The following is a 173,227-nucleotide window of genomic DNA, read 5'->3' on the forward strand; positions in this document are numbered from 1 at the left end:
GAGTAGGATTGATCAATCTTACCTACCTTCCTGAAATGAATATTTTCGGACACCCTGTGAAAATCAATATTGTGATGACTCTATTCGGATTATTTCTTGTGTATGCAGGAATCAAATCTTGGGGAGATGGAGACGATGATGATGAAGAAGACTACAGCAATACAGCCGGAGCAAGGTTAATTAAGCGATTTTGGAAAGTTTCTGACAATTATGTGGGCGATAAATTTTTCACGATTCAGAATGGTGTGAAAATGGCAACTCCGCTTTTAGTGGTAGTAGCTGTCATCGAATTTACCGATGTGCTTTTTGCCGTAGATTCCATTCCAGCGATATTTGCTATTTCCAACGATCCGTTTATCCTTTATACCTCTAATATTTTCGCGATTTTAGGATTAAGGTCACTGTATTTCCTGTTGGCAAATTTTATCCATATGTTCAGCAAACTGCCTTACGGACTGGCTATTATTCTGTCATTTATCGGAGTTAAGATGTTAATCGCACCGTGGATTCATATCCCGTCGCCGGTTTCTTTAGGAATTGTAGGAGGCGTTTTAGTAATCTCGGTTATTTTATCCGTGATTTTCCCGGATAAAAAAGAAGAAAAAGGAGAAATCGAAGAATAGTCCTTATATCATTAAACATAGGAAGGCTTTACATTATGTAGAGCCTTTTTTATTTACATTTATTTCATTGGGAGCTTTTTCGTGCTTTCGCTACTCGCTTTTTACAGATTTCGGCGGCGGCTTTGCCGCCGCCGAAATCTGTAAAAGAGCTCAGACAGGCCGCTCAATCACGGCTAGGGTAGAAGTTATTTTTCAACGTCAAGTTATAATATTGCCATTCAGGGCCCACGCTTCACGGCAAAGCAAATTCACTGTTCACCGATTATATTTCAGCAGTTTATTAATCTTAACCCTTGTTGTCATCGAAACTTTATACGCCTCTTCCCTCAGCTTTTGAATTTTACCTACAGGCTGAAAAAATACTTTGCTTTCATAAGGATTAAACGATAGAAGCTCATTCTCGCAGGAATTTGGGTCAAGAAGGCCGTTTTTTTCAATTCTTACTTCTCCTATTTTAATATAAGGCGAATTTTTCCATTCTACATTCAGCTTATTGATAGGCTGATTTTCCAGATCATAGCAAAGCTGTATATAGACATCGGCAGTGAAAGCTTTTAATTTAAAAAAATCCCCGATCGCTTCTTTAGACTTTTTGTTTTTACTGAATTTTTTGTCTACAGACTGAGGGCTCAGCCTGATCTTCATCATTTGATCCCCCAGGCGATAGGCACCAACGGAATGAAAATCGAAGGAAAGAATGAAATCATTCCGCTTATTCCAGAGTTTGATAATATTTTTGATAAAAGAAGCTGTAAGCGTAGAAGGAATTACTTTTGCAATTTGAGCGATTAAAGAAAAGCTGCTCCATTTTTTTACATAAAACTGATTCACAGAAGTAAACAGTTTCAGAAAAGTACTTACAGAATTGATAGGAAATAACGGGAAATTCACTAATGGATAATTAGCCAGAAGATCTCCCTTTTCATCTTTTATTTTTACGGCAAAACCATAAGCGGGAATCTCTTTTTTGCCCCTGCTGATTTTAAGATGAGCATTAGAAAAACGAATGGTAAGATCATACTCCTCTTTATCAAAGAACTGCTGAAGTTCTTCAGGAATATTCTTACTGATGAAAAATTTACCGCTTGCCACAGCATACGTCTTGGCGTGGGCATTTCTGGTGGCATAATTAACATCGCTTAAAGACGCAGACTGTTCTACAAAATCGGAAATACTTTTCTTATTGATTTCAAAAAGCGCGCTTTCCTCGTCAGTCAGCTTGTCAAAGTTCTTATTATATTTCAATGGATCTGGCATCAGTTTTTAAATCCAATTATAGCGCCAACTTTCGGAAATGCTGTTAACAGAGTATTAAAAATATCTGAACTTTTTAAACCTAAACTTCTAGCAACATGCTTCAGCTTCCAGCCGTAAAACCCTATCTTTGTAAAAAATATCAATTATGGGAGTAGCAGATATGTTATTTAAAAGAAAAAAAGAGCAGGCAGAAAAAAACCTCAATGACGGTAAAGAATATATGGAAGAATACGGAAAGAGAGAAACCGTTGTTCAGTTGCCGAGCGGTTTGCAGTACGAAATCATAAAAGAAGGTGACGGTGAAAAGCCGGGTCCAAGATCTACCGTAAAGTGCCATTATCATGGAACTACTATCACCGGAAAAGTTTTTGACAGTTCTGTAAAAAGAGGAACGCCTGCTTCATTTCCATTGAATAAAGTAATTAAAGGATGGACGGAAGCGCTTCAACTTATGCCTGTAGGAAGCAAATGGAGATTGATTATTCCTCCACATTTGGCTTACGGAGATCAGCAGATCAGTAAGGAAATCGGGCCAAACAGTACACTTATTTTTGAAGTCGAACTTCTGGATATTAAATAATTTTCTTTAAAATAAGCTTAAAATTTACCTGTCTTTCGGGTAAATTTTTTTATTTCCGTATATTAGTATTAGATTATTGATGTATTTTTTTTATCCATAATGATATAATAATGAAAAAGGTAATTTATTTTCTGGCTTTTTTCTCCGTTTTAACTTCATGTGTTTCAAAGAAAAATCAGGCAATCAGGCAAAATATTCTTACACTGAAAGACAGTTATTGCAAGGCACCGTTTAAATACAATTATACCAACAAACTCCCTTCTTACAATTCGGATTCCATTATTGCCGCCAATAATGACCTTAAGAATAATTTTTCAGACCAGAGCATTTTAATTCTGAATGCTTTGGATAACCTCGACGAGGTTCATGAAATTATGCAGCTTAAAAAAGACAATTCACTAGAATCCCAGGTGAAAGTACTGCAGCTTAAAACTAAGATCAACAGTAAGATAACCATCGCATTAACAGAACTGGATGCCGTGGCTGCAGAGTTTGATTGCGAAGGAGAAAGAGTGGCACAAATAGGAAATTACGTCGATAACTTAAACGATTCCAGGAATAATAAACTTATTCTGCTTTCGATCGTAACGGGAGCAGCAGCTTCGGTTGCAGGGGGAATTGTGAAAGATAATGGCTGGAGCAATGCGATAGACATCGGTGGTGGTGTCCTGGGAGCAGGTTTCGGTTTAGCTACATTGAATCCGAAAGGAAAAAAAGTAGAGTTCATCCACCAAAGAAATTTGTTGAGAGATATCTGGAACGAAAAGCTCGAATCTCCCAATTTTCCGCCTTTTGTATGGTATATGTATACAGAAAGAAAATTCTCCAGTAAAGACGGTGTGCCTATTGCGCAAAGCATAAAGAAAAGATGGCTGCATTTTCAGTTTGATAATAATTTGAAAGCAGCGAATGAATCGGTTATTTTTAGCGATGGCGGTTATTACAGATCGAATGATCTTCACAATCGGGCAGCAATGCTTAACCAAATGCAGTCCGCAACAAGAACCATCAATCAGAATATTAATTATTTATTGTTAGACTTAGATAAATTGATTTTATAATTTCTAAACTGTACATTTGTTTTATTTACTATATTTCATGTCGGCTTTAAAAAGAATAAGGGAAACAAAGAATCTTACTCAGGAAGAATTAGCTCAGAAATCAGGTCTTTCTGTGAGAACCATTCAACGGATCGAAGCAGGAATGCTGCCTAAGGGATATACCTTGAAAGCACTTGTAAGAACTCTGGATATTCCCGAAGAAGATTTGTTAAATATCAAAATTGTACAGCAGGAAATTGAGACGGTAGAATTACCGGTAACCATTACAGAAAATGAATCTGCTAATCTTGCTTTAGCAAAAATTATCAATCTTTCCTCAATTCCGGTTGCATGGTTACCGTTTGCCAATTTTATGGTTCCCTTGTTAATTATGTTTTTCACAAAAGAGAAATCCCGTATTATAAAGCAGATCATATCTCTTCAGATACTTTTATCCATTGTTTGTCCTGTTATTTTTATGATTGTTGCCCTTTTGAAATTAGGATCCAGAGCTGTAATGATCACAATGGTTATGCTGGTTCTGTCAAATATTTACATCATATTAAGAAATGCTTACGAAATGGATAAGAAGAGCAGCCTTCGCTATAAACTGAATTTCAGTTTTTTATAAACCTGTCATAGCATTGTCACGTTTTTGTCGGGTCTTTTTTTAGGTCAGAATTTAATTATTCCAAACCTTTGTCAAAAAAGTAAACCATGACAAAAAAATTCTTCCCGTGTTTTCTGGCCCTTCTGTTTTTCTGTCAGAATATAAATGCTCAGATCGATAAAAATTCAGAATTGTTTTTAGAATTAAAAAAGCAGGACAGTGTTTTTTTCGAGAGGGGTTTCAATCGTTGTGACATGGAATACCTCGAAAAGTTTGTGGATAATAATTTAAAGTTTTATCACGATAAAGGAGGCTTCCAGGATAAAAAACTGTTTTTACAGAGAACAAAAGAAAATATATGTTCAGATCCCCTCAAAAAGCCGATTCGAAAAGTTATTCCGGAAAGTCTTGAAGTTTTTCCCCTGTACAATAATGGTAATTTGTATGGTGCCATACAATCCGGAGAACATGAGTTTTATATTCGTGAACCTAACAAAAAAGATGTTTTGGGAGGAAGGGCAAAATTTACTTCCGTGTGGACAAAAAAGGATGGGAATTGGTTAATGAGCGAAGTTCTAAGCTATGATCATGGTGAACCGGGTCACCAGGAAATATCAGATCCTGTAGAACAGTTATTGAAAGACAATAATATTCCGACATTGGGATTAGGAATTATCGAAAACGGGAAACTTACGCAGATAAAAGTATATGGAACTCTTGATGGGAAAACCTCAGCTCCTTACAACAGTCTTTTCAATGTGGCTTCTTTAACCAAACCGGTAACCGCAATAACGGCTTTACGTTTGGTAAGCTTAAGGAAATTAAACCTTGATGAACCTTTGGATAAATATTGGATCGATCCTGATATTGCAAAAGATCCTAGACACAAAAATTTAACGGCCAGAATAATTTTAAGTCATCAGACGGGTTTTCCAAACTGGCGATGGCAGAAAGATGATCATCGGTTAAGCTTTGAGTTTGATCCGGGATCAAAATATCAGTATTCAGGTGAAGGCTACGAATATCTACGGAAAGCCCTTGAGAATAAATTCCACAAAAGCCTGGAAGTATTGGCAAAAGAAATGGTTTTTCAGCCTTTAGACATGAATGATACCAGCTATATATGGAATGAAAAGAAAGACTCCGGAAAAATTGTTATCGGCTATGACCCAAATGGAAAACCTTACGAAATCGTGAAAAACACTCAACCCAACGCTGCTGATGATCTTACCACTACGGTAGAGGATTACGGAAAGTTTTTGGTTGCAGTAATGAATAACGATTTACTTTCGAAAACGATGTCTGAAGAGCTGAAAGCCAGTCAGGTTGATACTAAAAAAAATAAATATTTCGGGTTGGGTTTTGAAATATATGACCTTGGAGATGGAAAAATTGCCCTTTCCCACGGCGGATCAGATAAAGGGATAAATACGCTTTTCGTAATATTACCGGAAACAAAACAAGGCCTTGTAATTTTTACCAATGTTGATGATGGCTATAAAATCTACGAATCGCTGCTTAAATATTATCTTGGTGAGGCAGGAAGAAAAATTGTTAAAATTGAAACCGAATAATTTAATTGTAATAAAATTTGTTACATTTAAAAATTTCTCTATCTTTGTATTATAATTACGATGAACAATACAAGATTTGCTACGGCAATACATATCATGACCCTATTGGCGGAAAGCCCGCAGGACTGGCTTACTTCAGAATGGCTTGCCGGGAGTATTAATATTAATCCTGTAATTGTCCGTAAAGAATTGAGTGTTTTGAGAGAAGCCGGATTAATCAGCAGCAAACAGGGGAAAGAAGGGGGCAGTCGGCTTGCAAAAAATGCAGATGCCATAAAAATTTCTGAAATTTATCTGGCTGTAAAGAATACTGAAGTTTTGGGGAAAAAGAACAATAATCCCAATCCTGCCTGTCCGGTAGGAAAAGAAATTAATCAGCATCTGGATGCATTATTTTCTGAAACAGATCAATTGGTTCTTAATTTTTTAGGTGATAAAAGCTTGAAGGAATTTAGTGATCGTTTTAAATAAAAAAATTTACATATTAATGTAACAAAATATATTACAGTTTAATTTAAAATAAAATAGTATGAAAAAAGTAGCAGTAATCGGCGCGACAGGATTTGTAGGTACTCAGGTTGTAAAAGAACTATCAAACCGAGGATACCAAGTGGAAGCGATCGTGAGAGACGCATCAAAAGTTCAGCAGAATGATAATGTAAAAGCTAAAAGTGTTGATGTAAATAATATCGACGAACTGGCAGAAGCCCTGAAGGGGAATGATGCAGTAATCAGTGCGTTTAACGCAGGCTGGACAAATCCTAATCTTTATGATGATTTTCTGAAAGGATCCATCAATATCGAAACAGCAGTTGAAAAGTCTGGAGTAAACAGATTTATTACCGTAGGCGGAGCCGGAAGCTTATATATTGATGGCAAACAGCTGGTAGACAGTCCGGATTTTCCTGCAGAAATCAAACCGGGAGCTACTGCAGCAAGAGACTATCTCAATAAAATTAAAGAAAACAATACCCTCGACTGGACTTTCTTCAGCCCTGCCATTGAAATGCACCAGGGAACTGCTGGCATAAGAACGGGAAAATACAGAACTGCACTGGAAAATCCTGTATTTGATAAAAACGGAAGAAGTGTTCTTTCCGTTGAAGATGTGGCGGTAGTTCTTGCAGATGAACTCGAACAGGGAAATCATATCAGACAGCGTTTTACAGCAGCATACTAACACAATAATAAAATAAACAAAAAATTTCGGCGGCACCTTTGGTGCCGCCGAAATCCTATCAATATAATTAATCATAAATTATAGATTCATGAACAGCTTCGGGTTTACCGGGCTGTTGTTTTTGTGTACCTCATAATGGAGATGAGGTCCTGTAGAACGGCCGGAATTCCCGGACTTGGCAATAACCTGTCCTACTTTTACTTTATCATTTACTTTAGCAACAAGCTGGGATAAATGCCCATAAAGCGTTGCCAAACCATTTCCATGGGAAACAATAACACAATTTCCGTAACCGCCTTTCTGACCTGAGAAAATAACGGTTCCTGCAGCAGTAGCCACCACATCAGAACCAAAAGGAACGGCAATATCAAGTCCTTTATGAAACTGCATCTGGTCTGCTTCAGCAGGAGGATTATTTTTCTCCGCAGGTTTTGTATTTGTTGCTACGATAGCAGTTGATGAAGTTGTGGAAGAGGCTACAGGAGTAGCTTTTGGAGTGACCATTACCTTTACCTGTCTTTTTTCACCGTAGCTGTCGGTTACTTCAATAATTTTTTCTACAGGTTCTGCTTTCACTTCAGGTGATGCAACAGCGGAAGCTGGTTTTGCCGCATTGGTTTTCACGGAAGCAAAAACGGTTTTAAAAGGAATAGGATTTTTTCTGATTCCGAAATTTGACGAAATATATCCTTCTGTAGGCATTCCCAAAGGAACCTGCATTAGTTTTTTCTGAATATCCATCAGGTACTGGCTGTATCGGTTGGCCTGTTTCGCAAGATAAACGGAGTTGGAAATGCTGTCCTTACGAAGAATTTCCAGCTTTACATTCGGCACATCTTTTGATTTCAGGAAAGAGTTGAGCTGTGCTACAGTCTGATCTACCAATGTAAGATCCGTCTTCATTTTTAAGTAATCTACACTGTCTTTTTCAGTGTTTATTTTTACAAGGTTTACCTCATAGTTCTTGTCGTCCTTTTCGGAGTACAACTTGGCAATGAAGATCCCCTGCGCAAAAACGACAAATAAAAGGCCTCCTAAAAGTACATTTACGTTCTTTTTGCTGCTTAGAAATTTTTTCATTTTTCTTCTCTTAGTATAATTACAAAACGATTTTAAGCCTGCAAATTTAATTAAAAATAAATTTTGGAACTTATTTTTAACAAAAAATTAAACATTTCTGTAAATAACGGAGAATTAACCGTTTCATTGTCCTGATATATTAAATTTAAAATAAAATGGCTTTTATCATACCCTGAAAATGCCTCATCATTCTTTGTTTTAATATATTTGCAGTTCACATTTCTATTATGGCTAAAAAGAAAACGAATACAGAATCGAATCCGAAAAAAAGCAAAAATGATGTTGCCGTAGGGGTTGTAGGAAGCGGAAGTTTTGCAACGGCTATCGTAAAAATGCTGGTTGAAAACTGTAAAACGGTACATTGGTGTGTAAGAAACGAATATGTAAAAGGTGCCATCGAGCAGAGAGGGCATAACCCGACCTATCTTACTGCAGTTAATTTTAACCTGAAAAATCTGAAGCTTACAACTGATATCAATGAGCTTGTCACTGCCTGTGAAACCATTGTTCTGGCGACACCTTCGATTTACCTATCCGATACACTGGATAAAATGACTTGTGATTACAAAAACAAAATTTTTGTTTCCGCCATTAAAGGAATCATTCCTAAAGTAAATGATGTTGTAGCCCATTATTTAAGAGAAGAATTTAAAATAGGATTCCGCAACCAGGCCGTCATTGCAGGTCCATGTCACGCTGAAGAAGTAGCGATGGAAAGATTATCTTACCTTACCGTAGCAACGGTGGAAGATGAAGTTTCCGAAAAGCTGGTGAATATTTTCAATTCAGATTTTATTAAAGTTCATTCCAGTAAAGACATTTTAGGAAATGAATACAGCGCCATCCTCAAAAATATTTTTGCAATTGGAGCCGGTATTGCCAGCGGATTAGGATATGGTGACAACTTCACCGCTGTTTTCGTATCCAACGCTATCCGCGAAATGGAAACATTCCTGGAATCTATTTATGAAGCACCGAGAGATGTTAATGAAAGTGCTTATCTTGGAGATTTACTCGTAACCGCATATTCATTATTCTCAAGAAACAGAAACCTGGGAAATCTAATCGGAAAAGGATACACCGTAAAATCGGCGATTCAGTCGATGAACATGATTGCAGAAGGGTATTATGCTGCAGATTCTATTTATAAAACATCAAAAGATAAAGGTTTAAAACTTCCTATTATTGATACCATTTACGGTATTCTTTACGAAGGTAAAAATGCTGAGAAACAGTTTAAAAAACTGACGGCAAAACTTAATTAGTACTTTACTTACATAATTTAGCGTGATATTGTTCCGGGTAATATTAATTTATCTGAATAATATCACGTTTCTTTTTTAGCATCACCTCAAACAGGATCATTTATCTCAACCTTAAAAATCATGTTAAAATCTATAAACGGTCCATGATTTTAATAACTTTTCCCGAACTTTGATATAATAAAATTTAAATTATGTCACAATCGCTTACAGGCAGAACGCCGAAACCAAAATACGACGTTGTTCTCATAGGTGGCGGAATTATGAGTGCCACTTTAGCTACCTTATTACACGAATTTGATCCGAGTCTTGAAATTGCTATTTTCGAAAGGCTCGGCAGATTTGCCAAAGAAAGCACCGCTGCCTGGAATAATGCAGGAACAGGTCACTCCGCGTTTTGTGAGCTCAATTATACCCCCGAAAAACCAGATGGAACCATCGATATCTCCAAAGCAGAAAGTATAGCCGAACAGTTTGAAATTTCAAAGCAGTTCTGGTCTTATCTCCTGACCAAAGGGTACATAGAGCGGCCGAAAGATTTTATTAACTCATGTCCTCATATGAGCCTGGTATTTGGAGAAAAAGATGCCGAATATCTGAAAAAAAGGCATCAGAAAATGTCAGAATCTGTTCTTTTTAAAGGAATGGAATTCACCACGGATCACGAAAAACTGAAAGAATGGATTCCTCTTGTCATGAGCAAAAGAAATGGTTCCGAAGTGATGGCTGCCACCAAAATGGATCTGGGAACCGATGTTAATTTCGGTACCCTTACCAGAAAAATGGGAAGACATTTGCTGGAAGATTCAAACGTTGAGGTATTTTTGTATCATGAAGTTAAAGATATCGATCCTAAAGAAGACGGAACCTGGGAAATGAAAGTGAAAGATAGAATTCATAATCATAAGCAGGAAGTAGAGGCAGATTTTGTATTCATTGGAGCGGGTGGGTATGCTTTACCTTTATTGGATAGTTCAGATATTAAAGAAAGTGAAGGCTACGGCGGCTTTCCGGTTTCCGGAGAATGGCTAGTAACCCATAATCAGGAATTGGTAGAAAAACACCACGCAAAAGTGTATACACAGGCAACGGTAGATGCTCCGCCAATGTCGGTTCCTCACCTTGATCTTAGAATTATAGACGGCGAAAAAGCTTTGCTTTTCGGACCTTTTGCCGGATTTTCAACCAAATTTCTTAAAGAAGGAAGCTATCTTGATCTTCCGGAGAGTGTCAATACAAAAAATTTGCGATCTCTTTTCGGAGCCTGGTGGCACAATATCCCTTTAACGAAATATCTTATTCAGCAGGTTGCTATGACCAAAGCTCAGAGAATGCAGCATCTGAGAGAATTCATTAAAGACGCCAAAGAAGAAGACTGGGAGCTTAAAGTTGCCGGACAAAGGGTACAGATCATTAAAAAAGACGAAAAAGTAGGCGGAAAATTGGAATTCGGGACAGAAGTAGTAGTCAACAAAAAAGGAACTATCGCTTCATTGTTGGGTGCTTCGCCAGGTGCATCAACAGCTGTGTATGCCATGCTGAATGTATTGGAAAGATGTTTCCCTGAAAAGCTGCACGGAGAGTGGAAAGAGAAGCTGACGGAAATGATTCCTTCTTATGGACAAAAATTAGGTGCAAATCCTGAGCTTACCGAAAAAGTGAGAAATTATACAAAAGAAAAATTAGAACTTAAATATTAATTATAAGCATGAGCAATTGGTAATGAGTAATGATAAGTCTTACAAAATTACTCATTACTTATTGCTCATTACTCATCATTATGTCAGAAACCATTGCAAAGCCTGTTATCGTCAAAGAATTACTCGAGTCTCTTCAGACGGAAATTCAGGAAGAGCAGCAGGTCATTGTACACTGCTGTTTTCCTGCTTCGCCCTTTCTTGGAAACCTGATCAGAATATGGCATTCAACCTATCTTTTCGATAACCAGTCGGATCATAAAAGCAGGCTTATTCATGCAGAAAATATTACTATTTATCCGAATTGGACTGCAGTTCCTTTTATGAAAGACTTTTGGTTTACCTTGATTTTTTCAGGACTTCCAAAAGATTGTAAAAGCTTTGACCTGAAAGAGGTCATTCCCGAAGAAGGCGGCTTTTTTGTAGAATCGATCAAAAGAAATTCTTCTGATATTTACCGGGTGAAAATTTCAGAGTCATATTAAGAAAACTCATTCAGATTAATTAGATTTTCAATACAATATTCTGTAAGGGCAACGATGGTTACAAAAGGATTCACACCAATTGTTCCGGGTATTAAAGAACCATCCAGCACAAAAAGATGATCATGGTTTTTAAGTTTTCCAAATTCATTGGTCGCTTCACCCAAAACACAGCCTCCTAAAGGATGGTAGCAGATATTAGCGCCAAAACCGTTCTTAAAAAGAAGATGCGCTCTTGTGCCACCATTAGCTTTATTCATTTTTTTAATAAAATAATCTGCATTTTCTTTCATTTTCTGTGTATGACTTTCATTCCAGTCTAAGATTAATTTTCCATTTTTATAGTATACAGAACCTTTTTTATCAACTTTATTAATCTGCAGATACAAAGCCGTGGCAACATCCATTCCCATTGGTAAAGGCGCGATTTCTGCAAAGAAAGGATGTTTGGGGTCATCCCAATTATCAACACCACCAACCGGAATTGTAGATTGCTGAGCTCCCGTTCCTCCGGAAAGTGGTTTTACCCAGTTTCTCCCTGTCATAAAATTTCCATTATTGCCCCAGTTTTTGCCCACATTTTCATGTAGAGGAAAATTATTTTCAGCATTTGACTTTAAGAGCAATTGTAATGTTCCCATGGTTCCGGCAGCCAAAATAAGTTGCTTACAGTGAAAAATCTTTTCGGCAACTGTTTTTCCTGAAGTATCAATCTGATTGACATTTAATGTATATGATTTATCATTGTTCATCTTAATATCATCAACACAATGAAGATCGAAAATCTCTAAATTTCCGGTATCTAAAGCTTTTTGCAGGTATGTTTTATCCAGACTGTTCTTCCCATGATTATTTCCATAAATGACTTCTGTTTTAAAAGCAGAACGTGGAACTTCATTTTTATACTCTTTTTCCATGTAGGTAAAGTCATAAACATTAGGAACACGCATCGTTTTGAAGCCTGCCTTATGAGCTTCCGCTTCGCCCACTCTTGTAAACTTGTAGTAAGGACAGTCATTTAAAAAATCTTCACGGATGACGTTTACCTTTAATTCTTGTTTAGCTCTTGGAAAATAAATATTGTAGAATTTTTCGGCGTCAAGATTAGGGAAAATTTCTTCAAAATACTTTTGTTTTGGCGTTACGGCCATTCCTCCGTTTACTAATGATCCGCCGCCAACTCCACGCCCCAACCAGATATTTATGTGTTCAAAATCAAGCCGGTCCAGAACGCCGGTGAATGGTTTGAGACCAAATATATTGAAAAACGGGGCAATGGTTTTGGTTTTAAGCCATGCTGCGCTTTTATCAGGTTTTAACATATTGGAATACGAAATTCCGGATTTTCCCCAGTTCATACCCATTTCAAGCATAATAACTTTTTTCCCGGCCTCGCAAAGACGAAGTGCAGAAACGGCACCTCCATATCCTGAACCAATGATGATTATGGGAGCTTCGATTTCTTTTTTAATCAATGATTTTGGCTGTGCAGCTTTAAAGAAATTGGATTGTAAAAAATAAAAACCACCAATGGCGAAAATGCCGGATTTTAAGAATTCTTTTCTTTTCATATTTATGTTTTTGCAATTTATTCAAAAAGTATGCTAAATTATTTATCCAACAACAATATACAGGACAAGTTTCCATAACGTAGCGTTTTTCGCATCTTTATTTTTGAATTCAGCAGATTGAACCAGGCAAGGGCGTATGGCTCAAAACTTTAAGAATTTTTTAAGTGAATTTTTTATGTTTGGCGTGATCCTTTCAGCTAAATTTGAGTAACATCAAATAATAAAACATGGAAATTTCTCTCAAAAACCAGGTTGCTATTGTCACCGGGGCCTCCAGTGGAATAGGCTCAGGAATTGCAAAATCTCTTGCTGCAGCCGGAGCAGCCGTTATCGTAAATCATTCGTCAGAACATTCTACCGATGAAGCCAATGAAGTTTTAAAAGAAATAACAGATGCCGGAGGAAACGGGATTACTTATCAATGTGATGTTTCCAGTGAAGAGCAGGTAGTCAGAATGTTTCAGGACGTTATTTCACAATTTGGGACGGTTGATATTCTCATCAACAATGCGGGTGTTCAGAAAGATGCGAAATTCACGGAAATGACACTTGACCAATGGAATACCGTAATCAACATCAACCTTACCGGCCAATTTTTATGCGCAAGGGAAGCTATTAAAGAATTTCTTCGTCGCGGAATTGATCCATCGCGGTCTGTTGCCTGTGGTAAAATTATTCATATCAGTTCGGTTCATGAAGTCATTCCGTGGGCAGGGCATGCCAATTATGCAGCCAGCAAAGGAGCAATCCGGATGCTGATGCAGACCCTTGCCCAGGAATACGGAGCCGATAAAATCCGTGTCAATTCCATTTGTCCCGGAGCAATTCAAACTCCGATAAATAAAGATGCGTGGAGCACCCCCGAAGCCCTGAATTCCTTAATGAAGCTTGTTCCGTACAACAGGATCGGTAAACCGGAAGATATCGGAAACCTCGCCGTGTTTCTGGCCAGTGATTTCGCAGACTATATTTCGGGAGCAAGCATCTTTGTAGACGGAGCCATGACTACTTTTGAAAGTTTTTCAACAGGTGGATAAAATTAGGGCGCACATTTCCGGCTTTCACTACTCGCTTTTTTCTGTTTTTTCCGGCGGCGGCAAAGCCGCCGCCGGAAAAAACAGAAAAAGAGCTCAGACAGGCCGTTCAATCCGGGGCGCATGTTCAGCAAAGGATAAAAGGAAGCCATTTCAATGTGAATAAACAATCTCTTTTACGGTCAATTTAAAATAAAGCTTAACAACAATGTTCCCTGTATTTCGAATAAGTGAAACGGCCTTGTTTATCTTAATATATAGAAGGATGATAAAATAATTTGTGTAGCCTTGCGGTCCATAAAGAATATAATGCACTTCAATGCTTTCAGAACGAAAACATCATTAATCAATCATAAACAGCAGTATGAAAGAAAAAGAAAGACTCTCTGACATCACATGGAAAAAATGGGGTCCTTACGTCAGCAACCGTGAATGGGGATTGGTACGTGAAGATTACAGTGTAGACGGCGATGCCTGGAATTATACGACACACGATGATGCAGAAGCAAAAACCTACCGTTGGGGCGAAGAAGGTATCTGCGGAATCTGTGATGATTTTCAGAAGCTGGTATTTTCTTTCGGTTTTTGGAACAAGAAAGATAAAATGGTGAAAGAAAGGTTCTTTGGTCTTACCAACGGACAGGGAAATCACGGAGAAGACGTTAAAGAATATTATTACTATCTGGATTCCACGCCCACGCATTCTTATATGAAAATGCTGTACAAATATCCTCAAAATGAATTCCCATACGAAGACCTCATTAAAACAAATGCCGAAAGAGGCAAGCAGGACCCTGAATATGAATTAATTGACACAGGAATCTTCGATAAAAATGAATATTTCGATATCTTCATCGAGTATGCAAAAGCCGGCTCTCAGGATATTCTGATTAAATTAACGATTATCAATAAATCAGAAAACAATGCTCCTTTGGTCATCCTTCCGACTTTATGGTTCCGAAATACATGGCGGTGGGGCTATGATGATTATATTCCTCACATGAATGCTGAAGAAGCAGACTCCGTTAAAATTTTTCATAAAGATTTAGAAATCAAAAATTTATATGCGGATCGCTCGGAAAAAGTTTTATTTTGTGATAATGAAACCAACAACGAAAAACTTTATCAGTACCCGAAAGATATGCATTACACCAAGGAGGGGATTAATGATTTTATAATTAACGGAAATTCACAGTCAGTGAATCCAAAGCACTTTGGTACCAAAGCAGCATTCCTGATTGATGAAACTTTTAATCCTAAAGAAGAAAAAGTTCTTAAATTCAGGCTGTCGGATAAAGATTTAAAAAATCCTTTTGTAGATTTTGATGAAATTTTCAGTCTGAGAAAACAGGAAGCAGATAAATTTTATGAAGAAATCCAGAAAGGAATTACTACAGAAGATGAAAAATTAATACAGCGACAGGCATTCGCAGGTATGCTCTGGAGTAAAATGTTTTATCATTACAATGTTGAAAAGTGGCTGAAAGGTGATCCTGCGCAGCCGCAACCGCCAAAATCACGGGATAAAGTGCGCAATTTTCAATGGAAACACCTCAACAATGAGCATATTATTTCCATGCCCGATAAATGGGAATATCCATGGTATGCAACCTGGGATCTTGCGTTTCATACCATAAGCTTTTCATTGATCGATCCGGATTTTGCCAAACAACAGCTGAAACTATTTCTTTTCGAATGGTATATGCATCCCAACGGACAGCTTCCGGCCTATGAATGGAATTTTAATGACGTTAATCCCCCGGTTCATGCATGGGCTGTGTTCAGGGTTTTTAAAATTGATGAATATCTGACAGGAAAACCCGACCTGCCATTTCTGGAAAGTGCCTTTCAAAAGCTGCTTATGAATTTTACCTGGTGGGTAAACAAAAAAGATAACAATGGCAACAATATCTTTGAGGGCGGATTTCTAGGATTGGATAATATCGGAATCTTCGACCGTAATACAGAACTTCCCGATGGTGAGCATCTCGAGCAGTCTGATGGTACCAGCTGGATGGCCATGTTTGCCCTCAATATGATGAGAATTGCTCTTGAGTTGGCTGTATACAATAATATCTATGAGGAAATGGCCATGAAATTCTTTGAACATTTCCTCGCCATTGCAAATTCTCTTGACAATATGGGAGACGAATGCTTCAGCCTTTGGGATGAAGAGGATGAATTCTTTTATGATGCTCTTTCGCTGGGAGAAAATAATCATATGTATTTAAAAATGAGAACCATCGTGGGGCTTATTCCGATGTTTGCAGTAGAGGTTATTGATGATGAAATGATTGAAAATCTCCCGAATTTTAAAAAAAGAATGCAGTGGGTTTTGGATCATAAGCCGGAACTGGCTGCCTTGGTTTCTCATTGGGAAGTGAAAGGGGAAGATTCAAAGCATTTGCTTTCTCTTCTTCGCGGGCATCGCTTAAAAAGGCTTCTTCACAGAATGCTGAATCCTGATGAGTTTCTTAGTGAATTTGGCGTTCGTGCTCTTTCTAAAGAATATGAAAAGGATCCTTTTAGCCTGCATCTGAATGGCAAAGACTATACGGTAAGATATACACCCGCAGAAAGCGATAGTACGCTTTTCGGGGGAAACAGCAATTGGCGCGGCCCGGTATGGTTTCCTATTAATTTTTTAATTATTGAAAGCCTGCAGCGTTTTTTCTTTTATTACAGTCCGGATTTTCTGGTAGAATATCCTACAGGAAGCGGAAATTTCTTAAATCTTGACCAGATCGCAGACGAGCTAAGCAAAAGGCTGGCAAAGATATTTTTAAAAGACGAAAACGGAAACCGTCCGTTTAACGGACAATATCCAAGATTTCAGACTGACCCCGATTTTAAAGATTACATTCTTTTTTATGAATATTTCCACGGAGACAATGGTCGTGGAGTAGGTGCTTCACACCAGACAGGTTGGACCGGCCTGATTGCAAAAATTCTTATGCCCCGTTTTTCAAAAAAAGAAATTGCAGAATCTGAAACCGAAATGCCGGAAGAAAAATAGCTGAAATTCTAAACTATTATTAATACTTGTGCGGATTTAGCTTTAATGCTCATTCAAAAATCTGCTGAATGATCTCCAGTGAGGCAGGAATTCTGAAGTCTGTGATGTGATAATGATAATACACTAAAATACTATCAAGAAAATCTTTTCTATAAGGCGAAGGTATTTTTATCCTGTAAGGATGTTCCGAAGCAAGAATTGCCTGCCATATGGCGGAAATATCTTCATTAAAGATCTGATGCATGCTTTCGGATGAAAATGTTCCTGTTTCCGGATCAAGAAATATCCTGTCGTTCAAAAGAGGAGCTACCCCCTGAATTTTCAGGATTTTAATCATGAAAATCAAATGTGACTGATAGTTCCCGTTTTCCAGTTCATCAATGAACTCTTCAAGGCAAAAGAAAATCTGATGGTTTTTGTTTTCATGCCTGAGATTCTGATTAAGAAAATCCGAAATAAAAAACACAACCGAGTTACAACGGATATCCGTATAAATATCGTTGCTTTTTATCATTTCAAACCGGGAGATGGTCTGTATTCCGTTTCCTCTTACGGGAAGAAGAGAAAAGTTGAGTTTACTCAAGGGCAGAAGCAGAGCTTTTTTCTTATTCTTCCGGGTATAGATACCTTTCAGAAAATAAGACTGAAATCCCTCGTCTTCTGTAAAACAATGCAGTACTGCATCGTTCTCACCGTATTTTATATATGATAATAAAAATCCTTTTTGTGAATTCATTAATTAACTACCGCAATCTTTGCCGTTGCTTTATCGGAACCGTCCTCATTCGTCATCAGGACAAAATATATTCCTGAAGCTACTCTTGCTCCTCTCTGGTTATTAAGATCCCATTCATAATATCCGCCTCTTGCGACAGCAGAATGTACTACATTACCGGCTGCATCTGCAATTCTGATATTGGTAACTTCGGCAAGACCTTTTATGGTAACTTTTCCTTTAAAGTTAGAATATACTACAGGATTCGGATATACCAGCACATTACCAAAGCCCGAGGTAACATCAGCAACATCACCCTGATACGTTACAATTCCGTCATAAGAAACAAAATATACTTTTCCTGTCTTTTTATCAACCTTAATATCGGTAATACTGTTGGTAGGAAGTGGTGAATTTTCTTTGGTAAAATGCTTTATGGTTCTCTGTCCGTCTGCGGATAAGTAATATACGCCTCCGCCATCAACGGAAACCCATTTTTGATCTCCGGCATCTACTTCAATCTGTAAGATCTGTGAATCTCTGAAAAGCTCTTCTCCCAAACCGTTCTGTTCGATAATAATAGGTTCTACAGTAGCACTTGCGGGAGTTTTAACCGCCGAAACGGCATTAGGCAATACTCTTAATCCCAAATCTCCTCCTATCCATGCATCTCCCGATTTATCCAAAGCTACAGAAATATTTCCCCCTGAATTTGAATCAAAACCATTCGCCTGATTTAAAATATAGGCTGTATCATCAGAAGTGTTCACCGTTTTTTTTGCGTCATAAGCAATAAGTGCACTCAACCTGGGAATAGGAATCCATAATAACCCTTCATAAAATAAAGGTTTCTGTGCCGCACCCAATGAAGTTGTATTTTTTATAAGAAAATCATCAGTTGCTCTATCGTATGCTCCTATTGCCGTAAGCTGACCTACATCCGGCCCGTCGCTGGAAAAAGCAATGCTTACAAAAAGATTATTAGCATCATCAAAGGCCATCCCTACAGCACGTCTTGCAAAAAGATTATCAGTTCCTAAGTTGTAATTTTTTGTAAAAGTAAAATCCTTACTGGCTGCATTATATTTCATCTTGTAAACACCGCGTCCCGCTGCAGTCGTATAATTGGTAAAGAATATGTCATCCGGACTAGCAGGATCTGATACAACATCAAGAACATTAAATCTTATTGTATTTCCAATGAAATAGGAAGGATAGATCCACTCCAAACCATTGAAGTAATAAAAACCGGGATTTTTCGGATTGTTAGTCGCGGTATTAAATCTGTTTTCCCTTCCTCCGGTAGATACCAGAAGCTGATTTTCGCCATACAGACTTAGTTTATAAGCATAATTGAAGTATGGTCCGTCAGGTTTAAAGGAATTATTACTTTCATTTTTTATTCCTGATAATACGGTTCCTCCATAAACACTTCCTCCGACAGTCGTTGCCGTATTACATTCTTCCCCAAAGCTTACGGTATTGTTGAAATTTCCGTTGCTATTAAAGGTATAAACCCTATTTAAATCTGTTACAATAATGTTATTGCTGTTTACCACAACATCCCGTACATTGCCAAAGGTTTGTGAAAGGGGAGTGGATGTTCCACCGTTGTAAAGGTATGCTGTTGTAGCTGATGAAAAGCTTAAAGTGCCTTCAGAATCAATGTGTCTGAATGATCCTGACATTTCAGTCGACCAGGTTGTGAAAACAGGAAATGTTGTATTCATTTCGTGGCTTTTCAGCCCTGTGTTGGTTACCGAAAAAACTTTATTTCCGAAAATAGTTGCTTCATTACTGGCCTCGTATACTCCTCCGGATAAGAAGAAAGCAGAATCTTTAAATTCTTTTTTCTTAAGATCAAAAATAGAAACGCCATAGCCCACTGAAATAACGGCAAGATCTCCCGTTATTGAAATATGGTTGATTTTTTTGCTTCCGTTGTATCCCGTAGCAATAGGAATATCTACAACATAGGTTATTCCGTCCGGAGTAATGACATCCAGAGAGCCGTTCTGATACCCTACAAGAGCAATTTTATTCTGCGGGTTGTAATCGAATGCTGAAATTTTAACCTCATGCAAGCCGTTTGCTTTAGACAGCTTGGTAATTTCGCCTGATGAAATTGTATAATAAAAGATCCCGTTTTCTGCTGCTGCAACTATTTTTCCGTTATCTTCCTTCATTGCAATAACATTGTTATAAGAAAACAGGTCTGCCCATTTTTTTGAAGAAATAGTCTGTGCATTTGCAACGTGCAGGGATGCCAAAATACCAAGAGAAATTAAAGAGAGTTTTTTCATGCTTATGCTATTATACTGCTGTCTATTGTCTGATTATTCCAGGCAATATGTTTTATGTTTTTATTTGTATCAAAAAAGAAATCTATTCTTCCCAACAGGAGTCCTGCCCAGCCTACCTGGTTGACAAGGACATTCTTACCCTGTCTGTTGACAAAAGCCTGGGGTTCCGGCAGGAAAGTATGTGTGTGCCCTCCTAAAATAAGGTCTATATTTTCGGTTTTGGCAGCCAGGATCTTATCGCTTATTTTATCCGGCTCGTCTTTGTAGTCGTATCCGATGTGCGAAAGACAGATCACAAGATCACACTTCTGTTCGTTTTTAAGGAAATTGGAATAGTGTTGCGCTACATCTACAGGATCAGAATACACCGTCTCTCCGTACTGCTTCTTGCCTACAAGACCATCCAGTTGAATTCCAACTCCGAAAATCCCTACTTTAATTCCGTTTTTATTGAATATTTTGTAGGCAGAAGTCTTTCCGTCCAGAACGGTATTTTTAAAATCGTAATTCGAACAGATGAAAGGAAACTTCGCATTCGGTAAAACTTTTAAAAATCCGTCGACGCCGTTGTCAAAATCATGATTTCCCATAGTGGAAGCATCATATTTCATCATGGACATCAGCCTGAATTCCAGCTCACCACCGAAAAAATTGAAATAAGGTGTTCCCTGAAAAATATCTCCCGAATCAAGAAGCAGTACATTGGATTCCTGACTCCTGATTTGCTGAATTAAACTTGCCCTTCTTGCAAAACCTCCCTGATTAGGATTTTTGGTGTAGCTTGCATCAAAAGGCTCTATTCTGCTGTGCTGATCGTTGGTATGGAGAATGGTCAGTTTTGTTGCCGATTTCAGATCAGCAATCTTCAGTTCTTCTGCCATCATCATGTTTGGGGCTAAAGCCATTGCCAAAGTCCCGCCGCCTATTGTTTTTAAAAAACTCTTTCTGTCCATTATTTCTTACCGATAAAATTTAAACGAATATCTGTAGCAGGATTTACTTCAGGATTTTTTTTGAAATAATCAATAAAAAGATCTCTGAGTTTTATTCCGGTAGGGATCATTTGCCCCTTTGAAAAAAATTTCATGTTATCACCTCCCAAAGCCAGATAATCAGAGGTGGCAATATAATATTCCTGATCAGCATTTACCGTTTTCCCGTTTATGAGAGACTTTGTAAGCTGTCCGTTGTTGGTTTCAATGTATAAATGTGAAACGGGATTATTTACCTGTGTTTTTGCATAATAATCAAAAAGTCCCTGAACATCTGAACCTTTCATTTTTACGATGATCACTTCATTTTCAAAAGGCATTACTTCAAACACACTTTTGAGCAGGATATCTCCTTTTCCGATGCTTGTACGGATGCCTCCGATGTTTATAAGGGCAGCATCAATATTTTTATTGAGATTTTTTTGGGCCCACTCCTGAGCGCCGTCAAAGGTATAGTCTGCTAAAAGATTACCCAGATTGCTATTGTCCCCCTGTTTATTAAGATCAACTCCGGTATGGGAGATCTTCTGGTTCATCTCTTTATCCAGTTTTTGTTTGTAGGGCTCAATAACTTTTACAAACTCCTCATCATTTTTTAGCTCATTATTAATAGAAATGTTCTTTTGGGTCTGTACATCCGTTACCTGCAACGGAGAAGCCGTCTTACAGGCGGAAAGCGCAGCCAGAGCCATTCCTAATAACAAGAATTTATTTTTCATATGCAGCAATTATTTTTATAAAGGTCTTATGTCGCCGATATTGTATTTTTTGAAACAATTTAATAAATAGCGGTTTCATAATATCTTTTAGTATATGCAAATATAATTATATGTATAATAAAACATTATTATTTATGACAAATTCTTGGGGTAAATCATTAAATTTGAAAAAAATTATTCTAACAGATGAGCATTTTAAAAGGAGTAGGTGTTGCGTTGTTAACGCCCTTTAATGAAGATTTATCCGTTGATTTTGAAAGTCTTACCAAATTAGTGGATTTCAACATCGAAAACGGAACCAATTATTTAGTTGTTTTGGGAACTACAGCTGAGGCTGCAACGCTTTCTGCTGAAGAGAAGAAACAGGTGGTTGAACATATCATTAAAGTTACTGATAAACGCGTTCCGCTTGTTCTTGGAATTGGCGGTAATAATACTCTTGAAGTCAAGAAACAGATTGAAGAAACAGATCTTTCAGCATTTGAAGCCGTACTTTCCGTTTCTCCTTATTACAATAAACCAAATCAGGAAGGACTTTATCAGCACTATAAAATGCTGGCCTCCACCGGAAAAAATATTATTATTTATAATGTTCCTTCGAGAACCGGACAAAATGTTGAAGCGGAAACCACTTTGCGTCTGGCAAAAGAATTCCAGAATCTGTTTATGATTAAAGAAGCGGCACCTAATATTCTTCAGTATTTTGATATTTTAAGAAAAAAGCCTGAAGGGTTTAATCTTGTTTCCGGAGATGACGAATTTACCCTTCCCGTGACCCTTGCAGGAGGAAACGGAGTAATTTCTGTAATCGGACAGGCCTACCCGAAAGAATTTTCCACAATGGTACAACTGGCATTTGACAGAAAAGTGGATGAAGCCTACGAAATTCATAATAAACTGGTAGAGATTACCAGGCTGATCTTTGCTGAAGGAAATCCTTGCGGAATAAAAGCGGTTCTTGCAGAGAAAGGGATCGTGAAAAATTATGTAAGGCTTCCTCTGGTTACTGCATCAGAAGGCTTATACGCCAAAATCAAAGCTGAAATGGCGAATATTTAAAAAAAAGCAGAACGTTAAAAAAGCAATACTCAATAGTAAAATTTAAGGTTAACGTTCAATTCACTTTAATATAAAACTTACAGTTAAAATAAATGGTGAAAGGTTTATAGCTTTTCACCATTTTTCATTAATGAATTATCTTAGTCACTTAGATAAAATTTAAAAAAATTACGATACATGAGATTTATTAAAGCTATGGAAGGAGATATTCCATTGATTCAGGATCTGGCGAAAAGATCTTGGGAAACGGCTTATGCAGAGATACTTTCACCGGAACAGATAGGATATATGCTTGAGAACATGTATTCTCACAACGAAATTCTGGCACAGATGCAAAATCCTGATTATCATTATTATCTGATATTTGATGAAATAAGTAATTCATTTGACGGCTTTATAGGTTATGAACATGGTTATCAGGAATATACTACAAAGCTGCATAGGATTTATCTTGTTCCGGAAAGTAAAGGGAAAGGAGTAGGAAAGGCAGCAGTTAATTTTTTAAAAGAAAAAGTAGCCGAAGGAAATGACAGGAGAATTGTCCTGAATGTTAATAAAAGCAATACTGCAAAAAATTTCTATGAATCTCAGGGATTTACAGTGTATAAGGAAGTGGTTTTGGATATAGGTAATGGTTTTGTTATGGATGATTATGAAATGGAATTTTATTTCACGAATATTTGACTTAAAATTATATAACATTTAAATGTAATTCTATAAAATGTGATGTATTGTTTTTTTCCATCTTTGTAAAAGAACCAAGCCACTTATAACAAATACATATAACCTGGTTTTAAGCTTATTTTTTAGCTTTGATCAGTATATTTTTTTTCATCCTTAGTGTTTAAATTCCTGTGTTTATTAATACAGGAGTTTTTTTTGTTCATAAATCAACTCTGTATTTTATTATATCACTTTTAATTGATATAAAAGTATTATATTTACAATTAACATTAAAATACATATTAAGGATGAAAATGTATGTAAAATTTGATTTCAATACACTCTGTATGAAGGTGCTGGAAGACAAACTAAAAGATCAGGGTTTGAAATACAGGCTTCTTAATTTCGGAGAGGTAGAATTATATGAATCGCTTACGGAGGAGCAATGTAAGATTTTCAGAAAGAATCTTGAAGATTACGGGATTGAAGTTATAGAAAGCCAGAAAACTGCTTTGGTACAAAAAATAAAAGATGTTATTACAGAATTTATAGGCTCGGATGAAGCTGCTCCTGTAAAGGCTTCCATTTATATTGCTGGGAAGCTGAATCATAGCTACGGATATCTTTCTAATGTCTTTTCGGATGTGGCCAATACCTCGATTGAGAACTACATTATGATTCAGAAAATAGAATATGCAAAGGAACTGATCGTCAGTAAAAAGCATAATCTTACGGAAATTGCTCAAATCCTGAATTATTCCAGCGTTGCCCATCTAAGTACTCAGTTTAAAAATATGACGGGAATTACCCCATCTTATTTCCAGAAGATAATTGGAATGAGAAGAGAAGTCAGCCGATATGATAAACAGTATTCCGGAGCAGTATGAATAAAGAATATCTTAATGTGATTCTGGCAGATCATGATGAAGGCAATCTTGTCCTTTTTAGAAATATATTACAGGAATTCAAAATTCAGGTTAAAGTAAAAACATTTTTTAATGGCAGAGAACTGATGGATTATCTCAATCAAGATATTCTGGTTCCCGAGGTGGTGTTTATGAGTTATCATTTGCCGTTGAAAAATGCTTTGCAATGCCTGAGTGAAATTAAAGCTGATCGAAAATTCGATCCCATGACCACTACTGTTTATTCAGAAAATTTATCTGCTGAAGAAGAAGAAGATGTTTTTGTAACGGGTGCTAATGTTCTTATGAAAAAGCCTGATAATTATAAAGATATGAAAAAAAATGTCACCGATATAATCTCTGTTAGCTGGCAATATCATACTTCGGGATTGAATAAAAATAATTTTATCATGAAAGTGTGAAAAAAAATCAAGAATTATTTTGGAATTGAAATTAATGTTTTATATTTGTACCTCAAGATTCACATAAAGGTGAAAACAATTAGATCGAAAATCCGATTTTTTATATCTGGTTATCAGTGGCATATGAGCCGGACTGACGAATGTGTCTAATAGCAAGTAATTTGAGAATAAACTAAATTATATATAATCACAATGTAGTTAAACAAAATGAATTATATTAATTTCCAATTAGAAAGCGTAGAAGATCTTTAAACAAAACGGTACAATCATGAAAACTTTAAAGATAAAGAATAATTGTTTCATCAGTTCTTTATCAAGCCAAGTTAGTTTTTATAAATAAGCAGATTGGGAAGGTAATTCATTTTGTTTTTTACTTTATTATCAATTGAACATCATCACACACCTATATTTAACACCACATCACAAAATAATAAGATGATAAAGTAATTTCTTCAAATAACAGTTTTATAAGGGGAAACCGCGTAAGGATTTATTTCTTTTCGCGGTTTTTTTATGAAATTTTACTCCATTTGTTTTTGCCTTTGTACTGTCGCAGATAGTAGTTTTTCAGGATCTGGTTATCAGGATTTGATAGCAGGGGATCTGTTTTCAGGATTTTTTCCACCGTATTTTTAGTAACCTTAATGATAGCCGAATCATTCACCAGGTCAAGCCTTTTAAAATCTACCACACCGCTTTGCTGGGTACCAAGGATATCACCGGGACCCCGAAGCTGCATATCAACCTCGGAAATTTTAAATCCGTCATTGGTTTCTACCATTGTTTTAATTCGTGTTCTGCTGTCACTGGACAGTTTGTCTGAGGTCATCAGGATACAATAGCTTTGTTCCGCACCACGTCCTACGCGTCCACGAAGCTGATGGAGCTGCGAAAGGCCGAATCGCTCAGCGCTTTCAATAACCATTACCGAGGCATTGGGAACATTTACGCCTACTTCAATAACCGTTGTTGCAACCATAATTTCAGCCTTTCCGGAAGCAAAATAGCTCATGGCTGCATCTTTTTCGTCAGGCCTCATCTTGCCGTGCAGCATAGTTACATTATATTTTGAGAAGTTATCCATTACATTTTCAAGTCCGGTCATCAGGTTTTTGTAATCTAAAGTCTCGGATTCTTCAATCAGCGGATATACAAAATATACCTGTCTTCCTTTCTGGATCTCTTCACGGCAGAAATTATACACATATGCTCTGTCCTTTTCACGTCTATGGGCAGTTACAATAGGTTTTCTTCCCACTGGCATTTCATCAATTACCGAAACATCCAGATCAGAATAAAAACTCATCGCCAGCGTTCTGGGAATAGGTGTGGCTGTCATTACCAGAATATGCGGCGGAATTTTATTTTTTGCCCATAATTTTGCCCTTTGTGCAACTCCGAATCTGTGCTGCTCATCAATAATAGCCAGTCCCAGATTTTTAAATTTCACTTTATCTTCCAGTACGGCATGAGTGCCGACGAGAATAGAGAGTTCACCATTTTCAAGCTCTTCATGAATAATTTTGCGGTCAGATTTTTTGGTAGATCCCGTTAAAAGTTTAACATTAACTTCTGTATTTTCCAGAAGTTCTTGGATACCATTGTAATGCTGCTGGGCAAGAATCTCCGTTGGAGCCATGATGCAACTCTGAAAGCCATTATCTTTTGCAATAAGCATGGTGAGTAAAGCAACCATTGTTTTTCCGGAGCCTACATCTCCCTGCAGGAGCCTGTTCATCTGTATCGGACGTTTCATATCCTGCCGGATCTCTTTCAGCACTCTTTTTTGAGCACCCGTTAAATCAAACGGAAGATGATGTTGGTAAAAATCATTAAAATAATCACCTACAATCGGAAAAGGATTTCCTGCGGTATGACTCTTATGGTGAATTTTTTTTAACCCGTAACCCAACTGAAAAAAGAATGATTCTTCAAATCTCAGCCGATAATCTGCTTTCCTGAAATGTTCTGCATCTTTTGGGAAATGAATGTTAAGATAAGTATGTTGCCGGGAAAGAAATTTAAAAGCTTTCATCAGGTAATCCGGAAAATTTTCCTGAATAAGATTAGGGATTTCACGGCAGATATTTTTAAGCACATTCTGGAAAAATTTTTGATTCAGCCCCCTCTTGGTTAATTTTTCCGAACTCGGATAAATAGGCTTCAAACGATTGTCGCCTTCTTTTTTTTCATCAATCTCAATTTCCGGATGCGGCATGGAAAACTGATGGTTAAAAACATTGATCTTCCCGAAAATATAGATTTCCTTATTAATGGGAAGCTGCTCTTTCATCCATTTGGAATATTGAAACCATACGAGATCCATCATTCCCGTATCATCATTAAATTTTGCAGTAAGCCTTTTGATTTTACCGGTCTGCACTTCCTGTACACTTGTAATTTTCCCTTTCAGCTGAACGTCTGTCGATATTTCGTGAAGCTGCGCAATTTTATGGATTTTGCTTTTATCCAGATAACGGAGCGGGAAAAAATTCAGAAAGTCTTCCACAGTGGAAATTCCCAGCACATTCCTGATGAGCTTGGCTTTTTCCGGACCGACCCCTTTCACATATTCTATGGAAGTTTCTAATGTCATTAACAGCCCACGAATTTCGGGAAAAAATAGAAATTAAAAAAGACTTTCAATTCTGAAAGTCTGTATTTGTTATTCTTTTATTTTAGATTTAAATTTTGTCTGATAATCTTCCCACTGTTCCCTTGAACGTATTTTTTTAAACAGATCCTTTGAAATAAATTCCAGGTAAGGCTCCAGCTCTTTTGCAGATAATTCTCCCTGAAGAATAGTAATAGGACCTCCTTTTTCATCCAGGAATACCGTACTGGGTACGGCTCCTACATTCATATACTGGGTAAACTCGTGAAGAGAGTTTCTTCCTTTTTTGTGCTCTGTATTAGGATTGGAAAACTTTCTGCCAAAAATCTGAATCGTACTTTTCTCTTCGGCATTAAATTTTACGGCGTAGTAATTTTCATTCAGAATATCAGCAATAATAGGGTTTCCGTATGTTTTTTTATCCATGATTTTACAAGGACCACACCAGTCTGCATAAAAATCGACCATGATTTTTTTCGGATGTTCTTTCTGAGCCTTCAGGGCTTCATCTATGGTCATCCACTTTACCTGGGCAAAATTTAAGGTGATAACGAAAAGACAAATTATGCTTATAATCTTCTTCATGATTTGATATTTATGTAAAAATAAGCATAATAGTTATGCCTTACCGCACCTCCTGCATTAATTTTTTAACGAAAGGCGAGATCAAAATTAATACAACTCCGGCAATTACGGCATATAAACCTAATTGTTTATATCCATCAGTATAAGTGATCAAAGCATCATAATTGGTAGACCCCGTTTTTGCGGTAGCCAGGCCTGCTCCGATGATTCCGGCAACATACTGTCCGTACGCTGAGGCAAGGAACCACATGCCCATCATCATTCCCTGAAGATTTTTGGTTGAAAGCTTCGTCATGATGGATAGCCCGATAGGAGAGAGGCATAATTCTCCCAAGGTAATAACCAGCAATGCAATGGTAAAGAAATTAAGTGAAGTAATTCCCTGCATATTGGCGAATAATCTTGTGGCAAATAAAATATAATATCCTAATCCTAAGAATATAAACCCTAACCCGAATTTAATAATGGTATTGGGTTCAATTTTTCTTTTGTTCATCCAGATCCATAGTAACCCTATTAATGGAGCAAGAAAAATAATAAAAAATGCGCCTCCGGAATTATTAACGCCATTCGGATCAAGTCCCAATAAATCGTTATTCAGGTTTTTAGCCGCAAAAATACTTAAAGAACCTCCGCTCTGTTCGTAGATTCCCCAAAATAAGATTGAAAATAAAATAAACACCAAAGCCGCTAAAAGTTTATTGCGTTCGGCAGGAGTTACTTTTGTCATTTCATAAAAAAGATAGATCAGGGTTAGCGGCCCGATGGTCCACATAAAGTAATCGGTGTATTCGGTTTTAGCAACCATGACCATAATAATCGGGACGAAAATCAGGGATAAAACATATACACCATATTCCTGCCATTTCGGGATGGGTGCAGATGGTATTTCATTGTCAGGATGTCCCGGCTGCAGGCCAATTGATCCCAAACTTCTTTGAGTGAAAACAAAATTAATAAGACTGATTACCATCACAACAGCTGCCAAGCCAAAAGCGATATTCCATCTTAATCCTTCAGAAATTATATTGGCAAACATTTCTCCTTTTCCAATTGCAATACAAAAATAGCCTCCCAGTAAAGCTCCAAGATTAATTCCTGCGTAAAATAAAGAAAATCCTGCATCTGCCCGGGAATCATTCGGTTTGTAAAGCTGTCCCACCATGGAAGAGATATTCGGTTTGAAAAAACCTGTTCCCACAACGGTAAATGCAATGCCCAGGAAGAAAAATTTGTGAGGATCTGCTGCCAGAATCAAGCTTCCTACAATCATTAAAAGCCCACCCCAGAATAAGGATTTTCTGAAACCCAAAATTTTATCTGCAAATAATCCTCCGATAAAGGTAAAGGCGTACACAAAAGCCTGAGTAGCACCATATTGAAGATTCGCTTCTTTTTCGTGAAAATTAAGCTGCGAGATCATGAAGAAAACCAGCATTCCCCGCATTCCATAGAAACAGAATCGCTCCCACATTTCGGAGAAGAAAAGACTCCAGATTTGTCTCGGATATTTTCCTTTAAAATTTTGTATTTCGTCTAAAGTTAAACTCATAATATATGACTAAGTTTTAATTAAGGGATTTATTATATTAAAAATGATGACTGATTTTAAAGTGCTATTGAAAATGCATAAGCGAATGATTAGCTCCCTTGGATAAAGTGTATAATTCAGTGAGAACGAAGCTTGATGTTTTCATAGTTGCTAACTTACAAATTTCTTATGAATGTAAATATAAGATGCAGTAAAAATTATAAACGGGATATTCATAATTCCTTTCAGATTCCAAATTTTTAAAATGTTGATAAAAATATAGATGCTGAAAACGTGATGATTATCTTTTTTAGCTGTTAAAAAAGAAATTATTTTCACAAATAGCTGTAAGGATTTTATAAAAATTCTGTCTAAGCCTTTAATTAACAATTAAATTAAAAAAATGATAAAAAGAATTTCAATTTTAAGTATCAGCGTTTTGCTTTTAAGTTTATTTTTAGTTTCATGTTCGGATGATAACGATACTATTGCTCCCACGCCGGAAAAAGATATGGGATACGTTTTCACAATGACCAATTCCAACACGTCCAATGATCTTTTGGTGTATTCCAGAGATGAGAATGGTAATCTTTCATTAAAATCCAGTATTGCCACAATGGGTATAGGATCAGGTGGCGGATTAGGAAGCCAGGGCGCTTTAACATTAAGTACTGACAGAAAATTTCTTTTTGTAGTGAATGCGGGAGACAATTCAATTTCTTCTTTTACCGTTGCGCCAAACAATGTGACGTTGGTTGGTAAATATAATCTTGTTGGACAGAGACCTGTAAGTGTCGCTCAAAGAGGAAATCTTGTTTACGTACTGAACAGTGCAGGCACAACGGGTGCTGCATCCATTGAAGGCTTTACCTTAAATGGTTCAACAGGTGCATTAAGCCCAATTGCCAATTCTTCTACACAATTATCTCTGAACACAAATGCGGCCCAGATCTCCTTCGTATATGATAATGTTGTTGTAATTGCTGAAAGAGCAACAAATCTTCTAACTTCTTATGTGTTAAATACATCTTCTGTACCGACTAATAAACAGTCGTTCCCGTCACAGGCTCCGCAGCCTTTCGGATTTGCAGTGAGTTCCGGTGGGAAGATTTATGTTACTGAAGCAAGTGCAAGCAGTTCCGTTTCAAGCTACTCTGTTTCAAATACAGGAGGTATTACCAATATCAGTACTTTGACCAATAATCAGGGAGGAGCATGCTGGGCAGTTTTAAACAAAACAGAATCAATAGTGTATTCTACAAATGCAGGGGGCAATACGATATCTTCATTTAATATTACTTCTTCGGGAATGCTTTCCGCAACTCAGATTGCATTTAATATGGGAGCAGGAAACGGGCCTAATGATGCAGGACTAAGCAGCAATGGAAATTATCTGTATGTATTAGCCGGAGGAAGTGATAAGATTTATGGGTATAAGGTAGATGCTAATTCTTTAACCTCAGTTCCGGGGGCTACCATGTTTGTTCCGGGTGCTGCATTTGGATTGGCTGCTTACTAAGTATTAAAGTTCCGATTAATTAAGATTTGAAAACCTTGAATACTTACTTCATACTTATTAAATTAAATTTAGCAGGTTCTTATATCTTACTTTAATTTCTATTTTTTATTTATTTTCTAAGGTGGATTAATCAGAAAAATTGATTAATTAATCAACAAAAAACCTCTGACGTATGTCAGAGGTTTCGTTATATTTATTTGATACGGATTAGTTCACACCGTGCATCATTTTCTTTAAGATTGGTGAAATTAAAGCAAGGATAACAGCTGCGATACCACACAATACCACGAATACCATGAAGAATTCGAATAAATTGTGAATTTCAAATCCTGCAAAAGTAGGATTCTGCAAAGGCAACTGAGCTTTTTCAAACGCTACAGCCTGCTCAGCTGTTAAGGTTACTTTCTTATCCAAAACATCCTGAAGGTTTACTCCGATTTCCTGAGCTTTGGTAAATTTATCACCTGTAGCAGGAATTAGTGCTCCTAATGAACCGGCCAAAGCATACCCTGCAGCATTGGAGATAAAGAAAACACCATACAATAATGAAGCAAATCTTTTCGGAGCCAGCTTACCTACCAAAGATAAACCGATTGGAGAAAGGCAAAGCTCACCACAAGTCTGGATGAAATATAAAAGCATCAGCCATTTTATCGCCAATAATCCTGAATTTCCAAGATCTTTTACGTTATGGGCAATGATAAAATAACTTAAAGCAATTAATGCAAGACCCATTGCCTGTTTCATCGGAGAAACCGGCTCTTTGCCTCTTGCTCTTAATTTATCCCAGATTAAACTGAAAGGAACTGCAAGCAGTACAACGAAAATCCCGTTAAAAATCTGTACCATTGAAGGCGGCATATTCCATCCGAAGATATTTCTGTCGGTCTGGTTGTCTGCAATGAATGTTAATGAAGAACCTGCCTGCTCGAAAGCTGCCCAGAAGAAAATAATAAAGAAGGACACGATATAGATTACCCAGATTCTTTGTCTTTCTACTTTGTTTTCTGCAGAAGACATGATTAAGAATGCCAAGGAAATTCCTGCTGCATAAATGAAAGGATAAATAATTCCTTTGATTAATTGTCCCATTTCAACTGCTTTAAAGCCAAATTCACCGACAAGAAGATATCGGAAAACAAAGAATAAAACAATAAATAATGCTCCTGTAATTCCTAATGCTGCTCCTGAGAATTTTGCAGTCTGCGTTTCGCCTTCTTCAAAATCTGCGCTGGTATTATGTTTTGGTAATCCGCCGATTGGTCTTCCTTCCGGAGTTACCACATATTTATTTTTAAGGATAAAGAATGTTATAGTTCCGACGATCATTGCAATCGAAGCCGCCAGGAATCCCCATTTGAATGCGAAGATATCTCTTACGCCTGTTGTCGCATCTTTTACGTCTCCTAAATAAGGACAGATAAACTGACCTAAAAATGCTCCGATATTGATTCCCATGTAGAAGATCGTGAAAGCAGAGTCTAGTTTTGATTTTTCCTGTTTCGGGTAAAGACTTCCCACCATGGAGGAAATATTCGGTTTGAAGAAACCGTTTCCGAAAATGATGATGAAAAGGGCAAGCCACATAAACATTTTTGCGCTGTCAATGCTTCCTGAGAAAGTAGAGGCACTAATGAACAGTAAAAACTGACCGATGGCCATTAATGATCCACCGATTAAGATGGCATTTCTGTTACCGATATACTTATCTGCAATGAATCCTCCCAAAAGAGGAGTAAGGTAACATAAAGCTAAAAATCCACCATAGATGATTGCTGCATCAGCTTCTTTTATTAATAAGGAATTTACCATGAAGAGCGTCAAAAGTGCTCTCATTCCATAAAAGTTGAAACGCTCCCACATTTCTGTTCCGAATAAAACCCACAATCCCTTCGGATGTCTGGATCCTTTATTCTCTACAAATTCATCCTGTTTCGGACTTAATGCTTCAGTATTATCCATTTTTTATTGTTAATTTTTGTTAAGACTGACAAATATAGTTTTTTTTGTGTTTTCGGCAAGGTTTTAATTTTATATTTAAATAAAAAAGCTGCAGAGTGACTCTACAGCTTTGTTTTCATTATTGTTGAATAAAATCAATGTCCCTTTTCCTTCATGATTTTGTTTAACCTTTTTAACATGGATAGTCCTAAAAGGGTGGCAAATATCAGTAAAGCAAAATTGACCAGGAAGTAATTCATTTTATTATCATAGCTGTACCAGGTACTTGCTAAAATTCCTGAAAGTTTGTTTCCAACTGAGTTTGCCAGGAAAAAACCTCCCATCATTAAAGCCGTAATCCTTGCAGGAGATAATTTGGAAACAAAAGACAATCCCATCGGCGAAAGGCAAAGCTCACCAACGGTGATAACACCATATCCTGCAACCAGCCACCACGGCGAAACTTTAACGGCGCCGTTATCACCCGCCCATACTGCCAGAACCATAACCAGACAGGATAGTGCTGAAATAAATAATCCCAAAACAATTTTCGTAGGCGTTAGCGGTTCTTTCCCGCGTTTTCTTAAAAATGCCCAGAAGGCAACGATAACGGGCGTTAAGGCAATTACCCAAAATGGATTGATGGATTGAAATAATTCTGTATTATATAAATAGGTTTTTGTTTCAGGATTTTTTTCTAATTGTGTACGCTGTTCGGGAGAAATATTTTTAAAGTAAACATCTTTTCCCTGTACTTTAATGGCTTTTCCGTCTTTATCTTTTTGGGACTGGAACTGATTATCATAAACAGGAACTTCCTTGTCTTCATAACTTTTACCCTCAACCATATAAATTCCTTCTAATGGCTTTTCCATAGCGGCAGGAACGCTTCGGTCAGTGTAATAATTGGCCCATCTCGTTAAAGCGGTTCCATTTTGTTTGAAAACTGCCCAGAAAAACATACTGATTAAGAAAACCGATAATAAGGCTCCGATGGACGATTTTTCATTAGGTTTAGCTTTAAAATAGAGCGAAGCATAAAAATAAATAACAGGAACACAGGCGAAAATAAAGGCATCTGTACTGTCGCTTCCGAAAATATTTCCGGGAATGATCCAACCTATGGCTCCCGCAATAATTGCAGGTAAGAACACTTTAATCAAAATTTCCGAAAGCTTGGTGTCGCCTTCCTGTACCGGTTTCATCTGGGCTGCATGAATATAATGTTTCCTGCCAATGGTAAAAATTACCATACCAATCAACATTCCGATTCCGGCAGTAATGAAAGCTTCACCCCAACCGAATTTATTCCGCATAAATGCCGCAATGATATTGCAGATAAACGCGCCGATGTTGATTCCCATATAAAAAATATTGTATCCGGAATCTTTGTTGGCTTTATAAGGTTCTTCAGAATATAAATTTCCAAGCAATGTTGAAATTGTTGGCTTAAAGAAACCGTTTCCGATGATAATTAATGCTAATGAAGAATAAAAAAGAGTAAGATCTTTAAAAACACCCATCCCAATGTATCCGGCCGCCATTAAAATTCCCCCGAGATAAATCGATTTGATGTAGCCTAATACCCGGTCCGCAAGAAAGCCGCCGATGAAAGGGGTTAAATAGGTAAGTGCAATGTAGGTTCCGAAAATATCGTCTGCGGTTTTGTCGGGAAGTCCGAGGCCACCTTTTGCGCCGGTTGGTTCAATCACATACAGTACAAAAATTCCGAGGATAAGATAATACCCGAAACGCTCCCACATTTCCGTAAAGAAGAGGAAAGGCAATCCCTTAGGATGTTTAGTCTTCATAGCTGATAAATTTCAAATTTCACAAATATAGAATTTTAAAAATAATAATGAGATTTTATTAACTTTGGATAAAATAAGATGGAAAATGGAAATTACATTGAAAGATTTAGAAAACAATATCAGAACACTCCCTGAAAATTTTTACGAGGAATTAAATGATTTTATTGATTTTTTGAAGAATAAACATTTTAAAGAAAAACAATATGAAGTTCCAGAATCGCAAAAAGAGGAGGTAAGAAGAAGAATTAAATATTCTCAAAGTAATTCTCAAAGTTTTGTTTCCGAATCTGAAATGGATGATTACTTAAGAAGTTTAGAAGATGGCGATTAAATTAATCTACAGCCGTTTTGTTAAAAACGATCTTAAGGAAATCAATGAGTGGTATAAGAAAATTAATAAAGAATTGTGGAACAATTTTACGAATGAATTCCGACTGAAAATCAATCTTATTAAGGAAAATCCTTTATCTTTTGAATTGAAATATAACAATATTAGACTCGTTTTTCTAAATAAATTCCCCTACGGAATTCATTATTCATATGATGCAGAAGAAAACATAATTGAAATATATTCCGTATTCCATACTTCAAGAGATCCCGAAAAATGGAAAGAAAGAAAATAAAACTCCGAATCTTTAATGCGAGATTCGGAGTTTTTTTTATCATTAAATTTCAGATAAATTTTTACAAATTCTCCAAAATAAAGTCAGTCATTTTCTGGTAAAGCTGAGGTCTTGTCTGCCCGCCATAAATTCCGTGGTTTTTGTCGGGATAAGCCATGAAATCAAACTGTTTTTTATTCTGAATCAAAGCTTCCGAGAATTGCATGGAATTCTGGAAATGAACATTATCATCGGCAGTTCCGTGAATTAATAAGAACTTTCCTTTCAGTAAATTCGCATATTCGGTAGGCGAGTTTTTATCATAACCGTCAGGGTTTTCCTGTGGTGTTCTCAGGAACCTTTCTGTGTAAACGGAATCATAAAATCTCCAGTTGGTAACCGGGGCAACCGCTATTCCCATTTTGAAAACATCCGCACCTTTGGTCATGGCTAAGCTGGTCATGTAACCCCCGAAACTCCATCCGAATATTCCGATTCTGGATTTATCAATATAAGACTGATTTCCAAACCATTTAGCTGCCGCAATCTGATCTTCAATCTCATATTTGCCAAGATTCATGTAAGTTACTTTTTTGAATTTCGCTCCTTTATAACCTGTTCCGCGCCCGTCTACGCACGCAACAATATAACCTTTTTGAGCTAACATTTCAAACCAGAGTGCATTCCCGTTATCCCAGGAATTGGCAACCTGCTGAGATCCCGGCCCTGAATATTGAAACATGAATAACGGATACTTTTTATTCTTATCAAAATTTTTAGGCTTAATAATCCATGCATTCATCTGGTCTCCGGCTTCATTGGGAATCGTCATGAATTCTTTTTCAACAAAGTTATCTGCTTTAAGCTTTTGAAGCTGCGCATCATTATTCTGAAGTTCCTTTACTACTTTTCCGTTTCCGTCCTTTAAGACAAAAGTGTAAGGTCTTGAAGCCGTAGAAGATGTTTCAATAAAATAATTGTAGTTTTTGCTGAAACTTGCAGAATTATTACCTTCTGCATTGGAGACAAGCTGTGATTTTCCGTTTTCGATGTTTATTTTGGAAACCACTTTATTGATGCTTCCTTTCTCTGTAGTCTGAATGTAAATTTCTTTTGATTTTGGATTATATCCGTAATAATCGGTTACCTCCCAATTCCCTTTCGTTACCTGCTTTTTCAGCTTTCCGTCTTTGTCGTACCAGTACAGATGGCGGTTGCCGTCTCTTTCGGAGCCCCAAAGGAAAGAATCATCCTCTAAAAATTCCAATGTCGGACTGTCGGTGTCAATCCACTTTTCATCCGTCTCGGTAAATAATTTTTGTACAGCTCCGGTTTTAGTATTTATTTTCAGAACATCAGAAGCATTTTGAATTCTTTCAGAAGTAATCAAAACGATTTCGTCCGGTTTTACCGTCTGAATAACGTTGGGAATATAATAATTTTTAAACGAGCTTAAATTTAATGAAGTGGTTTTACCATTATCAAGGCGATACAGCTGCGCTGAAACTTTGGAATTTTTTTCTCCGGCTTTCGGATATTTATAACGCATTTCAGATGGGTAAAGTGTTTTACCGTAAATCGGGATAAAAATTTCCGGCACATCACTTTCATCTGATTTTACAAAAACAATAGCGTCAGAATTTTTCGTCCATTCATATTGTCTTGCATGTCCGAATTCCTCCTCGTACACCCAGTCTGCAAGTCCGTTGATAATTGAATTTTTCTTACCATCTGTGGTAATCTGCGTAATTTTTCCCGAATTTAAATCCTGATAGAATAAATTGTTATCAGCGATAAATGCAACTTTGGTGGCATCAGGAGAAAACCTCGGCTCCTGAACAAAATTGCCTTCATTTAAGGCAACTGTTTTTCCCGATTTCAAATCTTTTACCTCAAATTTTCCAAGAAAGGAATGTCTGTAAATCGGCTCACTTTCTTTGAGTAAAAGAATTTTAGACTCATCATCAGAAAATTCATAGCTTTCAAACTGTCCGTCAACAATATTTCCTTCTTTTTGGGACGTTTTATAAGAGTATTTTGCAATTCCTCCCTGTTCGATTACCAGGTAGTTTTCCCCGTTTTTCATGGAAGTGATCCCGGCGATGCCTTTTCCACGGTAATATCCTGAATAAATCTTATCTAAGGTGATTTCCTGTGCGGCTAAACTCTGAAAGGCAGCAGCTATGGTAAGTGTTAATATGAATCTTTTCATTTTTTATTTTAAAGATTTCAAATATAACAATTTTATGAATGGTAAAAAAAGCATTTAAATGCAGCCTTTGGCAAAAAAATTGAATACTAAATCATAATCAATACATCACAGAATAATTATGGAAACGAATGCTTTTGACCAAAAACTAAACCGCTACGAATTCGACGACACCATTATATATACAGGATTTTCAAGCTATCAGGATGCTGAAGACTATGCTCAGAAAAAAAATGGTAAACTGGTGGAAGTAGGTTTCAAAGACGGTAATGATAACCCCGAAATAGGCAATGAAGCGAATCTGATTGAAAAAAAACTTCACTATGTTGTAGATGCCGGTGACGAATATAAGTTCATTCATTCATCCGACCCCGCATTTAAAGAATATGCAGACGAATTGCAGAAGATAAAAGCAAAATTGCTTGAATCTCCGCCGGATGAAAGATATCTGGCCAATTTTGAAATAGAAAATACGGAAGACCCGATTGTTGTAATAAAAAATGATCATTTTGAATCGGTGACTTCAAGAGAAAGGTCAAAATACCTGAAACACGCTAATGTGTATGAAATAGGAGTCTCTGTACCAATATCTTAAAATATAAAACGATGAGCAAGACAAAATATTCAGAAAAAGCTCAGGACAAAGTAGAGAAAGTAATGCACGAGTTCAAGGAAGGAAAACTGAAATCTTCGTCCGGAGATAAAGTGAAAAGCAGAAAGCAGGCAGTTGCCATAGGAATTTCTGAAGCAAGAGAAGAAGGCCTGAAAGTGCCTAAAGAAAAAAAGAAAAAAGATTAATACTAAAATCGGTTTGAAAAATTCTTCAAACCGATTTTTTTATATTATAAATGTAATTGATCGTCAGTGGAGTGTTTTTGTAATGAATGAAGAAAATGTATCGAGTACATTAAATAAACATTGTCACTCATCAGAAATTATCCGTTGTAATTGTAAAGGATCTGATAATATTCGTCTGCCATTCGGTCACTGTTGAACTGATCTTTCACATCATTCATGGAGTTATACTGAATTTTTCTCCATTTATTCGGATTATCGTAATAAGCAGGAAGGATTTCATTTTCCAGAAGTTCATACAGCTTGTTCATATCGTAATTATCCTGTTCATAAATGCTCATATTGTCGTAATCTCCTTTTGGTACAACGAAAGAGTTTTCTCCATGTTTTGCAAATTCAGGGATCCATCCGTCGTCGGTAGAAAGATTTACGGAACCATTCATGGCGGCAGTCATTCCTGATGTTCCTGAGGCTTCTCTCGGAACCCTTGGGTTGTTCAGCCAAAGATCGGAACCCTGCTTCAGCGATTTACTCAGTGAAAGCTCATATCCCGTAAGAACGGCCATGTTTTTATTGTTTTTGCTTTCTTCCACCAGAGAATTAAAAACAGAAATTGCGGAAAAATCCATCGGGTAGGGTTTTCCGGCCCAAATGATCTGTACCGGATATTTCGGATGATTCAAAAGCTTATAAAATCTTTCTTTATCCTGTAAAAGAAGATCTGCCCTTTTATAGCCTGCAAATCTTCTTGCCCAGACAATCGTAAAAATATTGGGGTTAAAAAGATTGCCGGTCTGGTCCGCAACGATTTTAAAAAGTCTTTTCTTAAGATGCTTTTTCCGGTAATCAAACACCGTTTCATCGTTTTCATCTTTGGCATTGTACAAAGGTTTGTCGGACCAGTATTTGAATTCCTGGGCATTGGTGATTGATTTAATTTCGCATATCCCTTCATATTTGCTCCACATGGCTCTTGAAACAACTCCATGAAGTTCCGACACACCATTAGCGACGCGGGCCATTTTCAGGGCACAAAGCGAATGGTTGAAACGGTCGTCTCCCGTACCTTCGATTCTTTTTACGTCTTCCATGCTGAATCCGGAAAAATAAGACATATCATAGCAAAGTCTCAGATTGTGCTTTTCATTACCGGCCTCTTCGGGAGTGTGAGTGGTGAATACAAGCTTTTCTTTTACCCTGTTGAGGTCTCCGTTGTATTTTTTTAGCAGATGAAATGCTGCGGGAAGTCCGTGAGCTTCATTCAAATGATAAATATCCCTTTCCAGATTCATTTCATCTAGCAGCTTAGCTCCACCTTTTCCTAAAAGGATATACTGGGCAAGCTTGGTAGACTCATTGGCGTCGTACAACTTGTGGCAGATGGTTTTTGAAATATGGTCATTTTCAGGAACATCGGTAGAAAGAAAAAACATCGGTGCCGTATGGAAAATCTCCGGATCAAGATACCATACCTTTACCCAAACCGGTGCGCTGTGGATTTCGATCTGAAATTTCAGACCGGTATCTTCAAGGAAGCTGTACATTTTTTTTGTCCAAACCGGCTGTAGGGTCTGGTCATGATTTCTTGCCTGGTCATAATATCCGAATTTCCACAAAATCCCAATGCCTACAAGATCCTGTTTCAGATTGTAAGCACTTCTCATATGAGATCCGGCTAAAAATCCGAGACCTCCTGAATATATTTTAAGAACCTGCTCTATGGCAAACTCCATTGAAAAATAAGCTACTTTTTTAGAGTATTTGGGATTAGCACCAAAAGGCATTTTAAAGTTTCTAAAATCCATCACAGTTTTATATTTGAAAGCCAAAGGTATTAAATAAGAAAATAAACTATATGTTAATTATTGAATAAATTGTTTTAAAAGAATTTTTAGCATTGATATTTTACTTACCTTTAAGATGTAAATTTTTGATAATCAAAACTTCATGACATGAAACCGGAAGTTTTATGTGTTCCATAACAATAAAAAATAAGCACATGAAAAAGGCATTTTCTGATGAAGATTTAATTAAAAATCTAAGCTTATATTACCTCAACCGGCATTTGAAGAAAAAGCCGATAGAAAAATACCACCGTACGATCGATCAGTCTCCGTTGCATGACCGTGAAAAATACAAGAAAAAGACAGAAATCTTGCTTCTTAATTCTTTTATGCACCATTTTCCTGAAGTTCAGTTTGAAGATTTAACCTGCGAAAGTCCGGATTTCATTGCAAAATTTAACGATAAGAAAATCGGGATAGAGCTCACCGAAGTGATCAATCATCTCGAAATGAAAAAAATAGAAAGCAGCTTAAACAAAATTTTCCGTCAGGCAGAAATATTATTGGAACAAGAAGACACTACGAAATATCGTGGTGTTTATTTTTTGGAATTCCACTCAAATATCCGACCCGATACGCTCGAAAATCAGCAGGAAATTATCCTCAATATTTACAAAAGTATAAAGCGGGGAAAAGCATACGGTTGTGTAAAAAGCTTAAGAAAATCTTTTCATCGGAGAAATGTTTTTATTACTCACGAATACAATATGAATCTTTTTGATGAACTGTGCTCGGAAAAAATTCTCGAACTTATTGAAAAGAAAAATGAGAAATTTCCTTATTACGATACTTCCGTAGACGAATGCTGGCTTGTGATTGTTTCCGACATGAATTCTATCGCTTCCCGCTATACTTTTATTCAGGACAAAGAACATCTGCATCAGGTCAAAAGTCCTTTTCATAAAATTTTTCATATCGAAAACCTTTGCGGAAATATTACGAGTATAAAGTGATTCATTGAATTTGTTGTATTATTTTTCAGTTTATAATGAATTATGTTAAATAAAAATGGCATAATTGCTGTGGAATGTTTATATTTGAGATAACAAATCAAATCACTGAAACATAACCAAATTGAAAAAGCATGAAGAAATATTTACTCCTGTTTTTACTCTTATTATCCCGAACACTTTTTTCCCAGGCTGACTGTTCTACAGCTCTCTCAGTTTGTGGAAATTCGGATATTACCTATTCTCCATCGGGTATTGGCGCACTCAACGAAAACCTTGGAGGATGTCTCACCACCGGCGAACATAACTCCATCTGGTACAAAATTACCATAGCAACCGGCGGAACACTCACTTTTGATCTTGCACCGAGTGATCCGAATGCCGATTATGACTGGGCAATATACGGACCCAACGTTACCTGCGGCAACCTGGGAGCACCCATACGCTGTAACGCCGCAACGGTAATAGGGGTAGGTGCCTCTACCGGACTGAATATGACCAGTACCATACTATCTGCAGCAGGTGGGTCTCTTACCCCATACTGCAGATATCTGGATGTATTGCCGGGACAGACTTATTATCTGTATATTGATAACTGGGTAGATGTGTTTAATCCTACGATGGCTCCTTTTTCACTCACATGGGGCGGAACGGCAACACTTGCTTCACCATTTACCAATCCTAATATTCAGACGCAGCCTTTTACTCCGCCCGGAGCTCCTGCTGCGAATCCTGCAGATCCCAGAGAAATCATTATCTGCCAGAACCCGCCTGTTTTTGATTTCAGTACATTAACAGCAGGTATCCTGAACGGGAATTCCAATTTCCAGATTACGTACCATACTTCCCAGAATAATGCACTTTCGGGAGCTAATCCGATCCTGACGCCGCAAACGGTGAATATGACATCAACATATTATTACAGCATTCATTACCAGGATCCGGCAGATCCCAATAATCCGATAAACTCATGCAGACAGGTAGGAGCGTTCAAATTTAAGCAGGGAACTATTACGGGAAACAATGTTACCTTGTACAGTTGCAACAACAATAATGCGGGTACGGCCACTTTTAATCTGACTTTAGCCGCTGTATTTGCAGATCCCACCGCAACAAAAAAATATTATAATACCCTGAGTGATCTCAATGCAGGAATCAATGAAATTACCAATCCTGCAGCATTTGTTTCCGCTGAAGGCGTTGTATACGTGAAAATTACTTCTCAATACGGCTGTATAGGTATTGCGCAGATTACTTTAAAATTTTATCCTGTTGTTATTGTAACCGAAGCAACATTAAGATCATGTTTTATCGAATCCAATCCCTCTACGGCTTCATTTAATTTAACAACAGCTCCGGTTACCACTCAAACGGGAACAAAAACATATTTCCCTTCTCTTACCGATGCACAAAATAATACCAATGCAATCGCAAATCCCACAAATTATATTGCATCCAATGGCGCTGTCTTTATAAAAGTAACAAATGGAAACGGCTGCTATGCGGTTGCCAAAGTTAATCTGATTGTTCTTCCGCCGGTGTATTCCAGTGTTTTGCCGGATAAAATTATTTGTATGGAAGATAAAACGACCTTGGATGCCGGTCCGGGTTTTACTGCTTATGAATGGAGTACCGGGGCAACTACCCAAACTGTTTCGGGTATAGGAGTAGGAACGTATTGGGTTAAACTGAAAACAGGAGATTGTACTGCGTTGCAGACTGTGAAGGTTTACGCTTCCGAACAACCGGTTATTTCATCCGTTGATATTGCGAACACTACGGTAACGGTAAATATTACAGGTGGAACGGGTCCGTACAGCTATTCTACAGATGGTGTCAACTGGCAGGATTCCAATATATTTAACAATATTCCGCGGGGTGATCATCAGATTTACGTGAAAGATGCATATGACTGTGAACCTATCAGTATTACGATTGTTGTTCCAAATTTAGTGAATGTCATTACACCGAACGGAGATGGCGTAAACGATATGATCGATTATTCTGCATTAGGGAATAAACAAAATCTTGTGTTTAATATTTTCGACCGCTACGGAAATAAAATTTTCCAGGCAGATAAACTTCACGGTTATCAATGGAACGGAACAACGGGCGGCAAAAAAGTCCCAACCGGTACTTACTGGTATTCCGTAACCTGGAATGAAAATGATAAGAAAAATACATTAATCAAATATTCAGGCTGGGTAATGGTAAAAAACAGAGACTGATCAATATAATTTTTTTAAACCGCTTTGAAAGAGGCGGTTTTTTTATTTTAGAATGTTGTTTCAGAAAATTTTAACCATATTATTCTTACATTTAGGTATAAATTTTTGAAATATGAAAGATTTATTCACAAAACGGTTTGCCTATTACAAAATGCTGGGAGACAAGTCGTTTGATCAGCTCTCCGAAGAGCAGGTTTTCTGGCAGTTTAACGAAGAAAGTAATTCAATTGCAGTTATTGTGAAACATATTGCAGGAAATATGCTTTCAAGATGGACAGATTTTTTAACGGAAGACGGAGAAAAATCCTGGCGTAACCGGGATGAAGAATTTGTTAATACTTTTCTCACCAAAGATGAGGTGCTGAACTATTGGGAAGCAGGCTGGAAGTGTCTTTTCGGGGCACTGGAGCAAATCAGTGATGAAAATTTACAGTCAACCATTTATATCAGAAACGAGCCGCATATGGTAATTGATGCGATTTTACGGCAGCTTGCTCATTATCCCTATCACATCGGGCAGATGGTCTATATCGCCAAAATGATGAAAAACGAAGACTGGAAAACGCTTTCCATTGCAAGAAACCGTTCGGAAGAATTTAATTCGGATATGAAAACAAAATTTACCGAAAATAATCCGCACCAAAATGCTTCACCAGTATGCTATCAAAACAGCCCGGAAGTAAGGGACGAATTCAAACAATAGACCGAATCGATTTATAGTTTGTATTAAATTGATTATCTTTGCACCCACAAAATTCAGGATCAATAAATGTCTCAATTTCACAAAACTGCCGCATTTCATACCTTAGGCTGCAAATTAAATTTTGCGGAAACATCTACCATTGCCCGTCAACTGACAGATGCAGGATACGAAAAGGTGAGCTTTGATGAAAAAGCGAATATTTATGTGATCAATACCTGTTCGGTTACGGAAAATGCCGATCGGGAATGTAAGCTTCATGTGAAAAGAGCGATGAAAGCTAATCCGGAAGGACTTGTGGTCATTGTTGGATGTTATGCACAGCTGAAGCCTGAAGAAATTTCACAGATTGAAGGAGTAGATCTTGTACTGGGAGCCAAAGAAAAGTTCAATATCCTGAGCTATCTTGATGATCTCGAAAAATCTGAAAAAGAAGGAATTGTTCATTCCTGCGAAATTGAAGAAACCGATTTTTTTATCGGAAGCTATTCTATCGGAGACAGAACCAGGGCTTTCCTCAAGGTTCAGGACGGCTGCGATTATAAATGCACCTACTGTACAATTCCTTTGGCAAGAGGGATTTCCCGCTCCGACACCATTGAAAATGTATTGAAAAATGCCAGGGAAATTTCCCAAAGAGATATCAAAGAAATTGTTTTAACCGGAGTGAATATCGGTGATTACGGAAAAGGAGAATTTGGGAACAAAAGACATGAGCATACGTTTTTAGATTTAATCTCAGAATTGGATCGGGTGGAAGGAATTGAAAGAATCCGCATCTCTTCCATTGAGCCTAATCTTTTGAAAGATGAAAGCATTGAGCTGGTTTCCAGAAGCCGAAGCTTTGTTCCGCATTTCCATATTCCGCTGCAGTCCGGAAGCGATGAGCTTCTGAAAAAAATGAAGCGCCGTTATCTTACCAAACTGTATAAAGACAGGGTTTCTAAAATCCGTGAAGTAATGCCTGACGCTGCAATCGGTGTCGATGTGATCGTAGGATTTCCTGGAGAAACGGAAGAATTGTTCATGGAAACGTATAATTTCCTGAATGAGCTTCCGATTACCTATCTCCATGTTTTCACCTATTCAGAACGAGAAAACACGGAGGCTGCCGCGATGGACGGCATCGTCCCGATTCCCGAAAGAAAAAGACGTAACAAAATGCTGAGAATTCTTTCCGAAAAGAAAAAGATGGCATTCTACCAAACCCAGCTCGGAAAAACGCTTCCTGTACTTTGGGAACACGAAAACAAAGACGGAAAAATGTTTGGCTTCACAGAAAATTATGTGAGGGTACAAAAAGATTTTGATGAAACATCTGTTAACCAGATTGAACTCTTAAACTTAGAAAAAATCCTGTCAGATGGCACGGTTTCTGTGCAATCTTCTTACGAAAGTTTTTTAGCTAAAGCATAGGCTTTCTGCTAAATTTCAACTACATTTAATATCTAACTTCAAATCTTACATTCATGAGAGATAAGTTTTTATCTTGGGGATTGGTATTGGTAATCGTTACCTGGGTTGTGGCATTACTCATCAGGGCACATTACTGGATACCTATTCTTTTGACGGCCATTTATGCATTAGGCGTCTATAATACCTATCAGACCAAACATGCGATTCTGAGAAACTTTCCGGTATTGGGGTATTTCAGGTATTTCTTTGAAAGCATTTCACCGGAAATGCAGCAGTATTTTATTGAAAGGGAAACAGACGGCAAGCCTTTTCCTAGAAATCAGCGTTCTGCAGTTTACCGAAGAGCCAAAAATTTAGGCGATACCGTTGCTTTCGGAACCCAGCTGGAAGTTAATCATCGAAAATATGAAGGCATCAAGCATTCCATTTATGCAAAGTCGCCTTCGGAAGAACTTCCGAGAGTTTGGGTAGGAGGTGAGCAGTGTACGCAGCCTTATCATGCTTCTTTGCTGAATATTTCAGCAATGAGTTTCGGATCTTTGAGTGACCGTGCCCAGCTTTCACTGAACAGAGGTGCCAAAAAAGGAAATTTTTACCATAATACGGGCGAAGGAGGGATTTCGCCTTATCATCTTGAAGGAGGTGATCTCTGCTGGCAAATCGGGACCGGATACTTCGGTTGCAGGAACGATGAAGGGAAATTTAATCCTGAACTGTTCGCAAAATATTCCAATCTTCCGAATGTGAAAATGATTGAAATTAAACTTTCTCAGGGAGCAAAGCCTGGACACGGCGGTGTTTTACCCGGGGTGAAAAATACTCCGGAGATTGCCAAAATTCGTCACGTCACACCGGGAATGACGATTATCTCTCCTCCATCCCATTCTTCATTTTCTGACGCAGCAGGATTATTAAAATTCGTACAGCAGCTTCGTGAACTTTCAGGAGGAAAGCCTGTTGGATTTAAACTGTGTATAGGTGATACAAAAGAGTTTGAGGACATCTGTGTTCAGATGAATGTATTAAAGATCTATCCTGATTTTATTACCGTGGATGGCGCAGAAGGAGGAACCGGAGCAGCACCACCGGAATTTTCAGACGGAGTAGGAATGCCACTGGAACCGGCCCTGATTTTCGTAAACAGAACACTGAAAACGTATAATCTGCGAAATAAGCTGCGCGTTATTGCCAGCGGAAAAGTTTTAACAAGCCTGGATATTCTGCGGGCGGTAGCTATGGGAGCGGATATGTGCAACAATGCAAGAGGTTTTATGTTCTCGCTGGGCTGTATTCAGGCATTAAGATGTAATTCTAACAACTGTCCTACGGGTGTTGCCACTCAGGATAAAATGCTGATTAAAGGACTGGATGTTACCGATAAAGCCGAAAGGGTGTATCATTTTCATAAAAATACGCTTCATACGTGTAATGAGCTTATTGCTGCAGCGGGACGAAGTTCTTATGAAGAAGTAGATGCAACAATGTTCATGCGCGGTGATGAGTTTGATCATCTTTCGGATCATTACTTCCCGGATATTTTAGGGAATGTAAAAACTCAGTCAAGAGTATAAATGGGTAATAAAAAAGCGCTTCTCAATGGGAAGCGCTTGATTTTTATTGTTCTAAAACCGGTCTCACGTTGGCTTTATAGATTTCAAAATTGAAAACAAAGCAATTGTTTTTGAGCGAAAATCCAGTGTAATTGTAATGCGCATCCCTTGCAAATGCAGCTCTTGAAGGTACAATAATTACACCCTGCAGATTGTAAGGATCACCATCATCTTTATTGGCATATCCTTTAAAATATTTTAAACCTTCCTGAAGACCTTCGATTTCATAATAGTTTCTCTGTTTTGCAGCATCGGTAGTAGCGTTGTCAAGAACGTTCTTTTTTACATAATAGTAAGGCGGATCCGTAGCTGGTGACCCAGAACCGTTAATGGTATTTAAAAGAGTTCCTGCGGCACCAAACGAAACATTTCCGTCACTTTCTGATGCAAGATAGTAGTTGGCTCTCATCATCAGCCTGATCTGTGTTGCGTTAGTTGCTGTGGGGTTAGTTTCAAGGGTTACTCCCGGAGATGGCTGTGCTCCGTTTCTTACAATGTAAATTACTCCTGAAGAAAGTTTTACAGGATTAAGCTCAGAAAGTTTCTTCTCATTGTCATCAGAGGCATCTGTTGAGCTGAACGCTTTTATATTTCCTTGCGCATCAAGATAATTATTTTCCATGAATTTCTGTATGGCCTGGTCGTCATAAGAATTTCTTACTGTTACGTCTTCAGGCTCCACAAAAGTTTCAACCTCATCATCCTTTTTACATGCAGAGAAACAGAGAGATCCTGCAAGGATATATAAAAATATTTTTTTCATTTCAAAAACTTTAATTACTTTACAAATAATATAACGGCAAAAGTATAAAAAATTATGAGAATAGATAAATTTTTATGGAGCATTCGTTTTTATAAGACCAGAACCATCGCTACGGAGGAAATTAAAAAGAACAGGGTTTCTATTGGTGAATCGGTGGTGAAGTCTTCTAAAGAGGTAAAAGAAGGAGATGTAATAAAGATCCGTAAAAATCAGATTGATTATAAAATAAAGGTAATCCAAATTCCTAAAAGCAGGATAGGAGCCAAACTGGTTCCGCTTCACATCAAGGATGTGACAGATAAAGAGCAGTACGAACTTCTGAAAATGCGCAAGATGTCCCAGGATTATTACCGAATCAAAGGGGAGGGAAGACCCACGAAAAAAGACAGAAGAGATATGGATGATTATGTGGAAAATGATATTTCTTCCGACTTTACCGATTGGGACGATTTTTTCGGGGAAAAGAATGACGACGGTTCCGAAGACAAAGAATGAATATAAAGCTCTAGAAATAGAGCTTTTCTATTATTTCTGTTACAATTTCTTCTGGCTCTCTGGAGTCTGTATTTACCTGGAACTGTGCCTTACCGTAAAAAGCATTTCTCTCAAATAAATGTTTGGCAATGAATTCCGGGAGGTCTTCATCTGAAATGTTTGCAATAAGCGGGCGTTTTTCTTTCTGTTTAGACAATCTTTCTATTAAGGTTCCGACCGAAGCTCTTAGAAAAATACTTTTTGAATTAGTGTTAATAATTTCCATATTATTGTAGTATGCAGGGGTGCCTCCGCCCAGGCTCAGAACGAGATTCTCCTCAGTGGCCAGAATTTCTTCCAGTGCCTCCCTTTCAAGCTTTCTAAAGTAGATTTCTCCCTTTTTTGCGAATATTTCCGGGATGGTTAATTTATTTCGCTTAGAAATCTCTTTATCGAGGTCAATAAGTCTAAAATTTAGTTTTTCGCTTAATATTTTGGAAATGTGAGATTTGCCACTTCCCATGTATCCGACCAGTGAAATTATCATGAATTTTTTTTAAACAAATTTGCAAAAAAGTTTTGAGAAATAAAAAAAAGCTATATCTTTGCACCACTTAAAACAAGGGACATTATTCAAATGAAAACTTGATAATAAAGTGGCCGACTCGGTAGCTCAGCTGGTAGAGCAATACACTTTTAATGTATGGGTCCTGGGTTCGAATCCCAGCCGGGTCACGAGCAAAAAATTACTGGATTTTTGTAATTTTATTTGCCTGTGTGGTGAAATTGGTAGACACGCCATCTTGAGGGGGTGGTTTCCTAAGGATGTGCTGGTTCGAGTCCAGTCGCAGGCACAATGCAGAAAATTGAAATAATTAATACTGAGAATAAAAATTTTATTTATATTTATCATTATTAATTGTGACCGACTCGGTAGCTCAGCTGGTAGAGCAATACACTTTTAATGTATGGGTCCTGGGTTCGAATCCCAGCCGGGTCACAAGTTTACTGAAAAGTAAATTTTTTTCATATTAATATTTTGTGATTTGGTGTTTCAAAGGCTTCCATCAGGAGGCCTTTGATTTTTTCTATTGAGTTTCTATTAATATTATTTAAATTAAAAAGCGTTACTTAAAAAGCAACGCTCATATTTGATATTAAAATTTAGCTTAAACCGTCATCTTAGCTCCATCAATCCAGGTGCATATTATCAATCAGTCGAATTCCGTCTACCACCACCACGATGAACGCCCTGAAATTTCTGTCTTTATAGAAAAAATCTGTTTCTTTTAACGTTTCTTCATCGGCAATCAGGAAATATTCAAGCTGCATTCCTCTCTGATGATCAAAAACATCCTGTACGCGCTGTTTGATTTCGTCAACCGTTAATACACGGAACCATTCATTTACTTTTTTAAGAGTTTCATAAATGATTTTGGAGGCTTCTCTACGGTCTTTTTCAAGCCTTTGATTCCTGGAACTTAAAGCAAGTCCGTTTTCTGCCCTGAAAATAGGAACGCCTTTGATTTTTATCGGAAGTTTTTTCTTTTCAGTCATTTTTCTGATAATGGCAAGCTGCTGAAAATCCTTTTCACCAAAATACGCATTGTCAGGCTTTACCTGTCTGAACAGTTCTTCTACCACTGTTCCAACTCCATCAAAATGTCCCGGTCGTGATTTTCCTTCCATTTCAGCTTCCAGTCCATCGAAATCATAATGCAGGCTTTCTGTCTTTTCAGGATAAATGTCAGTGACTTCCGGGATATAAACAGCGTCTACAAGTCCTGATTTTTCAAGAATTGAAATATCCCGGTTGATATCTCTCGGATATTTTTCCAGATCTTTCGGATTGTTGAATTGTGTTGGGTTAACAAAAATTGATGAAACCACTAGGTCATTCTCATTTCTTGCCATTTTATAGAGCGAAAGGTGCCCGTCGTGAAGGGCTCCCATGGTGGGTGCAAAACCTATTTTCTTCCCCATTTCTTTCTGTCTTTCAATGAAATCCTGAAGAATCTTCTTGCTTTTTAAAACTTCCATAGTTTATTTTAATAGTAATTCAAAAATACTAAAAATATCATATAGTTATTATACACTTACAGATGGTTTTCATAATTTCAGACAGCGAATTATCGTAAAAAAATGTTAATTAAACTAATGTTGAATGTTTTTTCGTAATTTTGCGCATTAAAGCATTTTTACAAAAATTAGATAGAAGTTTATGCCGAATCAAAAAATACTGTACATTACTACAGAGATGTATCCATATCAGGAAGATACAAATATGGCTGCAGTGGTAAACAAAATGGCACTTAAGATGCACAATGAAGGCAATGATGTAAGAGTTTTTATGCCAAGATTTGGACAAATAAGTGAAAGGAAATTCCAGCTTCATGAGGTAATTCGCCTGTCGGGAATGAATATCATTATTAATGATCTTGACCAGCCTCTTATTATTAAAGTAGCGTCTCTTCCGGGTGAAAGACTTCAGGTGTATTTTATCGACAATGAAGAGTATTTCAAAAGAAAACAATATTATTTTGATGATGAAGGAAATTCTTTCGACGATAATGATGAAAGAGCTATTTTCTTCGCCAGAGGCGTAATTGAGACAATTAAAAAACTGAATTGGGTTCCGGATGTTATTCATCTCAACGGATGGATGTCTTCTTTCGTTCCTATCTACCTTAAAACATACTACGAATCCGATACTTACTTCAAGGATGCTAAGATTGTTCTTTCATTATATAATGAAAAGGATGCGCCTTTAGCTTCAAATATCGACGAAAAGTTGAAATTTGATAATATTTCAGGTCTTAAAGCGTTAGATAATCCAAGTGTAAAAACTTTTGTTGCCGAAAGTATGGGCTATGTGGATATGGTCGTAAAAGGCGATGAATTTTTGGATGAAGACCTTGATAAGGCATTCAATGAAACATCAACCCCGAAATCGGAATATTTGGACGTGGATTCTATTAATCAACTTTATTAAAAAAAACACATTTTTAATGATTCATACTATTAAAAAGACAATCACCGCAATTTCTCTGGTGGTTTTTGGAAGTGCATTCCTTTACAACTGTGAGCCGGATGCAGATACTTTGGGAGAGCAGCTGTTTCTGGATGGTGCTGCGCAAGGTAAAGAGGAAGCTTTTCCTGTCATTGCATATAATATCAACAATCACGATACTATTCGTACAGATGCTTCAAAGCTTACATATGGTGTTTTGGGTGCTTTTAATGAAGGCCAATTCGGAATGCAGAAAGCATCTTACCTTACACAGGTTAAATTATCAACCTATGATCCTGACTTCGGTACCAATGCTGCGGTGGATTCTGTAGTTCTTGTAATCAAACCAAGATATGCTTCTGATTCTGTTACAACCAATACGGTAGATGACAACTACACTTACACTACAGCAGCAGATGGTGCTGTAAATGCTAAGAAAGTCGTAAATACATATCCCGCTCTAAAGTTCGGAAGAGCAAAAAAATCACTTACATTAAAAGTTCATCAGGTAGAAACATTCCTGAAATCTGCTTCTGATACTGTAAAGTCTAATCAGCCATATGATATTAGCAATGAATTGGGTTCAAAAGTATTTAATGGAAATGTAAGCTCTGTAGCCATTACAAAAGATGACGGTGGAGCTGCCTTATTTACTTCTTCAACACCGGGTATCAGAATTCCATTGGATAAGGATTTCTTTCAGACTAAGATTATCGCTAAAAAAGATCAGCCTGAGCTTCAGGATGTTTCTAACTTTATCAGATATTTTAAAGGTTTAAGGGTTTCTGTCGTGGAATCGGATGGATATCTTTTCCAGTTTTCTCCTAACGACATGGAGATGATCATGTATTATAAATATGATAAAACTGAAAACGGCACCACAACCAGACCGCAGACTTCTTACTCATTTGTATTAGGATCTGGTAATGCGCACATCGGTCAATATCAGTATGCTAGAGGTGGTTCTGCATCTGCATCTGCCGGCTATAATAATGTGAATGGTGATCCAAAACTTTTTGTTCAGGCGATGGGAGGAAATTCTATCGGAATTAAAATCCCTGAAACTACAATTACTAAACTTAAAGATAAAGTATCACAAGAAAAGGTAGGAATCATCAGTGCCAAAGTAAGAATTTATCTAGATCCTACGTGGAAAGACACAAAATATACAAAACCTACAGAATTTACTTTGTTGCGCAGATATGTTGATCCAAGTAAATCTGAACCAACTAAAATAAGAACGAATTTCACCAATGATTTGTTGAAATTATCAGCAGCTCCTGGGTATAGCATTGTTAAGGCATACGATATGGATAAAGAAAAACCATATTATGACTTTATTGTTACGCAATCTATAAAAGAAATGATAGAGCCTGAAGCGAAACCATCAACAGATAAAACCGAAACAAAATACTTTAAAATAGATTTAGGAAGGTTTGAAACTAATTCTGACGGAACAAGTCTTGCCGGATACAAATTTACATCTACTTCCTATAATACAGGCAGAGCAGTATTTATTGGAACAGAGGCAACAAATCCTAACCGAGTACAGCTTATGGTCACTTACGGTAAAAAATAAATTAAAACACACACTTAAGAACACTTAAACACTTGATATAATTATGTGCGGAATCGTTGGATACACAGGTTTTCAGGACGCTTACGATATAGTAATTAACGGTCTTAGAAGATTAGAATACAGAGGGTACGACAGTGCCGGGATCGTTTTGGAAGACGGAAACAATAAACTCGAAGTTGAAAAAACGAAAGGTAAAGTAGAGGATCTTGTAAATATTTCCAGTCAGCTGAAAGGAAAGGCTAAAATCGGGATGGGACATACCCGTTGGGCAACTCACGGAGTTCCTAGTGACAGAAATTCTCACCCTCATTTGTCTAATAACGGCAAGCTTGCTATTATTCATAACGGTATTATTGAAAATTATGATACCATTAAAACCATGCTTACCGGAAAAGGATTTACTTTCAAATCTGAAACAGATACCGAAGTTTTGGTAAATCTTATTCAGTATTTCATGGATCTTAATGCCGAAACTGATTTCCCTACTGCTGTAAGATACGCTTTAAATGAAGTATACGGAGCTTATGCAATTACTGTAATGCATGAAGATTATCCTGGAGTACTGGTTGTTGGAAGACTGGGGTCTCCATTAGCAATCGGTATTGGTGATAAAGAATATTTTATTGCTTCAGATGCTTCTCCTTTTGTAGAATTCACAAAAGAGGCTATCTATCTGGAAGAAGGGCATATGGCAACAATTTCACTGGAAAACGGAGTAGATATCAGAACCATTACCGAAAACTCTAAAATCGTACCGGAAATTCAGAAGCTTAAGCTAAGCCTTGAGCAGATTGAAAAAAGCGGATATGAGCATTTTATGCTGAAAGAAATCTTCGAACAGCCAAAATCTGTGCACGATACAATGAGAGGAAGACTTTTGGTAGACGAAGGTGTTATCAAAATGGCCGGAATCTGGGATCATATCGAAAAATTCAAAAATGCCAACAGAATCATCATTATTGCCTGTGGCACGTCTTGGCATGCAGGATTAATCGGGGAATATCTTATAGAAGAATATGCAAGAATTCCTGTTGAAGTAGAATATGCATCCGAATTCAGATACAGAAACCCAATTATCACCGATAAAGATGTTGTTATTGCAATTTCCCAATCCGGAGAAACTGCCGACACTATGGCTGCCCTCAAACTGGCAAAAGAAAGAGGTGCATTTATTTATGGTATCTGTAATGTTGTAGACTCATCTATTGCAAGAATTACCGATGCAGGATCATACACGCATGCAGGTCCGGAAATCGGCGTAGCTTCTACAAAGGCTTTCACAGCACAGCTTACGATTCTTTCTTTAATTGCCCTTAAATTAGGTAAACACAACGGAAATTTAGGAAATGCAGATTTCATGAGCTTAATCGCTGAGCTGGATGCTATTCCTAAAAAAATTGAAGATGTACTAAGCTCTACCCACGAATTGGTACAAAATATTGCTAAAGATTTCGTTCAGGCAACAAATTTCTTGTATCTGGGAAGAGGCTACAATTATCCGGCAGCATTGGAGGGAGCTTTAAAGCTTAAGGAAATTTCTTACATTCACGCAGAAGGATATCCTGCTGCTGAAATGAAGCATGGTCCTATCGCTTTGATCGACGAAAATATGCCTATTGTTATTATCGCTCCTAAAAAAGGACATTATGATAAAATCGTAAGCAACGTTCAGGAAATTAAGGCGAGAAAAGGAAAAGTAATCGCTGTTGTAAACCGTGGAGATACACAGGTAAGCGAAATGTCGGATTATGTTATTGAGATCCCTGAAACTTCAGAATGTTTCTCACCTATTATTGCATCTGTGCCTTTACAGCTGTTGGCATATTATATTGCAGTATACAGAGGAGCCAATGTTGACCAGCCGAGAAACCTTGCAAAATCTGTAACTGTGGAATAAAAAATACTTGTAAATAAAATAAATTTAGATTTCTTTCGTTATTTCAAAAAAAATCTTAAAAGTTTCTTAAAAAAATTATATATTTACGGCTTAATTATAAAAATTAACATGAAAAGGATATTTCTTTTATTATTGTCTGCGTCAGTAGCGTCGGTATCTTGTTCAGGTGGTGGTACTTCTTCTGTGGGGAAACCAGGAACAAAAGGAGAGTTGATACCAAGAGAAAAAACAAAATCATTTGTTGCAGAAAGACCATACGGCATGGTTGCAATTCCTGCAGGATCATTTGTTGCGGGGCTAACTGATCAGGACTTTACAAACAGTCCTGAAAAAGCTCAGGCAAAAACAGTTACTGTTTCTTCTTTCTTCATGGATGAAGCAGAAACTACAAATGCTGAGTATAGAGTGTTTATTAACTATGTAAGAGATTCTATCGCAAGAACCCTTCTTGCTGAAGCTGCCGGAGAAGGTGGTGAAGGTAAAGGAAGAGGTACAAGCATAGGAGATTATGCTTACCTTGCTCAAAAAGAAGAAAACTTAACACCATATCAGGAATATTTAGAAGCACAGGGAGGCGGAGACGAAAGTACTTTTGATCCTACCAAAAAAATCGACTGGAAAGTTCCATTGCATTGGAATACGTCTAAATATCCAGACGTAGAATATGCAGAAGTTCTTGAGTCGATGTATTTACCTGCTTCTTCAAGAGTTGGTAATGAAAGAATCCTTGATGTTAGTAAGCTTAAGTATACTTACAGATGGGGAGATATGGATGTTGCCATGGCCGAAAAAGAAAGAGGTGTAAACTACCTGAGAAGCGAAAGCATCGCCATCTATCCTGATACAACGGTTTGGGTAAAAGATTTCCATTTTGCTTATAACGAACCATTGTTCGAACAATATTTCTGGCACAAAGCTTACAAAGACTATCCTGTTGTTGGGGTTACCTGGGATCAGGCAAGAGCTTACTGTAACTTCAGATCTAAATTGAAATCTGATTATAACGAAAGTTTAAAAAGAAGAAAACAAAGACCATTGCAGTTCAGACTTCCAACGGAAATCGAATGGGAATATGCTGCAAGAGGCGGAATGCAAAATGCTACTTATCCTTGGGGAGGTCCTTACTTAATGGACGATAGAGGTTGCTACCTGGCCAACTTCAAACCTAAGAGAGGAGATTACATGGAAGACAACAAAAAAGGTACTTATACATATACTGCTCCGGTGAAGAAATTTAAAAAGAATGGTTATGGATTATATGATATGGCTGGAAACGTTTCTGAGTGGACATTATCTGCGTATAACAACTCTTCATACGGTTTCTCATCTACTTTAAACCCTTCTACAAAGAACCTGACTGATACTAAAAAATCAGTAAGAGGAGGTTCTTGGAAAGATGTAGGATACATGTTGATGAATGGTACAAGAGACTGGGAAAGAAAAGATTCTGCAAGAAGCTACATCGGTTTCAGAACCGTACAGGATATTCCGGAAGCTGCTGTTAAGCCAAGAAAAATTAACAGATAATTCTCAAACCATTTTATTTTTCAATAACAATTTTATTTAACACTAAAAAAAACTAACTTATATGTTTAAGACTAAAGATGCTTGGATGAATTTCTTCTATTCATTCGGTGCTGCAATTGTAATTCTTGGAGCTTGGCTTAAAATTACTCACATCAACATTGGACCTATTACAGGTAACGTTGCTCTTACCGTGGGACTTATTACAGAAGCGATTATCTTCATTATCTTCGCCTTCGACCCGCCAAAAACCGAAGAGTCTTATGCTTGGGAAAACGTATATCCGGAATTATTAGATAAACACGCAAATCCAAACCCTTTGCATTCTAATGTATCTTCTAAAAATACAATAGATCATTTTGCTGAACTTGAAAACTCTCTTTCAGGAAAATTAGATAAAATGCTTCAGGACGCTAAATTGGATGTTCAGTTATTCGAAAGATTAAGAACAGGAATCGATAAATTCTCAAGTTCTGTAGACCAGATCAACCAAACTGTAGACGTTTCTGCTTCTACTCATAAATATAATGATCAATTAAATAAGGCTGCTCAGCATATGGAAAGCATGAATGCTCTTTATGCAATGCAGCTGGAAAACGGACAAAGACAGTCTGATTTCGCTAAAAAATATGTGGAAGATATGCAGAAATCTGTTGAACACTCACAAAAATTCAATCAAGAATTACAAGGTTTAACATCTAATTTAAATAACTTAAACAGAGTTTATGGTGGTATGTTGACTGCTATGAAGTCTTAATTCCTTAAACCATTTCTAAAATTTAACTACTTAACTAAAACAAAAAGAAAAGAATGGCACAAGGAAAACAGACACCTCGTCAGAAGATGATCAACCTGATGTATTTGGTGTTCATCGCGATGATGGCTCTAAATATTGATGCGGAAATCATTAGATCATATTATGACTCTACAGTTGCTTTAAAAGATACCCGTTTATTAACAGAAAGAAAAAACGAAGATATCTTTGAAAAAACATTAGAGGCTAAAGCTCAGCAGGTACCGGATACCTATGCTCAACCTTGGCAGCAATATCTGCAATTGAAGCAGAAGATCAATGCATTGGTACAACATGCAGATCAGATCAAAGATAAACTTAAAAAAGAATCTGAGTTCGTAGAGAGAGATCCTAAAACAAAAAAATTAGTTGATGTAAGTGAAAACTTTTCAGCACTTAACAACAACGAAGCAACTACAACCTACTTCTTTAAAGATGGAGATGAAAACTCTGCATCAAAAGGAGCTAAGGAACTGAAGGCAAAGATTGATGATGTTAGAAACTATATCAATGCAACTTTCGGAGGAAACTCTCAGCTAAAAGACTTAATTGACAGAGCTAATAAATCATTGATCGCTGAATATCCTAAAGGACAGTCGCCAAACAATAAAACATGGCTTCAGAATAAATTCTATCATCAGCCTCTAATTGCAGCACTGTCTAATCTTGAGATTATTCAGAATGATGCAAGAAACGTACAGTCTGATGCATTAGCATTATTATTACAGGAAAAAGTGGATGCTAGTATCAAATTCTCAAGCTACGAAGCGATTGTTTCTGCGCCTGTAGACGTTGTTGCTGGTAAACCTGCTGAAGCAGTTGTAATGCTAGGAAATTACTCTACAAGTAACAAGATTGTTATGTCTGGAGTTGGCAGACAAGAAAACGGAAAAGGATACGCTACTTTAAATACGAGCGGAATCGGGGAACATACCTTAAGCGGTAACATTACCTTAACAGATGCGACCGGTAAAGCACAAAGCTTCCCGTTCACTCATACTTATAATGTAATTGCCGGTCCTCAGGAAGTAAAACTTCAGAAAGGATTACTGCTTTCAGCGGATAAGATGAATGTAATGTATAGAGGTCTTGATAACCCAGTTTCTGGATCAATTTTAGGTGCTGACAATGCTAAACTTTCTCTATCGGCTCCTGGAGCTGCTGTTAAGAGTACAGGACCAGGTAAGTGGAATGTAAAGCCAGGTGCTGGAAATGTATTAAAAATTACATTGTCTGGAACAGACCCTTACGGAAAATCAATTTCGCAGGTTTTTGAATATAGAATCAAAAATGTACCTCCACCACAAGGACAAATCAGAGGTAAAAATATTTTACCGATGCCAGCGGGATCAGTTGAGAACCAATCTCTTTCTGCTGTGATTCCTGACTTTGACTTCCCGGTATCTTTCAACGTGACTTCGTTCATGGTAAGAGTTCCTGGTAGAGCGGCTTTACAAATTCAGGGTAACTCATTACAGGCTGCTTCTGGATTATTTAGAAATCTAAGACCTGGGGATGGTGTTTATATCTTTGATATTAAAGCAACAGCTGTTGGTTTAGGAGATCAGAGAATTGGAAATATCTCACCAGTATTAATTAATATCCAATAAAATTAATAGAGTATTATGAAAAAATATATTAGCAGTTTTTTAGTAGTAGTTTCGGGATTTGCATTCTCCCAAACTATCCTGAACGCTTCTTCTCCTGAAGAATTCAGAAAATTGAGAGCTGAGAACAAAATGAAAGTTGGAGATACTGTTATCGACAAAAAAGTAAAACCTTTGGAATACGGGTTTGTTGATGATAAAGATATCCTTAAAAGCATGTTTGTTTGGGAGGTTATTGATATGAATGACAAAATCAATCAGCCTTTCTATTATAACAATCCGGACGGATTACTTTCCTCAGAGACAAAATCTTTGTATAAGCTTTTACTTGATGGTGCCATGAACGGTGACATTACTGAAGTTTATGACGATGAAAACTTTGTTACAAGACTTACTCCTCAACAAATTAAAGACAGATTGGTGAGTGTTCGTGTTGATGATGAAGCTGTAAACATTCTGAATAGTGGTCGTCAGTTGACCGAGCAGGAGAAAAAAGAACTTACTGACGTATATGAAACTACAACTGATAAAGTTAGGGTTTTGAAAGTATTCGGAATGTGGTTTATTGATAAGAGAGACGGGCAATTAAAGTACAGACCTTTAGGAATTGCTGCAATGGGACCAGATCCGCAGATGATTGGTAGAGTAGGCCCTGACGGACAACCTATTGAAGGTGCTAACGATCTTATTGACCTGTTCTGGGTATACTATCCAAATGCAAGAGAGATTTTAGCTAACAACTATGTTTATAACAGAAAAAATACCTCTGCAGATCTTTCTTTTGATGATTTGATCAATGCAAGAAGATTTTCTTCTGTAATTTTCAAATCTTCAACAGGTCTTGGTGATGGTGTTATCAAAGACTATATTCCAAGAGATGCTGATGAGCAGCTGGAAGAAAGCGACAGAATTAAATCGCAGATCCTTCAAATGGAAAATGATATGTGGAATTACTAAGATTTCACTTGATAATTATAGAAAACCTGAGTATTTTTACTCAGGTTTTTTTGTTATGGAAAATGTAGACTATATTATCGTGGGAGACGGCTATGCTGCGCTTTTCTTTGCCCATCAGGTTATTAAAAATAATAAATCATTCGTCCTGTATTCTGAGGGTAAACAAAGTGCTTCCCGTGTTTCTGCAGGTATTATCAATCCGGTAGTGTTGAAAAAATTCACCACATTCTGGAAAGCTCAGGAACAAATTGATTTCTTAAAAGAAACTTTAAGTGAAATTGAAAAATATACAGGGCAAAACTATTTAATTGACGCGCCTATTCACAGAATTTTCCATGATGAAAGCGAACAGCAGCTGTGGCTTAAAAAATCATCAAATAATGACCTGATAAATTTTTTAGACCAAAATTTCGCTCATTTAGAAGTGGTAAAAAACGATTTTAATTCAGGAAAGGTGAATCAGTCAGCCAGACTAGATGTTAATGGATTTTTTATCGGTTTATTCAGTTTTTTAGAAAATCATAAATATTTTATCAAAGAAAAATTTATTTATTCAGATCTTAATACTGCCGATCAGACCTATAAACATTTTAAGTTTAAAAATATTTTATTTTGTGAAGGAATCGGAGTGAAAGAAAATCCTTTCTTTTCGGATATTCCTGTTAATCCAAATAAAGGGCATCATATTAAGGTTAATCTTTCTCAGCCGTTACCGGAAAATATAACCATTAAGAAAAAGCATTTTCTTTTTCCGATTCATGAGAATACTTATTTCTACGGCGGCACTTATGACCGGGAGCAGTCTCATTATGAAGTAGATTCTTCAGCAGTAGATCAGCTCACGAAAGGATTAAAGGAATTTTATCCTTACGATTTCAACATTGAAGAAGTTAATTTCGGATTTAGGCCTACGGTAAGAGACAGACGTCCGATTATCGGGAAGCATAACGAACATCAATACATGTATGTTTTTAACGGGCTTGGTGCAAGAGGAATCCTTAATGGTTGTTATTTTTCAAAAAGTTTATACGATTATATCGAAAAAGGCATACCTCTTCATGAGGAGATTTCTCTTGAAAGATTTATTTCCAAATAATTTTAGTGCATAACGGTATAGAATTTTCTTATCTTGAATAAAAGATAAGCTATGGATGAAAATATTCTGGGAATTGTTGCAGGAATTCTGACATCAGTGTCTATGATTCCACAATTAATAAAAGTTTTGAAAGAGAAAAACGCAGAAGATCTTTCCTGGACCATGATTCTGGTTCTCATTTCCGGTCTTTCCCTTTGGGTATGGTACGGATTTATAAAAGATGAACTTCCGATAATTCTTTCTAATGCTTTTGCGGTTATGGTTAATATCGTTTTGCTTATCTGCTGTATAATCTACAAAAAGAAATAAAAGAAACACTTTTGCCATCGCAAAAGTGTTTCTTTTTATGTTTATCTAATTTCTGAATTAGTAAGACGCCATCTTCGTACTTGAGGTTGGTTTATCTTTTTTATGATGAAATAGGACGATATTGTATCCTTTTCTCATAAAAGTTACTTCTCCGCGTATATCAGAATATTGATAGTCTGCGTTTACTGCAGTGTAATCAGGCTGTTCGTCACTTTTTCTCATTTCATAGGTCTTCCCGTCAAGACGAATAATTACCGTATTTTGTGTTTCGTTAAGTGCAACTTCAAGTTTATCACCATAAGCATCCGTAAAGGTATTTTTTGTGATTTTGTCCTGATCTACAGTTTCCGTATCATTGAGATTCTGCATGTTAACTTCTTCCTCTTTACCCTGATGCTTACATGCAGTAAAAGTAAGAATGATAAAAAAAGCGCTAAGAAATATATTTTTCATACTATTTTGTTTTTATAAATTGTGGTGTTAAATATTTATAAATTTACGGATTTATTAAAGATAATATGTTAATTTTTTATAAAATATTACTGATAATACTTTGATAATAAATAACTCAAATTTTTTGTATTTTATTTTCTATCAATGAATAGAAAGGGATTTGTACAAACTGCTTTCAATAAAGAGGTTGCAATGCTACCCGATAAAATACTTTTGAATAATTCACTATAGCTGATTAACCTTTTTCATAATAGTTACTTGTAAAATGGCCAATATTAGCAAATTTGGCTTTATGAAAAATTAACATTTTAACCAAATTTTTAATGTTTCAACTTTAAGCAAATAGAATGCCATAACAATTAATAGTGCAAGTTTTATTTTTCAATTGTTTGAAAATTAGAATTTTAAATGCTTGTAAATATGAAAAAATACTAGATCTAAAGCCAATTCAGCTAATTTAAAGAAGTGTTAAATCTTGTTAACAGATCAGATAAATATCATATTTCTCTTGAAAGTTAATCAACCTAAAACTTACATTTGTGCATTGGAAATTATGAGAAATTATATCGTATATTTTTTGACAACACTTTTTCTGCTGTTTGTAGTAGAAAGCAAAATTAATGTCAGAACATTACGTAATGATTATACTCGTACCTCAGAGAATTTACCCAAAAAAGCCAACCGTTTAAACCAGACTTATGAAAAGCTGTCTATGCAGCAGACTTCCGATGATGTGAGCAATGCTTACTCATTAGAACTTGCAGAAGATAACTTTCAGCTGTCCGATACTTTTCAGACAATGGTGGTATTTGCCAGTGTTTTTACATTGGTTTATATTTTCGGTTTAAAGAGCTTCAAAAAATTAAAGCCTACCATTCACGGCTATTTATCAGAATTTTCTACTATTAAAAAATTCATTCTGATTCGTTCTATCAGAATTTAAAATCACATTCCCGAATACGTTTTTCTGCTGATTTATTATTGGCAGGAAATAATCTGCGTTGTGTTGCCGGTAATCATCACATCGCCGGGCTCCTTATTACCAATTTCCTATTTAAAACATTAACGATTTATATAAACTCTAGAATTATGATCAAAAGAGTTGTCGCAGGCATTGCGCTAAGCAGCATTTTATTGTTCACAGGCTGTAACAAGAAAAAAGAAGAAAAAGAAGAAGCCGCAGTTTATCCTGTAACCACACCCATAGTGATGGATACGGTGATTGACAAAGAATATGTGGCTCAGGTGAGATCTGTAAAGAACATTGAAGTTCGTGCACAGGAAAAAGGTTTTCTTGAGAAAATCTTTGTAGATGAAGGTCAGTTTGTTCATCAGGGACAAACTTTATTCAGAATTATGCCGAAATTATATCAGGCAGAATTACTGAAAGCCCAGGCTGAAGTGGCCCAGGCTACAATTGAATTGAAAAATGCAAGTACATTGGCAAGCAATAATATTGTTTCCAAAAACGAAAGGGCAATGGCTAAGGCTAAATTGGATGCAGCCAATGCAGAAGCAAAATTAGCACAGATTCACCTGTCATTTACCGACATTAAAGCGCCGTTTTCAGGAATTATAGACAGAATTCCTTTGAAGTTGGGAAGTCTGGTGGATGAAGGGGATCTTTTGACTTCACTTTCCGATAACAATGATATCTATACGTACTTCAACGTTTCCGAACCGGAATATCTTAACTACCAGCGAAATGTAGCTTCCAGAGGGAGCAATTCGGTAGATCTTGTAATGGCAAACGGAGATGTTTTTCCTCAGAAAGGACAGGTTCAGACCATTGAAGGAGAATTCGACAGTGAAACGGGAAATATTGCCTTCAGAGCAAAATTCCCCAATCCGGATAAACTTCTTAGAAACGGAGAAACTGGAAAAGTAAGAATGACTTTACCATTAAAAAATGCTTTGATTATTCCTCAGAAAGCAACCTACGAAATTCAGGATCAGAAATATGTTTTCGTGGTGGATAAAAACGGGGTGGCAAAGTCTAAAAATATTAAGATCGCTTATGAGCTGCCCGATGTTTATGTAGTGGCTTCAGGACTTTCAACCGGGGATAAAATCTTATTGGAAGGCGTTCAGAAAGTAAAAGACGATCAGAAGGTTCAGACAAAAATTCAGGATCCGAAAAAAGTTCTTCAATCATTAAAATTAAAAGCAGAGTAGGACTCTCAATGAAGTAAGTAATTATGTTTAAGAAATTTATTCGCAGACCTGTTCTGTCTATCGTAATCTCTTTGATTATCGTGTTTATGGGAGTTTTGTCCCTTGTGAAGTTACCGGTTACCCAGTTTCCTTCGATTTCTCCGCCAAAAGTAAATATTACAGCGGATTATCCGGGAGCTAACAACGAATTGCTCATCAAATCTGTTGTAATTCCTTTGGAGAGAGGATTAAATGGTGTACCGGGTATGAAATATATGACTTCCGACGCCGGAAACGACGGGGAAGCATCCATTCAGGTGGTTTTTGATTTAGGTACCGACCCGAATGTAGCTGCGGTAAACGTACAGAACCGTGTTTCTTCAGTAGTAAACAAGCTTCCGCCTCTTGTAGTGCGTGAAGGGGTAAAAATTACAAGGGAAGAACCGAATATGTTGATGTACATTAACCTGTATAGTGATGACCCTAAAGCTGATCAGAAATTTCTTTTCAACTATGCAGACATCAATGTAATGTCTGAATTAAGAAGGGTAAGCGGTGTAGGTTTCGCAGATATTCTCGGTACCAGAGAATATGCAATGCGTATCTGGCTGAAACCGGACAGGTTAACAGCGTACAGCATCTCTGCAGACGAAGTGATGGAGTCGCTCAATCAGCAGAGTTTGGAAGCCTCTCCGGGGAAAACCGGGGAAAGTTCCGGGAAAAGATCGCAGTCATTTGAATATATTCTAAAATATCCGGGTCGTTTTAATAATGAAAAGGATTACGGGAATATCATTCTTAAAGCAAAACCGGACGGAGAATTTATCAGACTAAAAGATGTTGCCGATATTGAATTCGGTTCTTCGATGTATGATATTTACTCTACATTAAATGGTAAACCATCTGCGGCGATTACGGTAAAACAATCCTACGGTTCCAATGCAAGTGATGTTATCAAGAATGTAAAATCTTTGATGGAAGAATTGCAGAAAACCACTTTCCCGAAAGGAATGCATTATGACATCAGTTATGACGTATCAAAATTCCTTGATGCATCTATTGAAAAAGTAGTTCACACGCTTTTTGAAGCCTTTATTTTAGTAGCAATTGTAGTATTCTTATTTTTAGGAGACTGGCGCTCTACGTTGATTCCTGCTTTGGCAGTTCCGGTTTCGTTGGTGGGTACTTTCGCAATCATGTCTGCTTTCGGAATTACATTGAATATGATCTCCTTATTTGCTCTTGTAATGGCGATCGGGGTTGTGGTAGATGACGCGATTGTGGTTATTGAAGCGGTTCACGCCAAGATGGAGGAGAAGCATTTATCTCCGCTAAAAGCAACAGAAGAAGCCATGCACGAAATCAGCGGGGCAATTATCGCGATTACTCTGGTAATGGCATCTGTATTCATTCCGATTGCGTTCATGTCTGGTCCGGTAGGGGTATTTTACCGTCAGTTTTCCATCACGATGGCTTCTGCAATCATTCTTTCAGGAGTTGTAGCTTTAACATTAACTCCGGCTTTGTGTGCGTTAATCTTAAAGAATAACCACGGAAAAGCAAAAAGAAGAACGCCGATCACTATTTTCCTTGATAAATTCAACGGATTATTTAATAAAGGAGCAGGGAAATATGAAAAAATGCTGAACAAAACGGTGAAGAAAAAAACAATCACTTTACCATTATTATTAGCATTTTGTGCTTGTACATTCTTTTTAAGCAATTCATTGCCTTCCGGATTTATTCCGGCAGAAGATCAGGGGATGATCTATGCAATTATCCAGACGCCTCCGGGTTCCACGTTGGAAAGAACCAATCAGATTGCCAAAGAATTATTGAGAGAGTCTGAAGATATTGATGGCGTACAGTCTGTTTCTTCACTGGCGGGTTACGAAATCCTTACAGAAGGTACAGGCTCAAATTCAGGGACATGTCTGATCAACCTTAAAAGTTGGGAAGACCGGAAAGAATCTGCTGCCGAAATTATAGAAAAGCTTGAAGAAAAAGCGAAAAATATTCCGGGGGCAAATATAGAATTCTTCCAGCCGCCATCCATTCCGGGCTATGGTGCAGCAGGTGGTTTCGAACTCCGTCTGCTTGATAAAGCGGGAAGCGGGGATTATCAGAAAATGGAGCAGGTAAGTAACGACTTTGTAAGAGAACTCAAAAAACGTCCTGAACTGGGGTCAGCATTTACGTTCTATTCTGCAAGTTTCCCCCAGTATATGTTGAGAGTGGATAATGACCTTGCCGAGCAAAAGGGAGTAACAATTGAAAATGCAATGGATAATTTATCAACATTGATTGGTTCCAATTATGAGACAAGTTTCATCCGTTTCGACAGGCCTTATAAAGTAATCGTTCAGGCAGGTCCTCAATATCGTGCGTTGCCAAGTGATTTACTAAAGCTTTATGTTAAAAATGATAAAGAACAGATGGTTCCGTATTCAGATTTTATGCATCTGGAAAAAGTGTACGGTCTTTCGGAGATCACCAGACATAATATGTATAATTCTGCCGAGGTGAGTGGTACTCCGGCTCCGGGTTACAGTTCAGGGCAGGCTATTGCGGCGATCAAAGAGGTGGCGGATAAGACCCTTCCAAGAGGTTTCGGAATCGACTGGGCAGGTATTTCCAAAGACGAAGTAAGCCGTGGTAATGAAGCTGTTTTCATCTTTCTGGTGTGTTTAGGATTTGTTTATTTAATACTTTCTGCACAGTATGAAAGTTTCATTCTTCCGTTACCGGTAATTTTATCATTGCCGACGGGGATTTTCGGAGCTTTCCTATGTCTTAAATTATTAGGGTTGGAAAACAATATTTACGCTCAGGTTGCCATGGTCATGCTGATTGGTCTTCTCGGTAAAAATGCCGTGTTGATCGTAGAATTTGCCGTCCAGAAAAAGGCGGAAGAAGGAATTCCGGTTGCCCAGGCTGCGATTGAAGGAGCTGCGATCCGTTTCCGTCCGATTTTGATGACATCATTTGCATTCATTGCAGGTTTAATTCCATTGGTAATGGCGACCGGACCGGGCGCAATTGGTAACCGGACCATCGGTACAGCAGCAGCAGGAGGTATGTTAATCGGAACTATTTTCGGATTAATGATTATCCCGGGATTGTATTACATCTTCGGAACAATCGCTGAAAAGTCTAAGCTGGCGAAATATGAAGAAGAGAATCCTTTAACTGAACAAACAGAACCTTATCAACACGATAATAAACATGAAGATTTATAATAATTATAATAAATATATAGCAGCCATTGCCTTATCGCTTGTTTTAGCAAGCTGTAAGGCGCCGGTGGCGACCGTTATAAAGGATGAGGTGAAAGAAAATGTACCTCAGAGCTTTAATCAGGAAGATCAGGGTGATGCCAATAATAATAGCGGAACTACACCTTGGAGACAATTTTTTACCGATCCTAATTTAGTGGCTTTAATCGAAACCGCTTTAAAAAATAATCAGGAGCTGATGATCACTTTGCAGGAGATTGAAATCGCAAAAAGTGGAGTTTTAGCTAAAAAAGGAAGGTTAACACCAACTGTTTCTGCAGGTGGCGGAGCGGGAGTAAGTAAAGTCGGACGTTACACTAGCGAAGGAGCCGGTGATGCCTCCACAGACATTGAACCTGGAAGAGAAGTTCCGGACATACTTGGAAATTTTGAAGGCGGCTTAATGGCAAATTGGGAGGTCGATATCTGGAAAAAACTTAGGACAGAGAAAGAAGCGGCAGTTGCACATTATTTGTCAACCGTGGAAGGAAAAAATTTCGTGCTGTCAAATTTAATTGAAGAAGTTGCAGACAACTATTATGAATTACTGGCTTTGGATAATCAGCTTGATATTATTCAGCAGTACACGAAGTTACAGCAAAAGGCGCTGGAAATTTCAAAAATTCAGAAAGAAGCCGCTGCAGCCACTGAACTCGCGGTGAAAAAATTTGAATCTGAACTGGCGAAATCTAAAGCAACAGAATATACTATCCGGCAGCAGATTACTGAAAAAGAAAATGAGATCAATGCGCTTTGTGGTCGGTACCCGCAAACTATCGTACGCTCAAAAGGCGATTTTATGTCTATGATTCCGCAAACGGTTTATACAGGGATTCCTTCTCAGCTCCTGGCAAACCGCCCCGACATTAAGCAGGCAGAGCTGGAACTGAAAGCAGCAAAGCTTGACGTTGAAGCGGCAAGAAAAGAATTTTATCCTACTTTGGAAATTTCAGCAACGCTGGGATTGGAGGCGTTTAAGCCATCTTATCTGGTGAAATTGCCGGAATCTGTGGCGGCAAGTCTTGCTGGTGAACTGGCAGGTCCGCTTATTAATAAAAGCGCGATCAAAGCTAATTTTCAGACCGCTGATGCACGACAGATCCAGTCACTGTATGAATATGATAAAGCCATTCTGAATGCGTATCTGGATGTTGCCAATCTGATGTCGAAAGTGAAAAATATAGATCAGTATTATAAACTGAAGTCTGATGAAACCAAGGCTTTGGAACAATCAATAGATATAGCGAATCAGCTGTTCAGGAACTCAAGGGCAGATTATCTGGAAGTTCTTCTCAATCAGAGAGACGCCCTGGATGCAAAAATGGAGCTGGTGGAAGCTAAACAAAAACAGCTGAGTACAGTTGTGGATATTTATAAGAGCTTAGGCGGAGGCTGGAAGTAATTATAAATCCTTAATGTTTTAAAAAGAAAAGAGACTGCCCGAAAGGGACCAGTCTCTTTTCGATTAAAACTGAAAACTTCAATAAAAAGATTCTAAGAACCTTTTTTGCTAATTTATCTGCACTATGAAGCAGCTAAATTATCCGGTTAGTTTTTTATAAAAAAGGTATTAGTTTTTTAAAATTAAATTAAAAACCAGCCTCCCAAACAAAGTAATTTCCCTGAAGGGAGGTGGTAAGATTATTGAATCATCATGTTTTCCGGTTATTGATTTTCACCCTTGAGTGTAGGCATGGTTTTTAGTTTGTGAGTTTTTATGGTTAGGATATTTCTTTTATTTCTTCTGTTGTTCTTGGTTCAAAAGTATCAGGTTGAATCCGGATATAAAAATAGTTGTTGTCTTTATTCGTAAATTATGACGTATTTATTCAATCGTTTAATGTATTTAATATATTGATTTTCAGTTTTTATATTTGTAAAGTAGAAATAATTCTATAAAATATATTAATTCAAACTTGTTTGAGAAAAACCGCTCATTTTTTGTAATTTTGACCGCTATCTGTAATGAACAATACTAAGGTGACCGGAAAACTACTTCTTTTATTTTGTGCCGTCTGTTTTCAATTCTGCTTCTCGCAGGTGAACAGTCAGTATGATGAACTGAGAAAGAAGTATGAAAACTTTGAAGAAAATGATAGTAAAGCTTTCCCTTACATTCGTCCATACATCATAAAGGCAAAAAAGGAAAAAAACTATGAAAAATTAGTTCAGGGATATAAGGACGGGATATTCTTCTCTTTTCTTGATGAAGAAAAGCTGAAATATGCAGACAGCATGGTTTGGGCGGCAAACCTTTCCCATGATAAAGACCTTCTGATTATTGCTCATATTGACAAAGGAGTTATTTACTACTACAATTACAAAAAATTCCAGCTTGCTCTTAATGAATATCTGGAAGCTTACGAATATTCGAAAAGCACAAAAAATGCATTCCTGAAATACCAGAACCTTTATCATATCGGTGTAGTTAAGAGTTATTTGGGATATTATGATGAAGCAGCTGATCTTTTCAGGGCATGTCTTGCATTTTACAGGGGGAAATTAAAAACCGACCTTCATCCGAATGAAATTTACAATTACAAAAAAGGATATCTCAACAGCCTTCACCAGCTGATTATCTGCTACCGACATCTGGGAAAATACAATGAGATGGATGCGGCTATAGAAAAAGGACTTTCCGAAGCTGGCGACAATCGCGATTTCGCTCAGGAAAAAGGATATTTCCTTCTTTCAAAAGGTATTTCTGAGTATAACGAAAGGCAATATGAAAAAGCGTTGTCAGATCTTAACCGATCTCTTCCTGCTATCCGTAACAGCAGAGATTTTGCAAGACTTTCCGTCAATTATTTTTTTATAGGTAAAACTTATCTCGGGATGAATGATGCTAAAAAATCCGTTGTTTATTTCAAAAAGATTGATTCAATTTTTAATAAACATCAGTTTATTCTCCCCGAACTCAGAGAAAATTATGAGCTTCTTATCAACTACAGCAAGAAAAACAAAGACCAGACACAGCAGCTCTATTATACGGGCCAATTGCTGAAAGCAGACAGCATCATGTCCAGAGACTTCAGCTATTTATCTCCGAAGATTCATAAAGATTATGACACCAAAACATTACTGGAAGAGAAAAACAAGCTGCAGAAAATGAATTATCTGGTAACCGTTATTATTATCCTGCTGATTATATGGGCAATAGGTCTTATTATGCTCTTCACAAAAAAACAGAAGAAAGCAAAAGAAATTAAGCAGAAGTATATTCTGCTCGAAGAAAAGTTTGTAAAAGAGCAGACTGAAGTTCAGGTTCCGCATAATTCTATAGAAGAAAAAAGACCAAACCTTCATGAAAGTAAGGTGGGAGAACTGCTACGTAAACTGCAGACCTTTGAAAACAAGAAAGGCTTTACCCAGAAAGGACTTACCATCAGCAAACTGGCTTCACAACTGGGAACCAATTCCAGCTATCTCTCTCAGGTCATCAATGAGCATAAGGGTGGAAATTTTAATAAATATCTCAGCCAGCTCCGGATCAATTACATTACCACTATCTTATTCGAAGACAAAAAGTATTTAAAATACAATATTGAAACTCTCGCCAGAGAGTGCGGAATTGCTTCCCGGCAAAACTTCTCTGATCTTTTTTATGAAATCAACGGAATACGCCCTACGGATTTTATTAAAAAGAGGATGCAGGAGATTGAGAGTAATGGCAACTAATAAAGCATCCTAAAAAAGCTTAATAATAAGCAAGTCTGTACATATTAGAATCAATTATTTATGTGTAATTATATATTCCAGAATATTATTTTCTTAATCATTATTCTCCTATATATATACTTTATATTGGATTTTAGATTTAAGAAAGAAAATTTTAATTTTAAAAATTATTTAAAGAAAAGAAGAAAGCAATCCACCTTATCAATGTTTATGGATATAAATGGTTGGCAAGCGGCGATCGCTTCTTTAATATTTACTATAATATATTTTTTTATCAAACGTGGAGTCTTAACTGATATTTTAAGCATTTTTAAAATTACTGTATGTTAATCAGTTTATATGTTAAAAAACAAAACCACTGCATTTTTTGCAGTGGTTTTTCATTACATTAAAGCCAATCGGACAAAAACAAAAATAATCTATATTTGTAATTCCCGTAAAACTTCACAAAAATTAAAACCCACCAAATCCACCATGAAAAAACTCATCTTCATCCTCATAAGCCTTCTCATTCTCCTGATCATTATTGTTGTAATTAAGACGTTCACTTATCCTTTTAAAAAAGTGAATACCAATACTGCTTCAGGGTGGAAAATGATAAAAGACGATTCCGCTATTCAAAGGCTGTCGGGCGGCTTGAAAATCCCGACAGTTTCCTCGGGTGAACTGGGAGAATTTAATTATTCAACATTTGATACGATTAAAGAATATCTCAAAACTTCTTATCCGCTTGTTTATCAGAATACAGAATTTGTCGAGGTCAATACCTACGGCTTGGTATTCCGGTTAAAAGGCAGTAATCCTTCCCTTGATCCCATCTTATTTCTTTCCCACACCGATGTGGTTCCTTCCGGAGATGCTGAGGTGAAAGATAAAAGTGAAAACGTTTTCAGTCCGGATGACAGGCCTTTGCCTGCCGTATCAGAAGTTTCGGAAGAATGGGATTTCGGACCGTTTTCCGGGGCTGTAGCGAATGGCAGAATTTACGGAAGAGGCTCCATCGATATGAAAGGAATGCTGTTCTCCCTGTTGGAATCCATGAATAACCTAATAAAAACAAAACATATTCCTCAACGCGACATCTACTTGGCCTTTGGATTTGATGAAGAAGTGGGCGGACAACAAGGCGCCGTAAAAATTGCAGAATATTTTAAGACTAAAAATATACAGTTTGATGCCGTCTACGATGAAGGCGGTTTAATTCTTGAAAAGGGAAGTGTTGCGGGAATCGATTCAGATGTTGCAGTGATTGGATGTGCCGAAAAAGGGTTTCTTTCCGTTAAAATAAAAGTAAAAGGTCTTGGCGGACATTCCTCTATGCCTCCTTCAGAAAGTGCTATCGGAAAAGCAGCGGTCATCATGCAGCGCCTGGAGAACGATCAGGTGAAACCTGTTATGACACCGCTTATCAATCAGTTTTTTACCAATGTTGGCGGATCAATGCCTTTTGTGAATAGAATGGCTATCGCTAATCAGTGGCTCTTAAAACCTGTACTGCTTTCACAGCTCACAAAAAATAATTCTACCAACGCGCTAGTTCGTACAACGACTGCTTTAACCATGATGAAAGGAAGCGACGCTCCCAATGTCCTTTCACCCGAAGTAGAATTTGTGGTGAATTTCAGACTTCTTCCCGGCAACTCTGTAAATGATGTGAAAAAGCACATTGCAGATGCCACCAAAGGATTTGATGTGGAAATCGAAGAAATCGACACGGTAAAAGAGGCTTCCGCCGTTTCTCCTTCAAACACGAAAGCTTTCAAATTAATTGAAGCGGCCATTAAAGAAATTCATCCGACGGCAATAGCAACCCCTTATCTCACGGTGGGCGCAACGGATGCTTACAAATACCAGATCGTAAGCAAAAACATATACCGCTTCATGCCGATAAAAATAAACAATGCCGAAAAGCAGTCCATCCACAGTACCAACGAATATCTCAGCGTAGAAAACTATATGAAAATGATCCACTATTTTGAATACATCATGAGAAATTATGATAAATAAATAATAAGCAATGAGTAATAAACAATAAGTATTAGCGATTGTCATCCTGAACGCGAAGCAGTCGAAGGATCTCAATATAAACTTGATGCTTTCAGAATCACAAAGAACGTATAAATTACTTATGAACTGTATCTTTCTGAATCAAATGCCTTAGTGGATAAATTTGCGCAGCTTTCTAATGAAAAACGGGCGCTCTTAGCGTTAAAAATTAAATCAGTCCGAAAAAATTAAAACAAAAAAATAACACGTCAAGTTTTGTCGCTTTACCCTATTAGCTTTGTCATATCAAAATAACAACGCTATGGAACTGCCATTATATTTAAGCTTTAACGAATTTGAAAACCGGTATTACGACAATCTTGAAAAATGGTTTGAAGAATCTTGCAATACCTCCGAAACCTATTATCTGAAAGCTCTTGCAGAACTGTACAGCCCTTATTTATATTACAATTTTGCCAATGACAGGCTGCAGGCTGATGCTTCCATTCAGATTAAGGAATGCTCTTTTCCATATTATGATAAAATAGGACTTTCTTTCTGTACCGGCTGCGAAAATGCAACGCCTAAAAGTACAAAGAGCATGAATTATATTTTCGAGTGGAAAACGATCAGCATGATGGAATATGCACAACATATTTTAGATAAAATCAACAGGCACATTCTGGCCAATAAAGATAAAGCAGATAAAAATATACTGAACCATATCAACGATCATGACATCATTACTTCCGGAAATGGAGCCGGATATTATGTAAACTACAGTCAGCATCAGTCTACACTGCCATTTTTGAGAGCTTACCTTCCTGTTTATGGTCAGACAGTGAACATAGCAATTTACAGAGATTTTGTTTTCTCAATAGTTCAGATTGCAGAATTTATCGATAAAAAATTAAAAGAAGTGTATGCTTTTGAAAATACAATTTACGCAAAACTGAAATCTGATGCTAAATTCAGGGTACAGATGAGCCATCATTTTCTTACCATTTGTAATTAAACTAATACCAAACATTCATATAGCTAGATTATAGTTTGAGAAGAGGTTGAGACTTTTCAAACACACCGCCTGATCTATTTTGGATCAGGCGGTTTTTATAGTTTTTTTTAATTCCCAATAACAATCCAGTCTTTGCCATCGCTTTGGATCTGGTAACGCTGACCTGAAGATATAGTATTAATCGTAACATTTGAAACATCATCGTAGATCACGGCTCCTCCGCTTACCGTTATTGTTTTCGCAGCAATTCCGTTGCTTCCGATCAATATATATATTCTGCCTTTGCAGGTATTCGGATTTGGCAGATTTATAGACGAAACCTGGTTAAAGATTCTTACTGTATAATTATTATCAGTTATGTTGTAAACGCCTGTGGCAGTTCCGGTAGCATCATATTTCATAGACAGAGAACCCTCGGCCTGGATATTTGAATGCGGGGCATTGGTTCCCACTCCAATTCTTCCAGTACCCGTAACAACAACATCTTTCGTATTGGTATCATCTCCATCATAAAAAAAAGCATACCGGTTGGATGCTGTTCCTATATTAGGCTGGTAAAATCCGTAATAATTCGTATATCCTGAAAGACTGCTGTGAATACCGGAATAAAACCCATAATAATTAGTAATCGTTCCGTTGATTTGTCCTGTGAATTCATTGGAAAATCCCATCATCTCAGTGGTGTTGGAGCCTGCCCTGAAATCATAGGTATTGGTAAATCCCTTAAAACTGCTTATTGCTGTTACTTCTCCGCGATATTCATTCAAGGTTCCTACAACATTGGGATAATTGGCTGTCTGAACATTCCATAATCTGTTTCGTAGAGCCCTGAAAGTACTTGAGACCGTAGAGCCGTTTCTAAGATAAAGCAGATTTTCAATTCCGAAAACATTGGCGGCTGAAGTTCCGCTTTGAACATCAAGCGTATTATTTGCAGAAACAATAGAACCGGTATATGATGTAGAAGGATTCAGACTGATACTGACGTTGGTAAACGAGTTTCCCGCAACTTCACTTCCAATCCTCATTCTTGTAATATTGTTTGTTCGTATGGCTAGACTTTTATTATCAATATTTCCTAAAAAATCATTAGCCTCAGAAGTCCCTGTATTACCTGTAGTATTCCAGACCGTATTGCTTTCAAGCCTTTTCCATATGCTCCCGTTAAAATAATAAAATCCCTCCGAATATACAGATGTATCTGTATTCCAAACTAAAAGAGATTTTTGCGGGTTAGCTACAGGATTGGTGGATAGATTGATCCTTGGTATCAGCAGACCTTTACTGGATGCCTGAATATCCAAAACGGAAGAAGGATCGGGATTTGTAGTTCCTATACCTACCTGAGAATAAAACATGAAACTTTTTAGACTTAATAAAAGAATAATTTTTTTCATATGCATTTTTTATCAAAGAAAAGAAATCATCTTTAATTGTGCAATTTAATTTTTGAAATTTAGTTATCAGATAGTTAGCGTATAAAAAAATACTGTAAAGTGGATACGTCCCACGAGCTCGATATTTTAAGAATGAAATTTAGGTAACTGCTGTATCCCTAAAATAAAAAAAAACGCTGATTAAAAATCAACGTTTTTTGCAGAGAGGAAGGGATTCGAACCCTCGATACAGTTACCCGTATACTACCTTTCCAGGGTAGCTCCTTCAACCACTCGGACACCTCTCTATTTGAGATTGCAAAAATAAGGGAATTTATTGAATATCCAAATTATTATTGCAATTAGTGCGAAATTTCTCCACAAAGGCTTTTTGAAAAGTTATCTTTAAAGCTGCCTGCGTAATTGGGATTGTCTATAAGGTGCATTGCTTTAGTAATGGCACTTTCAGCAGTCATATCTCTTCCGCTGATGGCGCCGATTTTTGAAAAGATATTGCTGTTTTCATATTTCCCGAATGAGATTCCTCCTGAAATACATTGGCTTACCACCACGATTTCCGTTCCGTTGTCGCGGATCTGCTGTAAAGTTTCTACCGTTTTATCACTGCTGAAAATGGTTCCTGAGCCAAAAACCTGAAGGATCAGTACTTTCATTTTCGGGATTTCTTTAAAATGGTTGAGGTTCATACCCGGAAAAATTCTCCAGAAAATAATATCTTCCGAAATATGATCGTCTACATGGAATTCAATTCCGGGATCGCATCGGTGAAGATTTTCTTTAATGATATTAAGATGTACCCCCGATTGACCTAAAATAGGGTAGTTCGGGCTCGAGTATGCATCAAAGTACTCCGCAGAATATTTTAGCGTTCGGTTTCCGCGAAGCAATTTGTATTCAAAATAAATGGCCACTTCCTGGATGACTGCCTCATCATTTTCATATAAACTTGCATAGTAAAGACTGGTTAAAAGATTTTCCTTTGCGTCTGTCCGCAGATCACCGATCGGGAGTTGGGAGCCTGTGAGAATGACTGGTTTCTTCAATCCTTTCAGCATAAAGCTCAGTGCTGAAGCCGTGTAGGACATCGTATCCGTTCCGTGAAGAACCAAAAATCCGTCATATTTACCGTAATTTTTATGAATATAATGGGCGATGATTTTCCATTCCTCCGGACCCATATCAGACGAATCCAATGGTTTTGAGAAGGGGTGAACGAAAACCTCACATTCCATCAGCGTCATTTCCGGCATTTTTTCGAAAATATTTCCAAAATCAAATGCACGGAGGCTTCCGGTTTCATAATCTTTCTCCATACCGATGGTTCCGCCGGTATAGATCAAAAGGACTTTTCGTTTCATAAATGATTTTTATTAGATTTTTATTTCCCCTTCAGGAGGATTCCTCAAAATTACGTTAATTTGCAAAGATTTGAAAATGAATGGAAGATTTAGCACAAACTTTTGAATATTTAAAGCAGTTTTTGACGGAAGAAAGACTTTCCAAAATTGAACATTTTTCATTAGAAAGTTCGGATTTTGTATTGCCTGTTGTAGAAGACATTTACCAGTTCCGTAATGCAGCGGCAATTGTAAGATCGGTAGAGGCCTGCGGTTTTCATAAAGTAGTGGCCCTGCAGGAAGAATACAGTTTTGAACCGAATCTCCGCGTTACAAAAGGTGCAGATACCTGGGTTGAGGTTGAAAAACTTCCCCGGAATATGGAATCTTTCCAGAAAATCAAAGAAAGAGGATATAAAATACTCGCTGTTTCTTTAGAGAATAATGCAACCATGCTTCCCGATTATCAAATCACTGAACCTGTAGCTCTTGTTTTCGGAACCGAAATGGAAGGGGTTTCACAGGAGATTCTTGATTTTGCCGATGAAACACTCGCCATCCCGATGTACGGATTTACAAGAAGTTTTAATGTTTCTGTAGCTGCTTCAATCTGCATGTATGAACTGAAACAAAAATTAATTAAATCAGATATTAATTACAAGCTGAATGAAGAAAAACTCTTAAAAATGAAAATCCGCTGGGCAGTGAATTCTATCCGAAGCGGACAGCAGATTTTTGAGAAATATCTAACGGACAATCAGCTTTCTGAAGTTTTTAAATAAATTTTTCTTATTCTCTAAAAACTCTTTGATGCTCTCTTTCGCCTTTTTAAGATGATTCAAAGAGATATACTGAAATTTCTCACTTGAATTACTGATGAAACTATGGCCGGCTTTGATTTCTTGGCAGGTTAGATGTTTTTTTTGAATTTTTTCGGGTTTTCTTCGGATCACCTTCGGGTCGGCTTCTGAAAAATAGTACTTTTTCCGAAGAGTTCCCGAACAACATCCGAAGGATTGTCGAAAATATCTGATTATCTCTTAAGAATTTCATAATTTTTTCATTATTCTGTTTTATTAAATAGCTTTATGGAAGATTATTTTTTTTAAATTGAGTCAAATAAAATATTTGCTGATACTAAACTCATTTTCTTTGCCCCGTTACACATCTTCTAATTTCACACCGGATTTTGGGGAATATTTCTAGTCTGGGAATAAAATTTGTCATCATTGAATTACACGACACCTTTTGTCGCATGTCCACAATATCTTTGCTCAATAATTCAAAAATTATAATGATAAATTAATTACTATGATAATATTCACATAAAATTTACACTGTATATCTTTTTAAGGAGAAATAAAAATAATATTTTTGCAGCGATTTAAAATTAATAATCAACAACTCGAAATAAACATTAAGAATGAATAAAATCTACTCAGGAGCCTTATTCCTGTGCTCCGTTCTGGGCGTATCTGCCCAGGAAGTAGTCTGGCAGAAAGACATCAAATCTTCCACACAGGATTTTCTTTCCCAGGTTACCACAACCATTGACCAGCAATATTTGATAACAGGAAGCTCCATCCACCCTTCGACAGGCTCAGGGTCCGCTCTTTCAAGAGGTTCAGGGACTGTCCCTCGACAGGCTCAGGGTACACAAAACAACGGCTACGATTTCCATCTGATCAAACTCAACCAACAGGGAGAAGAGGTTTGGGAAAAATATTTCTCCGGACAAAACCACGATTTCTTATCGGCTACCGTGAATACCCAGGACGGCGGATTCCTTATTTCAGGAACTTCGTTTAGCAGTAAGGGGTTAGATAAAAAAGATGATTCCAAAGGAGGCTCGGACATCTGGCTGATCCGGATCAATGAATTCGGGGATGAGCTGTGGCAGAAAACCATTGGCAGTAATTCCGATGAAGAAGCCAGAGCGGTGATCCAGACGACCGATATGGGATTCTTTGTGGCGGGAAATGTGATGAGCGGTTCTCTTCCCTTGAATGATCCCGGAACAGCAGATCAGCGTTCCCTGAGGCTCTCAAAGGGAACGGGGGCAATTGGTTATGGATCCAAAGATGTTCTGATTGTACAATTGGATAAAAACGGGAAGGAATTATCACAACTGGTGTTGGGCGGAAAAGGTTTAGATGAAGTAGAAAAGATGATTCCTACGAAAGACGGCGGAGCTTTGCTCGGAGTGTATTCCAGAAGCAATATCGGAGGTTCAAAGAAGACCGAGAACTATGGAGAGGGAGATTTTTGGATAATTAAAATTTCGAAGGATAATAAAGTAGAATGGGAAAAGAATTTCGGAGGGAAAGGTGATGACCATTTAAGAACATTGGCTTTGACCTCGACAGGATACCTGGTTGGCGGTGAATCAAGATCGGAACGATCCGGAAATAAAACCGTGGGCATTGAAGAAGGAACTGACCTGTGGCTGATTTCTTTAAACGAAAGAGGGGAAGAGATGTGGCAGAAATCCTACAATTTCAGGAACCGGGATGTTCTGATGGGAATGAGCGTACTGCATGCTTCAGATGATAAATCGTCAAAAGGAATTCTTTTAGGAGGTTATACCCAGGCAGAAGGAAGGATAGAAGCTGATGATGAAACGTTCTGGATGCTGTATCTGAATGAAAAAGGCGAAGAACAATGGAGAAAACATGTGAAGGGTGAATCCAGGAAAAGAGAGGAGCGACTTTCTGATATTAAGCTCAACAGGGACGGATCCATAATTCTAGCCGGCACCAGCGCAGAGGAATTGGGGAAAGAGAACTGGAAGATCGTGAAGCTGGGAGACAAGCAGATTGACCAACTGATTGAAAAGCAGGATATTAAGATCTACCCGAATCCGGTAACAGATTATGCGTATATAGAAATTGGATTCGACTTCAGGGAAGCGGATATTGTACTGTACGACATGGGCGGAAGACAATTGCAGAGTCTAAAAACAAAAAATAAGGTAACCAAGATCAATACGCAGAACCTGATTCAGGGAGCGTATCTGGTTACCGTGAAAACGAATGATAACAAAACAGCGAGTGCTAAACTGATTAAGAAATAAATATAATGAAAAATTTAAAATATATAATACTATTCGCAATGAATTTCTGCGGAAGTTTATTATTTTCCCAGGGAACGGATGGAAGTTTTTTTTCAGCACCCTCTGCTGCATCTATACCGAGTTTCATCAATGCACCAGTATCATTATCTACAGGAATACCGGATATTAATATCCCTTTCTTTTCTTTGTCCACTCACAACTCGTCATTGGGAATAAATACCGGTATTTCTTATCATCCCAATAATGCCCAGAAAAGCAGCAAGGCTTCAGATGTAGGCTTGGGATGGTCCCTATATGGTGTTAGCTGTCTTATATACAGGGAAGTAAATGCTGCAAACGGAATCCCTACCGATGGATATTATTACGCGTTTATGGGACATAACGGTAAATTTTTATTAAAAACAGATTCTTCCGGGGAGAAATATATTGTAATGCGCACTGAAACCCAAATCACCATTACCTATAACCCAACAGCCAACAGCTTTACGATTATAGATGAATCCGGTAACTCCTATTCATTTGACAGGCAGGATATAGCATATTCTAAGTATCTTAATAATACAACGCCGTATACTTCTACATACTATCTGTCTTCAATAAAAGATGTAAACCAAGTTACCTTAATGCAGTTTGAGTATTTGGAAGATATTTATAATGCGCCCGATTTTCCGTCGCCCCAGATTAAAAGCTTAAAATTAAAAAAAGTGATTTCACCCGACTTCGGAAGCATGGAATTCACATACATCCTTAATACCAGCCTGAGACAGAAATTATCAGACCCTTTTCAGCTGAAGACGGCAGAACTGAAAAATAAGGCTGGAAAAACAATTCAGAAGTATAGTTTACAATACAGTGAAAATAACTTTACTTTTAGCGATTCCAATACTTCATCCTGCGCTCCTGAAGATGTTCCATCGGGATATTACGATAAAAGAGTGTTGAATTCCATTCAAAGATATGGAACCTCTTCTGCATTTGAAAAAACGGAATTTGAATATAATAATGATTTTCTCGCCGGGAACTACTGGACCAGCTCAAGCTGCCACTGTCTGCCCTCGGAGTCAGATAATCCGAAATATCTGGCTTTGGGTCTTTTAAAAACTATAAAATACCCTACCGGCGGACAGGTACGGTATGAATTTGAACCCAATCAATATATTGAAAAGAAAACCAATACCTTTGACCCCTTTACTCTTGATTTTACCCCTAAGTATATTTTTCCGTACGATATTGTAGACCGTGATGCGCAAGTATTGGAAGAAGTAGGTACTTATAATTTTGATACTCATCACGCAACTACGGTTAATTTCAACTTAACGGCTAATCCTGATGATTCTGATGGAGCAAGCTATCTGATGTATTGTGTGAATAATCCTGTCTACTATACAGACAGCCCGACATGGGATCCCGGTTTGACTCCCTTTATCGATATAGAGCTGACCTCGGGAGTTGCAGGAAACGATGGAATTACCAAGTATATGCCCGGAACCAATACATTCAAAGTGCTAGGAACCGGAGGAGCAGGTACGGTTACCATTAAAAGAATACGATATAAATCTTTGCCAATTCCTAACTATACGACCGGAAGAGGGATACGGATAAAGAAAATTGAATTTATGGAAAACAATGTTCCTGTAAGTTCAGAAACACGCAATTATTCTTATCAGCAGTTTGCCAATACTTCCATAACCAGCGGCTTTTTTCTTAATTCTAATGACTCAGAACCTGTTGTGTATAAAAATGTAAAAGAAACAGTAGGAGAAAATAAAGGATACGTCCGTTATTATTTTAAAACCCTAGAAGATACTCCGGAGAATATAAATGCCGATGGCAATGTTTCTTCGCCATATACCCATTACAATGTTCTGAGAAATGGTCTTCTGACTAAAAAAGAAATTTTTGATGCAACTGGAAATACGGTAGCTAAAGAAGAATATGCATTTGAATTGTATCCTGTAGGAACTTTCTATCCATTGAGTGAAAGTGTAGGAAGTATCCAGGTGAAAAACTCCATAATCAAAAAACAAACCTCTACCTCCACTGCTTTTTTCGGCCAGGATGCCATTTCTACGGTAACGGAATCGGTAAGGGATGCACAGGATCTGAATGTGGCTAATAAAAAAACGATAACCCGTGAGGGAGAGGTGCTGGAAGAAAATTATACCTATACTAAAGCCGGTAATACCAGATTGTGGGGAGCCAAAATCAAGGACCGCCTGATTGTGGCCGAATCTAAAAAGAACGGAACTACTTTAGCTAAGACAGAAACTAAATATGACGACACCACTCATTTCTATCCGACCTCACAAATCACTTATCTACCGGATAATCTCAGCCAGTTTTTAACAACCACGGTATACGATATTTATGATGACAAAGGCAATCTGGTGCAATACAGATCCTTTCCCGACTCAGGATCGCAGGGATATCCTGTAACCATAATCTGGGGATACAATAAAACAGTACCCATTGCAAAGATAGAGGGAGCCCGGCTTTCGGATATTCCGGCATCGCTTATCACCACAATTGTAAATGCATCCAATGAAGATGCAGATGCCACAGCCGCTACAGAAGCTGCCAAAGAGGCCGCTTTACTGAACGCGTTCAATACTTTTATCAAAGATCCCGCTCTTTCCAATTTCATCGTGACGGCCTATACATATGATCCTCTAATAGGGATGACCACTACAGTAGTCTCCGGCGGAATAAAGGAAAATTATAAATACGATTCATTCGGAAGGCTGCAAAAAGTGGTAGATGCCAACGGAATTACGGTGAAGGAATACCAATACAACAATAAAAACTAGACGATGAAAAAGAACATCAGTATATATAACTTGCAATCGATAAAAAAGTATATTTCACTTCTTGCGCTGGCTTTGGCTTCAGTGTATCATGCGCAGGCGCTTCCTACTTCTACAGAAAACTACATTTACACAAAAGTTTACCTTTCTGAAGACGGAAGCAAAAAATCGGAGACCGTACAGTATTTTGACGGATTGGGCAGACCTAAACAGATGATACAGGTGAAAGCTACCCCACAGGGCCAGGACCTGGTAACTCCGATTGTTTATGATAATTTCGGAAGACAAAGCCAATCGGTACTTCCTGTTCCTGTGGCTACGGCAAACCTGGGTATTCAGAATATATCCGTTGCTTCTGCCAACAGCTATTACGGCGTAGCCAATGCTTATGCCGAGCAGAAGTTTGAAGCTTCGCCAATAGGAAGAGTGCTTGAAGCAGCAGCTCCGGGAACCGACTGGGCCATGGGCACGGGACACACGCAGAAAATGCAGTACGGCGTCAATAAAACCACGGACAAAGTAAAAAAATATACGATTACCAGCACCTGGCAAAATACCGTAACGGTATCTTCCCTGCCTGCAGTATCCTTTTACAGTGAGAAGGTACTCACCAAAACCTCGGGAACCGATGAAGACGGGCAGACCACCATTGAATTTAAAAATGAGCGGGGACAGACGGTGCTTGTGCGGAAAGTGCTGAATTCACAGACTAATGCAGACGCTTATTATATTTATAATGATTACGGGCATCTCATCTATGTCATTTCACCAAAAGCTGATGAGCAGATTTCATTAAATAACAACACCGTCACCCAGAAAATCCTGGATGATCTCTGCTACCAGTATGTTTATGATAACAGACACCGCATGGTGGAAAAGAAACTTCCGGGCAAGGGCAAAGATTATATGGTATATAATACTGCCGATAAACTCATTATGAGCCAGGATGCCAATATGAGGACTTCTTCGAGCTGGGCATTTACCAAATATGACAAATTTGGACGGGTGGCATATACCGGTATTTCAGTAACGTCACAGAGCAGGCAGTCCTTACAAGCCAATGTTAATGCCAACGCCAATCTTTACGAAATAAGAAAGGCAACAACATTTACGGTAAGTGGAATGCCGGTATACTATTCTAATGTAGCAGCTCCTGTAAATGTGGGAAAGATTTTATCCGTTAATTATTACGATACCACTCCTTCATACAGTTTCAACCCTTCTTTTCCATCAAGCATTTTAGGAGAGCCTACCCTTACCGAAACTCTTACTGCAGAAGGTTTAAGCACTAAAAACCTTCCGTTAGTGAGCCTGGTGAAAAATATTGAAGACGATAACTGGACGAAGAGCTATATCTACTACGATAAAAAAAGAAGAGCGATCGGAAGCTATTCCATCAATCATTTAGGCGGCCGTACCCAGACAGAATCTAAGCTGGACTTTGCGGGCGTCGTCCAGCAGAATATTACCCGCCACAGAAGGCTGAACACGGATACGGATAAGGTCATTACCGAAAACTTCACCTATGATTCCCAGAACAGGCTTTTGACCCATACCCACCAGGTAGACAATAATCCGGTAGAATATCTGTCACGGAACACCTATAACGAACTTTCGCAGCTCACCACCAAGAAAGTGGGCGGTACCGTTTTAGGAGGCGGTCTTCAGACTGTCGATTACACCTATAACATCCGCGGATGGGTAACCTCTATGAATAATCCTGCTAATTTAGGGACTGATCTTTTCGGGTATAAGATCAATTATAACCAGGTGGAAGGATTGGAAACCCCTGATGCGCTGGATTCATCCCTTAAAGTAAAGCCGAGGTACAACGGGAATATTGCCGAAGTATCCTGGAAGACCTTAACGGAAGAAAATGAGCCGCTGAAAAGATACGGCTATTCTTACGACCCCCTTAACAGGCTTACAGCCGGATTCTACCAGAAAGCAGGAAATGAAGCGGCTAAAGAATATTTTGAAAAACTGGAGTATGATATCAACGGAAATATCACAAGGCTGAAAAGATCCGAAGGGCTTGCTGCGGGCAGTACTACCGCCATGATGATCGATAACCTGAAATACGATTATACCGGAAACAGGCTTACAAAAGTAACCGAAGAACAGATCGGAAACAATAACGGATATCCTTATGTGGCAACCCCTAATACCATCCAATATGATAATGGTCTTGCTGCGGGCAGCGGGAATATGACCTCCCATTTGGATAAAGGAATTTCTTCCATTCAATATAATTATTTAAATTTACCTCAGAAAATTACCCAGAATGCCAAAGTAACGGATTATCTGTACAGAGCGGACGGGGTAAAGCTAAGGAAGCTCTTTGGAGATATAGAAACCAATTACCTGGACGGGTTCCAGTATAAAAGCACCAAGCCTTCGGAAACATCAGCGGGAGGAGGGCTTGTTGTTGAAGACCCTGATGAGATTGCTGAGATAAAGTTAAGGATGATGCCCACTTCCGAAGGATATTATGATTTCCTTTCGAACGAGTATATTTACAACTATACGGATCATTTAGGCAACGTAAGATTAAGCTACTCGGATTCAAACAAGGACGGGTCGATCCAGCCAAGGAGGTATTTTTACCAGCAGTGCAGCGGGCCCTGGGATCCTTTTAATCCGCCGATCTGTATCGATTCCTATAAGCCGGGTGAAATTGTAGAGGTTAATAATTACTATCCTTTCGGGTTATTGCATAATTATACGGGGACCACACAGAATGTGTACCAGTATAAGTATAACGGAAAAGAATTGCAGGAAACAGGAATGTATGATTACGGCGCAAGATTTTATATGCCTGAAATTGGAAGATGGGGTGTTGTAGATCCTTTGGCGGAAGTATCCAGAAGTTGGAATCCATATAACTACGGTTATAATAATCCGATTGTGTTTACTGATCCGGACGGAAGACTATCGCAATCTTTTCTGAACTCAATGCTGGCAGCACCATCAGGAACTACCTGGTACAATACCGGAGAAGGCTTTATAAGTGAGGGCAGAAATGCTATTGATTATGATGGTAATAGTATAGACTGGGGTACAGAGTATACCGATATGCTTATGCAAAGAGTTGGATTAGGACCATCGGGAGAAGGAGGCGGAATTGCCGGAACAATTACATTGCCAGAGCTTGTTCTTAATGGATATGGAAGAGCCAATTATTGGGGTGGTGCTATAAGCACTTATAATATTAACCATGGTATTCTTTTAAACGGAATTGCAGGAATGCAGTCTGCTTGGAATCGAGCAATGTTTGATTCCGATAGACAGCTTGGAATAGCTGAAATTGACAGAGGAGGTGTACGAATGATGGGTGGAGATATGTTTGGTTTTTCGGATCTTGCAGGTATTGGAATTGAAAGAATTTCTGAGGATCACCCATATGTTGGAATGGCTTTGGGGGTGATTGGAATTGTTGCGTTAAAGAAACCGGGGTTGGCTATTACTGAAACAAAGGTAGAAGTTAATATATTAAGACACTACACAACAGAGGCTGGCTATAAAGCTATAATGGAGTCTGGTGAATTATTCCCATCTATAGGGATAAAGAATGCAAGATATGGATCTGGGCAATATTTAACTGATTTAATGTCACATGAATTCACAAAAGGACAAGCATCTAGAAGATTATTTGGTGTACCTTGGAATGGCAAAAAAATGAGCCATTTTATTGAATTAGATGTTAGTGGCTTAAACGTAACAAAGAATGGACCACATAATTTTTTAATTCCGGGGACAGGAAATTTATCTTTGGAAGGGATTATTTTGAACCATGGTCAGTCAATCTTTAAACCGTAAATATATTTAATATAGAAATATGCAAGAAGTATTTATTAAAAAGTATTGGGAAGAAGAGGATATATGGTTTTATATTCATTTTCTAAATCAAAGAGCTATTCGACAGATTGAACTAAGTAATGGAAAAAGAATCTTTTTAACATTAGATTTGCCCAAAAAGGGAGAGTCAATGTTATATGATCAATCTATAGAAGATCTTGATCTAAACGATTCTGATTATATCTCAAAAGAAGAATTTGAAAAAGAATGGCAAGGATAATTAAAAAGCCCCCAATGGGGGCTTTTTATTAACTTTTATAATTTTCTACTATAAATAAATGTATTTGTGGATAATTTTTTGATACCTTTTCAATTGTTCTTTTTACGTCATTCCAATTTAACCCCCCAAGACCTGCTCCAATTTTTGGTAATGATATTCTATTAATATTATTTAAATGTGAATATGAGAGCATTTTTTCTAAGGCAATTTCAATAGCAGAAATGTCAGCTTTGGTTCTCCACGTAGTTTGAGTTGCTAAATTAAAAATAACTCCATTTTCATATTTGTAAATAAAAATATTTCCTAATGAAAATGAATTTTCTTTACATAATTTTTTATATTCAATATACATTTGAGGAAACTTAATTTTAAATTGTAATGCTATCCCTTTTCCCATAGCACCGGCACAATTACAACCATGAGCAAAATTAAATATACCATTCAAAGCAAAAATATTTCCTTCCTTTACGTATGTTATCATTTTTTAATTATATTTAAGATCAAAGATATATTTTTTATCAAAATTATCTAAAATATTTAATATTGAGTATATGAATTTAATAGATTTAGTTAGTAAAATTAATGATGTTGATGAGGATTTAATTATCTTTTTAAAGAATATGGATGATTACAAATCAGAAATAATTTTATCTTATCCAGAAGATGACGATAATGGAGTCAAGGAAGAAAATGGAAATAAATATCATTATCTTTTAGAAGTTTTTTTAGCAAAAGAGTTTATTGAAGATTGGGTTGCTAGTTTAGAGAGTGCACCATCATATGAAGATATTGCTAAAAGGCTTTACGAATATGGTATAAATGACGCATAATAAACCTCAAAGCCACCTATTTGGTGGCTTTGTTATTTTGCATTTCAATTCTTTCTTTTACCGATAAGTCAGAAATAGCAGGTTTACCCCTCGCTGGTGCGTGCGTCACGCTCGTGTCTGCTTATATGATGAGTGGTGATCTAATAGGAATTTCTGATCTTGTTGGAATTGGCCTAAACAGAGTTTCAGAAGAGCATCCATATGTAGCAATGGCTTTAGGGGTGGTGTCTATTGTAGCTACAAAAGGAAGAGCTGATGATGATGTTCTCAAAATGGAATTAGCTGTTGAAAAAAATCTTGCATTAGGATTAAAAGAAGATTTATTTATTTTTGCAGAAAATAAAAATTTCGATACTTATAAAACATTTTCAAACGGTTTGCAAACAGATAAGATATTGGAAGCTATGAATTCTTATGATAAGCTTCATTTTAATGTGACCGGATTTAGTAAATATCAATTCTCAAAATTTAAACCTGGTGATTTTATAGGAAATAGAAATGTAACGAATTGGGAAATGCATGAAATATTTAGTAATCCTGCACTATTAAATAAAACACAATTTTATAGAAAAGTTGGAAATAGTTATGAAATATTATCTAATTTTTCCCCCTATGGTTATTAATTACATTTTTTATTATGATAATAATTTATAATTCGAATAGAAAATTTAGAATATGGGCTTATACAGTAAGTCATTCTTCTCTAATTTTGCGTAGTGAAATGAAGTATCCTGACCAAGATAATTATTCTGAAAATATTTCTTCTAATATAGACATTGAATTTTGGGCAGTGAGTTACATAAATATCCCATCTGATCTTTTAGGAATAAATATTAGAGAGGTTAACGAAGAAATGTTGCCTAAAGAAATCAGTAGAGAACTTTTAAGATTTGATATGAAGATATTTGAACTGAAATCCGAAGAATCCAATTATTATATTATTGCAGGAGGAATATTAATAGGTAAAAATAAATGGATTAATCAGGATCGAATCTTCAGTTATAGCTCCAATCTTAAACATGATGTAATATTATTTCAAAGTAATTGATGGATTTTACGACAAAAAGTTTATAACTGCTACAGTAAAGGCAATTTTGCCATATAACGGTCATAACAACTGGTAATGGAAATTTTTGGTTTTATTTTTCAACTCATTTTTACCCATCTTATAGGAAATAATATTTATTATCTTATAAAAAAAATATTTGGGGATAAACGTAGTTATAGGGAAATTGTTAGTAATGAAAAAGAAAGTGGATTTAGATATTTTACGGGAGTTTTAATGATTTTAATATTTATTGTTTTTATTGTTAAATGTACTTCATAAATATATCACTGATTTCGAGCATTGATAATCATTAGCCAATAAAAAGGGACTGTTGAAAAGACAGTCTCTTTTATTACTAAAGTAGTCATCTTATAAGACAATTAATTACATAGGTAATGTAATATTCATATCATTACAGAAACGTAAAATTTATACTACATTTAGGAAGATGGGGTGTTGTAGATCCGCTGGCGGAAACATACCGAAGATTTACCCCTTATCATTACGGGAATAATAATCCGGTAAGGTTTATTGATCCGGACGGAAGAATTACGGTAGATAACCTCAGCGGGCAGTACACCATGGGAAGTGTTGTCGCAGATTTTATCAAAAAGAATGGATTTGATGATAGTAATTTACCTCTTTTGTACAAAGATGATTCTGGGATAATGATTGTAAATGAAGCTCTTGGAGATGATGGAGAAGGTGGTGGTGGAATGCCAAGCATAGAAGAATTATTAGCAATGCTTGAGCCGCAATCAGAATATTTTCAGGGGATTGATTTTTCGCAGTTTGGAGACGATGATATAATAAAAATTCGTCAGAATATTGTTAAGAATGCGGTGAAACATTTTGACAGTAAAGAGTGGGCATACGAAATGAAAAAAGGTAGATTTGCAGCAAATCCAAATAAATGTAATTTATTTGTTGATGATGTATTAAAAGAAACTGGTATCAATATGCCTGGTCCTAATGAATTACTTTCAATCATAAATTTTGGGACCCCTATAACCGCTGGTCAATGGGCAGATCCTAATTATATCATCTCTGGCTGGCAAGTTGTAAATTCACCTCAACCAGGAGATATTGTAGCTGCTTCGGCTAATTAGGATGATGCCAGTGGCCATGTTGGGATTATTGTCTCTAGTACAGAATCTATTTATGCTTCTCATTATAGAGTAAAAATGTCAAATTATGGTTACAGTAATAAACACTTAGAAAATATGCCAGGCACTAATGGATATGTCTACCGAAGATATGTTGGAACTCCCAACATTAACAGTACAATAAAGCATAGTAACTTAAAACTTTTTGGTCAATAATATTATGAAAAGAACTATTTTAATAATTTCATTTATTTTTCTATTAGTAATTCTCTATTGTGTTCAATATTTTACAATTCTTAAACCGGAGGATACATTTTCATTAACTGATAGTAATGGAAAGAGTATCCCGGCTAAGATATACTCAAGAATTGTAGAGTCAAAGATTGACAATAAAAAAGAAAGTGTTTATCAAATACTTATATTTTTTGATGAAAAAGAAAATAACAAATTTAATCCCATTTTATTCATTCCAAAGTACAAGATGATAGGTATAGTTGAAGGAGGAAAGGATGAGTTTATCTTTTTTGGTAATAAAGTTTTACAAAAGTCAAGAACTTCTAATAAGTTTAATCTCCTAACAAACTCAACTTTTTTTGATAATGCCCCAACTATATTTTCAATAGTTTTTGAAAAGAAGAAGATTACTTTTAATAGTTTTGAAGAATTAGAAAAGTATGGTCAAAGTATAACTCTTAATTATGAATAAATATCAATGGTAGATTTCAATATATTAGTTTCTCTTATTAAGGGGAACTAACGAGTAATAATCTCAATAATTTAATTTAAAAAACGGATAATCTCATGGCTATCCGTTTTTAGACAACGGATGGAACGACTATGACACAAGATTCTATATGCCGGATTTGGGAAGATGGGGCGTTGTGGATCCTTTGGCAGAAGCTTCAAGAAGATTTACACCCTACCATTACGGAAATGATAATCCTATAAGATTTACCGATCCGGATGGAAGGCATTCAATGGATAATCTTACGACTTACAATCCTGGAAGTGAGTTGCAGATTTTATTACCAGAAATGGGTTGGGTGGAAAAAAATATGCCTTTTTTCTATACTGATGATTCCGGGATAATGATTAGAAGTAATGCACTTGGGAATAATGGCAAAGGTGGCGGAAGTGGTTATACTTTTACTGGAAATGGTGCCGCGACAATGTTCGAATATTTTGCCAACGGAGGGAAAATGGACGGTATTACATTTCATAAAGGATATGCGCAATGGTGGACAGATGGCAATATACCAACTTATGGTGCTATTATAAATGGTGAAATGGATATAACTGCTCAAGGAATGATACTTCATAAGATGAAATTATATCAAAGAGATCAGTTTTGGGATGGTGTGACTAAAAAGCTTGGTCCTTTAGGTTTTGCCAATGACGTGAAAATACAATTATTTGAAGCTGGCATCAGAAGAAATGCAGGATTAACAATTAACGAATTCAATGGTTTAAATAAAACCGCACAAGAATTAAGAACTCTAGGTGCATTAGGTTATACTGGAACTAAATACCTTAGTGCCTTTAAGAATCTAGGTGTAGCCGCTTCAATTGTTACTACAGCATATTCTGCAAGTAAAGTCTATAATCAATACGAACAAGGTGGAACTAGTGAAGTTTTTAGCCATAGAGATGTTGTTGATACTACTGTTGGTTTAGTTGGATTAGGAACCACTGCTTTAGTTGCTGTTGCCCTGGTGTCAAATCCTGTTGGATGGGCTATTGGTATTGGTGTTTTAGTCTATGGTACAGGAACTATGATTTACGATATGACACAATAACCTTAATTATTAAAATATGCATGAATATAATATAAAAATTTTTAATCAATCAAGAGTTTTAATAAGTCTTTTTTTATTGCCAATATTTTTTTTGTTATCAATTTTTTTAGGTGCTGAAATACATTCATTACTTATTCCAATCTTATCTCTATTGATCTTGATTTTCGTATGCTATTATTTTTGTATGGGAAATCTTAAAGTAATTGTTAAAAACAATAATGAGTTATCTTTTAAGTGGGAGAAGAAGCTTATTTTTAATTATAAACCCATTAGCCCTTTAAAAATAAGTGACATAAAAACTATTATTGTAGATAATGGTCAATCTTTGAAAAAAATTAAAACAGATCGAGACACAATTTATATTAATAATTCTAATATAAATTCAAAAGATGTGGTTAAACTAATAGAAATAATTAAAGGACACAATATAAAAGTTATAGATAGCTGGGATGAATTTAAAGAAAAAGGATATGCTAAAACAGCTTATTTTATTAATTCAGTAGTTTTAATTTTATCAATAATTCTATTTATTACCTTTACCATCTTAAAAGGTTTTAATCCTACGTTATTATCTCTTTTTTTGTTATGGATACCGCAAATAATTTTATATAGAAAACAGATTAAAAGTAAACATAAGGCACATAGATAGATTTTTACACTAAGTTCAAATAAAAGAAAGAACTACCAGTGAACTCTCCCATGCTGGCGCGAGCGTCTCGCTCGTGTCCTGTTACAAATAAACCCATCGCATTGCGGTGGGTTTTTGCTTTATAGTGCCTCTCATTTTATTAAAAATCCTGTTATCAAAACAGTATTATAGCTCACATCGATGTCGCAGATTGTACTCCGTAGATAAAAGAACAGGGCGTTTGAAAGACAATTTCTTGTATATTATTTATCAATTTTAAGCGGTATTAATTTTTAAAATGGATATATTTACTATGTTAAATGGAAAGTAACAATGTCTATGATAATCCAATTTAATTAATATACCATGAAATTTAATATTTGCTTTTTTTTGTTTTTTATTCATGTTTTGATCCTAAAGCAGAGAAGAAGAAATATGATTATATGTTATCACAGGAAGAATGTAACTTAGTGATCGAGTCCCCGCCAAAAAATAATTCGGTATGGTTTGAAGTTAAGGGCTATGATCCGATATCACATGAGAAAAAAGTTTGTAAAACTCATAATAGATGGTGGAATTTATTTGCCGATGAGATGGATTATGGTGATACAATCGTGAAAAAAAGAGGTGAGTTAATTTTTGCTATTCATAAAAAAGATACCATAATCTATCATGACTGGAATACAGTAACAACAAAACTATAGATTAGATCTCCCTCGCTCGTGTCCTGGTAACAAACAACCCACCGCAAAGCGGTGGGTTGTTTTATTTATAGTATGGAACATTTTTGTTAAAAACTCACTCAAAATCCTGCAAACCATTATAATTCCACGCCGCAACAAAAATTCCAGCCGTTTCCGTTCTTAATCTCTGATTGCCCAAGGAAACAGCCTTTACCTGATGTTCTGCCAACAGTTTGATCTCCCTCTCAGAAAAGTCACCTTCCGGACCGATGAGAAAAGTCAGCTGGTCAAGTTTCGGAATCTCGTTTAAGGCAATACGGTGAAGGTTTTCGTGACAATGAGCCACAAAGGTATGTTCGGGATGAATCGTTTTTAAAAAATCCTGAAGTTTAATGCTGTCATGAATAACAGGAAAATGAAATCTCAGGCTTTGCTTGGATGCAGCGATCGCCTGTTTTCTCAGTTTGTCGATATTCAGGTTTTTGCGTTCCGTTTTTTCAGTTTGCAGAAGAGTAATTTCAGAAATTCCCATTTCTACAGCCTTCTCTACGAAAAACTCGATACGGTCAATATTTTTCGTGGGAGCAATCGCAATATGTAATTTCGGATGAAAATCAGGCAGGCCGGTTTTAATTTCATCAACCGAAATCATTGCTTTTTTACCTTCAACCATTAACTTTCCGGAGGCCAGATTTCCTTTTCCGTCGGTTATATGGATCTCTTCACCTTCCTTCATCCGCAACACCTTTACAATGTGCTGCTGTTCTTCATCGTTGATCGTTACGTTATTTCCTTCAATTTCTCCGTAGAATAGTTTCATAGATCTTGCGTTAAAAAGGCAACTCCTGTTTTTATAGTCGTGTAAATATCCGTATCACAGTCGCGGTAAGAACAGATGAATATTTCTTCTATCCACTTGTTATTAAGGAAAATCAGATTTAAATATTCCTGTTTTCTTAAGTTATTTTTAATAGACAAATAATCTCCTTCTTTAGGTTCGTAGGGAAAACTGAAAATATTTTCAGCATTGAGTTTTTCTATAATTTCATCTTTTATATCCTGAATATACCCCTTTTCGGAGCTGGATGGAAAATAATCAGTATTAAGCTCAGATGCTTCATTTTTTCCGGTGACAGTTTCTAAGATCCAGTAATATTTTGAATTTTTCTTAGACTGGGTCCCCAATATTTTTTCTTCTAAAAGAATTTTCATAAATCGTATTTCGCGGTTGCACTGGTTCTTAAATCCGTAAATTCTCCTCTTTCAAATTTCAGCTTGGCCACCATCGCAATCATGGCTGCGTTGTCGGTAGTATATTCAAATTTCGGGATATAAATATTCCAGCCCAATTTCTCATGATTGTCCTGCATTGCTTTTCTCAATGCCGAATTGGCAGAAACACCGCCTGCAATAGCCACTTCATTAATATTTAAATCTTTCGCAGCCTTCTCAAGCTTATTCATCAGGATTTCAATGATGCTTTTCTGCACAGAAGCACAAAGATCATTAATGTTGTTTTTAATAAAATCAGGATCTTTTTTTACTTCTTTCTGAATAAAATACAATACCGAAGTTTTTATCCCGCTGAAAGAATAATCGTAATTTTCGAGTTTAGGTTTATTAAATGTAAATGCATCAGGATTACCCTCTTTGGCAAGCTTATCGATGATGGGTCCTGCAGGATAATCGAGGTCAAAAATTTTTCCGATTTTATCGAAAGCTTCACCGGCGGCATCATCCGTTGTTTTCCCTATAATTTCCATATCAAAATAATCTTTTACCAGTACGATCATTGTATGTCCACCGCTTACGGTAAGGCATAAAAACGGGAATTTGGGCGGCATAGGATTTGCATCCTCAATGAAATGCGCTAAAATATGTGCCTGAAGGTGGTTTACTTCGATCAGCGGAACGTCTAAGCTCATTGCCAAAGACTTAGCGAAGGAAGTTCCCACCAGAAGAGATCCCAAAAGGCCGGGACCTCGGGTAAATCCTATCGCGGAAATTGCATTTTGTTGTATATTTGCTTTAGTTAGAGATTTTTCAACAACCGGGATTATATTTTGCTGGTGAGCACGCGAGGCAAGCTCAGGAACAACGCCGCCATATTCTTTATGGACCGCCTGATTTGCAGCAATGTTCGACAGAATAGAATTTCCCTTGATGATAGCTGCTGATGTGTCGTCGCAAGACGATTCAATACCTAAAATTATAGAGTCGCTCATAATAATGGCAAAGTTAGAGAATAATAACGAGAATGAGAACAAAAAATCAGTAGCTGAAAACTTAGGTAATCAGGTACAAAAAGCCGTTGAAAACGCCGGAGATAAAGTAAAGGAGACCGTAAAAGAGGCTTCTGAGCTGGCTTCCGATGCGATCAAGCATCCGGTGGAAACTGCTGAAGAGTTCGGGAAACAGGCAGTGAAAGACGTTACCAGTTACTCCTGGTGGGCACGGCTGCTTTTGATTCTTTTCTGGCTCGGACTCGGACTTGTAGTCTCTATTTTTATTGCAATTAATCTTCCCGTAACCAAACAATGGGCGGCAGACCAGGCGCTGCAGGTCGTAAACAGGGATTTCAAAGCGCAGATGTCAACAGAAAGTGTTGAAGTAAATTTTTTTGGGAATGTTAAAATTAAAGGGTTAAAAATCAAAGACTATAAAGGCTACGATTTTATTCAGTCTAAAGAGTTCATTGCCAATTCAAACTGGCTTTCTTTGTTTAAAAACATTACCAAAAACAATTCGCTAAGCTTTAATTCTTTAACCTTAAAAAATGCTGATGTAAAAGTAATTACTTATAAAGGCGACAGTATTTCAAATTTTATCCGCTTCACTCAATTGTTTGACAGCGGTAAAAAAAGAGATCCCAACAAACCTCCTTTTCAGCTGGATTCAAGACTGCAGATTCTGGATTCCAAAGTTTCCATTGTGAATTTAAATTCTCCGGGAGAAAAAGGAAAATGGCTGACTGCAACCAACTTTAATCTGAAAGCACCGAATGTAAAGGTTAACGGAAGAAATATTTCCGCCCTTATCAACAATATGTCGTTCACAACGACGAGATGGGGCAAATCACATTTTGTGGATACTTTTTCTACGGAGCTTTCAATGACTCCGGATTACCTTTCGTTAAAAGATCTTACGCTGAATACAGATCATTCGCTTTTACAGGGAGATATTAAATTTAATCTTCATGACGATGGTTCCTGGGCAGATTTTGCCGATAAAGTGAAGTGGGAGATGAATCTTATCCAGGGAAGTCAGCTAAGCGGTTACGATATCAGTTATTTTGTAACCAATTGGGACAATTTCAAGCCCTTTAATATTTCCGGAAAAATGGCTGGTCCGCTGAATAATTTCAGACTGGATAATTTCCTGATCAGAAATCCTGATGTAAATATTGCTACAAAGAGCATGAAGGTGAACAGGCTGCTAAAAGGCAATTTTTTAATCGAAACCAATGATCTTTCTGCGGATTTTACCTATAAAGACCTGAAAGCCATGATGCCTCTGTTCATTTCTAAAAAAATGAAAAACTTTGCAGATGACTTCGGCAGATTAAAATACAACGGAACCGCAAGTGTTAATCCGAATAAAGTATATGTAGCAAACGGGAACCTGATGACTGGAATCGGGCAGGCGAAAATTACACAGTTTTCTTTGACTGAATACAGCTCTTCTATGCCTAAATATGTAGGGATTGCTGAAGTTAAAGACCTGAATACTTCCGTGATTACAAAAAATAAGTCGGTAGGTTTAATTTCCGGAAGATTTGACATCAATGGCCAAAGCTTCGACGTCAATACGATGAGACTGACCACGAAATCTAGGATCACCAGTGTTGAAATCATGAATAAAGAGATTAACAACTTGTACCTTGAAGGCCTTCTTGATCATAAAAAATACAACGGGCTCATCACCGTCAATGATGAACAGGCAAAAGCCAATATTAAAGGATTAATTGATTTCAGTACCTCTAGAATTTCAATGAATGTAAATGCTGATGTTAATTATTTAAATATGAATTATTTTACCAACACTCCCGGAACTCAGATCGTGAGCGGAAAAGTGAATGGTAAAATGGCCATGTCATCCATTAACGACCTTACTTTGGATGTTGAGGCAAACGCAATTAATTTCGCCACAGCCAGTCAGAAATATTACATTCCGGCAGCAAAGCTGAAAACGTTCATTGAAAACGGCGGCCGTGTGATTGATGTTGATGCACCGGGTGCTGTAAACGGGAAAATATCGGGAAGGTATAACCTTGGGGATCTCGCAGGCATGGTAGAAAACGGCTTAAATAAAATTCTTGTAGGGCCAGCTCCGAGAAAAATGTACAGAGGACAAAGCTTTGCAATGAATTTTGATGTTCAGCAGGGTTTGGTAAGTTATTTTCTTCCGGACCTGAAATTACCGGAGGGTGCAAAAGTGGAAGGGCAATACGATGGAAATTCTAACAATCTAATCTTAAATCTTGATGCTGCTTCTCTAAAATATATCATGACCAAAACCCGGGAGATTACGGAAGCAGACAGAGCGCTTGCCGCAGCAAATCCTGCATATACCATCAATGAAAGAGACAATATTACCCGGGACAGTGCGATGGTGGATAGTGTAATGGTCAGAATTAATACGGCCAATCTGGACGAACAGATTTTTGCAAAAATAAACCGAATTCAATACAACAAAAATATTCTTAAAGACATAACGTTAAGTGGCAGGAATGAGAACAACACGCTTCTTCATCTGGCTACGAAATTTAAACATGGAAGTCCTGAAGATGAAGTTGATGATAATCTTAGGGAATATGCGATCAATGTTAACCAGTCTACCAACGCAGGAGGAGATTTTATTTTCAGGTTTGAACCTACAGAAGTAAAGTTTAATGATGTGACATGGGCTATTGATACGAGTCCGGAGCTTAACCATTCCATAACATATCGTAAAAAAGAAAAAGATTTTGACATCCGGAATTTGAGAATTTATTCCGATAATAGTGCATTGTTTGTAAAGGAAGCCCAGTTCAAGTCTGCCAAAGATTTTTACCTGGATGCTGAAGTTAATGATTTCGCCATTGAGAAGCTTATGGAAATGCAGCCGGGAGGAAATGCCATGAACATCAAAGGTCTTGCTAATGGAAGTGTGAAAATCAAGATGGATAAGAGTACTCTTCAGCCTTTGGTAGATATGACCATCGATGATATTATGATGAACGGAAATGACATGGGAGATATTACGATTTCTGCAACCAACGGATTTTCTTTGAATGTATATGATGTTGACATAAGAGTAAATTCTGCCGGAGTAATCGGCAATAACAGCCTTCATGTTACGGGAACTGTCAATAACAATACCTCTTCGCCTACCATTGACCTTACTGCGGAAATGAGGGATTTTGATATCGCTTTTGCACAACAGTTTGTAACAACCGTATTTGGAAATTTAAGAGGAAAGGCTACCGGAGATCTTAAGATCAGCGGAAAATTCAGTAATCTGGATTACAGCGGGGATATTGCTTTAAAAGGATTTGGCCTTAAACTTTTATTTACCGGGGTGGATTATTCGTTTGACGATACCGTAATCCCGCTTACCAAAGGGCTTGCCATCCTCAACAATATCGGGGTTCGGGACGGAAGAACAAACTCTAGTGGAAATATTTCGGGAGCAATACAGTTTGAGACGATTTCCTCAATGGGGGTCAACCTCGTAATGAGGGCAGATAATTTACTGGTTTTAAATACAACTCAGAAAGATTATGATCTTTTCTGGGGAAGAGTCTACGGACAGGGCGATTTGTATGTTGATGGTCCTGTATCCGGCCTCAGTCTCTCAACACCAAACATGAAAGCACTGAGCGGAAGTACCTTTACATTCAATTCGGGATCAACCTCTAATGTTGAAGAATTTAAGATGCTGAGGTTTCTTAAAGAAGGAAAAAATGGACTTGTGACATTGGAAGATAAGAAAAAGTCCGGAGCGAATATGAATATAGATTTTGCGCTGGATGTAGATAAAGGAACTACCGTGAATGTGCTGATAGGGGATGAGGTAGGAAATATTACAGTGAAAGGTGCTGCCGAAAAGCTTCGCTTCCAGATGAGCCGACAGGGAAATATTGCGATGAACGGAACCTATAAAGTAGATAACGGAACTTTTGTTTCCAAAGCGATCCTGAATAAAACCTTCCAGATTGAAAAAGGCAGCAGCATCCGATGGGATGGTGATGCAATGAAGCCGGCGCTGGACATTACTGCCAACTACGTAAGAATGGTTTCCAACGCAGGGGAATATCTGAATATGGGAAGTCTTCAGCCGATCAGTATTTTGCTGCAGGCGAATATCACGCAGTCTCTTGTTGATCCTAAAGTTGATCTTAACGTTACCGCGCTGGATGTTTCCAGCCAGGTAAAGGAAACACTGGCTGCCAAAATGAGCCAGGAAGGGGAGAAGGTACTGCAATTCGGGTCTGTATTGCTGCTGAACAGTTTTAATGTTTCAAAAACCGGAGGGGTAGATGTGGATGTGGCAGGTGTTGCAGAATCTTCAGGATATAATCTTCTTTTAAAGCAGCTTGGGTCCGTACTTAATACCATGAGTAATGAATTCCAGATTGACCTTAATTACGTAAAGGGGGATCAGTATTCCAATATAGGAGACCGGGCGAATGCCGGCGTGAGTTTCGCACTTTCACCAAGAATAAAAGTAAAAACAGGGTTGGGAATTCCTCTTACCAAAACAGAAAATACAGAAACCAATTATCTTTCGGGAGAAGGAACCATTGAATACGATATTTCTAAAAAGAATGACGGAAGCCTGATCTTGAGAGGTTATTCGAAACCTTCTAATATCGGTGTTATTAACGGTGCGGGATCAAATGGTACTGCCAATCAGGCGTATGGTGGAGGGATCGTGTGGAGCAAGAGCTTTAATTCTTTATTCAAAAAGAAGAAAAAAGATAAAAAACTACCTGAAGATAAAACTGAAATAAAAACAGATTCTACAAAATCAACTACAAAATAATTCTAAATATATAATGATTTTTCTCATATGTGTTAATTATTGTTAATATTTAATATAATTTTTTTAGTTAAATTATTTTTTATAAATTTGCAAAAAATACATTGTTTTTTTAAGAAAATTGTAATTTAACTAATATGAACTATCAACTGGACGAAATAGACAAGAAAATTCTTGATTTCTTAGTAGAAAACACAAGAATGCCTTTTACAGAAATTGCTAAACAGATGGATGTTTCCGCTGGTACAATTCACGTAAGAGTGAAAAAGATGGAGGATGCAGGTATTATTTTGGGATCATCTCTTAACATTGATTACGGAAAACTGGACTATCATTTTACGGCTTTCATCGGAATCCTTCTGACAAAATCAAACAGAACTCAGGAAGTTTTGAAAGAATTGTCAACAATTCCAAATGTAATCGAAGCAAGCGTTATTTCAGGAAAGTATAATATTTTCTGTAAAGTAAGAGCTAAAAATACAGATGACGCAAAAAGAATCATCTATCAAATTGATGATATTCAGGATGTAATGAGAACGGAAAGTATGATTTCTATGGAAGAATACTTAAGCGACAAAAACAGACTGATCAACGCGATCTCTGTATAATCGGTTTTTAAAGAAATTATATATAAGAACTTATGAAATCTCTCATAAGTTCTTTATTTTTGTACCTATGGAAGAATACAGCTATTTTGACGAAGATCCTAAAAAAGGATGGGGCTTCATCCTTGCTTTTGCAGCATTGCTTTTGTTTACCGTAATGGGATTCGGGATCGATCTTGATGAGTATTTACAGCACGAAACCCTGAATATTCCTGCCTGGTATGCTTATACTGTTTTCGCAATTGATGCATTGATGGTCGTAAGTCTTGTGCTCATGTTTTTTTACAGGAAAATAGGGATTTTTGCTTTTCCGGTACTGCTGGTCTTGCACTTCTTTATGCATAATTATTACCTTTCTACATTCCTGTATACGGATGTAACCAATCTTTTTCTGTTTACAGGTTTCGGAATGCTGGCCATTATTCCGAAATGGAAGTTTTTCAGATGATTTTGTAAGAAGATAAAGAGATTAATAAATATTATAGGAGCGGTTAGTATCCTGAGCTTGTCGAAGGAAGCCCGCTTTCTTATTTAGTATGAGAGCTCGGCTTTAGCCGAAACTTATTACAATATCGGTCCATAAAACAAAAAGTCCTCAGTAATGAGGACTTTTTCAATATGATCTTTATATTTTTAAGCTAAAATTCTTTTCACTGCTTCTTTCACCGCAGTTGAATCAATCTTATATTTCTTCATCAATTCCGCTGGGGTCGCAGACTCTCCAAAGGTATCATTCACCGCTACGAATTCCTGTCTGGTTGGTCTTCTTCTGGCAAGCATTCCTGCAATAGATTCTCCCATTCCTCCAAGGTAATTGTGTTCCTCAGCTGTTACAATTTTTCCTGTTTTTTCAACCGATTTCAGGATGATTTCTTCGTCTAAAGGTTTAATCGTGTGAATATTGATTACCTCACAAGAAATTCCTTCTTTTTCAAGCTCATCTGCAGCAACCAGAGATTCCCAAACAAGGTGACCTGTTGCAACGATGGTTACATCGGTCCCTTCCTGAAGCATAATTCCTTTTCCAATCTCGAAAGGCATATCTTCAGGCATGAAAACAGGAACGGTAGGTCTCCCGAATCTCAGGTAAACCGGACCTTCGTGTTCTGCAATTGCAAGGGTAGCAGCTTTTGTCTGGTTGTAGTCACAAGGATTGATTACCGTCATTCCTGGAAGCATTTTCATCATTCCGATGTCTTCCAGAACCTGGTGTGTCGCACCGTCTTCTCCTAAAGTAAGGCCAGCATGGGAAGCACAGATTTTTACATTTTTATTGGAATACGCGATAGACTGACGAATCTGGTCATACACTCTCGAAGTCGAAAAGTTCGCGAAAGTTCCCGTAAAAGGAATTTTTCCCGTGATGCTTAATCCTGCTGCCATACCCATCATATTGGCTTCTGCAATACCTACCTGGAAGAATCTCTCAGGAGCTTTTTCAATGAACTTCTCCATTTTCAAAGATCCGATAAGGTCTGCGCAAAGTGCTACAACATTTGGGTTTTTATCTGCCAATTCAGCCAATCCGGCTCCGAATCCTGAACGTGTATCTTTTTTTTCTGTATATGTAAATTTCATTTTCTAATTATTAATTAAGATTACTTATTACCAATTACTCATTACTTATAATTAATAATCAGCCGGAGCTTCTAAATACAATTGTTTGAATGCGGTATCCAGTTGTTCGTCATTAGGAGCTTTACCATGCCACGCGTGAGATCCCATCATGAAATCTACGCCATTCCCCATTTGAGTATGAAGGATGATAGCAACAGGTTTTTCTTTTCCCGTTTCGGTTTTTGCTTTCTCAAGAATAGCGATTACCGCTTCAAGATCATTGCCGTTTTTCTCTTCAAGCACGGTCCATCCGAAAGCCTCCAGCTTAGCATGAAGGTTTCCCAATGATAATACATTGTCTGTACTGCCGTCAATTTGCTGTCCGTTATAATCAATTGTGGAAATGATATTGTCAACTTTTTTGGAAGCAGCATACATGAAAGCCTCCCAGTTTTGCCCTTCCTGCAATTCTCCGTCTCCCTGTAAAGTATACACTAAAGAGCTGTCGCCATCTAATTTCTTACCCTGAGCCGCACCTAAAGCAACAGAAAGTCCCTGTCCTAAAGAACCTGACGCTACTCTGATCCCCGGAAGCCCTTCGTGAGTGGTAGGGTGTCCCTGCAATCTTGAATCCAGTTTTCTGAAAGTTCTCAGTTCATCTACCGGGAAAAATCCGAATCTCGCTAAAGTAGAATAGAATACCGGAGAAATATGCCCGTTCGAAAGATAGAAATGATCTTCATTTTTACCTTCCATGGTGAAAGGAAGTTTATAGTTCATTACCTTTCCGTAAAGTGCTGTGAAAAATTCGGTACAACCTAAGCTTCCACCCGGGTGGCCGGAATTCACAGCATGAACCATTCTTAAAATGTCTCTTCTGATTTGCGTAGTAAGAGATTTTAGCTCTTCGATGCTTTTACTCATTATATAAGATTTATTTACAAAGCGAATTTACAATTTTTTAATGGCTTACGGAAATGCAAAAACCCGGATTTGTGTCCGGGTTTTAATCTTTTAACGTATTTTTAATGATAAGTATTTTTTAGTAAGAGTAAAGTATTTTATATTAAATAAACTAATGAAGAGGAAATTAACGAAATATCGGAATTTTACAATTATTTTATTTTTTATTTGAAAATGATAAGTAAATGTTGATAAATATGAATAAAATGAAATTATTTCTTCCTGATCAGCCAAAGCCCGATAAAAGTAAGCAGACCATTAATAATTAAAAGTTCCAGCCCTATTTTGAATTCCCCGAAAAGTGTCTCCTGATACTTATCGATAAAGAACGAAATTACCGGTGCGGCAATACATACAAAAGGCACCAGTTTGTCTTTTACTTTAAACTTCGTGAAAATCCCGAAAGCAAATAAACCTAAAAGAGGTCCGTATGTAAATCCGGCAAGTTTAAGAATCAATCCGATCATCGAATTATCATTGATAACCTTAAAAATGATGACCATTATTAAAAATGATACCGCAACCAAAAGGTGGATGTTCTTTCTGAACTTCTCCTTCTTGCCATCGTCCCAGTGTGTTCTTTCTCTCATCCCGAAAATGTCGATACAAAGTGATGAAGTGAGTGCCGTCATCGCACCGTCCGCACTTGGAAACAATGCCGAAATAAGGGCAATGATAAAGATGATGGAGATAAACGGAGGCATATGATTCAGAGCGATATCCGGAAACAGCTGGTCGCCTGCGCTGGAAACACTTTCCTGGGCACCGTAAAGATGGAGAAGGCCACCCATATAAAGGAATAATGAAATAACACCCAGCAGAATAAAACCTAAAGTCACCATATTCTTCTGAGAATCTTTCAGTCTGGTTACGGAAAGACTTTTCTGCATCATTTCCTGATCTATTCCTGTCATGGTAATGGTAATAAAAGCTCCCGCGAGAATCTGTTTGATAAAGAAACTTTTCTGGTTCGAATCGAAATCAAAAATTTTGGTATAACCTTTTTCATTCATTGCCGTAAAACTGTCGCCAATGCTTAGTCCGAGATGATTCAGCATGTAAACCGTACAGATAATCAGTCCCAGAAGCATGCAGGAAGTCTGTAGGGTATCTGTCCAGACGATGGTTTTCACGCCTCCTTCATAGGTATAAAGAATGATCATGCCCAGGATGATAAGTGTAGTTACAATAAAAGGAACACCCAAACTGTCAAGGATGGAGACCTGCAGAATATTTACAACAAGATATAATCTCGCCGTTGCACCTACCAACCTTGAAACAATAAAGATCCATGCTCCGGATTTATAAGAAAGCTGTCCCATTCTCTGCTGAAGATAGCCATAAATAGACGTCAGTTTTAACCTGTAATACAAAGGAAGAAGAACATATGCAACAACGATGTATCCGATCAGGTATCCTAATGTAATCTGCAAATATGAAAATTTGTCATTTCCTACTGCTCCCGGAACACTCACAAAGGTAACTCCCGATAAAGAGGTTCCGATCATTCCGAAGGCAACAAGCATCCAGTTACTTTTACGGTTTCCTATGAAGAAACTTTCATTATCACTTCCTTTTCCGGTTTTGTATGCTACCCAGAGCAGTAATGCAAAGTATATGATGATAATGGATAATAAAATAATCGGAGACATGTTCTGTTTAAATTAAAATTTTAGCAAATATAGTTTTTTTATATTCTGCTCAAAAAAATAAAAACCTTCCGGATTTGTTCCGAAAGGTAGCATCTTTTTTAAATTAAGGTCGGGGTTAAATCGCTGAGATTACTTTAGTCCTAACCTCAACCTTACTCTTATCCTAAGCCTGTGTTTTGTTTACCAGTACATCCTGAAGCTCTTCATGTTTCTGGAAAGTAGCTTTTGCAAAAGGACACAGCGGAATGATGGTTTTTCCGTTTTTTCTTGCAAAATCTACCGAAGCCAGGAGCATTTCTTTACCAACACCTTTACCGTTGTATGCTTCTTCCACTTCGGTATGATCAATGATGAATCTTTCTTCTCCCGCCCAGGTATACGTCATCAAACCAGCGTGGTTTCCGTCTATGAACGCTTCAAAATTTCCGTTTTTCTCGTTGTTGCTTTGTCTTACTTCAATCATATTATGAAAATTTGGTTAATATTTCGATATCGTTAGTCAGTATTTTATGAATAGGGCATGCATCTGCAATAGTACGCAGCCTTTTCATCTGCTCCTCATCAGGGATCATACCTTCAAAAGTGATATCTCGTTTAAAAATGGCTCTCTTGGTTAAAGGAAAATTCTCAAGTTCCACTTCTACATGGATGGTATCAATATTCCATTCTTTTCTGTCGATGTACATTCTCAGGGTAGCTGCAGTACAGCTTGCCAGCGACGTTGCCAGAATTTCAAACGGATTGAAACCTTTGTTTCCGCCGCCTTTATCCACCGGTTCATCCGTAATGAGGGTATTTTCGCCGGCGATAACTTCGGTATAGTATTTTTCCTTGCCTAAGCTTGCTTTTACGGTTATAGACATTATATTGCTGTATTAAATTTATAACTTAATGCTCCTGAAGGGCAAAGGTCAATTTGGTTTTTAAGTTCCTCTGCTGTTGCATTTTCAGGTTTTAGCCAGGGCCTTTCTTTAGGATTGTACACTTTAGGAAGTGTTTTTACGCAAACTGCTGCATGAATACATTTTTTAGGCTGCCAAATGACTGTTATTTCTCCTGCTGCATATTCGTGTGTTTCCATATCAATTTTCGTTTAAAGTTTTTTCTATTCTTTTGTCCGGAATCAGCCACAGCACTGCTACTGTATAATAAAATACAACAGCAATGTAAGGATAAATAAATGAAATAATAATTCCGGAAACATACAGAACTATTGATACATTTTCCTTGAAGCGTGATGCAATTGCCTGTTTCAGCTTAGAATTTTCATCTTCATATTTCGCGATTGTATTTTCCAGAATGTTATAAGCAATCGCGCACAGCACAAGCCCGAATCCGTACGTTGCTACCGGATTTTTTGCAAAATGTGTTTCTCCGATCCAATCTGTGGCAAAAGGCATTAAAGAAAGCCAGAATAGCAGATGGAGATTTGCCCAAAGAATTTTTCCGTTTATTTTTTTCACGGCCTGAAACAAATGATGATGATTATTCCAGTAAATTCCTATGTATAGAAAGCTGAAAAGATAAGCCAGGAACTTTGGGATAAGAGGTTTAAGGCTTTGCCAGCTGTTTCCCTCCGGAACTTTCAGTTCCAGTACCATTATGGTGATGATGATTGCCAGAACACCATCACTGAAAGCTTCTAACCTTCCTTTGGACATTAGTTTCTGATCTGATTTTTAAAATTTGTTATTTTATCTTTAAGATCTTTAAGCATTTCGGGATCAATCACTCCTACTTCCAGATCGAAATTCTCGTAGAACTTTGGAAGTGAAAACGTTTCCTTAACCTCGCCCCCGAACTGCGGGAAAAAAGTTTTTGCCGTGTTCATTACATTTCCGCCGCCGTAACCTCCGGGAGAGGTCGACATTAGAAGCATCGGCCTGTTTTGAAAGACTTTTACATTGATTCTCGAAGCCCAGTCGAACACGTTTTTAAAAGCCGCACTGTACGATCTGTTGTGCTCGGCCAGAGAACAGATAATGGCATCGCATTCTTCAATCACTTGTAAAAAATGATGGGCTTCGTCCGGAAAACCTTTCTTTTCGCGGTCTACAGAAAAAACAGGCATGTCGAAATCATTTAAATCAATTAAATTAATCTCGTCATCCTGAAAATCTTTCAACACAAACTTTACCAGTTCTTTGTTGATGGAGGTGGAAGAAGTGCTTCCCGCAAATGCTAATATTTTCATAATTTATTTTTTCTTCCTACGGTTTTTTGTTTAATATTGCTTTTGGAAGCGGAACATAATCTTCTTCATCCCCCGGAACCAGAGGAAAAGCTTCATGATTCTGGTCGTTCCAGTTTACTTTTGCCTGCTCTATCAATTCTTTGTCGGAATTTACAAAATTCCAGAATATAAAACGTTCTTCATCGAAAGGTTCACCTCCAAAAAGATAAACCGTTCCGTTTTCGCTCATATCAAATTCGCATAATTTTGTGTCCTTGGCAATCATCAGCTGCTTGGAACCGTATGAATTTCCGTCTGTAGAAACCGTTCCGTCCAGCACATACATGGCTGCTTCTCCGTAAAGATCTTTTCCGATACTAATCTTTTTAGCGTCTTTTGTTTTAATTTCAATAAAAAATAATTTGCTGTGAACGGGAACCGGAGATTTTCTGCCGAAAGCTTCACCTGCAATCAGTTTATATTTTATGCCGTCTTCTTCCCAATCCGGAATTTCATCCGCTTCAATATGATGGAACGTAGGTTCGGATTGTTCGAGATGTCTCGGGAGACCTACCCAGATCTGAAAACCGTGAAGTCTCTTGTCAGAATGTCTCAGGTATTCAGGTGTCCTCTCAGAATGCACAACTCCTTTTCCTGCCGTCATCCAGTTTACGGCTCCCGGCTGGATTTCAATAGCGCTTCCTACACTGTCCCTGTGAAAGATTGAACCTTCCAGAAGGTATGTTAATGTTGAAAGTCCGATATGTGGATGCGGCGGGACGTCAAGATTCTGATAGTCTTTCAGTTCAGCGGGACCCATGTGATCGATAAAAACAAAGGGTCCGACGGCTCTCTTTTCGCGGAAAGGTAAAAGTCTTCCCACCAGGAAGTTTCCGATATCTGCAGATTTCTCTTCTATAATAAGGCCGATATTTGACATGATAATTATTTTTTTAAGCTAATGTATTTAAAATTAAAATATTGAAAGTATTAGGAAATCAAATCTGGTCGTATCCGTGGAATCTTTCATCCACGACACGTTTCCATTCAGGATTTTTTCTGATGAATGACTGTATGTAAGGGCAGAATGGAAGTGCCTTTTTATGATGGTCTTCAATAAAATGCAGCGTTTTTTCCACAACTGCTTCCGCTGCGCCTGTTCCGGCAATAAGAAGATCAGCCTCGGTATGATTCAGGGCGATCTGGCTTCCCATTTGTCGGTAATCGATGAATGCATGATTACCGTTAAATTCTATTTCGAATCGTTCTCCGGTATCCTGTAAAGGAATATGTTCGAATTCTGGTTTCATAGTGGGTTGTTAAAATTGTAATGAATAAGGTCATTTTTGGAAACTTAATTCTGAAAATCAGTGTCTATTTTTACAATAGATAAATGACAGAATCCTATACACATTTTCCATAAAAATAAGGAAAAATAATAAACTGATTTAAGTTTTAAATTAAATTAATCTTCGAGGTAGCCAAATCTTCCGAGGTTGTAATCTTCAAAAGCCTGCGTGATTTCCTCTCTTGAATTCATCACAAAAGGACCGTGTGCATAGATCTGCTCATTTAGAGGCATACCACTTATAATAAGGATGATGCTGTCTTCCTTAGCTTCAATCGTAAATGTTTCACCCTCATTTTTAAACAATACAAAATGATTGACCGGAATTTTCCCTTCATTGTTTATGGTAATACTTCCTTCGATTACCAAGGCTGCCGTATTAAAATCTGCCGGAAAACTAAAATCAGCTTTTCCGTCTTTTTTAAGTTTTGCATTCATCATATGCACAGGGCTGAATGTAGAAGCCGGACCCTTCTGGTCTCCATACGTTCCGGCAATAATTTCAACAAAGCCGTTTTCTCCGAGATCGGCTATTGTCATGTCTGCGTTACGGATTGCCTGGTATTTCGGGCAGCTCATTTTATATACCGAGGGAAGGTTTACCCAAAGCTGAACCATTTGGAAAATTCCGCCTGTCTTTGCCCATTCCTTTTCATGATATTCTTTATGAAGAACTCCTTTTGCTGCTGTCATCCACTGTACATCACCTTCACCGATGATTCCGCCTCCTCCGGCACTGTCGTGATGCTGAACTTGTCCTTTATAAGCGATGGTAACAGTTTCAAAACCTCTGTGCGGATGCACGCCAACACCGCGTGGCTGGTCTGTTCCGTTGAAATGAAACTTTGAATTGTAATCCAGCATAATGAAAGGATCCATTCTTTTCATATCTATTCCTTGTGTGCCCGGAATAAAATTATGTACCCGGAAACCATCACCCACAAAATGAGCGGGCTTTGGCGATATAATTTTTTCTACTTGTTTGGTTGCCATAATTGTTGGTGTTTACAGCAAAGGTAAAATAAGTGGAAAGGAGGTGCATTGACCTGTGGTAATATCGGATTTAGTGAGTTTAACGGAAAATATTTTAACCGCAAAAGCTGCAAAAGATTTTTAAGACATAAGATAATTGTTAGCTTATCAACTTTGAGAAAACAAGAACACATGAGTTTTGAAAATCAAGATTTCATTTTATATAAACATCTATTGTAAATTCGGGTAAATGTGTGGTATTTATTTACAATATCTTATTAATCTGCAAAATCTGTGTGATTTGCGCGAGATGATCTTAATTCATATCAATTTATTCTTCCTTGGATTTCATGTTTTTTCCATCCGAAATATGCAGTCTTCTGAAAACAAAACCGGAAATAATAGTAAGAATACCAATGGTAAGAAATGTGTAGCGAAAAGCGTTGTGAGGTTCGCCATGAATAAGATCAGTATTTTCAAAAATCTTCAGGACAATCAAACCGAACGCAATCCCAAAACCGATTGCCAGCTGCTGGTTGACGGATAAGAGCGAATTTCCGCTACTGGTCTGAAAATTCCGGAGGTCTGCAATGGAAATCGTATTCATTGAGGTAAACTGGATTGAGTTAAAAAATCCCAATACTGCAATAATCGGTACAAACCAATATAGCGAAGTATTAATATCAGGAATAGCGAGCAGGCATATGAGCGTCCCGATAATGAAAGTATTGATCATGAGTGTCTGGCGGTAACCGAACTTATTTAATATCTTAATGACATATGACTTTCCAAAGATTGCTGTAAGAGCCATAGGAGCAATAATCCATCCGGAAGTAACAGCTGATTGTCCGTAGGCAATCTGGATCATTAACGGTAATAAGAGTGGAACTGAACTGATGCCCAACCTGGTGGCCAGATTTCCTACAATTCCCACTCTGAAAGTTCTTACCTTGAATAAATTTAACGGAAAAATGGGACTTTCATCTTTTTTTGCATGACGATAATAGTAATACATAAAAAGGAATCCCAGAATAAAGACGACAAGAACAGGAGTGGTATTCTGAAGATCTCCGAAAAGTTCAAGTGAAACGGATAGCAGGAGAGAAGCCGCTGCAAAAATTAAGAACCCCTTCAGGTCAAAATCTACATCTGCAGATTTGTAATTGGGCATAAATTTAAGCCCTAACGTCACACCAAGAATTCCGATCGGTATGTTGATGAGAAAAATCCAGTGCCACGAAAGGTAATCTACCATATATCCTCCAACGAGCGGACCAAGAACCGGACCGATAAGTGCCGGAATAATTGCGAAATTCATGGCTTTAAGCAATTCGTTTTTATCAAATGTTTTGATGAGCGCCAGTTTTCCGACCGGTGTCATGAGACTCCCGCCGATTCCCTGTACTACCCGCGAGATAACAAGATGGGTCAGGTTTTGTGAAAGGGCACAGAAAAGAGAACCCAGACTGAATAATACAATAGAAAAAATGAAGATTTTTTTTGTTCCGAACCTATCTGCCAGAAATCCACTGGCCGGCATAAATACCGCAAGAGTTAAAACATAGCTGATAATCGCATTCTGCATGTTCAATGGTGATTCTTTAAGGTCTCTTGCAATAGCAGGAAGTGAGGTATTGAGAACGGTAGAATCCAGCATCTGCATAAAGATCGCAGTTGCTAAAATGAGCGGTAATATTTTTTTAATCGAATTAGGTTGCGAAACTGCTTCTGACATTTTTCTGCTTACTGGTTGTTTCCAGATTTGTTTGGTTCAAAGAATAGAATGGTATTGTTACAGCAATATTTATTCCTTTGGTCCTATTTTATTTTAAAAAGCTTTTGAATGATGAGCGAGAATGTTGTTTTTCAGACAATCAAAAAGTCCCGCAGATTCTGCAGGACTTCTCATTTATTTTCTTGGTTTTTCAACCCCTTTCCACTCGTCGCCGGCTTTTCTGTACTGGCTCAGTTCGAAGGTTTTGAAATCTTTCGTTTTGTATTCGATATTATCCGTATTCTGCTCAAACGGCATGATGTAATAAAAATCTGCATCCGTTCTGTCTGTTTTGGTTCCTTTTTTTACGGAAGGAACATATTTTGTGAACTTATAGCTTGGAAGATACTGCTTTAATCTTGCATAGAAAGCTTTATTCTCTTTCTCATCAGGAATGATATTCACGATGTTGAAGTCGTCTTTCTTTTTGTCGATCCACAGGTAATACGTTGTATCTTCTCCGGTATTTCTGTTATTAGAGTTGAAAGCAAAAAGCTCTTTCGGTACCAGTTCCTTGATTTTTTCAGCATCAACCTTCGTGTAATATTGTCCTTTTGAAGGGTCTACATACGTTTCAAGGTTGTACATCAGAACAGAATTGTTCTCAAGGTTTTTATTTTTGAAATACTGATTCAAAGATAATTCTGCAGTTTCTCTTAGCTCTTTTCCTCTGTCATCAAGCTTTTTGGTAAGATTCTGAGGATTTACTTTCTTTACAAATTCGTATAAAACCTTCGGCTTTATTTCTTTCAGGTGGGGGTATGTTTTCAGCTGCTCAGCTTTTACCAGCCAATAGTATTGTTGATAAAAGTCTTCTTTATCAGCATCCTTCACACTTTTATACACCATTGCAAGTTTTTTGGAGCTAAGATATTTGCCGTATTTTCCCTGTCCGAAAGCCAAAGTCATGGATAATAAAGCAAATAAGATAGTAATGTTTCTTCTCATTTTATTATAATTGATATTTTCGTTTTCCAAATATAATTATTTATTAGATAATATTTTTGATTAACGGTTAAATTCTGACATTATTATTAAGGTTAATTCAAAAGAAAATCCTGTATTGCTACAGGATTGATAAATTTTTATTTGAGTTGCAGGTTTTTAGAGTAAAGAATTTAGTTTTAAAATTGATAATAACCGAGATATTCAAGTTATTTTCAAAACTCAAAAACGCTCATATTCTAACCCTCAAACTTATTCTCCGTAAGATGTTTCGTGTACTTTTACGGCTCTTCCGCTCGGATCGTTCATGTTTTTAAAAGCTTCATCCCATTCCAGTGCAATTGGAGTTGAACAGGCTACGGAAGGAACGGAAGGAACGGTAGCAGCGGCCGTTTCACTTGGAAAATGTTCCTCAAAAATAGACCGGTAACGGTACTCTTCTTTATTCTGAGGCGTGTTCAAAGGAAATCTGAATCGTGCATTTGCCATCATTTCATCGGTTACTTCTTTTTCGGCAACCGCTTTCAGGCTGTCAATCCAGGAATAACCGACCCCATCTGAAAACTGTTCTTTCTGTCTCCATACAATAGATTCAGGAAGAATGTCCTCGAAGGCTTTTCTTAATACCCATTTTTCTATTTTTCCTTCAGCCGCATTTACCATCTTGTCTTTAGGGTTGATGGCCATTGCAATATCCATAAATTCTTTATCTAAAAAAGGTACACGGCCCTCAATACCCCAGCTCATAAGGGCTTTGTTGGCGCGCAGACAATCGTAAAGGTGAAGTTTACCAAGCTTTCTCACGGTTTCATCATGGAATTCCTTTGCATTAGGGGCCTTATGGAAATATAAATATCCGCCGAACAGTTCATCAGAACCTTCCCCGGAAAGCACCATTTTGATTCCCATTGATTTAATAACTCTTGCCAGAAGATACATGGGGGTAGAAGCTCTTACGGTGGTAACGTCATATGTTTCAAGATGATAAATTACATCACGGATGGCATCGAGCCCTTCCTGCACGGTAAAGTGAACTTCATGATGAACCGACCCGATATGTTCCGCGGCTTTTTGAGCTGCTGCCAGATCGGGAGAACCTACAAGACCTACGGCAAAGCTGTGCAGTCTTGGATACCACGCTTCCTGAGTGTCACCACTTTCTACTCTCTGTCTTGCAAATTTTGCTGTTACCGCAGAAATCACTGAAGAATCAAGGCCACCGGAAAGCAGCACGCCATAAGGAACATCGCTCATCAGCTGACGGTGTACAGCATCTTCCAATCCTTTTCTTAATGCAGCAATATCTGTTTCTTTATCTTTAACAGCATCATAGCTTTCCCAGTCTCTTTTGTACCATTGCTGGAGTTCGCTGCCATCTTTGCTGTATATCAAATGTCCTGGTAAAAATGTTTCAATTTTTTTACAGATGCCTTCCAATGCTTTTAGTTCGGAGGCTACATAATAATTTCCGTTTCTGTCCCATCCCTGGTACAGCGGGCATATCCCCATATGATCCCGGGCGATGAGGTAAATATCATTTTCGGTATCGTATAAGGAAAAAGCAAAAATACCGTTCAGTTTTTCTAAAAAATCCTTACCGTATTTTCTGTACAGGGCTAAAATTACTTCGCAGTCAGATTGTGTCTGAAATTCGTAATCAGGAAATTCTTCCTTTAATTCGCTATGGTTATAGATTTCCCCGTTTACGGCGAGAACAACTTTCCCGTCTTTGGTAAAAAGCGGCTGTTTTCCCGATGTAGGATCTACGATGGCGAGCCTTTCATGAGAGAAGACTACTTTTTCATCCTGGAAAACCCCGCTCCAGTCAGGACCACGGTGACGAATTTTCTTAGACATTTCGAGAACCTGGGGTCTTAATATTTCGGTTTTTTGTTTGGCGTCAAAGAGACATACAATTCCACACATTGTTTTATCATTTAATTTTAAAACAAAAGTATCGGTGTGGTTGATAATAAACAATAAAAAAAATCATTAAGTGTATATTTTTAACTTAATAATTTATTATTAGGAAAAATTTTAATTATAATTAAAATTTGATATGATTTTAGTTAATTTTTTTCGTCACAGATATATTGTTAAACATATACAAAATAAAAATTTAATATTTATTAATCTATGATAATTAATTCCAAAAAATTTTACCATTACTTTGTGGCTCGAAATAATTTTTTTTCATCATTTGTGTTTTTACCTTCTTGCAGAGTCAATTTGCGAGAAGGTTTTTTTTATTCATTACCCAACAACACTCCTGAAACATTCCATGAACTGAAACTGTTTCCTTCCGTAGGACCCTGAGGAATTTTTACCTGAATGGTATGTTTTCCGGCCTTCAGATCTCCGAGAGGAATTAAATTCGGGTTGGTAACGGTTCCGGGACACCAGTTGGAACGGCTTAAGTCGGATGAAGAAAGTCCATCGCCGAAATTTCCGGATGCCGGGTTATAAAGACGGTAAGAACCGCAATCTGATCTCCAGGGAATAAAAGAAAATACCATTTTTCCATCCAATAATATAGAATTGGTTTTCGGTACAAATTCATCACCGTTTTCCCAGCCTCCATGTCCGGTGGTAATATATCTCAATTGTGCGTTCTTAAGGTGTTTTGGTAAGGTGAATTCCACCAGCAAACCTTTATCCTCATTGAACATGGTAGAATAGTCCTGTCCGGCCATTTCCATAATGTTCAGAGTGTTGAATAAAGGAATTACGGTATTGTTTTTATAAATGGTCTGATCGCTTTTGTGAATGGTGATTTCCAGGCTTACTTTGTGGCCGCCTTTATCATAGTTTCCGATAAAAGTTCCGATCCATAATTCTTTTTCACTTAAAGCAGGTTTTAGTTCCGTGATATCCTGACGATACGGACTGATTGTCTGCCAAGTTTTGTCTTTAAGCTGAATATGGTTAAATTTATTAATTCCGAAAGCCGTAAAGAAACGCATCATTTCAACGGCGGGGTTATAATTTTGTGTTGTTTTAACACCGAAGTATTCCTTTCCGTTTCCGTTATTGTATACCGGAAGGGTTTTTACACCGTTTTCCAGTCCGTCCAGAAAAGATTCTTTTTTATCCTGCGGAATAAAGAATACCGTGCCGGTTCTGTCGTAGGCATCACCATTGGACTGCTGTTTAAGCTCAACAAAAATATTATCGCCATCTTTTATTGTCGGAAATTTGATTTTTTTCAGAATAATCGTTCCGTTGGCAAATCTTTTAATTTCGTTCTCTGATTTCGAATCACCGGAAAAATTAATGGTTTCGTCTTCAAAAACTTTCAAAGTGGTGAATCTGCTTTTCCAGACCCGGTCTTTATAACCAAGCTGATCGATGGAAGTAACATGACTGCTGAGAATTTTATCAATATCAGTTTTTTTGACTTTTTTAATTGAACTCGCCGTAACCAGAGAATTTTTATTTCTTTCGATTTCCAATACAAAGCCTAAACTCTGTCCCAAAACGGATGGTCCTCCGTTGATCTTCAAATCAGTAGTGTACCAGATTTCGATGGTGTTGGAATTGATTTTGGTTACTGCTTTTTTGCAATTGTAGCCTAAAATTTTCTTTGTTTCACTGGTAAATTCAAAAGTTTGTTTGCCTATAGATTCTGCATCGGAAGTCGATATGATTTCATCAGGTTTCAGAAAAGCATAAGAAATTACGGTATTGGAAGGTTTCTCAATTTTGGTAATCTCAAATGGAAATTCCGCTTTCTGTTCCCTGATTTTCGTATTCAAAATAAAATTTTCTTTTTCATTGGCCCAGACTAAAGTTGGAGACTGGTCGGGAGTTATTTTTCCATTATATGAACTTATATACTGAACCTCATAGGTTTGCGAAAAGGAAAATAGTGATAATAGAATAAAAAAACTGAGTAAGATCTTTTGATGCATGTGGATTGATAGTTTTCACAAAGATAAATTTTAAATCTTTTGCAGGTGTACTAAATAAAAACTACTCCAAAATAGAGTAGTTTTAATAATATATATTTAAAATTCGTTTATGAAACTCTTTCGATCAAAGCCATGTAAAACCCGTCGTATCCTTCGCTTGGCATTACCTTTTCATCCTTGATCATTTTGAAATTCGGATTGTTTTTCAGAAATTCTTTTACCTGTTCATTATTTTCGGAAGGCAAAATAGAACAGGTCGCATATACCATTTTTCCTCCTGTTTTCAGCATTTTAGAATAATCCTGAAGAATCTGCTGCTGTTCTTTTTTAATTCGGTCTATAAAATCCTGATCGATTTTCCATTTGCTGTCCGGATTTCTTTTTAAAACACCCAGTCCTGAACACGGCGCATCAATTAGTAAACGATCTGCTTTATCGTGGAGTCTTTTGATGACTTTATTGTCCGAAATCAATCGGGTTTCGATATTATGAGCACCGGCTCTTTTGGCGCGTCGTTTTAGTTCTGCCAGTTTCCATTCGTAGATATCAAGTGCAATGATCTGTCCTTTATTTCCCATTAAAGCGGCAAGATGCAGGGTTTTTCCGCCGGCTCCGGCACACGCATCAACTACGCGCTGGCCTTCTTTTACATCCAGAAAATATCCTATTTTTTGTGAAGAAGCATCCTGAACTTCAAAAAGCCCTTCTTTAAAAGCTGTAGTAAGAAAAACATTCTTTTTCTCTTCGAGCTGTACCGCATCAGGATAATTTCTTACAGGGTAGGAGGTAACATTTTCATCAGCAAGATCAGAAATAAGTTCTTTGGTAGTCGTTCTTAATGAGTTGGCTCTCAGTACAGTCGGCGCCTGCTCGTTTAATGCATGCATTTCTTTCTCCCATTTCTCTCCCAATTCCTTTTCAAGGGTTTCTGCGAGCCAGTCGGGGATAGAATGTTCAATAGCCTTTGTAGGAACGGTGTTTTTTTTGAGTTTGGTAAGGATGTCAGCGATTTTTATCCCGTCAAATTCCTCAAACTTTTTATAATTGGTTTTGCTCCATAAAAGATAGGCAATCATCAGTTTGTAAATGTTGTTGGGCTTCACTCCTTCGCCCATATAGTATTCAAGGCGCTTTTTCCAACGGATGATGTTGTAGAAAATTTCAGAAACAACGGCTCTGTCCTGGCTTCCCCATTTTTTGTTTGCTTTTAAAAGTCTTTCGATCACTTTATCGGCATATTTGTTTTTCTCAAAAAATGTTTCCTGTAAAGCATCGTGAATACCGATGGCTAAGTTTCTGTGAATAAGTTCCATAAAATTGGGTTCTGCTATTTTGAATCTGCAAAAATACGAATTTAAGTTGAGACTTTTAAATTCAAAATTCTGAGTTCGGTATTTAAGGTTTCGTTATGTATTTGATATGTTGCCTTTGTGTACTGAAAGGTGAACAAATCACGTATGTCTTAATTCTTTCTTGAGTACAGTCTAACTCGTTTTGGGTATATCTCATGTTTTTAGATTTTAATTAAAAATATTAAAGAATTACCTTTGCAAAAAATTAATACAATGAGTGATTCTGTACTTTGTCCAAAATGTGGCTCCGAATTTACCTATCCGAGCGATGATTTAATGGTGTGTTCCCAATGTTTTTATGAATGGAATCCTGAGGAAGCAGCTGCAAGTGCGTCAGATTCGGGAAAGATTTTAGATTCAAATGGGAATGAACTGCAGGATGGAGATTCGGTAGTGGTTATTAAAGATCTCCCTGTAAAAGGAGCACCCAAGCCGGTGAAAGCCGGAACAAAGGTGAAAAACATACGCCTCAGACCGGACAGTGATCATAATATTGACTGTAAAATCGATGGTTTCGGCTCAATGGCCCTGAAATCTGAATTTGTGAAAAAGGCATAAAAAAAGGAAAGAATTGGACAGTGTAATCTTTCAAAAAACTAGATTGCAGAACTGCTAATTTTCGTTTTAGGAGGCAGAAAGAGAATTAACCAAAAATTTCCTTATGCTGTGGAGGTACAAATGTAAGAAAAAGTTTTATACGTGTTCTTGCATTTGTACTTTTTTTATACACAAATCCACAATAAGTATTGGGAAATGTGTTTATTATAAAAACATTTTGAGAATAAGCAGATTGGATATTCAATTTTTTTTCAGGAGCTTTTCCCGCTCTCGCTACTCGCTTTTTCCCGCAGAGGGTTTCGGCGGCGAAGCCGCCGAAACCCTCTGCGGGAAAAGAGCTCAGACAGGCCGCTTGATCGGGGCTAAAAAGGAAGTTTTTCTTTTGAAATCTACATCACTGAAAGGAAATATAGACTGTATTTGCGATTTTCTGATCGGTGTAGATGATCAGTTCTTTATTTTTTGCTTTTACTTTATTCCAGTAATGATTTCCGGCAAACCGGCTTTCCAGAACTTCAGCTTTAAAACCCGATTCGGAAATTTGTATTTCTTTAGGATAATAGGAAAATTTAGGAAGCTGAAAATCGGCAATTTCATACTCGTTAAAAATATTGACCTCGCCAAAAAGTTTGGCAACATAAGCATTATAGGGATTTTTGAAGGTCTGTTCCGGATTTCCTTGCTGGATGATTGCTCCGTTCTGCAATACGACGATCTCATCAAGCCACGGAATAATGTCCTGTAACTCATGCGTTGAAATAATCAGAGAAATACGCTGCTGCTTTACATAACGGAATAGTTTTTCCCGCAGTTCAATTTTCCTCGGAAAATCAAGGTTGCTAAAAGGTTCGTCAAGAATAAGCAGCTTTGGAAGCACGGAAAGTGCCCGCGCTATGGCAACCCTCTGTTGCTGTCCGCCACTCAGGTATTTTGGAAGAACATGGGCAAATTCTTCAAGTCCTACAACTTCAAGAAGTTCGGCTACCGTTTCTCTTTTTTTTGCGAGATTAATATTGGAAATAAATTTGCCTACATTTTCCGCCACAGTGGCGTAAGGCATCAGATCAAAATTCTGGGCAACAAATTTCATTTTCGACTCGCCGGGAACAAGATTTCCTTTCGGGCCGAGCAGTTTTTCATTATCAAAAACAATATCTCCGCCCTGCCAGTCGATAAGTCCGTAAATCAAACTTAACAAAGTAGATTTTCCGCACCCGCTCTCACCGGCAAGTGCGATAATTTTACCTTCGTCAAAATGCAGGTTAAGGTTCTGAAACAAAGGTTTTTCTACAGAATATGAAAAATAAAGATTGTTTATTTCTAATAGCATATTACAAATGTAATGAATTGAAATCTTTCTAGGAAAGAACAATTTTTTTTATTATTTTAGCGGGAGTATTAAAATTTCAAAGATTATGAAAAGAAAGCTATTTTCGGTAGTTTTTTCTGCTTTTTTAGCCGCATTTATCACCGTTTCCTGTAAAAAGGAAAAGCCACTTACAGGTGAGAGCAACGATGTGGCTACTGCTAAAGACGGTGCCCAGTTTACGGTAGATACTTTAAACAGTAAAGTAGAGTGGAAGGGATATAAAATTTTTAAATCTGAAAATACAGGCCATTTCGGTACCATTAAGTTTGAGAGTGGTGATGTAACGGTGAAGGATGCTAAGCTGCAAAGCGGAAAATTTGTGGCGGATATGACCTCCCTTACCTCTGAAGATCTGAAGAATGATCAGGGACAGCTGGAAAAACTCAACGGCCATCTGAAAAGCGGCGATTTTTTCGAAGTTGAAAAATTTCCTACGGCATCTTTTGAAATCACAAAGATTACTCCATCATCAGAAGGAGATTATAATACGGTTCTGGATGGAAATTTAACAATTAAAGGAATTACAAAACCCATTCAGTTCAAAGCAAATGTTTCCGTGAAGGAAGGGGTGGTAAGCATCGCAACTGAGCCTAAAGATATCAGCAGAGAAGAATTTGGTGTTCAGTTCCAGAGCCCTGTGGAGAACGGTGTAATCAAGGATGAGATCACCATTCAGATCAATGTGAAAGCTCTAGAAAAGAAATAAGAAAGACTGATTTTTTAAAGATAAAAGTACTTTTTTTATTTACGTGAAAAAGTGATTAAGGTCTGCCTCTTAACGGGGCAGATTTTTTAACAATTTAAGGAAAAATATTTCGCCGAAAAACCGTATTTTTGCAAAACATTCTGAAAGGGTAAAACAATGATAGAAAAGATAGAAGAGTTACTGGTTGAGGTAAACAGCTTCAATGCCACATCAAAAGAGGAGATTGAGAACTTCCGTATTAAGTATAATGGAAAGAAAGGAATCCTGAATGATTTTTTTGAAAAATTCAAAGAGGTTCCTAATGACCAGAAGAAAGATTTCGGGCAGAAGATCAACACTCTGAAACAAGCCGTTAATGTAAAACTGGAGGATTTAAAAAATGCTTCAGCATCTTCTGTTGTGATAGAAAAAGAAGATCTTACGAGACCTGCTTTTCCTTTGGAGCTGGGTTCAAGACATCCTATCAATCTGGTAAAAAACAGAATTATTGAGATTTTTAAATCTATCGGTTTTGCTGTGGCAGACGGACCCGAGATTGAAGACGACTGGCACAACTTTACCGCATTAAATCTTCCGGAGTACCATCCGGCAAGAGATATGCAGGATACTTTTTTTATCGAACAAAACCCAGATATTCTTTTAAGAACGCATACTTCATCTGTACAGATCCGTTATATGGAAGAAAATCAGCCGCCAATCAGAATTCTTTCTCCGGGAAGGGTTTTCAGGAATGAGGCAGTTTCTTCACGTTCACACTGTATTTTCCATCAAATCGAAGGTTTGTATATTGATGAGAATGTAAGCTTTGCAGACCTTAAACAGACTATTCAGTTTTTTACAACGGAACTTTTTGGAAAATCAAAAATCAGATTAAGACCTTCCTATTTCCCTTTTACGGAGCCTAGTGCTGAAATCGATGTGTACTGGGGATTAAATTCTGAAACCGATTACAGAATCACGAAAGGAACGGGCTGGCTCGAAATTATGGGATGCGGGATGGTAGACCCTGCCGTTTTGAAAAATGTAAATATTGATCCTGAAAAATATTCGGGGTATGCTTTCGGAATGGGAATTGAAAGAATCGTAATGCTTCTTTACCAGATGAGCGATATCAGAATGTTTTTTGAAAACGATATCAGAACGCTGGAACAGTTTAAGACTCTTTAATAGAAATTAATGAAATATATTAAAATCCTGTAAATTATTTTATAGGATTTTTTTATTATTTTTACACTCAAATTGCACCGATGTTTGAGAAATTAAGTTTTAGATCAAGAAGAATCGTTCACTATTCGTTGATTTTATGTATTTTACTTATACAGTTTTTAATTGCCGGATTTTTCTACAATGAGTTTATTACGAAGAAAAATTTAAAGTTTATTGAAAATCAACTAAAAGAAATTCATTCATTGGAAAACCTTACCGGTAACTCTAAAAAAGAATTGCTAAATGCACAGGTTGACTTTCAGAAATATCTTATAAATAATGATAAAAAATATCTGGAATCATACTTCCAATCTTTACGTAAACTTGATAAAAACCTTGATAGTATAGGCAACTATAAAAATAAATATCCGAGATTAAAAAGTGTGCTCATTTTAGAAAATGATAATTCTGCGAAAGTTCAAAGATTTAAAATTCTTATTGATTCCACCCAAGAATATTCTGCTAGCTCAAACTTTAAGGTACAAAATGTTTTCCCTGAAATCAGAAAGTATGATCTGGATTATGATTTTGGGAAGTTTAATATAGAAACCAAAACCTATTCTGATACCGTAAAGAGAAAGAAATTTTTCGGGCGTATAAAAGATGCAATATCAGGAAAAGAAAATGTGCGCAAAGACAGCACGGTTGTAACCATGAAGCAGGGAATTAATCCCAATTCTGCTCTCATAAAAGCTGATTTTGATAGTATTTTGAATATTGTTAATAAGCATTACACCGTACAGATAAAGCAGATACGGAACAATATAAGCCGGAAAGATAATAGCAACAGTGCTTTTTACAAGATATTCAGCAATCTACTGATGTATGGCAATAGTGTAATGAATATTTACGATTATGCAATTAAGAATTCGAGAAATGATCTGGAAAAAGAGTATTATAAGCAAAATTCAGCCAATAACAGAATCAGGATGAATCTTATTTTCGGAGCGATGATTCTTATGCTTGTGATATCCGTCCTTATCATGATGCTTACAAGCATCGCTTTTTCTTATGAGAAAAAATTAAAAGAAGCAAATCTTCAAATCAGTGCAAATCTCGAATTTAAGAACAGGGTCTTAGGGATGTTAAGCCATGAGCTGAGGTCTCCTTTAAAAATTATTGGTATTCTTATCAGCAGAATACAAGAAAAAACGGATGATGATGAAATTAAGGAATATCTCAAATCCATTGGTTTTACAAGTAATGCTTTGCTTCTGCAGTCTAATCAGATTTTAGAATATACCAAAAATCAAAACGTGAAAAATAAACTGATTCCCGTTGTTTTTAATCTCAATGATCAGATCACATCCATATTAAATTCTATTGAAGCCTATATAAAAACAAGGAATAATAAATTTATTGTTAATAAAGATATTGATTCAAATCTTATCCTATACTCTGATAACACAAAGATCTGCCAGATTTTCATGAATATTCTTGGCAATGCCAATAAATTTACAGAGAACGGACAAATAACGGTTAATATATATATTGAACAAAAAGACGAATCTGTTGTTACGATGTTCGCTGAAATTATTGATACCGGAGTCGGGATTGCTGAATCTGATCTTAAAAAAATATTTGAACCCTATTATCAGGGTGTTTTGTCCGAAGATATTGAAAATATCGGCGCAGGTTTAGGTCTCAGTTTATGTAAGGAATTGGTAGAGCTATATGAAGGTCAAATTTCAGTTAAAAGCGAACGTGGTAAAGGAACAGCTGTTTATTTTTCCGTTAATTTAAAAATCTATCATGATAACTAAAGACTGTAATCCAATTTTTATAATGTTGGCAGATGATCACACCCTCATACGCCAGGGAATGATATTTATATTGGATGCTGCGGGGCTTAATTATAAAGCATTCCATGCTTCAAACTTTGAGCAGATCAGAGATTGTATCAATAGCCATCACATTCATATTGCAATAATTGACGCTCATTTCCCCGAAGGAAACAGTCTTCAGATTGTATCAGAAATCAAAGAAAAAAATCCGCACATTAAAATTCTTATTTTTTCCGGAATAGATGAAAATATACATGCTCTCAAATATCTTAATGCAGGCGCGAACGGTTTTTTAAGCAAGCTCAGTGAAGAAGAAGAGATACAGCAGGCAATATTAGATATTATCAATAAAGGAGAATATATTTCCCCTGCAACACAGACACTGTTAATGAACTCCCTCAATAACCGGAATCTGGTTAACCCTCTATTATATTTAACGGAACGAGAGCTGGAGGTTGCCCGGATGTACTCGGCAGGTCTTGGAAATCTTGAAATTGCCAATATGCTGGATGTAAAGCAGAATACCATCAGTACAATTAAGAAAAGAATATTCAAAAAACTGAATATCGAAAATATCGTAGCACTGATTGAATTAATTAAAAATCATTCTTAATACAGTTGTAGAAAAATATCTACAATTATATCGATATATATCTAAAATATCTGTAGTGATTATATACTTATAGCGCTATATCTTTGTACCATAATAATCAGCTATTATTAATACCCTATTAAAACGATCTTTGATTCTAAGAACACAAATGATGAATTAAAAAAAGGGTCAAAGATCAAAAAAACGCAAATGATGAATTTTAAGTATATCTTCGGGGAAGTAGATATTCTTATTACGATCAGATGCAAAAAAAGAACCTCCGAAATTTTTCGGAGGTTTTTATTTTATTTTGTAAACTTTAAAGGATACTTCACATTACTATATCCGTCAATACTTGCCTTCAGGGATCCTACTGCAAGTTCAGCCTTCAGCATCATCGGAAGATGATTGGCATCATTGGTAACCCACATTGTAACGCCTTCTTTTTCTTTGAATACCCTTCCGCTTTTCACTGATGGAATGATTTTCAGACAATTGATGGTGCCGAATTTAGTCTTAAGATTTTCTGTTCCCGTTACCTTCAGCTGAAAAGGAAACATTTCATCATCAATCCAGACATTCATATTAATTACCGTACCTACTTTTAGTTCTGCAGGGCTTTTACTTCTTAAATAATAAAAACAGGAAAGCATGTCCTGTACGCCTTTTACAGATTTTATAACCTTTGATCCGTTTGCGGGTGTTTTTTTGTCCGTGAGAACCAATGTATTATTATCGTGGTTAAATGTCGTTTCAAGATGCTGGCGGTAGCTTCCTTCTTTTACATTTCTAACATAAAAACTCGGAAGTTCGGTATTCATATTAATATAACTTTCATAGAGATCATCAACTTTAAAAAACGCTCTTACGGCTCCCGTAGTTTGCCCGGTTCCTTTCACATAAAGATGAGGAACACCTCTGTACGCGGTTTTTCTGGCTGTTAAATTAGCGGTTCCTGCATTAAGGAAACCATAATGAATTCGCAGAGTGATAGATTCGCCATCTGCAATATTGGTAATCTGACTGAAACTTAATCCAAACAGAAAAACCATAAATACACTTAAAAATTTTTTCATAATCAAAATTTTACAAAAACACTGCCAAATACAATAACGTCAGATTCTTAAAGCTATTTGACAAATCTCAGTTTTTTATTTAGACTGAATTAAATATGCTTCGCATTAAAATTAGTAAATTTGCAGCCACAAGTATAATTAAATTATCTTACTATTATGATAACGACCGATATATTGATCATAGGAGCCGGGCCTACCGGGCTTTTTGCTGTATTTGAAGCAGGTTTATTAAAAATGAAGTGCCATATCATTGATGCACTTCCACAACCGGGAGGACAGCTGGCCGAACTTTATCCCAAAAAGCCTATTTTCGATATTCCGGGTTATCCATCTGTGAATGCAGGGGAGCTTATTGATAACCTGATGGAGCAGATCAAGCAGTTTCAGCCGGGTTTCACATTGGGAGAGACCGCTGTTTCTTACACCAAAGTTGATGATGAATGGTTTGAGGTAATCACCAATAAAGGAACCGTGCACAGGGCAAAAGCCATTGCCATAGCAGGAGGTTTGGGAACTTTCGAACCCCGAAAACCAACCATGGAGAATATTGCAGATTATGAGGAAAAAGGGCTTGAATACTTTGTAAAAGAACCTGAACATTTCAGAAATAAAAAAGTCGTGATCGCCGGAGGTGGAGATTCTGCACTGGACTGGAGTATTTTCCTTTCCAATGTAGCGAGCGAAGTAACATTGATTCACAGAAGAAATGAATTCCGTGGTGCTTTGGATTCCGTAGAAAAAGTTCAGGATCTTAAAAATCAGGGTAAAATAAAATTAATAACGCCTGCCGAGGTTACTGCCATTAAAGGTGATGGAAAAGTGGAAGCAATTACCGTAGCCGTTGACGGACAGGATCCTTATGATATTGAAACAGACTTCTTTATTCCGCTATTCGGACTGACGCCAAAATTGGGCGAGATCGGAAACTGGGGATTGAATATTGAGAAAAATGCAATCGTAGTAAACAATGCTTTAGATTACCAGACGAATATCGACGGAATTTACGCCATCGGAGATATCAATACCTATCCGGGTAAATTAAAATTAATCCTTTGTGGATTTCATGAAGCGACCTTAATGTGCCAGAGTGTATATAACAGACTGAATCCTGGTAAAAAATTCGTTTTAAAATATACTACCGTAAGTGGAGTAGACGGATTTGACGGAAGCCGAAAAGAAGCGGAGAAAGCAGTTGTGAAAAAAATTGACTAATTTTGTGTCGGTTGCAGGCCTTTTATTCAAAAGAACTGGCTGCTTGTCAACCATTACCAAAGAACTATCAACTAAAATGAGTGATATAAATATAAAAATCACCGACAGGGAAGGAGTTGCCCACGATATTGTAGCTCCAACCGATATGTCGATGAATTTAATGGAGATTATCCGTTCCTATGAACTTGCCGAAGAGGGAACCATCGGCGTATGCGGGGGAATGGCCATGTGTGCATCATGTCAGGTTTATGTGATCAACGATCCGGGGCTGGAAGAAATGGGCGCAGAAGAGGACGCTATGTTGGGTGAAGCTTTTCACGTGCAGGAAAACAGCAGATTGGGTTGTCAATTGCATATCGTTCCGGAAATGGAAGGTTTGGAAGTAGAAATTGCTCCTTATCCTTAGAAAATTTTATTTAAATTATACAAGCAACACCCGAAGAAAGTCTTCGGGTGTTGCTTGTATAATAGATTTATGTTTTATCCTTCGAGATCCATTTTCCCACCGTCGGAGCCTTATAATTTCTCATCATTTCCAGCAATTCATCAATAGTATCATTTATCAGAAGCATATCCCGGTTAATTTGTTTTAAAAATCCTTTATCAACCATATGTTGAACCAGTTTTATCAGGTCATCATAAAATCCGTCAATATTCAGAATACCGATCGGTTTTTGATGAAGTCCGAGCTGCGCCCACGTAATCATTTCGAAGAATTCTTCCAACGTACCGTAACCTCCGGGAAGTACGATGACGCCATCGCACAATTCATTCATTTTGGTTTTTCTTTCGTGCATGGTTTCCACCAAGATCAACTCAGTCAGCTGTTTGTGGGCAATTTCTTTGGATTGCAGAAAATAGGGGAGAACACCTACCACTTTTCCTCCGGCCTGTAAAGCGCTATCGGCAACGGCTCCCATAAGGCCCACATTTGCGCCGCCATAAACCAATTGTATATTATTTTTCGCCAGTGTTTGTCCAAGAAGTGCTGCCTGATCTTTATAAATCTCTTCCGAACCAAAACTTGATCCGCAGAAGACGGTGATGCTTTTCATTGTTAAATTAAAAAAAGTTAGAATTTTCTTTTATAGGGAGATTGTCTGTTTGAAAAGAATGATAAAATTTCCACAGTGCTATCATTTACACGATAATACATAGTGTTAAATTGTAGAATAATTGCCTTGTGAATGCCTTTGCTTTCGGATACAGAAAATATAAAAGGATTTTGAGATATAATTTCTATCGAACTTTCTATTTTATGGGCAAGCCTTCTAATCTCTTTATCTGTAAAGTTATTATGAAGATACTCTATAGTCTTCTCTAGCTCCTCTAAAGCATGTGGAGTCCAAAAGACTTTATAACCACTTTCCATATAACTTTCTGGCTTCGGAATGAGGTTTTAACTGCTTAGCATCGGCTTCTGAAATTCCTTTTTCAATTGATTTTTTCTCTTCTTCAGAGATTGAATTCCACCAGTCTTTAGTTTCCTCTTTTCTGAATTGGATCAGTTTTTTGATAATAGAAGTATCCTCCAATGTAGACAACCATTGAATTAATTCAAGTTTTTCATTGAGAGTCTGTGTGTTCATAATTGGTGTTATTTATTCAAATTTAAAAATTTTAAATAAAATCTGTAAAGATTTAGGAACAAAAATATCCAAAATCAAAATAATTTTGGATATTCAATATAGCAATTTTACAATTCTATTGTAAAGGAATATTGGCTAAAATATCTTTCGTGAAACTCCAGAATTTCTGTGCAGAAGGGATATTGGCTTTTTCATCAGGCGAATGTGCCCCTCTGATTGTAGGCCCAAAACTCACCATTTCCATTTCCGGATAATTGGCTCCGATAATTCCGCATTCAAGGCCGGCGTGGCAGGCTACAACATGAGGTTTTTCACCGAATTTCTCAGCATAAATATTTTCCATCAGCTTTACAATTTCTGAACCCGGTTTTGGCTTCCATCCGGGATATGAACCGCTGAACACCGTTTTCATCCCGGCAAGCTCAGCAACGGATTTTAGCTGCTCAGCTACAGAATCTTTTGAAGACTCTACTGATGATCTTGAAAGATTTAAAATTTTTAAATCACCTTCTTTCAATTCTACTCTTGCCACGTTGTTGGAAGATTCCACAAGATCTTTTACATCCGGGCTCATTCTGTAAACACCGTTGTGAAGTGACTTCAGCGTAAGGATGATTTTTCTTGAATCTTCTTCGGAAAGGGCCTTTTCTGATGTGGTTGAGCTTTCAATATTGATATGAAGATTAGGCTCTACGGTTGCAAACTCTTCAATAATTTCTTTTTTCAGTCCGTTGGTTACCTCTTCGATGAACTCCTGTGCATTTCTTACAGAAACAACAGCAACCGCCTCTCTTGGAATGGCATTTCTCAATCCGCCTCCGTCTATGGAAATCAGCTGAATATTTTCTTTGTCAAGAGCTTTATAAAGAATCCTTCCTAAAATTACATTAGCATTTCCAAAACCTTTATGGATATCCATTCCGGAATGACCACCCTGAAGGCCTTTTACTTCAATTCTGATGATTTGTCCTTTTGCTACTTCCGTATTATAATCCTGTGAAATAGTAACGTCAATTCCACCGGCACAGCCGATATCAATTTCGTCGTCTTCTTCCGTATCAAGGTTTAGGAGAATCTGCCCGGTCAGCTGTCCGGGTTTTAAACCTAAAGCTCCCGTCATTCCGGTTTCTTCATCTATGGTGAAAAGGGCTTCAAGATCAGGATGCGGAATATCTGTACTTTCTAGGATTGACATAATTGTAGCGACTCCCAGTCCGTTATCAGCTCCCAGGGTGGTTCCTTTTGCCTTTACCCAGTCTCCATCTACTTCCATTTTGATGCCTTCCGTTTCAAAATCAAAATTAACATCATTGTTTTTCTGGCATACCATATCCAGGTGTGATTGAAGAACTACAGATTTGCGGTTTTCCATTCCCGGTGTTGCCGGTTTTTTGATAATTACATTACCCGTTTCGTCAACCGTAGTTTCCAATCCTAAATTTTCACCGAATTCTTTGATGAACGCAATGACTTTTTCTTCCTTTTTTGATGGTCTCGGAACAGCATTCAATCGGGAAAAATTCTTCCAGATAATCTGCGGTTCTATATTAGATAGCTCCATTGAAATTTATTTTTCTCAAAATTACAAAATAAAAAATGCTTCCGGATTATCGGAAGCAGTATTTTTACCGTAAAGTGGCTGCTTTAGCATCCGCATTCACCGTAGATTGGTATTTTAACAACAGTTCCGTCAGGTTTTTCAATCGTGAGTGTTCCTTCAAAAAGCAAGGCTTCTTCACCCTTTATTTTTTTACCTTTTACGGAAATTTTATAATCATCATTTTCTATTTCTTTGGTCAGTTCATCATCGGCTTCCATATCGCTGGATGAAATAAGGTTGAGAACAATTCTTTTACCGTCAAGTTTCATGTATGCGGTTTTGCCGGCATCATCAGCGTAAATGTACTTTTCAGCAAGAAAATCTGCTTTGCTTTTGGCAAAATAACATGAACATTCTTTAATTTCCGAAGGAAAAGGAAACGTATCGACTGCAATTTTTCCAGATGAAGCAGCAACTGTCGCAGAATCCTGAACGGTCTGTACAGAATCTGAAGAAACCGAAGGCTGAGTATTTTGCTTTTGTTCCTTTTTACAGGCAACCAGCATAAAAGCAGAAAAGAAAATGATAAAATATTTCATTGTTTGTGGTTGTTAAAGGTTTATCCTCTTGCTCTCTCAAGAAGCGTCATCATTAATAAAGAGAGAATCACAAGACTTTCTTCTTCATCATCGATATCAATAAGGCGGTCAAGCTGAAATCTTCTTCCGAAGAATGACGGCATTTTTTTTAGTTTAAAGTATTCTTTTCCGTCGATGCCGGTAACGGTGTAGGAAGGGTTTAGGAAATATCCTGTGAACGCTCCAATAAGTGGAATCTCACCAACTACTCCGTCAAAGAATCTTACCCAGGCACTGTCTTCCTGAATTTTGAATTTCGGCTGATCGTTGGCATCCAGAACATCATAGCTGGCTTTCCACAGAGAACGCATTCCTTTTCTAGCCATTCTTCCGAAGTTTCTGCCGGTAGCAATTTCCGATAAAGAATAGGAAGCATTAAAATCAATCCACTGATTGGCTTTGATTCTGAAGAGCTCTTTGGTTTTGCTTTCATCATTAAAAACAATGACATCTTCCTTCAGCTTAAACATTTTCTGACGTACATATGCCACGTAGTTACCGTTTCTGTCCGTGATGTTAAAATCACTGGCCAATGTTGTAATCTTAAATTTAAAATCCAGGGGATAATTTAAATTGTTAAGTACCATTTCGTTTATTTTTCAAGTTAATATTTAGTGGATCAAAGATAATATTAATTGCTTTAAAACATGGGGTATCTTAACTTCATTTAATTTAAAAAGTAATTATTTTATGAACATTTAAGATTAATTTAGGCTAAAACCTCGAAAGCTTCTTTCGCCGCCGCACCAGGTTTTCCGGTAACCTTGAAAGTCTCCTGCACCCCTGCGACAAACTTTCCGGAGACCGGGAAAGTTCCCTGCACCCTGGTAACGGCTTTTCCGGTAACCGGGAAAGTCTCTTTCACCCCTGCAGCAACCTTTCCGGAAAGGGAATTGCTTTGGAGAATTCTGAATCTTTTTACTTATTTTTGTGTTATGGATTACCCTAGTAAAGTTTTGGCAAAAGCAGTGGATGAAATTTCCGGCCTCCCGGGAATAGGAAGAAAGACGGCCTTGCGTTTGGCGCTGCACTTATTAAAGCAGCCAGCCTCCAGATCGGTAAGTCTGGGAAATTCTCTCATCAGTCTTGTAAATGATATCAAATACTGCAAAGAGTGTCACAATTTTTCAGATTTTGAAATTTGCGAGATCTGTAGTAATCCGAAAAGGCATGACGAACTGATCTGTATCGTAGAAGACGTCCGCGATGTTATTGCCATTGAAAATACCGGAAAGTACACCGGAAAGTACCTGATTCTGGGCGGTAAAATTTCTCCCATGGAAGGCATCGGTCCTAGCCAGCTGAACATTCCGAGTATTGAAAAAAAACTGAATGAAGGAACAGTAAAAGAATTTATTTTTGCTCTGAGTGCAACCATGGAAGGCGATACCACAGCCTATTATATTTATAAAAAATTTAAAAATTTTAATATTAATTTTTCCAGCATTGCAAGAGGTATTTCTGTGGGTGATGAGCTGGAATACGCGGATGAAATATCATTAGGACGATCCATCATCAACAGGCTTCCGTATAATGAAGAAAAATCATAATCTTATATAAAAATTAGAATATGATTTCTGTAATAATTCCCATGTTTAATGCTGAAAAAATGATAATCAAAGCCCTTGATTCTATCAGAAGACAGGATTACGATCTGACTCAGTTTGAGATTATCATCATCGATGACGGTTCTACAGACAGCAGTAAAATATTGTCGGAAAATTACAGAGATACCCATTCTCAGTTAAAGATTAAAATCATCAGCCAGGAAAACGGCGGCGTTTCCAAAGCTAGGAATGCAGGTTTGAAAGCAGCAACAGGCCGCTATATTGCTTTTTTAGATTCGGATGATGAATGGCTTCCCGCAAAAACCAAAACGCAGATGAAATTTCTTGAAGATAAAAAACTGAATATCGATTTCATTACCTGCCTTAGAAACGGCGAAAAAATATGGTTCCCCTACCAAAAAAATAAATTCAACCTTGCCCGGATTACCCTGAGGAAATTATTGGTAAGAGTAGACGGCCAGACTTCCACTGCTTTGTTTAAAAGAAAAGTTTTGGAAAACACAGGGTTTTTTGATGAAAATCAGCGCTATTCGGAAGATGCCAATTACTGGATGAAAGTTTCCAAAAACAATTCAATGTACATTCTCGGTGAAGAACTTGTATTTACCGGAGGCGGAAAACGCTCTTTCGGGGCATCGGGACTTTCTGCTAACCTCCTGGAAATGGAAAAAGGGATACAGAAAAATCTTCGTGAGATGTATCAATTGAAAAGAATTAACTATCTTGAATATATTTTATTTTTTATATTCTCAAAATTAAAATATATTGTACGGATTTTTAAAAACAGTGTATGATCTATAAAATCTTTTGGGCGTTAAGGGCTGTTATCTATGCTCCTTTTTTCGGAAAATTTGGGTTCCCTTCATATTTGGGAAAACCGCTATTTCTGATGGGTACCCGAAAAGTTTTTATAGGCAAAAAAGTGCGTATCTTTCCCCATCTCAGAATGGAAGTACACCGTAACGGAAGCATTCATATACAGGATGATGTGGTGATTTCCCAGAATGTACATATTACCTCTGCGGGAAATCTTACCATCGGAAAAAGCTCATTGATACTGGCGAATGTTTTTATTACAAATATTGACCATGATTACCAAGAACTCAATAAACATATCGTAAAGCAGGAATATCTTGTAAGTGAAACCATAATCGGAGAAAATTGCTATATTGGTATGGGAGCGGCTATCATGGCGGGAACCAGGCTTGGAAAGCAATGTGTTGTGGGGGCCAATTCTGTGGTAAAAGGAGAATTTCCGGATTATTGTGTTATCGTAGGAGCTCCGGCAAAAATGGTTAAAAAATATAATTTCGAAACCCAAAAATGGGAAAAAGTAATATAAAAATATGGAGAAGATTCTGATCACGGGAGGAGCCGGATTTATAGGAAGCAAGCTTTCTCTGGAACTTAAGAAAAAAGGTTATGAAGTTACGGTTCTGGACAATCTTTCTTCCCAGATTCACGGAAAAAATCCGGAAGAAGATTCTCCGTTGTACAGAAGTATTTCAGGTAAGGTAAACTTTATCAAAGGCGATGTGGTGAATTTGGAAGACTGGGAAAAAGCCATCGACGGCCAGGAAGTAATCGTACACCTCGCTGCGGAAACAGGAACCGGGCAATCAATGTACCAGATCGAAAAATATACGGAAGTCAATGTTTCCGGAACGGCAAAGATGCTGGATCTTCTGGTGAATAAACCGCACCGTGTAAAAAAAGTAGTGATTGCATCTTCCAGAGCGGTATATGGTGAAGGAAAATACCTTCATCCGGAATTAGGTTTAATTTACCCGAAACCAAGAAATACAGAAGAAATGCGCAATGGTATTTTTGAAATCATTTATCCGGACGGACAGATGCTCAGGGCTTTGCCTACGGATGAAGAATCGAAAATACATCCCACCTCCATCTACGGAATTACAAAATATACCCAGGAACAAATGGTCATGACCGCCTGCTCGTCAATGGGAGTAGCACCAGTAGCGGTAAGATTTCAGAATGTGTACGGGGAGGGGCAGTCTTTACTGAATCCCTACACCGGTATTTTATCGATATTTTCATCGCAGATTCTTAACGGAAATGATATCAACGTTTTTGAGGACGGAAATGAATCCAGAGATTTCATCCATGTCGATGATGCTGTGAGGGCTACCATAAAATGTATTGAAAATGATGCGGCAAACGGAGAAATCTTCAATGTAGGTACGGGTGTTTCAACTTCAGTGACTACGGTAGCGGAAAATCTCAGGAAGTTCTATAATATCGATTTTAAAATTAATGTTTCCGGACAATTTCGTTTAGGGGATATCAGGCATAATTTTGCAGATATCAGCAAAATAAAATCAAAACTGAATTTCCGGCCGGAAATCTCTTTTGAAGAAGGTATGTCAAAATTTACCAACTGGGTGCTTCAGCAGAATATCCAGGATGTAAAATTCAAGGAATCTTTAGATGAAATGAAAGTAAAAGGACTTTTAAAATGATCAATTTACATGGCAAAAAAATACTTTTTTTATCAGTCAGTTTTTTTAATTATGAGAAAGCCATAGCAAAAAGACTTTCTGAACTGGGAGCGGAAGTGGATCTTTATGACGAGAGACCCTCCAATTCAAACTTTTCCAAAGGAATTATAAGGCTGAATAAAAGATTTTATCATTTAAAAATAAATGAATATTATAACCGGATTTTAAATGAAATTCAGGGCAAAAAATATGATTTCTTCTTTTTAATAAAGGGTGAAGCCATACCTACTTTTTTTCTCGAAAAAATTAAGCAGGACAATCCTGAAATGGAGATGATTTATTATAATTTTGATCCGTTGAAAGAATATCCTAATCTTATTGCTCATCTTAAATATTTTGATAAAAAATTTACTTTTGAATATAATGATGCGGTACAGTTTAATCTGAAATTCAGACCATTATTCTATCTGGATGAATATGAAAATCTGAATCAGAATCCTGAACCGTCAGAATATGATCTCGTATTTATCGGAAGTGCCCATACAGACCGATATATTGTGGGAGAGCAGGTAAGAGCTATTGCAGACAGGTTTCATCTGAGATCTTATTTTTACTATTACGCCATGGGAAGAATTGCTTTTCGGCTGAAAAAGATGATTGATAAAAATCTTAAACAATTTGATATTACTAAAGTAAGTTTTAATAAACTGAATCATCAGCAGATCATTGACTTTTACAAGAAAACAAAATCTGTTCTTGATATCAACAAACCTTTTCAGAATGGTTTAACGATCAGGACATTTGAGGTTCTGGCTTCAGGAAAAAAACTGATTACCACCAATTCTGATATCAAAAATTACCCCTTCTATAATCCGGATAATATTTTGGTTATCGACAGGGAGAACATTCAGATAGATCCAGAGTTTTTTAAAACAGATTTCAAGGAAATGGACACGGACATTCTGTATAAAATGTCCCTTAATTCTTTTATTGAGTGTATTTTTGGTGATTCTCAGGATGTCTACTGGAATGGTTTCAGGAGTAAAGGCTAAATTTCAAAGTGCAGTATGAAAATCATAAAAAACAAAAGCAACTCCTGAGAGTTGCTTTCTTTATGTAAAAATATTATTTGCTTATTTCGTTGGCGCAGGAGTCTGAGCCGGAGCTGTTGTGGTAGTAGCGGAAGCCGGAGCAGAAGATTGCTTAGCCGGAGCTCCTTTCGAAGCCGGAACCTGTGCAGGAGCGGCAGCTGAAGGTTTACCCGTAATTACAACGCTTAAAAGAATAAGAACGATGATTGTTCCTCCTAATGTCCAGGTTGCTTTTTCCATAAAGTCGTTGGTTCTTTGTACTCCAAACTGTGCAGAAGATGCTCCCCCGAAAGTGCTGGAAAGACCTCCTCCTTTTGGATTTTGAGCCATAACGATGATTACCAGAAGAATGCTGGCGATCATAATAAGAACCATCAATAGTATAAATATAGAATCCATTAATTTGATATCTTTTTGAATGGGCAAATTTAATCTTTTTTTACCGAACGGCAAAGAAAGATACAGTCAAATTTGATAAAAATAAAAAACGGCAACATTCGTTGCCGTTTTTCTATAAAAATAAGAAGCCTTATTTAAAATCAGAATCTTTTGCCTGATTTATTTCATAAGATTTCACTTTCATGGTCATATCCATTCCCATTTGATTTACAGAAATTGTGTAAGGCATTTTTACGCCTGCTACATCTTTATAATCAGAGAATGTGGTAGGAACGCTTACTTCCTGGCCTTGTGCCTTTACCGTTCTTGTTTCTCCGGTTTTCAACCCGGTTTTCACACTGTAATAATAGGTGGTTTCAGGTCCTTTGATTGCATAAGAATCTTCTCCTCCTACTTTTTCAATCCCGGCTAATTTATATTCAGGAGATTTTGCAAAAGCCATTTCTTCAAAAAGCTCGGTATTCTTTTGCTTTTCTGCAATCTGTTCAGGCTTCATAGGAACTTTCTGACCCATCTGCTCAGAGTACCCTGTTTTTCCGTCAAACACCTGCTTTTGAACAACCTGTCCCATAGCCTTAACCTGAGTCATTTCTTTTCCACCCTGTGCTTTCATCATTTTCATATCGATGTTCTGCCCTTGAATAGACATAGCGGCGTTTACAGTATATGAAGAAATTTTAGAAAGGTTTGCTTTTCCTCCGATCGCATCAAGATATTTGTCTGCAACGGAAGCAACCGTTACGCTGGCGTCCACTTTCTGTGCCGTTGGTTTTGCTACCGGATTTGCGTCTTTATCATAATATTTTACAGGATAGCCCAATTTTTCCAATCCTTCAGAAATATCAGATGCTTTTCCGGCAATGAAGATTCTGCTCTTAGTCGGATAAATGGTAGAATTTACCGCGCTGGAAACGTCAGCAGCATTTACTTTATCAATAGATTTAAGATAATTCGTATAGAAATCGCTCGGAAGATCATAAACTTTCTGGTTTAATGCAAATCTTGCAATAGTTGCAGGCTGCTCCAGAGACATGATGAATGATCCTTTCAGTTTTGCTTTGGCATTTTCAAGCTCTTCAGGTTTTACGGTAGAGATTCCGTTAAGTTCATTCATAAATTCCTTAACCGCTTTATCCGTAACTTCGTTTCTTACACTTGCGCTTGCAGAGAATTCCGGGGAATATTTACTTGCACTCATGTTCGAATATGCTCCGTAAGTAAATCCGTTTTTCTCACGAAGGTTCATGAAAAGTCTTGCTTCACCGCCGCCGCCAAGAATGTAGTTGGCAATTGTCGCTGCAAAGTAGTTAGGATCCTTCATTTTTAAATTGTTGATATTGTTTACGGAAACAACAGACTGTACCGCTGAAGGAACGTCAACAACATTGATTTCTGTAGTGGAAACGTTGGATGCAGGCTCTACCGGAGTTATCGGAGTGTTTGCTTTTTTCCATCCGCTGAATGCTTTTTCGATCATCGGTTTTACCTTGTCGAACTTTACATCTCCTACAATTACAAGATAAGCATTATCCGGAGCGTAATATTTTTTATAAATATTCTGTACATCCGCAAGCTGGATTTTGCTGATGGATTCAACTGTTTCAAATTCCCCTCTTGAAGTGTTTTTACCATACATTAATGCGTTGGATACTTTCGAAGCAATCGCAGACGCATTCTTTTCTTCAGATTTTAATCCTTCAATTGCTCTTTCTTTAGAATCTTCAATCTCTTTTGAAGAAAATTTAGGATTGATGATCGCATCAGCCATTAAACTCAATACCTGAGGGAAATATTTTGAAAGTGAATTTGCAGAAGCTCCGTTTGAAGAGAAATTAAGATTTGCTCCAAGATAATCTACTTTTTTGTTGAAATCATCTTTGCTCATGGTGGTTGTCCCGTTTTCGAACTGTTCTGCCATGATGTCGCTTACTCCGGCTACGCTTCCTTCATAGTAAGGAGGTCTGTCCATCGTAAGACTTGCGTTTACTCTTGGAAGTTTGTTGTTTTCCACAACCATTACCGTAAGGCCGTTGCTCAATTGGAAAGTTTTCGGCTTTGCAATATTGATAACGGGAGTAGGTCCCGGTTTCGGCATTGCATTAAGATCTATTTTTTGTGCTGAAATCGTTCCTGCGAATAAAAACGCTACAGCTATATATGTTAATTGCTTTTTCATTTGTAAAAATTTAATTTTAATAATCAATATTAACCCGGATTAGCGATTACTTTTTTTCAGGTACGTAATTGATGATTATTCTTTGGTTTGAATTAAGATACTTTTTAGCTGCATTCTGAAGATCCTGTCTTGTGATAGACCTGTAAATGTCGATTTCTTTGTTGATAAGATTTGTATCACCCATCAAAACATGGTTTGTTGCTAATGAAGCAGCAATTCCCTGGATGCTTGAATTTGAATTTACAAACTGGTTTTCGTATTGGTTCTGAAGTTTTTGGTAATCTTCTTCGGAAATAAGAGTCGTCTGAATCTTTTTAATTTCAGCGTCGATATCAGCCTGTAATGTTGCCTTTGTTGTCTGTCCCATCGGGATTGCGAAGAAAGCGAAAATTCCATAATCTTCAAGTCCTTGGTTGAAGGCAGCTACCTGTAGCGCTTTTTTATCCTGGTCTACTAATTTTTTGTACAAAACGGAAGATTTACCGCTGCTCAGGTAAGAAGAAAGCATGTCTAAAATATAAGCGTCTTTTTCTTTATTGCCTGGTGTTCTGTAAGCAAAAATATAAGCAGGAAGCTGGATGTTAGGATCTGTTGCCGTTACTTCTTTTTCCTGAGTGATGGGCGTATCTTTAGGGAAGTTTTTAGGATAAACCGTTCCTTTTGGAATTCCTCCGTAATATTCCTGAATCCATTTTTTTGTCTGCTCAGGCTTAATATCTCCTGCAACTACCAATGTAGCATTGTTCGGAACATAATATTTTTTGTAAAATGCCTGGAACTCTTCAAGTTTCGCAGAGTTCAGGTCTTCCATAGAACCGATTGTAGGCCAGTTGTAAGGGTGATTGGTAAACAGGTTCTTCTGGATGGTTGAAAAAAGATTTCCGTAAGGCTGGTTATCCATTCTTAATCTTTTCTCTTCTTTTACAACTTCTCTCTGCGTATCCACACCAACCTGGTTGATTAATGCATGACGCATTCTTTCAGCTTCCATCCAAAGACCCAGCTGTTCGTTGTTTGAAGGGAAGGTTTCATAGTAATACGTTCTGTCGTTCGTAGTATTAGCGTTGTTTTGTCCTCCGTTTGAAGAAACTATCTTGAACCAGTCACCTCTTTTAATATTGGGTGTCCCTTCAAATAAAAGGTGCTCGAAGAAGTGAGCGAAACCGGTTCTTCCTTTTACTTCATCCTTTGCACCCACATGGTACATTACACCTGTAGTTACGACCGGAGCCGAATTGTCCTGATGAAGGATTACGTGAAGACCGTTTGGTAAGTCATACTCTTCAAATTTAATTTGTTGTGCATTTAGAGCCATCCCGAAGAAAGCTGCTGCAGCAACCGAAAGAAGTCGCTTTTTCATAAAGTAGAAATTGTTTTGTCAATTAGTGCCAAATTTACTTTAATTGTTACAATTTTTCAAGAATATTTTTAGAAGTGTAGAATCTGTCTAAATTAACGGGTAATAAGCACCTTAAAAAGCCACAGTCGGTACCTTTCCATATTTAAAAAAACAAAGTTACAGGCCGCAAAAAAAGGTAAATAATAACATTCCTTTAGAAGTTATCTTTTTGATGAATAAATTGTTTAATTTTATAAGTTCCGAATCTTATTGAAATATTATGAAAAATTTAAAATAAGGGTCCGAAAATTGTATATCTGTCCAGGAATATTCGGTATGTGGTATTGTTTTATTTTATTCTGTGCGGAATATGAATTATTTTTACAATAAATACTCAATCAATAATGAAAAGCTTTTTAGAGCAGAATGTTTCCCAGGATTCACTCATTACCCTCTTTAGCCAGGCACCGGTAGCCATGTGTCTGTTAACCGGTGACAATTTCAGCATCAACAATGCCAATCCGCAGATGCTGGAGCTTTGGGGAAGGGATGCTTCTGTTATAGGTAAATCTTTATTTGAAATACTTCCGGAAATCATCGATCAGGGCTTTCAGGAGATTTTGGAAAATGTGTACCGTACAGGAGAAACTTTCAACGGAAACAAATGGTCTGTATTTTTAGAGAAATACGGCAAATATGAAGAGCATTTCTTTACTTTTATTTTTGCTCCCGTTTACAGTGGTGATAAAAAGGTTATCGGAATAAGCATTGTGGCTACCGAAGTTACCGATCAGGTTCTTTCCGAAAGAATGCTGAAAGACAGCGAATACCGCTTTGAAAACCTCATCAAAAAATCAGATTACCCGATAGCGATTTACCGTACCGAAGAATTGTTTATAGAATTTGCAAATGACCAAATGCTCAAAACCTGGGGTAAAGGTCCATCCGTTATAGGAATGAAGCTTGAAGACGCTCTTCCTGAGCTCGAAGGCCAGCCCTTTATAGGTCTTCTTAAGGATATTTTCAAAACCGGAGAATCGTATGCTTCGAAAGAAGCCAGTGCAGACCTTATTGTAGACGGAAAGCTTCAGACATTTTATTATAATTTTTCTTATAAACCTCTGAAAAGCCCTACAGGCGAGGTATATGCCATCCTTAATATGGCTGTGGACATTACCGATCTCGTAAAGGCAAAAAAAGAAATTCAGGAAAGAGAAAAAAAATACCGGGATCTTGCAGATTCTATGCCCCAGTTTGTGTGGACCTGCGATAATAACGGAGAAATTACCTACATGAACGACAGCTGGTACAAATATACGGGCTCTACAGCAAATGAAAACCAGACAAGTCTTGTAAAAAAAATGATGCGGCCGGAAACCTCCAGCAGAGTAGATGAAATCTGGGAAGAATCTGTGAAGACAAACTCTCCTTTTGTGATGGAATATGAGCTTGAAGATCCTGGGCGGAAGGGAAACTATCGGTGGTTCCTGGGAAGGGCAGTTCCTAATTTCTCTGAAAACGGAGAAGTAAAACAGTGGACGGGCACTTTTACCGATATTGATGAATTCAAACAGCTCGAAACCCAGAAAGATAATTTTCTCGGGATTGCCAGCCATGAGCTGAAAACACCACTTACCAGCCTGAAATTATATACACAGTTTATCAAGGCCAATCTTGAAAAAGCAGGTGATCCCAAAAATGCCCAGGTAGCCAAAAGAATGGATTACCAGATTGATCTTCTTACAGGTCTCATTAATGAATTGCTTGATGTAACCAAGATACAGAAAGGGCAGCTCCTGCTGAATGAATCCTATTTCGATTTTGACAAGCTTGTGGACGAAGTGGTGGAAGAGCAGCAAATGACCTCAAGGCATAAGCTCTTTGTAAGCAGGTCCGGTGCAATAGGGGAGGTTTTTGCCGACCGCCAGAGGATATCTCAGGTCATTGCTAATCTTATCAGTAATGCTATTAAATATTCTCCCGATGCGGATGAAGTACATATTTCTACAAGCATGAACGGCAACCAGGCTCAATTCAATGTAAGGGATTTCGGAATCGGAATCCCGGAAGATAAACAATCGAAAGTTTTTGAACAGTATTACCGAATCAGCGGGTCAAAAGATCATACATTTTCAGGGCTTGGACTAGGTCTTTTCATCTCGGCAGAAATTATAAAAAGAACCGGTGGCGAAATTTTTGTTTCCTCTTCAGAAGGAGAAGGGTCTGATTTTTGCTTCAGAATCCCAAAGAATAAAAATTAATTAAAGTTTTTACCATGTCTAATGCTGCAAAAATTATGGTGGTGGATGACAGTCCCGCGATTGTTGATTCTATTGAAATGATGCTTGATTTTGAGGGGTTTGAAGTTGCCAAATTTTATAAAGGTTCAGAAATGTTCAGTGCTCTGGATCCCGATATGAAACCTGATGTTATTTTAATGGATATGTGGCTGTCCGGCGAAGACGGCCGTGATTTCTGCAAACTTATTAAAGCTCACGAGAACTTTCAGGATATTCCCGTACTTATCATGTCTGCTAGTCGCGGGCTGGAACAATCTGCTCTCGACGCAGGTGCTGATGAATTCATCGCCAAACCTTTCGATCTTGGGAATATGGTAGATAGGATCAGGCATTACTTAAAGTAGTTTGTCAATCACTAATCTAAGTAAGGAATTAATTTAACACTATTTACACGATCATCCAATTTGAATTCTCCATATAATACACTAATTTTGTGTTCCCAAAATTTTTTTGCAGCATGGAGGATTATCTGAAAGGACTGAATGAATCACAATTTGAAGCCGTTACCACATTACAGGGACCACTTATGGTTCTTGCTGGAGCAGGTTCCGGGAAAACGCGTGTTCTTACAATGCGTATTGCACACCTCATTACAAATGGCGTAGATCCTTTTAATATTTTAGCCTTAACATTTACCAATAAGGCGGCAAAAGAAATGAAAGAACGTATTGCGAAAGTGGTGGGACAAAGCAATGCAAGAAGTCTTTGGATGGGAACTTTTCACTCCGTTTTTGCAAGAATCCTGAGAAACGAAGCACATTATCTGGGATATCCTTCCAATTTTACCATTTATGATCAGCAGGATGCCCTGAATGTGATCAAGAAGGTATTAAAAGACATGAACATCGATGCTGATCTTTATAAACCTAAAAAAGTTCAGGCAAGAATTTCTACCTATAAAAATAATCTCATTACCGTAAAAGCATACTACGCTAATCCGGAACTTATTGAAGCAGATGAAAAAGCAAATATGAAATTCATCGGGCAGATTTATCAGCGGTATGTTGAACAGTGCTTTAAAAACGGATCTATGGATTTTGACGATTTGCTGCTCAAAACCAATGAACTTCTTACCCGCTTTCCGGAAGTGCTTGCAAAATATCAGGACAGGTTCAGGTATATTCTCGTAGATGAGTATCAGGATACCAACCATTCGCAGTATCTTATTGTGAAAGCGTTGGCTTCAAAATTTGAAAATATATGCGTGGTGGGAGATGATGCACAGTCTATTTACTCTTTCCGTGGCGCGAATATCTATAATATCTTAAACTTTAAAAAAGATTATCCGGACGCAATAACGGTTTCCCTGGAGCAGAATTACCGTTCTACTCAGAACATTGTAAATGCGGCCAATGTGGTCATCGCTAAAAACCTTCAGCAGTTCAAGAAAAATGTTTTCAGTGAAAATGAAGAAGGAGATAAAATTAAAATATACCGTTCCCTTTCTGATGCTGATGAAGCCAATTTCGTAGCCGGAAACATCTGGGAAACCAGAAACCGCGAACAGAGAAAATACAGCGATTTCGCAATTTTATACCGTACAAACTCTCAGACTCGTGCATTTGAAGATGCTTTAAGACGTAAAAATATTCCGTATAAAGTGTATGGAGGTTTATCTTTCTACCAAAGGAAAGAGGTAAAAGACCTGATTGCCTACCTTCGTCTCCTTGTGAATGAAAACGATTCGGAAGCATTGATGCGTATCATCAACTATCCGGCAAGAGGAATCGGTGAAACCACACAGAATAAATTGGTTGTATTTGCCGATGCTCAGAATGTTTCGGTATCAAAAGTATTAGACAATCTTACGATGTATTCACCACATTTAGGCTTTAATAATGGTGTGCTGAATAAACTCAGTGACTTCTGGTCAATGATTAAAGCATTTCAGGTATTGCTTAAAACAGAAACGGCATACAGTGTGGCCATGGAAGTTGCTAAAAGAAGCGGATTGATTAAATTCCTAAAAGACGACCAGACACCGGAAGGAATTTCCCGTGTAGAAAACGTTCAGGAATTAATGAACTCCATGCAGGGATTTATCGAAGAGCAGATGCAGCTGGAAGACGGAGATCCGAGCTTACCGAATTTTCTTGAGAATATTGCCCTTTCCGCAGATACACAGGATAAGAACAATGAGGAAGATATGGTTTCATTAATGACCATTCACCTTTCTAAAGGACTGGAGTTTCCGGTAGTTCACCTGGTGGGTCTGGAAGAAAATCTCTTCCCGAGCTTTATGAGTTCATCAACCAGGGAAGATCTGGAAGAAGAAAGACGTTTGTTTTATGTTGCGCTTACAAGAGCCGAAAAACAGGCATTTTTCTCGTATGCCATCTCCCGTTTCCAGTGGGGGAAAATTACTGATGCGGAACCGTCAAGATTCCTTAGTGAAATTGATGATATTTATCTGGAATTTGTAAATCCGGCTATTGAAAAACGTTTTATCAATAATTCAGGAGTGAGATCCAATATTTTCGATGAGCATCCGTCTGAAATGAGAAGCTTCAAAAAAGTTGAAAAGAAAACCATTGAAAGAAGCGGAGATTCCAAACCTATTGCAGAACCGAGAAAGTTAAAACCGGTGAGTACTGCAAAAATCATTAATCCGAGCGGAGCTTCTTCTCAGGATATTGAAGTGGGAGATAAGGTAAGACACGATCGTTTCGGAATCGGTGAAGTCACCTTCCTCGATGGTACCGATCCTCAGAATATTAAGGCAAAGGTTATTTTCCAACATGAAGGGGAAAAGAATCTTATTCTTAAATACGCTAAATTAACCAAGATTTAAAAAAGCAATTACAACATAATATATTTTCTATAGTTAATTAGTCTATAAATTTTGTGGACTAATAAATATGATTTACATTTGCTGCTTCAAATAGTAAAAAGAGCGATGTATGAAAAATAAAAAAGCTATTCTTTCGGCTTCAGTATTATTTTTCCTGGGAACATTTACCTATGCACAGGAAAAAGATTCGGTAAAAACAAATAATTTAGAGGAAGTTGTTATCCTCGGCTCCAGAAGCGGAGCAAGATCAAAAGCAGACAGTCCCGTTCCGGTGGATGTTTTCAATATTAAAGAATCTTCAGTTATTCTGCCGCAGACCAATATTGGTCAGATTCTCAATGCAATTGCGCCGTCATTCACTTCTACCATACAGACCAATGCAGACGGAACCGATCATTTGGATCCTGCACAGCTGAGAGGTCTTGGCCCGGATCAGGTTTTGGTTCTGGTCAATGGAAAGAGAAGACACACTTCTGCATTGGTAAATGTAAACGGATCACCGGGAAGAGGAACCGTGGGAACAGACCTCAATGCTATTCCATCTTTTGCAATTAATAAAATTGAAGTGCTGAGAGACGGTGCTTCTGCACAGTACGGTTCTGATGCGATTGCCGGGGTTATTAACTTAGGCTTAAAAAGAGATACTGGAAAACTCACGGGGCAGTTAAGCTATGGCGGAAATCTTACGCCTGCTGCAAACGATCATACGGGAGATTTTGACGGACAGAATATTCAGATTGACCTCAATTACGGAAACAAAATCGGGAAAAGAGGAGGTTTCTACAATATTACCTGGACTTCACAGTTCCGGAATCCGACCTTCAGAGCAGGAACAGAAAGCGGAACTATTTTCAATGCCTACAATGCGATTGAACAGCGTGCTTTAAATAACGGTGTCAATCTTTCTTCACTGTTCAGTAACATCAACAATACGCCAAACTCACAGCAGATTATTAATTATATTCACCAATATGCGCAGGATGTAAATTATTTTTCACAGGCTTATCAGAATCAGATCCAGTCGGCAACTACAATTTCTGCATTACAGGGACTTTTGGGCGCTAATGTAACCGATCAGGAGCTGGCTTACCGTGGATTGAACAGAAAAGATTTCAATATGCAGGTGGGACAGTCCAAACTGAATAATCATCAGCTTTTCGCCAATATTGAAGTGCCGTTGAATGATAACTGGAAAGTTTATACTTTTGGCGGTTACAGCTTCAGGCACGGTACATCCGGAGGTTTCTACAGAAGGCCTAACCAAAGCAGAACCTTTACAGGATTATACCCGAACGGATATCTGCCACAAATCGGGACCGATATTCAGGATTTATCGCTTTCTGCAGGAATTAAAGGAAACTTGAAAGGCTGGAATATTGATTTCAGCAATACGTTTGGGCAGAATTCTTTTAGCTATAATATAAAAAATACGGGAAATACGTCTTTAAGATTTAACTCTCCGAATGAGTTTGATGCAGGTGGACTTAGATTTTCCCAAAATACCATCAACCTGGATTTTTCTAAAAAATATGATGTCTGGAGCGGAATCAATATTGCTTTCGGTGCCGAACATCGTTACGAAAACTTTAAAATAACAGCGGGAGAAGAAGCTTCTTACGCCACTTATGATGTTTCCGGGAATGTGTGGAGCGGGAATTCTCCTCGTCCTACAGATTTTTTCGGAGCGGCACTTCCGGGAGGATCTCAGGTATTCAGTGGATTTAAGCCGGAAAATGCAGTGAATAAAAACCGTCAGGCCATTGCCGGATATGCTGATGTTGAATTTAATTTTACTGATTGGTTCCTGGCAGATGCAGCCGTGAGATATGAAAACTATTCAGATTTCGGCTCTACGTTCAATTATAAATTAGCTTCCAGAATTAAACTCAGCAAAGACCTTAATTTCAGGTTTGCCGGTTCTACAGGATTCAGGGCGCCTTCCATTCACCAGATTTATTATAATGTAACTTCAACACTTTTTACCAGCGGACAGCTTCTGGAAGTGGGAACTTTCAGTAACGATTCCCAAGTTGCCAATTCATTGGGGATCCCAAGCCTGAAACAGGAAACCTCAAAATCTGCAAGTGTAGGATTTACATACAAAATTCCTTCTGCTAAACTTACCTTTACTGCAGACGGTTATTTCATAAGAATTGATAACAGGATTCTTCTAACCGGACAGTTTGCAAGATCAGCAGTTTCTCCTGCGACTCAGGTTATCTATGATGCGGAAAGGGTAAATGCCGTGCAGCTGTTTACCAATGCAATAGACACTGAAACCAGAGGACTTGATGTTGTAATTGCACATAACGCAAAATTCTCTGATATAAAACTGGATAACAGTTTCGCGATCAATCTTAACCAGACCCGAAAAGTGGGAGAGATTCATTCATCAGGCTCATTGCAGTCTCCGAATCTGGAAAGTGTTTATTTTTCAGAAGCTTCAAGAGTTTATCTGGAAGAAGCCGTACCGAGAGTAAAAGCAAGTTTATCTAATCAGCTCAGTTGGGGGAAAGCCATTTTCTATGTTAGAAATACCTATTTCGGTAAAGTAACAAGTCCTGATATTATTGATGCCAACGGGGACGGAGTAATTTCTCCTAATGAGCACCAGGAAATTACAGATAAAATCATTACCGATGTATCTTTAGCCTATCAGTTTACTAAGAATATCGGACTTACGGCAGGGGTGAACAATCTGTTCGATATTTATCCTACAAAAAACCTTCCTGCATCCAGTAATAACGATCAGTTTATCTATTCACGTTCCACCTCGCAGTTCGGGCAGAACGGAAGATTTGTGTTTACAAGACTTAATTTCAATTTTTAAGTATATATTTTTTGCTCAAATTACCATGAATCCGGTTTTTCCGGGTTCATTTTTTATTTAGCTGAACTTCAATTTGTATCTTTAAACCATTAAATAAAGCTTACAATGAAAAGGATTCTGATATTTTTAATGCTCACCCTGTTTTCAGCGCCGTTTTTTTCACAGGAATACCGTACCGAAAATAACATTCATTATTATGATGAAAAAACAAATGCATCTGATGCTTATATCAATGAAAGATGCGTTCTGGATGTATATATTCCGAAAAACATAAAAAACTTTTCTACCATAATCTGGTTTCATGGCGGAGGAATCACAGGTGGAGAAAAAGAAATTCCCGAACCACTGAAGAACAAAGGTGTTGCGGTAATCGGGGTTAACTACAGGCTTTCTCCAAAAGTAAATGCTCCCAAGTATATTGAAGATGCAGCGGCGGCAACAGCCTGGGTTTTCAACAATATCAAAAAATACGGAGGCGACGAAAATAAAATTTTTATTTCCGGACATTCAGCCGGAGGCTATCTTGCGATTATGGTCGGATTAAATAAAATGTATCTTAATACATATGGAATTGATGCCAATAAGCTTGCAGCAATCGTTCCTTTCAGCGGACAGATGATATCCCATTTTACTACAAGAAAAGAAAGAGGAATTGATGAGCTGGATGCCAGAATCGATGAATATGCACCACTTCATTTCATCAGGGCAGACGCGCCGCCGTTGCTTCTCATAACCGGTGACCGGGAAAAGGAACTGCTCGGAAGATATGAAGAAAATGCCTACATGGCCCGTATGATGAAGCTGAAGGGTCACAAAGAAACCACTTTATACGAACTTCAGGGATTCGATCACGGAGGAATGGCGTTGCCGGCTTTTCCTTTATTGCTTAATGAAATCAAAAGAGTTGAGAAACTGAAAAAGTAAAATTTTCATTAAATACTTGAATATCAGCTTTGCAGAATTTATTTTGCAAAGTTTTTTTATCTTAAATAGAAATTTAAAAATTGATCTCGATATGGGAATTTTCTACAACAATGCGCTTTGTGATATTTATATAGGAAAAAATGCGGGTGCTAAAATGATGCAGGATATCAGGAATGCTCAGAAAAATGTGAAAATCGTCTCACCTTACCTGTCGCCTTTCTTAATTAAAGAGCTTATTTACCTTCATTCCAAAGGAATTAAAATAAGGTTGATTACCAGTGATGAAATCGAAGATTTTTATGGCTATGACAAAAATATTCACAAGCTTATTATCCAGCATAGACATGTTGATGAAAAATCACAACAAAAAAGGAATGATCTTATAAGCCTTTCAGGAACGCTGCTTTTTGCGATGATCGGATTAGGACTTATTTTGCTTGCATTAATGTATTTTTTAAATAATGTAACCTTTGCCTACGGTTTTATTATGATTGTTCTGATGTTTTTGATAAGAGATTCTGTTGTTAAAAAGATAAAAAGGACGAAGATCTATCATTACACCTATAAACAGCTTTTCCCCTTTAAGGTTTATGTTTCTCCCACTCATGGAAATTCTACTAATAAAACTTTTATTCACAGTAAAATTTACATCATTGATGACGAAATAGCCTATTTAGGTTCTCTCAATTTTACAGGAAGTGGAGTAAAAGACAACCACGAAACCAGAATCAGAACTACTGATCCGAACGCTGTTGCAAAAATAATAGAAGAAATTAAAGAAATCTTTTATCATTCTAATCTGCCGGAAAGAGACATCCAATTTTGGGGAAGCCAGCTGTATGACGAACCGGATTATTAAGGTCAATTGTGAATTTGCTGAGCAGGGAATTGTAAATTAATAAATGATAAATATATTTTTAATATTTTGAATTCACTGCAAAACAACTTGACGATTCACTATTCGCTTTTAATTAATCACCGCATTGATTTTCTGCCATAAGACATCATCAAAATCGGACAGGGCAAGATTTACATTGTCGGCAGCGTCACCCATTCTGATGATGACCAGTTTTTTACCCGGAACAACGTATATTTTCTGGTCATTTTTGCCTAAAGCACAAAACATATCATCCGGTGCGCTGGGAATCAATTTTCCATTAAACTGAAACTGGGTCTGCGGAAGATGATAACTCGATTTACCGTTGAGCCACCAAAGGTATCCGTATGCTAAATTGATATTCTGCGAAGTATTTGTTGCGCTTTGAAAATAGGCGGAGTTGATGATCTGGTTGCTGTTCCAGTTACCATTATTTAAAGCCAATAAGCCGAAACGGGCCATGCTTCTGGTCGTACTCCAGTAAACACTGTTGTCACCGCTTTGAACCCAGTTTCCGGTCATTCCTATTTTATCCCTCAGTTTGGTGTTGAAATATTGGGTCCAGGTTTGTCCTGTGGCGGCTGCCACTACATCCTGCAGCTTTACATAAACATTATGATAGGCCCATCGTGTTCCTGCATCAGCCTTATATTTTAAATTGGCAGGACTTACATCATCGCCAAGGCTGTCGTCCAGCCCTGAAGTCATGGTCAGCAGATTTTTGCAGGTAATTAAATTCTCTTTGGCTAAAGGAGCGCTCGTCCAGCCTGTTCCGATATAAGCTGAAACTTTATTGTTGATATTTAAAAAACCTTCCTGTTCGGCAATGCCGGTTACGGTTGAGGTTAAGGTCTTTCCGGCACTGGCCCAATACCATGGCGTTGTTGCCGTGTGTCCCGAAAAATAATTCTCCATCACAATTCTGCCATTTTGAAGAATCATAAAACTTTTTGAATTTTTTTGCTGAAGATAATTCAGCAGATCCTGGATTTTCTCCTGGTGCCATCCCAATGAAGATACAGATTTTGTTTCCCAGACGTCACTGTTGGACGGTGGAAAGTACATAGATTCTGGAGATGAGGGACTTTCAGTCTGTGGGTTTTCTCCGGAATCATCCTGACCGCAGGCAATCATTGAAAAACAGGCAAGAACAAAGAGTAAAGATTTTAATTTCATATAAAGCTGATTTACATTCAGACTTTAGATGAGATCATATCACAGAGGTTAAATTTAAATAATAAAAACAGTGAATGTTTGAATATTTAATAATGATATATTATTTCTGATGGGATATAATAAAGTTTATCATCTCGTCGGTAAGGCGATCCAGATAGCTTTTATCGGTAGTTCCAAAACCATGAATTCCGTCTTCTACAACAATTAACTGGTTCTCAATATTATTTTTTTCCAACTTTTTCACCAGTCTCTTAGAATGTTTTAAAGGAGCAACTTTGTCTTTATTTCCATGAAGGATAAATGTGGGAACACCATGCTCAGTATCATTTATTGGAGAAACGGTTTCAAGATAATCGATAGCCTTTCTTTTTTCCGTATTGATATCATAACCCGAAATTCCATAAACCAGCTTTTCCCTGATTTCCACAATCGGTTTAAAAAAGAGTCCGACAATGGATACCGGAACTTTTCCTAATCTGGTGTGCAGCAGCTTATTCAAATCAGTCGGACCGAAATTATCAACCACATAATTTACTTTTGCAGAATAGGCTGAAAGCTCCGGGCTGCCGGTATATTCGCTGTCACTGGTATAAGCGGCAAGCAGCGATAAATGCGCCCCGGAAGAAACTCCGAAATAACCTATATTATTTTCATCAAAATTATATTTTTCAGCATTTTTCCTTACCCAGCGTACTGCATCTTTTGTATCTTCAACAGGAAGTGGAAAATGCACTTTGTCACTTACCAGCGTATATTCTATACTGATAACTGCAAAATTCTTCTCAATCAGTTTTGCAATAAAATTTTCGATGTAATTATTTGCCCTTACGATCTTGTCGCCTTTTGCCCATGCTCCGCCGTGGACGTAAATTACTACTGGCAATTTTCCGGAGGCTGGAGTTTTAGGCCTGTATATATCTAATGAAACCGGAGTTCCCACGCTGTTTGTTTTGTAAACTATATTTTCAGAGAAAAGTGCTTTTTCAGGAAGAATTGTGCTGGGAGGATTTTTGGTCTCCGGCAGTTCCTGTGCATGGCTGAAGGTAAAAAGGTTTAAAGAGAAAACAAAAAACAGGTTTATCATAAACCTGCTGAATAATTTATGGTTCGTGGGAAAATTCATAGAATAGATTATTGCTGAGTTATTCATTCTCAAACCCCTCAAAAACTTTACCAAAAAAATACTGCTTTAACTGAACTTAAAGAATAAGCTCGTCAAAGAGCTTTTCAAACGTCTTCTCAAGATCTTTTGATTTTCCCGGATGAGGTCTTGAAGTCTGCACTACTGAGCTTCTTACCGCTGTCAGCCATCGGAAACGGTCAGGGATGTCAAGTTGTGCAATAGGTCCGCCGTCTTTGTCTCCATCAGCAATTTTCTGGAAACTTTTAAGATTCTGGAGAATATCATCATAGTCCAGCTTGCTGCGCATTAATCTGAATTTATCAGGACACAGGTAATAGGCTACCCGAATATATTTTTCCTTCTTCGAGAACATAATCAGCCCGATGTTGAAAAATTCTTCTCTTTCAACTTTAGGCACCAAACGTATCACGGCATATTCGTAAATTTTATCCTCTTGCATTTTTGGCTTCGTTTAAAAAGATTTCAGAATGTTCCAGTCTTGTTTTCAGGAAATTAAAATAAATTTCCCGGATTTCTTCCGGGCTTTCGTCCGCATCTTCCCAATGCAGCCAGTCTTCCGGGATGAGGTTTACGATTTCCCGGAAAATATTTTCGTTCAAAGCTTCTTTTGCCAATCGGTTTGCTTCGTCGAGTTTTGTGGCCTGTGGCAGAAGAACGTGATCTTTAACGTATTTAAAAGGTGTTTTTGCAGCAGTATCAAAATTCTGCCAGGAATGATGGAAATAAAAGGATGCACCATTATCAATCACCCATAATTCTTTATGCCACATCAAAAGATTGGTATTCTTGAAAGTACGGTCGATATTAGTAATGAAAGCATCCAGCCAAACGATTTTTGATGCCAGCAGCGGATCGATTTTTACACTTGGATCGTAAGCAATAGATTCGGAAAGGTAATGAAGGCCAAGATTAAGACCTTCTGAGAATTTTAATAAATCCTGAATTTCTTCATCTGCTTCAGTCCTTCCGAAATCGACGTCGAGGTTTACAAAAACAAGCTCGGGAATCTGTAATCCTAAAGCTTCGGTGATTTTTCCGCCTAAAAGTTCGGAAATCAGCATTTTAACACCGTGACCCGCACCACGGAATTTTAAAACATATTTAAAATCATCATCAGCTTCTGCCAGAGCGGGGAGAGAACCTCCTTCCCGAAGAGGCAGGATGTAACGCATGACCGTGACTGTTCTTAAATTCAACATACGGCAAAAATAAGATTTTTACTTTGTGTTTATTCTAATTATGCTATTTTTAGGTAAAAATAATCTCACTATTAAAATTTATCTTATATATATTTTTAAAAAAAAGTCGGGAAATTTTTCGAGTTTGAGATATTTAAAGTTTAAAAAACAATAAAAAATGAAGGTCACAAAAAAGCAGAATATTATTATTTCAAACCCTGAAACCAAAGATTTTCTTGCGGATGCATTTTATCCCGAAGAAGAAAAACAATTACCGCTTGTTATTTTTGTACACGGCTATAAAGGCTATAAAGACTGGGGAGCGTGGGATTTGATGGCGGAGAAATTTGCAGAAGCAGGATTTTTCTTTGTTAAATTTAATTTTTCGCATAACGGAACTACCATTGAAGATTCCCATAATTTTGCTGATCTTGAGTCATTTGGGAACAATAATTATTCAAAAGAACTTTCGGATCTTGGAGTCGTAATCGATTATTTCAGCAAAAATGAAAAGGTTGATGCGCATAAAATCATCTTAATCGGACACAGCAGGGGAGGCGGGATTTCTATTATTAAAACGTATGAAGATGAAAGGATCAATGGTTTAATTACGCTGGCAAGCGTCGATTCTCTGGATCGTTTTCCTAAAAATGAAGCTTTTGAGGAGTGGAAAAAGTCGGGTGTTTATTTTGCTACGAATGGTCGTACAAAACAGGAAATGCCCCATTATTATCAGTTTTATGAAGATTACGAGAAAGACATACACCGTTTTGATGTAGAAAGAGCAACCGAAATGGCTAAAGCTCATTTTCTGATTATTCACGGAACTAAAGATGAAAGTGTGAGTGTGAAAAGTGCGGAGCATCTTCATATTCTGCATCCGAATTCCGAGATATTTTTAATAGAAAATGCAGATCATACTTTTGGGGCAAAAGAACCTTGGGAAAAGCCTGTTTTACCAGATGATCTCAATGCTGCTGTTGAGAAAAGTATTGAATTTATCAGAGAGAAAATAGTCAGAGAATAACATAAAAAGGAGTGAAAATTTTCACTCCTTTTTTTATTTAATTAAAAGCTTCCATGCTTCATCGATCTTACTTTCCAGCAGCAGTTGCTGTGCATTTTTGTGTATTGTTTCGTCACTATGGTAATCTCCTTCCGGAAGAACTTCTACATTAGCAAGCATCCCAAGGTCATTTCCCGTAAATACATTGCTGAATTTTATTTGATCGGGAAGAAGATCAAACCCAATCCCTTTTGTTACCAATGGTTTCGGAACTTCAAAAAGATTGTTTTCATTATTCCTAGAATACCAGTTGCTTCCCAGTCGCGCGACCATATCAAGCTTTGCCTGGTCGAGATTTCCCTCCTCATTCAGGTATTCTTCTCTGATGTGGATTTTCTGAACTTCACAGATTACAAGATTTCCGGCACCGCCCTGATCTCCCAATGGTTTTACTTCCAGAACTTTACATTCGAAATTCACGGGGCATTCTTCAATTAATTTAGGCTGAACAAGATCTGCATCTTTCATAGTCAGTCCCGCTTTAATAAATTCATTTACACCTTCCTCATATTCTGTGGAAGCTAATGAAATCTGCTGAACAATCGGAAAATTTACGGTTCCGATTACTACTTCAGGAACTTCCAGCACATTTTCCAGTGTATGTTTTGTTGTATTGTCACGTACTCTTCTCGAAGGGGAAAAGATCAGAATCGGAGGCACTGTGCTGAACATATTAAAAAAGCTGAACGGCGATAAATTGCTGTTCCCGTTTTTATCCACCGTCGACGCAAGGGCAATCGGACGCGGTGAAACAGCAGTCTGCATTACCGTCTGCAGCTGTACAGGTGTTATTTCGGATGGAATGAGTGTTTTCATTTTTCTCTTAATTGTATCACATTAGTCACATTAGATTTTAAATTAAAGCTTGAAAATATTCTAGAACACATTAGATAGAAAATCAAGATTTCATTAACTGAGTTTTTCAAAATCTTTACTAACAAACGTTTCGGTCCCCTCACTGTATAAATTATAAACATTAAAATTAATTAATATTGATTTCGGAACTTTGAGTAAGTTCATGTAATTCATAGTTTGTGCTTTATGAATTTTATGAAGTTCTTCAACCGATTTAATTTCTACTATAATCGCATGTTCGACCAAGAAATCACATTTTACTTTACAATTAATATTTAGATCTTTATAAATAAGCGGTATTTCGAGCTCACTTTTGTATTGAATACCAAGCAAGTCAAACTCCCTTTCCAGACATTTGTGATAACATCTTCATATAGACCAGGGCCAACAACTTTATGAACTTCAATACATGCTCCAATTATTTTGTATGTAAGTTCATTAACATATTTTTTTGTTAGTTTTTTCATCTGTTTGTGCTGTGGAAATGAAAATCGAAGATTTTCAATCTAATGTGTTCTTCTCTAACGTTTTTACGATAAAATCTCTTTGTGACTTATGTGTTTAATGTTTGATATTACAATTATTTGGATGGAATAATTTTACCTGAAACTTCACCGAAGCCCACTCTTATCCCGTCTTTTTCAGCCCAGGCCTTCATCGTTACAGTATCATTATCATTGATGAATTTTCTTTCTTCGCCGTTGCTTAAAGTAATCGGATTCTGTCCTCTCCACGTCAGTTCAAGCATAGAACCGAAAGATTTCGGATCACTTCCTGAGATGGTTCCGCTGGCATACATATCACCCACCTCAACATTACATCCGTTTACGGTATGATGCGCCAATTGCTGGGTCATATTCCAGTACATATGCTTGTAGTTGCTTTCGCAGATCAGATTTTGTTCGCCGTTTTCAGGTTGAATATAGACTTCAAGACTGATGTCGTAATTTTTATCGCCTTCAAATTGTAAATATTCCAATACTTCAGGATCCTGTTTTGGGGAAACGGTTCTGAAAGGCTCCAGTGCTTCAAGGGTCACTACCCACGGAGAAACCGAAGATCCGAAGTTTTTAGCCAAAAATGGTCCTAACGGAACATATTCCCAAGATTGGATATCTCTGGCCGACCAGTCGTTGAAAATTACCATTCCGAAAATGGCATCTTCTGCTTCTTTGGTAGAAATGCTTTCGCCCATCTCCGTGTTTTTGTTAATAATGAATGCCATTTCCAGCTCAAAATCCAGCTGTTTAGAAGGTCCGAAAACAGGTTTTTCAACATCGGCGGGCTTAGTCTGCCCTTTGGGACGGTTGATCTCAGTTCCGGATACAACAATTGATGAAGCTCTTCCATGATATCCTACAGGAAGATGTTTCCAGTTGGGCAATAAAGCATTCGCAGGATCCCTAAACATTTTACCGACGTTTGTTGCATGTTCAATGCTGCTGTAGAAATCCGTGTAATTCGGGATGTGTACGGGCATCATCATTTTAACCTTATCCAGATCGTAGAATGCTTCTTCAATGGTTTTTTCATCTTTAGACAAGATAGAATCTTCCTGCAGCAATTCCTGAATTTTCTGACGAACGGCATTGGTTATCGGTTTTCCAAGTTCAATAAACTCGTTTAAAGTGTAGGCTTCAAATACATTGTCAATCAAACCCTCTATTTCTTCGAAATATCCGTAATCATAAAGGGTTGCAAGATCAATGATCTGGTCTCCGATTCTTGTACAGCACCCGATGTATTCTTTGTTGAAAACGGCTACTCCGAACGGAATATTATGAATGGAAAAATCTGAATCTGATGAATATTCTACAAATGATTTCATAATTTACAGTTTAGATGGATTTATTAAATCCGTTACAATTTTTAATTACATTATTTGAATCTTGTCCTCTGAGTATTGCAGCTTAACACTACTCAAAACAAAGTTCAGATAATTATTTTTTAGATTTATTTTTAGATTGGTTACCGGATAATGCCGCCTCATCGATCCATCTCGCTTTTGTATTCACATCGATGAGATAGAGAATGTTGTCCTGTTTGGTAAGGAGTAATGTTTTGGTTAGCGGGATCGGAACTTTCTTGTTTTCCAACATGTCGGCTCTCAGAGAAATGATGTTTTTCTTTCTGATGATATCTCCCGAGAAAACATTAGAGGTGCTTTCGCCGGTTTTTTTGTCGTCGAATACTTCTACGTAAGTCGCTTTATTACCCTTGATAATAATAAAATCTCTTTCCGTATGGTCTGCTTCATCTTTGATGAAAACAAATTTCTTATTGTCAATATTCACGGATTCCAGATTCTGATTGACACCCGATCTTTCTTCAAGCCGGGTAAGGATCTGGTCCATTGTTCCGTACTGTGCTTTTGCAGTGAATATTGCACCGGCAAATAGAATTGCCAATAATGTTTTCCTCATAATGATGTGTTTATAAAAAAGTTTTGTCAAGACTTTTGATCCTGACAAAACTTGATATTGTTATTAAAATTAAAGATTTCCTCTTCTCTCCTGTTCTCTTTCCAGTGCTTCGAACAATGCTTTGAAGTTTCCTGCTCCGAAGCTTTGCGCACCGTGTCTTTCAATGATTTCAAAGAAAAGGGTAGGGCGGTCTTCTACTGGTTTTGTAAAGATCTGCAATAAATACCCTTCTTCATCATGATCAATAAGGATGCCTAACTCCTGAAGTTTCTTAAGATCTTCATCAATATGTCCCACTCTTTCAGGAACCATATCATAATATGCTTCCGGTGGAGCAGATAGGAATTCTACCCCTCTTTTTTTCAACTCGCTCACCGTGTGGATGATATCTCTTGTTGCTACGGCAATATGTTGTACCCCTTCGCCTTCGTAGAAATCAAGATATTCTTCTACCTGAGATTTCTTTTTACCTTCTGCCGGTTCGTTGATCGGGAATTTCGCAAATCCGTTTCCGTTTGACATTACTTTAGACATCAGTGCAGAATATTCTGTGTTGATCTGTTTGTCATCAAAAGAAAGAATATTTACAAACCCCATTACTTTTTCGTACCATTCTACGGTTGGGATCATTCTGTTCCAGTCTACATTTCCAACACAGTGGTCTACATATAATAAGCCTGCTTCTTCAGGTTTGTAGTCACTTTCCCATTTTTCGTAACCCGGCATGAAAGGACCTGTATAGTTTTTTCTTTCAATGAACATATGCACCGTCTCTCCATAAGTATAGATTCCGGACATTCTTACTTCGCCGTTTTCGTCGGTTAATGTTACCGGCTCCAGATAAGGTTTGCCTCCTCTGGTTGTGGTTTCTTCAAATGCTTTATAAGCGTCATCCACCCAAAGTGCCAAAATTTTAACCCCGTCACCATGCTTTTTTACGTGTTCGTTAATCGGGGAATCAGATTTTAATCCTGTGGTAAGTACCAACCTGATTTTTCCCTGCTGAAGAACGTATGAAGCACGATCTCTCACTCCGGTTTCAGGACCGGCATATGCTACAGACTGAAAACCAAAAGCGGTTTTATAATAATGGGCAGCCTGTTTTGCATTTCCTACATAGAACTCAATGTAATCTGTACCGTTGATCGGTAAAAAATTCTCTGCTTGAGCAATTTTTTCGGCAAATGTAAGTGTTGACATATTCTATTTTTACTTTTATATTTATTGGACGCAAATTACGAATTTCTGACTAATACGAAAAATATTAACAAACAAACGTTAGGCAAATATCGCAAATGCTTAATGAAAATTTATAATGCTTACATTTCTGTATTTAAAGATATTTCTAATATAAACAATTAATGTCTGAATCTTTCATAAGCTGCTCTTTCCAGCATTTCACGGTCATCGGGATGCGCGATGCTGATGAGTTCCTGTGCTCTTTGCTTTAAATTTTTACCATACAAATATGCCGTTCCATATTCTGTAACGACCCAGTGGATGTGGCCTCTTGTCGTAACAACTCCGGCGCCAGGTTTCAGATAAGGTACGATTCTGGAAACGCCTTTTTTTGTTCTTGAAGTGATGGCGATAATCGGTTTTCCGTCTTCGCTTAATGCGGCTCCTCTCATAAAATCCATCTGGCCTCCGATCCCGCTGTACTGCATGGTTCCGATGGAATCTGCACAAACCTGTCCGGTTAAATCTATCTCAATGGCCGAGTTGATCGCTACCATTTTTTTATTTCTCATGATATTGATCGGAAAATTTACCGTACCGACATCATCAAAGGAAAACACCGTGTTGTCATCCACATAATCATACAGCCTTCTGGTTCCGAAACAAAAACTGGTAATGGTTTTATTATCGTTATAACCTTTATATTTATTGTTGATGACATCATTCTGGATCAGATCGATAACACCGTCGCTCAGCATTTCGGTATGTACACCAAGGTCTTTGTGATTTCCCAAGCATTTTAAAACCGCATCAGGAATCGTTCCGATACCCATCTGAAGGGTTGACCGGTCTTCAATAAGTTCGGCAACATGTTTTCCGACCTCCATTTCTTCGGGGCCTACTTTTGAGCCATAATCAATGGTAGGAAGCTCTTCTTCATGCCATACCAGTTTATGGATTTTGCTGATGTGAATCATTCCGTCGCCATGGGTTCTTGGCATTAAAGGATTAACAATTGCTACAATAATTTTCGCGGTGTCTACTGCTGCTCTGGCAACATCAACAGAAGTTCCGAGGGTACAGAAGCCATGTTTATCCGGTGGTGAAACGGTAATTAAAGCGACATCCAGCGGAAGAATATTCTTTCTGAATAAAATAGGGATCTCACTCAGAAAGACAGGAACAAAATCTCCCCTGTCCGAATTTACAGCGTCTCTTACCGGTGAAGAAACAAATAATGAATTAACAAAAAAATTATCTTTATACTGGGGTTTGGCAATTTCTACATTTCCCTGTTGGGTAATAGAAACCATTTCTACTTTTTCCAGACGGTGAGACTGTCTTGCAAGTTCTTCGATGAGATAGTTTGGAGTACATGCACTTCCGTGGAAAAATACGCGGTTTCCGCTTTTAATGGTATAAATGGCTTCCTCTGCACTGATATAATTGTACATATTGATTTTTTTATAAATTTTTCTCTGACTTAAAGATAGGTTTAATTGTTTTTATTAAGACCAAATATCCAAAAGATTTTTGTCATGTTTGAGCCAGATTAAGACAATAAAAAGACCGATGACGATGCATCGGTCCAGTATAGTAAATTATGTACTTTCATTTAGGAATTACTCCTGAGAACGGTCTTCCATCGTTTTGTCCTGCTCATCAAGCCAGGAAGTCTTATAGGAAGGATCTTCTACTTTTAAAGCTTCTTCCGTAATTTTAAGTGGTTTGAAAGGATCTACCATCACAGCATATTCTTCAGTGAATTTCTTTCCGATGCTTCTTTCCATTGCTCCGGGATGCGGTCCGTGAACGATTCCGCCGGGATGTAGGGTGAAATCCATCAGATCAATATGGTTTCGGCTCATGAAATCTCCTTCTGTATAGAATAAAACTTCATCAGAGTCGATATTTGAATGGTTGTACGGTGCAGGAATAGCCATGGGATGATAATCATACATTCTCGCACAGAATGAACACACCACAAAGTTATGACCTTCAAAGTTCTGGTGTACCGGAGGCGGCTGGTGAATTCTTCCCGTAATCGGCTCAAAGTTTTTGATATTGAATTTATAAGGATAAAAATAACCGTCCCAACCTACAACATCGAAAGGATGCGTGGCATAAATAAAATCGGTAATCTGATTTTCTTTTTTTACTTTGATTAAAAATTCTCCTTTTTCATCTTTTGGTTCCACAAAAGTTGGTGCAACGATATCTCTTTCACAAAACGGAGAATGTTCCAGCAGCTGGCCAAATTCATTTCTGTATCTTTTCGGAGTGTAAATTGGCGAGTGGCTTTCTAAAACGAAGAAAACCGTGTCATCGGAATGCAGTTCCACCTGGTAAATGGTTCCTCTCGGGATAATTAAATAATCACCTACAGAAAATTCAAGGTTGCCGACAAATGTTTTGAGGATGCCACTTCCATTATGCACAAATAGAAGTTCGTCACATTCTGCATTTTTGTAAAAATAATCAGTGGATTTCCTCGGTTTGGAAAGCCCCATTTTAAGGTCATTATTGACCATAAGAAACTTTCTGCTGTCTAGGAAATCATCTTCAGGCGTTACATTCATCCCTTTGAACATCCTTGGTGTTACATTTTTGGCAACAGCAATTTTGGGCGTTACATCTTTGGCTTCACCAATGGATTTGATCTGTGTAGGACGGTGAATATGGTACAATAAAGAAGAAATTCCATGAAAACCTTCGGTTCCGAAAAGCTGTTCATAGTAAAATTTATCTTCAGGAGATTTGAAAATCGTATGTCTTTTTTTGGGAATATTTCCCGACTGATGATATCTCATTTTACTTTTATATGTCGTTTCTCAAATGTAATAATTTTTCATGAATTGAATTTAAACAATATTCATGTAGAGTTTTGTAATTAAAAAATAATTGTTAGCTTTGTCTAACAATTTTAATTTCATGAAACAAATTCTTTTTAATTTCTTATTATTGCCGTCACTGTACTTTTCTCAACAAGCTGACAGTCTGGGTATAAAAGCTGTTGATGAACAAATTCCGGCAAAAATTTTACCACAAGAAATTAAAACAAAGAATATTGATGATGTAGTTATCACCGGTACCTTAAAGCCGGTAAGCAGATCAAAAAGTCCGGTTGCCGTAGAGATCTACAGCCAGAAATTTTTCCAGAAAAATCCTACCCCGAATATTTTTGAAGCTATTTCTATGGTGAATGGCGTTAAACCTCAACTGAACTGTTCAGTTTGCAATACAGGAGATATTCATATTAATGGTTTGGAGGGCCCTTATACAATGATCCTGATTGACGGTATGCCGATTGTAAGTTCACTTTCCACTGTGTACGGGCTGAGCGGAATTCCTAACAGTCTGGTAGACAGAATTGAAGTGGTGAAAGGCCCGGCTTCTTCTGTATATGGTTCCGAAGCGATGGGAGGCGTGATCAATATCATTACCAAAAATGCGCTGACCGCTCCGAAATTAAGCATTGATCTTATGACCACAACATGGAGTGAGAATAATATTGATGTTTCCACTAAATTTAATGTTGGCAATAATATCGCTTCTTTATTAAGCCTTAATTATTTTAATTTCGAGAAGAGATTTGATGAAAATAAAGATAATTTTACGGACGGAGCATTACAGAACAGAATTTCAATTTTTAATAAATGGAATTTTGCACGTAAGGAAAACCGTCAGGCCAGCTTTGCTTTGCGGTATTTATATGAAGACCGCTTCGGGGGAGAAATGCAGTGGAACCGCAGCTACCGTGGAAGTGATGAAATCTACGGTGAAAGTATTTATACCAATCGGGTAGAAGCTTTTGGGGTGTATCAATGGCCTTTAAAAGAAAATATCATTACGCAGTTTTCATATAACTTCCACGATCAGAATTCATTTTACGGAAGTAATCCTTTTACGGCAACACAAAAAGTCCTGTTTGCACAGACTTTCTGGGATAAAAAGCTCGGAAATCATGATCTTACTGCGGGATTTACTTTAAAAAGAACCTCTTATGACGACAATACGCCTGGAACTTTATCTCCGGACGGATTTATAAATGAACCTATGAAATCTCCTATTGTGGGAATATTTATCCAGGATCAGTTTGAGCTTAATGAAAAAAATACTTTTTTGCTGGGCTACAGATTGGATTACGATAAAATTCACCATGCGGTACATTCTCCCCGTTTTGCGTGGAAATTCTCTCCGAATCCTTATCATGCGCTGCGGTTTAATTTCGGGACCGGATTTCGGGTGGTGAATCTTTTTACTGAAGATCATGCCGCACTTACAGGTTCGCGGGAAGTGATTATTCAATCTGATTTAAAACCTGAAAGATCGATTAACGGGAATCTTAATTATATATGGAAAATTCCGGCAGGGAAAAACCTGATCAATCTTGACGCTTCAGTATTTTATACCTATTTCAGCAATAAGATTGTAGGAGATTTTGATACCGATCCTGAAAAAATCATTTATGATAACCTGAAAGGGTATGGTATTTCAAGAGGAGCTTCCGTCAATGCAGATTACGCTTTTGATTTTCCGCTGAATGTGAACCTCGGAATAACCTATCTTGACGTTTACCAGAAGTTTGACGGTGAGAATGAAAAATCGCAGCAACTACATGCCCCAAAGTGGAGCGGAACGTATGCTTTCACTTACAGGTTTGCAAATAATCTTACTGTAGATTTTACCGGACAATTCTACGGACCGATGCGGCTCCCGGTTTTACCGAATGACTACCGACCTGAATATTCACCGTTGTATACATTGGCTAATATTCAGGTTTCTAAAAGTTTCCGGTCGGGATTTGAAGTATATTGCGGCATCAAAAATCTGTTTAATTTCACTCCGAAAGATCCTTTGATGAGACCTTTTGATCCTTTTGATAAAAGTGTCAATGATCCTGTAACCAATCCTAATCATTATACTTTTGATACGACATACGGATATGCTCCGATGCAGAGAATAAGAGGTTTCTTGGGAATTAAATATATTTTGAAATAACAATTATAATTGAATATTAAAAGTTTTGACGCAAAGATTATATTAAAAATGATCATTTTTAGAAGGCAAAGGCAAATAAATTTGCTACGCGAAGCTTGAACCGGTCAATTAGTTAAATTAATTTTTTTGGTCATTTAATGAGAAAGGAAATTGGATGTTTCACGTTTAAAATAAGATTAGCCGCAAAAGAAGCAAACGAATTATTTTAAAAATCTAAAAAAAGGTTCAAATCTTTTGTTTCTTTTGAGGAAAAAAAATAATATGAAATGAAAAGCTTAACGATATTTTTATTTTTAATGTTGGTGCCGTGTTTTTGTCTTGCACAGATGAAAACAGGCACTTTTGCGGATTTGGAAATTCAACATAGAGAGAATCCAAAGCCTGTTATTATTCACCTCTACATAAGCTGGTGTTCGGTCTGTAAAATTGAGGCTTTTCAGTTGGAAAAAGATAAGGATTTGATTCAATTGATTAATGAAAATTTTTATTTCATAAGCTTTGATGCCGAAAAAATGAGAGATAAAATTAATTTTCAGGGAAAGGAATTTGATTATTTACCGAATGGAAATTCCGGAATTCATGAGCTGGCTCTGGCTTTGTCGAAAAATAAAAGTCAGCCTGTTTACCCGTTGTGGGTTATTTTGGATGTCAATGGAAATTTGGCTGAATATCATCAGGGATTGTTTACCCCTGAAAAGATGAAAAAAAGACTTGGTGAGATTTTGGATTTCTAAATTCCCGCAGATTTCGTGGATCACTCAGATTTTGGTTTAATTCTTATCTCATAGCTGTCATCCTGAAAGGATCTAAACAATACTTTTAAGAGTACAAAAGATATTTGAAGAGAATGATGTTAATATAATTCCCGCAGATTTCCCGGATTTCGCAGATTTTTTTACTTAAATTATTATTTCATGGTTGTCATCCTGAAAAGGATCTAAACAATACTTTTAAGAGTACAAAGATGTCTAAAGACAATAATATCAATATAAATTTCGTTGATTTTTATTTCTCTTTGTTTGAGCAATTGTACATTTTCAAAGTAGTTGTTACGGTGCAGACTGTCTTAGCCCCGATTGAAGCTTTGTCTGAGCTCATTTTTTTTGTTTCGGCGCGGCGGCGGAGCCGCCGCGCCGAAACAAAAAAATAGCGAGTGCGGAAAGCGGGAAACAGCTCCTAAAAATATTAATCTACAATAAAAGTTTATTTCAAAAGCACTGCAATAATCGCCAGAATTGCCGGCAACGCCTGAACAAAAAATATTTTTTTTGTCGCTGAAATGGCTCCGTAAATTCCGGCAACAGTAACACATCCCAAGAAAAATAAAGCAATATTGGTCTGCCATCTCGGATCTTCAATCAGGAAAGTCCAAAGCAATCCAGCTGCCAGAAAACCATTATACAATCCCTGGTTGGCTGCAAGCCCTTTTGTTGGCTTAAACATTTCAGGAGGTAAAGCGGATTTGAAAACTTCTTTCCCTTTGGTTTCCCAGGCAAACATTTCCATCCAGAGAATATAAAGGTGCTCCAGAGCTACCGCTGCAATTAAGATTTTGGCTACAATTTCCATGATAAAAGTGTTTTGTCATTGTAAAACTAAAAAAATAAAGTTAAGTTTGATTATATATTTTCAAGAATGGAGACTTTTAAGCAGCACTTGGATAAATTTATCGATATTAATGATGAAGAATTTGCTTCTGTTATTTCTTTTTTTCAGGTTTTGGAAGTAAAGAAAAAGCAGGACCTGATGGGTAATGGTGAAATCTGCAACTCCATGTTCTTTGTTGTAAAAGGCTGCCTGAGAAAATTTTTTATTAATGAAAAAGGAATTGAGCAGACAACAGAATTTGCCATTGAAAACTGGTGGATCACCGATACTTTTGCGTATGAAAGACAGGCTAAATCGGATTTTTGTATCCAGGCGGTTGAAAAATCGGTCATTCTGAAAATCGATTTCCATTCCCAGGAAGCACTGCTGAAAAAACATCCGGTGATGGAAAGATACTTCAGAATGATCTATCAACGGGCTTATGCTGCGGCAGAAAGGAGAATCCGGTATCTTTATGAGTTTTCAAGAGAAGAGCTTTATGTGCATTTCAGTACACAATATCCATGGTTTATCCAACGGATTCCGCAATATCTCATTGCTTCTTTTCTGGGTTTCACGCCGGAATATTTAAGTGAAATTCGTGCGAAATTACGTTCTTAAACCAGTTTAAGATTTTTAGAATTCTAAAGCCGGAACTTTGTCTCAGAAATTTTAAAACAAATAATATGAGCGCAAGATTTGACTGGACAACAGTTCACCCGGCTGCTTACAAAGCAGGAATAGGAATGGAGGAATCCCTTAAAAACAGTTTTTTAACACCTATTCAGAAAGAATTAATCAAAATCAGGGCTTCACAAATTAACGGCTGTGCTTTCTGTATCAATATGCATACAAAAGATGCCATAAAATATGATGAAACACCGCAAAGAATTTTTCTGCTGAATGCATGGCGAGAAGCTAAAGAATTATTCACAGAAGAAGAGCAGGTGATTCTGGAGATTACAGAAGAGATTACACTGATCAGCCAGAAAGGACTATCTGAGGAAACCTATCAAAATGCCAAAACGCTTTTTAATGAAAGTCAGCTTGCCGATATTATCATGGCAGCTGTAGTAATCAATATGTGGAACAGAATCGCTATTTCTACGCACATGCCAATCGGGAAATAATTTCTTATTAAATTAAAAAAGAGCTTTTCAGATAAATGAAAGCTCTTTTTTGTGATTATTTTTTTAATTCTTTTAAAATCTCTTCCCCTACACTTTTTGCAGACTGGGGATTTTGTCCGGTAATCACCCTCTGATCGCTTACTGCAAAGTTCTGCCATGGTTGTGACTTTTCAAATTTTGCTCCTCTTTCTTTTAGTTTATCTTCTAATAAGAAAGGAACGACGTTGGTTAATTTTACTTCAGCTTCTTCTTCATTGGTAAATGCATTAATCCTTTTTCCGTCTACCAGATATTTTCCGTTGTGAAGCCTGATGTTCACCAAACCGGCCGGGCCATGACAAACTCCTGCAACGATGCCTCCGTTTTCATAGATTTCTGTAGCAATGGATGCCAGTTCTGTGTTATCTGCAAAATCCCACATTGCACCGTGGCCTCCTGCATAAAATATGGCAGAATATTTTCCAGGATTTACTTCTGACGGCTTCATGGAATGATCGATTTTGTTTTTATATTCTTTATTTTCCCAAAATTCCTTGTTTACCTGATCCTTAAGGTCGAAACCATCAACCGGAGGAGTTCCGCCTTCCGGGCTTACAAAGTCTATCTCGTAGCCTGCTTTGTGAAGAACTTCCCAGGGATGAGCAACTTCACCAAGATAATAGCCCGTGCTTTCTCCTGTACTGCCTTTTTTGTCATGACTTGTTACGACAAATAAAATTTTCTTTTTAGCTTGAGATTTCATCATTCCTATTGCAAAGACTGAAAGCACCCAATACATTAATTTTTTCATACTATATAATTTCGGTTTTATAAATCTGCGGTTTTTCCTGAAGCTTTTTATCGATCAAATTTACGAAAGCCTTAATATATGGTTGCTCATTATGCTTTACCAAACCTTCCGCACTTTTCCATATTTCGTAGAAAATGAAATGGTTTTTATCTTCAATTCCCTGATGAAGGCTGTACAGTTCATTGGCTTCTTCGTTTACGGTTTCTTTTACCATATGCTGAAGAACTTCCAAAACTTCCGTTTTGTATTCTTCTTTTGCTTTAATAATGGCGGTTAAATAAATTTTCATGATGCTAATTCCGGTTTTAATTCTTTTTCGAAAACTTTAAAAAGATGCTCTTTGTATCGTTTCATATCGCGCTCCACATCTGCGTTTTTCTCTACATCATGAAAATGGAAGCTCTTCAGCTTTTCAAGGGAAACAAAAGTGTTCATTCTATGGAATCCGAATAAAGGTCCGTTGTCTACGCTCGTTTCGTTAAAAAATTCTCCGGGAAGGGTAAAAGCTGTTTCCGGGGCATTCCAGCTTGTGGTGACCATATACTTTCTTCCGCCAAGCATTCCTCCGGTTCCGTAATTGATTTCCGGGTTTTCCGAAGTTCTTCCGTCGCTCATATATATTCCTTTTGCATGTCCTGCCGTAAAAACTTCATCAATATATTTTTTTAAACCGTTCGGGAGCTGGAACCACCAAATCGGGGTGTGGTAGATGATGTAATCTGCCCATACAAACTTTGCAACCTCTTCATTTTTATCATAACCTTCATCCACATTAGTGATTTTTATAGCCACGTTATCAAAGTTTCTGAGTACTTCCTGTGTGTTTTCTGCAATGGTCTGGTTATATTTTCCTCCAGAATGTCCGAAGTTTTGTCCGCCGTTAATAATTAATACTTTTTTCATTGTTTTGATTGTTAAAATTTAACGGAACAAAGGTATAAGCTAATTTGCTATAAGAAAAATAATAAAAATTATAGGTAAGTATTATTTAAATAATATTTAATTAAACTATTAATAATCAATTAATTAAATTAAACATAGGTACCGGCTATGATATTCATTGACGTTGAAAATATTATAATGATGATTATTTAGATAACTTTGCATCATAAAAGTAATACCTATGGTTAATTTGGAATGGTACAGAACTTTTAAGGCCATCTATAAAACAGGGACACTTACTGAAGCTGCAGATACGTTATTTATTTCCCAACCGGGAGTAAGTCTGCACCTTAGTTCATTGGAGGCGTATGTTGGATATAAGTTGTTCGACAGAACCGGTAGAAGAATGATTCCTACGGAAAGAGGAAAAGTGCTGTTTAACGCGATTTCAGAACCGTTGTCAAAACTGGAAGAAGTAGAAAAAAACTTTCAGAAGTCTACAGAGAAGCTTACACCTACGATTAGTGTCGGCATGTGTTTTGAAACGTTCCAGACAACCCTGGAGCAGTATGTTTCAAGCTTGCCTTTCAACCTTATTATCAGCTTCGGAGAATATCGTGAAATGCTGGATCAGTTGGATAAAGGAATTTTAGATTTAATTATTACCCCAAAGAAAGGGGTTTCACCGAATATCGAACATGAAGCATTTTCTTTTGAACAGATCATTCTGGTTGGCGGAAAAGACGTTAATAAGGAAGATTTTGAAAATATTTTAAATACTGAAGGCATTGAGCATGCAGAAGAATGGCTGAAAAATGAAAAATGGTACGGTACAGCCGGAGATATGGAACATCTTTTTCAGTTCTGGATCCTTAATTTTGGCCATAAGCCGAATTTCCGTCCGAATTATATTGTTCCGAACCTTAATTCGATCGTGCGCTGCCTGAAAGGAGGAAACGGATTGGCGGTAGTTCCGGATTTTCTCTGTCAAAAAGAAATCGAAAACGGAGAAATTCAACTGATCTGGGAAGGCAAAAAACCACTGAAAAATACATTGTATTTCGGTTGCCGCAAGAAAACAAATTATCAGAAGGAGATTGATCATATTAAAGGTCTATTCAGGAAGATGATGGGAAAAGAAATGAATTAATATCTAACAATATAAAATATACAAGTAACAATTATGGAAAAGAAAACATACACAGGACAACCTGTGATTACCTTAAATAACGGGATTGATATTCCGGCGTTAGGATTTGGGGTTTGGCAGATGGAAGATATGAAAGAATGCGAAAATGCAGTTATCAAAGCCATACAGACAGGATACAGAATGATTGATACTGCTTCCATTTATCAGAACGAAACTGCCGTTGGTGCTGCTATTAAAAACAGCGGAGTAGACCGTGAACAGCTTTTTGTAACTTCAAAGCTATGGGTTCAGGATACATCGTATGAGAAAGCAAAAAGTGCTTTCCAGAGAACACTGGACAGATTGCAGCTGGATTATCTGGATATGTATCTGATTCACTGGCCATACGCAAATTTCCTGGGAGCATGGAAGGCGATGGAAGAGCTGTATGAGGAAGGAAAGATTAAAGCCATTGGAGTATGTAATTTTACAGTTGAAAAATTAGAAGAATTAAAAGCTAATGCCAAAGTTCTTCCGGTAATCAACCAGATTGAGCTGCATCCTATCTTCCAGCAGAAGGAACTTCAGGGGTACAACAGGGAAAATAATATTGTTACGCAGCCTTGGAGCCCGCTCGGAAACGGAAATGCTGGTCTTTTAGACAATGCCGAGTTAAAAGCTATAAGCGAAAAGTATGGAAAAACCGTAGCGCAGGTTATTTTAAGATGGCATCTTCAGGAAGGTTTCTGTGTGATTCCGAAATCGGTTACGCCTTCAAGAATCGAAGAAAACTTTACTGTTTTTGATTTTGAACTGACCGAAGATGAAATGAATACGGTTCGCTCTTTAGACACCGGTAAAAGGTTATTTTTCGATCCGAAAGATCCTGCCTGGGAAGAAAAAATGCTGAATGCAGTAGCGGATATCTAAGACCTATATCAATTAATATAAAAGAAGTAATAAACATTTATTGCTTCTTTTTTTTATTAAAAATATCATTTAACTTTACGATTGAACTTAAAAACTAAAATTATGAATACGAAAGTAAATGAGCAGATTACGGATGCCGTAACGCAAAGTAATGTAAAAGTAGTGGGAGAAGCTCCTGCGATGGCAATGGGAAGCATTTATCAGGCTGCCGCTCATTCCACAGGAATATTGTTTCAAAATGCCGTCAGTGCTCAGAATCAGCAGAATATTCTGGCACAGGCAGCAACTAATCAAGGTATTATGCAGATTTACAACTTAGATACTGCTTCGGATGCAATTGCTGTTTCAAAAATCTTAAATGGCAATGCTGCTAAGGATTGAAATATTTAAATAAAGAATACTGAGAAATCTCGTTCGAACCTGATGTAAAGCAGCATAAATTCGTTCTATTTTTGCTGGCTTAAAGTTTATATAATCATGAAAAGAATAATTTTATCCTTTGTCCTATTTTCAATTATTTCCTGCAATGGTAATGATGAAGATCAGGAGATTGGCAATAAAGCCTCCATTATCGGAGAATGGTATATTGAAAAAGCTGAGATATACCGTTCTTTAAATCAGCAGATCCAGACGTCATTCTCAACGGATTGTGAGAAAAAAAGCACTTATGAGTTTACTTCTTCCCATCTTCTTTCGATTATTTATGCTCAAAATAATAATACCTGTGTGAAAACGGATGCTGGAACAAAGAAGTATACGTTCGATAAAGGAAATGGTAAATTCTGGTTTGAGAATGAAGAAAATTATCCGTATTTCGTGACAAAGCTTACTGCAACCGAGATGGTGGTGGAAGACCGGAGCCAGGATTTTGACGGAGACGGTACCAAGGACGTATTAAGACGTTTTTATAAAAGAGTTAATTAAAACAAAACTCCTTTCGGTGTGAAAGGAGTTTTGCTTTTATATTCGATAAGTTATTTCGTCAGATCGAGTCCCCCAAAATTCCCTGAGCTCATCATCAGGTAAACGCCTTGGGATTTATCCAGTGTATTCCAGTAGGAGTGGAGTTCTTCAGCATGGGTAAATACTTTCAGATTTTCATTTTTAAACTTTTCTTTAATAAGATCCGGAGAAATAGGATCCATTCTTTTAATTTTCAGGGCATCTTCAGAATAGAAAACCACAGCCTCATCCAGACCATCCATTGCATGATCATACTGTTCAAGGAAAACAGGATTTAAACTTGAATAGGTGTGAAGCTCCAGAAAACCATGTTTCTTTTCATTTTTAAATTGCTCACAGAATGCCTTTACGGCTGCTTTCACTTTACTTGGAGCATGTGCAAAATCTTTATAAAGTGTTCCTTTATCTTCTCTGTCCACTTTTTCCAGGCGTTTTGAAGCTCCTTTAAAACTCATGATGGCCTCGTAGAAATCTTCATCCATTATCCCTAACGTATGACAGATATGTCTTGCCCCTTCAAGGTTTAATAAATTATGAGCTCCGAAAACGGAAAGCGGAACATCTCCCATCTCTGTTTTCAGATGAACTTTCCCGTTGATGATTTCATATTCCGGAGTTTTATAAGGTATTTTTCTGAAATAATTTTCCGCATTTTCCACTACTTTCACTACTTCAGTATCTTCTTCATTATAGACGAGAATTCCGCCCGGCGTAATGCTTGCCACGAACTTTCTGAATTGATCTACATAATCATCAAAAGTTTTGAATACGTTGATATGATCCCAGGCAATTCCGCTCATTAAGGCAATATTCGGTTGGTAAAGGAGAAACTTAGAGCGCAGGTCGATAGGCGAGGAAAGGTATTCATCACCTTCCAGCACCATGAAGTCATTGTCACGAGTTAGCTTCACCATACAGTCGAAACCTTCCAGCTGTGCTCCCACCATATAATCTACATCTTTCTGATGGAAATTCAGGACATGAAGGATCATGGAAGTAATGGTTGTTTTTCCATGAGAACCTGCAATTACAACTCTTGTTTTATTTTTTGACTGCTCATAAAGAAATTCGGGATAAGAATATATTTTTAATCCTAATTCTTTGGCTTTTGCCAGCTCGGGATTATCCTGATGAGCATGCATTCCGAGAATAACCGCATCGATATCAGAAGTTATTTTTTCAGGAAACCAGCCCAGTTCTTCAGGCAGAATTCCTTTTTTCTCAAGTCTTGTTCGCGAAGGCTCAAAGATGGCATCATCCGAACCTGTAACCTGATATCCTTTATCCTTTAATGCAATAGCAAGATTGTGCATGGCGCTTCCGCCGATAGCGATGAAATGGGTCTTCAAAATTTGTTACTGTTTTTTAACATTAGCATTAATGATCTCCTGGAAAGCACTGGTGATGTTTGTCCAGTTGGTTTTGTAATTCGGCATGATCGCACTGGCGTCTGTCTTGCTGCCTGAATTGGATCCTTTCTTTATAATAATGGAGGTTGATATAAAATCATAAACCTTTTTGTGGTCTTCCTCTATTCTTCTGAAATTATTTTGCGAAATTACTTTTTCCAGCTTACTCAAATCTTCATTGGAAACGTTAAAGTTCTGCTTGAATTTTTTACCCTGGCCTTCAAACGAATAATAGGCTGTATTTCCTTTGATCAGAAGATTTTCGTAAATCGGCGCCAAACCTCCGCTTTTGGAGTAACTGATGTCGAAATCCGAATATATTTTCTGACTGTTGCATGAAACTAATACTATGATTGCGAATAAGATTCCTAATATTCTTTTCATAATTTTTACTTTAATGTTCTGAATCTTTTTGTTCTGACTTTTTAGCTTTTAGTTCTTCATCATAATTGTGCAGTACATTGAAATCTTCTGTCTGCTCAATGGCGGTCATGATTTTATGTAAAATTTCATGAGCATTTTCTTTGTCGTAATCAATATCCAGTGGCGGTTTGAATTCCATAGTTGGCTTTACCCCCGTTACCTTTACCCGAAGACCTTTTTTATCAAAAGCCCTGCGGAAACCGTTTATCTTTATAGGAATAACAATCGGGCGCTGATTTTTGACCAATTTTGCCGTTCCCCTTCTTCCCTGTGCAAAAGCAGAAGTGGTTCCCTGCGGAAAAGTGGCAACCCAGCCGTTATCAAGGGCTTTCATGATATTATCCACTTCGCTCATATCCACCATTCGGTTTACATTTTTCCCTTCGGCCCTCCATGTCCTCTTTACCGTTACCGCACCCGCGATCTTAAAGATTTTTGGCAAAATTCCTTTATTCATCGTTTCTTCAGCAGCAACGTAATAGAAGTCTATTTTCGGATTCAGAAGGTAAATCGGATTTTTTATTGTATTCAGATACCCGTTGTTTACAGAGCAGAAAGCATGGTACATTGCAGCTACATCCGCAAAATACGTTTGATGGTTTGACACAAATAACACATTAGAATCCGGTAAATCCACAAGATTTTCGGTACCCGTAATTTTAAGTTTATTAAATCCATTGAATCTTCTGTACGATACGATTCCCAGTATGAAAATAATTAACCTTTTTAAAAAATAAGGAGTTCCGAACGCATCGGTGAAAATATTTTTCTTCGCCATCTTTCAATTAAACACAATGGTGCAAAGTTACATTTTTTTCAGCAACTGGCTGAATTCACTTAATATCATCGCTGTTGCGCCCCAGATGATATATCCGTTAAAGTTAATTACGGGTACTTCACTTCCCCCCGCGGTGGGGAGCGCCATAATCTCAGGCTCGTCAGGAAGACCTAAAAAGCAGGTAATTGGAAATTCTATAACTTCCACTGCTTCGCTCTGCTGTAAAATAAATTCAGGATTTTTCTTTGTATATGATATATAAGGATAGACATAGAAATTACTCGGAGGGATGTAAATCGGGGACATATCACGGATTACCCTTACATAATGTTTTTCAATACCTATTTCCTCCGATGTTTCCCGGACGGCGGTTTCAGCAAAATCCCTGTCCATTTCCTCGCGCTTTCCGCCAGGCAGGGAAATTTGTCCGCTGTGCCGGTCGTGCTCGTTCACTGTTCTTTGGATCAGTGGGAAATGCCATTCATCATTTTTAAGATATAAGATGATATTTACGGCAGCAAACTTAGGATTTTTCGATAAAACTTCCTCGTAGGTAAAAACGGGACGGTAGGGTGGCGAAAAAACGCCATGAGCATTCTCTCCCGGTAGTTCAGCGCTTTTGATTTTCCTTAATAAATCTTTTCCAAAACTCATATCCAAATTTAATAATATATTTTGAAGAAAGGAAGCAGTACGCCGTTTTTAAATAAAATCATACAACATTATTATTATAAGTAATAGTAAACTTTCCATAATTCCCTTATATCTTTCACCCTCCAATACGTACTCCTATTCTAAATCTCCAACCCTCTCACTCTTATTTAAGGGGAGCTATTTCCGGCTCTCGCTACTCGCTTTTTCTGATTTCGGCGGCGGCTTTGCCGCCGCCGAAATCAGAAAAGAGCTCAGACATGCCGCTCGATCCGGGCTAGGGTGGAGGACTTATATAGAAGAGGCATTCTTTAATAACCCATTTTCCCTTACAAATAGCATACTATTATTACTCCAAAGCCCCAACGACTAAAAATTCCATCTGCAACGCCGATTCCTTTATAATTATAAAAACCCAGAACTCAAAACCATGAACCCAAAACAAAACATCCAGATCCTATTAATAAGAATACTCTAATTAAGTTCATTCCCACTTACCTGTAATACCATTCACTCCACCCTCCAAGAAATCCAAAACTCAGAAGGGTTAAAAACAAGACCCTCAGACACCATTTTATCTATATTACCTTTCAATCCGCTGCCATTTCGGGGAATCGGTTATTGTGGATAAGTACCAGGCGCATTTTAATAACAGTCATATCAGTAAGTTAAATAAAATCCTATCCACAACAGGTAAATTTATGGTCTTTAAACTTGTTTTGCATTACAAATACGCCCTATCTTT

At 37.4% G+C, this 173,227-nt stretch carries 155 protein-coding genes, 4 tRNA genes and 2 pseudogenes (1 of these 161 only partly in view); 89 read left to right on the forward strand and 72 right to left on the reverse strand.

Annotation, left to right across the window (positions count from 1 at the left end; genetic code table 11):
* Nucleotides 1–623: the 3' portion of a TerC/Alx family metal homeostasis membrane protein gene (locus HHL20_RS16955; protein ID WP_169232356.1), read on the forward strand. Its footprint begins 418 nt before the window's first position; 623 of the gene's 1,041 nt are visible here — the last part of the coding sequence; the start codon falls outside the window, past its left edge; it ends in the stop codon at nt 621–623.
* Between the two features lie 255 nt (nt 624–878).
* Here HHL20_RS16955 and HHL20_RS16960 read toward each other — a convergent pair whose 3' ends face one another.
* Nucleotides 879–1,880, reverse strand: a complete 1,002-nt coding sequence (locus HHL20_RS16960; RefSeq protein WP_169232357.1) for a catalase family protein — start codon at nt 1,878–1,880, stop codon at nt 879–881.
* Nucleotides 1,881–2,025: 145 nt separating this feature from the next.
* Here HHL20_RS16960 and HHL20_RS16965 point away from each other — a divergent pair, with 145 nt between their 5' ends.
* From HHL20_RS16965 to HHL20_RS16990, 6 genes are all read left to right on the forward strand, one after another.
* Nucleotides 2,026–2,460 carry an FKBP-type peptidyl-prolyl cis-trans isomerase gene (locus HHL20_RS16965; RefSeq protein WP_169232358.1) on the forward strand — a complete coding sequence of 145 codons (435 nt, stop codon included), beginning with the start codon at nt 2,026–2,028 and terminating at the stop codon, nt 2,458–2,460.
* Between the two features lie 110 nt (nt 2,461–2,570).
* A complete protein-coding gene (locus HHL20_RS16970) occupies nt 2,571–3,521 on the forward strand; it encodes a hypothetical protein (RefSeq protein ID WP_169232359.1) in 951 nt (316 codons plus the stop codon).
* Nucleotides 3,522–3,537: 16 nt separating this feature from the next.
* Nucleotides 3,538–4,131, forward strand: a complete 594-nt coding sequence (locus HHL20_RS16975) for a helix-turn-helix domain-containing protein (RefSeq protein ID WP_228463216.1) — start codon at nt 3,538–3,540, stop codon at nt 4,129–4,131.
* An 86-nt stretch (nt 4,132–4,217) separates the two neighbouring features.
* The gene (locus HHL20_RS16980) at nt 4,218–5,684 is read left to right on the forward strand and encodes a serine hydrolase (protein ID WP_169232360.1); all 1,467 of its coding nucleotides are present in this window, start codon (nt 4,218–4,220) and stop codon (nt 5,682–5,684) included.
* A 60-nt stretch (nt 5,685–5,744) separates the two neighbouring features.
* Nucleotides 5,745–6,155, forward strand: coding sequence for an Rrf2 family transcriptional regulator (locus HHL20_RS16985; RefSeq protein ID WP_169232361.1), 411 nt, complete (start codon nt 5,745–5,747; stop codon nt 6,153–6,155).
* 58 nt (nt 6,156–6,213) lie between these two features.
* A complete protein-coding gene (locus HHL20_RS16990; RefSeq protein ID WP_169232362.1) occupies nt 6,214–6,864 on the forward strand; it encodes an NAD(P)-dependent oxidoreductase in 651 nt (216 codons plus the stop codon).
* A gap of 78 nt (nt 6,865–6,942) precedes the next feature.
* Here HHL20_RS16990 and HHL20_RS16995 read toward each other — a convergent pair whose 3' ends face one another.
* Entirely contained in the window at nt 6,943–7,944 is a 1,002-nt protein-coding gene (locus tag HHL20_RS16995) for a M23 family metallopeptidase (protein ID WP_169232363.1), read from the reverse strand.
* A 227-nt stretch (nt 7,945–8,171) separates the two neighbouring features.
* On the opposite strand from HHL20_RS16995, the gene HHL20_RS17000 reads away from it, so the two are divergent.
* The 3 genes from HHL20_RS17000 to HHL20_RS17010 all read left to right on the forward strand — a co-directional run bounded on the left by HHL20_RS17000 (nt 8,172) and on the right by HHL20_RS17010 (nt 11,388).
* On the forward strand, nt 8,172–9,209 hold the full coding sequence (locus tag HHL20_RS17000) for an NAD(P)H-dependent glycerol-3-phosphate dehydrogenase (protein ID WP_169232364.1): 1,038 nt from the start codon (nt 8,172–8,174) through the stop codon (nt 9,207–9,209).
* 191 nt (nt 9,210–9,400) lie between these two features.
* The gene (mqo, locus tag HHL20_RS17005; protein WP_169232365.1) at nt 9,401–10,906 is read left to right on the forward strand and encodes a malate dehydrogenase (quinone); all 1,506 of its coding nucleotides are present in this window, start codon (nt 9,401–9,403) and stop codon (nt 10,904–10,906) included.
* A gap of 80 nt (nt 10,907–10,986) precedes the next feature.
* A complete protein-coding gene (locus HHL20_RS17010; RefSeq protein WP_169232366.1) occupies nt 10,987–11,388 on the forward strand; it encodes a hypothetical protein in 402 nt (133 codons plus the stop codon).
* Here the strand turns inward: HHL20_RS17010 and HHL20_RS17015 are convergent.
* A complete protein-coding gene (locus HHL20_RS17015; protein ID WP_169232367.1) occupies nt 11,385–12,956 on the reverse strand; it encodes a GMC family oxidoreductase N-terminal domain-containing protein in 1,572 nt (523 codons plus the stop codon). The genes HHL20_RS17010 and HHL20_RS17015 overlap by 4 nt on opposite strands.
* Before the next feature lie 227 nt (nt 12,957–13,183).
* On the opposite strand from HHL20_RS17015, the gene HHL20_RS17020 reads away from it, so the two are divergent.
* Together HHL20_RS17020 and HHL20_RS17025 are read left to right on the forward strand one after the other, a co-directional pair.
* On the forward strand, nt 13,184–13,993 hold the full coding sequence (locus tag HHL20_RS17020; protein ID WP_169232368.1) for a glucose 1-dehydrogenase: 810 nt from the start codon (nt 13,184–13,186) through the stop codon (nt 13,991–13,993).
* Nucleotides 13,994–14,354: 361 nt separating this feature from the next.
* Entirely contained in the window at nt 14,355–17,006 is a 2,652-nt protein-coding gene (locus HHL20_RS17025; protein ID WP_169232369.1) for an MGH1-like glycoside hydrolase domain-containing protein, read from the forward strand.
* A gap of 49 nt (nt 17,007–17,055) precedes the next feature.
* Here the strand turns inward: HHL20_RS17025 and recO are convergent, their stop codons facing one another.
* From recO to HHL20_RS17045, 4 genes are read right to left on the reverse strand one after another with little or no spacing between them, the layout of a single operon-like run.
* Complete coding sequence (recO, locus tag HHL20_RS17030) at nt 17,056–17,742, reverse strand: DNA repair protein RecO (protein WP_169232370.1); 687 nt, start codon at nt 17,740–17,742, stop codon at nt 17,056–17,058.
* Entirely contained in the window at nt 17,742–20,024 is a 2,283-nt protein-coding gene (gene porZ, locus HHL20_RS17035; protein ID WP_185194833.1) for a type IX secretion system anionic LPS delivery protein PorZ, read from the reverse strand. Before porZ ends, recO begins: the two co-directional genes overlap by 1 nt.
* Before the next feature lie 2 nt (nt 20,025–20,026).
* On the reverse strand, nt 20,027–20,977 hold the full coding sequence (locus tag HHL20_RS17040) for a bifunctional metallophosphatase/5'-nucleotidase (RefSeq protein WP_169232371.1): 951 nt from the start codon (nt 20,975–20,977) through the stop codon (nt 20,027–20,029).
* Nucleotides 20,977–21,735, reverse strand: coding sequence for a 5'-nucleotidase C-terminal domain-containing protein (locus tag HHL20_RS17045; protein WP_169232372.1), 759 nt, complete (start codon nt 21,733–21,735; stop codon nt 20,977–20,979). Before HHL20_RS17045 ends, HHL20_RS17040 begins: the two co-directional genes overlap by 1 nt.
* Before the next feature lie 186 nt (nt 21,736–21,921).
* On the opposite strand from HHL20_RS17045, the gene dapA reads away from it, so the two are divergent.
* The 4 genes from dapA to HHL20_RS17065 all read left to right on the forward strand — a co-directional run bounded on the left by dapA (nt 21,922) and on the right by HHL20_RS17065 (nt 24,784).
* A complete protein-coding gene (gene dapA / locus HHL20_RS17050; RefSeq protein WP_169232373.1) occupies nt 21,922–22,794 on the forward strand; it encodes a 4-hydroxy-tetrahydrodipicolinate synthase in 873 nt (290 codons plus the stop codon).
* A gap of 177 nt (nt 22,795–22,971) precedes the next feature.
* Entirely contained in the window at nt 22,972–23,478 is a 507-nt protein-coding gene (locus HHL20_RS17055; RefSeq protein ID WP_169232374.1) for a GNAT family N-acetyltransferase, read from the forward strand.
* A gap of 287 nt (nt 23,479–23,765) precedes the next feature.
* Nucleotides 23,766–24,344, forward strand: coding sequence for a helix-turn-helix domain-containing protein (locus HHL20_RS17060; RefSeq protein ID WP_169232375.1), 579 nt, complete (start codon nt 23,766–23,768; stop codon nt 24,342–24,344).
* On the forward strand, nt 24,341–24,784 hold the full coding sequence (locus tag HHL20_RS17065) for a response regulator (RefSeq protein ID WP_169232376.1): 444 nt from the start codon (nt 24,341–24,343) through the stop codon (nt 24,782–24,784). The genes HHL20_RS17060 and HHL20_RS17065 overlap by 4 nt, the downstream gene beginning before the upstream one ends.
* A gap of 511 nt (nt 24,785–25,295) precedes the next feature.
* On the opposite strand, the gene recG is transcribed toward HHL20_RS17065, so the two are convergent.
* The 3 genes from recG to HHL20_RS17080 all read right to left on the reverse strand — a co-directional run bounded on the left by recG (nt 25,296) and on the right by HHL20_RS17080 (nt 29,535).
* Complete coding sequence (gene recG / locus HHL20_RS17070; RefSeq protein WP_169232377.1) at nt 25,296–27,380, reverse strand: ATP-dependent DNA helicase RecG; 2,085 nt, start codon at nt 27,378–27,380, stop codon at nt 25,296–25,298.
* Between the two features lie 69 nt (nt 27,381–27,449).
* Entirely contained in the window at nt 27,450–27,983 is a 534-nt protein-coding gene (locus HHL20_RS17075) for a thioredoxin family protein (RefSeq protein ID WP_169232378.1), read from the reverse strand.
* Between the two features lie 40 nt (nt 27,984–28,023).
* Nucleotides 28,024–29,535, reverse strand: a complete 1,512-nt coding sequence (locus tag HHL20_RS17080; protein ID WP_169232379.1) for a peptide MFS transporter — start codon at nt 29,533–29,535, stop codon at nt 28,024–28,026.
* Between the two features lie 382 nt (nt 29,536–29,917).
* Between HHL20_RS17080 and HHL20_RS17085 the strand changes: the two genes are divergently transcribed.
* Nucleotides 29,918–31,033, forward strand: coding sequence for a lactonase family protein (locus tag HHL20_RS17085; protein ID WP_169232380.1), 1,116 nt, complete (start codon nt 29,918–29,920; stop codon nt 31,031–31,033).
* A gap of 207 nt (nt 31,034–31,240) precedes the next feature.
* Here the strand turns inward: HHL20_RS17085 and HHL20_RS17090 are convergent, their stop codons facing one another.
* A complete protein-coding gene (locus HHL20_RS17090) occupies nt 31,241–32,995 on the reverse strand; it encodes a peptide MFS transporter (protein WP_169232381.1) in 1,755 nt (584 codons plus the stop codon).
* A 134-nt stretch (nt 32,996–33,129) separates the two neighbouring features.
* Entirely contained in the window at nt 33,130–34,785 is a 1,656-nt protein-coding gene (locus tag HHL20_RS17095) for a peptide MFS transporter (protein WP_169232382.1), read from the reverse strand.
* Nucleotides 34,786–34,870: 85 nt separating this feature from the next.
* On the opposite strand from HHL20_RS17095, the gene HHL20_RS17100 reads away from it, so the two are divergent.
* A complete protein-coding gene (locus tag HHL20_RS17100; protein WP_169232383.1) occupies nt 34,871–35,116 on the forward strand; it encodes a DUF2281 domain-containing protein in 246 nt (81 codons plus the stop codon).
* Nucleotides 35,106–35,408 carry a type II toxin-antitoxin system RelE/ParE family toxin gene (locus HHL20_RS17105; protein ID WP_169232384.1) on the forward strand — a complete coding sequence of 101 codons (303 nt, stop codon included), beginning with the start codon at nt 35,106–35,108 and terminating at the stop codon, nt 35,406–35,408. Before HHL20_RS17100 ends, HHL20_RS17105 begins: the two co-directional genes overlap by 11 nt.
* 61 nt (nt 35,409–35,469) lie before the next feature.
* Here the strand turns inward: HHL20_RS17105 and HHL20_RS17110 are convergent, their stop codons facing one another.
* Entirely contained in the window at nt 35,470–37,599 is a 2,130-nt protein-coding gene (locus tag HHL20_RS17110; RefSeq protein WP_169232385.1) for a S9 family peptidase, read from the reverse strand.
* Nucleotides 37,600–37,717: 118 nt separating this feature from the next.
* Here HHL20_RS17110 and HHL20_RS17115 point away from each other — a divergent pair, with 118 nt between their 5' ends.
* Together HHL20_RS17115 and HHL20_RS17120 are read left to right on the forward strand one after the other, a co-directional pair.
* Entirely contained in the window at nt 37,718–38,191 is a 474-nt protein-coding gene (locus HHL20_RS17115; protein WP_169232386.1) for a hypothetical protein, read from the forward strand.
* Between the two features lie 11 nt (nt 38,192–38,202).
* A complete protein-coding gene (locus HHL20_RS17120) occupies nt 38,203–38,394 on the forward strand; it encodes a DUF6496 domain-containing protein (RefSeq protein ID WP_169232387.1) in 192 nt (63 codons plus the stop codon).
* A 137-nt stretch (nt 38,395–38,531) separates the two neighbouring features.
* Here HHL20_RS17120 and glgP read toward each other — a convergent pair whose 3' ends face one another.
* Nucleotides 38,532–40,196 (reverse strand): alpha-glucan family phosphorylase, encoded by a 1,665-nt coding sequence (gene glgP / locus HHL20_RS17125; protein WP_169232388.1) that lies wholly within the window; start codon nt 40,194–40,196, stop codon nt 38,532–38,534.
* A gap of 194 nt (nt 40,197–40,390) precedes the next feature.
* Here glgP and HHL20_RS17130 point away from each other — a divergent pair, with 194 nt between their 5' ends.
* The 5 genes from HHL20_RS17130 (at nt 40,391) to HHL20_RS17150 (ending at nt 47,100) form a co-directional block, all read left to right on the forward strand.
* Nucleotides 40,391–41,188 (forward strand): hypothetical protein, encoded by a 798-nt coding sequence (locus tag HHL20_RS17130; RefSeq protein WP_169232389.1) that lies wholly within the window; start codon nt 40,391–40,393, stop codon nt 41,186–41,188.
* A 131-nt stretch (nt 41,189–41,319) separates the two neighbouring features.
* A complete protein-coding gene (locus tag HHL20_RS17135) occupies nt 41,320–43,413 on the forward strand; it encodes a T9SS type B sorting domain-containing protein (RefSeq protein ID WP_169232390.1) in 2,094 nt (697 codons plus the stop codon).
* Between the two features lie 112 nt (nt 43,414–43,525).
* Nucleotides 43,526–44,116: a DUF1572 family protein gene (locus HHL20_RS17140; RefSeq protein ID WP_169232391.1), complete on the forward strand. Its 591-nt coding sequence runs from the start codon at nt 43,526–43,528 to the stop codon at nt 44,114–44,116.
* Between the two features lie 66 nt (nt 44,117–44,182).
* The gene (mtaB, locus tag HHL20_RS17145; protein ID WP_169232392.1) at nt 44,183–45,529 is read left to right on the forward strand and encodes a tRNA (N(6)-L-threonylcarbamoyladenosine(37)-C(2))-methylthiotransferase MtaB; all 1,347 of its coding nucleotides are present in this window, start codon (nt 44,183–44,185) and stop codon (nt 45,527–45,529) included.
* Nucleotides 45,530–45,582: 53 nt separating this feature from the next.
* Nucleotides 45,583–47,100: an FMN-binding glutamate synthase family protein gene (locus HHL20_RS17150; RefSeq protein ID WP_169232393.1), complete on the forward strand. Its 1,518-nt coding sequence runs from the start codon at nt 45,583–45,585 to the stop codon at nt 47,098–47,100.
* A gap of 43 nt (nt 47,101–47,143) precedes the next feature.
* On the opposite strand, the gene HHL20_RS17155 is transcribed toward HHL20_RS17150, so the two are convergent.
* Nucleotides 47,144–47,902: a hypothetical protein gene (locus HHL20_RS17155; protein ID WP_169232394.1), complete on the reverse strand. Its 759-nt coding sequence runs from the start codon at nt 47,900–47,902 to the stop codon at nt 47,144–47,146.
* Between the two features lie 54 nt (nt 47,903–47,956).
* Between HHL20_RS17155 and HHL20_RS17160 the strand changes: the two genes are divergently transcribed.
* Nucleotides 47,957–48,397, forward strand: coding sequence for an RNA-binding S4 domain-containing protein (locus tag HHL20_RS17160; protein ID WP_169232395.1), 441 nt, complete (start codon nt 47,957–47,959; stop codon nt 48,395–48,397).
* 10 nt (nt 48,398–48,407) lie between these two features.
* On the opposite strand, the gene HHL20_RS17165 is transcribed toward HHL20_RS17160, so the two are convergent.
* Entirely contained in the window at nt 48,408–48,923 is a 516-nt protein-coding gene (locus HHL20_RS17165) for a shikimate kinase (protein ID WP_169232396.1), read from the reverse strand.
* Nucleotides 48,924–49,038: 115 nt separating this feature from the next.
* Here HHL20_RS17165 and HHL20_RS17170 point away from each other — a divergent pair.
* The 3 genes from HHL20_RS17170 (at nt 49,039) to HHL20_RS17180 (ending at nt 49,376) form a co-directional block, all read left to right on the forward strand.
* Nucleotides 49,039–49,111 (forward strand) — tRNA-Lys (locus tag HHL20_RS17170).
* Nucleotides 49,112–49,147: 36 nt separating this feature from the next.
* Nucleotides 49,148–49,230 (forward strand) — tRNA-Leu (locus tag HHL20_RS17175).
* A 73-nt stretch (nt 49,231–49,303) separates the two neighbouring features.
* Nucleotides 49,304–49,376 (forward strand) — tRNA-Lys (locus HHL20_RS17180).
* A gap of 191 nt (nt 49,377–49,567) precedes the next feature.
* On the opposite strand, the gene panC is transcribed toward HHL20_RS17180, so the two are convergent.
* Nucleotides 49,568–50,416 (reverse strand): pantoate--beta-alanine ligase, encoded by an 849-nt coding sequence (panC, locus tag HHL20_RS17185; RefSeq protein ID WP_169232397.1) that lies wholly within the window; start codon nt 50,414–50,416, stop codon nt 49,568–49,570.
* A 181-nt stretch (nt 50,417–50,597) separates the two neighbouring features.
* Between panC and HHL20_RS17190 the strand changes: the two genes are divergently transcribed.
* The 9 genes from HHL20_RS17190 (at nt 50,598) to HHL20_RS17230 (ending at nt 61,148) form a co-directional block, all read left to right on the forward strand.
* Nucleotides 50,598–51,368, forward strand: coding sequence for a glycogen/starch synthase (locus HHL20_RS17190; protein WP_169232398.1), 771 nt, complete (start codon nt 50,598–50,600; stop codon nt 51,366–51,368).
* A 16-nt stretch (nt 51,369–51,384) separates the two neighbouring features.
* Nucleotides 51,385–52,965: a DUF4270 family protein gene (locus HHL20_RS17195; protein ID WP_169232399.1), complete on the forward strand. Its 1,581-nt coding sequence runs from the start codon at nt 51,385–51,387 to the stop codon at nt 52,963–52,965.
* 43 nt (nt 52,966–53,008) lie between these two features.
* On the forward strand, nt 53,009–54,862 hold the full coding sequence (gene glmS / locus HHL20_RS17200; RefSeq protein WP_169232400.1) for a glutamine--fructose-6-phosphate transaminase (isomerizing): 1,854 nt from the start codon (nt 53,009–53,011) through the stop codon (nt 54,860–54,862).
* A gap of 108 nt (nt 54,863–54,970) precedes the next feature.
* Nucleotides 54,971–56,389: a T9SS ring complex lipoprotein PorK/GldK gene (gene porK / locus HHL20_RS17205; protein ID WP_169232401.1), complete on the forward strand. Its 1,419-nt coding sequence runs from the start codon at nt 54,971–54,973 to the stop codon at nt 56,387–56,389.
* Between the two features lie 61 nt (nt 56,390–56,450).
* On the forward strand, nt 56,451–57,143 hold the full coding sequence (porL, locus tag HHL20_RS17210) for a type IX secretion system motor protein PorL/GldL (RefSeq protein ID WP_169232402.1): 693 nt from the start codon (nt 56,451–56,453) through the stop codon (nt 57,141–57,143).
* A gap of 53 nt (nt 57,144–57,196) precedes the next feature.
* Nucleotides 57,197–58,789: a type IX secretion system motor protein PorM/GldM gene (gene porM, locus HHL20_RS17215; protein ID WP_169232403.1), complete on the forward strand. Its 1,593-nt coding sequence runs from the start codon at nt 57,197–57,199 to the stop codon at nt 58,787–58,789.
* Between the two features lie 15 nt (nt 58,790–58,804).
* A complete protein-coding gene (gene porN / locus HHL20_RS17220; protein WP_169232404.1) occupies nt 58,805–59,743 on the forward strand; it encodes a type IX secretion system ring subunit PorN/GldN in 939 nt (312 codons plus the stop codon).
* Nucleotides 59,744–59,798: 55 nt separating this feature from the next.
* Nucleotides 59,799–60,839, forward strand: coding sequence for an NAD(P)/FAD-dependent oxidoreductase (locus HHL20_RS17225; RefSeq protein ID WP_169232405.1), 1,041 nt, complete (start codon nt 59,799–59,801; stop codon nt 60,837–60,839).
* A 51-nt stretch (nt 60,840–60,890) separates the two neighbouring features.
* Nucleotides 60,891–61,148, forward strand: coding sequence for a SemiSWEET transporter (locus tag HHL20_RS17230; protein WP_169232406.1), 258 nt, complete (start codon nt 60,891–60,893; stop codon nt 61,146–61,148).
* A 57-nt stretch (nt 61,149–61,205) separates the two neighbouring features.
* Here the strand turns inward: HHL20_RS17230 and HHL20_RS17235 are convergent, their stop codons facing one another.
* Nucleotides 61,206–61,601: a hypothetical protein gene (locus HHL20_RS17235; protein ID WP_169232407.1), complete on the reverse strand. Its 396-nt coding sequence runs from the start codon at nt 61,599–61,601 to the stop codon at nt 61,206–61,208.
* 553 nt (nt 61,602–62,154) lie between these two features.
* On the opposite strand from HHL20_RS17235, the gene HHL20_RS17240 reads away from it, so the two are divergent.
* The 7 genes from HHL20_RS17240 (at nt 62,155) to HHL20_RS17270 (ending at nt 73,709) form a co-directional block, all read left to right on the forward strand.
* On the forward strand, nt 62,155–62,544 hold the full coding sequence (locus HHL20_RS17240; RefSeq protein WP_169232408.1) for a hypothetical protein: 390 nt from the start codon (nt 62,155–62,157) through the stop codon (nt 62,542–62,544).
* A gap of 146 nt (nt 62,545–62,690) precedes the next feature.
* Nucleotides 62,691–63,776 (forward strand): efflux RND transporter periplasmic adaptor subunit, encoded by a 1,086-nt coding sequence (locus HHL20_RS17245; protein WP_185194834.1) that lies wholly within the window; start codon nt 62,691–62,693, stop codon nt 63,774–63,776.
* A 23-nt stretch (nt 63,777–63,799) separates the two neighbouring features.
* Nucleotides 63,800–66,994 carry an efflux RND transporter permease subunit gene (locus HHL20_RS17250; protein WP_169232409.1) on the forward strand — a complete coding sequence of 1,065 codons (3,195 nt, stop codon included), beginning with the start codon at nt 63,800–63,802 and terminating at the stop codon, nt 66,992–66,994.
* Entirely contained in the window at nt 66,981–68,432 is a 1,452-nt protein-coding gene (locus HHL20_RS17255; RefSeq protein WP_169232410.1) for a TolC family protein, read from the forward strand. The genes HHL20_RS17250 and HHL20_RS17255 overlap by 14 nt, the downstream gene beginning before the upstream one ends.
* Nucleotides 68,433–68,995: 563 nt before the next feature.
* On the forward strand, nt 68,996–70,708 hold the full coding sequence (locus tag HHL20_RS17260) for a helix-turn-helix transcriptional regulator (RefSeq protein WP_169232411.1): 1,713 nt from the start codon (nt 68,996–68,998) through the stop codon (nt 70,706–70,708).
* A gap of 474 nt (nt 70,709–71,182) precedes the next feature.
* Nucleotides 71,183–72,715: a M20/M25/M40 family metallo-hydrolase gene (locus HHL20_RS17265; RefSeq protein ID WP_169232412.1), complete on the forward strand. Its 1,533-nt coding sequence runs from the start codon at nt 71,183–71,185 to the stop codon at nt 72,713–72,715.
* Nucleotides 72,716–73,016: 301 nt separating this feature from the next.
* The gene (locus HHL20_RS17270) at nt 73,017–73,709 is read left to right on the forward strand and encodes a hypothetical protein (RefSeq protein ID WP_169232413.1); all 693 of its coding nucleotides are present in this window, start codon (nt 73,017–73,019) and stop codon (nt 73,707–73,709) included.
* Between the two features lie 107 nt (nt 73,710–73,816).
* On the opposite strand, the gene HHL20_RS17275 is transcribed toward HHL20_RS17270, so the two are convergent.
* The 3 genes from HHL20_RS17275 to HHL20_RS17285 all read right to left on the reverse strand — a co-directional run bounded on the left by HHL20_RS17275 (nt 73,817) and on the right by HHL20_RS17285 (nt 76,464).
* On the reverse strand, nt 73,817–75,106 hold the full coding sequence (locus HHL20_RS17275) for a hypothetical protein (protein ID WP_169232414.1): 1,290 nt from the start codon (nt 75,104–75,106) through the stop codon (nt 73,817–73,819).
* Nucleotides 75,107–75,306: 200 nt separating this feature from the next.
* Nucleotides 75,307–75,393: transfer RNA gene (locus tag HHL20_RS17280), tRNA-Ser, on the reverse strand.
* Between the two features lie 54 nt (nt 75,394–75,447).
* Nucleotides 75,448–76,464 (reverse strand): asparaginase, encoded by a 1,017-nt coding sequence (locus HHL20_RS17285; RefSeq protein ID WP_169232415.1) that lies wholly within the window; start codon nt 76,462–76,464, stop codon nt 75,448–75,450.
* 80 nt (nt 76,465–76,544) lie between these two features.
* On the opposite strand from HHL20_RS17285, the gene HHL20_RS17290 reads away from it, so the two are divergent.
* The 5 genes from HHL20_RS17290 (at nt 76,545) to HHL20_RS17310 (ending at nt 86,398) form a co-directional block, all read left to right on the forward strand.
* Nucleotides 76,545–77,225: a TrmH family RNA methyltransferase gene (locus tag HHL20_RS17290; RefSeq protein WP_169232416.1), complete on the forward strand. Its 681-nt coding sequence runs from the start codon at nt 76,545–76,547 to the stop codon at nt 77,223–77,225.
* Between the two features lie 641 nt (nt 77,226–77,866).
* The gene (locus HHL20_RS17295; protein WP_169232417.1) at nt 77,867–79,516 is read left to right on the forward strand and encodes a T9SS type A sorting domain-containing protein; all 1,650 of its coding nucleotides are present in this window, start codon (nt 77,867–77,869) and stop codon (nt 79,514–79,516) included.
* 5 nt (nt 79,517–79,521) lie between these two features.
* Nucleotides 79,522–82,323, forward strand: a complete 2,802-nt coding sequence (locus HHL20_RS17300) for a hypothetical protein (RefSeq protein WP_169232418.1) — start codon at nt 79,522–79,524, stop codon at nt 82,321–82,323.
* Between the two features lie 3 nt (nt 82,324–82,326).
* Nucleotides 82,327–86,139: a DUF6443 domain-containing protein gene (locus tag HHL20_RS17305; RefSeq protein ID WP_169232419.1), complete on the forward strand. Its 3,813-nt coding sequence runs from the start codon at nt 82,327–82,329 to the stop codon at nt 86,137–86,139.
* A gap of 19 nt (nt 86,140–86,158) precedes the next feature.
* Nucleotides 86,159–86,398 (forward strand): hypothetical protein, encoded by a 240-nt coding sequence (locus tag HHL20_RS17310; protein WP_169232420.1) that lies wholly within the window; start codon nt 86,159–86,161, stop codon nt 86,396–86,398.
* A gap of 28 nt (nt 86,399–86,426) precedes the next feature.
* On the opposite strand, the gene HHL20_RS17315 is transcribed toward HHL20_RS17310, so the two are convergent.
* Complete coding sequence (locus HHL20_RS17315) at nt 86,427–86,879, reverse strand: macro domain-containing protein (RefSeq protein WP_169232421.1); 453 nt, start codon at nt 86,877–86,879, stop codon at nt 86,427–86,429.
* Nucleotides 86,880–86,949: 70 nt separating this feature from the next.
* Here HHL20_RS17315 and HHL20_RS17320 point away from each other — a divergent pair, with 70 nt between their 5' ends.
* The 8 genes and pseudogenes from HHL20_RS17320 (at nt 86,950) to HHL20_RS17355 (ending at nt 92,510) form a co-directional block, all read left to right on the forward strand.
* On the forward strand, nt 86,950–87,228 hold the full coding sequence (locus HHL20_RS17320; protein WP_169232422.1) for a hypothetical protein: 279 nt from the start codon (nt 86,950–86,952) through the stop codon (nt 87,226–87,228).
* 23 nt (nt 87,229–87,251) lie between these two features.
* The gene (locus HHL20_RS17325) at nt 87,252–87,851 is read left to right on the forward strand and encodes a hypothetical protein (protein WP_228463217.1); all 600 of its coding nucleotides are present in this window, start codon (nt 87,252–87,254) and stop codon (nt 87,849–87,851) included.
* A 98-nt stretch (nt 87,852–87,949) separates the two neighbouring features.
* Complete coding sequence (locus HHL20_RS17330) at nt 87,950–88,276, forward strand: hypothetical protein (protein WP_169232424.1); 327 nt, start codon at nt 87,950–87,952, stop codon at nt 88,274–88,276.
* A gap of 581 nt (nt 88,277–88,857) precedes the next feature.
* The gene (locus tag HHL20_RS17335; protein WP_169232425.1) at nt 88,858–89,385 is read left to right on the forward strand and encodes a hypothetical protein; all 528 of its coding nucleotides are present in this window, start codon (nt 88,858–88,860) and stop codon (nt 89,383–89,385) included.
* Nucleotides 89,386–89,602: 217 nt separating this feature from the next.
* A complete protein-coding gene (locus HHL20_RS17340) occupies nt 89,603–90,088 on the forward strand; it encodes a hypothetical protein (RefSeq protein ID WP_169232426.1) in 486 nt (161 codons plus the stop codon).
* 127 nt (nt 90,089–90,215) lie between these two features.
* A pseudogene (locus HHL20_RS17345) lies at nt 90,216–91,178 on the forward strand (RHS repeat-associated core domain-containing protein); the annotation flags it as partial.
* Between the two features lie 16 nt (nt 91,179–91,194).
* Nucleotides 91,195–91,827 carry a hypothetical protein gene (locus HHL20_RS17350; protein ID WP_169232428.1) on the forward strand — a complete coding sequence of 211 codons (633 nt, stop codon included), beginning with the start codon at nt 91,195–91,197 and terminating at the stop codon, nt 91,825–91,827.
* Nucleotides 91,828–92,249: 422 nt separating this feature from the next.
* The gene (locus HHL20_RS17355; RefSeq protein WP_169232429.1) at nt 92,250–92,510 is read left to right on the forward strand and encodes a hypothetical protein; all 261 of its coding nucleotides are present in this window, start codon (nt 92,250–92,252) and stop codon (nt 92,508–92,510) included.
* Between the two features lie 94 nt (nt 92,511–92,604).
* Here the strand turns inward: HHL20_RS17355 and HHL20_RS17360 are convergent, their stop codons facing one another.
* From HHL20_RS17360 to tsaD, 3 genes are read right to left on the reverse strand one after another with little or no spacing between them, the layout of a single operon-like run.
* On the reverse strand, nt 92,605–93,309 hold the full coding sequence (locus tag HHL20_RS17360) for an RsmE family RNA methyltransferase (protein ID WP_169232430.1): 705 nt from the start codon (nt 93,307–93,309) through the stop codon (nt 92,605–92,607).
* Entirely contained in the window at nt 93,306–93,701 is a 396-nt protein-coding gene (locus HHL20_RS17365) for a hypothetical protein (protein WP_169232431.1), read from the reverse strand. Before HHL20_RS17365 ends, HHL20_RS17360 begins: the two co-directional genes overlap by 4 nt.
* Nucleotides 93,698–94,714 (reverse strand): tRNA (adenosine(37)-N6)-threonylcarbamoyltransferase complex transferase subunit TsaD, encoded by a 1,017-nt coding sequence (gene tsaD / locus HHL20_RS17370; protein ID WP_169232432.1) that lies wholly within the window; start codon nt 94,712–94,714, stop codon nt 93,698–93,700. Before tsaD ends, HHL20_RS17365 begins: the two co-directional genes overlap by 4 nt.
* 4 nt (nt 94,715–94,718) lie before the next feature.
* Between tsaD and HHL20_RS17375 the strand changes: the two genes are divergently transcribed.
* From HHL20_RS17375 to HHL20_RS17385, 3 genes are all read left to right on the forward strand, one after another.
* Nucleotides 94,719–99,515, forward strand: coding sequence for a translocation/assembly module TamB domain-containing protein (locus tag HHL20_RS17375; protein ID WP_169232433.1), 4,797 nt, complete (start codon nt 94,719–94,721; stop codon nt 99,513–99,515).
* Between the two features lie 134 nt (nt 99,516–99,649).
* Nucleotides 99,650–100,120, forward strand: coding sequence for an Lrp/AsnC family transcriptional regulator (locus HHL20_RS17380; RefSeq protein WP_029298841.1), 471 nt, complete (start codon nt 99,650–99,652; stop codon nt 100,118–100,120).
* 67 nt (nt 100,121–100,187) lie between these two features.
* Nucleotides 100,188–100,565 (forward strand): hypothetical protein, encoded by a 378-nt coding sequence (locus HHL20_RS17385; RefSeq protein WP_169232434.1) that lies wholly within the window; start codon nt 100,188–100,190, stop codon nt 100,563–100,565.
* 185 nt (nt 100,566–100,750) lie between these two features.
* On the opposite strand, the gene HHL20_RS17390 is transcribed toward HHL20_RS17385, so the two are convergent.
* From HHL20_RS17390 to HHL20_RS17465, 16 genes are all read right to left on the reverse strand, one after another.
* Nucleotides 100,751–101,695 carry a transketolase family protein gene (locus tag HHL20_RS17390; RefSeq protein WP_169232435.1) on the reverse strand — a complete coding sequence of 315 codons (945 nt, stop codon included), beginning with the start codon at nt 101,693–101,695 and terminating at the stop codon, nt 100,751–100,753.
* Nucleotides 101,696–101,746: 51 nt separating this feature from the next.
* A complete protein-coding gene (locus tag HHL20_RS17395; RefSeq protein ID WP_169232436.1) occupies nt 101,747–102,598 on the reverse strand; it encodes a transketolase in 852 nt (283 codons plus the stop codon).
* 251 nt (nt 102,599–102,849) lie between these two features.
* A complete protein-coding gene (locus tag HHL20_RS17400) occupies nt 102,850–104,289 on the reverse strand; it encodes a sodium:solute symporter (RefSeq protein ID WP_169232437.1) in 1,440 nt (479 codons plus the stop codon).
* A 163-nt stretch (nt 104,290–104,452) separates the two neighbouring features.
* On the reverse strand, nt 104,453–104,752 hold the full coding sequence (locus HHL20_RS17405) for a GNAT family N-acetyltransferase (RefSeq protein WP_185194835.1): 300 nt from the start codon (nt 104,750–104,752) through the stop codon (nt 104,453–104,455).
* 1 nt (nt 104,753) lies between these two features.
* Nucleotides 104,754–105,152, reverse strand: coding sequence for an OsmC family protein (locus HHL20_RS17410; RefSeq protein ID WP_169232438.1), 399 nt, complete (start codon nt 105,150–105,152; stop codon nt 104,754–104,756).
* Nucleotides 105,152–105,370, reverse strand: coding sequence for a (4Fe-4S)-binding protein (locus tag HHL20_RS17415; protein WP_169232439.1), 219 nt, complete (start codon nt 105,368–105,370; stop codon nt 105,152–105,154). Before HHL20_RS17415 ends, HHL20_RS17410 begins: the two co-directional genes overlap by 1 nt.
* Before the next feature lies 1 nt (nt 105,371).
* A complete protein-coding gene (locus tag HHL20_RS17420; protein WP_169232440.1) occupies nt 105,372–105,950 on the reverse strand; it encodes a TMEM175 family protein in 579 nt (192 codons plus the stop codon).
* On the reverse strand, nt 105,950–106,483 hold the full coding sequence (locus HHL20_RS17425; RefSeq protein ID WP_169232441.1) for an NADPH-dependent FMN reductase: 534 nt from the start codon (nt 106,481–106,483) through the stop codon (nt 105,950–105,952). Before HHL20_RS17425 ends, HHL20_RS17420 begins: the two co-directional genes overlap by 1 nt.
* Before the next feature lie 16 nt (nt 106,484–106,499).
* Complete coding sequence (locus tag HHL20_RS17430) at nt 106,500–107,402, reverse strand: pirin family protein (protein ID WP_169232442.1); 903 nt, start codon at nt 107,400–107,402, stop codon at nt 106,500–106,502.
* Between the two features lie 58 nt (nt 107,403–107,460).
* The gene (locus tag HHL20_RS17435; protein ID WP_169232443.1) at nt 107,461–107,772 is read right to left on the reverse strand and encodes a GNAT family N-acetyltransferase; all 312 of its coding nucleotides are present in this window, start codon (nt 107,770–107,772) and stop codon (nt 107,461–107,463) included.
* Between the two features lie 155 nt (nt 107,773–107,927).
* On the reverse strand, nt 107,928–108,803 hold the full coding sequence (locus tag HHL20_RS17440; RefSeq protein ID WP_169232444.1) for a pirin family protein: 876 nt from the start codon (nt 108,801–108,803) through the stop codon (nt 107,928–107,930).
* A 310-nt stretch (nt 108,804–109,113) separates the two neighbouring features.
* Nucleotides 109,114–110,517 carry an MFS transporter gene (locus HHL20_RS17445; RefSeq protein ID WP_169232445.1) on the reverse strand — a complete coding sequence of 468 codons (1,404 nt, stop codon included), beginning with the start codon at nt 110,515–110,517 and terminating at the stop codon, nt 109,114–109,116.
* Nucleotides 110,518–110,691: 174 nt separating this feature from the next.
* Nucleotides 110,692–111,534 (reverse strand): hypothetical protein, encoded by an 843-nt coding sequence (locus HHL20_RS17450; protein WP_228463218.1) that lies wholly within the window; start codon nt 111,532–111,534, stop codon nt 110,692–110,694.
* 219 nt (nt 111,535–111,753) lie between these two features.
* A complete protein-coding gene (gene asnB / locus HHL20_RS17455) occupies nt 111,754–113,427 on the reverse strand; it encodes an asparagine synthase B (RefSeq protein WP_169232447.1) in 1,674 nt (557 codons plus the stop codon).
* 320 nt (nt 113,428–113,747) lie between these two features.
* A complete protein-coding gene (locus HHL20_RS17460) occupies nt 113,748–115,412 on the reverse strand; it encodes a GLPGLI family protein (RefSeq protein ID WP_169232448.1) in 1,665 nt (554 codons plus the stop codon).
* 107 nt (nt 115,413–115,519) lie between these two features.
* Complete coding sequence (locus HHL20_RS17465; RefSeq protein WP_169232449.1) at nt 115,520–116,725, reverse strand: RsmB/NOP family class I SAM-dependent RNA methyltransferase; 1,206 nt, start codon at nt 116,723–116,725, stop codon at nt 115,520–115,522.
* A gap of 252 nt (nt 116,726–116,977) precedes the next feature.
* Between HHL20_RS17465 and HHL20_RS17470 the strand changes: the two genes are divergently transcribed.
* On the forward strand, nt 116,978–117,322 hold the full coding sequence (locus HHL20_RS17470) for a zinc ribbon domain-containing protein YjdM (RefSeq protein ID WP_169232450.1): 345 nt from the start codon (nt 116,978–116,980) through the stop codon (nt 117,320–117,322).
* A 394-nt stretch (nt 117,323–117,716) separates the two neighbouring features.
* Here HHL20_RS17470 and HHL20_RS17475 read toward each other — a convergent pair whose 3' ends face one another.
* Entirely contained in the window at nt 117,717–118,652 is a 936-nt protein-coding gene (locus HHL20_RS17475; RefSeq protein WP_169232451.1) for a sulfate/molybdate ABC transporter ATP-binding protein, read from the reverse strand.
* An 85-nt stretch (nt 118,653–118,737) separates the two neighbouring features.
* Here HHL20_RS17475 and HHL20_RS17480 point away from each other — a divergent pair, with 85 nt between their 5' ends.
* The 4 genes from HHL20_RS17480 (at nt 118,738) to HHL20_RS17495 (ending at nt 123,000) form a co-directional block, all read left to right on the forward strand.
* Nucleotides 118,738–119,397 carry a YceI family protein gene (locus HHL20_RS17480; RefSeq protein WP_169232452.1) on the forward strand — a complete coding sequence of 220 codons (660 nt, stop codon included), beginning with the start codon at nt 118,738–118,740 and terminating at the stop codon, nt 119,395–119,397.
* Between the two features lie 156 nt (nt 119,398–119,553).
* The gene (gene pheS, locus HHL20_RS17485; protein ID WP_169232453.1) at nt 119,554–120,564 is read left to right on the forward strand and encodes a phenylalanine--tRNA ligase subunit alpha; all 1,011 of its coding nucleotides are present in this window, start codon (nt 119,554–119,556) and stop codon (nt 120,562–120,564) included.
* Nucleotides 120,565–120,644: 80 nt separating this feature from the next.
* Nucleotides 120,645–122,366 carry a sensor histidine kinase gene (locus HHL20_RS17490; RefSeq protein ID WP_169232454.1) on the forward strand — a complete coding sequence of 574 codons (1,722 nt, stop codon included), beginning with the start codon at nt 120,645–120,647 and terminating at the stop codon, nt 122,364–122,366.
* Nucleotides 122,356–123,000 carry a response regulator transcription factor gene (locus tag HHL20_RS17495; RefSeq protein ID WP_169232455.1) on the forward strand — a complete coding sequence of 215 codons (645 nt, stop codon included), beginning with the start codon at nt 122,356–122,358 and terminating at the stop codon, nt 122,998–123,000. The genes HHL20_RS17490 and HHL20_RS17495 overlap by 11 nt, the downstream gene beginning before the upstream one ends.
* 284 nt (nt 123,001–123,284) lie before the next feature.
* On the opposite strand, the gene HHL20_RS17500 is transcribed toward HHL20_RS17495, so the two are convergent.
* A complete protein-coding gene (locus tag HHL20_RS17500) occupies nt 123,285–124,055 on the reverse strand; it encodes a DUF3108 domain-containing protein (protein ID WP_169232456.1) in 771 nt (256 codons plus the stop codon).
* Between the two features lie 156 nt (nt 124,056–124,211).
* On the opposite strand from HHL20_RS17500, the gene HHL20_RS17505 reads away from it, so the two are divergent.
* Nucleotides 124,212–125,267: an NAD(P)/FAD-dependent oxidoreductase gene (locus tag HHL20_RS17505; RefSeq protein ID WP_169232457.1), complete on the forward strand. Its 1,056-nt coding sequence runs from the start codon at nt 124,212–124,214 to the stop codon at nt 125,265–125,267.
* 76 nt (nt 125,268–125,343) lie between these two features.
* Complete coding sequence (locus tag HHL20_RS17510) at nt 125,344–125,673, forward strand: 2Fe-2S iron-sulfur cluster-binding family protein (RefSeq protein WP_169232458.1); 330 nt, start codon at nt 125,344–125,346, stop codon at nt 125,671–125,673.
* A 67-nt stretch (nt 125,674–125,740) separates the two neighbouring features.
* Here HHL20_RS17510 and HHL20_RS17515 read toward each other — a convergent pair whose 3' ends face one another.
* The 7 genes from HHL20_RS17515 to HHL20_RS17545 all read right to left on the reverse strand — a co-directional run bounded on the left by HHL20_RS17515 (nt 125,741) and on the right by HHL20_RS17545 (nt 129,899).
* On the reverse strand, nt 125,741–126,322 hold the full coding sequence (locus tag HHL20_RS17515; RefSeq protein WP_169232459.1) for an LOG family protein: 582 nt from the start codon (nt 126,320–126,322) through the stop codon (nt 125,741–125,743).
* Nucleotides 126,323–126,339: 17 nt separating this feature from the next.
* On the reverse strand, nt 126,340–126,639 hold the full coding sequence (locus HHL20_RS17520; protein ID WP_169232460.1) for a type II toxin-antitoxin system RelE/ParE family toxin: 300 nt from the start codon (nt 126,637–126,639) through the stop codon (nt 126,340–126,342).
* On the reverse strand, nt 126,623–126,856 hold the full coding sequence (locus tag HHL20_RS17525) for a hypothetical protein (RefSeq protein ID WP_169232461.1): 234 nt from the start codon (nt 126,854–126,856) through the stop codon (nt 126,623–126,625). The genes HHL20_RS17520 and HHL20_RS17525 overlap by 17 nt, the downstream gene beginning before the upstream one ends.
* 115 nt (nt 126,857–126,971) lie before the next feature.
* Entirely contained in the window at nt 126,972–128,417 is a 1,446-nt protein-coding gene (locus HHL20_RS17530) for an aminoacyl-histidine dipeptidase (RefSeq protein WP_169232462.1), read from the reverse strand.
* A gap of 83 nt (nt 128,418–128,500) precedes the next feature.
* A complete protein-coding gene (locus tag HHL20_RS17535) occupies nt 128,501–128,995 on the reverse strand; it encodes a hypothetical protein (RefSeq protein WP_169232463.1) in 495 nt (164 codons plus the stop codon).
* A 20-nt stretch (nt 128,996–129,015) separates the two neighbouring features.
* Nucleotides 129,016–129,621 carry an LURP-one-related/scramblase family protein gene (locus HHL20_RS17540; RefSeq protein ID WP_169232464.1) on the reverse strand — a complete coding sequence of 202 codons (606 nt, stop codon included), beginning with the start codon at nt 129,619–129,621 and terminating at the stop codon, nt 129,016–129,018.
* A 122-nt stretch (nt 129,622–129,743) separates the two neighbouring features.
* Nucleotides 129,744–129,899, reverse strand: a complete 156-nt coding sequence (locus HHL20_RS17545) for a hypothetical protein (protein ID WP_169232465.1) — start codon at nt 129,897–129,899, stop codon at nt 129,744–129,746.
* 70 nt (nt 129,900–129,969) lie between these two features.
* Here HHL20_RS17545 and recR point away from each other — a divergent pair, with 70 nt between their 5' ends.
* The 5 genes from recR to HHL20_RS17570 are packed head-to-tail and all read left to right on the forward strand — an operon-like array spanning nt 129,970 to nt 134,113.
* Complete coding sequence (gene recR, locus HHL20_RS17550) at nt 129,970–130,584, forward strand: recombination mediator RecR (RefSeq protein ID WP_169232466.1); 615 nt, start codon at nt 129,970–129,972, stop codon at nt 130,582–130,584.
* A gap of 20 nt (nt 130,585–130,604) precedes the next feature.
* Nucleotides 130,605–131,396 carry a glycosyltransferase family 2 protein gene (locus tag HHL20_RS17555; protein WP_169232467.1) on the forward strand — a complete coding sequence of 264 codons (792 nt, stop codon included), beginning with the start codon at nt 130,605–130,607 and terminating at the stop codon, nt 131,394–131,396.
* On the forward strand, nt 131,393–131,944 hold the full coding sequence (locus HHL20_RS17560; RefSeq protein ID WP_169232468.1) for an acyltransferase: 552 nt from the start codon (nt 131,393–131,395) through the stop codon (nt 131,942–131,944). Before HHL20_RS17555 ends, HHL20_RS17560 begins: the two co-directional genes overlap by 4 nt.
* A gap of 4 nt (nt 131,945–131,948) precedes the next feature.
* Nucleotides 131,949–133,082: an NAD-dependent epimerase/dehydratase family protein gene (locus HHL20_RS17565; protein ID WP_169232469.1), complete on the forward strand. Its 1,134-nt coding sequence runs from the start codon at nt 131,949–131,951 to the stop codon at nt 133,080–133,082.
* Entirely contained in the window at nt 133,079–134,113 is a 1,035-nt protein-coding gene (locus tag HHL20_RS17570; RefSeq protein WP_169232470.1) for a CgeB family protein, read from the forward strand. The genes HHL20_RS17565 and HHL20_RS17570 overlap by 4 nt, the downstream gene beginning before the upstream one ends.
* Nucleotides 134,114–134,194: 81 nt before the next feature.
* Here the strand turns inward: HHL20_RS17570 and secG are convergent, their stop codons facing one another.
* The 3 genes from secG to HHL20_RS17585 form a co-directional block, all read right to left on the reverse strand.
* Nucleotides 134,195–134,551, reverse strand: a complete 357-nt coding sequence (secG, locus tag HHL20_RS17575; RefSeq protein WP_169232471.1) for a preprotein translocase subunit SecG — start codon at nt 134,549–134,551, stop codon at nt 134,195–134,197.
* 130 nt (nt 134,552–134,681) lie between these two features.
* Nucleotides 134,682–136,727, reverse strand: a complete 2,046-nt coding sequence (locus HHL20_RS17580) for a M16 family metallopeptidase (protein ID WP_169232472.1) — start codon at nt 136,725–136,727, stop codon at nt 134,682–134,684.
* A 46-nt stretch (nt 136,728–136,773) separates the two neighbouring features.
* On the reverse strand, nt 136,774–138,087 hold the full coding sequence (locus HHL20_RS17585; protein WP_169232473.1) for a M16 family metallopeptidase: 1,314 nt from the start codon (nt 138,085–138,087) through the stop codon (nt 136,774–136,776).
* Nucleotides 138,088–138,470: 383 nt separating this feature from the next.
* Between HHL20_RS17585 and HHL20_RS17590 the strand changes: the two genes are divergently transcribed.
* The 6 genes from HHL20_RS17590 (at nt 138,471) to HHL20_RS17615 (ending at nt 147,770) form a co-directional block, all read left to right on the forward strand.
* Nucleotides 138,471–140,327, forward strand: a complete 1,857-nt coding sequence (locus HHL20_RS17590; protein WP_169232474.1) for an ATP-binding protein — start codon at nt 138,471–138,473, stop codon at nt 140,325–140,327.
* A gap of 14 nt (nt 140,328–140,341) precedes the next feature.
* Nucleotides 140,342–140,710 (forward strand): response regulator transcription factor, encoded by a 369-nt coding sequence (locus HHL20_RS17595; RefSeq protein WP_169232475.1) that lies wholly within the window; start codon nt 140,342–140,344, stop codon nt 140,708–140,710.
* Between the two features lie 113 nt (nt 140,711–140,823).
* On the forward strand, nt 140,824–143,157 hold the full coding sequence (locus HHL20_RS17600) for an ATP-dependent helicase (protein WP_169232476.1): 2,334 nt from the start codon (nt 140,824–140,826) through the stop codon (nt 143,155–143,157).
* A 109-nt stretch (nt 143,158–143,266) separates the two neighbouring features.
* Nucleotides 143,267–145,987 (forward strand): TonB-dependent receptor plug domain-containing protein, encoded by a 2,721-nt coding sequence (locus tag HHL20_RS17605; RefSeq protein ID WP_169232477.1) that lies wholly within the window; start codon nt 143,267–143,269, stop codon nt 145,985–145,987.
* Between the two features lie 105 nt (nt 145,988–146,092).
* Nucleotides 146,093–146,911 (forward strand): alpha/beta hydrolase, encoded by an 819-nt coding sequence (locus HHL20_RS17610; protein ID WP_169232478.1) that lies wholly within the window; start codon nt 146,093–146,095, stop codon nt 146,909–146,911.
* A 91-nt stretch (nt 146,912–147,002) separates the two neighbouring features.
* Nucleotides 147,003–147,770 carry a phospholipase D-like domain-containing protein gene (locus HHL20_RS17615; protein ID WP_169232479.1) on the forward strand — a complete coding sequence of 256 codons (768 nt, stop codon included), beginning with the start codon at nt 147,003–147,005 and terminating at the stop codon, nt 147,768–147,770.
* Between the two features lie 108 nt (nt 147,771–147,878).
* On the opposite strand, the gene HHL20_RS17620 is transcribed toward HHL20_RS17615, so the two are convergent.
* From HHL20_RS17620 to HHL20_RS17635, 4 genes are all read right to left on the reverse strand, one after another.
* The gene (locus tag HHL20_RS17620; RefSeq protein ID WP_169232480.1) at nt 147,879–148,964 is read right to left on the reverse strand and encodes a serine hydrolase domain-containing protein; all 1,086 of its coding nucleotides are present in this window, start codon (nt 148,962–148,964) and stop codon (nt 147,879–147,881) included.
* Between the two features lie 100 nt (nt 148,965–149,064).
* Nucleotides 149,065–150,087, reverse strand: a complete 1,023-nt coding sequence (locus HHL20_RS17625) for an alpha/beta hydrolase (RefSeq protein ID WP_169232481.1) — start codon at nt 150,085–150,087, stop codon at nt 149,065–149,067.
* A gap of 76 nt (nt 150,088–150,163) precedes the next feature.
* Nucleotides 150,164–150,547 (reverse strand): DUF3037 domain-containing protein, encoded by a 384-nt coding sequence (locus tag HHL20_RS17630; protein WP_169232482.1) that lies wholly within the window; start codon nt 150,545–150,547, stop codon nt 150,164–150,166.
* Nucleotides 150,534–151,307 carry a HipA family kinase gene (locus HHL20_RS17635; RefSeq protein ID WP_169232483.1) on the reverse strand — a complete coding sequence of 258 codons (774 nt, stop codon included), beginning with the start codon at nt 151,305–151,307 and terminating at the stop codon, nt 150,534–150,536. Before HHL20_RS17635 ends, HHL20_RS17630 begins: the two co-directional genes overlap by 14 nt.
* Before the next feature lie 157 nt (nt 151,308–151,464).
* Here HHL20_RS17635 and HHL20_RS17640 point away from each other — a divergent pair, with 157 nt between their 5' ends.
* Complete coding sequence (locus HHL20_RS17640) at nt 151,465–152,313, forward strand: alpha/beta hydrolase family protein (protein WP_169232484.1); 849 nt, start codon at nt 151,465–151,467, stop codon at nt 152,311–152,313.
* A gap of 33 nt (nt 152,314–152,346) precedes the next feature.
* Here HHL20_RS17640 and HHL20_RS17645 read toward each other — a convergent pair whose 3' ends face one another.
* The 7 genes and pseudogenes from HHL20_RS17645 to HHL20_RS17675 all read right to left on the reverse strand — a co-directional run bounded on the left by HHL20_RS17645 (nt 152,347) and on the right by HHL20_RS17675 (nt 159,619).
* The gene (locus HHL20_RS17645; RefSeq protein ID WP_169232485.1) at nt 152,347–153,168 is read right to left on the reverse strand and encodes a flavin reductase family protein; all 822 of its coding nucleotides are present in this window, start codon (nt 153,166–153,168) and stop codon (nt 152,347–152,349) included.
* Nucleotides 153,169–153,261: 93 nt separating this feature from the next.
* Nucleotides 153,262–153,674, reverse strand: a pseudogene (locus HHL20_RS17650) (GxxExxY protein).
* Nucleotides 153,675–153,787: 113 nt separating this feature from the next.
* Entirely contained in the window at nt 153,788–155,035 is a 1,248-nt protein-coding gene (gene fahA / locus HHL20_RS17655; RefSeq protein WP_169232486.1) for a fumarylacetoacetase, read from the reverse strand.
* A 112-nt stretch (nt 155,036–155,147) separates the two neighbouring features.
* A complete protein-coding gene (locus HHL20_RS17660) occupies nt 155,148–155,630 on the reverse strand; it encodes a hypothetical protein (RefSeq protein ID WP_169232487.1) in 483 nt (160 codons plus the stop codon).
* A 69-nt stretch (nt 155,631–155,699) separates the two neighbouring features.
* Nucleotides 155,700–156,830 carry a 4-hydroxyphenylpyruvate dioxygenase gene (gene hppD, locus HHL20_RS17665; RefSeq protein ID WP_169232488.1) on the reverse strand — a complete coding sequence of 377 codons (1,131 nt, stop codon included), beginning with the start codon at nt 156,828–156,830 and terminating at the stop codon, nt 155,700–155,702.
* A 158-nt stretch (nt 156,831–156,988) separates the two neighbouring features.
* A complete protein-coding gene (locus tag HHL20_RS17670; protein WP_169232489.1) occupies nt 156,989–158,263 on the reverse strand; it encodes an acetyl-CoA hydrolase/transferase family protein in 1,275 nt (424 codons plus the stop codon).
* 168 nt (nt 158,264–158,431) lie between these two features.
* On the reverse strand, nt 158,432–159,619 hold the full coding sequence (locus tag HHL20_RS17675; protein WP_169232490.1) for a homogentisate 1,2-dioxygenase: 1,188 nt from the start codon (nt 159,617–159,619) through the stop codon (nt 158,432–158,434).
* Nucleotides 159,620–159,740: 121 nt separating this feature from the next.
* Here HHL20_RS17675 and HHL20_RS17680 point away from each other — a divergent pair, with 121 nt between their 5' ends.
* Together HHL20_RS17680 and HHL20_RS17685 are read left to right on the forward strand one after the other, a co-directional pair.
* A complete protein-coding gene (locus HHL20_RS17680; protein ID WP_169232491.1) occupies nt 159,741–161,810 on the forward strand; it encodes a TonB-dependent receptor plug domain-containing protein in 2,070 nt (689 codons plus the stop codon).
* Between the two features lie 266 nt (nt 161,811–162,076).
* Nucleotides 162,077–162,544, forward strand: a complete 468-nt coding sequence (locus tag HHL20_RS17685) for a thioredoxin family protein (RefSeq protein WP_169232492.1) — start codon at nt 162,077–162,079, stop codon at nt 162,542–162,544.
* 469 nt (nt 162,545–163,013) lie between these two features.
* On the opposite strand, the gene HHL20_RS17690 is transcribed toward HHL20_RS17685, so the two are convergent.
* Entirely contained in the window at nt 163,014–163,379 is a 366-nt protein-coding gene (locus HHL20_RS17690) for a DUF1304 domain-containing protein (RefSeq protein ID WP_169232493.1), read from the reverse strand.
* Between the two features lie 66 nt (nt 163,380–163,445).
* Here HHL20_RS17690 and HHL20_RS17695 point away from each other — a divergent pair, with 66 nt between their 5' ends.
* On the forward strand, nt 163,446–164,018 hold the full coding sequence (locus HHL20_RS17695) for a Crp/Fnr family transcriptional regulator (RefSeq protein WP_169232494.1): 573 nt from the start codon (nt 163,446–163,448) through the stop codon (nt 164,016–164,018).
* A gap of 65 nt (nt 164,019–164,083) precedes the next feature.
* On the forward strand, nt 164,084–164,527 hold the full coding sequence (locus tag HHL20_RS17700; RefSeq protein ID WP_169232495.1) for a carboxymuconolactone decarboxylase family protein: 444 nt from the start codon (nt 164,084–164,086) through the stop codon (nt 164,525–164,527).
* Nucleotides 164,528–164,582: 55 nt separating this feature from the next.
* On the opposite strand, the gene HHL20_RS17705 is transcribed toward HHL20_RS17700, so the two are convergent.
* From HHL20_RS17705 to HHL20_RS17715, 3 genes are read right to left on the reverse strand one after another with little or no spacing between them, the layout of a single operon-like run.
* The gene (locus tag HHL20_RS17705; protein WP_185194836.1) at nt 164,583–165,317 is read right to left on the reverse strand and encodes a type 1 glutamine amidotransferase domain-containing protein; all 735 of its coding nucleotides are present in this window, start codon (nt 165,315–165,317) and stop codon (nt 164,583–164,585) included.
* Nucleotide 165,318: 1 nt separating this feature from the next.
* Complete coding sequence (locus HHL20_RS17710; protein WP_169232496.1) at nt 165,319–165,606, reverse strand: putative quinol monooxygenase; 288 nt, start codon at nt 165,604–165,606, stop codon at nt 165,319–165,321.
* Nucleotides 165,603–166,220 (reverse strand): NAD(P)H-dependent oxidoreductase, encoded by a 618-nt coding sequence (locus HHL20_RS17715; protein WP_169232497.1) that lies wholly within the window; start codon nt 166,218–166,220, stop codon nt 165,603–165,605. The genes HHL20_RS17710 and HHL20_RS17715 overlap by 4 nt, the downstream gene beginning before the upstream one ends.
* 220 nt (nt 166,221–166,440) lie before the next feature.
* Between HHL20_RS17715 and HHL20_RS17720 the strand changes: the two genes are divergently transcribed.
* The 4 genes from HHL20_RS17720 (at nt 166,441) to HHL20_RS17735 (ending at nt 169,182) form a co-directional block, all read left to right on the forward strand.
* Nucleotides 166,441–167,349 carry a LysR family transcriptional regulator gene (locus HHL20_RS17720; protein ID WP_169232498.1) on the forward strand — a complete coding sequence of 303 codons (909 nt, stop codon included), beginning with the start codon at nt 166,441–166,443 and terminating at the stop codon, nt 167,347–167,349.
* A gap of 33 nt (nt 167,350–167,382) precedes the next feature.
* Nucleotides 167,383–168,258: an aldo/keto reductase gene (locus HHL20_RS17725; protein WP_169232499.1), complete on the forward strand. Its 876-nt coding sequence runs from the start codon at nt 167,383–167,385 to the stop codon at nt 168,256–168,258.
* 102 nt (nt 168,259–168,360) lie between these two features.
* On the forward strand, nt 168,361–168,639 hold the full coding sequence (locus tag HHL20_RS17730) for a RebB family R body protein (protein ID WP_169232500.1): 279 nt from the start codon (nt 168,361–168,363) through the stop codon (nt 168,637–168,639).
* Nucleotides 168,640–168,735: 96 nt separating this feature from the next.
* Nucleotides 168,736–169,182, forward strand: a complete 447-nt coding sequence (locus HHL20_RS17735; protein ID WP_169232501.1) for a lipocalin-like domain-containing protein — start codon at nt 168,736–168,738, stop codon at nt 169,180–169,182.
* Nucleotides 169,183–169,232: 50 nt separating this feature from the next.
* On the opposite strand, the gene HHL20_RS17740 is transcribed toward HHL20_RS17735, so the two are convergent.
* Genes HHL20_RS17740 through HHL20_RS17755 form a run of 4 tightly spaced genes read right to left on the reverse strand, consistent with a single transcriptional unit; the run spans nt 169,233 to nt 172,485 of the window.
* Nucleotides 169,233–170,570 carry a UDP-N-acetylmuramate--L-alanine ligase gene (locus HHL20_RS17740; RefSeq protein ID WP_169232502.1) on the reverse strand — a complete coding sequence of 446 codons (1,338 nt, stop codon included), beginning with the start codon at nt 170,568–170,570 and terminating at the stop codon, nt 169,233–169,235.
* A gap of 6 nt (nt 170,571–170,576) precedes the next feature.
* The gene (locus HHL20_RS17745) at nt 170,577–171,014 is read right to left on the reverse strand and encodes a hypothetical protein (protein WP_169232503.1); all 438 of its coding nucleotides are present in this window, start codon (nt 171,012–171,014) and stop codon (nt 170,577–170,579) included.
* Nucleotides 171,015–171,024: 10 nt separating this feature from the next.
* Nucleotides 171,025–171,831, reverse strand: coding sequence for a lysophospholipid acyltransferase family protein (locus HHL20_RS17750; protein ID WP_169232504.1), 807 nt, complete (start codon nt 171,829–171,831; stop codon nt 171,025–171,027).
* Nucleotides 171,832–171,858: 27 nt separating this feature from the next.
* Entirely contained in the window at nt 171,859–172,485 is a 627-nt protein-coding gene (locus HHL20_RS17755) for an NUDIX hydrolase (RefSeq protein WP_169232505.1), read from the reverse strand.
* Nucleotides 172,486–173,227: the final 742 nt, after the last annotated feature.

The sequence above is a fragment of the Chryseobacterium cheonjiense genome, assembly GCF_012927265.1.
Classification (GTDB): domain Bacteria; phylum Bacteroidota; class Bacteroidia; order Flavobacteriales; family Weeksellaceae; genus Chryseobacterium; species Chryseobacterium cheonjiense.

Bases quoted from the DNA above. Each gene is read 5' to 3' on its own strand.
- HHL20_RS17465 (WP_169232449.1), bottom strand. From the start codon at position 116,725: ATGGAACTTATTCACAGAAACTTAGCCATCGGTATTCACGATGCTTTA.
- HHL20_RS17090 (WP_169232381.1), bottom strand. From the start codon at position 32,995: ATGGATAATACTGAAGCATTAAGTCCGAAACAGGATGAATTTGTAGAG.
- HHL20_RS17495 (WP_169232455.1), top strand. From the start codon at position 122,356: ATGATAACTAAAGACTGTAATCCAATTTTTATAATGTTGGCAGATGAT.
- HHL20_RS17700 (WP_169232495.1), top strand. From the start codon at position 164,084: ATGAGCGCAAGATTTGACTGGACAACAGTTCACCCGGCTGCTTACAAA.
- HHL20_RS17025 (WP_169232369.1), top strand. From the start codon at position 14,355: ATGAAAGAAAAAGAAAGACTCTCTGACATCACATGGAAAAAATGGGGT.
- recG (WP_169232377.1), bottom strand. From the start codon at position 27,380: ATGACATTAGAAACTTCCATAGAATATGTGAAAGGGGTCGGTCCGGAA.
- HHL20_RS17590 (WP_169232474.1), top strand. From the start codon at position 138,471: ATGAAAAGCTTTTTAGAGCAGAATGTTTCCCAGGATTCACTCATTACC.
- HHL20_RS17390 (WP_169232435.1), bottom strand. From the start codon at position 101,695: ATGAAATTTACATATACAGAAAAAAAAGATACACGTTCAGGATTCGGA.
- HHL20_RS17245 (WP_185194834.1), top strand. From the start codon at position 62,691: ATGATCAAAAGAGTTGTCGCAGGCATTGCGCTAAGCAGCATTTTATTG.
- HHL20_RS17065 (WP_169232376.1), top strand. From the start codon at position 24,341: ATGAATAAAGAATATCTTAATGTGATTCTGGCAGATCATGATGAAGGC.
- HHL20_RS17045 (WP_169232372.1), bottom strand. From the start codon at position 21,735: ATGAAAAATAAATTCTTGTTATTAGGAATGGCTCTGGCTGCGCTTTCC.
- HHL20_RS17750 (WP_169232504.1), bottom strand. From the start codon at position 171,831: ATGGCGAAGAAAAATATTTTCACCGATGCGTTCGGAACTCCTTATTTT.
- HHL20_RS17480 (WP_169232452.1), top strand. From the start codon at position 118,738: ATGAAAAGAAAGCTATTTTCGGTAGTTTTTTCTGCTTTTTTAGCCGCA.
- HHL20_RS17720 (WP_169232498.1), top strand. From the start codon at position 166,441: ATGGTTAATTTGGAATGGTACAGAACTTTTAAGGCCATCTATAAAACA.
- HHL20_RS17730 (WP_169232500.1), top strand. From the start codon at position 168,361: ATGAATACGAAAGTAAATGAGCAGATTACGGATGCCGTAACGCAAAGT.
- secG (WP_169232471.1), bottom strand. From the start codon at position 134,551: ATGGATTCTATATTTATACTATTGATGGTTCTTATTATGATCGCCAGC.
- HHL20_RS17595 (WP_169232475.1), top strand. From the start codon at position 140,342: ATGTCTAATGCTGCAAAAATTATGGTGGTGGATGACAGTCCCGCGATT.
- HHL20_RS17755 (WP_169232505.1), bottom strand. From the start codon at position 172,485: ATGAGTTTTGGAAAAGATTTATTAAGGAAAATCAAAAGCGCTGAACTA.
- HHL20_RS17670 (WP_169232489.1), bottom strand. From the start codon at position 158,263: ATGTACAATTATATCAGTGCAGAGGAAGCCATTTATACCATTAAAAGC.
- HHL20_RS17085 (WP_169232380.1), top strand. From the start codon at position 29,918: ATGATAAAAAGAATTTCAATTTTAAGTATCAGCGTTTTGCTTTTAAGT.
- HHL20_RS17315 (WP_169232421.1), bottom strand. From the start codon at position 86,879: ATGATAACATACGTAAAGGAAGGAAATATTTTTGCTTTGAATGGTATA.
- HHL20_RS16970 (WP_169232359.1), top strand. From the start codon at position 2,571: ATGAAAAAGGTAATTTATTTTCTGGCTTTTTTCTCCGTTTTAACTTCA.
- mtaB (WP_169232392.1), top strand. From the start codon at position 44,183: ATGTCTCAATTTCACAAAACTGCCGCATTTCATACCTTAGGCTGCAAA.
- HHL20_RS17440 (WP_169232444.1), bottom strand. From the start codon at position 108,803: ATGGCAACCAAACAAGTAGAAAAAATTATATCGCCAAAGCCCGCTCAT.
- HHL20_RS17320 (WP_169232422.1), top strand. From the start codon at position 86,950: ATGAATTTAATAGATTTAGTTAGTAAAATTAATGATGTTGATGAGGAT.
- HHL20_RS17290 (WP_169232416.1), top strand. From the start codon at position 76,545: ATGGAAGATTTAGCACAAACTTTTGAATATTTAAAGCAGTTTTTGACG.
- HHL20_RS17040 (WP_169232371.1), bottom strand. From the start codon at position 20,977: ATGGACAGAAAGAGTTTTTTAAAAACAATAGGCGGCGGGACTTTGGCA.
- HHL20_RS17260 (WP_169232411.1), top strand. From the start codon at position 68,996: ATGAACAATACTAAGGTGACCGGAAAACTACTTCTTTTATTTTGTGCC.
- HHL20_RS17150 (WP_169232393.1), top strand. From the start codon at position 45,583: ATGAGAGATAAGTTTTTATCTTGGGGATTGGTATTGGTAATCGTTACC.
- HHL20_RS17225 (WP_169232405.1), top strand. From the start codon at position 59,799: ATGGAAAATGTAGACTATATTATCGTGGGAGACGGCTATGCTGCGCTT.
- porL (WP_169232402.1), top strand. From the start codon at position 56,451: ATGTTTAAGACTAAAGATGCTTGGATGAATTTCTTCTATTCATTCGGT.
- HHL20_RS17515 (WP_169232459.1), bottom strand. From the start codon at position 126,322: ATGAAAAGCATCACCGTCTTCTGCGGATCAAGTTTTGGTTCGGAAGAG.
- HHL20_RS17675 (WP_169232490.1), bottom strand. From the start codon at position 159,619: ATGAGATATCATCAGTCGGGAAATATTCCCAAAAAAAGACATACGATT.
- glgP (WP_169232388.1), bottom strand. From the start codon at position 40,196: ATGGATTTTAGAAACTTTAAAATGCCTTTTGGTGCTAATCCCAAATAC.
- HHL20_RS17430 (WP_169232442.1), bottom strand. From the start codon at position 107,402: ATGTCAAATATCGGCCTTATTATAGAAGAGAAATCTGCAGATATCGGA.
- HHL20_RS17305 (WP_169232419.1), top strand. From the start codon at position 82,327: ATGAAAAAGAACATCAGTATATATAACTTGCAATCGATAAAAAAGTAT.
- HHL20_RS17410 (WP_169232438.1), bottom strand. From the start codon at position 105,152: ATGTCTATAACCGTAAAAGCAAGCTTAGGCAAGGAAAAATACTATACC.
- HHL20_RS16965 (WP_169232358.1), top strand. From the start codon at position 2,026: ATGGGAGTAGCAGATATGTTATTTAAAAGAAAAAAAGAGCAGGCAGAA.
- HHL20_RS17335 (WP_169232425.1), top strand. From the start codon at position 88,858: ATGGGAAGTGTTGTCGCAGATTTTATCAAAAAGAATGGATTTGATGAT.
- HHL20_RS17235 (WP_169232407.1), bottom strand. From the start codon at position 61,601: ATGAAAAATATATTTCTTAGCGCTTTTTTTATCATTCTTACTTTTACT.
- HHL20_RS17360 (WP_169232430.1), bottom strand. From the start codon at position 93,309: ATGAAACTATTCTACGGAGAAATTGAAGGAAATAACGTAACGATCAAC.
- HHL20_RS17625 (WP_169232481.1), bottom strand. From the start codon at position 150,087: ATGAATTTTCCCACGAACCATAAATTATTCAGCAGGTTTATGATAAAC.
- HHL20_RS17365 (WP_169232431.1), bottom strand. From the start codon at position 93,701: ATGAAAATTCTTTTAGAAGAAAAAATATTGGGGACCCAGTCTAAGAAA.
- HHL20_RS17080 (WP_169232379.1), bottom strand. From the start codon at position 29,535: ATGAGTTTAACTTTAGACGAAATACAAAATTTTAAAGGAAAATATCCG.
- HHL20_RS17645 (WP_169232485.1), bottom strand. From the start codon at position 153,168: ATGAAAACACTCATTCCATCCGAAATAACACCTGTACAGCTGCAGACG.
- HHL20_RS17725 (WP_169232499.1), top strand. From the start codon at position 167,383: ATGGAAAAGAAAACATACACAGGACAACCTGTGATTACCTTAAATAAC.
- HHL20_RS17620 (WP_169232480.1), bottom strand. From the start codon at position 148,964: ATGAAATTAAAATCTTTACTCTTTGTTCTTGCCTGTTTTTCAATGATT.
- HHL20_RS17605 (WP_169232477.1), top strand. From the start codon at position 143,267: ATGAAAAATAAAAAAGCTATTCTTTCGGCTTCAGTATTATTTTTCCTG.
- glmS (WP_169232400.1), top strand. From the start codon at position 53,009: ATGTGCGGAATCGTTGGATACACAGGTTTTCAGGACGCTTACGATATA.
- HHL20_RS17460 (WP_169232448.1), bottom strand. From the start codon at position 115,412: ATGCATCAAAAGATCTTACTCAGTTTTTTTATTCTATTATCACTATTT.
- HHL20_RS17330 (WP_169232424.1), top strand. From the start codon at position 87,950: ATGAAGTATCCTGACCAAGATAATTATTCTGAAAATATTTCTTCTAAT.
- HHL20_RS17715 (WP_169232497.1), bottom strand. From the start codon at position 166,220: ATGAAAAAAGTATTAATTATTAACGGCGGACAAAACTTCGGACATTCT.
- HHL20_RS17520 (WP_169232460.1), bottom strand. From the start codon at position 126,639: ATGGAAAGTGGTTATAAAGTCTTTTGGACTCCACATGCTTTAGAGGAG.
- HHL20_RS17710 (WP_169232496.1), bottom strand. From the start codon at position 165,606: ATGAAAATTTATTTAACCGCCATTATTAAAGCAAAAGAAGAATACAAA.
- HHL20_RS17275 (WP_169232414.1), bottom strand. From the start codon at position 75,106: ATGAAAAAAATTATTCTTTTATTAAGTCTAAAAAGTTTCATGTTTTAT.
- HHL20_RS17490 (WP_169232454.1), top strand. From the start codon at position 120,645: ATGTTTGAGAAATTAAGTTTTAGATCAAGAAGAATCGTTCACTATTCG.
- HHL20_RS17350 (WP_169232428.1), top strand. From the start codon at position 91,195: ATGCATGAATATAATATAAAAATTTTTAATCAATCAAGAGTTTTAATA.
- HHL20_RS17415 (WP_169232439.1), bottom strand. From the start codon at position 105,370: ATGGAAACACACGAATATGCAGCAGGAGAAATAACAGTCATTTGGCAG.
- HHL20_RS17375 (WP_169232433.1), top strand. From the start codon at position 94,719: ATGGCAAAGTTAGAGAATAATAACGAGAATGAGAACAAAAAATCAGTA.
- HHL20_RS17095 (WP_169232382.1), bottom strand. From the start codon at position 34,785: ATGAAGACTAAACATCCTAAGGGATTGCCTTTCCTCTTCTTTACGGAA.
- HHL20_RS17115 (WP_169232386.1), top strand. From the start codon at position 37,718: ATGGAAACGAATGCTTTTGACCAAAAACTAAACCGCTACGAATTCGAC.
- HHL20_RS17505 (WP_169232457.1), top strand. From the start codon at position 124,212: ATGATAACGACCGATATATTGATCATAGGAGCCGGGCCTACCGGGCTT.
- HHL20_RS17630 (WP_169232482.1), bottom strand. From the start codon at position 150,547: ATGCAAGAGGATAAAATTTACGAATATGCCGTGATACGTTTGGTGCCT.
- HHL20_RS17445 (WP_169232445.1), bottom strand. From the start codon at position 110,517: ATGTCAGAAGCAGTTTCGCAACCTAATTCGATTAAAAAAATATTACCG.
- HHL20_RS17525 (WP_169232461.1), bottom strand. From the start codon at position 126,856: ATGAACACACAGACTCTCAATGAAAAACTTGAATTAATTCAATGGTTG.
- mqo (WP_169232365.1), top strand. From the start codon at position 9,401: ATGTCACAATCGCTTACAGGCAGAACGCCGAAACCAAAATACGACGTT.
- HHL20_RS17705 (WP_185194836.1), bottom strand. From the start codon at position 165,317: ATGAAAAAATTAATGTATTGGGTGCTTTCAGTCTTTGCAATAGGAATG.
- HHL20_RS17165 (WP_169232396.1), bottom strand. From the start codon at position 48,923: ATGATAATTTCACTGGTCGGATACATGGGAAGTGGCAAATCTCACATT.
- HHL20_RS17075 (WP_169232378.1), bottom strand. From the start codon at position 27,983: ATGAAGAAGATTATAAGCATAATTTGTCTTTTCGTTATCACCTTAAAT.
- recR (WP_169232466.1), top strand. From the start codon at position 129,970: ATGGATTACCCTAGTAAAGTTTTGGCAAAAGCAGTGGATGAAATTTCC.
- HHL20_RS17020 (WP_169232368.1), top strand. From the start codon at position 13,184: ATGGAAATTTCTCTCAAAAACCAGGTTGCTATTGTCACCGGGGCCTCC.
- recO (WP_169232370.1), bottom strand. From the start codon at position 17,742: ATGAATTCACAAAAAGGATTTTTATTATCATATATAAAATACGGTGAG.
- HHL20_RS17660 (WP_169232487.1), bottom strand. From the start codon at position 155,630: ATGAGGAAAACATTATTGGCAATTCTATTTGCCGGTGCAATATTCACT.
- HHL20_RS17510 (WP_169232458.1), top strand. From the start codon at position 125,344: ATGAGTGATATAAATATAAAAATCACCGACAGGGAAGGAGTTGCCCAC.
- HHL20_RS17535 (WP_169232463.1), bottom strand. From the start codon at position 128,995: ATGAAATATTTTATCATTTTCTTTTCTGCTTTTATGCTGGTTGCCTGT.
- HHL20_RS16980 (WP_169232360.1), top strand. From the start codon at position 4,218: ATGACAAAAAAATTCTTCCCGTGTTTTCTGGCCCTTCTGTTTTTCTGT.
- HHL20_RS17015 (WP_169232367.1), bottom strand. From the start codon at position 12,956: ATGAAAAGAAAAGAATTCTTAAAATCCGGCATTTTCGCCATTGGTGGT.
- HHL20_RS17380 (WP_029298841.1), top strand. From the start codon at position 99,650: ATGAACTATCAACTGGACGAAATAGACAAGAAAATTCTTGATTTCTTA.
- HHL20_RS17160 (WP_169232395.1), top strand. From the start codon at position 47,957: ATGAGAATAGATAAATTTTTATGGAGCATTCGTTTTTATAAGACCAGA.
- HHL20_RS17240 (WP_169232408.1), top strand. From the start codon at position 62,155: ATGAGAAATTATATCGTATATTTTTTGACAACACTTTTTCTGCTGTTT.
- HHL20_RS17110 (WP_169232385.1), bottom strand. From the start codon at position 37,599: ATGAAAAGATTCATATTAACACTTACCATAGCTGCTGCCTTTCAGAGT.
- HHL20_RS17055 (WP_169232374.1), top strand. From the start codon at position 22,972: ATGAGATTTATTAAAGCTATGGAAGGAGATATTCCATTGATTCAGGAT.
- HHL20_RS17735 (WP_169232501.1), top strand. From the start codon at position 168,736: ATGAAAAGAATAATTTTATCCTTTGTCCTATTTTCAATTATTTCCTGC.
- HHL20_RS17230 (WP_169232406.1), top strand. From the start codon at position 60,891: ATGGATGAAAATATTCTGGGAATTGTTGCAGGAATTCTGACATCAGTG.
- HHL20_RS17685 (WP_169232492.1), top strand. From the start codon at position 162,077: ATGAAAAGCTTAACGATATTTTTATTTTTAATGTTGGTGCCGTGTTTT.
- HHL20_RS16960 (WP_169232357.1), bottom strand. From the start codon at position 1,880: ATGCCAGATCCATTGAAATATAATAAGAACTTTGACAAGCTGACTGAC.
- HHL20_RS16990 (WP_169232362.1), top strand. From the start codon at position 6,214: ATGAAAAAAGTAGCAGTAATCGGCGCGACAGGATTTGTAGGTACTCAG.
- HHL20_RS17195 (WP_169232399.1), top strand. From the start codon at position 51,385: ATGATTCATACTATTAAAAAGACAATCACCGCAATTTCTCTGGTGGTT.
- HHL20_RS17555 (WP_169232467.1), top strand. From the start codon at position 130,605: ATGATTTCTGTAATAATTCCCATGTTTAATGCTGAAAAAATGATAATC.
- HHL20_RS17270 (WP_169232413.1), top strand. From the start codon at position 73,017: ATGGAACTGCCATTATATTTAAGCTTTAACGAATTTGAAAACCGGTAT.
- HHL20_RS17300 (WP_169232418.1), top strand. From the start codon at position 79,522: ATGAAAAATTTAAAATATATAATACTATTCGCAATGAATTTCTGCGGA.
- HHL20_RS17295 (WP_169232417.1), top strand. From the start codon at position 77,867: ATGAATAAAATCTACTCAGGAGCCTTATTCCTGTGCTCCGTTCTGGGC.
- HHL20_RS17600 (WP_169232476.1), top strand. From the start codon at position 140,824: ATGGAGGATTATCTGAAAGGACTGAATGAATCACAATTTGAAGCCGTT.
- HHL20_RS17340 (WP_169232426.1), top strand. From the start codon at position 89,603: ATGAAAAGAACTATTTTAATAATTTCATTTATTTTTCTATTAGTAATT.
- HHL20_RS17560 (WP_169232468.1), top strand. From the start codon at position 131,393: ATGATCTATAAAATCTTTTGGGCGTTAAGGGCTGTTATCTATGCTCCT.
- HHL20_RS16985 (WP_169232361.1), top strand. From the start codon at position 5,745: ATGAACAATACAAGATTTGCTACGGCAATACATATCATGACCCTATTG.
- HHL20_RS17190 (WP_169232398.1), top strand. From the start codon at position 50,598: ATGCCGAATCAAAAAATACTGTACATTACTACAGAGATGTATCCATAT.
- HHL20_RS17120 (WP_169232387.1), top strand. From the start codon at position 38,203: ATGAGCAAGACAAAATATTCAGAAAAAGCTCAGGACAAAGTAGAGAAA.
- HHL20_RS17745 (WP_169232503.1), bottom strand. From the start codon at position 171,014: ATGAAAAGAATATTAGGAATCTTATTCGCAATCATAGTATTAGTTTCA.
- tsaD (WP_169232432.1), bottom strand. From the start codon at position 94,714: ATGAGCGACTCTATAATTTTAGGTATTGAATCGTCTTGCGACGACACA.
- HHL20_RS17130 (WP_169232389.1), top strand. From the start codon at position 40,391: ATGAAAAAGGCATTTTCTGATGAAGATTTAATTAAAAATCTAAGCTTA.
- HHL20_RS17680 (WP_169232491.1), top strand. From the start codon at position 159,741: ATGAAACAAATTCTTTTTAATTTCTTATTATTGCCGTCACTGTACTTT.
- HHL20_RS17420 (WP_169232440.1), bottom strand. From the start codon at position 105,950: ATGTCCAAAGGAAGGTTAGAAGCTTTCAGTGATGGTGTTCTGGCAATC.
- dapA (WP_169232373.1), top strand. From the start codon at position 21,922: ATGAGCATTTTAAAAGGAGTAGGTGTTGCGTTGTTAACGCCCTTTAAT.
- HHL20_RS17405 (WP_185194835.1), bottom strand. From the start codon at position 104,752: ATGATTGAAGTAAGACAAAGCAACAACGAGAAAAACGGAAATTTTGAA.
- pheS (WP_169232453.1), top strand. From the start codon at position 119,554: ATGATAGAAAAGATAGAAGAGTTACTGGTTGAGGTAAACAGCTTCAAT.
- HHL20_RS17060 (WP_169232375.1), top strand. From the start codon at position 23,766: ATGAAAATGTATGTAAAATTTGATTTCAATACACTCTGTATGAAGGTG.
- HHL20_RS17425 (WP_169232441.1), bottom strand. From the start codon at position 106,483: ATGAAAATATTAGCATTTGCGGGAAGCACTTCTTCCACCTCCATCAAC.
- HHL20_RS17435 (WP_169232443.1), bottom strand. From the start codon at position 107,772: ATGAAACCAGAATTCGAACATATTCCTTTACAGGATACCGGAGAACGA.
- HHL20_RS17385 (WP_169232434.1), top strand. From the start codon at position 100,188: ATGGAAGAATACAGCTATTTTGACGAAGATCCTAAAAAAGGATGGGGC.
- HHL20_RS17570 (WP_169232470.1), top strand. From the start codon at position 133,079: ATGATCAATTTACATGGCAAAAAAATACTTTTTTTATCAGTCAGTTTT.
- porK (WP_169232401.1), top strand. From the start codon at position 54,971: ATGAAAAGGATATTTCTTTTATTATTGTCTGCGTCAGTAGCGTCGGTA.
- HHL20_RS17285 (WP_169232415.1), bottom strand. From the start codon at position 76,464: ATGAAACGAAAAGTCCTTTTGATCTATACCGGCGGAACCATCGGTATG.
- HHL20_RS17695 (WP_169232494.1), top strand. From the start codon at position 163,446: ATGGAGACTTTTAAGCAGCACTTGGATAAATTTATCGATATTAATGAT.
- HHL20_RS17140 (WP_169232391.1), top strand. From the start codon at position 43,526: ATGAAAGATTTATTCACAAAACGGTTTGCCTATTACAAAATGCTGGGA.
- HHL20_RS17000 (WP_169232364.1), top strand. From the start codon at position 8,172: ATGGCTAAAAAGAAAACGAATACAGAATCGAATCCGAAAAAAAGCAAA.
- porM (WP_169232403.1), top strand. From the start codon at position 57,197: ATGGCACAAGGAAAACAGACACCTCGTCAGAAGATGATCAACCTGATG.
- HHL20_RS17250 (WP_169232409.1), top strand. From the start codon at position 63,800: ATGTTTAAGAAATTTATTCGCAGACCTGTTCTGTCTATCGTAATCTCT.
- fahA (WP_169232486.1), bottom strand. From the start codon at position 155,035: ATGAAATCATTTGTAGAATATTCATCAGATTCAGATTTTTCCATTCAT.
- HHL20_RS17310 (WP_169232420.1), top strand. From the start codon at position 86,159: ATGCAAGAAGTATTTATTAAAAAGTATTGGGAAGAAGAGGATATATGG.
- HHL20_RS17355 (WP_169232429.1), top strand. From the start codon at position 92,250: ATGTTATCACAGGAAGAATGTAACTTAGTGATCGAGTCCCCGCCAAAA.
- porN (WP_169232404.1), top strand. From the start codon at position 58,805: ATGAAAAAATATATTAGCAGTTTTTTAGTAGTAGTTTCGGGATTTGCA.
- HHL20_RS17010 (WP_169232366.1), top strand. From the start codon at position 10,987: ATGTCAGAAACCATTGCAAAGCCTGTTATCGTCAAAGAATTACTCGAG.
- HHL20_RS17500 (WP_169232456.1), bottom strand. From the start codon at position 124,055: ATGAAAAAATTTTTAAGTGTATTTATGGTTTTTCTGTTTGGATTAAGT.
- panC (WP_169232397.1), bottom strand. From the start codon at position 50,416: ATGGAAGTTTTAAAAAGCAAGAAGATTCTTCAGGATTTCATTGAAAGA.
- HHL20_RS17615 (WP_169232479.1), top strand. From the start codon at position 147,003: ATGGGAATTTTCTACAACAATGCGCTTTGTGATATTTATATAGGAAAA.
- HHL20_RS17400 (WP_169232437.1), bottom strand. From the start codon at position 104,289: ATGTCTCCGATTATTTTATTATCCATTATCATCATATACTTTGCATTA.
- HHL20_RS17395 (WP_169232436.1), bottom strand. From the start codon at position 102,598: ATGAGTAAAAGCATCGAAGAGCTAAAATCTCTTACTACGCAAATCAGA.
- HHL20_RS17105 (WP_169232384.1), top strand. From the start codon at position 35,106: ATGGCGATTAAATTAATCTACAGCCGTTTTGTTAAAAACGATCTTAAG.
- HHL20_RS17565 (WP_169232469.1), top strand. From the start codon at position 131,949: ATGGAGAAGATTCTGATCACGGGAGGAGCCGGATTTATAGGAAGCAAG.
- HHL20_RS17100 (WP_169232383.1), top strand. From the start codon at position 34,871: ATGGAAATTACATTGAAAGATTTAGAAAACAATATCAGAACACTCCCT.
- HHL20_RS17580 (WP_169232472.1), bottom strand. From the start codon at position 136,727: ATGAAAAAGCAATTAACATATATAGCTGTAGCGTTTTTATTCGCAGGA.
- HHL20_RS17265 (WP_169232412.1), top strand. From the start codon at position 71,183: ATGAAAAAACTCATCTTCATCCTCATAAGCCTTCTCATTCTCCTGATC.
- HHL20_RS17155 (WP_169232394.1), bottom strand. From the start codon at position 47,902: ATGAAAAAAATATTTTTATATATCCTTGCAGGATCTCTCTGTTTCTCT.
- HHL20_RS17585 (WP_169232473.1), bottom strand. From the start codon at position 138,087: ATGAAAAAGCGACTTCTTTCGGTTGCTGCAGCAGCTTTCTTCGGGATG.
- HHL20_RS17470 (WP_169232450.1), top strand. From the start codon at position 116,978: ATGAGTGATTCTGTACTTTGTCCAAAATGTGGCTCCGAATTTACCTAT.
- HHL20_RS17255 (WP_169232410.1), top strand. From the start codon at position 66,981: ATGAAGATTTATAATAATTATAATAAATATATAGCAGCCATTGCCTTA.
- HHL20_RS17635 (WP_169232483.1), bottom strand. From the start codon at position 151,307: ATGTTGAATTTAAGAACAGTCACGGTCATGCGTTACATCCTGCCTCTT.
- HHL20_RS17530 (WP_169232462.1), bottom strand. From the start codon at position 128,417: ATGGAGCTATCTAATATAGAACCGCAGATTATCTGGAAGAATTTTTCC.
- HHL20_RS17640 (WP_169232484.1), top strand. From the start codon at position 151,465: ATGAAGGTCACAAAAAAGCAGAATATTATTATTTCAAACCCTGAAACC.
- asnB (WP_169232447.1), bottom strand. From the start codon at position 113,427: ATGTGTGGAATTGTATGTCTCTTTGACGCCAAACAAAAAACCGAAATA.
- HHL20_RS16995 (WP_169232363.1), bottom strand. From the start codon at position 7,944: ATGAAAAAATTTCTAAGCAGCAAAAAGAACGTAAATGTACTTTTAGGA.
- HHL20_RS17540 (WP_169232464.1), bottom strand. From the start codon at position 129,621: ATGGTACTTAACAATTTAAATTATCCCCTGGATTTTAAATTTAAGATT.
- HHL20_RS17690 (WP_169232493.1), bottom strand. From the start codon at position 163,379: ATGGAAATTGTAGCCAAAATCTTAATTGCAGCGGTAGCTCTGGAGCAC.
- HHL20_RS17475 (WP_169232451.1), bottom strand. From the start codon at position 118,652: ATGCTATTAGAAATAAACAATCTTTATTTTTCATATTCTGTAGAAAAA.
- HHL20_RS17610 (WP_169232478.1), top strand. From the start codon at position 146,093: ATGAAAAGGATTCTGATATTTTTAATGCTCACCCTGTTTTCAGCGCCG.
- hppD (WP_169232488.1), bottom strand. From the start codon at position 156,830: ATGTCAACACTTACATTTGCCGAAAAAATTGCTCAAGCAGAGAATTTT.
- porZ (WP_185194833.1), bottom strand. From the start codon at position 20,024: ATGAAAAAACTCTCTTTAATTTCTCTTGGTATTTTGGCATCCCTGCAC.
- HHL20_RS17135 (WP_169232390.1), top strand. From the start codon at position 41,320: ATGAAGAAATATTTACTCCTGTTTTTACTCTTATTATCCCGAACACTT.